The organism is Pseudactinotalea sp. HY160, from assembly GCF_009372055.1.
In the GTDB taxonomy this organism is placed as follows: Bacteria; Actinomycetota; Actinomycetes; order Actinomycetales; family Beutenbergiaceae; genus HY158.
Map to the genome: position 1 here is coordinate 342,716 of NZ_WHMT01000001.1, position 228,051 is coordinate 570,766.

Consider the following 228,051-nt stretch of genomic DNA (forward strand, 5'->3'; position numbering starts at 1 on the left):
CGCGCGGGAGAGCGCGGTGATCCAGTCCATGGTTCGCAGACCTCGGATCGGATCAGCCCGCGGTGAGCACGGGGGTCGGCGTCGAGCGGCGGGCCTGCTCGACCGCCCAGAACACCGCCTCGGCGGTGGCGGGGGAGGCGAGCTCGACCGGGCGGCCCGGCTCGCCGAACGCCGCCGCCGCGGCCCGGAGCGCCTCCCGGACGGCGATCGCGAGCATGAGCGGCGGTTCGCCCACGGCCTTCGATCCGTAGATGCTGCCGTCGTCGGTCGGGTGCACGTACAGGTCGACGTTGAACAGCTGCGGAAGCTCGGAGAAGGAGGGCAGCTTGTAGGTGCTCGCCGATTGCGTGAGCAGCTTCCCGCGGGTCGGCCCGTCGCTCGTGTCCCAGCGCAGGTCCTCCTGCGTGAGCCAGCCGGCGCCCTGGACGAACGCGCCCTCGACCTGTCCGAGGTCGATGAGCGGCGAGAGCGAACTGCCGACGTCGTGGAGCAGGTCCACCCGGCGGGTGGTGTAGGCGCCGGTGTACCCGTCGACCTCCACCTCGGCCACGGCCGCACCCCGGGCGAAGTACTTGAACGCGTTGCCCTTGTAGGTGCTCTGGTCGAAGTACAGCCCCTCGGTGCGGTAGTACCCGGTCGCCGAGAGGGAGACCCGCTGGAAATAGGCCGCGTCGACCAGCTCCTCCCACGTCAGGGTGGTGGCCGCGCCGAGACCGGAGACGACGCCGGCCGAGATCCGCACGTCGTTCGGGTGGACGCCGAGGAGCCCGGCCGCGACCGGGGCGAGGCGGTCGAGGATGAGTTCGCAGGCGTTCTTGACGGCGCCACCGTTGAGGTCGGAGCCGGTCGAGGCCGACGTGGCCGAGGAGTTGGGCACCTTGTCGGTGCGCGTGGGCGCCAGGCGCACCCGGTCCAGGGGGAGCCCGAGCGCGGTCGCGGCGACCGCCAGCATCTTCTGGTGCAGGCCCTGGCCCATCTCCGTGCCGCCGTGGTTGATGAGCACGGAGCCGTCCTTGTAGACGAGCACGAGGGCGCCGGCCTGGTTGAAGAACGGCTTGTTGAAGGAGACCCCGAACTTGACCGGCGTGATCGCGAGGGCGCGCTTGACGTGCTCGTGACCCGCGTTGAACTCCGCGATCTCCCGTTGCCGGTCGCCGTAGCGGCTCGACTCCTTGAGCTTGGCCCAGATGTCGTTCATGCGCTCCGCCTGGCTCACGACCTGCTCGTACGGCGTGGTCTGGCCCGGGGCGTAGAAGTTGCGCCGACGGATCTCCTCCTGGTCGATGCCGAGCATCGTGGCGGCCTGGCCGAGGATGTCCTCGGTCACGACCATGCCGGAGGGGGCGCCGAAGCCGCGGAACGCCGTGTGCGAGGTCTTGTTCGTGCGGGCGATGCGCCCGAGCACGTGCACGTTCGGCAGGTAGTAGGCGTTGTCCACGTGGCACAGGGCGCGGCTGACCACGGCCGGTGACAGGTCGATGCTGAATCCGCCGTCGGCGGTGAGCACGGCCTTGTAGGCGAGGATGTGCCCCTCGTCGTCGAAGCCCGCCTCCCAGGTGGCGTGGAACCCGCCGCGCTTGCCGGTGAGGGTCAGGTCCTGGGTGCGATTGAGGCGCAGCGCCACGGGCCTGCCGGTGAGCACGGCGCCGAGGGCCGCGACCGCGGCGAATCCGTTGGCGTTCGTCTCCTTGCCGCCGAAGCCGCCGCCCATGCGCAGACACTGGACGGTGACGCGGTGCGAGGGCACCCCGAGGACGCGGGCCACGACCTCCTGCGTGTGGCTCGGGGCCTGGGTCGAGGACTGCACGAAGACCTGCCCGCCCTCGTCGATCGTGGCGAAGGAGGCCTGGGTCTCGAGGTAGAAGTGCTCCTGGCCCTGGATGTCGAGTTCGCCGCTGAGCCGGTGCGGCGCGCTGGCGAGCGCCGCGTCGGCGTCGCCTCGCTGGAGCGTGGCCTGGGGGCCTTGGAACGCTCCGGCGGCGATCGCCTCCTGGGTCGTGACGATCGAGGGCAGCTCCGTCGCGGAGATCTCGATCGCCTCGGCGGCCAGGCGCGCCTCCTCGAGGCTGTCGGCGAGCACCCAGGCCACGTGCTGGCCGTAGTACTGCACCGTGTCCGGGAACAGGGTCTCGTCGCCGATGTCGCCGTAGTCGTTGACCCCGGGCACGTCCGCGGCGGTGAGCACGCGGACGACGCCGGGCATGGTCTCGGCGCGAGTGGTGTCGAGGGAGTCGATGCGGGCGTGTGCCGCGTCGACCGTGGCGGGCCACGCGTAGAGCACGTGGGCGCTGCGGGGCGGCAGGTCGTCGGTGTAGAGGGCCTTGCCGGTGACGTGATCCCAGGCGCTCTCGTGCGGCATGATCACACCGGCGGCGGCTCCCGCCGGGATCTCGGAGAGTGGGCGCGAGCTGAAGACGCTCATGATGCGACCTCCGCGTAGAAGCGACGAATGGACTGCGCCAGGGTGGCGCTGCGGTAGGCGGCGCTGGCGCGGTGGTCGGACATGGGGGTCCCGACCGAGTTCATGATGTCGGCGGCGGCGTCGAAGCTCTCACGCGACCACGGCCTGCCGGCGAGTTCGGCCTCGGCGGCCTCGGCGCGCAGCGGGGTCGCGGCGGCGCCACCGACGCCGATGCGCACGTGGCTCACGACGCCGTCCGTGAGCGTCGCGGCGATCGCGACCGCCACCGAGGAGATGTCGTCGAACTTGCGCTTGGCCACCTTGTAGAAGCGGCCGAGCGGCGCGATCGGGGTGGGAATGCGGACGGCGCGGATGAGCTCGTCGGCGGCCCGGACGCTCTGCCGGTACCCCGTGAAGTACCCGGCCAGGGGCACGGTGCGGTCGCCGCGGGTCGAGGTGAGCACGAGTTCGGCGTCGAGCGCGAGCAGCGCGGGGGCCAGGTCGCCGATCGGCGAGCCGGTGCCGAGGTTCCCGCCGATGGTGGCGGCGTTGCGGATGAGCTGGGAGGCGAACAGCGGGAACAGCTGGGCGAGGAGGGGCACGGAGCCGCGCAGCTGCCGTTCCACCTCGGAGAGGGTGAGCCCCGCGCCGATCTCGATGTGACCGTCGGCCGCGGCGAACGTGCGCAACTCGGGCAACTGGTCGATGGCGATGGTCAGGGGGGCGCGGCGATGCTTGATCGTCAGCTCCACGCCCCAGTCCGTCGAACCCGCGAGCAGCACGGAGTCCGGCTGGGCGGCGAGGAGCTCGACGGCCTCGGCCAGGTCGGCCGGGCGCACGAACGCAGTGCCGCCGACGTCGATCCGGGTCGGCGCGCTCACGGGCGCCGGCCGGGAGCGGCGCTGTGCAATCGGATCGTCCGGGTCGACCCCGCCGAGGGCGAAGGCGGCGTCGCGGATGGGACGGTAGCCCGTGCACCGGCACAGGTTGCCGGAGAGCGCGTGCAGGTCGAAGCCGTTGGGCCCGATCTCCGCGTCGTGCCCGGGGGCGGCCTCGTATCGCGTCGCCGGCTCGACCACGGCCTCGGTGATGTCCTCGGTGCGCGGGGGGAGCCAGTCCTCGAGCGGGCGGGCGGCGTCGTCCATGACGATCGACCACGGCAGTTCGTTGCCGCTCGGCTCGATCCGGGCGCTCGAGACGATGTCGGAGGTGGCCGGCGCCGAGCAGCAGCCCGAGCCCTGCCCGCAGGGGCTTCGATCCTCGCGGTAGTACTCGGCGGCCATCGACGACACGAACCCGGGCGTGCAGTACCCGCACTGGGAGCCGCCGCGCAGCGCCATCTCCTCCTGGACCGGATGGAGGGCGTCGGCGGTGGCGAGGCCCTCGGCGCTGTAGATCTCCTGCCCGGCGAGGGCGGCGGCGGGGATGAGGCAGGAGTTGACGGCGGTCCAGCGGGTCCCTCCCCGGCCGTCGGGCCGGGACACCATGACTGAGCAGGCGCCGCATTCACCTTCGGCGCAGCCCTCCTTCGGTCCCGTGACGCCGTTCGCGCGCAACCACTGCAACGTGGTCGTGTGCGGGGCGACGCCGCCGAGCGGTAGGGGCCGCCCGTTGACGGTCACCGGCTCGGGCGACGAGCCGGGTGCGCCGGGGTTGCCGCCCGGACGATCGACGATCTCGGTCATGTTCCATCCTCCTTGGCCCGCCACGGCAGCGGTGCCGGGCAATGCTCGAGCAGCGCTGGTTCTAGCATGGTTAGGGCCGACGGAGTCGGGGCTAGCCACGCCAGGTTATCCATGCGAACAGGTCGTGACTACTGTGACGCAGCATACATGACGGGTGGGGTAATGGAAATAGACTTTCACGATGCGGTCAACCGCGGGTTCGTGCCGCCGGGGAGCGGCTGGCCGGGGGACCTCGCCGGGCCGCGGACTCCGGTCGCGGCGAACGCCCGGGACGTAGCCGACCTCTCCGAGCTGTCCGCCCTCGCCGGCGGGGCCCGTGAGCGCGTGGACGACGAGGCGGCGCGCGCCGGTGATTCTGCCGCCGATGCCGCCTCGCTGGACGAACTGTCCGCGCGGATCAGCGTGTGCCGGGCGTGCCCGCGGCTCGTGGACTGGCGCGAGGAGGTGGCCCGCACTCGGCGCCGGGCCTTCCGCGACCAGACCTATTGGGGCCGGCCCGCACCGGGATTCGGCGATCCGAGGGCGACGTTCGTCATCCTCGGACTCGCGCCCGCCGCCCACGGGGCGAACCGCACGGGGCGGGTGTTCACGGGCGACCGCACCGGGGACTGGCTCGTCGAGGCGCTGTACCGGGCGGGCTATGCGAATCAGCCCACGTCGACCCACGCCGGGGACGGCCTCGAGCTCACGGGCGTGCGGATGCTCTCCTCGGTGCGGTGCGCCCCGCCCCAGAACAAGCCCACGACCGAGGAGGTGCACACGTGTGCCCCGTGGCTCGACGCCGAGCTGCGGCTCCTGCGGCCGACCGTGCTGCTCGCGCTCGGCGGGATCGCCTGGCAGTCGGCGGCCACCGCACTCGTGCGTCTCGGCTGGCAGCTGCCTCGCCCGCGGCCGAGGTTCGGCCACGGCCAGGTCATGTCCGCCCACCCGGCCGAACCGGCGCGCCCGGCCGGGGACCGTGCAACCGCGGGGCCCGGGCCCACCGGTGAACGCGCCGGGGCCTGGGCGCCGCGGCTGCGGGTCGTGGGCTGCTACCACCCCTCGCAGCAGAACACGTTCACCGGCCGGCTCACCGAGGAGATGTTCGACGCCGCGCTCGAGTTGTGCCGCGAGCATCCCGCAACGTAACGCAGGCCACACGGCCGGGGTGTCCCAGGCCATTGGCGGGCCGGGCCCGTGTTCCTAGCATGAAGGCATGACTGCTCTGATCCGCAGGTCGCCGCGCATCCTCGTCCTCGGGGGCGGCTATGTCGGCCTGTTCACGGCGTTGCAACTGCGCAAGCGGCTCGGCCGCAAGGAGGCGACGATCGCGATCGTCGATCCGCGGCCCTACATGACCTATCAGCCGTTCCTGCCCGAGGCGGCGGCCGGATCGCTCGAGCCCCGCCACGTCATCACGAACCTGCGCGCCACCGCGAAGGGCGCCTCGATCATCTCCGGCCGGGTCACCGGTCTGCGCCACGCCGCGCGGGTGGCCACGATCGAGCCGCTCACCGGCGAGCCCTACGATCTGAAGTACGACCACGTCGTGCTCGCCCTCGGCGCGGTGGCGCGGGTGCTGCCGATTCCGGGGCTGGCCGAGACCGGCATCGGGTTCAAGCAGATCGAGGAGGCGATCGACCTGCAGAACCGCGTGCTCGGGATGATGGAGGCCGCCTCGAGCACCTGGGATCACGAGGAGCGGCGCCGGATGCTCACCTTCACCTTCGTCGGGGGTGGGTTCGCGGGGATCGAGGCCCTCGGTGAGGTGGAGGACATGGCCCGCTCGGCCGCCGACCACTTCGACGCGGTGAGCCGGGAGGATCTGCGCTTCGTGCTCATCGAGGCCTCGGACCGGATCCTGCCCGAGGTGGGGGAGGAGCTCGGCGAGTACGCGCTCAAGCAGTTGCGCCGTCGTGGCATCGACATCAAGCTCGGAACCTTCCTCAACTCCGCCGTCGACGGCCACATCGTCACCTCCGACGGCGACGAGTTCGAGTCCGAGACCCTCGTGTGGACCGCCGGCGTCAAGGCCAATCCGGCGCTCGCGAACACGGACCTCTCCCTCGACGAGCGGGGGCGCGTGCGCACGAACGCCCGGCTCCAGGCCGTGACCGCGGACGGCCGGGTCGTCCCCGGCGCGTGGGCCGCGGGCGACAACGCCGCCGTCCCCGACCTGACCAGCCCCGGCGACTTCTGCGGCCCGACCGCCCAGCACGCCGTGCGCCAGGCCAAGCTGCTCGGCGACAACATCGCGGCGACCCTCCACGGCAAGCCCGTGCTGGAATACCGACACAAGAACCTGGGCACGGTGGCCTCCCTCGGCCTGTACAAGGGGGTGGCCACGGTCTTCGGGCTCAAGCTCCGCGGCCCGCTCGCCTGGTTCATGCACCGCACCTATCACATGTGGGCGATGCCGACCTTCAACCGGAAGGTCCGCATCGTGCTCGACTGGACGATGGCCCTGCTGTTCCGGCGGGAGATGGTCAGCCTCGGCTCGGTCGAGAACCCCCACGCGGAGTTCCAGTCGGTCGCCGCACCGGCGGATCCGCGCGAACCCGCTGCCTGAGCGCCGCTGACTAGACTGCCGCCTGGGCCCCCATAGCCCAATCGGCAGAGGCGGTCGACTTAAAATCGATTCAGTGTGGGTTCGAGTCCCACTGGGGGCACGATCGCCGTCCGCCGGCCTGCGCGAACGCTCACGGTGAGGTCGATGAGTCGTCGGCAATCGGCGTCCCGGTCGACTCACTGCGGTGATGGAGGCGCGGGTGTTCCAGCAGATCCGGCGCGACCTCCGGCTGCCGCTTCGAGCCGGCGAGTTTCACAATAGTCACGCCGTGCCTCCTATTGTGTAAGGCGGAGGGAGGCGCACATGCAGTTGCAGCATCCATTCGGCGTCATCACGCCGACTGAGGATGGCGATGTCCTGACCGTGCTCGCCGGGGCGCAGTCCAGCTTCACCTCTGGCGATGTGGTGCGTCTTGCTGCTGGCGAGTGGTCTCGCTCCGGGGTGCGCAGGTCGCTCGACCGTCTCGCCGTCCAGGGCCTCGTCGAGTCCACCCGGGTCGGCTCTGGCTACGCCTTCCGACTCAATCGTGACCACCTCGCCGCCGAGCATGTCATCGCGATCGCGAACCTGCGCCGGGAGTTCATCGAACGGCTGCGTCAGGGCCTTCGGGGCGCCCCGCACCCACCCCTGTGGGCGGCGATGTTCGGCTCTGCCGCACGCGGTGAGATGTCCAGCGACAGCGACATCGACATCTTTCTCGTTCTCGACCGTCGAGTAGACCGCGACGATTGGGCCGACTGGTCGACCGATTTCGCGTCCGACGTGACCAGGTGGACCGGAAACGATGCCCGCCTCATGGAGATGACGGAGGGCGAGGTGCGAGACGGCGCTGCCGGCGGAGACCGGATCCTGACTTCGGTTGCCGCCGATGCCATCGTCCTGGTCGGTGAGCGCCGATGGCTCCACCGGCAACTGAGGCGGGCGGGCTGATAGTGACTCCTCGCACCAGACCCGCGGACGACAACCTTCGTCGCGGCAGGCTCTCCAAGGCTGAGCAGTTCGCCGAGGCCGCGGCGACGGTCCATGCCGTGGCCGACGAGGCTGGTGATGTGGCCGGCGCCTACGTCACCTTGTGCGTGCACGCGGGCATCGCAGCGGACCGATGACCGCGGACCGGTGCCCACCGCCGCCGGCGGGGCGGCGACCATGCGGGCGATCCTCACCGCCATCGAGCGGGTCGATCTCGGCGCGCACGCTGCTAGGGTCCTGATCAACCGGGCACCGGTGAGGGTGCCCGTCGACCTCACGGGGAATGGCGGTACTCATGGCACTGTCCGGTGTGGAAGCGGCCGGCATGATCCTGTGGCCCTGCGGCGTGCTCCTCGGCACTCTCCTCGTGCGGTGGTCACGCGGGGCGGCCTGGTCGGTGCTGGTGCTGCTCCTGTCGCTCATTCCGCTGGCGGGCTGGATTGCCCCGGCGATTGCGATCCTCGCCACAAGGAGATCGATCCCGGCGGTGGATCGCGGCCCCCGGTCCTTCACGGGAGGCGCGGGCGAGCGGTCCGCATAGGGCGATCGATCGCCGGCTCCGATACGGTGAGCACACAGACCACGGCGGCGAGTTCGAGGGGAGAGCGCGATGCGGGTGAGGACTGCGGCCGGAATCGCCGTGCTCGCGCTGCTCGCCGGGTGTGCCGGGCCCGCGACGGCGCCACTCGAGCCGCAGCAGTCCGTGGGGGCGGAGGGGAAGCGCCCCGAACACGTGCTCGTGACCGTTCTGAGCGAGCTGCACAATCACTTCACCACCCGTGGGGAGGCGCCCACGCAGGTGATCTCCCCGGGCGCCACCGTGCAGGTCGCCGCCGAGGAGCTCGCCGAGGAACTCGACCTCGGTCGGCAGGCTCGAGACTTCGCCATCGCCTCGGGATTCGAGATGCAGCGGGAGGCGGCGCAGGCCAGTCCGCTCGGGCGGGTCGAGTCGGTCGCGATCGAGGCGGTCGAGGATCGGCCGTTCGAGAGTGGGGGAGTGGACGTCCACCTCGTCACCGTGCGCCAGGAGGTCCGGCGCGAATCGGGTCCGATCACCGAGTCGCAGGCCGTCTACGCCGTGGCCTGGCAGGAGCGGGTGAGCGAGGTCGAGGCGGTGACCGGGACCGCCACGCTCGCCCTCGACAACGGGGTCGACCTCACGACCGCCCGGGGGGCGGTGCAGCGCTTCCTCGACCTGGCCGGCACCCGCGATCTCGAGGCGATCCGCCGGATCTCGGACGACGCGAATGCGAACCCCACCGCGATCGACGTGCTGCGCTCCCTCCTCGGCGCGGCCGGGGACTACCAGATCCTCACCCTGCCACAGGCACACCAGGGCAACGCCGACACCGTCTACGTGATCAACGAGGCGGGCACCCCGATCGCGCGCTTCGCCGTGACCACCGGACCACTCATACCCACGGTCGTGTACTTCCCCACGGCGTGAGCGCTCGCGGCTACGGGAAGAGCATGGCGAAACAGGCGCGGCTGGCGAGCGTCAGCAGCGCGCCGCCGCACGCCCACAACGGCAGCGTGGGCCGGCGGGCGATGAGGCCGACGAGGCAGACGATCGCGCCCGCCGCCGCCGTGAGCAGCGTGGCGATCAGCCACCACGCGTACGGCGGGACCAGGCAGACGTCCCGGACTCCGCAGAACGGCACGCCGATCGTCGCGAGCAGGCCGATCCCGCCGACGATCACGAGCCAGCCGAGGCTCACGGCCAGCACGACGCCCCCGAGCACCCGCCCACCGAGGGCCCGGCCGCCGGTCGCGGTGGGTCGCTGCGGCGGCGGCAGCTCCGCGGCGGGTATCGGTGGCGCCGGCCCCGGGTTCGGCACGCCCCCGAGCGGCAGCGGGCCGCGCCGATGCGGATCGGGGGGACGGGGAACGGAACCGGTCATGGAACCGAGTCGACCAGAACGCGGGCGCGCGTGCAGCCGCGTGGGCACGTCCTGTGGACGGCGCTGCATCCCCGCCCACCTGTGGACGGGCCGCGCGCTCGGGTGGACGGGCCGCGCGCTCGGCCGGCCCCCGGGAAGAGCCGATGCTGCCCGGGAGCGACGCGGATCAGGCGAGCGCGTCCCCCAACAGGTCGAGCACGAGCACGTGGCCGCCGTCCTCGTCGCGCACCTGCGTGAATCCGGCCGCGTCGTAGAACTCCCGCGACGGGTGCCCCGCGGCCACGAAGGCCGCGATCCGGGTGATCCCTGCATCGCGCGCGCGGCCGATGAGGGTGTGCACGAGCCCCATCTCGATGCCCCGGCCGCGGTGGGCGGGGATCACCCCCAGGCTCAGTTCGGGAACGGTCGTGGCGATGAAGGCCTGCCCGGGCGACTGCGCGGTGAAGCGGCGCAGCCACGCGGCCCCGACCGGGATCTGCAGGCCGTTCGGGCCACCGGTGTCGACGGCGACGACGCCCAGGTCACCCTCCCGCTGCCAGCCGGCGACATACTGCGACAGCACGCGATCGCGCAGGAGCTGCCGGCGGCTGATCGGCTCGGGCAGGCCCCAGTTCACCTCTTCGAGGAGCATGTCGATCAGGAACTCGGCATCCTCGGCCGCGGTGTCGCGTACGCCCACGGGTCCGTGGCGGACGTCCTCGGTCATGCTGTCTTCGGTCTCCGTTCAGGCAGGGTGCACGATTCCGTTCTCATAGGCAAAAATGACAGCCTGAACCCGATCGCGCAAACCAAGTTTCGAGAGCACTTTACCCACATGGGTCTTCACAGTCGCCTCGGAGACGTACAAATCCGCGGCGATCTCGGCATTCGACCGACCCCGGGAGAGCGCCAGCAGCACCTCGTGCTCACGTTCGGTGAGATCGCCCACACACCCGGCGTCGACTGCTCCAGCGGCCTCCGGCTCCGGGAGCCGGGCCGCGAACAGCTCGAGCAGACGCCGGGTGATCCGCCCCGAGACGACCGCATCGCCCGCATGCACCGTGTGGATCGCGTTGACCAGGTCCACGGGAGGGGTGTCCTTGAGCAGGAACCCGCTGGCGCCGGCGCGCAGCCCCGCGAAGGCGTACTCGTCGAGGTCGAAGGTCGTGAGGATGAGTACCCGGGTCGCGGGCCGGCTCGCGGCGATCCGGGCGGTGGCCTCGATCCCGTTCGTGCCGGGCATGCGCACGTCCATGAGCACGACATCCGGTCGCAGCGCCTCGGCCATGCCGACCGCGGACGCGCCGTCTGCGGCCTCGCCGACGACCACGAGGTCCTCCTCGGCCTCGAGCACCATCCGAAAGCCCATCCGCAGCAGGGCCTGGTCATCAGCCAGCAGTACCGTGATCGGCATATTCCTCCTCGTAACCCAGGTCGAGCGTAGCGTGCACCCGCCAGCCGCCGCGGTGCGGGCCCGCGCTCACGGTCCCGCCGTAGGCGGCCACGCGCTCGCGCATCCCGATGAGCCCTCGACCGGCCCCCAGCCCGGCACCGATCGAGGACGACGCGGCGTGCCCCGGCAGCGCGGCCTCGCCTCGGGCGAGGCGCGGCACGGAGGCGTCGGGGGCGTTGATCACGATCACCTCGACACCGTCGCGTCCGACCGCGGTGCGCACGGTCACGCTGATCTGGGAGGTGTGCGGCGCGTAGCGCAGGACATTGGTCAGGGCCTCCTGCACGATCCGGTACAGGGTCAGGTGCAGGGCGGCGTCCGTGGGCAACGAGGCGCCGGCCATCGTGTAGGCGACCGGTAGTCCGGCTGCGCGGAAACGACCGACGAGTTGCTCGAGATCCAATTCCTGCGGCTGCGGTTCCAGGTCGGGCACCGTGCCGTCCTGGCGGAGTACCCCGAGCACCCGACGCATGTCGTTCAGGGCGCCGCGCCCCACCCCGGAGAGTTCGTCGAGGGCGTGAGCGGCCCGATCCGGCTGCGAGGCGACCAGGGCCCGGGCGCCGTCGGACAGCGCGATCATCACCTGCACGGAATGGGCCACCACGTCGTGCATCTCGCGGGCGATCCGGGCGCGTTCGGCCACGACGGCCAGCTGGTCCAGCTGCTCTCGTTCGAGGGCGAGCTGATTGGCCCGGTCGAGGAGTCGCTGCAGGTGATCTCGGCGATTGCGCACCGTGGTTCCGATGGCGATCGCCGCGAACGTCACGATCGCCATCCCGATGCCGGTGCCGATACGCATGTCGAACTCGAGGCCGGTGTCGGCGCCCGTGGTGACCATCTCGTCGAGGCGCGGGTTCCCCCATGCCCACAGGCCCGCGATGGCGAGCACGTTCGCCGCCGCGACGGCGGACCAGGCGACGACGGGCGCGCTCGTGGTCGTCACCGCGTAGATCGCGATGGCCACGGCGAGCTCGAGACCGGCCGTGGTGCCGGTCATGGCCGTGGCGGCGAGGGTCGCCACGATCGTGAGCGCGAAGGCCACGAGCGGGGCGCCGCGACGGAGGAAGAGCGCGATCGACACGGCCGCCATGAGCCACCACAGCCGGTCCCCGTCGGGCATGAGCGGGGTACCCGAGCCGGCGCCGACCTGGAAGCACAGCACCACCAGGAGATCGAGCATCCGGGGGCGGCGATGGAAGAGTCTGCGGACCGGCCCGCGTCGGTGGGCATGGGCCTCGACGAAGGCGGCGACGGTCTCGGCCTGATCCCGGGTCGTCGCGGCGGCGACCGCGATCAGGGTGCTCAGCAGCACGGCCGCGCTGCTGAGCACGCGCAGATCCGGTTCGAACGGGTGGTCGGCGAGAGCCGGCGTCGCACCCCAGGCGAGGATGGCACCCGAGGTGAGCAGGTTGACCGCAACGAGGGCCTGATCGGCCCGCGCGGCGGTGCTCGTGCGGGTCAGGGCGAACACGGCGAAGCCGAGTGCGACCTCGTAGCCGTCCGTGCGCCCGGTCACGGCGGCGGAGACCGACGTCAGCGTGAGGATCCCGGCGAGGGTCAGTGCGGGCGGGGCGGCTGCGGCGCCGAATCGGCGCGCGAGGCCGGTCGGCGCCGGCCACCGGTACCGGCCCGCGAGCAGGACGCCGGTCAGGGCCACCCCGCACCAGAAGAGCGGTGACTCGACCGGCCCGAGCGCCGTGCTCAGCAGCGTCGAGGCGACGAACGTCGCAACGACGAGGACGTCCGCGAGCGCGGGGTGCCGGGCGAGGAGCCGGCCCCAGGCGTTCGTGCCCGCGGGCCGGCCCCTCTCGGTGTGGATCAGGCGTCCCGGCGCCGCAGCGTCATCGCCCCGGCCGCCATCAGCACCACGACCCATGCGCACAGCACCCCGAATCCTTGCCACGGCCCGAGCGTGGCGTCCATGAGGTCACCGGTGAAGAGCCGCTCGCCCGCCGCCGCCGGCAGGAACTGGGCCGCGGTCTGAACCCAGTCGAAGGGGATCATGCTGACGATCGGCAGCACGAGGATGATCCCCAGGACCGCGGCGATGCTGCCGGGCGTGCTGCGCAGGAGCGTGCCGATGGCCAGCGCGAAGAGCGTGATCGCGGTGAGGTAGAGCGGGACTCCGACGAGCGAGCGCAGCGCCCCGTCCGCGGAGAGGCTGGGTGCCAGGTCCACGGGGGCCAGGATCGCCGTCACGACGCCGAAACACGCGGCGACGGCCACGACTGAGGTGACGAAGGCGGTCAGAGCGACGACGATCATCTTCGCGAGGAGCACCTGGCCGCGTCGGGGGACCGCTGCGAACGTCGAGCGGATCCGGCCGGTGGAGAACTCACCGGTCATCGCGAGCGCGCCGAGCACGGCGATGACGATCTGCGCGACGCCGTAGGAGAACGTGACCGACATGATGCCCACGTCGAGTCCGGCCATGGCCGGGTCGCCCGTCATCTGCACCGAGGCGTCCGTGCCCGCGCCGGCACCGGCGGCCATGCGCATTCCGGCCGCCATCATCGCGGAGAAGCCGACCATGGTCACGAGCGTGACCACGAGCATCCAGCCGGTCGAGCGCACGGCGAAGAACTTGATCCATTCCGAACGCAGCGTGCCCACGAAGGAGAGCCGGACGCCGGCGAGCGGGGAGGAGTGGCGGGTGGGGGATGCGGCCTGAGCCGTGTGGGCGGTCATGAGCGTGCCTCCTGCGTGCCGCTGTGGCTCACCCGTCCCGTCGGGGACCCGGCGCCCGCCTGGGCGTCGGAGCGGTACTCGACGGAGTCGGCGGTGAGTGACATGAAGGCCTCCTCGAGGGAGGCGGACTGGGTGGTGAGCTGGTGCAGCACGACCCCGTGGGCGGCGGCGATCTCGCCGATGCGGGCGGCCTCGAGGCCGCTGACGGTCAGGCGGGAGGGGCCGGTCGAGGTGACGGTCGAGGTGTCCGACTGGAGGAGTCGGGCGAGGTCGCCGGCCTGCGGCGTCTCGACCGCGACGCTCGATCCGGTGCTGCTGGCGATGACGTCCTGGACCGTGCCGGAGGTGAGGATGCGCCCGCGGCCGATGACGATGAGATCGTCGGCGGTGATCGCCATCTCGCTCATGAGGTGGGAGGAGAGGAACACGGTGCGGCCCTCGGAGGCGAGGTAGCGCACCATCGTGCGCACCCACTTGACGCCCTCGGGGTCGAGCCCGTTGACCGGTTCGTCGAGGATGAGGGTGTGGGGATCGCCGAGCAGCGCCGCCGCGATGCCGAGGCGCTGCCCCATGCCGAGCGAGAATCCGCCCACGCGCTTGCCGGCGACGCCGGCCAGGCCGGTCATGTCGATCACCTCGTCGACTCGGCGCCGCGGGATCCGGTGTGTGGCGGCGAGCCCGCGCAGGTGGTTGCGGGCCGTGGCGCCGGGGTGGATCGCCTTGGCCTCGAGGAGGGCCCCGACCTCGGTCAGCGGGGAGCGCAGCCGCGCATACGGCTGCCCGGCCACGGTGACGCTGCCCGCCGTGGGCCGGTCGAGTCCGACGATCATGCGCATCGTGGTGGACTTGCCGGCGCCGTTCGGGCCGAGGAACCCGGTCACCCGACCGGATCGGACCGTGAACGAGATGTCGTCGACGGCGAGCTTGGCCCCGTAGCGTTTCGTCAGCGCATGGGCTTCGATCATCGGTGGTGCCCCTTCCTGGATGTCATGACGCCACACTATTGTCCCCCGACGACACCGGCGCCGGTCCGGCGGATGATTCCGCCGGCGGCCCTCCCCTCGGGTGGGGGAGACGGGGAGTCATCCGTTCGGATGAGATCGGATCCGCGCGCGGTGTGCCCACGGCGAACACGCTCGATTATCTGTGACTTCCCAGGTTTCGGACATAAGATGGCCCCGGCACACGACCAGGAGGAGACCTCGATGGCCAACCCCTATTTCACGTCCAACGCGAACTTCGGCAAGTCCACCCCGAACTACCCGATCGGGGAGTCGCCGTACGCCCAACAGCAGGTCGGCACCATCGGCCAGGACCAGCAGTTCGGCCAGGTCCAGCAGTCGTTCTACGGCCCGGCCGCGACTGCGCGCCAGACCGGCCGGATGACCATCGACGACGTGATCGTCAAGTCCGCGCTCGTGATCGGCACCGTGGTGCTCGCGGCGATCGCCTCGTGGCAGCTCGTGCCGGCGTCCATGGCGATGCCCGTGCTGTGGGGTGGCCTCATCCTCGGGCTCGTGCTCGGCCTGGTCAACGCCTTCAAGAAGGAGCCCTCGCCGGCGCTCATCATGGGCTACGCGGTGGCGGAGGGGGTGTTCCTCGGTCTCATCTCGCGGGTCTACGCCGCGAACTGGGAGGGCATCGTGATGCAGGCGATCATCGCCACGTTCATCACGTTCGCCGTCTGCTTCGTGCTCTTCAAGACCCGGATCGTCAAGGTCACCGGCAAATTCGCCAAGATCGCCGTCTACGCCACCATCGCCTACGCCGCCTTCTGCATGATCAACCTCGGCGTCATGGTCTTCGCCCCCGGCGCGTTCGGCCCGTGGGGGCTGCGCAGCGGCCTCATGGGGCTGCTCATCGGTGCGATCGCCGTGGTGCTCGCGTCGATGAACCTCATCATGGACTTCGACCAGATCGAGCGCGGCGTGCGCAACGGGGTCGACCGCAAGTACGCCTGGTCCGCGGCGTTCGGCCTGACCGTCACCCTCGTCTGGCTCTACCTCGAGTTCCTGCGGCTGCTCGCTATCCTCAACCGCAACTGACGCGCCCGAGGCTCCTCCCGACACAGACTGACACAGGCTGACACGGCGGGGCTCCAGCCCGCGCGTCTTCGGCCGGCGCCGTTCCCGAACGGCGCCGGCCGTCCCATGTCCCGGGCCGCTCTCCTCTAGAGTGTGCTCGAGCAGCGCCCCGACCCGGAGGATGACCATGAGCGAGTCCACGCCCACCCTGCCCAGCGCCACCGGCGACTTCGGCGACAAGCCCGAACTGACCTTCCCCGACGCCGCGCCGCCCGAGGAGCTCGTGGTCGAGGTGCTCACCGCCGGCTCCGGCCTCACGGTCGAGTCGGGCCAGACCATCGAGGTGAACTACTTCGGCCAGATCTGGGGCGGGCGGGTCTTCGACAACTCCTACGACCGGGGCTCCTCGATCGAGTTCCCGATCGGCATGGGCGTCGTCATCCACGGGTGGGACGCCGGCCTCGTGGGCCGCGCGATCGGCTCGCGGCTGCTGCTGAGCATCCCGCCGCACGACGGCTACGGTCCCGGCGGCGCGCCGCGGGCCGGCATCGGCGGCGACGACACCCTCGTGTTCGTCGTCGACATCCTCGGCTCCCACTGAGCCGAGGCGCGCCGAGGTGCGCCGGACCCCCTACGCGCCCGCGGGCGGGCGCACGTCGCGCTGGGCCGGCAGCTCGTCCTGGCGCAGGATCCCGACCGGGCAGGTCATGCCGTTCGGACCGTGGTTGCAGTAGCCGTTCGGGTTCTTCTCCAGGTACTGCTGGTGATACCCCTCGGCCGGATAGAACGGGCCCGCGTCCGCGGCCGGGCGCAACTCCGTGGTGATGTCGGGGTGGCCGTGCTCGCGCACCACGGCGTTGAACGCCTCGCGGCTCGCGCGCACGAGTTCCTCGTCTCCCGCCCCACTCCAGTAGATCGCCGATCGATACTGCGTGCCCCGGTCGTTGCCCTGCCGGAATCCCTGCGTGGGGTCGTGGTTCTCCCAGAACTCCCGCAGGATCCGTTCGAGGCCCACCCGCGCCGGATCGTAGGCGACGAGCACCGCCTCGGTGTGCCCGGTGCGGCCGGTGCAGACCTCCTCGTAGGTCGGGTTCGGCGTGTGCCCGCCCGCATAGCCGACCGCCGTTCCCACGACGCCGTCCAGGCGCCAGAAGATACGCTCGGCTCCCCAGAAGCAGCCCATGGCCAGCACGACGGTCCGCGTGCCCTCCGGCCACGGGCCGAGCAGCGGCGTCCCCAGGACGATATTCGCCCGTGGCACGGGGAACGCGGCCTCCGCGCGCCCCGGGAGGGCGTCCGAAGGACTGACGAGTCGGGTGGCGCGGGTGGCGAACATGGCATTCCTCCGTGGGTCGGTCATCGGTCACAACAGGACGGCACCCGGGTTTCTTCCCGCGCCACGCCCGCCGCGCCCCGCCGCGCCATAGCGCGGATCGGCGTCGAACCCACATAGACTCACCGCTATGACCTCGCCCCCCGACGGGAACCCCCAGCGGGCCGATGACGATTTCACGGCCCGGAGCAGGACAGTGACCACGCGGATCGAGCCCGAGCCCGAGGACCCGGTGGGGGAGGTGCCGCCGGAGTCGCTCGTCACCGACGTCGAGCTGCGCCCGGATCCGCCGCGGGCCGCCGGGCCGGTGCCTCGGGCCGTGCGGGCGAGCGCGTCCTGGTCGTGGCGGTTCATCGTGATCGTCGCGGCCGCGGCGCTGCTGGTGTACTTCGCGGTCCAGCTCAAGACCGTCGTGGTGCCCGTCATGGTCGCGGCGCTGGTCGCGGCCCTGCTGCTGCCGGTCGTGCGCTTCCTCTCCGACCGGCTCCGCTTCCCCCAGGCCCTCGCCTCGCTCACGGCGATGGTCGCGGCCCTCGCCGTCGCCGGCGGCCTGATCACGCTGGCCGGGGCGTCGATCGCCACCGGCATGGGGCAACTGGGGGCGAAGGCCTTCGACGGCTTCCACGAGGCCCTGCGGTGGCTGAGCGAGGGGCCGCTCGGCCTCGACGAGGACCAGATCAACGCCTGGGTCGACCAGTTGGGCAGTCAGCTGAGCAGCAACGCCGACAAGATCCTCTCCGGCGCGCTGTCGGTCACGAGCTCGGTCGGACACGTGGCGGCGGGCGCGCTCATCGCGCTGTTCTGCCTGTTCTTCTTCCTCAAGGACGGGCGCGGGATCTGGATGTGGGTCGTCGGCCTGTTCCCGCGGAACGCGCGCGAGCGTGTGGACGGCGCCGCGTTGCGTTCCTGGGGCAGCCTCGCCTCGTACACCCGCACCCAGATCATGGTCGCCTTCGTGGACGCGCTCGGCATCGGGATCGGGGCGGCGATCCTCGGGGTACCGCTCGCCCTGCCGCTCGCGGTGCTCGTCTTCCTCGGCTCGTTCATCCCGATCGTCGGTGCGATCCTCACCGGCGCGATCGCCGTGCTCGTGGCGCTCGTCGACCAGGGATTCGGCACCGCCCTCGTCATGCTCGCGATCGTGCTCGGGGTGCAGCAGGCCGAGTCGAACCTGCTGCAGCCGATGCTCATGAGCCGGGCCCTGAGCCTTCACCCGGTCGGGGTGCTGCTCGCGGTCGCCACGGGCACCCTCGTCGGCGGGATCGTCGGCGCGCTCTTCGCGGTCCCGATCGTCGCCGTCGTCAACACGGCCCTCAACTACCTCCACGGCCGCGATCCGCTGCCGCCCTCGCGGCGGGAGGTCGTCGCGGAGATGACCCGGCGATGGCGGGTCACGCGCGGGAGCGCCTGAGCCGGGTCCACCGGGTTCGCCCGGCCGAACGACGACAGCCCCCCGGCGATCGCCGGGGGGCCGTCGCGCCGCAGTGCCGCCGTCTCGGGCGGCCGGCGTGCTCAGCTCGGAGCAGGGTCATTCACGGAACGGCTTGACCTTCCCGATCTCGACCGTCATCGACCGGCCGGTCGGGGTCTGGTACACGACCGTGTCGCCGGTGGCCCGGCCCACGATCGCCTTGCCCAGGGGGGAGGAGGCGGAGTAGACGTCCAGGTCGGTCGTGTCGCCGGCGACCTCGCGGGAACCGAGCAGGAAGGTCATCTTCTCGCCCCCGACGGTCGCGTGCACGACCATGCCGGACTCGACGATGCCGTCGTCCGGGGGAGCCTCGCCGACCTCGGCGTGGCGCAGGATCTGCTCCAGCTGCCGGATGCGCGCCTCCTGGCGGCCCTGTTCCTCGCGGGCGGCGTGGTATCCGCCGTTCTCCTTGAGGTCGCCTTCCTCGCGGGCGGCCTCGATCTTGTCGGCGATCTCCGTCCGACCGTCGCCCGTGAGGTGGTCGTATTCGCCCTTGAGCCGGTCGAAGGCCTCCTGGGTGAGCCAGGTGGTGGATTCGGACATGACGCCTCCTTCATCTATCGCTTGGTTCCCGGCTGCGCGTGCAGCCATGGACACGCGGGAGCGTCTCACCGCTCCCGGCTGCCGCCGCTGCATCCCCTGCGCCGGGGCGGTGGGGGTAAATTCCAAGAATAGCAACGATGCCGTGCGGATGCGTAGTGGCCGGCGCCGCGCGCGTGTGTGCAGCGGGCGGGAGTGCCCGGCTTCGTCTCGCCGATGGGGCGACCGGCAACGTGACGGGGGAGTCGCCCGGGGCGGGGATCAGTCGATCAGCTCGCACGAGCTGATGATCGCGGTCGTGGCCGGCTCGCTCGTGCGGACCTCCCGGTGCAGGGTCACGAGGTCCTCCTGCGCCGGGCCGACCTCGACCTGGAGCACCCCGACCTGCGCGAATCCGGTGTTGAGCGCCTCGACCGTGCAGCGCGCGCTGCGGTCGGCGGGCTTGATCACGTTGAAGGTCACGCTCGTGAGCGCGGGATCGGACACGTCGAAGCCCACGAGCTGATTGTGCACGGTCGGCCGGAACGCACCCCACATGATCCAGGCCATGACGAGCGCGCCGACGATACCGGCCGCCCAGGCGATCCGAACCGTGGTCCGATGCGTCTGCCTGGGGGCTCCGTAGCGATCCTGGAGCGCGGGGGCGGAATGGTCGGCGGGGGTGGGCACCGGCGGATCCTTCGGGGAGGGGTCGATGGAACAATGAGTGGGATGATCGAGGCTCGAATGTCGACGTACCCTAGTGTCCCACCTTTTCTCTGGAGGCCCTGTGGCTGAAGCGGCACTGCGCATGATGGCAGTACACGCCCACCCTGACGACGAAGCGAGCAAGGGGGCGGCCACGATGGCCCGCTACGCCCGCGAGGGGATCGCGGTCCGGGTGGTCACGTGCACCGGCGGCGAGCGTGGCGACATCCTCAACCCGCGCCTGGCCGACGACGGGAACGTGCTGGCGAATCTCACCCGCATCCGCCGCGAGGAGATGGCCACCGCCGCCGCGGCCCTCGGGGTGAGTCACCGCTGGCTCGGCTTCGTGGACTCCGGGCTGCCCGAGGGCGACCCGCTGCCGCCCCTGCCGCCGGAGAGCTTCGCGCTCGTGCCGCTCGCGGAGGCGACGGAGCGACTCGTGGCGGAGATCCGCGCCTTCCGCCCGCAGGTGCTCCTCACCTACAACGAGCACGGCGGCTACCCCCACCCGGATCACATCCGCTGCCACGAGGTCTCGGTCGCGGCGGTGCGGGCCGCCGCCGATCCCGAGGAGTTCCCCGACGCCGGGGAGGCCTGGCAGGTGAGCAAGGTGTACTACGACAACGGGTTCTCGGCGGAACGGATCCGCGCGATCCACGACGCCCTGTCCGATCGGGGGCTCTCCTCCCCGTTCGAGGACTGGCTGCAGCGCCGCGATTCGCTGCCTCGCCGGGAGGTGACCACCCGGGTCGCGTGCGCCGACTTCTTCGGCCAGCGTGACGATGCCCTGCGCGCCCACGCCACCCAGATCGACCCCGAGGGCTTCTTCTTCGCCGTGCCGCGGGACATAGAGCGGGAGGTCTGGCCGTTCGAGGAGTGGGAGCTGGCCCACTCGACCGTGCCCGTGACCCTGCCCGAGGACGACCTGTTCGCCGGCCTTCGCGCTGCGGAGTCCGACCGATGACCGGCGCGGAGACGGCGATCGAGGTCTCGCCCGGCATCGGCGCGTTCATCGCCTTCATGGTGCTCGCGGTCGCCTTCGTCTTCCTCATGCTCAGCATGAATCGGCACATGCGCAAGATCCAGCTGCGCAAGGCCGAGGACGAGGCGCGGGCGGAGCTCGCGCGCGAAGGTGAGGGCGGGGACGACGTCCCACCGGTCGATCCGGACGGCTCGCCCGCGGGCGGTGACGGGCCGCGCGCGACGGGCCCGACGGCGACCGGGCCGAAGGACTAGCGCTCAGGCCCGGTCAGAGGTCGCCGTCCTCGAGCAGGTCGGTCACGAGCGCCGCGATCTCCGAGCGTTCCGAGCGGGTGAGGGTCACGTGCGCGAAGAGCGGGTGACCCTTGAGCTTCTCGATCACCACGGCGACGCCGTCGTGGCGGCCCACGCGCAGGTTGTCGCGCTGGCCCACGTCGTGGGTGAGGACGACCCGTGAGTTCTTGCCGATGCGGGAGAGCACGGTGAGCAGCACGTTGCGCTCGAGCGACTGGGCCTCGTCGACGATCACGAACGCGTCGTGGAGCGAGCGGCCGCGGATGTGGGAGAGCGGGAGGACCTCGAGCATCCCCCGGTCGATCACCTCGTCGACGACGTTCTGGGAGACGATCGACCCGAGCGTGTCGAAGACCGCCTGCGCCCACGGGTTCATCTTCTCCTCCTCGGCGCCCGGGAGGTAGCCGAGTTCCTGGCCGCCCACGGGATACAGGGGCCGGAAGACCATGATCCTGCGGTGCCGGTTGTGCTCGAGCACCGCCTCGAGGCCCGCGGTGAGCGCGAGCGCCGACTTGCCCGTGCCCGCCCGCCCGCCGAGGGAGACGATGCCGATGGTCTCGTCGAGGAGCAGATCGATGGCGACCCGCTGTTCGGCGCTGCGGCCGTGCAGCCCGAAGATCTCCCGGTCGCCCCGCACGAGCCGGAGCCGGCCGTCCGTGCCCACCCGCGCGAGCGCGCCTCCCCGCGCGGACTGGAGCACGACCCCGGTGTGGCACGGCATCGGGTCGGGCAGTTCCGCGCCGGCGTCGGGGGCGAAATCGCGTGCGGCCCCGAGCGTCTCCGCCAGGTCGAGCCCGCCGTCCTCCCAGAGCCGGGCCTGCTGCTCGGCCGTCACGGTCAGGGCGATCATGCCCGTCCAGCCGGAATCGACGGCCAGCTCGGCGCGATACTCCTCGGCGTCGATCCCCGCGATGGCGGCCTTGATGCGCATCGGCAGGTCCTTGGACACGAGCACGACGTGAGCGCCGCCTCTGCGCAGGTTCGCGGCGACCGCGAGGATGCGGGTGTCGTTGTCGTCGAGGCGCAGCCCGTCGGGCAGCACGCCGGCGCCGGAGTGGTTGAGTTCGACCCGGAGCGTGGCGCCGCCCGCGAGCGGCACGGGCTCGTCGAGGCGCCCGTGCCGCAGCCGCAGCTCCTCCAGGTGCCGCAGCGCGGCCCGGGCGAAGTAGCCGAGCTCGGGATGGTGCCGCTTGCCCTCGAGCTCGGTCACGACCACGACCGGCACCACCACGTGATGCTCAGCGAAGCGGAAGAGCGCCCGTGGATCCGAGAGCAGGACCGAGGTGTCGAGCACGAAGGTGCTGCGGGGTATCGCCGTCATCGTCGCCTCCCAGCCGGTACGGCCAATGTACGCGGGAACCGGGTCGGGCCACGGGCGCTTTCGCCCCGGCGCGGTCTACTGGCCCAGGCGGCGTTCCCGCTCGGAGAAGGAGCGCAGTGCCCGGAGGAAGTCGACGCGCCGGAAGTCCGGCCAGAACGCCTCGGCGAAGTGGAACTCGCTGTGCGCGCTCTGCCACAGCAGGAAGCCCCCGAGCCGCTGCTCCCCGGACGTGCGGATGAGCAGGTCCGGATCGGGCTGGCCCTTCGTGTACAGGTGGCGGGCGACGTTCTCCACGGTGATCGCCTCGATCAACTCCTCGGTGCCCGCGCCGTCGGCGATGCTCTCGGCCACGAGCTCGCGCACGGCCCCGACGATCTCGTGACGGCCGCCGTAGCCGACGGCGATGTTGATGTGCACGCCGTCGATGTCGCGCGTGAGGTCCTCCGCAGCGCGCAGCCGTTCGGCGGTCTCGGGCGGGAGCAGGTCGAGTTCACCGACCATCTGCAGGCGCCACCGGCGGGTGCGGGCGAGCGCGCTCACGACCGAGGCGATGATCTCGAGCAGGTCCTGCACCTCCTGCTCGTCGCGGTCGAGGTTGTCGGTCGAGAGCATCCACAGCGTGACGACGTTGATGCCCAGTTCCTCGCACCAGCGCACCAGGTCGGCGATCCGGTCCGCTCCCGCCTGGTGCCCCTGGACGATCTCGAGCCCGGCCATCCGCGCCCAGCGCCGGTTGCCGTCGAGGATCACGCCGACGTGCTGGGGCAGTGGGCGTCCCTCGAGCTTGGCCGCGAGGCGGCGCTCGTACAGGCGGTAGAGAGGGCTGAATCGTCGCACGCGCCTCGGGGTCCCTTCTCGCTCACGGCAGGGCGCCGGGCTGCGTCGTTCGCGGACCGGCATCGGGCCGCGCCGCGGGCGCAACCGACGATCCACGGTACCGCGCAGGACCGGGAGATCGTGTGAAAATGAACCTACGCCCTCGTAAGTTACGGTCCCGTAGGTTACTGTGGCCCAGGACGTCGCCCGGCCACTCGAGAGGCACCCTCATGACCCCAGCCCACCCCGAACGCGACCGCCCCGGCGGCACGCACCCAGTCGGTGCTGTCGGTGCTGCCGGTGTTGTCCGTGCTGCCGGTGCCGCCGGTGCGCGCGCTGCAGGCGGTGCGAGCGCCGGTGCTCGTGGGGATATCGGGGATGCCGGGGATACCGGGGATACCGGGGATGCCGGGGATACCAGGGATATCGGGGATACCAGGGATACCAGGGATGCCGCGGAGAGCAAGCCGAAGCTGCGTGGCTGGATCCATGCGGTCATCGCTCCCCTCGCGTTCGCCTTCGCCGTCGTCCTCGTCGCACTCGCCCCGGCGGGCGCCCCCCGGCTCACCGCGGCGGTCTTCGGGTCGGCGACCGTGCTGCTGTTCGGCACGAGCGCCATCTACCACCGCGGCACGTGGTCACCGCACGTCCAGGCGATCCTGCGCCGCCTCGACCACGCGAACATCTTCCTCGTCATCGCGGGCACCTACACCCCGCTGGCGGTGCTGCTCCTGCCGGGCGGCGTCGCCAGGACCCTCCTGCTCATCGTGTGGATCGGGGCGGCGCTCGGCATCGCCATGCGGGTGTTCTGGCTCGGCGCGCCCCGGTGGCTCTACGTGCCGATCTATCTGGCGCTCGGCTGGGTGGCGGTCGGATTCATCCCCTCGTTCTGGAGCAGCGGCGGGGCCGCCGTGGCGTGGCTCGTCATGGCCGGCGGCCTCGGCTACACCGCCGGGGCGCTCGTGTACGGGCTCAAGCGGCCCGATCCGAGCCCGCGCTGGTTCGGGTTCCACGAGATCTTCCACTCCGGCACGGTGATCGGCTACGGCTGCCACGCGATCGCGATCGCCCTCGTCGTCCTCGGGTGAGCGGGCCGGCAAGACCGGGTCAGCGGAGGGGATCGAACGGACGCAGCAGGTCGGGCAGGCGGCGGGTGCGGACGTAGTCGGCGATGAGCGCACCCGTGATCGGCCCCTGGGTCATGCCCCACATGCCGTGCCCCGTGGCGGCGATGACGCGGGGGGAGCGCGTCGGCCCGACGAGGGGCAGCCCGTCGGTCGTGCACGGCCGCGAGCCGACCCATTCGTGCCGCCGGTCGGTGAAGTCCGCGCCGGCGAGCAACGGCTCGGTCGCGGAGACGATCGCGTCGATCCGGCGCGGATCGAGCGGATCGCCCGGGCGGCGGAACTCCATCATCCCGGCGATCCGGTACCGGTCTCCCAGGGGCGTGCAGGCGACCCGTGCGGCGTGGAAGTACAGCGGCATCGTCGGCATCGGGTCGACCGGCACGGTGAAGGAGTAGCCGCGGCCCGCCTGGACGAGGCGGCGCACCCCGTGCGGGCGCAGCAGGGCTCCCGAATGCACCCCGGCGGCGACGACGGCGAGATCCGCGCGGTGGCTCTCGCCTGCGCGGGCCCGGCGCCGGCCGCCTGCCGGTGTCGGGTGCCAGCGCACGTCGACGCCCCTGGTCGGGGTGCCGCCGTCGAGGGCCGAGACCGTTGCCCCCGTGCGCACCTCGACTCCCGCGCGCACACACGCCTCGCCGAGCGCCGCCAGGTAGTTCGGGGGGTGGAGGAACCGGGTGCCGTGGAGGATCACGGCGGTGGCGATCCTCTGCGAGAGGGCCGGTGCCAACTCCCGGGCCGCCCGGCCGGAGATGGTCTCCGCCTCCACGGCCAGGCCCATCGAACGGATCTGGGCGAACTCGGCGAGCAGGTCGCGCTCCTGACCGGCGCGCGCGAACGCGGCGATGAACGGATCGCCCGCCCGGGTCGGCTCGGCCACGCCGAGACTCGCGAGCTCGGCGTAGGCGTCGAGGGCCTGCTCGTTCACCGGCATGAGCGCCGCCATCCCGCGGCGCCAGCGGGACGGCGTGCAGTGGCGCAGGAAGCCGGTGAGGAATCGGACGAGTCGCGGATCGGCCCGCAGCGGCACGTACAGCGGCGCGGACGGGGAGACCAGGGCGCGGACGCCGCCGGCGAGGACCGACGGCTCCGGCAGCGGGGTGGCGATATCGGGCGTGAGCCAGCCCGCGTTTCCCCATGACGAGCCAGCCGCGACGCCGTCGGCCTCGAGCACGGTCACCTCGAGGCCGAGTCGGCGCAGGTGCAACGCGGTGGAGAGCCCGACGATCCCGGCTCCGATGACGATCGCGCTCCGCGCGGGCGGTAGGGGAGGAACGGATCGAGGGGTCGCCATGCGGCCATTGTGCTCCCGGGCCGCGGCCCGGGCGCCCGCCTCGGCGTGGCGCTCACGGGTCGGGCGATTCCGTCTCGGACCGTGGACGTCGCCCGCCGGCGCCGGCCGAACTCAGCCGATGTCGCCGAGCGCCTCGACCAGCTCCACCCTGCCTTCGGAGAGCGAGTACTTCGCCCCCACGATCGCGCACGTGCCGGACTCGACGGCCCGGGCCAGGATCTGGGAGTAGGCACCGAGCATGTGCACGGTCTCGCGGACGTGCTCGCGGACCATCTCGGCGGGATCGGGAAGAACGAGCTCGAAACCGTCGGCGGGGGAGGGCGCCTCCGTCCCGCCGACCGCGTGGCTCGGGGCCCGGGTCACGATCGAGGGCGTGACCCGGTCGACGATGGCCCGCACCATCCCGTTCGGGGTGTTCCCGGACAGGAGTGCCTCCCGGGCCGCGCCGACGGCGCCGCAGTTCTCGTGTCCGAGCACCACGACGAGCGGCGTGTCGAGCAGGTCCACGCCGAACTCGACCGAGCCGATGACGGTCGTGTCGAGCACGTGCCCGGCGTTGCGGACCACGAACAGGTCGCCCAGGCCCTGATCGAAGATGAGCTCCGATGCCACGCGCGAGTCCGAGCAGCCGAGCAGCACCGCGAACGGGTGCTGAGCCTTCGAGACCTCGTTGCGCCGGGCCATGTTCTGGCCGGGATGGCGCATCTCGCCGGCGACGAAGCGCCGGTTCCCCTCGACGAGCGCGGCCCAGGCCTGCGCGGGGGTCTGCGGGGAGGTGGTCGTGGTGGAATCGCTCATGTGGAGGTCTTCTTCCGGTATCGGTGCGTGAGTACGGCCGGATACGACCGGCTCAGGCGGGGTTTCCAGTGAGTTCGGCGCGGGTGGGTGGGTTCGCCCCGGCCCGCGAGACCGTGATGGCCGCGGCGGAGACGCACCAGGCCATCGCCGCTTCGAGGGTAGCGCCCGAGATCGAGTGCAGGCGCTCACGGTTGGCGGCGCCGAGGAGGTCCTCCCGCCAGAGCGCATCGATCAGGGCGCTCATGAAGGAGTCGCCGGCGCCGACCGTGTCGACCACGTCGACCGTCGGGGCCGGGACCTCCACCTCGATGCCGGCGGAGGTCGCCGCGAACGCGCCGGCACCGCCGCGGGTGAGGACGACGAGGGCGCGACCCTCACGTGCCCAGCGGCGCACGACGTCCTCCTCCACGGTGTCGGGGTAGAGCCAGCGCACGTCCTCGTCCGAGACCTTGACCACGTCGGCGGCGGCGACGAGCGGCTCGATGCGCGCCCTCGCCTGCTCGGGAGTGCCCATGAGGGTCGGTCGGGAGTTCGGGTCGTACGTGATGGTGGAGTACTCCCGTGCGGCCACGACGATCTCGGCGATCGCGTCGGCCCCGGGCACGGTCGTGGCCGCGATCGAGCCGGTGTGGACCACGGCGACGTCGGAGTCGAGGTGGACCTCGGGCACCTGGAACTCGATGTCGAATTCGTATTGGGCCGAGCCGTCCGCTCCGATGCGGGCGATCGACGTGGGGGTGCGCAGCGCCCCGTTGTGGCCGTGCACGAGGCGCACCCCGGCGACGGTCAGGTGGGTGCGGATGACCGCCCCCCGGGGATCCTGGCCGATCCACGTGGCCAACTCCACCTCTCGGCCGAGCCGGGCGAGCCCGTAGGCCACGTTCGCGGGCGAGCCGCCGGGGTGCTCCTGCGGGGTCTGCCCGGGGCGTTCGACCACGTCGACGAGCGCCTCGCCGATGATCAGCGCGTATTTCATGACTGTTCTTCCTTCTCTGCGGCCGAGGGATCGGCGGCCGATGTGTCTGCTCCGGACTCGGCGGCCTCGAGCGGGCCGGCGGCGGCTGCGAGGCGGCCACGGGCGTCCTCGAGCCAACTTTGGCAGAGATCGGCGAGCGCTTCACCCCGCTCCCACAGGCTGAGCGATTCCTCGAGGGTGGGCGAGCCGCTCTCCAGCCTGGACACGACCTCGATGAGGGCGTCGCGGGCCTCTTCGTAGCTCAGGTTCGTCTCGGGCTCGGTCATTCCTCTTCCGTTTCGCTCGTGGGTCGGGGCGTGTGGACGGCGACCGGTCGCCGTGGCGGGGTCGGCTCGGGCGCCGCCGAGGGGCGGGCCGGCGCGGCGCCGTCGACGATGAGATCGAGACGTCCGCGGGCGAGCCGGGCATGGACGCTCGCGCCGGTCGCGACCTGCGCCGGGTCGCGGATGACCTCGCCCGCGTGAGTGTGCAGCACCGCGTATCCGCGGGCGAGCGTGGACTGGGGCGACAGGGCCCGGAGCGTGGCCACGGTGCCGTCGAGCTGGTGGGAGGCGGACTCCAGCCGGTGCTCGAGCCGCCCGCGCAGTCGCCGGCGCAGGTCGGCGACCGCGTCGGCGTGGCGGTCCACGACGACGGTCGGCGTCGTGAGCACCGGCCGGCTCCGCAGCGAGGTGAGGAGCGATTGTTCGCGCTCGATCCGCGCCCGCACGAGCGCGGACATCCGGGTCCGGGCCGCGGCGATGTGGGCGCGTTCCCCGGCGACGTCGGGCACGACCCGTTTCGCCGCGGCCGTCGGGGTGGAGGCCCGCACGTCGGCCACCAGGTCGAGCAGGGGCGCGTCCGTCTCGTGCCCGATCGCCGAGACGATCGGGGTGTGGGCGGCGGCCGCGGCCCGCACGAGGGTCTCATTGGAGAAGGGCAGGAGGTCCTCCACGGATCCTCCGCCGCGCGTGACGATGATGACGTCGACCCGGGGGTCGGCGTCGAGCTCGGCGATCGCCGCCACCACCTGCGGCACGCAGTTGCCGCCCTGGACCGCGACCTCCCGGATCTCGAAGAGCACCTCGGGCCAGCGGGCCCGCGCGTTGACCAGCACGTCGTCCTGGGCCTTCGCGGCCCGGCCGCATACGAGCCCGACCCGTGCGGGCAGGAACGGCAGCGGCCGCTTGCGCTCGGCGGCGAAGAGGCCCTCGGCGGCGAGGACCGATCGCAGCTGTTCGATGCGAGCGAGCAGCTCGCCGAGCCCGACGGCACGGATCGACCGGGCCGCGAGGGAGAGCGAGCCGCGCTTCGCCCACAGTTCGGGCTTGGCATGGACGACGACGTGGTCGCCCTCGCCCGGGGGCGCCGGCATGGCGAGCAGCGTGCGCTTGGGGATCGTGACCGACAGTGACATGTCCACGTCGGTGTCGCGCAACGTGAGGAAGGCGAGCGAGGAGGCGTTGCGGGCGTTGAGCTGGACGACCTGGCCCTCGACCCACACGGGACTCATCCGGGAGATGTACTCGGACATCTTGAGGCTGAGCAGGCGCACGGGCCACGGAGACTCCGCGCTCGTGCTCGCGGCCGTGGCGGGCCGCTCCCGGGGCGTCGGGGGCTGGGGGTCGGACATGGCACTAGCCTGCCGCATCCCGGGGACATCCCCGCGACATCGCCGCGATCCGGCCCCGCGATCTCGATCGCCGTGGTGGCTGCGGGTGCGGTCCCGGGCACGCGGGATCACGGGGTGTGGACGTCCTCCTTGTAGGCGGTCACGGCGAGGACCCCGAGCTGATCGGGTACGTCGAGGTTCGGCTCGAGTCCCTGGAGCTCGGAGAATCGGCGCAATTGCGGCACGAGCCGGCTGTCGATCGAGGAGTTGAGCCGATTGAAGGCCTCGACCGAGGAGTTGAGGCGATTGCCGAGGTCGCGCAGGTGTGAGCCCATGACCCCGAGGCGCTTGTGCAACTCTCGCCCGACCGTGAAGATCTGCTGGGCGTCGGCCGCGAGGCGATCCTGGCGCCATGTAAACGCGATCGTGCGGAGCAGAGCCACGAGCGTCGCCGGGGTGGCCATGACGACGTTGTTCTCGAACGCGTACTCGAGGAGGGCCGGGTCCGTGTCGAGGGCGGCGTTGAGGAACGTCTCCGCCGGCACGAACATGACCACGAACTCGGGGGTGACCTCGAGCCGCTCCCAGTAGGCCTTGCCCGCGAGGGAGTCGATGTGGGTGCGCATGTGCCGGGCATGGGCGGCGAGCCGCTTCGTGCGCACGCCCTCGTCGGAGGCCTCCATCGCCTCGAGGAAGCCGCTGAACGCGACCTTCGAGTCGATGACCACCTGCTTCTCGCCGGGCAGGTGCACCACGAGGTCGGGGCGCACGGCGCCGTCGTGGCTCGCATCCGCCGCATACGTGGGCTGCTCGGAGAAGTCGACGTGGTTGAGCATGCCCGCGGCCTCGACCACTCGGCGCAGCTGCATCTCGCCCCAGCGACCCCGGACCTGCGGGGCACGCAGCGCGGTGACGAGGTCGGAGGTCTCCTCGCGCAGCTTCTCCGAGGACGCCTGCATCGCCTTGACCTGCTCCGCCAGGGCCCCGTGGGCCTGCGACCGGGCGCGCTCGGCCGTGGTCATCTCGGACTTCACCTCCCCGAGCGCCTTGGACAGGGGCTCGACGAGCGCCTGCACCGCCCGCTCCCGCTTCGCCAGTTCGGCCTCGCTCGCCTGCCCCGCACGCTTGAATCGCTCCTCCGCCTGAGCGAGGAAGGACTCGCTGTTCGACGCCAGCGCCTTCGCCGACAGCGCCGCGAACTCACTGCTGAGCCGGTGCTGGTCGTCCCGGAGTTCGTCGAGCCGCGCCGCGGCCCGGGCCCGCTCGTCGGCCACCTGGGTCGCTGCCTGCCGCCGGGCGTCGTCCAGACGTTGCTCGTACTGGTAGCTCAATTCCGCCAGCCGAGCCTCATGGTGGCGGTCCGCGGCGCCGAGGCGATCGAGCAGCGCGGTGTTCTCCGCGGTCAGCCGGGCCGCCCGGCCACCACCACGGGCGCGGGCGAGCAGCCAGCCGAGCGCCGCGCCGAGGGTGACCCCGATGAGCAACATGATCACGTGCATCGCATCCATGGTCACCAGCCAAGCACCGGGTGCCGACATCGGCGGGGAGGCACGGGGAGCCGGAGCCGGGCAGAGGTGCGACGGCGGATCGCCTGGGCGGGGGCGCGCCGCGGACGAGCGCCTGTGGACGAGCGGATCTGCCGGCCGGGTGATCGGGCGCGGCCGGCCGGGACATCCCGGCCGTGTCACCGACGGCGGGCACGCGCCGCACTGCTCGGCCGGTCGTGCGATCACCGCCGGATGTCGTCCGGTGTGCGGTGTGCCGTGGACCACCACGAGGACCGGCGCGGTCGTGACGGGAGGCGAGCTGCGTCGTCCATACGCGGACGGGCCGGGGCGAGCCGATAGACTCTCCTCCCGTGGCTCTGACTATCGGTATCGCAGGACTTCCCAACGTGGGCAAGTCGACCCTGTTCAACGCACTCACGCGGGCCACGGTGCTCGCCGCGAACTACCCGTTCGCGACGATCGAGCCGAACGTGGGCGTCGTTCCGCTGCCGGACGAGCGGCTCGCGGAGCTGGCGACGGTGTTCGGAAGCGAGAAGGTCCTCCCGGCGACGGTGAGCTTCGTGGACATCGCCGGGATCGTGCGCGGCGCCTCCGAGGGGGAGGGGCTCGGGAATCAGTTCCTCGCCAATATCCGCGAGGCCGACGCGATCTGCCTCGTGACCCGGGCGTTCTCGGATCCGGACGTCGTGCACGTCGACGGCGAGGTGGATCCGAAGTCCGACATCGACACGATCCTGACCGAGCTCGCGCTCGCCGATCTGCAGACGATCGAGAAGGCGATTCCGCGGCTCGAGAAGGAGGTCCGCGGCAAGAAGGTCGAGCCGGGCGTGCTCGAGACGGCCCGCGAGATCCAGGGAGCGCTCGAGGCCGGCACGCCGATCAGCTCGGTGCCGGGACTGGACGAGGAGGCCGTGCGCTCGTTCGGGCTCATGACCGCCAAGCCGATGATCTACGTGTTCAACACCGACGACGACGGGCTCGCCGACGCGGAGATGCAGGGCCGGCTGCGGGCCATGGTCGCCCCGGCCGACGCGATCTTCCTCGACGCGAAGTTCGAGGCGGAACTCGTGGAGCTGTCAGAGGAGGAGGCGGTCGAGATGCTCGCCGAGTCGGGACAGACCGAGTCCGGGCTGAGTCAGCTCGCGCACGTCGGATTCGACACCCTCGGACTGCAGACCTATCTCACCGCCGGGCCGAAGGAGGCCCGTGCCTGGACGATCGGCAAGGGGTGGAAGGCGCCGCAGGCCGCCGGGGTGATTCACACCGACTTCGAGCGTGGTTTCATCAAGGCCGAGATCGTCTCCTTCGACGACCTCATGGCGGCCGGGTCGATGGCCGAGGCGAAGGCGCGCGGGCAGGTGCGCATGGAGGGCAAGGAGTACGTGATGGTGGACGGGGACGTGGTCGAGTTTCGCTTTAACGTGTGAGCAGCAGCTCGGCCTGTCCGCTCTTCTCTGAGAGCATTTGCTGATGGTGGTGCAGCTCTCACTCGTTGAGCTGTTGAGAATCATTCATCGTCGTGAAGCGCCCTCGAGCCAGCGCAGAAGGTCCATGCCGAGTGCATCGGTAGCTTCGACGGGTACCAGATGCCCGGTGGCCGAGAACCGGACTACATCAACAGGTGCGGGGATTGCGGCTGCGAGTTCGTATGCCTGATCGATGGGAATCCAGGGGTCCGAATCGCCCCACCCGATCTGTGTAGGGCAGCGTACATCCGCGAGGCGATCGACGATCGGACGTGTCTCTCTCGGGCTCAGCTGGGCAATCTGGCGGTAGAACGCGCGCTGGCCAGCTGGTGTGCGCCAGGGGCGGGCGAGTTCGTCGACCCACGCGCTGTCGAGACTGCGGCCGGCCGCCCCCGCGATGTATTCGCGGATGAGCGCCGTGTGAAGTTCTGGCGGCAGTGCGGCGAAGGCTTCTTCGTGTTCGGTCACGAGTCGGAAGAAGGGCGAGCCCCATGGGTCAAGCGTGACGATGTCGACGAGATATAGGGACGCGAAGGCGCAGCCCTCGAGCAGGTGTGCGCCGAGCGCAACCGCACCGCCGATGTCGTGAGCCACGACGTTCGGTCGGTCGAGTTGCCAGTGATCGATCACGGCAGCGAGCCGCTTGCGCTGCTGAACGAGATCCACCGCTGGGTTGTCGTCAGAGATCGATTTGCCATAACCGGGCATGTCCCAGAGGAAGACTCGGTGCTGGTCGGAGAGTATCCGCGCCACGGGCACCCGCATCGCCGCAGACCAGGGCGTCCCGTGACAGATCACGACGTTGCTCGCGGAACTCTGGCCGTCGGGGTCGAGACGGTAGGTGGCGATCTCGACTCCGTCGACGTCGATGCGGGTGGGGCTTGGGAGGGCGGGCACAGTCACGGACCTCACGGTAGAACTTCAGGTTGACCTGAAGTCAATGTGCGACTATGGCCGCGTGCGAATCGGTGAGGCAGCGGCAAGGCTCGGTGTTGCGACACATGTGTTGCGACATTGGGAAGATGAGCGGGTCGTCATTCCGCAGCGGACCTCGTCGGGACACCGCGACTACGCGGAGGAGCACCTTCGGCGTCTGCATATCGTCCAGTCCTGTCAGCGAGTGGGGCTGAGCCTGCCGGAGATCCGCCAGATTCTTCATCGCGACGAACCGGAGCGCGTTGCCGTGATCGACCGAAGGGTGCGGGAGATACGGCGGCTGCGCGAGGAGTTGGACACAGCCGAAAGATTCCTCGGTCACGTCCTCGAATGTCGTCACGACTTCATCACGCGATGCGCTGAGTGCTCGGCGTATGCGGAGCCGGGTGACGAGGCCGGTTCGCACGGTTGAATGGTCTCGGGGCGTGCTGCCCCTGCGAGAGGTTGGTCCGTGCCGGAACTCGGTGGAGTTTAGATTTTCGAACTGACATCTGCGAGCCGGATGGCGCGCGCGAGCGCTGTCTCCCGGGAGCGACCACTCCAGGTTCGCGAGTTCGTCGGTGCGATCCTCGGCCGGCGGAGGACCTTTCGGAGGTTGATATCGTGATATCATCTCACCTGGAGGTGGTCGCCGTGACGAACGTGCTCATCCGAGGACTCAGCGTCTCGACTGTCGAGCGGATCGATGCTGAGGCTTCAGCATTGGGGTTGTCCCGCAACGAGTTCCTCCGCCGGAAACTTGAGGGGGACAGTCCTCGGTCGGCGGAGACGACGACCGAGGAGAACTGGCGGCGTGCCGGTGAGATCTTTGCCGATCTTGCGGACCCGGACGTGATGGCTGACGCGTGGCGGTGACGGGTTGGCTGCTCGACAAGTCGGCGTTCGTGAGGCTCGAGCTCGACCAGGTTGTCGACGCCGAGGTGTGGAAGACCAGGATCGATCGGGGCCTGGTGCGGATCTCGACGATCACTCGCCTGGAACTCGGGTACTCGGCGCGGACGGGGGCTGAGGGGCGAGAGGGGTTCCGTCAGCCCCCGGTCTCGTTGATGCCAGTGGAGCGCATTACTCCTGCGATCGAAGACAGGGCTGAGGAGGTGCAGATGCTTCTTGCCGACCGGGGGCAGCATCGAGCGCCGTCAATCCCGGACTTGCTGATCGCCGCCACGGCTGAGAAGGCGGGCCTCACGGTGCTGGCCGTGGACAAGGACTTTGAGCTGATCGCCGAGGTCACGGGGCAGTCGGTCGAAACGCTCGCGCAGCGCTGACCAACGTCTTTGCATGAGACTGCCCTATGTGCGGCGACGTGGTCGAGTTCCGATTCAATGTGTGATTGCGTTCCACAAAGCTGTAGTGCTGACCGCCCCGGTTGCCTGACGAGACGGCCGAGGCGGTGTCGCCTGATGGATCGTGTGCTCCGCTGATGAGGCTGCGTCGATCGCGCTATCATGAGTGATAGCAGAGGAGGTGGTTGCCGATGTCGTCCATCATCGTTCGCGGTCTCGACGACGCCGTGAAGCAGCAACTCGCCACGCAGGCGAAGGAACACGGCCGATCCATGGAGGCCGAGGTCCGCGACATCCTGACCAAGGCAGCGCGACGGCCGCACATCGGCATGGCGTTGCTGGCTGCCGCTCAAGAGGTCGGCGGTGTCCAAGAACTGCCGATCCCAGTGCGCGATGACGTCGCACGGTCGGTGGACTTCGGGTGATCGTCCTCGACACGAACGTCATCTCGGAGGTCTTTCGGCCCTCGCCGGAGGCGCGCGTCGTCGGTTGGCTCGCGTCGCTGACGGGGGACGTTTCGATCACGTCAGTGACGCTCGCCGAACTGCTCGCGGGCGTGCGGAGACTGGCGGACGGTCGTCACAAGACAGAGCTGACGAAGCACATCGAATCGGCGCTCGGGCCGTACCGGGGGAGTCGTTCGGTGCTGCCGTTCGATGAAGCGGCGGCGGAGTGCTACGCGGACGTGCTTCTCGCCCGCGAGGCTGTAGGAGTGCCGATCAGCACGGCCGATGCGCAGGTTGCTGCGATCTGCCTGGCGCACGACGCGACCTGCGCGACGCGGAATGTCAAGGACTTCGCGAACACCGGCGTCGACCTGATCAACCCGTGGAGAACTGACGGATGACGTATTCCGTGCTCGACGTCATCGCTCACGAAGATCTCACCGAGGGTGAACTGTGTGAGCTCCGGCGGCTCTTCGACGGCGGGTATCTCGATGATTTCGGAGAGTGGGATCGAACAGCCTTATGGCTACGCACCGCACGATGTTCACGTTATCGCGCGCATCGACGGCCGCGTAGTCGGGCACGTGCGATGGGCCCACCGTGAGATTGATATCGGTCTCGAGACCGTCGCGATCGCGGGAATCGGCGGTGTCCTGGTCTCCGATGAAGCGCGAGGGATGCGCCTCGGGGGCTCGCTCATGGAGCGGGCAGAGCAGTCGATGAAGGATCATCACAGCGTCGCCTTCGGCTACCTGGGCTGCCGGAAGTAAGTCGTTCTCCGAGGCGTGTGGGTGGACGCGGATCATTGCCCGCGAGAGGTCGATTGGGCGCAAGGGTGCGCCTGTCGTGGATGAGCCGGGCCAGCCGATCCTCATCCGACCCATCGGCGCGTCGCTGGAGTGGTGGCCGGACGGGTCACGGCAGGCTGATTTCACGCCCCCTTCCGATCCCGAAGTGCCGGGCCAGTCTGGTCATGCACCTGGACATCTTCGACGGCATCGCCTCCGGGTCGGGGACGGTCAGTGGGCGCTGCCGACCGTTCTGGATCGCGGCGATGCGCCAGCCATCCGTGGTGCGGATACACGTCACGATCTGCCGGGACAGTCGCCTCTTGGGCAGCTCGCTGCGCCAGGGCATCAGGACCGACGCGTTGCCGACTAACACCGCGGTGTTGTCGCCGACGAATCGTAGCGACTCGATCTCGCCGACCATGGCCGACCCGGCGAGTACTCCGCGGAACAATCTGTCGTGATTGTCCTGCAGCGATGCCCGGCCGGCTGCCCAGCTGCCGTCGTACGAGACGTAGTCGGCGTCGTCGGTGAACAGTGCGCCGAACTCGACCGTGTCGCCTCGTGTCCATGCAGCGCAGAAGCTCCCGAAGAGTTCACGAACTGCTGCTTCCCTTGTCCGCTCGTCAAACACGACGATCAGTCTCCTTGTTGTGATAGTCTTTCTTTCGCACGAACGAAACACTATGGAGTTGTCATGTCGAAGTCAAGGCCGGTGATCCTCGATGAGCTCTCGACTGCCGGACGGGAGCTCAGCAACGCGGCGGTGCTCTTCCATGCGGCCGTGAGTCGTCAGATGGCAGTCAGCCCGGTCGAGGAGAAAACCCTCGACCTGCTCCAACGCGAGGGGCCCCTGGCAGCGGGCGATATCAGTGCGCGAACCGGGTTGGCGCCTGCCTCGGTGACCGGCCTACTCGACCGACTGCAGCGCAAGGGGTACGTGAGTCGGCACAAGGACGCCACAGATGGGAGACGGGTCGTCGCGGAGGTCGAGCCCGGTCTCGAGGAGCGGTTTGCGCACCTGTTCGAGCCCTTCGCCCAAGCACTCGCCGGCCTCTATGCGAAATACACCGACGATCAGCTCGCCACGATCCTCGACTTCCTCGAGCGGACCGCTCGTCTTCAGTCCGATGCGGCTCGCGCGCTGGCCGAGGTGTCCGCCGACGCGGCGCGAGCGAACCGCTGATGCGATCGCGGACGCACCGATCGGGCGTATCGGCCGCTGTGACTCGTCGTCCTGCAGGCGGCTCCATCCGTCGGGATGCGGTGGAGTTCCGGTTTAACGTCTAGCGTTATTGACGCTTCGCGTTATATGCTGGTCTCGTGATCAGATCTTTCGCTGACCGCGACACGGAGCGCATCTGGCGTCGTGAGCCAGCGAAGCGACTTGATCCGCGAATTCACAAGACAGCGAACAGGAAGCTGCACCTGCGGGACGCTGCCACGGTGTTGGACGCGTTGCGCGTTCCGCCCGGCAACCGCCTTGAAGCGCTCAAGGGTGACCGGCTCGGACAGCACAGCATCCGCATCAACGATCAGTGGCGGATCTGCTTCCGGTGGACCGATGCTGGTGCTGAAGACGTCGAGGTCGTCGACTACCACTGAGCTGAGGAGGGGCGATGTCCGAGAAGCTCTACCCGCCGATCCACCCCGGGGAGGTCCTCATGGAGGACTTCATCGAGGGCTTCGGCATCACGCAGAACAAGCTCGCGGTGGCGATCGGCGTGCCCCCGAGGCGCATCAACGAGATCGTGCACGGAAAGCGTGCGATCACTGCCGACACCGCCCTGCGCCTGGGCCGGTACTTCGCGATGGACCCGCAATTCTGGCTCAACCTGCAGACGCGGTACGAGCTTGAGGTCGCGCAGAGCCGCGTCGCTGATCAGGTTGCCGCGATCGCGCCCCTGCGGACCGCGTGACAGGCGGCACGAGCGTCGTTGAACAGAACGAGGCACGGGTTCGATGAGCGACTTCGTGGTCGATGGGCAGAGCGCACGTGCGACAACTGCTGAAGCGGCCGTCGACATCAACACGGCTTCGCCGTCGGATGCTCGTGGTCTGGCAAGCGTGATGGCTGCTCGCGGCGGTACGACCGAAGGTCATCTCGATCCCGCCCGACGCCTGATCGAGCAGCTGCCGGTCCTGCTGATCGCAAAGAGTAGTGGTGTCGCAGTCGGCTGGTGCGGCACCCAGAAGCACTCGAATATTCTTACCGCGTGGCGTCGATTCAGGCCTTGAGCGATTCGGACCGGCGGGTGCTCGCTCGGTGGGCGCTGTCATGTGCTGAGCGAGTGCTTCCGCAGTTCGATGCCGACGCTGCTGCGTACGCTGAGATCCGCGATGCGGTGGACCGTACCCGTGCCTACAGCGCCGGGGCGAGCAGCGCCGGCGAGGAGATCAAGAAGCGTTTGGTCGCTGTGAAGGCGGCCAAGGCGGCGACGACTCCGGCCGGTGCTGCCGCAGCGCGGGCGGTGGGTCAGGCGGCCGCGGTCGCGCACATGGGGGCCCACGCGCTGGGAGCTGCCGCCTACGCTGCCAAGGCCGTTTCGCTGGCTCACCCGGATCGACCGGAAGCCGTGCAAGAAGAAGTGCGATGGCAGATCGCGGATCTCACAGATCGTGAGCGTGAAGCGCTGCATCGGCTCCCACCCCTCGGAGCTGACACATCTGGACCGCTCGGGCAAGGCCTTCTGTCGCGCGGCGTGCTCGGCTCAGTGATCCGACAAATCCAGGCGGCGATCGGCTAGAGACCGCTCGCCGGGCCTCGGGCACCGGCTCTCCCGAGAATGTACATTTCGGGGTAGTCTCGGCACGGTTCGCATCGCTTCCACCGCGCGTCGCCAGATCCGCGAGCTCCCGCGTGACGGTCAGGAGCGGGTCATTGCCGTGCTCACCCTGCTTGTCGACGAGCCTCGACCGCCGGCGTCGAAGAAGCTCACCGGCCGCGACGCCAGGCGCGTTCGCACGGGAAGCTGGCGACTCATCTACGAGATCCACGATGACGAACTCCTCGTCATAGTCGTCGCGGCGGGGAACAGGATGCTCAACGGCCCAGAGGATCTCCTGGCAGTACGAGTCCACTTGGGCCGTCTCCTCGTAGACAGCGCGTCCCTCAGTGGGTCGGCGCGCACAGGCCTCGCTGATCGTGGCCCGCGACGTGACTCGGCGACGATGGTTGGTACCGTAAGCGGGTACGACTCGTCCGAATGGGGAGGCTCTCGTTATGTCTATCAGCGCAAGCGAGGCGCGCAAGACCCTGTTCCCTCTCATTGAGCGAGTGAATGCGGACCGTGATGCCGTCGAGATCGTCTCTCGTAAGGGCAATGCAGTTCTGATGCCGGCGGACGAGTACGCCGCGTGGCAGGAGACCGCCTACCTGTTCCGCTCGCCGGCCAACGCCCGCCGCCTGCTCGATGCCTACGACCGTGCCCGCGGTGGAAGAGTCGAGGTCCACGACCTCGATCGCGCAGACGACGAAGCCTGAGTGCGTCTGGTCTGGGACGAGTCGGCCTGGGAGGACTACAAACACGGGCAGACCGCCGACCGGAAGATCCTGAAGCGCATCAACACGCTGATCGACGCCTGCCTGCGCGAACCGTCCTCCGGGATCGGCAAGGCCGAACAGCTGAAGTACGGAGCGCAGGGCTCGTGGTCGCGGCGCATCACCGATGAGTACCGACTGGTCTACCTCGTGGACGACGAGGACCCCGTGATTCTTCAGGCCCGCTACCACTGCTGAGTCACATGGCCGTATGTGTGGGCACGTGGTGGAGTGTCGGTTCAACACGTAGGGCGCTCATGTCGAACGGGCACTGTGGCCGGTATCCTTAAGGGCATGCCTGGGAGCACCGCGACGCCCGAGACGCTCGCCCTTCGCGAGCTCATCGACGCGCGTCGCGACGAGTTCCAGGTGCTCCTTGACCGATACGGCGCGACCAGCCCGAAGCTGTTCGGATCCGTCGCCCGCGGCACTGCGCACCCGGGGTCCGACATCGACATCCTCGTCGAGATGGATCCTGTGGACGGGAACCTGCTCATGCGGGCCTCCGGGCTGATGGAGGAGACGCGAGCACTGTTCGGTCGCGACGACATCGACGTGTTCCCGCTCCAGCTGCTCAGGCAGCCGATCTCGGACTCGGCGCTCGCCGAGGCAGTTGCCCTGTGAGTCGCGACCGTGCTCAGCGCATCACCGACGTTCTCGAGGCAGTCGAGCGATGCCGGCGGTACGTCAGTGCTCTCGGCGGCGATGCAGACGTTGTGGAGATGGCGGAGGACGCGATCGAGCGCAACCTGCAGATTATCGGCGAAGCTGTGAACCATCTTCCCGAGGACATCACCAATGCGCACCCGGAGATCGCCTGGCCGCAGATCCGGGGCTTCCGCAACATCCTCGTCCACCAGTACTTCGGAGTAGACGCGGACGTCGTCCGCGATGTCGTGGAGATCCACCTCCCGCCGCTCGCCGAGGCGCTGCGAAAGCATGTCGCCGGCAACTGATCTCGGCCCGGCCCGGGCCGGCAGTGCAGCGCCTGGGGTGTGAGGGCCCTTCACAAACGAGGGATGCTCCTGTATCGCGCACGTGTCGGTCTGCTTCTGTCTGCGCCCCGTGCCTTCGGATGATGTCGGACAGGCCAGTGAAACCAACGATGTCGGTGCTTGGCGACGCGCTGCGTCTTACAGGATGTAAGACAATTGAGTCATGACTGCGACGATCACCTTCCGCCCGAGGATCGAGATCGGTGGCATCCGGACTCGCGTACTCGCCGAGCAGGGGAGTGCCATCGACCTGAGTCGGCTCGGCGACACGGCCGTGGCGCGGGTCGATGCGGAGGCGTCGGCGTTGGGTCTGTCTCGCAACGGGTTCTTGCGTCGGAAGCTCGAGGGTGACGGCCCGCGGCCGGCATCGCGCTGCATCGAGCCCTGGACCGCATGACGGCTCTCGTGGAGCTGGCGGCCTGATGTTCCCTCGCGGGATGCTTGCTGCCCGTGGGAGGCGAGGTGGTCGAGCGCGCTGCCGCCGGGATGTCCTTCCGCGACTCGAGCCACCACGCCTGCGGCCTGCGGGTCACGCGCACTCTGAAATTGCCAGCCCCGGGTGCGTCGTCGGCGAATATGGACCGCCGAGCCGCGTGCCTCGACCGGTGCGGGGGCTCCGGTGCTCGGCGGCCGCCCGCTGCTAGCCTGGCCGGTCCCCACCGACCGAGGAGCACATCGTGGAATTGAGTATGGCCAAGGGCGAGCGGTTCATCGCGGACACGCAGTCCCCGCAGGGCGCCGCGGCCTGGAGGCGGCAGCTCGACGAGTTCGCGCCGGGTGCCTCGGATTGGGTGGTCGGGGCGGTCTTCGGCGGCACCTATCAGCGAGAGGGCCTCGAGCTGCGCGACCGGCAGATCCTCAACATGGCGGCCCTCGCGGCCATGGGCGGCACCGAGCCGCAGCTGACCGGCCACATCCGCACCGCGGTCGACGTCGCCGGCATGAGCAGGGAGGAGGTCGCCGAATGCTTCGTGCACCTCATGCCCTATATCGGCGTGCCGAAGGTGCTCGCCGCCATGCGCTGCATGTCGGCCGCGTTCGAGTAGAGGCCTACGGACGGCGCCCGGTCGCCGTCCGCACCCGCCGGCGGTCGATCCATTCTCGCCGTCACTGGTCAGCGCTTGCTGTATAGTCACCGTGTGCTGACCATTGCTTCGCGTCTCGACGTCATGAACCGGCTCGGTCGGGCCATGGCCGATCCGACGCGCTCCCGCATCCTCATGACCCTGCTCGACGGCCCGAGCTTCCCCGCGGTGCTGTCGCGGACGCTGGAGCTGACCCGCTCGAACGTGTCGAACCACCTGAGCTGCCTGCGTGACTGCGGGATCGTGGTCGCCGAGCCCCAGGGCAGGCAGACCCGCTACGAGATCGCCGACCCGCACCTCGCCGCGGCCCTTGACGCCCTGGTCGACGTGACCCTCGCCGTGGAGGACAGCGCCCCCTGCATCGACCCCGCCTGCTCCGTCCCGGGCTGCTGCGACGCCGAGGTCGCCCGGTGACCGCGCTCCTCACGCCGGCGCGCACGAACGTGCTTCGGCGCCGGATCAGGATCGTCGTAGCCGTGACGATCACCTGGAACGTCGTCGAGGCGATCGTCGCCCTCCTCGCCGGTGCCGCCGCGTCGTCTGCGGCACTCATCGGCTTCGGCCTGGACTCCATCGTCGAGGTGCTCTCCGCCGCCGCGGTGGCGTGGCAGTTCGCAACACCCGATCACGAGCGGCGGGAGAAGGTCGCGCTCCGGGTCATCGCGGTGTCGTTCTTCGCCCTCGCCGCCTACGTCTCGGTCGACGCCGTGCTGTCGCTGACCGGCCTGCGCGAACCGGGGCACTCGCCGGTCGGCATCGCCGTCGCCGGGCTGAGCCTGATCGTCATGCCGTTCCTCAGCTGGTTCGAACGCCGTACGGGGCGCGAGCTCGGCTCGGCATCCGCCGTCGCCGACTCGAAACAGACACTCATCTGCAGCTATCTCTCGGCTGCGCTGCTCGTCGGACTGGTGCTCAACGGCCTGCTCGGCTGGGCCTGGGCGGACTCTGCGGCCGCGCTGGTGATCGCCGTGTTCGCTGTGCGTGAGGGCGTCGAGGCATGGAAGGGCGATGCCTGCTGCGCCGCACCGGTCGTCGAGCTCACCGGGGAGCGCGACGTCGATGAGTGTGATGACGCGTGCTGTAGGAACCGCTGATATCGACGACGCCCCGGACGACTGACACGCGGAGGATCGGTGTGAGCCCCTGCTCGGGGCCGTCGCAGACGGGGGGAGCATTCGGATCGTCTTCGTCATCATGGCCGCGCTGGTCGCGATCGGATTCGGCCTCTCCTTCGTCCTCACCGACCGCCGGACCGGCTCGACGACGCGCCATGCGCCGCAGGGCCGGCCCGAACTGGAGCGAGCGTGACTGATCGGCGGTGCCCATCGGCGGCCGGTCGCCCCGGCCGCCGCCCGAACCCGCGGCCATATGCTTGGGTCCGCGGAGCCCGCGGGTGCGGGCTCGGGTGAGGAGACCAGGTGGCGGCGGCGCGTGATCCCGGCCCGCGCGGCGAGGGCGCCCGGCTCCCCGGAAGAACGCGGCGCCCCCGAGGAACGCGGCGACCGGAGCGTCGCCTGCTGCACCTGCTCGGACCGGCGTTCGTCGCCGCGATCGCCTACGTCGATCCTGGGAACGTGGCCGCGAACCTCTCGGCGGGGGCCGGCTATGGGTACCTGCTCGTCTGGGTGCTCGTGCTCGCCAACGCGATGGCGGTCATCGTGCAGTACCTCTCCGCCAAGCTCGGCCTCGTGACCGGGCGGAGCCTGCCGGCGCTGCTCGGTGAGCGGATGCCTCGACGCTCTCGGCGCGCGTATTGGGTGCAGGCCGAGCTCGTGGCCGCGGCGACCGACCTGGCCGAGGTGATCGGCGGGGCCATCGCCCTGCAGATCCTCTTCGGGGTGCCCCTGGTGGCCGGCGGTGTGATCGTCGGCGTGGTGTCGATGGCACTGCTCACGGTGCAGTCCCGCCGGGGGCAGCGCATGTTCGAGTTCGTCGTGATCGGGCTGCTCGTCATCCTCACCGCCGGGTTCCTCGCAGGCCTGGCCGTGAGCCCGATCGAGTGGGGCGGCCGGGACGGCGTGGCGGGCGGGCTCGTGCCTCGATTCGAGGGCACCCCGACCGTGCTGCTGGCGGTGAGCATGCTCGGGGCCACCGTCATGCCGCATGCGATCTACCTGCATTCCTCCCTCGCCCTGGATCGTCACGGAGCCGGCGGCGACGAGGACCGCGTGCGCAGGCTGCTGCGGGTCAACCGGTGGGACGTCGCCCTCGCGCTGTTCGTCGCCGGCGGGGTCAACATCGCGATGCTCCTCGTCGCGGCGTCCGCGCTGCGCGGGGTCGAAGGGACCGACACGATCGAGGGCGCCGCCGCCGCGATCAGCACCCATCTCGGGGTGGGTGTCGGCGTGGCGTTCGGGATCGGCCTCCTCGCCTCCGGGCTCGCCTCGACCTCGGTGGGCAGTTACGCCGGCGCGCAGATCATGGCGGGGCTGCTCCACATCCGGGTGCCGCTGCTCGTGCGGCGGGCCGTGACGCTCATCCCGGCACTCGTCATCCTCGCGGTGGGGGTGAGCCCGACCTGGGCGCTCGTGCTGAGCCAGGTGCTCCTGTCGATGGGAATCCCGTTCGCGCTCATCCCGCTCGTGCGCTTCACGAGCCGGGCCGACCTCATGGGCGAATTCGTCAACGGCCGCGTGCTGCGACTCGTGGCCGTCGCCGTGACCGCGGCGATCGTCGCCCTCAACTTGGTCCTCCTCGGGCTCGTCCTGACCGGGAACGGATGACCTCCCGGCCCCGGCCGTGACGGACCAGCTGTACTAGCCTGGTGAAGATGTCGGATCCACCCGGACTCACCGAGCCGGAGATCGCCGCACGGCTGCGGGCTGCGGGCTGCGTCTTCGCCGAGGACGAGGCCCGGCTGCTGCATGCGAGCGGCACCGACCCCGCCGAGGTCGCCGGGAGGGTCGAGCGGAGGATCGCGGGTGAGCCGTTGGAGCATCTCCTCGGCTGGGCCGAGTTCGCCGGCCTGCGGATCCCGGTGACGCCGGGGGTGTTCGTGCCCCGGCGCCGCACGGAGTACCTCGTGGTGCAGGCACGCGCCCGCACTGCGCCGGGGGACGTCGTCCTCGATCTGTGTTGCGGTTCCGGCGCGCTGGGCATGGCCCTCGCCGCGGCGGTTCCCGGGGTCGAGCTCTACGCGGCCGACAGCGAACCCGCCGCGGTCGCCTGCGCCCGGGCCAACCTCGCCCCGCTCGGCGGGCGGGTGTTCCAGGGGGACCTCTTCGACGCGCTGCCCGCGGCGCTGCGGGGGCGGATCGACACGGTGCTGTGCAACGCCCCGTACGTGCCCACACCGGGGATCGACTTCATGCCACCCGAAGCGCGGCTGCACGAGCCGCTCGTCGCCCTCGACGGCGGCCCGGACGGCCTCGCGGTGCAGCGGCTCGTGGCCGCGAGCGCCGCCCGGTGGCTCGCCCCCGGCGGCACGCTGCTGATCGAGACCGGCGCGGACCAGGCCGGGCGCACGGCTGCTGCGTGCTCCCGGGGCGGCCTCGAGGCCCGGATCGCGCACTCACCCGAGCACGGCGCGACCGTCGTCCTCGCGACGGCCCCTCCCGCCGACGCCCGCGAATCCCGGCCGGGCTAACCCCTTGGAACACCCCGGTGCGCATGGGTAGCGTCATTGGTAGCCGGGCGGAGCGTTCCGCCACGGCGGACACAGTCTCACCCGAAGGATCTGGTCGGCATGCGCTTATCAGTGGTCGGCAGCACCGCACGAGTGCACGGGGCGGTCGATGTTCCCAACTCCAAGTACCACGCCCATCGGGCGCTCATCCTCGCCTCCCTCGCCCCGGGAACGAGCCGGATATCGGGGATGAGCGACGCCCGGCACGTGCGCTACACGGTGTCGCTGCTGCGCTCCCTGGGGATCCGCATCGATCACGAGGACGATGCGTTCGTGGTCCACGGCCGCCGCTATCACGCCCGGCACGAGACCATCTCGGCGGGCAGCTCCGGCTCGACCCTGTACTTCATGGTCGGGCTCGCCGCGCTCGCCGACGCCCCGCTCACGGTGACCGCCCAGAAGTACTTCCGGCGCCGCCCCATCGGGCCCCTGCTCCAGGCACTCCGCGACCTCGGCCTCGACGTCTCGTCCGCGACGGACTGCCCGCCGATCCGAGTCGGTGCCGGCCGGCCGCGGGGCGGCCGCGTGCACATCGACGGCATGCTCTCCCAGTGGATCTCGGCCCTGCTGCTCGTGGCCCCCTTCGCCTCGGAGCCCACCGAGATCGTCGTCGACGGACCCTTGAACGAACGCACCTACATCGACCTGACGATCCGGATGATGGCGCGCTTCGGGCTCACCGTGACGGCCGCCGCCGACGGGCGGCGCTACCGGATCGAGCCCGGTCAGAGTGCTCGGCCGACGAATCTGCGCCTGCCGCCGGACATCGGATCGGCGGCCTTCGGCCTGGCGGTGGCGGCGCTGCGGCCGAGCGACGTGCTCCTGCGGGGGCTCACCCGCGCGGGCTCCGACGGCGTCGATCATCCGGAGGCGGGGTTCCTCGACGTGCTCGGCGAGATGGGCGTGCCGATGAGCGTGGACCGGGAGGCGGGCGGACTGCGGATCCAGCACGACGGCGTGCGCCTGCGGCCGGTCGACATCGACTGCCGGGCCATGCCGGACATGCTCCCGATCCTGGCGACCCTCACCTGCCGGGCCGACGGGGACAGCGTGCTGCGCAACGTCGAGCACGTGCGGTTGAAGGAGTCCGACCGGGTCGTCTCCATGCTGCAGCTCAACGAGATGGGCGGCCTGCTCCGGCTCGACGGCGGTGACCTGCACGTGCGCGGGGTCGATTCGCTGCGCAGCGCCCACCTGTCCTCGTTCAACGACCACCGGGTGCTCATGTCGCTGTCCGTGGCGGCGGCGGCCGCCGAGGGACGCTCCACGCTCACGTTCCCCACCGCGTACCGGATCTCCTACCCGCAGTTCCTCGAGGCGATGCAGACCCTGCACGTGGACATGGAGGTCGAGCCCGACCTCGCCGATCCGGGCGGGCGCCGCCGGCCGGCGCGGGTGAGCGGGGCCGTGGAGAACGAGGAGAACGCGGCCCGGGTGACCGGACCCGAATGGGTGCGCCGCTGGGCCCGGGAGAAGCCGCACGCCCTCGCCGTGGTCGACGTCGCCGGCGACCGGACCGACCACGTCAGTTGGCGCGAGCTGGACGCCGAGGGGGACGCCGCGGCCGCCGTGCTGCTCGGCCTGGGGGTGCGCCCCGGCGACCGCGTGGCCGTGCAGCTGCCCAATCGGCGCGAGTTCGTGGTCGCCGCGCTCGGAGCCATGCGCATCGGCGCGGTCATCTGCCCGATCATGCCGATCTTCCGGCAACGGGAGGTGGCCGACGCGCTCGCACGCACCGGTGCGCGGGTGCTCATCGTGATCGACAACTACCGTGGCCGACAGCACGATCGGGAGGTCGCCGAGATCCTCGAGGGAGAGCAGGGCGGGGCGCTTCCGCTGCGGCACGTGCTCGTGCTCCACGGCACGCCCGGCACCGGACACGTGCTCCCGCGCTGCGGCCATCCCGGCGTGACCTGGCAGCCCTGGCACCGGGAGATGGCCGTCGCCCGGCCCGACCGGGCGGCGATCGACGACGTCGCGCCCCATCCCGCCGACCCCGCCCAGCTGCTGCTCACCTCGGGAACCTCCGGGGAGCCGAAGGGGGTCGTGCATCGGCACGGCACCCTGAGCCGCGCCGCCTGGATGGAGGTGGAACACCTCCGGCTCAACTCCTCGGACTCGATCTTCGTGCCCTCGCCGCTGGCCCACCAGACCGGCTTCCTCTACGGCATGTGGCTCGCGTTCACGCTCGGGGTGCCGCAGATCCTCCAGGCCACCTGGGATCCGGAACGGGCGCTGCGCGCACTGAACGACTGGGACGGCACGTTCGTGCAGGCGGCCACCCCGTTCCTGAGCGATCTCGTGCACGAGGTGGAGACGGGTGGGCCCCGCCCGCGGGCGCTGCGGATCTTCGTGGCCACGGGCGCCGCGGTGCCGCGGGCGCTGGCGGAACGGGCCACCCGGGTCCTGGGTGCCGGCGTCTGCGGGGCGTTCGGGACGACCGAGACCGGCCTGGCGACGCTCGGCTCCCCGGACGATCCGGCCGCGCGCGCCTGGGGGACCGACGGCCGGGCGCTCGCGGGCATCGGGATCCGGGTCGTGGACGACGGGGGCCGGCGCGTCTCGGCCGGGGTCGAGGGACACTTCGAGCTCAGCAGCCCGACCGTCTTCGACGGGTACCTCGACCGCCCGGACCTGACGGCCGAGGTGATCGCCGCGGACGGCTGGTACCGCACGGGGGACCTGGCCACGATCGACGCGGACGGATACCTTCGCATCACCGGCCGGGTCCGCGACGTCGTCAACCGCGGCGGCGAGAAGATCCCGGTCTCCGAGATCGAGCAGCTGCTGCACACGCTCGAGGGTGTGGAGGAGGTCGCCATCGTCGCGATGCCGGACGCGCGGCTGGGGGAGCGGGCCTGCGCGTTCGTGGTCCCCGCGGCCGGCGCCCGGGTGACGTTCCGCACGATGCAGCGCTTCCTCGACGACGCGCGGGTCGCCAAACAGTACTGGCCCGAACGGCTCGAGGTCGTCGAAGAGCTCCCCCGCAACGCCGTCGGAAAGGTCCAGAAGTTCCGGCTGCGCGAGGAGGCGGCACAGTTCACGCACCAGCGGTTCGAGATGCTCACATCACCGGTGAAGGAGAACGAGGACGATGGCAGCGACGTCAACGATGGAGCACCAGGCCCCCGGCGGGCGGGAAGGGCGGATCGACCGACGCGAGTTCGAGCAGATTCTCGGGCAGGTGACCGCCTGGGTGGATGGCCCCGGTGAGGCCTGGTCCGAGGAGATCGAACGGTCCGGACACGTGCCCCGTGAACTGTTCGAGGAGATCAGGCGGCACGGCTTCCTCGGCCTGGCGGCCCCGGTCGAACTCGGCGGCCGGGGACTGGGCTTCACCCAGTGGATGAGACTCATCGAGGAGTTCTCCCGATCGCACGCCTCGATCCGGATGCTCGTGCACGTGATCAACGGCACCTGGCGGTCGATGAACCCGCACGCCACGCCGGCGCAGCGGGAGCGGTTCGTGCGCCCGTCGGTCGCCGGCGACCTGCTCATCGCGTTCACGCTCACCGAGCCCGGCAACGGCACCGGGGCCGACCTGACCAGCCGGGTCCGGCGCGACGGCGACACCTACTACCTGACCGGGCGCAAGCACCTCATCACGTTCGGGGCGCACTGCGACTACTGGCTGCTGTTCGCCCGGCTCGAGGGGAGCACGGGCAGCGACGGCACGGTGGCGCTCCTCGTCGCCCGGGACTCGCCCGGCGTCACGGTCGAGGACACCTCGGACACGATGGGGGTGCGCGGCACGGACCACGCGAGCCTCACGTTCGTCAACACGCCGGTGCCGGTGGCACACCGGCTCGGCGAGGAGGGAGACGGGCTCGCGATCGCGCTGGGCGGATTCCTCACGCCCAGCCGCATCTCCGTGGCGATGAGCTGCGTCGGGTTGGCCGAGCGCGCCCAGCAACTCGCGGTCGACTACGCCCGCGGTCGCGTCACCTTCGGCAAGCCGATCGCCTCGCGGCAGGCGATCGCGTTCATGATCGCCGACAACGAGGCGGAGATCGAGGCGGCGCGGGCCCTGACCATGCACGCGGCCCGGCAGTGGGAGGACGGCTCGGATCGCGCGTCCGCGCTCTCCTCGATGGCCAAGCTCACGGCCGTCGACATGCTCACCCGGGTCACCGACCGGGCCCTGCAGATCCACGGCGGCTCCGGCTACTGGAAGACCGCGCCGATCGAGCGGGTGTACCGGGATGCGCGCGCGCAACGCTTCGAGGAGGGCACGAACGAGATCCAGCGCACCGTCATCGCCCGCGACGTGCTCGCCCGAGCCGACCAGGCCCGCCCGATCGAGGAGGCCGGCGCGTGAGCGCCCCGGGCGAGGGCCGCCCATCCGATCCGCACCACGGCGGCGAGCACGCCGGCCGGATCGCGGTCGTCACCGGCGCCTCCCGCGGCATCGGCCGCACCCTCGCGCTGATGCTCGGCCGGCAGGGGGCCACGGTCGTCGTGAACTACCGCACGAACTCGGAACTCGCCGCCGAGGTGGTCGCCGAGTTGCGCCGGTCCGGAGGGGAGGGCATCGCCGTGCGGGCCGACCTGGAGAACCCCGAGGAGATCGTGCGCCTGTTCGAGACCGTCGCCGCCGAATACGGTCGGATCGACTACTTCGTGAACAACGCGGCCGCGTCCGCGTTCAAGCGCGTGCTCGACCTGCGCACCCACCATCTCGACCGCTCCTATGCGATGAACGTGCGACCGTTCGTCCTCGGCGCCCAGGAGGCGGTCAAGCTCATGGACCGGGGCGGGCGCATCGTCGCGGTCTCCAGCTACGGCAGCATGCGTGCCTTCGCCACCTACGCGCTGCTCGGCTCCTACAAGGCCACGGTGGAGTCGTTCATCCGGTACATGGCCGTGGAGTTCGCCGGCTACGGGATCACGGTCAACGGGGTGAACGGCGGGCTCATCGAATCGGACTCCCTCGACTACTTCTACTCCCTGCCGGGCATGGCACCGATGCCGGCGGTGATCGAGACGATCCCGCTCAGGCGCGCGGGCACCGCGGCGGACATGGCCAACGCGATCGACTTCCTGCTCTCCGAACGGGCCGCCTACATCACGGGCCAGACGCTCGTCGTCGACGGCGGCATGACGATCTCGGCCGCCCCGTACTATCACGACACGTCCAGCCCGCTCGGGCTGCCGGAGCGGCCCGGGCGGGAGTGAACCGTCATGACCTCCCCATCGACCGCCTACCCCACGGCGCGACGTCCGGTCGCGATCGGCACGTTGACCCTGCCGCACCGGATCGTCATGGGGTCGATGCACCTGAACCGGGAGACCGGCGACCCGGGCGCCCTCGCCGAGTTCTACGCGACCCGGGCCCGCGGCGGGGCCGGCCTCATCGTCACCGGCGGAGCCGCCGTCTCCCGGGTGGGCGCGGGCGGGCCCGGCTACGCGCTGATCAATGACGACGCCCACGCGCCCGTGTGGGCGCGTGTCACCCGGGAGGTGCACGAGGCGGGTGGGCTCATCGCGCTGCAGCTGTTCCACGCGGGCCGGTACGCCCACGAGTCGACGTTCGGCCTTCGGCCGGTGGCGCCCTCGGCGGTCTACTCCCGGTTCTCCCGGTGCGAGCCGGTGGCGCTGACGGAGGAGGGCATCGCCGACACGATCGAGGCGTTCGCGGCGGGCGCGGCCCGGGCGTTCGAGCTCGGGTTCGACGCGGTCGAGGTCATGGCCTCCGAGGGGTACCTGCTCAACCAGTTCGCCTCACCGCTGACGAACCGGCGCGACGACGCCTGGGGCGGGGACGCGGCCCGGCGTCGACGGTTCCCGGTCGCGGTGGTCGGCGCGGTCCGCGGGGCTGCGGGCACCGGGCCGGTGCTCGTGCGGATGTCGGGTGCGGACCTGATGCCGGGCTCCTCGACGCCCGAGGAGACCGGCGCGCTCGCCGTCGACCTCGTCCGGGCCGGGGCCGACGCCCTCGACATCGGGATCGGATGGCACGAGTCGCCGGTGCCGAGCGTCCAGTCCCTCGTGCCGCACGGGGTCTGGGCCGGGGTCGCCGCGGGCATCCGGGGTGTGCTCGCCGGCGCCGGCGCCGCCGTGCCCGTCATCGCCGCGGGCCGGGTCAACACCCTCGCGCAGGCCGAGGAGATCCTCGCCGCGGGAGCGGCCGACCTCGTGTCCATGGCGCGCCCGTTCCTCGCGGATCCGGCGATCGTGGCCCGGTCCTTCGCCGGCCGGCCAGAGCTGGTGAACACGTGCATCGGCTGCAACGAGGCGTGCATCGACCGGTCGTTCGGGACCGCCGCGGTCTCGTGCCTGGTCAATCCCCGGGCCGGTCGCGAACTCGACTATCCGGCGTCACCGGTGGACGTGGTCGACCGGGTGGACCGGGCCCAGGCCCGCGCCGGGCGCCGGCGGCGCGTGGCGGTCGTCGGCGGCGGCCCGGCCGGGATGGAGGCCGCCCGGGCCGCGGCCGCGAACGGTGCCGACGTCACCCTCATCGAATCGGGCCGGCGGATCGGGGGACAGTTCCTCCTCGCCGGGCTCGTACCGGGCAAGTCGGACTTCCTCGAGACCGTGCGGTACTTCGAGAACGAGCTCGCCCGGCTCGGGGTCGGCGTGCGGCTGGGGGAGGAGGTCCGCGGAGCCGCCGGGGCGGACATGCTCGCGGGGTTCGACCACGTCGTCCTCGCCACCGGCGTGCGTCCCCGCCGGGTCGAGATCGACCACGACGGATCCGCGCGCCTTCTCGACTACCGGGCCGCGTTCGCCGATCCGGGCACGCTCGGCCGGCGGGTGGCGGTCGTCGGGGCCGGCGGCATCGGCGTCGACCTGGCCCACCTCCTCGCGGAGCCCGCGCCCACCTCGGCCGCGGCCGCGAGCGTGCTGTTCCTCGCCCGCCACGGCCTGGCTCCCGGCGCCGAGCCACCCGCCACCGGCCCGGCCCGGCAGGTGACGATCATGCGCAGGTCCGGGTCGATCGGCGCGGGGATGGGCGTGAGTACTCGCTGGGCCGCCGTGCAGGCGATCCGGGCCGCCGGCGTCGTCACCCTGTCCGGGGTGACCTACGAGTCGATCGACGCCGCCGGGGTGCACATCCGCCACGACGGCGCCCGCCGCCTCGTGCCGGCCGACACCGTCGTGATCGCCGCCGGGCAGGAACCGCACGCGCCGCTCGCCCCCCGCCTCACGGCCGCCGGAATCCCCGTCACGGTCATCGGCGGCGCCCGGAGCACCGCAGGCCTGCGCGCGGTGGAGGCGTTCGAGGAGGGGCTCCGGGCGGGCACCGCCGCCGCGACCGCCCCGCCCGACCAGGGCACCGTCCGCACGAGAGAGGCAGCGCAGCATGGATGATCGCGTCGTCATATCCGGCATCGGCTCCGTGACCCCGCTCGGCATCACGACCCGCCAGACCTGGGCGGGCCTGCTGGCGGGGCGCTCCGGCGTCGATCGGATCAGCCTGTTCGATCCGTCCGACCTGCCGACCCGGATCGCGGCCGAGGTGCGCGGATTCGACGCCGGGGCATACCTGGCGCCGAAGCAGGCGAACCGGACGTCCCGGACCTCGCAGTTCGCCGTCGTCGCCGCCCGGGAGGCCATCCGGGACGCCGGCCTGCCGAGCGACCTGTCCGAGACCGAGGCGGCCGTGATCCTCAACAGCGCCGTGTCGGGCTTTGCCGAGGTGCAGGAGGCGACCGAGGCGTTCCATTCCGGGGGCACCCGGCGGATCAGCCCGCGGTTCGTGCCCTCTTCGCTCACGAACATGCCCGCCTGCGAGATCGCGATCGACCTCGGCGTGCACGGGCCGGTCAACGCGAGCGCGCTCGCGTGCGCGAGCGGCGCCCACGCGCTGGTGGAGGCCCGCCGGCTCGTGCTCTCCGGGGACGCCGACGTGGTGCTCGCCGGCGGCGCCGACGCCTCGATCACCCCGGTCATGTTCGCGGGCCTGAGTGCGATGCGGGCGCTCTCGCGCCGCAACGACTCGCCGGCCGAGGCGAGCCGCCCGTTCGACGCCGACCGGGACGGCTTCGTGTTCGGCGAGGGCGCGGTGGTCATGGTCGTCGAACGCCTCTCCCGCGCGCAGGCCCGGGGCGCGACCGGCTACGCCGAGATCCTCGGCGGGGCGCTCACGAGCGACGCCTTCAACATCGTCGCGCCGGAGCCGAGCGGGCGCTACGCCACCCGGGCGATCACCCGGGCCCTGCGTGCCGCCCGGCTCGACCCGGGCGACGTCGACCTCGTCTGCGCGCACGGCACGTCGACGAGGGCGAACGACCGCACCGAGACCGCCGCGCTCAGGCAGGCGCTCGGGGCCGCCGCCGACGACGTGGCCGTCTCCGCCCCCAAGTCCATGGTCGGCCACCTCATCGGCGCCGCCGGGGCCGTCGCCGGGCTCGTGTGCGCGCTCGCGATCAGCGAGGGCGTCATCCCGCCGACGCTCAACTACACCACCCCCGACCCCGACTGCGACCTGGACTACGTGCCCGGATGCGCGCGGGAGCAATCGGTCCGGCACGCCTTCACGAACGCGTTCGGGTTCGGCGGGCAGAACTGCGTGGTCGCGTTCGGGGCGATCTGACGACGCGGCGCACCGGGCACCCGCCGGAGTCGCCGAGCGCCTACTCGGCCTCCTCGGACGGGGTGGACACCAGCGCTCCCCAGGTCGAGGTCGTGGTCTCGCCCGGCTCGAGCCGGATGATGCCCTGACCGGTCGCGAGCGCGTTCGGCGGGCACGTCATCGGTTCGACGCCGAGGCCCCGGCGGCGACGGGACGGGGCGAGCGTGTCCGCCGTGTACAGCTCGACGAGGGGGTAGGCGCGGTCGACCCACAACGCCGCGGTGAGGCCGTCCGCGCCGGTCAGTCGCACCCACGCCCGGCCGTCGTCGTCGCGGGGGAGGTCGGTGAAGGCGAAGTCGATCGCGGTGTCCGCGAGGCGCCGCGGCTCCCGGAAGTCGAAGGGGGTGCCGGCGACCGCCTCGGTGCCCGTGGGGAGCTGCCGGTCGGGGTCGGTCGTGATCCGGGTGGCGGCGTCGAAGCGGAGGGTGGCCTCGTCGATCGTGCCCTCCGGGCCGGGGGAGAGGTAGGGGTGCTGCCCGGAACCGTAGGGCAGGGCCCGATCGCCGGCGTTGGTCGCCGTCGTGGTCACGGTGAGCCCGCCGGCGGAGAGGCGGTAGTCCACGGTGAGGTCGAGCAGGAACGGATAGCCCGTGAGCGGGAGCAGGCGCACGGCCATGACGACCCGATCGGCCTCGTGCACGAGGGCCCGCCATGGCCGCCACCGCAGGAAGCCGTGGATCGCGTTGCGCTTGGCCGGTTCCGTCAGCGCGACCCGGTAGTCCGCGCCGTCGAAGCTGTAGCGGCCGTCGGCCAGCCGATTCGGCCACGGGACGAGCGGTGTGCCGTGGGCGCCGTCGCACAGGGCGTCCACCGGATAGGGCTGCAGCACGTCCCGGCCCGACCGGGTATAGGACCGGATCCCGCCACCGACCTCGACGATGGTCGCGTGCTGGTCGTCGTGGCCGATCTCGAACTGTTCGCCGGAGGGGTGGACGGTCGTCGTCATGTCTGCACTCATCCCTTCGTCGCCCCGGCGGTCAGGCCGGAGACGATGTACCGCTGCGCGAACAGGGCCACGACGATGATCGGCACGGTCATGATCACCGAGGCGGCCATGATCGCCCCCCAGTCGATGCTGGCGTAGGACACGAAGTCGAACACGGCCACGGGCAGTGTCCTGGTCTCCGAGCTGGTCAGCACGAGCGCGAACATGAAGTTGTTCCAGGAGAAGATGAACGAGAGGATCCCGGCCGTGGCGATGCCGGGCAGCGACAGCCGGAGCATGATCCGCAGGAACGCGCCGATCCGTGTCAGGCCGTCGATGAGCGAGGCCTCCTCGAGGTCCGGCGGCATCGAGTCGAAGTACGACATCATGATGTAGACGCTGATGGGGATGAGGATGAACATGTGCGACAGGATCATGACGCTGTAGCCCCCGACCCAGCCGAGGTTGGCGAAGATGTAGTACCAGGGCACGAGCAGGCTGACGCCCGGGATGATCCGGGCCAGGAGCACGACGAGCGCGGACCTGCGCATGTTGAACCGGCTCATCGCGTACGCCGCCGGAACCCCGATGAGCAGCGAGAGCGCCGTGGCCCAGAGCGCGATCCACAGGCTGTTTCCCACGAAGTCCAGGTAGTCGTCCCGGCCGAACACCTCCGTGTAGTTCGCGAGCGTGGGGGAGAACACGAAGGACTTCGACGTGTCCTGGATGTCGACGTTCCGCTTGAAGGAGGACATGAGCATCCACAGCAGCGGCGCGAGGAAGATCACGATGACCAGGGCGATCATGAGGCCGCGGAACGCCGAGTAGGAGCGCTGCCGCAGCGGCCGCCGGCGCACGGGAACGGAGTGCGGGTGCCGGCCGCGTCCGGCCCCGGCCACGCGGGCCGTCGTCATCACGTCACCTCCCTGCGCCGCAGGGTGAGCAGCCACATCACCAGGACGATCATGAGGAAGAACAGGATGAGCACGGCGGAGGAATAGCCGAAGTTGCTGAACAGCAGGCTCTCCGTGTACGCGTAGATGTTCAGCGTCTCCGCCTCGTGGAAGGAGCCGCCGCCCGGCCCCTTGACCACGTAGAGCAGGTCGAAGGTCTTGAGCGCGTCGATCGCGCGCAGCATGATCGCCACGAGGATCATCGGCCGCAGCAGCGGCAGGGTCACGTACCAGAGCCGCTGCCACGCGCCCGCGCCGTCGATCCGGGCCGCCTCGTCCGGCTCGTCCGACAGGGAGGTCAGGCCTGCGAGCAGGATCACGGCGATCATCGGCGTGAATTCCCAGACGTCGACGAAGATGAGCGTGGGCAGGGTCGAACTCGGGTCTGCGAACCAGGGCTGCGGGGCGATGCCGAACCACCCGAGCACCTGGTTCGCGAAGCCGATGTTCGGGTTGAAGATCAACCGCCACATCATCGCGATGGCCACGGGTGTGGCCACGAACGGGAGCAGGACCACGACCCGGACCCACCCCTGCGCCTTGAACGGACGCCGCAGCAGCAGCGCGATCGCGAGCCCGGCGGCCAACTCGAAGATCAGGGCGCCGACGGTGAAGACGGCGGTGCGCCAGACGGCCGGCCAGAACCGCGAGGTGTTGGTCAGCGCGTCGATGTAGTTGTCGAAGCCGACGAAGCCGAACGGCGCCCGAACGGAACCGGCCGCGTCCGTGAAGCTGAGGTAGAGCGTCCAGCCGATCGGGATGACGATGAGCAGGACGATGAACAGCACGGCGGGTGAGGCGAACAGCCACTTGCGGTGGCTGTTCGCCCACTGCGACAGCTTCTCCCTGCCTGACACCTCAGGGGGCGGGGCCACGGCCATTGTCCACCTCTCCTTGGGATCGACGACGGACGGCCGGGCTACTTCTCCGAATCCAGGAGGTCCTGGAACTTGGAGTTCGCGGTCTCGGCGGCGGCGTCGGAATCGCCACCGGTGATCGCGACGACGATCGGGGTGCCCACGATCTCCCGCGCCTCGGCCACGTTCACCACGAGCGGGCGGTCCGTGCCCACACCGTTCTTGCCGTTGGCGGCGATGGCGGCGACCAGGTCATCCGGCAGGTCCGCGGTGCTGTCGGGGTTGTCCCAGACCGACGTCCGTGCGCTCGGCGTGCCCTCCTTCTGCATCTCGAGGGTCATGTCGGGGCTCGTCGCCCACTTGATGAACGTCCAGGCGTTGTCCTGATTCTCGGAGTTCGCGTTGATCCCGAGCGCCCAGGCGGCCACGTTGTAGGGCTTCGAACCGGCGGGGCCGGCGGGGAAGGCCGCCACGCCGACATCGTCGGCGACCTTCGACTTGTCCGGGTTGCCGAGGTTGTCGTACAGGCTCGAGGCGTCCGTCTCGAACGCCGCCTTGCCCTGCTGGAAGATCGCCATCGCCTCGGGCCAGCTCATGTCGGTGCTCAACTGGTCGGGGCCGTACTCGCGCAGCAGCTTTCCGTAGAACGCGTAGGCGGCCTTGGCCTCGTCGGTGTTGATCGTGGCGTTGTCGTTGCCGTCGGTCCAGGTGCCGCCGAAGCTGTAGAGGAACCCCGAGAACTGGGTCACGGCCGCGGACGCCTGGGTGCGCGAGACGAATCCGGCGACGCCGTCGTTCTCCTCGGAGATCTGCTTGGCCGCGGCCTCGAGCTCCTTCATGGTCGTCGGAACGTCGATCCCGGCCTGCTCGAGCAGATCCTTGCGGTAGTAGAGCACCTCGCTCTCGGTGATGAGCGGCACGCCCACGACCGTGTCCTTATAGGTGGTCAGGCTCACCGGCCCGTCCTGGAAGTCGTCCCAGTTCCAGTCGGGATCCTCGGTCACCTTGTCACCGAGATCGGCGAGGAAGTTGCTCTTGCCGAACAGCTTGCCCACCTGGAGCGGCCGGTACATCATCACGTCGAAGTCACTCGAGCCGGCGTTGAGCTTGACCTTGTAGCTGTCGGCCAACTGGTCCTCGCTCAACTGGCTGACCTCGACCGTGAGCCCCGACTCCTTCTCGAAGTCCGGGATCTTCTTCTTGATCGCCTCGGTCCACACATGGTTCGCGAGCGTGACCTTGACCGTGTCCGAGGCCCCGCCGCCTCCGTCGTCGCCCCCTCCGCACGCGGTCAGTGCGCCGACACCCATGAGTGTCGCGACCGAGACCGCTGCGGCTCTTCTCATAGCTTGGTGGTTCATGGTGACCTCCTGGAGCTTCGCTGCGTTGTGATGTGAACCACAGGTGATGTCCAGACTAGGGAGGCCCCGTGTCCGGCATCAATACGTACGGTGCATCCGTCTTCCGCATCCGATCGCGGCGCGAGGGTTCTGTCGAACGGGCGGCGCCGGTATCGTCGCCCATGGCCCGAGGAACACGGCGGGGCCCGTGCGAGCAGGAGTAGCCGAATGGACGACGCGTTGCCGGTGACGTGGATCGTCGGCGCCGGGTCCGGTGTGGGGCGGGCGAGTGCGACGGCGCTGGCGGCCACCGGCCGGCGGCTCGTGCTCAGCGGGCGCCGACACGAGTGCCTCGAGGAGACCTGCCGCGGGGTTCGGGACGCCGGCGGCAGCGCCGCGGCGCACGTTCTCGACGCGACGGACGACGACGCCGTCCGGGCGGCCGCCACCCGGATAGCCGACGAGTTCGGACCGATCGCCGAGGTGATCTTCTGTGCGGGCCGGAACGTGCCCGAGCGGTCCTGGGCGGAGCTCGACCCGGCCGGGTTCCGCGACGTGGTCGAGGCCGATCTCATCGCCGTCGCGACGACGATCTCGGCCGTCCTGCCCGGGATGCGCGAGCGCGGGTACGGCCGGGTGGTCGTGCTGTCCTCCTGGGCCGGCTGGACCCTCGGGCGGGGTGCCGGCGTGGCGTATTCCGCGAGCAAGACCGCGCTCGCCTCGCTCACCGAGCAGCTCAACGACCAGGAGTCCGCCCACGGCGTCAGCGCCTGCGTCGTGTGCCCGGGGGATATCGACACGGCCTTCGTGGACCAGCGCCCGAGCGTTCCGGACGCCGCCGCCCGGGCCAGGATGCTCAGGCCGGAGGACGTCGCCCGCGCGGTCGCCTTCGTCGTCACCTCGCCGCGCGAGGTCTGCGTCAACGAACTGGTGATCACACCCGTGCGGAGCCATTCCTACGGCAGGTAGCCTCGCGTCGTCCCCTCGCCCGCGCGGTCCGCGGGCCTCAGGCGTCGCCCGCGAGGTCGTATGCCTCGGCGGGGATCTGGGTCGCGAGCTTCCCGCCGCTGACGTCGATCAGGGCGCCGGTGATGTAGGACGCTCGATCCGAGGCCAGGAAGCAGATGAGGTTCGCGATGTCGCCGGTCGTGCCCCACCGCCGCAGCGTCAGGGTCTCGAGCAGCCGCTGCTGCTGGTCCTCGGGCAACTCGGCGAAATGGTTCATCGCGGTGGGGATCATGCCCGGGGCGTAGGCGTTGACGGTGATCCCCCACGGGCCGAGCTCGCCCGCCAGCCCGCGCGTCAGATGGGCCACGGCGGCCTTGGAGCTCGCGTACGCCACGCCGGCGACCCGTGGAGAGATGGCCGCGAACGAGGCGGCGTTGATGATCCGGCCGGCGCGCTGCGCCTTCATGTAGGGGATGACGGCCTTGCACATGAGGAAGGTGCCCTTGACGTTCACGTCCTGAACGAGGTCCCACGTGGATTCGCTCAGGTGCTCGATGGTGGCGTCGTCCACGACCCCCGCGTTGTTGATGAGGATGTCGATCCGGCCGAGCCGCCCGTGCGCCGCGCGGACCGTCTCGCGCACGGCCGCCTCGTCCCGGACGTCGCATTCGAACTGCAGGTTCTCGGTGCAGGAGGAGGCGAGGTCCGTGCCGAGGGATCGCAGGTCGCCGGCCGTGACGTCGCAGGCGACCGTGCGTACGCCCTCGCCCGCCAGGGTCGTGACGACGTCGCGGCCGATCCCGCGCCCGGCCCCCGTGACCACCGCCACCCGGCCGCGCAGATCGATCCTCATCGGTGCCCGCCCCGCCGGGCATCGCCGCGGCCCCGCCGCATCGACCGCAGCAGGAACACCACCGCGACGACCGTCGCGACCCCGGTGAGGGCGCCGTCGAGGAGGCGACCGAGAGTACCGGCCGAGCCCGAGCCCGCACCCGCGCGGGCGCGGGCGGCCCGGCGGGACACGCGGCCCAGAGCCCGCTCGGTGGGGACTCCCGCGAGCCACGGCCGGTCCCGGGTGTGGGCGGCGATCTCGGCCGGGGAGGCGCCGGGCCCGCGGCCGGACAGGAGCGCCCCGCGCAGGTGCGCCAGTTCCGTCTCGATCGCGGGCGCGGTGGGATCGACCATGCATCCAGTGTGCTCCGGCCCTTGTCGGCGTGCCAGGCGTGGCGCACATTGAAGGGACCGGTTCGTGGCCGGTGGATCGCCGGGCCCGAGTGGAGGAGGAATGTCGGACTTCTTTCCGTGGTGGGTGGTGGTCACGCATGCGCTGAACGTCATGTGGATGCTGCTGCTGTTCCGCTCGGGGATCGAGGTGCTGTCCGCCTTCCCGAAACTGCACTGGCGCGACGATTGCCCGCCGGGGCGTCAATGGCTGCGGCTGTCGAGGAAGCAGTTCGGCGCGGACTCGCGCCGGCCGTGGACCTCGCTGGACGAGGAGGAGTCGTGGTCGCCGGTGCTCGCCCTGCCCGGGCGCAAGAACCTGGGCCTCGGGCGGCACTGGCACTTCATGACGATCCAGTTCTGGATCCTCACCGGGCTCGTGTACATCGTGGCCGTGTTCGCGACCGGCTACTGGCGCTACCTCGTGCCGGTCCACTGGTCGATCGTTCCCGACTCCATCAACGCGATCGGCAGCTACCTGCAGTTCGAGTTGCCGGACACGATCCCCGGCGAGCCGTTCGAACCTGCCCAGAAGCTCGCCTACTTCGTCGTCGTCTTCCTCATGGCACCGCTCCAGATCGCCACCGGCGCGGCCATGTCGCCCTCGGTGCTCGCGCGCTTCCCCCGCTACGGACGGATCTTCGGCGGAAAGCAGGGGGCGCGGAGCCTCCACTTCCTGCTCATGTGCGCGTTCGCCGCCTTCATCGTGGTGCACGTGATCATGGTGGTGATCCACGGACTGCCCAAGGAGCTCGCGGCGATCGTCCTCGGGGATCCGGGCGGCGACCGCCGGCTCGCCACCGGTATCGGTGCGGCCGTGCTGCTGGCGATCATCGTCCTCCAGGTGGTGGTCACCTGGTACTCCCTGCGGCATCGCCGGCGCACGCAGCGGCTCCTCGGCCTCATGGTCGACCCGTTCGAGCGGGCGATCTCCCGGAGGTTCACGTCGAATCAGCACTACCCGCACACGGCGATCTCCCCGTTTTTTCGCGTCAACGGCTATCCACCGGCCGGCGCGGAGTACGAGCGGATGGCCGCCGACGGCTTCCGCGACTTCCGGCTGACGGTCGGCGGACTCGTCGCGCATCCGGCCGCGTACGCGCTGGCCGACCTGCGAGAACTCGGCTCGCAGCGTCAGATCACCAAGCACAACTGCATCCAGGGGTGGACTGCCGTCGCGGAATGGGCCGGGGTGCCGCTCGCGGACGTCATCGCCCAGGTCGAACCCGACCCGCGCGCCACCCGCGTCGTCTTCTACGCCATGGACGACAAGGGGCTGACCGAGGGCGAGGGGCGGTACGGCTATTTCTACGGCACCATCCCGATCCATCTCGCCGAGAACCCGCAGACCATCCTCGCGCTCGAGATGAACGGCGCTCCGCTGCCGGTGGAGCACGGCGCCCCGATTCGACTCCGGGTGGAGACCCAGCTCGGCTTCAAGATGGTCAAGTGGATCCGGGCCATCGAGTTCGTCGATGACGTGTCCGAGATCGGGATGGGCATGGGCGGCTGGCGGGAAGACCAGCAGTTCTACGCCAACGCGGCCGGAATCTGAGAGGAGACGAGATGTCGACCAAGGCGCAGCGGCGACGTGACTCGGAGGAGTTCCCGCCGCACGTGCTCCGTGAATACGCCCTCCTGGCCGACGGGCAGCGTGGCGCGCTCATCGGACCGCGCGGCGACATCGCCTGGATGTGCATGCCGCGCTGGGACTCCGGTGCCGTGTTCTCCTCGCTGATCGGGGGCGGCGGCAAGTTCGCGGTCACCCCGAGCACGAATCGGTTCGTCTGGGGCGGGTACTACGAGGACGCCACGTTGATCTGGCGCAGCCGGTGGGTCACGACCAGCCGGATCCTCGAGTCGAGGGAGGCGTTGGCGTTTCCGGGAGACGCCCACACCGCCGTCGTCCTGCGCCGGGTGGTGGCGCTGGACCAGCCGGCCGACGTGGACGTCGTGCTCGACCCGCGCGCCGATTTCGGCAGCCGCCGGATGCGGCAGCTGTCCTGCGACGAGGGCGTATGGACGGCGCGGTGCGGCACCCTGTACATGCGCTTCCTGGGCGCGCCGTCGGCCGAGGTCGATCACGACGGCGCCCTGCGCGCGCACCTCGAGGTGGCCCCCGGCGCTCCGCACGACCTCGTGCTCGAACTCTCCGACGAGCCGCTTCGCGGTGCCCCCCTCGACCCGGACCGGGCCTGGGCCGCGACCGGCACGGCCTGGCAGCGGGCGGTGCCGCCGATCTCGGGCACGATCGCGGACGGCGATGTCCGCCAGTCCTATGCGGTCCTGCGGGGACTGACCTCGCCGGGCGGGGGGATGGTCGCGGGTGCCACGATGTCGCTGCCGGAACGTGTGGGGCAGGGGCGCAACTACGACTACCGATACGCGTGGATCCGCGATCAGAGCTATGCGGGTGAGGCCGTGGCCGCGTGCGGCGCCCACCCGTTGCTCGACGATGCCGTGAGCTTCGTGTCGGAGCGGATCCTCGCGGACGGCCCGCGGCTCAAGCCCGCGTACACGATCACCGGTGGCCCCGTGCCGGGTGAGCGGTCGCTCGATCTCGCGGGCTACCCCGGCGGCGCCGACAAGGTCGGCAACTGGGCGAACGAGCAGTTCCAGCTCGACGCGTTCGGCGAGGCGCTTTCGCTCTTCGCGGCCGCCGCCCGCCTCGACCGGCTCGACACGGTCCACTGGCGGGCGGTCGAGGCCGCCGTCACGGCCATCCGCGCGTGCCGGATGGAGCCGGACGCGGGCATCTGGGAACTCGACGAGCGGCGGTGGGCGCACTCCCGGCTCAGCTGCGTGGCGGGACTGCGCGCCGTCGCGAGTGCGGCCCCCGCCCGGCAGGGTTCGGAGTGGACCTCCCTGGCCGACTCGATCCTCGCGGACGTCTCCGCCGACTGCCTCCATCCCAGCGGACGCTGGCAGCGCGCCCCCGGCGACGACCGGGTCGACGCGGCGCTCCTCATCCCGGCCATCCGGGGCGCGTTGCCGGCCGACGACCCGAGGACCGTGGCCACCCTCGCCGGGATCCTCGAGGGGCTGGCCCAGGACCACTTCATGTACCGGTTCCGTCACGACCAGCGCCGGCTCGGCGAGGCGGAGGGCGCGTTCCTCCTGTGCGGCTTCATGACGAGCCTGGCGCTGCACCGGCAGGGCCGCGAGGTCGAGGCCGGCCGGTGGTTCGAACGCAACCGGGCGGCGTGCGGGCCGCCCGGACTGTATTCGGAGGAGTACGACACGACGCAGCGGCAGATGCGGGGCAACCTGCCGCAGGCCTTCGTGCACGCACTGATGATGGAGACGGCCCGCGCGCTCGCCGATCCGTGGACCGGCCCGCGCAGCCGTGACTGACCGGCGGGCGCCGGCCCGCTCGGGGTCGGCCGGCCCGCGCCCGCATACGTCAGGCGCTCCTCGCGGGCCGTTCCTGCAGCGCGGACCGCAGCCGGTCCGGGTCGACGCCCGCAGCAGTGAGCGCCTCCCGTCCGGGACAGTCGGCGCGCAGGATCCCGAGTGCCAGGTGCCGCGCGTCGATCGAGCGATCACCCAGCGCGACCGCCTCGCGCAGGCCCAGCTCGAGCGCCTTCTTGGCGTCCCGCGCGAACGGCAGGCTCCCGCGGCCGCGCCGTGCGGTGCCCAGGGATCCCGGGCCGAAGACCTCGTCGGTGCGCCGGGCCACCTCATCCAGGTCGATTCCGAGTGAGCCGAGGGCGGCGCCGTCGAGACCCGCCCGGGAGACCTGCGTGCCGACCTCCTCGGTCAGTGCCGCGGCGTCGACGTCGATGCGGCCGAGCGCATCGGTCAGGCCGCCCCGCTCGAGGAGGGCGAGGAGCACATGCCGGGTATCGATCCGCGAGGCCCCGGTCGCCCGCGCCGAGTCCTGAGCGGCGACGACGGCGCCGCGTGCCTGCTTGGTGAACCGTTCGAACATCATCTTCTCCGTCCGTGCTTCTTGTGCACTGCCTGCCGACTGACGTCGAGTGCGTCCGCGATCTCCTGCCAGGGCATGCCGAGCTCGCGAGCCCGGTTCACCTGCAGAACCTCGAGCCGGTCGGCCAGCTCCCGAAGCGAGCGAACCGCGCGCAATCCGGTGATCGGGTCGTCGCCCGCCGCAGCATCGATATCGGAAACCATGCGTCAACATTAGTTGACGTCACGGACTCTGTCAACGCAGATTGACGGCGGGTGGATCGACGGTACGCATGCAGGCGGGACGGATCATCGCCGATGGACCGGGCCCGTGCACCCGCCGCCCCTACCCCCGCCGCAGCACCGAGGCCAGGTGGTGCACGAGCGGCTGCCCGACCGCGGCCATCGAGAAGTCGACCTCGAGCGTGTCGCCGCGCACCGTGTATCGCCGCCGGGTCACCTGCACGTGCTTGGCGCTCGCGGAGTTCATGATCCGGGCGATGAGGTCGAACTCGAGCACGTCGTCGTCGAGCCGCAGGCGCCCCTCGGCCAGCTCCGTCTGTCCGGTCGGCTGGGCGAGCGTCATCTCGACGGCGCCCTCCGCCGGGATCCGCACGAACCCGGACTCCATGTGCAGCGGCGCCCCCTCCGGCGACCACGTGCGCTGGGAGTACACGAGGAACGGCTTGCCCACATCCGTGAACGTCAGCTCCTCCGTGTACTCGAAGGACGTGATCGTCGGGTACTCCCCGCGCCCCGCCCCCGTCCATGTGCCGAGGAGGGTCGCCGCCGGCGAGAGATTCGGGTGAAGGGCCATGGCCCGCACCCTACGCCCCGGCCCGGGCCGTGCACTTGACCGGCGTCAAGGCGCGGGCCGGTCGGTGCGCAGCATCGCCATGAGCTCGGCGTCCACCCAGCCGCCGTCGAAGCGAAGCGCCTCACGCATCGTCCCCTCGTGCCGGAACCCGGCCTTGGCGTACACGTGCCGGGCCCGCGGGTTGAACGCGTACACCTCGAGGCTCACCCGGTGCAGCTGCTGCACCTCGAAGGCGTGCGCCATCGTCAGCCGCACCGCCTCGGTGCCGAGTCCGCGCCCGGTGGCTCCGGCGATCCAGATCCGGAACCCGCACGAGCGGTTTCCGGGGTCGAGGTCGTTGAGCACGGACTCGCCGACGATCCGGCCCGTCGAGTTCTCCCGGATCGCCCAGACGAGGCGGTCGGACGCCGTCGCCCACCGTGCGTAGGTCTCGGCCAGCTGCGCGCTGGTCCAGGGCCGTGCCGCAGTGGGCGTGCTCGTGTGGGAGGTGCCCGTGAGGATCGCCACCTCCGGATCGTCGAGGAGAGGCTCGATCGCGGACACGTGCCCGGTGCTCACCGGTTCGAGCGTCACGAGGTCGCCGGTCAGCGGCACCTTCCGCGTGAAGTCCATGCTCGTCTCCCTCGCTGGTCGCCGGTGGGCCCGGGCGGTGCCGTCACGCTACTGCGGCTCGCATCGGCGCGCGAGCATCCACTCGTGCGGCCACGGGGCGAGGCGACGACCTCGGCCGCGCCCCGGGGCGACGAACGTCGCGCCGAGCTGCGTCGTCGGTCTCGTTCGAGGCGCCTTCGGCCGCGGGAGACGACGCTCCGCTCGCCCACCGGTAACGATGCGGTTTCAGTCTCGAGGAGGCCGCACCGGCGCGCATCGCCGCGCGTATGCTCGCCCCAACCACGGGGGATCCTGCCCCCGCCGCACCCCACCCGGGGCGGCGCGGTCCGGCATTCCCCCGATATCCATAGGAGGAACATTGAAGAGCAGGCGATTTTATGCCGCCGCGGCCACGCTGGCCGCGGGTGCCATGGTGCTGAGCGCATGCGGCAGCAGCGGCGAGGCCACGGGAGGGGCGACCGACGACGGCGGCAACGCCGGGATCAGCGACACGTCGAGCATGTCGGTCGCGTGGAACGAGCAGCTGGACGAGACGAACCCCGACAGCTCGACCGGCAACGCGACGAAGAACGCGAACGTCCTGTACCTGACGAACGACCGGTTCATGTACTACGACGACCAGCTCAACCTCGTGCAGGACCCGGGATTCGGCAGCTACGAGAAGGTCTCCGACGACCCGCTCCAGGTCAAGTACACCTTCGCCGACACCGCGACGTGGTCCGACGGCACGCCGGTCGACGCGGCCGACCTGGTGATGTTCTGGGGCGCGGTCTCCGGCAACTTCAACACCATCGCCGACGAGGACGCCCTGACCGACGAGGGCGAGACCGACGAGAAGGCGACGGCCGACCAGGTCTACTTCAACGGCACGAACTCCACCGTCGGCCTGATCGAGGACTTCCCGGAGATCTCCGACGACGGCAAGTCGATCACCTTCACCTACACCAAGCCGTTCGGCGACTGGAACGTCAACCTCGAGACCGGCGTTCCGGCGCACGTCGTGGCCCAGCACGCGCTCGGCGTCGAGGACCCGGCCGAGGCCAAGCAGGCCCTCATCGACGCGTTCAAGAACGAGGACAAGGACGCGCTCGTCAAGATCTCGAAGTTCTGGAACACGGGCTTCCAGTTCTCCGGCGCGCTGCCGGACGACCCCTCGCTCTACCTCTCGAGCGGCCCGTACATCATGACCGAGTACAAGCAGGACCAGTACCTCACGCTCGAGGCCCGCGACGACTACGAGGGCGACCGCACCGGCGGCCCGGAGAAGATCACCATCCGGACGATCCCGGACGCGATGGCCGCGGTCTCCGCCCTTCAGAACGGCGAGGTGGACCTCATCTCCCCGCAGTCGACCACGGACGTGGTCGAGGCGCTCAAGGCACTCGGCGACGACTACACGGTGCTCGAGGGCATCGAGGGCACGTACGAGCACGTCGACCTCATGTTCGACAACGGCGGCCCGTTCGATCCGGCCACCTACGGCGGCGACGCGGCGGCGGCCCTCAAGGTCCGCCAGGCGTTCCTCAAGCTCATCCCGCGCCAGGAGATCCTCGACAAGCTCATCGTGCCGCTCAACTCCCAGGCCGTGATCCGCAACTCCTACAACGTGCTGCCCGGCGCGCCGATGTACGACGCGGTGACCGAGGCGAACCAGATGGGTGCGAAGTTCTCCGAGGTCGACGTCGACGGCGCCAAGCAGCTCCTCGAGGAGGCCGGCGTGGACACCCCGGTCGACGTGCGGTTCCTGTTCGACAAGGCGAACCCGCGCCGGCAGAACGAGTACACGCTCATCGCCCAGTCGGCCGGCCAGGACGACCTGTTCAACGTGATCGACTCGAGCAGCGACGAGTGGGGCCGGCTGCTGTCGGACAACTCCAAGTACGACGCCTCCGTCTTCGGCTGGCAGTCCACCTCCACGGCGGTCACCGAGGGGGATGCGAACTATCGCACCGGCGCCATCAACAACTTCGGCGGCTACTCGAGCGAGACGGTCGACGGGCTGCTCGACCAGCTGCTGGTCGCGACCGAGCCGGCGGAGCAGGAGGAGCTGCTCGGCAAGATCGAGGCTCAGCTCGTGGACGACGCGTTCGGGCTCACGCTCTACCAGTTCCCCTCCGTCACGGCCTACCGGTCCACGATCGAGGGAATCGACCCGATCACGATCTCCCCGACGATCTTCTACGGGTTCTGGAACTGGAAGGTCGGTTCCTGATCCGCGCCGACTGACCCGACGGATGAGGGGCGCCCGCCGGGCGCCCCTCATCCGCTGCCCGAGCGCGCATCGTTCGCCCGGCGCGCCGCACCGTTCGCCCGGCGCGCGCTCGGGCCCCGTCATAGACTCGGCGACACCGCGCCGACTCCGCCCCCATGTTCGTGAGCGAGGTACCACCCCCGATGCTGGCCTTCATCGTCCGCCGCCTGCTCATCGGGCTGGGCGTGCTCCTCGTCGCGACCTTCGTCATGTACGGGCTCTCGGATCTTGTGATCGATCCGCTCGAGGATCTCATCACCTCGACCGACCCGAACAAGGAACTGCAGATCGCGGCCCGGATCGACCAGCTCCACCTGGATCAGTCGTGGGTCGAGCGGTACTGGGACTGGATCGTGAACTTCGTGCAGGGCGACATGGGCACGGCGTGGCGCTCCGGCCGGGAGGTGACCGACCTCCTCGGCGGGGCGATCGTCTCCACGATCCAGCTCGTCTCGGCCGCGACCGTGCTGGCCATCCTCCTCGGTGTGGCCGTCGGGATCGTCTCCGCGCTGCGCCAGTACACGAGCTTCGACTACCTCATCACGTTCTTCTCCTTCCTCATGTACTCCCTGCCCTCCTTCTGGGTGGCGGTGCTGCTCAAGCAGTGGGTCGCGATCGGGTTCAACGACTTCCTCGCCGACCCGTTCCTCGCCTACGCGGTGATCGCCGGCGTGGGCGTCGTCGCCGCGGTGCTGTGGACCCTCATGATCGGCGGCCCGCTCAGACACCGGCTCACGCACGGGGTCATCGCCCTCGCGGCCACGGCGGGCGTGCTCGTCTACCTGCAGGCGAGCGGCTGGTGGTCCAGGCCGAATATCGGACTGCCGCTGCTGGCGATCACCTCGATCGCGATCGCCCTCGGCGTGACGCTGCTCTCGACCGGGCTGAACAACCGTCGCTCGCTCGGCACCGCGCTCACCTGCGCGGCCATCGGCCTCGCGCTCTACTATCCGATGCAGGGCGTCTTCCGCGAGCTCACGCCGCACATGAGCTACGGGATCGCCTTCCTGCTCGGGCTGCTGGCGGCCGTCGTCGGCGCACTCGTGGGCGTGGCCTGGCGCGGACCGGACTGGCGCCAGTCGGCCCGGACGGGCGCGATCGTCGCGGTCTCGGTCGCCTTCCTCATGTTCGTCGACCGCGTGCTCCAGGTGTGGCGGCCGTATTTCGACTCGAACGTCATCAACGGCCGCCCGTTCCCGACCATCGGCGACGTGACCCCCGAGCTCGGCGGGAACTTCTGGGTCACGGTGCTCGACTCCACGATGCACCTCATCCTGCCCACGATCTCGCTCATGCTCATCTCCTTCGCCGGCTACACCCGCTACGCCCGGGGATCGATGCTCGAGGTGATGAGCCAGGACTACATCCGCACCGCCCGCGCCAAGGGCCTGAGCGAGCGCACCGTGGTCATGCGCCACGGCTTTCGCAACTCGCTCATCCCCCTCGCCACGATCGTGCCGCTCGATGTCATCACCCTCATCGGCGGCGCCATCATCACCGAGCACATCTTCTCCCGACCCGGCATGGGGCAGTTGTTCATCCGGTCCCTCGAGGACGCCGAGATCGACCCGCTCATGGCCTACCTCGTGGTCGTGGCCTTCGCGGCGATCGTGGCGAACATCATCGCCGACCTCATCTACGCCGCCCTCGACCCACGGATTCGGGTGAACGCATGAGCATCTCGAACATCCCCCCGGAGATCCCCGAGCCCGAGGGCGCGGGGGACTCCTACGACGCCGTCGAGAACGCGATCGAGCTCAAGGAGACCGAGGGCAAGTCCCAGGGCCGGATCGTGCGCGAGCGGTTCTTCCGCCACAAGGGCGCGATGATCTCCCTGGTCGTGCTCCTGCTCATCGTGCTGCTCGCGTTCACCTCGATCGGCTACGGCCCGCTGCCCGGCTGGTGGACGTGGACGCCGTACCAGACCCCGGAGAGCGTCCTGCCCGGGGGGCGCCCGACGCTCGTCATGCCGTGGAGCGGCTCGTTCGCCATCGGCGAGCACCCCTTCGGCCAAGACGAACTCGGCCGCGACATCTTCGCCCGGGTGATGAAGGGGGTGCAGACCTCGATCTTCATCATGGTGGTCATCGGCCTGGTCGCCACGATCGTGGGCACGATCTTCGGATCCCTGTCCGGATTCTTCCGGGGCCGGACCGACAACCTACTCATGCGCCTCACCGATCTCGTGATCACCCTGCCGGTCATCGTGATCGGCGCCATGCTCGGCAAGCTCCTCGGTTCGGCCGCCCCGTTCTCGCTCGGCCTCGCGCTCGGGCTCATCGCGTGGCCGCCGATCGCGCGCCTCGTGCGCGGGGACTTCCTCAGCCTGCGGGAGCGGGAGTTCGTGGACGCCGCCCGCGTGGCCGGCGCGAGCAACTCCCGGATCATCTTCAAGCACATGCTGCCGAACGCGATGGGGGTCATCATCGTGGCCGTCACGCTGCTCATGAGCTCGGCGATCCTGCTCGAGACCTCGCTCAGCTACCTCGGCTTCGGCATCCGGGAGCCGAATATCTCGCTCGGCACGATGATCTCCGCGTACCAGAGTTCGTTCGCCACCCGGCCGTGGCTGTTCTGGTGGCCGGGCCTGTTCATCATCGCGATCGCGCTGTGCGTCAACTTCATCGGCGACGGGCTGCGCGACGCGTTCGACCCGCGCCAGAAGAAGGTTCCCTCGCGGCGTGCCCGTCGCCGGGCCGCGGCGCCGGACGCCGCCGTGAGCGCGGGCGAATGAACCCGCGGGGGAGGGCCGCGGCGTCAGCCGAGGACGGCCGATCCGGCCGCCACCGCGGCGATGACCGCGAGCACCGCGAGCGGGCGGCGGTTGAGGGTCACCCGCGCCGGGGCCTCGGGCCGCGCCGGCAGGAAGCCCGCCTCGGTCAGCGAGCGCACGCGCTCACCGATCTCGAGCACCGCCGCCTCGGCGCTCCCACCCCGGATCATGGACGGCGCCCGCTCGCCCGGGTGGGCGCGGCCGGACTCCGCCCGGCCACCGTCGCGCAGCGGCAGGCGGCGCAGACTGCCGCTGCCGGCCGGCAGGGCCCACGAGGAGAACTCGCGGTCGTCGTCCGTACGCACCCGCAGGGCCCACCGGGCGTCGGCGGAGGAGAAGGCCGGCCACGGCACCCACACGGTGCGGGCCACGTTGACAAGCAGGACGCCGCCGCCCGAGACCTCCACCCGCGGCAGTGCGAACAGCAGCCACACGAGCGCCACGGCGAGGGCGATCCAGGGGCCCGAACGCCACAGGTCGCCCCAGCCGCCGCGGGTCGCCGCGGCGATCGCGCCCGCGAGGGCCGCGGCGGCGGCGACCCACGGGAACACGCGGGAGAACCTCGTGCGGAAGACGGCCGTGTCGAACGCGCCGGGGGACTCGGGCATGGCGTCATCCTCCCATCCAGCAGCTTCGAGAAAGGTGAGCACGCGTGAGCACCATCGCCACCACCGACACCGGTGAGAGCACCGGCACGCCGCGGGAGCCGATCCTGTCGGTGCGCGGCCTCCATGTCGACTTCCTCGTGGAGAACGAATGGTTCCCCGCGGCGGTCGACATGACCTACGACGTCGCCCCCGGTGAGGTGCTGGCGATCGTGGGGGAGTCCGGCTCGGGCAAGACCCAGTCGTCCCTCTCCCTGCTCGGCCTGCTGCCGCCCAACGGCCGATCCGCGGGCAGCGCGAAGCTCGCGGGCCAGGAGCTCGTGGGCATGACGCCGGCCAGGCTGCGCCGGATCCGGGGCAGCGAGATCGCCGTGATCTTCCAGGAGCCGATGACGGCCCTCAACCCCGTCTACACGATCGGCTTCCAGATCGTGGAGACGATCCGCATCCACAACGACGTGGGGCCGAAGGAGGCGAAGGAGCGGGCGCTCGAACTGCTCCGGCTCGTGGAGATGCCCGATCCGCAGACCCGCTTCAACTCCTATCCGCATCAGCTCTCGGGCGGGCAGCGGCAGCGGGCGATGATCGCCCAGTCGCTCTCGTGCGACCCCAAGCTGCTCATCGCCGACGAGCCCACGACCGCCCTCGACGTGACCGTGCAGGCCGAGATCCTCAAGCTCATGCGGGACCTGCGCAACCGGATCGACTCGGGCATCGTGCTCATCACCCACGACATGGGCGTCGTGGCCGACATGGCCGACCGGATCATCGTCATGCGCCACGGGCGGATCATGGAGACCGGGGACGCGCGGCAGATCTTCCACGACCCCCAGCACGACTACACCAAGCAGCTGCTCGAGGCGGTGCCCCACCTCGGCGGCACCTCCCTCCTGAGCGAGTACGAGCTCGCCCACGGCGGCGAGACCCCGCTGGGGGAGCCGGTGCTCGTGGCCGAGGACGTCGTGATCGAGTACCCCAAGCGTGGCCGCACGCCCGCGTTCAAGGCGGTCGACGGCGTCTCCCTCACCCTGAACCAGGGCGAGGTCGTGGGCCTCGTGGGGGAGTCGGGATCGGGCAAGACCACCGTCGGCCGGGCGATCGTGGGGCTGCTCCCGGTCAAGGCGGGTCGCCTCGAGATCGCCGGCTTCGACATGGTCGGAGCGAGGGCGCGCGACCTCAAGCCGCTGCGCTCCCAGGTCGGGATCGTCTTCCAGGATCCGGGCTCCTCGCTCAACCCGCGGCTGCCGATCGGGGAGTCGATCGGGGAACCGCTGCTCCTGCACACCGGCATCAAGGGCGCGGCCCTCGACAAGCGGGTGGAGACCCTGCTCGATCAGGTGCAGCTGCCCTCCTCCCTGCGGAACCGGTACCCGCACGAGCTCTCGGGCGGGCAGCGCCAGCGGGTGGGCATCGCCCGGGCGCTCAGCCTCGAGCCGAAGCTCCTCGTCGCCGACGAACCGACCTCGGCCCTCGACGTCTCGGTGCAGGCGACCGTGCTGCAGCTCTTCCAGGACCTGCAGCGCGAGCACGGCTTCGCGTGCCTGTTCATCAGCCACGATCTCGCGGTGGTCGAGATGCTCGCCTCGCGGATCGCCGTCATGCATCACGGCCGGCTCGTGGAGATCGGGTCGAGCCGCCAGATCGTCTCCGAGCCGCGCGATCCCTACACCCAGCGGCTCATCGCCGCCGTGCCCGTGCCGGATCCGGAGAAGCAACGGCAGCGGCGCGCCGTCCGCGACCGCCTGCTCGCCGAGGCGCTCGCAGAGGAGGAGGGGGCCGGCGCGGGGCATGCCGCCCCGCCGGCGCGGCCCACGAGCGGGCCGTCGATCTGAGCCGAACGTCACACGGCGGATCCTCCCCGCCGGCACCCGACGGGTTCTGACGGGCGGCGCGCGGCATTATCATGTCCTGTGGCCTGTGCGCAGGCATGTCGTGGCGTCGGACCGATGCCCCAGGCCGGCTTCCCCAGGAGGGGGCGGCCCCGCCCGGCCGGCCCCGCGCATCGGCCCGGTACCCGAGTGCCCCGCCCCACCCAGTAGAGGAAACCCCTATGGCAGCTGCCACCCACCGGCGTTCCAACCTGCGCAACGTCGCAATCGTCGCGCACGTCGACCACGGCAAGACCACCCTCGTGGACTCGATGCTGTGGACCTCCGGCGCGTTCGGCGGCCACGCGCACGTGGACACCCGGGCGATGGACTCCGGCGACCTGGAGCGCGAGAAGGGGATCACGATCCTCGCCAAGAACACGGCCGTGCAGTATCACGGGCCGGCCGCCGCCGACATCGACGGCGGCGTGATCGTCAACGTGATCGACACCCCGGGGCACGCGGACTTCGGCGGCGAGGTCGAGCGCGGGCTGTCGATGGTCGACGGCGTCGTGCTGCTCGTCGACGCCTCCGAGGGACCGCTCCCGCAGACCCGGTTCGTGCTCCGCAAGGCGCTCGCGGCGAAACTGCCCGTCATCCTCGTGGTGAACAAGGTCGACCGGCCCGACGCCCGCATCACCGCGGTCGTCTCCGAGACCACCGACCTGCTGCTCGCCCTCGCCTCGGACGTGGCCGAGGAGGTGCCCGACCTCGACCTCGACGCCCTGCTCGACCTGCCCGTCGTCTACGCCTCGGCCAAGGCCCGCCGCGCCTCCCTCACCCAGCCGGCCGACGGCGCGATGCCGGACGGGGAGGACATGGAGGCGCTCTTCGCCACCATCCTCGAGCGGATCCCCGCCCCCGCGTACACGCCGGGAGCGCCCCTGCAGGCGCAGGTGACGAACCTCGACGCCTCCCCCTTCCTCGGCCGCCTCGCTCTGCTGCGGGTGTTCAACGGCACCCTGACCAAGGGCCAGTCCGTGGCCCGGATCAGCCTCGACGGCACGGTGAGCCACGTGCGGATCGCGGAACTGCTGCGCACCCAGGCCCTCGAGCGGGTGCCCGCCGAATCGGCCGAGGCCGGCGACATCGTGGCCGTCGCGGGCATCGAGGACATCATGATCGGCGAGACCCTCGCCGACCCCGACCATGCCGAGGCGCTGCCCCCGATCGTCGTGGACGAGCCCGCCATCTCGATGACCATCGGCATCAACACCTCTCCGCTCGCCGGTCGCGTCAAGGGTGCGAAGGTGACCGCCCGGCAGGTGAAGGACCGCCTCGACCGGGAACTCGTGGGCAACGTGTCCATCCGGGTGCTGCCCACGGAGCGGCCCGATGCCTGGCAGGTCCAGGGCCGCGGCGAGCTCGCGCTGTCGATCCTGGTGGAGCAGATGCGCCGCGAGGGCTTCGAGCTGACCGTCGGCAAGCCCCAGGTCGTCACCCGCGTCATCGACGGCAAGGTGCACGAGCCGATGGAGCGGCTCACGGTCGACGTGCCCGAGGAGTACCTCGGCTCGGTCACCCAGCTGCTCGCGAGCCGCCACGGCCGGATGGACTCGATGACCAACCACGGCACCGGCTGGGTACGGATGGAGTTCGTGGTGCCCGCGCGCGGCCTCATCGGCTTCCGCACCCGCTTCCTCACCGACACCCGCGGCACCGGGATCGCGGCCGCGATCGCCGACGGCTACCAGCCGTGGGTGGGCCCGATCGAACTGCGGTCGAACGGTTCGCTCGTGGCGGACCGGGCGGGGCAGGCCACGCCGTTCGCGATGACCAACCTGCAGGACCGCGGCACGTTCTTCGTCGAGCCGACCTCCGAGGTGTACGGCGGCCAGGTCGTGGGCGAGAACAGCCGCGGCGACGACATGGACGTGAACATCACCAAGGAGAAGAAGCAGACGAACATGCGGGCGGCGGCCGCCGACACGTTCGAGAACCTCACCCCCTCGCGCCGGCTCACCCTCGAGGAGTCCCTCGAGTTCACGCGCGAGGACGAATGCGTCGAGGTGACCCCGGAGGCCGTGCGCATCCGTAAGGTGATCCTCGACCAGCACGAGCGGGGGAAGGTCGCCGCCCGCGCACGCAAGAACTGACCGCGCCCCGCGGGGAGCAGCAAGGAGGATCCGGTGCAGGCAGCCGGTCACGAGGCGCACGTCCCCTCGCAGGAACGATCCGAGCCGGTCGAGTCGCCCGAGCCGGCCGTGCTCGCGTTCTTCGCCCACCCGGACGACGAGACCCTCGGCGCGGGGGGCGCGATCGCCCGGCTCGCCCGCACGAACCGCGTGCACCTCGTCACCGCCACCCGCGGGGAGCTCGGCGAGCGGATGGGCCCGGTCGCCGAGCGGGCCCACGCCGACCCGATCGCGCTCGCCGGGATCCGGGTGGGCGAGCTCGCCGCGGCCGCGCGCGCCCTGGGGATCGAGAGCCACCGCTTCCTCGACGAGCTCGACGGCGCACCCGACGGGCGGGTCTACACCGATTCCGGCATGGCCTGGGCGGACGACCTGCGCCGCCGGGCGGTCCCGGCCCCCGGCGCCGCGCCGACCGCCTTCTCCGCGGGCGATCTGGAGGAGGAGGCACGGATCCTCGCGGTTGAGATCGAGCGGCTGCGCCCCCGCCTCGTTCTCACCGAGGAGGTGGGCGGTGGCTACGGCCACCCGGATCACGTCCGCGCCCACGCCGTCGCCGTGCGGGCGGTCGAGATCGCGGTGCCGCGATGGCGGGTGCCCGTCGTCGCGGCTACCGTGCGAGACCACGCAGCCCTCGTGCGCGCCCAGGAGTGGGTCGCCGGTCACCCGGCGCGGCCCGCGGCCGATGTCTTCGGCGCCCCGCTGCGCGCCCCCGACCCGGCCGCGCCCCAATCCTCCGGCGCCCAGGAGCGACCCGACCTCGTGATCGACACGAGCGCGCAGTCCGATCAGGTCATCGCCGCGATGACGGCGCACCACACCCAGGTGCACGAGGTCACCCGGGTCCCCGGCGGGCTGGACGCCGCCGGGTGGTACGCGTTGACGAACAACGACCTGCAGCCGATCCTCACCCACGCCGCGTTCGCGGTCGTCGCGGGCCACGGCTCGCGGGAGGAGCTGGCGGACGCGTTCACGGGGCCGACCCGTGGGCGCCCGCCCGGCCCGGTCCCGGTCGGACCCGCGACCCGCTGGGCCTTCGCCGGACTGGGTGTGGGCGCCGGCGCGCTCGCGGGAGCGGTCACGACCGTCATGCACCGATCGGTCGCGCCGTGGGGGCTCATCGCGGGCATCGCCGTGCTGTACGCCGGAATGCTGCTCGCCCGGAGCCTGGGCGATCGGTGGGCCGCGAACGGCTTCGGCGCGGGTGTCCTCGGGATCGTGCTGGCCATGACCGCGTGGCGCCCGGCCGGGGACGTGATCATCGTCCAGGACGTGCTCGGCCTCGGCTGGCTCGCCGCGGTGTTCGCCGCCGTGCTCGCGGGAATGCTCGCGCCGAGCTCGTGGTTCGCGCTGGGTTGGCGGCCCCGCGCGAGCGAGCGGGGGCAACGGTGACGATGGACGGCGAGGAGTACCGCGCGCTCATGTCCCGCCTCGTCAGCGGCGTGAGCGTCGTGGCCCTGCGGGACGGCCACCACGACCTCGCGATGACGGCCACCTCCGTCGTCTCCGTGGCGCTCGAACCGCCCACCGTGCTCTTCGCCGTGCACGCGGACGCACGTCTGGCCGAGCGGATCGAGACGGGCGCCGAGTGGGCCGTGAGCATCCTGGGCCCGACGGGCGGCTCCGACGCCGAGTGGCTCGCCAGCCCGGGGCGGCCGACGATCGGCCAGCTCGACCGGGTCCCCCATCGCCGGGGCGAGCTGACCGGCGCGGCCGTCCTCGAGTCCGCCTCCGCCTGGCTCGAGGCGCGGACCGTGTGGACCAAGGAGGCCGCCAGCCACCTCGTGGTGGTCGGGGAGGTACTCTCCGGCGGCGTGCGCCCCGGCGTCGCCGGCGCGACCGTGCACGCCTTCGGCCGCCTCGAGACCTTCCCCGCCTCCTGAGCCGTCCGCCTGATGCGGGCGCAAAGTGTGTCCGAATCGTTCCCATACGATCGACTCGGCGGGTCGCGCGCCCCGTAGAATGCCGGACGGAGTAGTGGACCCAGGGAGGGTATTGCGTGACCGACGGCTTCGAACGTCCTGGCGATGATGTGCCGGACGATGAGACACAGGTCCTTCCAGCGGTGTCGGGTCCAGCCCCCGCCGATACAGCCGATGTAGCCGACACGGCCGACACGGACGCTCCTGCCGATGCCACCGACGTGACCGGTACCGCCGACCCGGCCGACCCTGCAGACCTGGCAGACCCGGCAGACCCGGCAGACCCTGCAGACCCGGCCGATCCGGCCGATCCGGCCGATGCAGCCGATGTGAGCGACTCTGCCGACTCTGCCGATTCTGTCGCCACGGCCGCCCTGCCACTCCTCGGCCCGGCGGCGGCCGGCCCGCAGTCCGAGCACGTGCCCGCTCCCGCCGAGCCCGCTCCCGAACCCGAGATCGCAGGCGAGGTCGAGACGATGCCCCCGACGCCCCCCACGGCACAAACCTCACAGCCGGCACAGACGCGACCCGTCCGGCGGCGGCGCGGACGCCGGATCGGCCTGGTGAGCGGCCTCGTCGTGTTCGTGCTCGCGGCCGCCTACCTCGGGGCCGCCTGGTACTTCAGCGACCGGGTCCCCTCGGGCACCACGGTCGCCGGGGTGGACATCGCCGGCCAGGCCCGCACGGACGCGATCACCGCCCTCGAGGACTCGCTCGCCGAGATCGTCGCCGCCCCCATACCGGTCGTCCTCGGGACACCGGAGGCGGACGCCTCGTCGATCCTCGACGCGGAGGAGGAACGCGCCTCCCAGATCGACCCGGACGCCTTCACGTTCGATGCCGCCGCGACCGTCGACTCCCTCATCGGCTTCTCCCTGGAGCCCGGACGACTCCTCGACCACCTCTTCGGCGGCGGGGCGGTGGATCCGGTGACCCGGGTCGACACCGAGGCGGTCACGGCGGCCGTCGAGGCGCTGGCCCCCGACCTGCAGATCCCCCCGGTCGAGGGCTCGATCGAGCTCTCGGACGGCGCGGCGAACGTGACCGCTCCCGAGAACGGCGTCGACGTCGACGTCCCCGCCTCGGTCGACCTGCTCAGCGACGACTGGCTCACCGGCCGGCGGCCCTTCACGCTGCCCGTGGTGAGCGTCTCCCCGACCATCGACTCCGACGAGATCGACCGGGCGATGGCACAGCTCGTGGATCCGATCCTCTCCGGCCCGATCACCGTGCACCTCGCCGACGAGGCGACGGTCGAACTCACCCCCGCGGACCTCACCGCCGTGGCACACATCGTCGCCGACGGCGACCGGCTCACGCTCGAGGTGATGGAGACCGAGGCGAGCGACCTGGTCGGCGAGCGGGCGTCGTCCATAGGCAAGACCGCCCAGGACGCCCGGATCGTGATCGAGGGCGGCAAGCCCACGATCGTCCCCAGCAAGACGGGGGCCGGCGTGGATCCGGCCGAGCTCGCCGGCCTCATCTCGGCGGCCGCGACGGCGACCGGCGACGGGCGCGAGGCCACGCTCGACCTGGCCACGACCGAACCGGAATTCACGACCGAGGACGCCGAGAAGCTCAAGGTCACGGAGCGCGTGTCCTACTTCTCCACGCCGATGCCGTACAACCCCGTGCGCACCCAGAACCTGCTCACCGGCACGAAGAAGGTGACGAACACCCTCGTCAAGCCCGGTGAGACGTTCTCGCTCATCGACGCCCTCGGCCCGATCGACGCGGCCCACGGGTACACCTCGTCGGGGGTCGTGGTGAGCGGTTTCGCGACCGAGGCGATGGGCGGCGGGCTCTCGCAGCTGTCGACCACGACCTTCAACGCCGCCTACGAGGCCGGTATGGAGGACGTGAGCCACAAACCGCACTCGCGCTATTTCAGCCGCTACCCCGAGGGGCGCGAGGCCACGATGTTCGCCCCGTCCCTCGACATGAAGTGGCGCAACAACACCCCCTACGGCGTGCTCGTGCAGGCCTGGGTCGCCGATTCCAAGACGCAGGTCGCGTTCTGGTCCACCCCGTACTGGGACGTGTCGATTCAGACCGGGCCGCGCCGGAACATCACCCCACCCACGACCGTCTACAACACGGCCTCGACCTGCGCCCCCGAATCGGGCGGCCAGTCCGGATTCACCGTTCACATCGAGCGCACCGTCTCCCACGACGGCGCGCGCAACGAGGAGTATTCGGGCGGCTACTCCCACACCTATCAGCCGTGGAACAAGGTCGTGTGCGGGCCGAAGCCGGACCCGGACGACAAGAAGTCGGACGACTGAGAGGCCGTCAGGCCGGGCCGCCGGGCTCGGTCGGATCGGGGTGGCGGGGGCGACGCACGGGCGCGGGCGGCACGAGCTTGGCGTGGGTGATGAGCTCGCCCGGAACGGCCACCGGGCCGCGTTTCGTGGCGATCTCGACGCCGGAAGCATCGACGCGCAGGACGACCCCGAGCGCGTCGGTCACGCCGCCGGGGATGCGATAACGAACGACGACTCGACTGCCCACGGGCCAGGTGGCCCACCCCGTGTTACCCATGGTGCGATACTAGGGGCGGTGTTCCGCTGGCGTCGCGTGAGAAGGAGGACCACTCGTGACCTACATAATCGCTGAGCCATGCGTGGATGTGAAGGACAAGGCGTGCGTCGACGAATGTCCGGTGGACTGCATCTACGAGGGCGAACGGATGCTGTACATCCACCCCGACGAGTGCGTGGACTGCGGTGCCTGTGAGCCCGTGTGCCCGGTCGAGGCGATCTACTACGAGGACGATGTGCCCGAGCAGTGGAGCGGCTACTACGACGTGAACGTCGACTTCTTCGACGAGCTGGGCTCGCCGGGGGGTGCCGCGAAGCTCGGCCTCATCCCGACCGATCACCCGGTCGTGGCGGCGCTGCCGGCGGGCGTGAACGACCACCTCACGTCCTGATGGGGTTCGCGGCCTTCGACGAGGGCTATCCGTGGGACGAGTTGCGCCCGTACGCCGAGACGGCGCGGGCCCACCCGGGCGGGATCGTCGACCTGTCGATCGGCACGCCGGTCGATCCGACCCCGCTCGCGATCCAGGCCGCCCTGCGGGAGGCGGCCGATTCGCCCGGGTACCCGACCGTGGCCGGGTCGCTCGAGCTGCGCGAGGCGATGGCGGCCTGGTGGGCGCGGCGCCGGCGCACCGAGGTCGACGAGACCGCCGTGCTCTCCACGATCGGCTCGAAGGAGTTCGTGGGGCTGCTGCCCTCGATGCTCGGGATCGGCCCGGGCGACGCGGTGGTCATCCCGACCGTCGCCTACCCGACCTACGCCGTGGGGGCACGGCTGGCGGGGGCGAGCGTGGTGCCCGCCGACGACCCCCAGGAGTGGGCGGGGCGCGCGGACGTGCGGCTCGTGTGGATCAACTCGCCCTCGAACCCGACCGGCGCCGTGATCCCCGCCGAGCACCAGGCCCGCATCGTCGCCGCGGCCCGGGAGGTCGGGGCGGTCGTGGCGGCCGACGAGTGCTACGCCGAGCTGCCCTGGAACGAGCCGTGGACCTCCCACGGGGTGCCGTGCCTGCTCGAGGACGCGGTGAGCGGCGGTGACCACACCGGTCTGCTCGCCGCGTACTCGCTGTCGAAGCAGTCGAACCTGGCCGGATACCGGGCCGCGTTCGTGGCCGGGGACCCGGAGCTCATCGCCCGGCTCACGCTGCTGCGGCGCCACCTCGGGATGATGCTGCCCGCGCCCGTGCAGGCCGCGATGCTCACGGCGCTGACCGAGACCTCCCACGTGCTCGACCAGCGGCGGATCTACCTGCACCGGCGTGAGCGGCTGCTCGGGGCGCTCGAGCGGGCCGGCTACGGCGTGGACCACTCGGATGCGGGCCTGTACCTGTGGGCGCGCAAGGGCGGCCGCACGACCTGGGACCTCGTGGGCGACCTCGCGGAGCTGGGAATCCTCGTGGGGCCGGGGACCTTCTACGGCCCGGGCGGTGAGGGGTACGTGCGCATCGCCCTGAGCGCGACTGACGAACGCATCACAGCCGCCGCCGCGCGCCTGGGCGCCTAGATTCGAAGGGCTAGAATCGACCGGAGATTCTGGCTGACCAATGAAGGGTTCATCTATGTCCGAGACACCGCTCACGCCCGCGACGTTCCGAGTGGACGACAAGGAACTCGAGTTTCGGCGGGTGGCCGCGGTAGAGGGCAACGACGGTGTTGTCATCTCCAATCTGCTCAAGGAGACCGGGCTGGTCACGCTCGACCTGGGCTTCGGCAACACCGCGAACACCGAATCGAAGATCACCTACATCGACGGCGGCGCCGGCATCCTGCGCTACCGCGGCTACCCGATCGACCAGCTCGCCGAGTCCTCGACCTTCCTCGAGACCGCCTACCTGCTCATCAACGGCGAACTCCCCACCGGGAGCGAGCTCGAGGCGTTCACCGAGCGCATCAACCGCCACACCCTCCTGCACGAGAACTTCCAGAAGTTCTTCACCGCCTTCCCGCTCGACGCGCACCCCATGTCGATCCTGCAGGCGGGGATCGCGGGCCTGAGTACGTACTACGAGCACACCCTCGACCCCTACGACCCGGAGCAGCTCGAGCTCGCCACGGTGCTGCTGCTGGCGAAGGTGCCGACGATGATCGCGAACATCGCCAAGCGCGCCACCGGCCTGCCGCAGCTCTACCCGGACGTGAACAAGGGCTATATCGAGGACTTCCTGCGGATGACCTTCGGCCTGCCCTTCCAGAACGCCGACCCGGACCCGGTGCTCGTGCGGGCGCTCGACATGCTGCTCATCCTCCACGCCGACCACGAGCAGAACTGCTCCGCCTCGACCGTGCGCATGGTCGGCTCGGCGGACGCGAACATCTTCTCCTCCGTCTCGGCGGGGATCGGGGCGCTCTCCGGCCCGCTGCACGGCGGTGCGAACGAGGCCGTGCTCGCGATGCTCAACCGCATCCACGACTCGGACGACGACGTCGACACCTTCATGACGAAGGTGAAGAACAAGGAGAGCGGCGTGCGCCTCATGGGCTTCGGCCACCGGGTGTACAAGAACTACGACCCGCGCGCGGCCATCGTCAAGAAGTCCGCCGACGAGGTGCTCGCCAAGCTCGGGGTCTCCGACCCGCTCCTCGACATCGCCCGCGAGCTCGAGGAGATCGCGCTGAGCGACGACTACTTCATCGAGCGCAAGCTCTACCCGAACGTCGACTTCTACACCGGCCTCATCTACAAGGCCATGGGCTTCCCGACCTCGCTCTTCACCCCGCTCTTCGCCCTCGGGCGCATGCCGGGTTGGATCGCCCAGTACCGCGAGATGATCACGGACCCGACCAAGCGGATCGGCCGGCCGCGGCAGGTCTACACCGGGGCCGCCGAGCGCGAGTACGTGGCGATCGACGCCCGCTGACGGCGCGCCGCCTCGAGCGGGGACGGTCGCCCACCTCCGGTGTGGGTGGGCGTCCCCGCTGCTCGTAGGGATGATGGATTCCGTTCGATCTGGACGGAAAGTGGTCAACTAGCTACAATGTCTCACATGTATGAACACAATGAGGTGCGACGTCATTCGAGTCGTGGCCGACACGCCCGCGGAATCGTCGGCATGACCGGGATCGCGGCGCTGCTGGCCGTTCCGTTCGTCGCCGGTCCGGCCACCGCCGCGCCCGACCTGCTCGATCCGGCGGAGCTGAACGTGACCACGGTCGGATACACCGCGGACGAGCCCGCCGAGCGCGACGATGCGGCGCTCCCGCGGCACGCCGACCAGCGCACGGTGGTCGACGTGACCGCCTTCGGGGCCGACCCGACCGGGGCGGAGGACTCCGCTGCGGCGATCCGCGACGCGTTCGCCCATGCGCGCGGGATCGACGGGCCGGTGACGATCTCCTTCCCCTGCGGGCAGTACCGCATCTACCCCGAGGCCACCGAGAAGCGCGAGCTGTACGTGTCGAACACGGTCGGCACCGACGCGTCCGTGCGCGAGAAGAGCATCGCGATGCTCATCGAGGGCATGGACGACGTGATCGTCGAGGGGAACGGCTCCCAGCTGACCTTCCACGGCAAGCAGAGTCAATTCGCCGTCATCGGCTCCACGGACGTGACGATCCGAGACCTCGGTACCGACTGGTACGCGCCCGGCACGCTCGACCTGACCGTCGTGGACACCGGCGTCGAGGACGGCCACGGCTACCGCGACATCCGCGTGCCCGCGGGCGTCGACTACACCCTGAACGGAGCCACCGCCACCTTCACGGGCGAAAAGAGCCCGGTGACCGGCGAGCCGTACTGGGCCTTCAACGCCGCCGACGCGGAGCCGTGGCAGAACCAGATCCGTGACCTGGCCACGGGAGACACCTGGCGTACCAACAATGCCGGCCTGCCGATCTGGCACGGCTCCCGGGACGTGCGAGAGCTGTCGCCGGGGCTCCTGCGTGTGAGCTACGCGTCGGCGACGGAACCCGAGGACGTCGCCCACGTCTACGAGATGCGCCACCTGCAACGGGACACACCCGCCGGCCTCATCTGGCAGTCCGAGCGCACGTCCGTCGAGGACATCGCCCTGCACTACCTGCACGGCTTCGGGATCGTGGGCCAGTTCTCGACGGACATCTCGATCGACCGGGCGCGGATGGTGACCGACCCGGGCACCTGGCGATCGACCGCCGGATTCGCCGACTTCATTCAGATGTCGGGGGTCGCGGGCACGGTCCAGGTCACCAACTCGCTCTTCGACGACCCGCACGACGACCCGATCAACATCCACGGCACCTACGTGCAGGTGACCGGCCTAGACCGCGCCGCCCGGCAGGTGACGCTTCGGTACATGCACAGCGAGACTGCCGGATTCCCGCAGTTCTATCCGGGTGACGAGCTGCGCTTCGTCAGCAAGTCGACACTCCTACCCGTTGCCGGCGGTACGGCGACGGTGACCGCCGTCGACGGCCCGAGTGGCCGCGACCACAGCCATGACCTGCGCACGATGACCATCACCCTCGACGGCGACATCCCCGCCGGGGTCGCTGTCGGGGACACCGTCGCCGAGAACCTCACCTACAACCCGGATGTCACGATCGCGGGCAACACGTTCCGCTCGGTGCCCACCCGCGGCATCCTCGTGACCACCCCCGGTGAGGTCGTGATCGAGCGCAACCACTTCGACCAGATGAACATGGCGAGCATCTACATCTCCGACGACGCGAACAACTGGTACGAGTCGAGCGCCGTGGAGGACGTGACGATTCGCAACAACATCTTCGACCGGCCCACCTCGGCCTACGCGACGATCTTCGTCGAGCCCATGAACGGCACGACCGTGCCCGGGCGCACCGTGCACAGCGGCATCGACATCGAGGCCAACAGGTTCGCCCTTCGCTCGGGCGGACGGCTCATCGACGCCAAGTCCGTCTCCGACCTGACGTTCGTGGGCAACCTCGTGCAGCACTGGGCGCCGACGGAGCCGGTCGCGCAGGCCTCGTCCGCGGCGCTGTTCACGCTCCGCGGAAGTGAGCGCGTCGAGATCTCAGGCAATACCTACGCCGACGGATTCAACGTGCGGGCGAACATCTCCGGGATGGATCCCTCTCAGATCACGGGCGGGGAGGTCGCGATCGGTGAGGATGCCATGACCGGCGATCCGGCCGCGCGGGCGGTCTTCGCCGACGACGTCGCGGTCGTGCGCGAGGATCCCGGCTCCTGGCGCGCGCTCGACGTCGACACTCTGTCGGTGCGGGCGGGCGCACTCGGCCTGTGGCAGGAGCAGGACGCCGCCACGAATATCGTGTTGAGCGACACTTCCGCACCCGAGGCGGTGACCGTCAAGGTCTCGGGTGCGACTGCCGGCGGCTGGGAGGAGGCCGGCCTGGTCTTCTATGCCGGTGACGGCGACTATGTGACGGTCCAGCGCAAGCACGACGGGGGCTCCCCGAAGCTCGCAGTCGTCACGGAGCAGGGAGGCGTCGCCAGCGAAACAGATCGCATTCCCGATCCGGGTGCGCAGGACCTGTGGCTCAGGCTCACCCGCACGGGGGACACCTTCACCGGCGCCTACTCCCTCGATGGGGCGACCTTCACCGACATCCGTACGGTGTCCAACCCCGCCGCTGCCACCGGGCGGGCCGGGATCCTCACCGCGGGGGTGAGTCCGGCACAGACCTGGTTCACGTACACGGACTGGACCGTGGACGGCTCCGCGCGCCCGTTCTTCTCCCAGGTGCCCGATGTCGTCGAGGCCCAGCCGGCGGCCGCTCTCGCGGACGTCGATTGGAGCGGGATCGGGTTCGAGGAGGGCGCCTCCCCGCTCACGTGGTTCGGACGCACGGGCCCGGATGTGACCGAGGTGTCGGCGCGCTTCGCGCCGGCGGTGGGGGTCTCGCTCGACCAGGTGTTGCTCAACAGTGAGGTCGTCACGGCGGCGGCCGGGGACTACCGGTTCCCGCTCGCCGCGGGGCCGAACGTCGTGGAGGTGCACACCTCCGACGACGCCGGCCGGGCGCAGACCTACCGTTGGGTCGTCCTCTCCGACCTCCCCGCGAAGGCCCCGGGCAGCGGCGTCGAGTGCGCGAACCCCGATCCGGACCCGGAGCCGACCACGGACCCGACGACCGACCCGGAGCCGACGACGGATCCCGACCCGACGACGGACCCGACCACGGATCCCGAGCCGACGACGGACCCCGACCCGACGACGGACCCGACCACGGATCCCGAGCCGACGACGGACCCCGACCCGACGACGGACCCGACCACGGACCCGGAGCCGACGACGGACCCGACGACGGATCCCGAGCCGACGACCGACCCCGACCCGAGCGCGGATTCCGACCCGACGACCGATCCCGAGCCGACGACGGATCCGACGACGCGCCCCTCCGCCGGCGCGGGCTCCGAGGCGCCGGGCGAGCTTCCCCAGACCGGCACGAGCCCGTTTGTACGCGATCTGGTTCTCGGTGGTGCGGCCGTGCTGCTCGCCGGGGGGATCGTGCTCGGCCTGCGTCGCCGGCTCGCGGGCTGACCGAACGCGACTGAACGCGACTGAACGCGACTGAACGTACCGAGCGCCGCGCCGATCACTTGTGACGGCGTGGCGCTCGTTGCGTTTACGATCCGTCATTGACTGACGTCCGCCGTGGACATATGATCACCGTGGTTCAAGTTGCCACGTCATCCGCTGTGCACTCGTGTGAACCGGCTGACCCACCCCGATGATGAGGATGCTCGATGAAGCGCGTTGGAATCCTGGCCGCCGCCGTGGCACTGGCCGTCCCACTCCTGGCGGTTCCCGCCGCGGCGCCCGCCCAGGGCGCCCCGGGTTCCGGCGAGTACCCGGCCGCGTCGGCCGGGGAGACGCTCACGGTGACCGACCTCGCGTCGCGGTACGAGGGATCGCACCTGCGCTACCGGATCCCGGCGCTCACCACGGCGCCCAACGGCGACCTGCTCGCCGTGTACGACGGCCGGCCGACGATGGCCGACCTGCCCTCGAACATCTCCGTGCTCCTGCGCCGCTCCACCGACGGCGGGAGGACCTGGCAGGAGCCGGAGGTCGTCCGTTCCGAACCGGCCCCGAACGGCTTCGGCGACCCGAGCGTGCTCGTCGACCGTGAGACCGACACGATCTTCGTGTTCTACGCCGCATCGATCAACCAGGGCTTCGCGGGCTCGGCCACCGGCAACGACCCGAGCGACCCGAACGTGCTCCACCCCGATGTGAGCATCTCCGAGGACAACGGCCTCACCTGGCGCCACGAACGCCTCACCGCACAGCTCAAGGAGCCCGCCTGGGGTGGGATGTTCGCCTCCTCCGGCGAGGGGATCCAGCTGCGGCAGGGCCCGCACGCGGGCCGCCTCATCCAGCAGTACGCGGTGCGCGCGAACGGCGGGAACTACGCCATGAGCGCCTTCAGCGACGACCACGGCCAGACCTGGCACCACAGCGAGCTCGTGGGCCCGGGCGCCGACGAGAACAAGACCGTCGAACTCGCCGACGGCACCGTCATGCTCAACAGCCGATCGGCCCCGTACCGGCAGGTCGCCACCTCCACCGACGGCGGGGAGAGCTACACCCCGTTCGCGCCCGACACGCAGCTCGAGGACCCCGCGAACAACGGCTCGATCATCCGCGCCTTCCCCGACGCCGCCCCGAGCGACCCGAAGGCGCAGCTCCTGCTCTTCAGCAACACCGAGGACACCGGCATCCGGCGCAACCTCACGGTCAAGATGTCCTGCGACTCCGGCGCGACCTGGCCGGTTCGCGCCGTGGTCGAGCCCGGCTCGGCCGGGTACTCCACGCTCACGGCGCTCCCCGGCCCGGGCGGCGACCTCGGCGGCTCCTACGGGCTGCTCTACGAGCGGGAGGGATACAACCATCTCTCCTACACCGCCTTCGACCTCGACTGGCTCGGCGGCGTCTGCGCGCCGATCGAGGTGAGCGCCCCGGGCGAGCTCGCCACCGGCTCGGCCGGGCTCGTCGACGTCGACGTCACGAACCAGACGGATGCCGTGCTCGCCGCCGGCACCGTGCGCATCGACGGGTGGTCCGAACCCGTTCCGACCCCCGCGATCCCCGCGGGCGAGAGCGCGACGGTCACGGTTCCCGTACGCGTGCCCGCCGGGATCGCCTCGGGCGCCGAGCAGGTGACGGTCCGCTACGAGACGGACGGGACGTCGTCCACACGCGTGACGACGCTCGAGGTGAGCGCCGACCTCGAGGAGGTGGTGAGCGCCCCCGGGCCCTGGACGCTGCCCGACGGGGACACCACGCATATCGACCTGACCGGCGAGCTCGAACAGGTGGCCGACCTCGCGGCCGGGAGCTTCTCGGTCACGTTCGCCACGGAACAGCGCCCGGCCGTCGGGGTGCTCCTGTCCGCCTCGGACTCCTCGAGCACGGTCAAGGACGTCATCCTCTCCCTCAACAGCGGCAAGCCCTACCTCGAGGTGCGCACCGGCGGCGGCTCCTATCCGAGCCGCATCACGACCGGCGTCGACGTGGCCGACGGCGAGGAGCACACGCTCACGGTCGTCGCGGACGCCGCCACGACCCGGCTACTCCTCGACGGTGAGGAGATCGGCCGTGGTGGCGCCGGGTTCTTCGCCTCCGTGAGCGACCTCGACTCCCTCCAGCTCGGCGCCTATCACGCCGCCGACGGCCCGCGCTGGCCGTTCACGGGCACGATCTCCGGCGTCTCGGTCAGCGCGCCCGCCGCTCCCGCCCCGGCGATCGAGGTGCTGCCGGTGCTCGATGCGACCTACCCCGGCGGCCGCGACGGCGTGCGTGACGACCTGATCGCGCCGTGGATCCGCATCGCGAACACGGGCAACGTGGCGCTGACCGACATCGTGCTCGAGGGCCCCGACAACTCCGCGACCTGCAACCGGGCGAACCCGCTCGGCCCGCGCGAATCGTACGTGTGCAAGTCCGTGCGCCACACCATCACGGACGCCGACGTCGCGGCCGGGCAGTGGGCGCCGACGTTCACCGCGACCGCGCGCGGGGCGGGCGCGGCCGTGACGACATCCGCGCGCCTGACACCCGTCGAGATCGCGGACCCCGGCGCACCGACGACCGGCTCGGCCGTCTGGATCCCGTCGGGAGACGTCGCCTCCTCCGCCATGGTGCGCGTGCCGCGCGCGGGCACGCATCACGAGAACCTGCCGGAGGCGACCGTGCTGCGGATGCAGGCCGCCGCCGGCGAACACGTCTCGAGCCAGCTCGCCGTCAGCGCCTTCGACGGACTCGAGCAGGTGAGCGCGCACGTCTCGGAGCTGAACTCGCCGGCGGGCACGATTCCCGCGGCCGCGACCCGGGTGCGCTTCCCCTCCTATATCCCGGACCTGGTGGCCGGCGGGGTCGTGGCCGACCCGCTGACCGAGGCGGCGAGCGTCGACGTGCCCGCGGGCCGCAACCAGGGGATCTGGTTCACGACGCTCGTTCCGGCCGGCACCGCGCCCGGCAGCTACACCGGCACGGTGACGGTCACGAGCGCCGGCGGCGAGCTCGGCACGTGGCCGGTCCAGATCGACGTGGCCGACATGGCCCTGCGCCCGGTCGACGAGCGGCCCTTCACCCTCGACATGTGGGCGCATCCGGACGCCGTCGCGGACCACCTCGGGCTCGAGCCCTGGAGTGCCGAGCACCTGACGGCTCTGGAGCCCTACCTGCAGGATCTGGCCGACCACGGCCAGCGGATCGTCGACGTGGCGATCGTCGAGGATCCCTGGCTCGTCGAGACCGACGGGGAATGGGCCCCGCAGACGCAGAGCCACTACCGCTCGAGCATCGAATGGCGATGGGACGGCGAGGAGTGGAGCTTCGACTACGACGCCTTCGACGCCTACGTCGAACTGAACGCCTCGGTAGGAATCTCCGATGCGATCCACGTGTTCGCGATGCTCCAGTTCCGCGACCGGGAGGTGCTCACCTACACCGACACCCGCACGGGCGAGCGCACCCAGGAGGTCGTCGACCGTTCGGGCGATCGCTACCGGGGTGCCTGGGGCGCGTTCCTCACCGACTTCCAGTCCCACCTCGAGGCACGGGGCTGGTTCGAGCGGACGCGCCTCGCCTTCGACGAGCGGCCCGTGTCGATCATGAACCAGGCCTTCGCCGTGATCGACGACGTCGCCCCCGCCTGGCGCGACCAGGTCGCCCTCGCCGCGAACTCGCTCGCCGAGGCCGATATCGCCGACTTCATCAGCTTCAACTACTCGTTCCTCGACAACGTGCCGGACGACCTCATCGCCCAGCGCGTCGAGGCGGGCGAGCCGACCCTGTTCTACACGTACTACGACCCGGTGCGCCCCAACACCGTGACCGCCTCACCGCCCGTGTCGACCCGATCGCTCGGGTGGATCGTCGAGCAGCGCGGCCTCGACGGCTACCTGCGCTGGACCTACAACTCCTGGCCCGCGGACGTGTACTCCGATCCGGCCTACCGGTACGGCCAGGGCGACGAGTACATCGTCTACCCGGGGGAGGACGGGCCGATCTCCTCGATCCGGTGGGAGAACTTCCGCACCGGCCAGGAGGACGCCGAGGTGCTCGACCAGGCGGCCGCCCTCGGGGGCCGGGTCGCGGCCGTGACCGACGGCGCGCTCGCGAGCATCGACCCGCGGGCGGAGGGTACGCCCGCGGCCTGGGCCGCGATGCTCCAGGCGAAGGCGGACGTGCTCGACGCGGCCTCGAGTGCCGTGGGCGTGAGTGCGACCTCCGAGGATGTCGTCGGCCGCGGGGGCCCCGCGGACCTGCGGGTGACCGTGACGGCCGGGGCCGAGGACCTGACCGGGCTGACCGTCGAACTCGACACTCTCGGTGGTGCCGCCGGGGCGGCGATCGACGTGCCCGCCGGCGAGACCGGCGAGTGGGACCTGTCCGTCGACATCCCGGAGTCGGCCCGCACGCTCATCGTGCTCTCCGGCCGGGTGCTCGACGCCGACGGGCAGGTCGTCGGGCACTTCACCGAGGTTCCTCTCGTCGGGGAACTCGTGAGCGCCGACGGCGAGATCGTTGCCTCGAAGTCGAACTCGCTCGACGCCTCCGAGCCGGTGATCCTCAGCGTGCCGGCCCGCAACCGATCGGCAGAGCCGCACGAGCTGACCCTCGCGCTCACCGACGGCGACTTCTGGCGCCTCGGTGAATCCGCGGTCACGCTGCCCGCCGGATTCGACGACGACCTGCTCATCGAGCTCTACCCCGACGGCGAGACCGGGTGGTCGACCGTGGGCGTCGCGCTGCTCGACGGCGAGGTGACTCTCGCCGCGGGCTCGTTCGACCTCGTCTCCGGCGGCGTGCACGTCTCCGACCTGGACTGGGTCTCCTCGACGAACGGGTGGGGTCCGGTGGAGCGGGACTCCTCCGTGGGCGAGGATGAGCCCGGGGACGGAGGGCCGCTCACCATCGGCGGCCGTGGCTACTCGAAGGGCCTCGGCGTGCACGCGGTCTCGACCGTCGTGATCGACGTGCCGGAGACGTGCACGACGTTCGTCTCGGATTACGGGATCGACGACGAGGTGGCCGGGGCGGCGAGCGTGACGTTCGAGCTGCTCGGCGACGGCGCACAACTGTGGGCCTCCGAGCTCGTGACCCCGGCGAGTGGACGCCAGCGGGTGGCCCAGGACCTCACCGGCGTCGGGCAGCTGACCCTGCGGGTCGGCGACGGCGGCAACGGCGTGGGCCAGGACCACGCGGACTGGGCCGGCGCCCACCTCGCCTGCGACGTGCCGGATTCCGGTGGCGGTGATTCCGGCGGCGGCACGGATGCCGACGCGGACGGTGGCACTGACGGTGGCACCGACGTCGATGGTGGCGCCGACGCGGGCGCCGAGGTCGACGGTGGCGCGGACGCGGGTGCCGACGTCGATGGTGGTGCGGACCAGAGCGGTGACGCCGACGCTGGTGCCGACGTCGATGGTGGCGCCGATGCCGGCGCCGACGCCGATGGTGGTACTGACGTCGACGGTGGTGCGGACCAGAGCGGTGACACCGACGCGGGCGCCGAGGTCGATGGTGGTTCGGACGCGAATGGCGCCGGCGTCGACTCCGACGGCGGCTCGCATGGTGTCGACGGCTCGGCGGAGTCTGCAGCTGACGGTACCGACGCTGCCGACGATGCCGACGCCGGCGCCGGCGCCGAGAGTGCGGCCGGCACCGCAGCTGCCGACGGCCCGGGCGACACGGGCGGCGTCACGAATTCCGGCAGCTCGGTCGATGACCGTGCCGGCGGGACCGACACCATGCCCGAGACCGGGGCCTCCGGGACCACGACGATCCTGGTCGCCATGGCGCTTCTCACGGCCGCCGGTGTCGTGCTGACTCGCCGAACCAGGATGGAGTGACTGCTCGCCACGCCGGCCTCGGCGATCAACTGAGCGGACGCGGCATTCTGTCGCGGTCGAGCGCCCCGACCTCGACAGAATGCCGCATCCGCGGCGGGTGTCCTGCCCGCACGACGATGGCCGGCCTGCCATCATGACCCTGTGAACGATGTCAGCATCTGGGCGGCGTCGCTCCTTGCCGCCCACGTGCTCATCATCCTGTTCACCGCGTTCTCCATCTCGGCCAACCGCAAGCCGTCCTCGGCGCTCGCCTGGTTGCTCGTGGTCATCTTCGTGCCGCTGCTCGGCGTGGTGGCCTACCTGCTCATCGGCACCGCGAAGCTGCCGCAGGATCGCCGCGACAAGCAGCGGTTCATCACCGAGCTGATCATGGCCCGCACGCCGGGTGACCTCGGTGCCGCCGCGCGCAGCACCACCTGGCCCGACTGGTTCGGCACGCTCGTCACCCTGAACCGCACCCTCGGCGCGCTGCCGATGCTGCCGAACAACCACGCCGAGCTCCTCACGGACTACGAGGGCATGATCGCCCGCATGGTCGACGACATCGACCGGGCCGAGAAGTACGTACACGTCGAGTTCTTCATCCTCGTGTGCGACGAGACCACGGCCCCGTTCTTCGACGCCCTCGCCCGGGCCCGGGAGCGCGGTGTCACGGTGCGGGTGCTGACCGATCACCTCTCCCAGCTGACCTACCCGTTCCGCCGGCGCACCGCCGAGCGGCTGGCGCGAATGGGCGCCGAATACCACGCGATGCTCCCGATCAGCCCGATCCGAAGCGGCCGCCGGCTCGATCTGCGAAACCACCGCAAGCTCGTGGTGATCGACGGACTCATCGGCCACACCGGGTCGATGAACCTCATCGCCGACCACTATCACAAGCGCACCGCGCTGCGCCGCGGCCTGCACTGGCGCGAGCTCATGATGCGCCTGCAGGGCCCGGTCGTGCGCGAGCTCGACGCCGTGTTCGCCACCGACTGGTACAGCGAGACCGACGAGCTGCTCCCGCTCGACTACACCGAACTACCCGAGACCGGCCCGGGCGCACTCGATGCCCAGGTGCTCCCGAGCGGGCCGAGCTTCGAGGCCGACAACAACCTCAAGCTCTTCGCGGCCGCGCTGCACAACGCCCGCCGCCGGGTGAGCGTGACCAGCCCCTACTTCGTGCCGGACCAGAGCGTGCTCGACGCGATGGTCACGGCCGCCCACCGGGGCCTGGAGGTGGAGCTCTTCGTGGCCGCCTCGAGTGACCAGTTCATGGTCTATCACGCCCAACGCTCCTATTACGAGGAACTCCTGCGCGCGGGAGTGCGGATCTTCCTGTACCACGCGCCCACGGTGCTGCACGCGAAGCACATCAGCCTCGACGACGAGGTGGCGATCATCGGCACGAGCAACATGGACGAACGCTCCCTCAGCCTCCACATGGAGCTCATGGTCATGTTCTCGGGGGAGTCGATCGTGGCCGACCTGCGGGCGGTCGAGGACGACTACCGCGCTCGCAGCCGGGAGCTCCACCTCGAGGAGTGGCTCGCCCGGCCCTACCGCGAACAATGGCTCGACAACGTCATGCGGCTCACGTCGGCCCTCATGTGAGCGACCGGTTGCCGGGGCCGGCCGGAGGCGAGCGGCCTACGCGGGCCGGGCTGCGTCGTCCCCACTCATGAGCACGCGCTGGGTGGGCAGCGCCTCGGGATTGTGCTCGCGCAGCCACGTGGCCAGACCCTCCCGGACGTCGCAGCGCAGCACCCAGTCGTCGTCGGTGTTCGCGCTGCTCACGGTGGCGCGCACGGTGAGCCGGTCGGTGGCGGAGTCGGTCACGCGCACCCCGCGGGAGCGCCCGTCCCACAGGCCGCTCGCGTCGACGAGCCGGTCGAACTCGGCGCGGAAGCCGGCCAGGTCCACCCGCCAGTCGAGGGAGAAGTAGATGAGCCCGGTGAGCGACTCGTCGTCGCGGCTCCAGTTGATGAACGGGGTCGTGGTGAAGAACGTCGAGGGCAGCACCTTGTGCTGGCCGGTCCAGATGTTCACGACCACGTAGGTCAGGGTGATGTCCTCGACCGTCGCCCACGTTCCGTCGACCTCGACGATGTCGCCGATGCGGATGGCGTCGGTGAAGGCGAGCTGGATGCCCGCGAACAGGTTCCCGAGCGAGCTCTGCGCGGCGATGCCCAGAACCACCGACAGCAGCCCGGCCGAGGCGAGGATCGTCGTCCCGATCTGTTCGACGCCGGGGAACGTGAGCAGCACGAGCGCGGCGCCGACGACCACGAACGCCGCGTTGACGATCCGGCGGATGAGCTGCATCTGGGTCTGGGCGCGGCGGGCGGCGCGCGCGTCGCCGGCCATGCGGGCCACCACCCGGTACTGGGCGTGGGCGAGCCAGACGAGCACGAACACCGCCACGAGCCAGACGGCGCAGACGATGATCGCGATGAGCAGCACGTGCATGCCGATGTCGCGGAGGGTCGAGGGATCGGTCAGTCCGCCGAAACCGATCCGCAGCGCGGTGGTGAGCAGCAGGCCGGCGACCGGCCGGCGAATGCGCCGCCATGCCCGGTCGATGGCCACGGTGCGCCGCCCGATCCGCCGCAGCACGAGGTTGACCACGAGGAGCAGGACGAGCGCCGCCACGACCGAGGAGGCGAGCACGATGATCCAGTTGAGGGTCGGTCCGAGATCCATGCCCCTGGTCTAACACACGAGGCCGCCGGGCGCCGAACTGTGAACGCCCCCACATAACGGACCGCGATGACGCCTGGATCACGGCGGAAACCCGGTCGGCACGGCATGATCGTATGAAGGAGGATGCCATGCAGCTCGATGCCCAGACCGAGGATCCGCGCGTGAGTTACGACGAGCGACGTTCCCGGTGTCCGGTCTCCCGCGACTCCGCCGGGTCGTGGACGCTCTATCGTCATGACGACGTGCGCTCGGCCGCCCTCGACGACGTCGCCTTCTCGAGCGCCACCTCGCGCTTCCTGCAGGTGCCCAACGGGATGGACGGCGCCGAACACGACCTCTTCCGGGCGCTGACCGACCGGTACTTCGAGCCCCGCCGGCTCGCCGCGCTCGAGCCCGTGCTCGCCGACGTTGCCGAGGACATCGTGGCCGCGACCCTCGGGGCACCGACGCAGCCCGAGGCGGCCGCCGACGCCGTGGAGCTCGGGGCGCGATTCGCGGTGCGGTCCGCCTGCGACTGGCTCGGCTGGCCCCGCACGCACGAGCGCGAGCTGCTCGACTGGGTCGCGGCGAACCGGGAGGCGAGCCGGTCCGGCGACCTGACCGCCACCTCCGCCGTGGCCACCTGGTACACGAACATCATCCGCTCCCAGACCGACGAGCGCCGGGCGCTGGGGGAGCGGGCTCCCGCGGACGTGACGACCGAACTCCTGGGCGACGACTTCCTCGGCCGGGCGCTCACCGACGAGGAGATCACCTCGATCCTGCGCAACTGGACCGGCGGCGACCTCTCGAGCATGGCGCTGTGCATCGGGGTCGTGCTGGCATACCTGGCCGATCATCCACAGCTGCAGGCGCGGATGCGGGCCGGCGTGAACGAGGTGGAGTTCAACGCGATCCTCGACGAGATCCTGCGCATCGACAATCCGTTCACCTCGAACCGGCGGGTGACCACGCGCGAGGTGGCCCTCGGCGACGAACGGATCCCCGCCGGGGACCGGGTGGTGCTCAACTGGACCGCAGCGAACCGGGACCCGGAGGCCTTCGGCGACCCGGACGCGTTCAGCCCCTATCTCAACGCCCCGAAGAACCTCGTGTACGGCATCGGGAGGCACGTGTGCCCCGGCCGGGCGCTGGCCACGATGCAGTTGCGGCTGCTGACCGAGGCGGTGCTCTACCGCACGTCCGAGATCCTGCCGGATCCGGACCGCGACCGGGAGCGGGAGCAGCCGCCGGCCGGTGGATACGCGCGGGTGCCGATCGTGCTGCGCCGGGAGGCCTGAGCCCGCGGGCCCGCGGGGGAGGAACGACCGCCGCGGTGATCGAACGGTCCCACCGGCCGTCGTTGCAGCGCCGCCGTTGCAGCGCCGCCGGGTTCAGCGGACGATGACGGCGCCGGTCTCGAGCCCGCTCGGCGTCTCCCGCCGGGCCGGCCCGACCTGCTCCCAGCCGCCGCCCGCACGTTCCCACCGCAGGGAGCTCACCTGCACGGACTCGACGCCGGTCTCCGCGGCGGTGGCGACGGCCCACTGGCCCAGGGCCCACGCCGCCCGCTCGGAGCCGGCCTCGAGCCGGATCTCGCCCCCGAGGGCCGAGGAGATCACGGCATCGGGCTGGTCCCGGTCGAGGAGGGCCGTGAACCGCGGATGCTCGTCCCCGGCGGCCGGGGTGCGGTCCTCCGGCAGGTGGCACGACAGCGCGCGCGGGCTCGCGCCGGTCAGCGCATCCGTCAGCGCGGCCGCGAGCGGCTCGTGCTGGGCGTACAGATCCGGGAAGGCCGAGCGCTGGACCGCCTGCGCGGCCTCGGTCAGCGGCACCTCGAGGTAGTCCGGCACCTCGACGAGCCGGTCGTAGAAGAGGCCGGCGGCGTAGCGCGGATCCTGCACCTGTTCGGGCGATCCCCAGCCCTGGGAGGGGCGCTGCTGGAACAGCCCGAGGGAGTCCCGGTCGCCGTGGTCGAGGTTGCGCAGCGAGGACTCCTGCATCGCCGTGGCCACCGCGATGGTCAGGGCGCGCTCCGGGAGGTCGCGGCCCGCGCCCACGGCCACGATGAGGGCCGCCGAGCCGGCCTGTTCCGCCGAGAGGGCGAACGTGCGGTCGCCGTCGTCGACCCGGCACCCCGCCCCGGCCGGTGCCGGACGTTCGAGCGCATCGAGCACCATGACCACGGTGAAGACCGCTCCGATGAGCAGGAGGATGAGCAGGACGGTGAGGATGAGCGCGCCGCCGCGGGGGCGCTCCCCGGACTGCCGGTTCATTCGTTGCCGGGCGTCGAGGGACGCTCGTCGCGTTCGAAGGCCTCGACCACGCCGGTGGTCGAATTGCGGCGGAACAGCAGCCGCTCCTCGCCGGAGAGGTCGCGTGCGGCGACGATCCGCGGATGCGGGTGGGCCGCCGTGCGCAGGGTGACCTTTGTTCCCGCGGTCACGTACAGCCCGGCCTCGACCACGCAGTCGCCGCCGAGGGAGATGCCCACGCCGGCGTTCGCGCCCAGGAGGCACCGCCGTCCGATCGTGACGAGCTGCGCCGCTCCCTCCTCGGCGCCGATGATCGAGGCGCTCCCGCCGATCTCGGTGTCGCGGTCGACGGTCACCCCGTAGTTCACGCGGCCCTGGATGTGCGCGGCGCCGATCGAACCGGCGTTGTAGTCGACGAAGCCCTCCGCCCGCACCACCGTGCCCGGTGCGAGGTGCGCGCCGAGGCGTACCCGGTCCGCCACCTCGATGCGCACGTCCGAGGGCGCCACGAAGTCGGTCATCCGCGGGAACCGGGCGACCCCGAACACCACCGGCGCGACTCCCTTGCCCGCGATCCGCAGCCGCAGGCGCGTGTCCTCGAAGTCGGCGAGCTCGCACGCCCCCACGGAGGTCCACACGTTGACGGGAAGGACCTCCTCGAGCCCGCCCAGCTCCGCTTCGCCCGGCGCGATGTCGCGGTGGGAGAGCAGGTGGAGGCGCAGGTAGGCATCGGCCGTGTCCGCGGGGGGCGCGGCGAGATCGATCTGCGTGTGGACGACGCCCAGGTGCGTTCGGCGTGCGGGATCCGTCGTGCGCAGCGATGCGAGGTCGGCGGGCACCCCGTAGGGTCCGGCGAGCCGGGCCGGCATCCGGCCCAGGCCCAGCTCCGGATACCAGACCTCGAGCGTCGTGCCCCGGGCGGAGACGGTGGCCAGCCCGACCCCCCAGGCGGGGCGCACGGCGGGCCGCACCGCCGGGCGCACCGCTGGATGGACGGCGCGGTCCGACGTGGGGTCCACGGCGGAGGCTGTCGTGGGCTCCGCGGTGGGGCGGGAGGCGGACGGGTTCATGGCACCAGGGTACGCGGGATGCGATCGGCCGGGCCTCTCCCGCGGCGCCGACCGGGGAAGATCATGCGCCCGGGCGACCGGATTATTTCCCCGCAGGGGCCGGTCGAGGGGTGGCGACCGGCGCACTGGGTGCGCTGTCGGAGGGGCGGCCCACGAAGAAGAGGGCGAGCACCCCGGCGAGCGCCACGCCGATGGCGGGCAGAAGCAACGTGTCGGCCATCGCGGAGGAGAAGCCCGCAAGCGCCTCCGGCGGCAGGTCGGCCGCGGCCGCGGAGCCGCCCTGACTCAGTTCGTCGGCGCTCGGGCCGAGGTAGTGCACCAGCCGGGACTGCAGCACCACGGCGATGGCCGCGCTCCCGAGCACGGCCCCGACCTGCCGGGTCGTGTTGTACACCCCGGATCCGGCCCCGGCGCTGGTCATGGGCAGGTTCCGGGTGGCCGTGACCGACAGCGGCGACCAGAGGAAGGCGTTCGCCACCCCGAACAGGGTCATGGCGAGCACGATGTGCCAGATCGGGGTCGTCGGGGAGAGCGCGAACGTGAACCAGCAGAGCACCGCCGCGGCCGAGAACAGTCCCATCGGGGCGAGCACGCGCGGCGCCATCCTGTCGACGAGGTGGCCGGCGAGGGGGGCGAGGGCGGTCTGCAGGAGCGCCATCGGCGCGAGCAGCAGCCCGGCCTCGGTGGGGCTCAGGCCCCGCACCGACTGGGCGTACATCATGATCGGGAAGTTGACCACGGTGATGGACACGCCCACGAACGCGATCGCGCCGTTGCCGAGGGAGAAGTTGCGGTCCTTGAACAGGTTGAGCGGCACGAGCGGGTCGGTGCGAATCCGCCGCTGCCACAGCACGAACGCCACCATGACCGCCACGCCGACCGCGATGAGCGCCGGCACCGAGATCGGCCCGGCGATCGTGCCCCAGTCGTAGGTCTCGCCCTCCTGGATCCCGAATACGAGGCAGAACATCCCCACGGCCGACAGCGCCACTCCCACCCCGTCGAAATGGTGGGAGTGGATCGGCAGCCGCGGCACGAACAGGTAGGCGAGCACGAGCCCGATCAGGCCGACGGGCACGTTGACGAAGAAGATCCACTCCCAGCCGCCGGCGTCGATGAGCAGCCCGCCGGCGAGGGGGCCCACGAGCATCGCCACGCCCGCGGTCGCCCCCCACAGCGACATCGCCTGCCCGCGCCGGTGCGGCGGGAACGTGCGGGTGATCACGGCCATCGTCTGCGGGGTGAGCATGGAGGCGCCGAGCCCCTGCACCACCCGGGCCACGATGAGCCACGTGATGTCGCCGGTGAGGCCGCACCACAGCGAGGAGAGCGTGAACACCGTCAGCCCGGTGAGGTAGAGCCGCCGCGGACCGAACCGATCGCCGAGCCGCCCGGTGATGAGCAGCGGAACGGCGTAGGCGAGCAGGTACCCGGAGTTGACCCAGATCACCTGCGAGACGTCCGCCTCGAGATCGTGCATGAGCGTGGGCAGCGCGACGGAGACGATCGTCGTGTCGACCAGGATCATGAAGAAGCCGATGACCATGGCCCACAGGGCCGCCCAGGCCGCCCGGCTCGTCTCCGTGGGAGGGGCCGTCATGCGCTCAGCCCGGCACGCTCGGGGGAGGCGGCGAACAGGTCTGCGCCGTTCAGGGGAGCGATCGGCCACACGACGCTCGCCGAGGCGGCATCGCCGGTGACGAGCACGTGGTGCGGGAAGCTCGGGATCCGCAGCCGCGCCCGGTAGGTGCCGTCCGACCAGCCGCCCTGGGCCAGCACGCGCACCGCGGTGCCGGCGTACGGCCCGGCGGGCGCCCTCAGGACGGTCTCGCCCCAGGAATGCGTGGGGACGACGAGCGCGAGTTCCGTACCGGCGTACCGCAGCCGCAGCGGCTCGCCGGGGGCCGGAAGCGACACCGCGTCGAATCCGGCGACGGGCACGTCGGTCGCGTCCGGCGGGGGAGCGGAGGGTGCTGCCGGCGGCGCGCCGGCGACCGGGACCGCGGCCGGGGGAGCGAGCGGGTGCCACGCGGGCAGCCCGGCCGGGGCGGTGCCCGCCGCAGGCAGCAGCGGGAGCGAGCGATCGGCGAGGAACGCGGCGAGTGAGGCGTCCTCGGGGGCCGGCTCGCGGCCCACGCCGGGGAGCAGGTGGGTGAGGATGAGCTCGCCGAGGCCGTGCATGTCGGTGGAGATCGACGTGATCGCGACCACGAGTTCGGCGGCGGGGAGCACGACGGCGAACTGGCCGAACGCGCCGTCGGCGCGGAAGCCGGCATCGAGGATCCAGAAGGAGTAGCCGTAGCCGCGGGTCCACGCGCCCCGGGTCCAGGCCTCCGGCAGCGGCGCGAACGGGGTGGTCGCGCGGTCGAGGAAGCCGCCCGGCAGGAGCCGGGTGCCGTCCTCGGTGCACCCGTCGCGCAGCCAGAACCGGCCGAGGGTGAGCAGATCGCCGGTGCGCACGTGGGCGCCCGACCAGCCCTGGTCGATGCCGGTCGCGTCGGTGAACCAGCCGGGTTCGGGCAGGCCGAGGGGGCCGAGCACGCGCTCGTGGGCGACTCGTCGCAGCGGCGCCCCGGTCACGTGCGTGACCATCCGCGACAGCAGGTTCGTGGCCACCTGGTTGTACGCGAACACGGTCCCCGGCGGGCGCTGCGGCGGGGTGGCGAGCATGAGGTCGAGGAGCGGGGCGGGCAGCGGCCCCGGCCCGGCCCAGGCGCGGTTCCAGGCGTCGGCGGTGTGGCCCGTCGCCATCGCCAGACAGTGTTCGATCGTGACGTCGTGCCAGGCCGGAGCCGGCGTGATGCCGGGGGCGGGCAGGTGGTCGAGGATCGGGTCGTCCAGCGAGATCGAGGCACCGCCGTCCTGGTGCAGCAGGGCGCCGACCGTCATGGCGGTGATCGTCTTGGACACCGAGTACACGAGCTGGGGCCGATCGAGGGAGTACGGCGCCCACTGAGCCTGGGCCACCGTCGTGCCGCGGTGGGAGATCGCGAGGGTGTGCAGCTCGGCGACCTGCTCGGCCGCCTCGACGAAGGCGCGGATCGCCGCCGGGTCGATCCCTGCGGCCCCGCCCGCAGGCAGTGCGGTGCTCACTCCGAGCCGGCGTCGTCGATCTGGCAGATGATCCCGCCGGCCGAGATCGACTGCCCGGGGCCGGCGGTCAGGCCGTGGATCCGGCCGGCTCGGTGGGCGAAGAGCGGCTGCTCCATCTTCATCGCCTCGAGGACGACGACCAGGTCGCCCTCCGCCACGACGTCGCCGTCGGTCACGGCCACCTTGACGATCGTGCCCTGCATCGGGCAGGCGAGCGCGTTGCCGCTCACCTTGGTGGCGGTCCGGTGGCCGGAGCGGCGCGTGGGCTTGCGAGGGCCGTTGCGTTTGGCGGAGCCCAGGCCCAGGCCCGCCGGCAGCACGACCTCGAGGCGCTTGCCGCCGACCTCGACCACGACGCGTTCGACGGCCTCCTCGGGTTCCGGTGCCTCGACCGGGGTCGCCACGGGGGCGTCCTCGGGGCGGGTGAAGCCGTCGATGAACTCGGATTCGATCCAGGTGGTGTACACGCCGAAGTCGCCGGACTCGGCGGTGAAGGCGGGGTGGGAGACCATCGCCCGGTGGAAGGGGACGACGGTGGGCAGGCCCACGATCGCCGTCTCGTCGAGCGCGCGGCGGGCGCGCTGGAGGGCCTCGGCGCGGGTGGCGCCGGTGACGACGAGCTTGGCGATCATCGAGTCGAAGGCACCGGAGATCGTGTCGCCGGCGCGCACGCCCGAATCGACCCGTACCCCCGGACCCGAGGGCCAGTCGAGGGTGGTCAGGGTGCCGGGCGCGGGCAGGAACCCGGCGTAGGGATCCTCCCCGTTGATGCGGAACTCGAAGGAGTGGCCGCGCAGCGGCACCTCGGTGTAGCCGAGGGGCTCACCGGCGGCGATCCGGAACTGCTCGCGCACGAGGTCGATGCCGGAGACCTCCTCGGTCACGGTGTGTTCCACCTGCAGGCGGGTGTTCACCTCGAGGAAGGAGATCGTGCCGTCGGTGCCCACGAGGAACTCGCACGTGCCCGCTCCCCGGTAGCCCGCCTCGGTGAGGATGGCGATCGAGGCGGTGCGCAGCTGCTCGTTCTGCTCCTCGCTCAGGAACGGCGCCGGCGCCTCCTCGACGAGCTTCTGATGGCGCCGCTGCAGGGAGCAGTCGCGGGTGGAGACGACCACGACGGTGCCGTGATCGTCGGCGAGGCACTGGGTCTCCACGTGCCGGGGCCGGTCGAGGAAGCGCTCGACGAAGCACTCGCCGCGGCCGAACGAGGCGGTGGCCTCGCGGACCGCCGACTCGAAGAGATCGGGGATCTCCTCGGCGGTGTGGGCGACCTTGAGGCCGCGACCGCCGCCGCCGAAGGCCGCCTTGATCGCGATGGGCAGGCCGTGCTCGGCCGCGAAGTCGAGCACCTCCTGCGGGCTTTCGACCGGGTCCGGGGTGCCGGCGACGAGCGGGGCGCCGGCACGCTGGGCGATGTGACGGGCGGAGACCTTGTCTCCGAGGGCGTCGATCGCCGCCGGCGGGGGGCCGATCCAGACGAGGCCGGCATCGATGACGGCGCGGGCGAAGTCCGCGTTCTCGGCGAGGAAGCCGTAGCCGGGGTGCACCGAGTCGGCACCGGAGCGCCGGGCGACGTCGAGGAGCTTGGCGATGTCCAGGTACGTCTCGGCGGCGCGCGCCCCGCCGAGGGCATAGGCCTCATCGGTCAGGGTGGCATGGAGGGCGGTGCGATCGGGATCGGCGTACACGCCCACGGAGGTGAGGCCGGCGTCGCGGCAGGCCCGCGCGATCCGGACGGCGATCTCGCCGCGGTTCGCGATCAGTACCTTGCGGAGGGGGCGAGGCCCGGACGCCGTGGATGTCATGCACACTCCTCGTTGTTGCCACACCGGCACGGCCGGGCGAATGGAACGCCGGCCCGGGCCACGCTAGTACGGGCGGTCGGTTCGCCCCAACTATGCCCGCCCGTGCCGACGAAGTCTGTAGGTGAAAGCAAGTCGGCCAGGCAAAACTTGTGGAGACCTCACAAAGTAGGGGGCCGGGCCGACCGTGGCCTGGACCACAGCTAGTGTAGACCGGACAAAACACGCGGGGGCCCAGACAGCCGGCGACTCGCCGGGCCCGTTCCGGATCAGGGGTCGGTCGGATCAGGCCGGGGAGGCGTCGCTGCGGCGGGTCCAGAAGCCGACGTGGGCCGCGGCCGCCTCGTCCTCCAGCAGCGGGCCGAGCACCTCGATCCGGCGCTGGCCGTGGGCGATGACCTCGCGGCACGGCAGCGCGAACGTCGGATTCTGCGGATCGTCCCCGGTGAGCTCGAGCAGTCGGGTCTCGGAGAGCGCGTAGACGATCCGGCCGATGCCGCACCAATAGATCGCGCCCGTGCACATCGCGCACGGTTCGGCGCTGGTGTAGAGCGTCGCCCCGGCGAGCTCCGCGGGGCCCAGGTGGGCCACGGAATCCGCGGCGGCGGTGAGCTCGGCGTGCTGGGTGGGGTCTCCGCCCGGCGGCATGGAGTTGTTCCCCCTGCGGGAGACGACGCGGCCATCGCGGTCGGCGACGAGCGCCGCGAACGGATGGCGCCCGCGGCCCCGGGCGTCCTGGGACAGCGCGATCGCTTCGCGAAGCAGCGCCAGGTCGATGTCGCTGGGACGGGTGTCGGTCACGGGTTCTCTCAGTTCTCTCAGTTCTCTCGGGTCACTCGGGTCACTCGGTGCTCGCGATGCGCACGGTGGCGGGGCGTCCCGCATCCGGTCAGGCGCCCGTCCGGTGGGCCCAGAGCGAGGTCCAGCCGATGCCGAGGCCGGCGAGGAGGGTGCGCAGCAGCGGCAGGCTCAGCCCGACGACGCCGTGATGGTCGCCGCGCACCCCCGAGACGAATGCTCCGCCGAGCCCGTCGAGGGTGAAGGCGCCGGCGACGCGCAGCGGTTCTCCCGTGGCGATATAGGCGTCGATCTCCGCGTCGGTCACCTCGGCGAAGTCCACCTCGGTGTGGCTGACACCCGCGGCCTCCCGGCCGTCGGCGGTGAGGAGCACGTGACCGGTGTGCAGCACGCCGCTCCGGCCGCGCATCCGCTGCCAGCGTTCCCTGGCGACCTCGGCCCGGTGGGGCTTGCCGAGCCCCTCGCCGTCGAATTCGAGGAGGGAGTCGCAGCCGAGGACGACCTGGGCCGCCGGAGCCCCCGGATCGGTGGCGACCGAGCGCGCCTTCGCCTCGGCGAGGACGGCCACGGATTCGGCGACCGTCAGGGGGCCCCGCTCGGCCCGGGCGTCGGCGAGGGCGGCGTCCTCGTCGACGTGGGAGACCCGGATGAGCGGCTCGACACCGGCTGCTCGGAGGGTGGCGGCGCGGGCCGGGGACGCGGAGGCGAGAAGAAGCGAAGTCATCGCGGGCAAGACTAGCCGCCCGCCGGGCGCGGCGACGAGGCTGCTGCCCGCCCCGGAGCCGCCCCGGACCCGCGCCGGCCCGCGACACGGCTGCGGCCGCGACGTTATGGGAATGAGACCGGGCCGGGATCACCGAACGACGGAGGGCGGCGGTATCGTCGAAAACGCGGCACTGGGGCCCACTCGGCGCCGTCCACGAAACTGAGCGAATTCGTACGAAGGAGTCGTGAGATGGTGAACGGACGAGGGAGATGGCTGTCGGCGGCCGCCGGGATCGCAGCGGCGAGCCTGGTGATGGCCGGTTGTGGCGGGGGCGACGGGGGCGGGTCCGGAGGCGAGACCGCCGGCGGGGAGACGACCGGCGGGGAGTCGACCGAGGCGGTCGACCTCTCCGGTCAGACGCTCAGCGTCGTCGCGGCCTGGACGGGTGAGGAGCAGAAGAACTTCGAGGCCGTGCTCTCGAAATTCGAGGACGACACCGGTGCAACGGTGAACTACACGAGCTTCGGCGACAACGGGCCCACCTATATCCAGGGCCAGATCGAGGGTGGGAATCCCCCGAATATCGCGGTCGTCGGGCAGCCCGCACTCATGGAATCGCTCGCGTCCAATGGCGACATCAAGCCGGTGGGCGACGACGTGAAGAGCGCGGTCGAGGCGAACTACGCGCAGTCGTGGATCGACCTCGGCACGGTCGACGGGGAGCTGTACGGCGTCTGGTTCAAGGCGGCCAACAAGTCGACGGTCTGGTACAACAAGGACATCTACGACGATGCCGGCGCGACGGTCCCGAAGGACTGGGACGGCTTCATGGATCAGCTCGGGCTCATCGAGGACTTCGGCTACGCGGGCCTGTCGGTCGGGGCGGACGTCGGCTGGCCGCTGACGGACTGGTTCGAGAACATCTACCTGCGCACCGCCGGAGCGGAGAAGTACGATCAGCTGACCAAGCACGAGATCCCGTGGACCGACCCGTCGGTCAAGGACGCGCTCACGGTCCTCGGCGGGCTGTGGAGCAGTGACCTCCTCCTCGAGGGCGGCGCCCAACGCAGCTTCCCGGACTCGGTCACGGCGGTCTTCGGCGCCGACCCCAAGGCCGGCACGGTCTACGAGGGCGACTTCGTGGCCGGGAACATCACCGCCGACGGCAACTCGACCGTCGGGAAGAACGCGCTCTTCTACCCGTTCCCCTCCATCAACGGCTCCGCGCCGGCGGTCGTGGGCGGCGGCGACGTGGCGATCCACTTCACCGACGACGACGCGACGAGCGCCCTCATGGCCTATCTCGCCTCACCGGAGTCCGCCGAGGTCTGGGTTCCACAGGGCGGCCTCACCTCACCGAACAACAAGGTCGACACCTCGCTCTACCCCGACGAGGTGGCCAAGCAGATCGCCGAACAGCTCACGAGCGCCGAGACGTTCCGGTTCGACATGTCGGACCAGACCCCGAGCGCGTTCGGCGGCACCCCCGGTCAGGGATTCTGGCAGGAGATGATCACCTTCTACGAGCACCCCGACGACATCCAGGGCACGATGGAGCGTCTCGAGAGCGCCGCCGCGTCGGCGTACTGACCGGTCCGGGTCCGTCATGACCGCCCTCGTCGACGCTCCGCCGGACTCCTCCCCCCGGCCACCCGCCCGGGGGAGGGGCCGTGGGCGCCGGCTCGCCGTCGTCGCCTCCTTCCTCGCCCCCGCGCTCGTCGTGCTCGGCGCGCTGGTCGTGTACCCGATCGTCTACACGCTCATCCAGTCGTTCTACGGAACGGGCGGGGGGTTCGTGGGCTGGGACAACTACGTCACCATGTTCACGAACGACAGCACGTTCACCGCGATCCGAAACAACATCATCTGGGTGATCGTCGCGCCCGCGTCCTGCACGATTCTCGGGCTCATCTTCGCCGTTCTCCTGGAGAAGCTCAGCTGGAAGGCGGCGTTCCGACTCATCATCTTCATGCCGATGGCGATCTCGATGCTCGCGGCCGGGGTGATCTTCCGGGGCATGTTCCAGGAGAACCCGAACCAGGGAGTGGTCAACGCGGTCATCGTCGGCGTGCACGACGCCGTGACCGACGAGTCGAACTATCCGGGGGCGCAGCCACGCGAGGACGTCGGGATCGGCTCCGACCGCGGCGTCATCGCCTCCGACGCCGAGATCGCGACCGGGCAGCAGCAGAACTTCCCGCTCGTGGCCATCCGGCCGAACAGCGTGCCCGATGCCGCCGTCCAGGCGGCACAGCCGCCGCCCGCCGGGCCGTCGGAGGTCACCGGAACCGTCTTCCTCGACGTCATCCGCGGCGGTGGCGGAACCGACGGCCGGATCGAGCCGGGCAAGCTCGGCCTGCCCGGGGTCCACGTCGATGCCGTGAACGCGGATGGGACGGTCGCCGGCTCGGCGAAGACCGGGCCCGACGGCACCTTCGTGCTCAGCGGCCTCGATCCCGGATCCTCCTATCGGATCGCGCTGCCGGCCTCGAACTTCAGCGAGGGCTTCGACGGCGTGTCATGGCTGAGTTCTACCTTCATCACCGCGGTGATCATCCTGTCGTATATCTGGATCTGGGCCGGGTTCGCGATGGTGATGATCTCATCGGGGCTCTCCGCGATCGATCGGTCGCTCCAGGAGGCCTCCCGCATCGACGGGGCGAACGAGTGGCAGGTGTTCACGAAGATCACGGCCCCGCTGCTCTCGCCCGTGCTCATCGTCGTCTTCATCACGCTCGTGATCAACGTGCTCAAGATCTTCGACCTCGTCTACGTGATCCCGCCCGGGGCTTCGAAACCCGCGGCCAACGTCATCGCCGTGGAGATGTGGACCGTCTCCTTCGGCGGCGGCAACGACATGGGCCTCGGATCCGCCCTGTCGATCCTGCTGCTCGTGCTCGTGCTGCCGTCGATGATCATCAACATCCGGCGCTTCAAAGAGGAGCGGACCCGATGAGCGCCGCCGAGCTCACCATCGTCCGCGGTCGGCCCAGCGCCGGCCAGCGGATCACGCGGATCCTCTCCTCGAGCGTCGTCAACGTGGTGCTCCTGCTCGTCGCGCTCTTCTGGCTCATCCCCTCGGTGGGGCTGTTCCTCACGTCGCTGCGCTCCGGCGCGGACAGCGCCTCCTCCGGCTGGTGGAACGTCTTCACCAAGCCCGCGCAGCTGACGATCGAGAACTATTCGAACCTGCTGAGCAACTCCACGATCACCGGATCCTTCCTCAACACGATCATGATCGCCGTGCCGGCGACGGTGCTCGTCGTGCTCATCGGCTCGATCGCCGGCTATGCGTTCGCCTGGATGCAGTTCTGGGGGCGGGACTGGCTGCTCATCGCCGTCATCGTGCTGCTCGCGGTTCCCGTGCAGGTGGCGCTCATCCCGCTCGCCCGGCTCTTCGGCACCCTGGGAATCTTCGGCAGCGTGGTCGGCGTCGTGCTCTTCCACACGGGCTTCGGGCTCCCGTTCGCGATCTTCCTGCTGCGGAACTTCTTCACCCAGGTGCCCTCCGAGCTGCTCGAGGCGGCCCGGATCGACGGGGCCGGCGAGTGGCGGATCTTCTTCCGGATCGTGCTCCCGCTCGGGCTGCCGGCGATCGCCTCGCTCGCGATCTTCCAATTCCTGTGGACCTGGAACGACATGCTCGTGGCCCTCATCTTCACCGACTCCAGTTCGATGCCGATCACGGTGGCGATCCAGACGCAGTTGCGCCAGTTCGGGGCGAATATCGACGTGCTCTCCTCGGGTGCGTTCCTCTCGATGATCGTCCCGCTCATCGTGTTCTTCGCCTTCCAGCGGTACTTCGTGCAGGCGCTCCTCGCCGGCTCCCAGAAGTAGCGGACCGGTTCGGGTCAGCGGCCGGGCCGGCGAGCCGGGCCGCCGGGAGCGAATCCCGCGAGCAGCTCGCGCAGCTCCGGCCACGCCCGCGCGAAGCCGGGGTGCAGCGGCCGGGCGGCGACGTCGTCCACAGGCACCCACGCCAACTCGAGGCTCTCCGGATCGGCGATGACCGGGGTGAACGGAGCGAGGACCTCGGCGAGCACGGTCGTATAGCGCCAGTAGCCGGCGTCGAAGAGATGCGTGGCACGCACGCGCAGGGCCGATTCGGGCACCCCCGCCTCCTCACGGGCCTCGCGCACCGCCCCCGCGGCGGGCGCCTCGTTCGCGTGCAGTGCCCCGCCCGGAAGCCCCCACGTTCCGCCGTGGTGGCTCCACAGCGCGCGATGCTGCAGCAGCACGCCGCGCCGCGGGTCCCAGGCGAGCAGGCCGGCCGCGCCGTAGCGGCCCCAGAACCGGCCGCGCGGCCCGTCGATCCACGCATCACCCGGATTCGGTGGGCCGAGCGGGCCCCGCGCCTCCTCGTTCATGGGCATGATCCCCATCGTCGCAGGTGTGCCCGCGTGCGTCGTGGGCGGGCCGCATCGCCCAGGAGGAGGTCACGTCGATCACCAGGACGATGCGCCGACCGAACCGCCGCGTGCGGAGATGCTCGCGCCCTTGATGTTGTCCCAGACCTTGTGGGCGCCGGCCACGATGTTCTCGGCGGAGACCCTCGGGTCGTCGCCGTCGATGTCCTGGAGCCCGAGGTGGTAGGCGGCCAGCCAGTCGTCGCCCCAGCGGTTGTTGCTGAGCCGCTGCAGCGTGGCGGGCCCGCCGGCGAGGTAGGCGGCCAGTGGGTCGGGCGTCGCGGACCTGATCGAGGGGCCGGTGGCCGGCGGCGGGGCCGACCAGAGCCGGAGCGTGAAGATGCAGTCGAGGATGCCCGCCCCGAGGCTGCCGTTCATGGTCACGACCTTCGGTATTCCGACGTCCTCGAGCGGCCGGTCCGCCACCCAGCCGCGCACGGTGGCGTTCGCGCCGGCACCGAGGAGATTGGCGCTGTCGATTCGCAGCGGGCCCCGGTGATCGGCATAGACATCGGTCAGGGTGACGTTGAGGACTCCCGGTTCGGCCCCGCCGCCGACGTGGCGCACCTGGGCGGTCAGCCATGTGTCCGTCATCGCGTCACGTTGGGTGACGTAGGCGGATCGGAGGCTCGCCTGGAGCGCGTCGTAGATCCCCTGCGCCGCGACCCAGCGTTCCGGAGCCGGGGCATTCGCCAGCCGCTCGAGCATCTGTTCGCCTTGCGCGATCGAGACCTCGTTGAGCGTCGCCATCTGCCCGCGCCCGAACTGGGCCAGTGGCGTCGCCTGCGGCAGTCGGCCGCGCACGCTGCTGCTCACGTACGACGTCACTGTGGACTTGCCCGCGTCGACCGTCGCGGTGACGAACTCCTGGGCGAGCCGTCCCGCGGCACCGACGACCTCTGCGGGAACCGTGCCGGTGGCCTCTCCCTGGATCGCTCCGGCGAGCACGGCTGCCCGGATCGTGCCACCGAGGCGGTTGATGATCGCCGTACCGATCCCACCGAGGGCGAGTCCGAGTGCGGTCTCCAGTGCGCCGACGATCAGGCTCTCGGCGAGGGAGGGGGGATCGGTGCTCGCCGCGCCACCCGAGCCGATGAAGTCGGTGACTGCCTGCTGCTGGCGGGCGACCACGCCGCCGGTCGTGTCCCACAGGCCTTTGACCGCCTGGGCCGCCAGCGCGTAGTCGCCGTTGTAGCGGACGTCGAGCTCGGTGCGCGGTGCGGCGGCCGCGGGTGCGGCGGGGGCCGTGGGGGTGGCGGTCGGTGCCTGCGCGGTGTCCTGCCGTTGTACGAGCCGGGTGACACCGCCGTTCCCGATGGCGTGCTGGAGGCTGAGGAGGTCTCGGGGCTGGGGGCCGGGCGTGGCGACGGGGGAGATGACGGGCGTTCGCGGCCTGGTCGCCGCGACGGGTGTTCTTCCCGCGTCGGCCCGGGCCGCCTGCGGGGGCGCGAATCGACTCATGTGTCATCTCCGTCCGGAGCGAACGATCGCGCTGTCGCGCGGATCGAGGATGACAGTGTGCGCCCGCCGTGCCCATCGGGGAATGGTCGCGAGGGCAAGCATCGTGCCCGTTGGTGCACATGTGCTCGCGGCGGGCCGGCACGGCTCGTGTCCGATGCGGAGCGAGCGCCGGGTCGACCGTCGAGGCTCGACGGGAACGGGGAGAGCTCCGGCGCGGATCCTCTGGTCGTCTCGCGCGGGAACTGTTACGTTTCCCGAGCGGGAATGGCCCCGTGCCCGCCCGGTGGCACATCGGGTGGCTGGACACGATGAGGTGGACACGATGAGAGATCGAACGAGAGCGACGAGCGTCCTCGGGCGGGTGACCGCGACCTGTGCGACGCTCGCGCTCGCGGCGGGTGGGGCGATCCTGGTGGCGGCGCCGGCATCAGCGGGTGCGGGCGGCGGTGAGGTTCCGTGCCCGACGGCGACGCGGCCACCCTCGACCAATACGTGGTTCGACAAGGCCGGTGAATACCGGGGTACGCGCCTCCTCTCGAGCACGGCCGGCCCCCGCGGGGGCATAACGGTCTGGCGGGAGAACGTCTACGAGACGTTCGGCGACGACTTCTACCAGCGCGAGTCCTGGACCATCAACAGGACCGGCGAACCGGAGCGGACCGACTGTCAACGACAAGAGCACCCGAAGCCCGAGCCTCGTGGGGGCGGCGGCAGCGGCAGCGGCTACCACTCCTATGGCGGAGGAGTGCACATGATCGCCACAACGACCTGGGTCAAGTGGAAGGTCTCGGTCGGCTCCGAACAGTAGGCCGCCCACGTCGTTCCGGGCGGAGAGACAACGGGTCCCGGTCGACCTCCCCGTGAGGAGGGTCGACCGGGACCCGTTGTGTGGTGCCGGGACTCAGCTCATGCGGCGCCGCCGGCCGATGAGGAGCGCTCCGGCCGCGGCCAGGAGGAGACCCGCGACGATCGCCGCCCCGACCTGGAGGCCCGTGTCCGGCATCGACCCGGAGTCACCGCCGGCATCGCCGCCCGTGCCGCCGGAACCCGTGTCGCCGGAGGCGGCGGCGTCACTGTCGGCGTCGCTACCGGAGACAGATGCGCCGGCATCCGCGCCACCGGAGCTGTCGGAGCTGTCGCCCGAGCCGTTCGCGCCGGCGTCGGCCCCGTCGGAGCCGGCATCGGAGCCCGTGTTCGAGCCGTCCGAGCCGCTGTCGGACCCGCCGACCGAACCGTCCGAACCATCCGAGCCGCCATCGGAACCGTCCGAACCGTCCGAACCGCCGTCCGAACCGCCGTCCGAGCCGCCGTCGGACCCGCCGTCGGACCCGTCGGAGCCATCGGACCCGTCCGAACCGCAGTCCGGGCCGGGGACGTCGTCGGGCCGCTCGCCGGGCGTGAAGCCCTCGAGCGTCGTCGACGGGGTGCCGTAGACCCGCATCTCGGCGGCCGCGGCGAAGGGAAGCCCGTTGAGCGCGCTCGTCGCGGTGAACCGCACGTAGGACGCGGTCACCTCGTCGAAGTCGATCTCCTGCATGCCCTTCTCGTCGATGTCGGTGAACGCTCCGGAGGCGACGTCGGTCCAGTTCTGGCCGTCGTCGGAGACCGCGATCTTGTACGCCGCGACCTTGCCGTTGTTCCCGCCGTCCTGACGGTTCTGGTAGCCGAAGCCGTCGATCGTCGCCTCACCGCCGAGGTCGAGGGTGAGCCAGTGCGGGTAGTCGTCCGTGGAGGGGTTGTAGCGGGTGTGCCAGATGGTCGAGGAGTTCCCGTCGAGCACGAACTCGGCCGGCCCCTCGCTGCCCGCTCCGGACTGTTCGGAGTCCGCGGTCGCCGTCATCGAGGCGGGGGAGAGCATCGACCGGCTCGACACCGTCGCCTTGACCTCCGCGCTCGCGGTCTTGGTCGCGCACTCGTTGAAGTAGGTGCCGGTCGCCTGCAGCCGGACGGTCGTGCCGGCGGCCTCCGCGGGGGCGGTGATGAGCCACGTCGTGGACACGGTCTCGCCCGGCGCGACGGTCTCGAACAGGTTGCCGTCGGGGTCGGCCACCTCGACGGTCCAGCCCTCCGGGACCTGCGCCAGGCCGAGGGCCACATTGTCTGCGGCGGTCTGCTCGCTGTTCGTGAACGAGGTCGTGTACGGGCTCGGCACGCCGGGGCTGAGCGCGGCGGCGGGGGCGGTGATGCCGGCGCACGCGGCACCGCCGGTCGCCTCGCCGAGGTCGGTCACGGTGAAGTCGTCGAGCACGAAGTCCGCGCCGGTGGCACCGGTCAGCTTGCGCAGCCCGACCCACGTGTCGCCGCAGCCCGCGATGATGTCACGCGAATACCTGGTCGTCTCCAGGGCCGGTGCCATGGTCTCGCTGGTCACCTCGACGTTGCTCAGCTCGCCGCCCGCGATCTGGTCGGCACCGGTGATCCAGGCCCACACGCCGTCGATATTGGTCTGGTAGTCGAAGGAGACGTTGTACTTGTGGCCCTCGACGAACGGCACGGTCGCCGGGATCGTGCGGTAGACGAGGCCGGTGTTCTCCTCGTGCGCCTTGAGCGAGTTGTCGCCGTCGAGCACGTCGTCCACGGCCAGACCGTCGAGCGTGCCCGAGTTGTACGGGCGGTTCTCGTTCTTCCACGCCTTCTGGCTGTAGGGCTCGTGCAGGTGGCTGATCGACGTGCGCGGGTCGGTCGAGCCGCCGGCATCGCCCTTGACGAAGGGGCCCCAGCCGGGCTGGTTGCCCTCGAAGTCGTTCGATGCGATGAGCGTGCCGTCCGCGACGCCGGTGTCGGCGGTCGTCGGCGTCCACGTCTCGGTCGAGGCCATGACCCGGACGTCGTCGAGCGTGACGTCGGGCGTTCCGGCGGCCGCCGAGATCGAGACGGTCACGGTGCCGGAGGCGGGTGCGATGAACGAGACCCGGGCGCGCTGGGAGTAGGAGCCGGTCTTGGCGTCGGCCGCGACCCAGTTCCGTGCGGGCGTCAGGTCGAAGCGTGTGGACGGCGCGGTGTCGGCATCCGTGCCGCTCACCTCGAGCGTCACGGGGCGTCGCTCGCCTGCCTCGATCTCCACGTTGGCGCTGAGCGTGTACTGGCCACCGGACTCGAGGCCGGTCACCTCCTGGGAGATGCCCGAGGCGTCCGTGCCGAGCCGCAGCACGTTGTCGCCCTTGTCGTTGCGCAGGATCTGCGGGTCGCCGGTGGCGTTCCAGTCGGCGGTGTCGCCGGAGTTGAAGCCCGGGTCCACGAGCCCGGAGTGCTCGCCGTAAGAGGCGCCGGCGTGCGGGGCGCTCTCGCCGGTCGGGGCGAGCACGTACGGAACGCCCGCCTCCCCGGTCAGGGTGACCTGGCCGCCGTCCGCACGCACGTCCGCGACCTTGGCCCGACCCTGGTCGGTCAGCTCGTAGAGGGCATAGCCGCCGTTCGGGTCGAACTGGTCGGTCAGGTCGAACGTGGTCGCGCCGGAGGAGTCGGCGTTGTAGTAGTACATCTTGTCGGCGTCGGCCGGGGAGGTCGTGCCGTTCGAGGCGGTGTCGCCCCACGGCAGCAGGTAGGCCCCGCCCTCGGCCACGCGCGCGCCGTCCATGTGGATCGTGCGGACGCCGCCGCTCACGCTCACCTCGATGGTCGCCTCGCCGTCGCTCAGCGTGGCTCCGGTGCCGAATTCCCACTCCTGGATGGGGAAGTGCTGGAGGAACTTCGTGGGCAGGTTGTCGACCCAGATGTTGTCGTAGAACGTGTTCCAGTCGTTGTGGCCGGTCCAGCCCTCGAAGTCCTTGATCTGGGTGAAGCCGAGCACTGGGTCGGGGTTCCACACGTCGCGCTGGCCGTTGGCGATGAAGCGGATGATATTGGAGTTGATGCCCTTGTTCGTGGCGCCGCCGTAGCCGCGGTCGGTGGCCCAGTGCGACCAGAGTGAGGTGCCCTCGAAGCTGTAGGCCCACTCGCTGGCCACCTCGAGGCCCATGCCGTACAGCTGCTCGGCGAGCCCGTCGGCGAGCCAGCCACTCGAGTAGTAGGCGTCGATGTACACGCCGGCCAGGCCGGGCGCCTCGTCGGCGAGCTGGGCGAAGCGGTCGAGGATGTGGCCCTCGCCCAGGTCCCAGCGCTGGTCGATGAAATAGGCCTGGTTGAGCCAGTTCCAGTTGGGCCCGCCGCCCTGGACGAGCCGGTCGGAGAAGTTCTCTGCCTGCGGGTAGGCCTCGGTGGCGTTCACGTGCACGGCGACGTCGGTGTTGAATCCCGCACCCGCCTCGATGAGGGTGTTGAAGTCGGCCAGGCCGCCGGCGCGGGTGTTGTAGTTGCCGCCGTAGTCGGGGTGGGCCGAGTCGTGGCCCTCGTCGCCGTAGCCCTTCTCGAGGATCCACTGGCCGAGGTTGTCGGTGCTCATCGAGACGCGCTTGACGTTGTCGAGGGTCTTGAGGAACGGGTTCGTGGCCTGGGAGGCGAAGTTGAACGGGATGTGCTGGACCACGCGCTCGGGCACGCGCTCGGCGCCGAGCGGGGCGCTCATGTGCTCGCGGAAGGCGATGGCGCCGTCCTGCCAGTCGACCTCGCCGCTGCCGTTCTCATCGCCTGCGAGCACGACGGTCGCCTTGGGCAGCGCGTAGACGTCCACGCGGGGATCGGTCGCGCCGCGGGGGGCGTAGGTCCAGTTGCCGACCGAGAGCTCGGCCCGGCGGGCGCCGTCGCCGGCGTCGACGATCTGCGAGAGCAGTCGGTCATTCCAGTGACGGTTGGTGGAGTCGTCCGTGCCGTTCGTGAGGAGGCCGGCTGAGATCCCGGCGTTGCTCACGAAGGCGTACGGGGTGCCGACCGGGGAGGAGTCGAGAGGGGTATGGGCGGCGATCTCGATGAACTGGTCGGCGGTCGTGGTCGAGTCGGTGTCGATCCCCGTGCGGGCGAGATGGGCCCCGGTCTCACCGGAGTCGACCGAGACAAGGGAGTGGTTCGGGATCGAGATCTCGTCGACCCTGGCTGCGTCGGCGCCGGTGAGCTCGGTCATCTCGAAGACGACGGTGTCCTCGTCGGTCACCGTGATCGTCGAGGTGATCGTCAGGTCGCCGAACCCGGGTATCTGCGAGACGTAGGTGGCGGTGTCGCCCTCGATGGTGCCCGTGGTCTGGGCGGCGTAGTCCCTGCCACCCTCCTCGTTCTTCGGGGCGTCCGTCGCCCGGATGTTGAACGTGTCGAGCTGGGTGGCCTGGCCGCCGATGGTGGCGCCGTCGAGATCGTAGGAGACGACCTGCGGGAAGTCGTCGTCCACCGCGACGTCGAGGCCCGCGCCGTTGCCGATGGTCACCGGGGTCGCGGGCGTACCGGGCTCGACGCCGTCACCCCCGTCACCTCCGTCACCGCCGTCGCCGCCGCCGTCACCGAGATCGTCGGTCGTGTAGACGACGAGTTCGGAGGCCGAGGCGTTGCCGCTGCCGTTGACGGAGCTGATCACCTCGAACTTGACGTATCGAGCGGTGACGGGCGCGTCGAAGACGACGTGCTGGATCTGCTCGTCGTTCGTCGGTTGAGCGAACGTGGCGGTGCCCACGGCCGTTCCCCAGTCGCCGTCGGCGGCCGTGGCGACGGCCGCATCGTCGGTCGCGTACACGGCGACGTCCTTGGCCGGGCCGTTGCCCTGCTCCTTGACCGAGTACCCGAGGCCGGTGAGGACGTGGCTCGCGCCGATGTCGAAGACGAGCCAGTGCGGCATCGGCAGGACCTCGGGGCTGAACTCGCTCCCCCACTGGGTGGAGTAGTCGCCGTCGAAGGCGGCCGCGGCGGTGCCGTCGAGCGAGGGCGGCGCCGGGTACGGGTCGGCCTCGGAGTCGAAGCTCAGGAGGCTGTAGCCCGAGTTCGGGATGGCCTCCCCGGCGGGGTCCGCGGCGTACGCGGGCAGCGCGAACGCGAGCGGGCTGAGGAGGAAGCCGAACCCGGCCACGATGGCGGCGGAGCGGCGGCTGCGGAGTGAGAGGGGCATCTTTGACCTGGCTGCTTCGTTGAGGCTGATGGTGAACAACTCGTTCACAATAACTCACAGGTCATGGGGGCACAAGTGATCGAAATTTGAAAGAAATATTCAGTTCCGCTCATGGGGCGGGTGGTGGACGGAAGTTCCGAGAGGCCTCACCGTAGGTCGGCGAGCCACACCAGCCGCCCGGTGTCGGCGGCCTCGTAGAGCCCCCGAAGGAGTCGGGTGACCGCCAGGCCCTCGGTCGCGTCCACGAGCGGGGCCCGACCGGTGTGGATCGCATCGATCACGTCGTGCCAGTAGGCGACGTGGCCGGCCAGCCCGATGGCGCCCGGGTCGGCCGCCCCGCTCGCCGGAGCCGGGGCGGCATCCGGGGCCGGCACGCCCGGGATCTCCCACGCGTGCACATCGCCCTGTCCGAGCGTGAGCATGCCGAGCGAGGTGTGCACGGTGACCGTCGCGGGGAAGCCGGGCGGGGTCGCGGTCGAGGTGGAGAGGAGGCCGAGGGCGCCCGAGGCGAACCGGGCGGTCGCGACCATCGTGTCCTCGGCGGCGATCGGCAGCGCGAGCGTCGCGGTCTGCGCGGTCACGGATTCGACCGGCCCGCAGAGCCATTGCAGCAGGTCGACGTTGTGCACGCCCTGGTTCACGAGGGAGCCGCCCCCGCCGGAGCGCTCCGATCGCCATGGGGCGGCGTCGAAGTATGCCTGGTCGCGATACCAGTGCACGTGGGTGGTGGCCAGGCGGATCTCGCCGAGTTCGCCCCGGGCAAGGAGGTCGTGCACGCGCCGGTAGACGGGTTCGAAGCGCCGCTGGGAGACCATCGTGACGATGCCCGGGCCCTCGGCCTGCAGGTCTGCGAGGGTCTCGGCCTCCGCCACGTCGAGCGTCATCGGCTTCTCCACCACGACGTGCCGGCCCGAACGGGCGACCGTGATCGCGGCGGGCCCGTGCAGGGCCGACGGTGAGCAGAGCACGACGATGTCGACCTCGCCGCGTTCGACGAGCTGGGCGTGGTCGAGCCACCGTGCCCGCGGCCAGCCGCAGTCGGCGCCGCTGCCCTCCCTCCCGCCGCTGTAGGCGGTGACCGCGACGTCCTCGATCTCGCGGAGGGCGCGGGCGTGGGTCGCTCCGATCGTGCCCATGCCGACGATCCCGACGGTGAGATCAACTGACATGGCGGCGTCCTTCGTGGAGGGTGGGCCGGCGGGCGCGGAGCGTGGACCGAGCTGCGGCGTCTGTCGTGGGAGGGTGGTCGGTGGTGCCGGTCCTGTTCGAGGCCCGACTCACCACGGGCCGACCTGAGCCAGGGACTTTGTCATGTGTTCGACTATGGCGGTCACATCGCAGTGGGCGTGACGACACTCGGTGACGGTGACCGGTGCCTCGCCGATTCGCGGGTACTCGCTCTCGTTACGCCGACGTCGCATCGTGCGAAACGGCCGGACGATATGCCGCACGTTCGGTCCCAGCTGCGCCTCGATCGACTCCTGTACGGCCAGATGGCCGCCGCCGGTCGTCGGCCGGAGTCCTTGCCTCGCCAGTACCGCCGTCATTGCTTTGCGGGCGGCATCGTAGGTGAGCGTGAATGCCGAGGGAGGATGGTGATCGATGAGTGGCGCGGCGGCGCTCAGGTGGCCTGCCGCCTGGTCGATGAGCAGGTCGGCGTGCTCGGGCGAGGGGTCGACACGTTCCAGCTCTCGACGGTGGATCATGTCCGTGATCTCGGCCTCGCCTTGGGGCCAATGCCCCGGAGGTGGACGGTCAATCATCGGGCTCTCCGAGTAGGTGGACGACCGGGCGGCTCAAGATTGTAGTCTTGAAGGAGCCCGTGTCGCAGTCCCAATCGTCGGCGGCAACGAGGCGATGATTGACTTCGCGTCGTAGGATCCGTTCGGCCTTCTCAATGGCGTCGCCGAGAGCCGGTCGGTCCGGGCTGCCGACGATGAGGACGTCCAGGTCGTTGGGCACGTGTCCGGGCTGCTGCTGGTATCGGGCCGCCCATGATCCATAGATGAGGGCACGGTCGATGCCGGACAGGTCGCCGAGGAGGTCTCGGAGGACTCCGATCGGGCCGAAGGTGAGCATCAACAGCTCGGCCAGTGGTCGGTAGACCGGGTTGTCGGTCGCAGCCGTGACGACCCGCTGGTTCCCGCGTCGGCGAGATCTGACCAGGCCCGACTCCAGGAGCCGGTCCACCTCACGCATGACGGTCGGAGTGGAGGTTCCGACGGCGGCGGCGATCTCGGTCAGGCTCTGCTCGACGTCGGGATGGAGCATGATCCACGTGATGATCTCCCCCTGGGCTCGGCTCCGAAGTAGGGGCAGCAGCACCGGACTCGGATGTTTCATGAAAGCGAGCCTAACATCGCTTTCATGAAATATGCAGGTTGGTCGAGCCCGCCGGGAGAGGTGAGCTCCGTCGTTCATGCGCCGTGCGGTCCGTCACCGGCGGCGCCTGCGCTCCGTGAGCGCCCGGGCGGACATCTGGACGGCGACGAGCGCGAGATAACCGGCGAAGAGCAGGTTTCCGACGAACGGGTCGATGCGCGTGGCCAGCCAGGCGCCCAGGGCGGTCGTGGTGCAGGCCGCGACACCCACGAAGGCGGCCGCGCGCAGGTCGACGTTGCGGCGGCGAAGATTGCCCAGCAGCCCCGAGGCGGCAGTCGGGATCATCACGAGCAGCGAGGTGCCGCGGGCGACGAGGTCGCTCATGCCGAAGGCGAACATGAGCGCCGGAACGATGATCACCCCGCCACCCACCCCGATGAGCCCGGAGACGACGCCGGTGAGGAGCCCGAGGCCGCCGAGGCCCAGGCCGCTGCCCCAGCCCAGGTCGAATCCCGACCCGCGTGTGGGGACCACGAGGAAGAGCCCGACGATCACCACCACGAGGAAGGCCACGAAGCCCCACCGCAGTGCCTGCTGGGAGATCCGGGGCAACAGCGCGGTGCCGACCTGTGCGCCGATCGCGGCGCCGACGGCGAGCACGAGGGCCGGCAGCCACGCCACCGCGTCCGTGACCGCGTAGGAGATCACCCCGATGCTCGCCGCGGGCACGATCGCCGCGAGCGAGGTCCCGGCGCCGAGCCGCTGGTCGAAGCCGAGCCACAGCACGAGCAGCGGCAGGATCACGGTGCCGCCGCCGACCCCGAACAGGCCCGAGAACAGTCCGGCGACCAGGCCGATGACGATCAACGGGAGGGGGGAGCGATCTCGGACACGGACGTCGTCCGACCTGCTCACCTGTGACTCCCGTCTGCCGTGTCGCTACGGCATTCTTCCATGAACACGGGCCGCCACCGCGCCACGGTACTCATCGCCCGCCCCCGATGCGGCCGAACGGATCCCGCGGGACTAAACTCGACGACCGGTACCGGCCGGACGCGCGAGCCGGCCCGGGAGCGGCGCGGCCGGCGGCGACACCGAGGCGAGGAGGAGCAGGGCGTGACCGAGCGGACGCTGTGGTCGAAGGAGTTCCTCGTCGCGATCGCGGTCAACCTGTTCATGTCGAGCGTGTTCTACCTGCTGCTCACCTCGATGGCGGGCTACGCCGTGGCGGAGTTCCAGGCGTCCGAATCCCTCGCCGGGCTGGCGGCCTCCGGCTTCATCATCGGCTCGGTCGTGGGCCGACTGCTCTCCGGCAAATACCTCGACTTCGTGGGCCGGCGGCGCCTGCTCGTGCTCACGATGATCGCCTATGTGCTCGCCTGCCTCGCCTACATCCCGGTGACCGACCTGGGCGTGCTCATCGCGGTGCGGCTCGTGCACGGGCTCGCGTTCGGCGCCGGCAACACGGCACTGGTCGCCTCGGTGCAGGCGGTCATCCCACCCGGGAAGCGCGCCGAGGGCAACGGCTACTTCGCCACCGCCACGACCCTGTCGACCGCCGTCGGCCCCTTCCTGGCCGTGTGGCTCGGCGAGAACTACGGCTTCACCAGCGTGTTCCTGGTCGCGACCGCCTGCGCCGGGGCCACCCTCGTGGCCGCGTGCTTCTTCACCGTGCCCGAGCGGGAGCCGAGCCCGGAGGAGCGCCGTCTCAAGTGGTCGATGCGGCTCTCCTCGTTCATCGACCGCGGCGGGCTGCGCCTCGGCCTGGTCATGCTGCTCGCCGGGCTCGCGTTCGCCTCCGTGCTCAGCTTCATCGCCGTGCACACCGCGGACCTCGGAATCCCCGCCGCCTCGAGCGTGTTCTTCGTGTCCTACGCCGTGGCCTCGTTGTTCGCGCGGCTGTTCGCGGGGCGGATCCAGGACCGCCTCGGCGACAACATCGTGGCGATCCCGGTGTTCGGCTGCTTCGCGGCCGGCATGGTGCTCGTGGGCCTGGCCACCACGACGGCGCTCATCGCGGCCGCCGGCGTGCTCATCGGGCTCGGCTTCGGGTGCCTGCTGCCCACGATGCAGGCGATCCTCGTCGACCAGGTGCCGCCGCCGCGCGTGGGCGTGGCCACCTCGACGTTCTTCCTCCTGCTCGACACCGGCTCCGGCGTGGGCCCGGTGCTGCTCGGCCTCGTCGGCGGGGCCACGGGATTCGCCACGATGTTCGTGCTCTCCTCCGGGCTCGTGGTGCTCGCCGCGATCGCCTACCTGGGCTTCCACGGGTTCGCCTCGGGCGGTCGCCCGGCCCGCGCCTGAACTCGCGCTGAGTCTGCCTGAGCCGGGTCCGAGTCGGGCCTGCGCCGGAGCCTATGGACGACGCCGCTCGCCTCCCGCCGGCCCGTGCTCGGGTCGCTCGGGGTGCTCGGGTGCGATCGAATCGCCGGGTGGCTCCGGGCGCTCCGTGGGCTCCGCGGGCCTCCGGTGGGCGGGCGGCGCGGCGCCGCGGTGGGAGACGGGCCGGGCGTCCGGCGCGGCGCCGGGATCCGCGTGCGCCCCGCCTGGATGGGGGGAGCCCGGTGCGGGGCGCCCGCCGACGCTCGTGGTGAGCGGCTTCTCCTCGAGGAAGCAGGCGACCACGAGGCCGAGCACGAGGAGCGGCACGAGGTAGAAGTAGAGCGGGATGAGGGCCTCGGCGTAGGAGACCACGACGGCGTGGGCGATCGGTTCCGGTAGCTGGGCGAGCTGGTCGGGGGTGAGGCTTCCGCCCTGCTCCCCGGCCTGGTTCAGGTGGGCCGCCGCGTCCGGCGGCAGGTTGAGCGCGAGCCGATCGCCGAGGCGGGAGACGAACAGGGATCCGATGAGCGCGGTGCCCACGGACGCGCCGATCTGGCGGAAGAAGTTCACCCCGGCCGTGGCCGCGCCGACCTCCGGACGGGAGACGGCGTTCTGAACCACGAGGACCAGGGTGGGCATGATGAACCCGATGCCCAACCCGAGCACGACCATGAAGACGCTCGACTGAAGACGCGAGGTGCCGGCGTCCATGCGCGAGAGCAGGAACATTCCCACGGCGGCGACGCTCGTGCCGAGGATGGGGAAGACCTTGTAGCGCCCGGTGCGGGTGATGAGCTGGCCGGTGGTCACGGCGGCCGCCATGAGGCCGCCCATGAGCGGCAGCATGAGCAGCCCGGAGGTGGTGGCGCTCGCGCCGAGCGAGAGTTGCAGGTACGTGGGCAGGTAGCTCACGGCGCCGAACATCGCCACGCCGAGCAGGAACGCGAGCACCACGTTGACGCGGAACACGCCGTTGCGGAACAGTCGCAGCGGCAGGATCGGCTCGGCGGCGCGGCTCTCCACCCACAGCCACAGCGGCGTGAGCGCGAGCACCCCGATGCCGAGTGCGACGATCTGCGGCGAGGTCCACTCGTACCGTCGCCCGCCCCAGGTGAGCAGCAGCACGAGGCAGGCGACGGCGCCCGCCATGAGCACCATGCCGCTGTAGTCGACCCGGCGCCGGCGCTGGGGGCGCGGCAGGTAGAGGGAGAGCGAGGTGACGACGAGGGCCGCGATGCCGATGGGAACGTTGATGTAGAAGATCCACCGCCAGCTCGCGTGCTCGGTCAGGTAGCCGCCCAGGAGCGGGCCGAGCACCGTGGCCACCCCGATCATCGGGCCCATGATCGACATGTACTTGCCGCGCTCGCGGGCGGAGACGATCTCGGCCATGATCGTCTGGGCGCCGATCATGAGGCCGCCGGCCCCGATGCCCTGGACCGCCCGGCACGCGATGAGCATCCCCATGTCCTGGGACAGGCCCGCGACGACCGAGCCCGCGAGGAAGATGACGATCGCGACGTGGAACGCGTTGCGCCGGCCGATGAGGTCGCCGACCCGGCCGTAGATGGGCATCGCGATGGTCTGGCCGAGCAGATAGATCGTGATGATCCACGAGATCTGCTCGAGGCCGTTGAGATCGGCCGCGATCGTGGGCAGCGCGGTGGCGACGATCGTCTGATCCAGGGCGGCCATGAGGATGCCGAGGATGAGGCCGACGAAGATGACGATGAGCTTGCGGCGGGGCAGCGGGCCGGGTGCTCCGGCCGCCGGCGGCCCGGTCCGGGCCGTGTCTGTCTTGCCTGTCGTGTTCGTCGTGTTCGTCGAGCCGGCTGAGTGCGGGGTGAGCGCGGTGCGCGTGGCCACGGGGTCGACCTCCCGGGGGAGAGAGCTGTGTTCGGGGTGGTCCTCGAATTCGAAGGATCGGTGTTGCGACGGCGGCTGCTCGGTTGCCGCGGGGGCGGCGGCGGGCCGGTTGCGGGGCGACCGGTCAGGGGATCGTGCCGCCGAGGCGGGTGCGCAGGATCGTGAAGGACTCCTCGACGAGATCGTCGAGGCGTGCGTCGCCGGTGATCCAGCGACGCAGGGAGACGCGCAGGACGCTGCCGGCGAGGGCGCCGAGGAGCTGCGGGGTCGGATCGGAGGCCGGGTCGAGGTGCATGCGCTCGGCGAGGGCCGCCGCGATGGCCGCCTCGAGCGCCGCGGCCTGCCCGAGCTGACGTGCCAGGAGCGAGGGGTGGGCGTGGATGAGCCGCTGCCGGGCGAGGGTGCGGTCCCGGTGCACGTGGGCCCCCCGGAGCACCTCGCTCTGGGCGAGGGCGTGTCGCAGGGACTCGAGGGGAGGCTCGCCCTCGGGACGGGCGAGGATCGCCGCATGCAACTCGGCGGCCACGGCGTCGGTGTGATCGATGAGCGCGTCCTCCTTGCTCGCGAAGTAGTTGAAGAACGTGCGCGGGGAGACGTCGGCCGCCTCGGCGATCTCGTCGACCGTCACGTTCTCGAGCCCCCGTTCGAGGGCGAGCTCCATCGCGGCGTGGCGCAACGACCGGCGGGTGTCCTGCTTCTTGCGTTCGCGCAGCCCCTCGGGCGGGGCCGTCGTGATCGATTCCGACATGCTTACAGCCTATGCATCATTGCAGTCGCCGCACAGACGCTCCCGCGGTCCGATCGACGACCGAGCGAGGTCGGCCCAGCTGTGTTCCGCCCGGATCCGCCGGCCTCTCCATCGAAAGGTTGAGTCCAGGATCGACCGCTTCGGTCAGGGAACCGATCCGCGATCCTGGTGGGCTGGAACCATGCTCACTCAACGACTCTCCCGCGCGCTCACCTCGCGGCGCGGCTCCCGGGTATCCCTGGGGATCGCGCTCGTGCTCATCGTCCTGATCTTCGGGGCCTTCTCCTCCGCCGCCGCCCCGGCGGGCAACGAGTCCGCCCCGGCGGACTCGGAATCGGCCCGGGTCGATCAGCTGCTCACGCGGTTCCCCGACGCCGACCTCGGCACCGTGCTCGTCGTGGCCGAGCGGACCGACGGCTCCGCCCTCACCGCCGGCGACGAGGACGCCCTGTCGGCGCTGAGCACCGAGCTCGCCGACACCGCACCCAGCGCGCGCGTCGCCGACTCCGTGCGCGACCCGATGGTCAGCGACGACGGCCGGGCGGCCGTGATCACGACCGCCCTCGAGGTCGGGCAGACGAACACCGAGACCTCGGACGTCGTCGACGACCTGCGCTCCCGCGTCGAGGCCGCACTCGCCGACACCGGCCTGCGCGCCTACGTGACCGGCGGGCCCGCCTTCGGGGCCGATATCGCCGGGGCGTTCGACGGCGCGGACATCACCCTGCTCGCCGTGACGATCCTCATCGTGGCGGCGCTGCTCATCGTCACCTACCGCTCCCCGGTGCTCTGGCTCATCCCGCTCGTGGTCGTGGCGATCGCCGACCGGGCCGCGAGCATCCTGACGAACGTCGCCGGTGCGGCGTTCGATCTGCAGTTCGACGCCGGCATCATCTCCGTGCTCGTGTTCGGGGCCGGCACGAACTACGCCCTGCTGCTCATCTCCCGCTACCGCGAGGAGCTGCACACCCACGACGACCACCGGGCGGCCCTCGCTGCGGCCTGGCGCCACACCGCGCCGGCGATCCTCGCCTCGAACGTCACCGTCATCCTCTCCCTGTCGACCCTCGCGCTCGCCGTCATCCCCGGCACCCGCGGCCTCGGGATCGCCGCGGCGGTCGGGCTGCTCGTGGCGCTCGCGGCCGTGCTGCTCGTGCTCCCGCCCGTGCTGGCCATGTGCGGCCGGCGCGTCTTCTGGCCCGTCGTGCCCACCTCCGGCACCACCCCTCGCATCGGCCGGGTCTGGCATGCGGTGGCGGAGCGCGTGTCCAAGCGCCCCGCGGCCGCGCTCGTCGGCGGCCTCGCCGTCCTCGGGATCATGGCCACCGGCCTGTTCGGCACCTCGGTCGGCCTGACCCAGATCGAGAAGTTCCGCGTCGCCTCCGATTCGGCCACCGGGCTCGAGGTGCTCGGGAACCACTTCGACGCCGGCAACGCCCAGCCGATCCTCGTCGTGGCCGACACCGATCACGCCGATGCCGTGCTGACGGCCGCGCAGGACACCGGCGGCGTGCTCCGCGCCCGGATCGGGGAGGAGTCCACCGACGGCACGCTCACCCAGATCGTGGTCACCGGCGAGGCGGGCCCCGGGGAGCCGGCGAGCCTCGAGCTCGTGCGGGACCTGCGCGCGAGCGTCGGAGCGATCGACGGCGCGGGCGCCCTCGTGGGTGGGCAGATCGCCACGGACGTGGACGCCCGGGCCGGCAATCAGTCGGACCTGCTCCTCATCGCCCCGCTCATCCTGGCCGTCAGCTTCCTCGTGCTCATCGTGCTCCTGCGCTCCCTCGTCGCCCCGTTCCTGCTGCTGGCGATCAACATCGCCAGCGCCACGGCGGCGATCGGCGCGGGTGCCTGGCTCAGCCGGGTCCTGCTCGACCAGCACGCGCTCGACCTGCAGGTGCCGCTGCTGAGCTTCCTGTTCCTCGTCGCCCTCGGTATCGACTACACGATCTTCCTCGTGCATCGAGCCCGCCTGGAGGCCCGCACGAAGGGCACGAAGGAGGGCATCGTCGCGGCGGTCACCGGGACGGGCGCCGTGATCACCAGCGCCGGCCTCGTGCTCGCGGGGGTCTTCGCCGCACTCGGGGTGCTTCCGCTCGTCACGCTCGGACAGCTCGGCCTCATCGTCGGCCTGGGCGTCGTGATCGACACCGTGCTCGTGCGTACGATCGTCGTGCCGGCCACGTTCACCCTCCTGGGGGACCGGATGTGGTGGCCCGGCCGGAATCCGGCCGAGACCGACCCGACGACCGACGACACCCAGCCGGAGACGACCCATGTGGACCACCCCGCCCGTGTCTGAAGCGTCCGCATGGTTCCGACGGCCGGTGCGGCCGGGGCGAGCCCGGCCCGCCGGGCCGCCCGGGGTCAGACGATGCGACGCCTCACCACGGTTGGGAGCCGGACGCGATCAGACCCGCGATCTGCGTGATGTCGTTCGTTTCGCCGGCCGCGACACGCATCACCAGCTCATAGGCCTCGTCGTTGCTCAGGGCGAGGCGACTGCCGTTGAGACCGAGGAACGCGATCGTAGCGCCCAGAGCCAGCCGCTTGTTTCCATCCACCAACGCGTGATTGCGAGCCAGCGAATGGAGCAGTGCAGCGGCCTTCTCCGCCAGCGTGGGGTAGGCGTCGATTTCGCCGAAGGTGGCCTGTGATCGTGCTGATGCTGCGTGCAGGAGCCCATGGTCGCGGACCTGCACCTCGTCTCCCAGGACCCGTGCGGCCACGTGGAGCAACTCGGTCCGGGTCAGGTAGATCACTGACCGAGCCGGTCCAGGGCCTCGGTGTAACGCGGCAGTTCCTGATCGAGAACCTGGTCGAGCAATTCGGCTCGGCTGCGGCGCTCCACGTACTCTCGGACCGCCTGCCGGGCGACGTCCTGCATCGAACGGGATTCGCGCTCGGCCCGCCGACGCAACGCGTCGGCCTCGGCATCCGAGAGCCGCAGAGTCATGGCCATGGGGCTATGGTATCAGCCATGACACCACGTGCCTTCGGTTCACCCGAGGCCGTACCCACAGGCCAGAGATGCCCATGAGGACCACCCCGCCCGTGTCTGAAGCGTCCGCCCGGGGCGGGCGACCCGAGCCGGATCAGCCTGCCGCGATCCGCTGGATGCGCGCCGGCCAGCACGTGCTCACCGGGCTGCTCGTGGTCATCGGCGTGATCCGGGCCGGCACCGAGGGCGCGAGCCTCCCGCTGATCGTCGTGGCCGCGCTCGCGTTCACCCTGGCCTACTGGTTCCCGGTGATCGCGCGTCGCCCACACCTCATCACGACCCCGGCCTGGCTGGCCGTGCTCGCGCTCGTGTGGGTCGGCATGCTCGCCGTCTCCAGTGAGTTCATGTGGATCGCGTTCGTGCTGTGGCTCCTCGCCGGCCAGATCCTCGCGCTGCGTGCGGCGGTCGGGTTCTCGGCGGTGGTGTTCGCGCTCGTCGTGCTCGCCCCGGTGCTGCATCACGGGCAGCTCGCCTACGCGAGCGTCTTCGGCCCGTTCGTGGGCGGGCTGTTCGCGCTCGGCATCTCGCGCGGCTACCTGGCCCTGGTGGACGACGTCCGCCGCCGCGAGCAGCTCGTGCTCCGACTCGAACAGGCCCAGGCGGACATGGCCGCGCTGCACGACGAGCTCGCCCTGACCCAGCGGCACGCCGGCCGGATCGCCGAACGCACCCGACTCGCCCGCGACATCCACGACACCGTGGCCCAGGGCCTCTCCTCGATCTCCCTGCTCGCGCGGGCCACCAGCGCACCGGCGGCCGACACCGGCCGCGGCCTCGCCCAGATCGAGTCCCTCGCCCGCGACAACCTCGAAGATCTTCGCCGCATCATCGCCGCGCTCACCCCCTCGGAACTGACCGATCAGGCGCTCCCGGGAGCCCTCGCCCGGCTCGTCGAACGGTTCGGTGCCGAGACCGGCATCGACGTGAGCCTGCACGTCGACGACTCGGTGCCCGTGCTCGAGGCCCGCGCCGAGGTCGCGCTCCTGCGAACCGCCCAGTCGGCCCTGGGAAACGTGCGCCGACACGCGAAGGCGAGCCGCGTCGTCCTCACGCTCGTGGATGCGGGCGACCTCATCCGGCTCGACGTGATCGACGACGGCGAGGGCTTCGATATCGCGGCCACCGGCCGCCCACGGGCGGACCGGAGCGGGAGCACCGGCTACGGGCTGGGCTTCATGCGCGGCCGCCTGCGCGAGCTCGGCGGCGGGTTGGACGTGGAGAGCACCCCGGGCGAGGGCAGCGCCGTCTCGGCGTACCTGCCCGACGGACGGAGCACGCGATGACCGTCCGAGTGCTGCTCATCGACGATCACCCGATCGTGCGCGCCGGCCTGCGGGCCGTGCTCGAGGCGGCCGGGCTCGAGGTCGTGGCCGAGGCGAGCAGCGGCGAGGAGGGGGTCGTGCTCGCGGGGCACCTGGCCCCGGACGTCGCGCTGTGCGACCTGCGGCTCGGGGAGGGGATGGACGGCGCCGCGACCGCGGCGGCACTCGGCGCGCTCCCGGACCCGGCGGCCGTCGTCGTGCTGAGCACGTTCGACTCCGACGCCGACGTCTTCGGCGCGATCCGGGCCGGGGCCCTGAGCTACGTGCGCAAGGGCGAGCCGCCCGAGCGGATCGTCGTCGCGATCGAGGCGGCGGCCCGCGGGGAGACGAGCCTCGCGCCCGACCTGGCCGCCCGGGTGATGAGGGGCATGCGCTCGACCCATCCCGAGCTCACCGCCCGGGAGCGGGAGGTGCTGCGGCACCTGGCCACCGGGGAGTCGAATCGCGATATCGCCAAGGCCCTGTTCGTGTCCGAGGCGACCGTCAAGACCCACCTCGTGCACATCTTCGCCAAGCTCGACGTCGACTCCCGCTCCCGGGCCGTGCACGAGGGGCGCCGGCGCGGGCTCGTCCGGTGAGGACCACCGCCCGAGGCCTGGCCGGGGATGCCGGGTCCGTGTGAGAGTGGATGAGATCCCGGGAGGCGCCCGGGACGGCGGCGAAGGGATGTCGACATGGCCACCACCACGCTCACGGTCTGGTCGGATCTCGGGTGCCCGTGGGCCACGCTGGCGTTGGCGACGCTGCGGCGGGCGGCGCGGGAGCGTGGGCGGGAGCTCGACATCGAGCACCGCAACTTCCCGCTCGAACTCTTCAACTCCCGGCCCACGCCGAAGGCCGAACTCGACATCGAGGTCGCCGGTATCGCCGGACTGCGCACCGACCTGGGATGGCGGCCGTGGTCGGCCGCGGCAGCCTCCTACCCGGTCACCATGATTCCCGCGATGGCGGCCGTGCGGGCCACCGCCGCCCGGGCGGGGAACCGGGCCGCCGACCAGCTCGATGCGGCCCTGCGGGCGGCGTTCTACCGGCACTCGCGCTGCATCAGCCTGCCGTCGGTCATCCTCGATGTCGCCGGCGAATGCCCCGATGTGGACGGTGGGGCGCTGGCGGCCGACCTCGCGGCCGGCGCCGGGATCCAGGCCGTGCACGACGATTGGCGCGCGGCTGGCGACCTCGGCGTGCAGGGCAGCCCGCAGATCGAGGCGGGCGGGGTCACGCTCACCAATCCCGGCGTCGAGATGAGCTGGAGCGCCGGCCCCGGGGAGGGGTTCCTCCGCCTCGACGCCTACGACGACGCCTGGGTCGATCAGGTGCTCGCGACGGGTCGGTGAGGGCGACGCGGCCTCGCCCCGGGCGGGGGCGACGGCGTTCGGAGACTGCGCCGTCCTGTCAGCAGGTGAGTTCGAGCGAGGAGGGCTCCGGGTCGAGGGCAGCGTGCTCGCTACTCGGGTCCAGCGTCGACTCCTTACCCTCGAAGTTCGGCTCCGACCAGATCGTGACGGTGGCGCTTGTGCCGACTTTGGCGCTGTCGGCCTCGTCGGTCCAGTCCTGGTCCGCGCCGGGCAGGTCGGCGAGGTCCTTGTACCTGCCGGGCTCGGTGAGCTTGAAGTTGTCGTCGGTCTCGTCGAAATCGTTGGCGTCGAAGAGATGCACATAGCATTCGTCGTCGCTGCCGGAGCTCGTCGAGCCGAACGTCTCGTCGTCGGATCCGGTGGTCTGGGCGGGAACCGGCGACGGTGTGCCCGGGCTGGTTCCCTCATTCGACGGGGAGCCGTTGTCGCTGCAGCCTGCAAGTAGCACGACTCCGATGGCCAGCGGCGCGATCAATAAGGTGCGTGGTCGTGGTGTAGCCATAAGTGCACCGTAGGCATGCTCACGGCAGAGACGATAGCCCCTCGGCAGTTCCCGATTCCGTGGGAGTGCTCCGACAGGCGCCTACTCGCGGGCGCACCGGCCTCACTGGTCGAACTGGCCGGTGTCGACCCAGCGGGCGTCGGTGAGGACCCAGAAGTCCTCGGCGAGGTGGTCGGTGATGTAGCCGTAGGGGAGCCAGCCGTAGCCCGCGTCGCCCCATCCGGTGCCCCAGGAGTTGCGGATGAGCAGGGCTCCGGTGGTGGACTCACCGGTCGTGGGATGGGTGACCTGCTTGCCGTCGTCGTAGCCGACCGCCATGACCGCGTGCCCGCCGGCGACGCTCTCCCGCGGCGCGGGCACCGGGATCTCCCCAGTGTCGCCGACGTCGCGGATGCTCGCGTAGACGGTGAAGCCGAACATCGAGGGAAGGTTCGCCGCGAGCTGGGTGCGCACGTTCTCCAGGATCCGCGCGGCGTCGATCCCGGCCGGGTCGAGCCGGTAGTAGGTCAGGGCCGCGTACTCCTTGGCGAAGGAGTAGCAGAACGCCGGCGGCTCGTCGTCGTAGGCGTCCTCGTCGTAGGGCCAATACGGCTCGGGACAGACGCCGAACAGGCGCATCGCCCCCATCGCGGAGCGCAGGAACGCGCCGGTGTCGCCGCTCATCCCGAGGAAGTCCCGCGTGGCCTTGTACAGGAACAGCCGGGAGCCGTCGAGGTGATCGCCGTTGGCCCGCCGCTGGAAGTACTCGAGCATCCCCACGCCGGCGTTCGCGGTGCACGATCCGAGCGCGCCCTGATCCTCGATCGGCGAGCACCAGCGCCGCAGGTCCACGCGCTCCGGGGCGTCGGCCGCCGTCAACCGCATCGCCCCGGTGCGGTCGACCATCGCGCCGACGTCGGGATCGTCCAGAGTCTTGTCCCGGTGATCCGGGGGATCGGGCAGCCAGCCGGTCCCGTGCCGCGTGCCGCCGACGAGGATTCCTCGTGTCCGAGTCACGTGAGACATGTCGACCTCCCTGGACGAACCTGCCGTTGACGGCAGGGTAGGTCGGCGGGTGTCGCGACGCCATGGGTGCGGCCGGTTCGACGAGCCCTGGCCGCGAGGTCTGCCCGATGGGGCAGCCGGGGCGGCCGTTCGGCTATTCCCGCCGGCCCGGTTCTCCCGCGGGGTTGCCGCCGCCCGGCCGGTAGCGCTCGAGGCGCAGGTCGGCCGAGGCGGCGTGCCCGCTCAGCCCCTCGGCCCGGGAGATGACGGCCGTCGCGCGGCCCACGCGGACGGCGGCCGCCTCGGTCAGGCGCTGGTGGGTGAGCACCTTGAGGAAGCTGCCGACCCACAGCCCGCCGGTGTAGCGCGCGGCGCCGCCCGTGGGCAGCGTGTGGTTGGCGCCCATGGCCTTGTCGCCCATCGCGACCGTCGTCTGCGGCCCGATGAACGCCGTGCCGTAGTTGCGTAGCCGCGCCAGGTACCAGTCCGGGTCGCTCACCTGGAGCTGGAGGTGTTCGCTCGCGTAGTGGTCGGCCAACATCGCCGCTGTCGCGGGCGTATCGACGACGGCCACGGTGCCCAGGTCGTTCCAGGCGACCCCCGCGACGTCGCGGGTCGGCCAGGCCCGCAGCACCCCCGGGATCTCGGCGAGCACCTCCTCGGCCAGGGCGCGGCTCGTGGTCACGAGCACGGCCGGGGAGGTCGGGCCGTGCTCGGCCTGGGCGAGCAGGTCGACCGCCACGGTGTGGGCCTCGGCGCTCTCGTCGGCGAGCACGAGCACCTCGGTCGGGCCGGCCAGCAGGTCGATCCCGACCAGGCCGAAGAGCTGACGCTTCGCCTCGGCCACGTAGGCGTTCCCGGCGCCGACGATCATGTCGACCGGGGCCAGGGCGGGCAGGGTGCCGTAGGCCATGGCGCCGAGGGCCTGGACGCCGCCGAGGACGTAGATCTCGTCGGCGCCCGCGGCCCGCATCGCATACAGCGTGGGCGGATGGATCCCGCCCGACTCGTTCGGTGCCGTCATCGCGACGACCCGTCGCACCCCGGCGACCTTCGCCACCGCGATGCTCATGAGGGCGGAGGAGATGAGCGGGTAGCGCCCGCCCGGGACATAGGCGCCCACCGAGTCCACCGGCACGAGCCGGTGCCCGGCGATCTGCCCCGGTGCGATCTCGACCTCGAGGGGGCGCAGGCAGGCCCGTTGCGCCTCGGCGAAGGCGACCACGTTCGTGCGCGCCTCCTCGATCGCGCTCCGAACCTCGGCGGGCACGCCGGCGATCGCCTCCTCGATGGCCGCCTCCTCGATCCGGAACGAGGCCGGGTCGTGGTGGTCGAGCGAGCGCGAGTACTCCCGGACGGCGTCCTCGCCGCGATCCCGGATCTCCCGCAGCATCGCGGTGACCCGCTCGACGACGGCGTCGTCCCGCGCGCGAGGCGCCCGGGCGCCGCCCTTGAGATAGTGCACGCCGATCCCGGGCGCGGAGTCGTCGGTGCGGTCGGCGGGGCTGCTGTCGGCGCGGTCGTCGGTGCCGTTGGAGGTGCCGTTCTCGGTGCTCATGTGCTCATCCCCCGATCGACTGTGCTGTTGGGGCCGTTGAGGTGGTGACGGCCGTTGGGGCTGTGGGGGCCGTTGGGGCGGTGGAGGCCGTGGGCGCCGGGGGAGCCGAGGTGGCCGCGGTGGCCGGTGAGGCTGCGCCGGCGACGGCCCGGGCGCGGCCGGGGGAATCGAGGGTCGCGTCCCGCTTGGTCGCGGCCACGACGAGGATCATCGCCCCGAGCAGCAGCGGCATGTCCACGGCCATCATGAGGGCGCCGGCGGCGTGCTGATCGGCCAGGGCGGTCATTCCGGCGACGCCGGTGGTGCCCTCGTAGCCCGAGTAGAGCACGGCCGGCGCCCACAGCAGCCCGGCCCCGACGATGCCGCCGACGGCCATGACGATTCCCAGGGCGCCGATCCGCTCGGCCAGGCTCGCGCGGTGCACGGCCGGGATCCGCCCGACGATGCTCGCCCAGAAGAGCGTGCCGGTGGCCAGCAGGCTCAGGTGCTCGGCGATGTGCACGCCCGGATGGGCCAGTGAGAGCCCGTACGCGGCCGGGATGTGCCAGCCGGCGCCGATCACTCCCCACAGCGCCGCGGTGAACCAGGGGTTCCCCGCAGCCTCGAGCACGGCGCGCCAGCCGCGCACGTGGATGCCCCGCATGACCACCCGGGAGATCGGGAGCGCGACGCGCTGCTCCACCCCGAGCACGAGCAGCAGCGGGGCGACCATGAGCAGCAGTTCGTGCTGGAGCATGTGCACGGCCGCGGAGCGGTCCTCGCCGAACGGGTCGATCGGCGAGAACAGCGCGATCGCGATGATCGCCAGCCCCGCGCCGAAGCACGCGATCCGCACCCGGGAGACGCGGTGGCCCGTCCGACCGTGCCCGGCCCGCCGGTGGGCGAGGAGCACGAGCACGCCGTAGATCGCCGCGGTGAGGATCAGCCCGGCCAGCGGCAGCGGGTCGAGGCTCCACCCGTAGCTCTCGACGTGGGCGTGACCGCCGTGCATCGGAATCACGACCGCGGCGATGGCGGGCATCTCAGGACACCGCCGCGGCCACGACCGACGGCACGAGGGCGAGCGAGAGGCCCACGAGCATGATGCCCGTGGCCCGCTCGGTGCGCGGGGCCAGTCGACCGGCCTTGGCCCCGAGCCTGGAGTAGGCCTCGGGGGCGAGGATCGCCGGTGCGAGGAAGGGCAGCACCATGAGGATCGCGTAGGCGAACACCAGCCCCGCCCCGACCGCGAAGCGCTCACTCCCGCCCGCGAGCACGGCGACCGCGAGGATGTACGGCCCACAGCAGGTGGCGCAGTACTGCCCGAACGCGAACCCCGCCCGGACCGGACGCCGGAACGAGGCCCGCCCCGAACGCAGCAGCCACAGCGGCCCGCGGCACCGTGACAGCGCCCCGAGCGGCATCGCCCCGAGGGCGGCGAGGCCGAGCGCAAGTGCTACGAGTGCCCCGGCGGCGACGGCGACCCAGGCTGCGTCGTCCAAAAGCAACGTGAGCGCGCCGAGCGCGAGCGCGAACGGTAGGTACAGGGCGAGGTATCCGGCGGCGAACAGGCCCGCCCCACGGCGGACCCCGGCCCGGGAGCCCGGGGCCATGCCCGCGAGCATCCGCGACATCGTCAGCGCCATCTGGATCGAGCACGGCGCCATGACCGCGAAGCCGATCGCCAGCAGCACCATCCCCGCGGTCAGGGGCCCGTAGGCCGGAAAGGCGAGGATCACGGCGCCCAGGGCGAACGAACCGGCGACGCCGAGCACGATCGGCGCGGCGGCGTTGCGCCGTGCCGGAGCAGTCGTTCGCGGCGGCGCCGCCGACATCACTCGCCCTGCCAGAACAGGTGGAAGTCGAGACCCTGGATCGAGTTGCGCATCTCGTAGGCCCACTCCATCCGGTGCTCGGGAACCGAGATCGTGTTGTGCGAGGCCTTTCCCACGAGCGCCTCGTTGCCGGGAATCGTGTTCCACGACGAGTTGACCAGGCGCGTGGGCTCGCCGTCCGGGCCGCGATAGGGCTCCATGAGGGCGTCGATCGCCAGCCCCTCACCGCTCGGATGGCCCACCTTGACCACGCCGGTGCCGCCCGCGATCGTGTATTCGATCGGCACCCGGTAGGTGGCGACGCGCTCGCCGATGAGCGCGGCCAGGTCGGCCAGCGGGCCGCCCAAGCGGCCCTGGAGTGCGTCGAGGAGGGCGTCCTGCTGCTCGTCGCTCGCGTTGTCGCTGACGAACATCACCTCCCGCCAATTGCCGTCGGCCACGTTGCCCGGGATCTGCACGAGGCTGACCGAGGTGAGGCCGGAGACGTCGACGCCGCGCGCCGTGCCGCTGCGGAAGTGGTAGCCCGTGAAGGAGTTGCAGCGACCGTCGTCGGGGTCGTCGCCGACCCAGCACGGGCACGGACCCATGCACGAGCAGGCCTCGATCAGGTCACCGTGCAGGTCGTACGGAAGGGTGGTCGTCGTCGTCGACATGGTGCATTCCTCCAGTATTGGCGAATCCGGCGATCCCGCGGGTGCAGGGTCGCCGAGGGCACCCGGTGCGGGTGCCCCGGACCGGGTGCGACGGTGCGAAGTCCGCCGCCCGGGAGGGGCGCGGGCCGACCCGCGCGGGCGGGCCCGCCTGAGAGGAGGGTGCCGCCATCGTGGCGGTACCCGCGTCGCAACTCCGCGCAGTCGCGCCGGTTCGCGCACTCCGCAGCCATCTCGTTGCTCATCGCATCGCGGCCTCCGTGGCCAGCCTAGGCAGGGCCCGATCGAGCTGTACATATGGGTGCGCGGATCGGTTTTCAGGGTGCGCTGAGTGTGCGGTGTGGAGCGTCCGGGCTCGCGCCGCCCGGGTGTATCCGGGTGTATCCGGCGTTCCTGGGGCACCCGGGGGGTCCGGGGCGCCCGGGGGGTCCGGCGCACCCGGGACGCCCGGGGTGTCCCGCGCGCCCGGGGTGTCCCGCGCACCCGGGGCGTCCGGGGTGTCCCGCGCACCCGGGGTGTCCGGCGCATCCGGGGTGTCCGGCGCGCCCGGGGCATCCGGCGCGCCCGGGGTGTCCGGTGTCCCGGCGCGGGCCACTGCGTCGCCCCGGGCGCGGGCCGAGGATTGGCCCACGGGGTCGGCGCCCGAGGCGCCATCCGATCGCGCCCTCGTGGCGGGGCCGACCAGGGCAATTTCGTCACTCCTCGCATCGACCAGGGTCAAGTGACTGCTCCTGGCGTCGACCAGGGCGATTTCGCTACTCCTCGCGTCGACCAGGGCTATTTCGTTGATCCCAGCCTGGATTTCAACCATTTCACCCTGGTCGATGGCTCGTAGACCCCGGTCTCTCGTCACCTCGCCACCACTGCTGCCCCATCTGGCTCAGGTGCCCCTGCTGCCCCAGGCGCCCCGCCGCCCAGGCGCCCTCGGCCCCAGGCGCCCCGTCGCCCAGGCGCCCTCGGCCTGTTCAATGGGTGAATTCGTGGCCCGGCGACCCACATTCCACCCGGACGCACAAGCGGCTCTTCACAAACCGGGGTGGAGTCGGGGTCTGAAGGCGTCGGCAGCTCACTGCCGTTCGAGAATGGCGCCCAGGTCGCTGCCGCGCGGCAGCACCCCGTACAGGTGCCCGCGGCCCGGGCCGAGCCGTGCGCCGATGAACGCTCCGGCGACCGCCGCGGGGGCGGTGCGCACGAGCAGCGAGGCCTGCAATGCGAGCGCGAGGTCCCCGGTGAGGCGGCGGGCCTGAGCCGGGGCCGCGCCGTCTCCATGGGCGAGTGCGTCCATCACCGCACGGGCCAGTGCCCGGGTTCGGCTCAGATGCTCGTCGAGGAGGGGATGCTGCCCGGATGCGAGGGACACCTCGGCGTCGAAGGCCTCGAGGCATTCGGGCTCGCGGGCCAGCACGCGCAGCACGTCCAGGGCGATGACGTTTCCGGACCCCTCCCAGATCGCCATGACCGGCTGCTCCCGGTACCGGCGCGCGAGCGGGAAGTCCTCGACGTAGCCGTTCCCGCCGAGGCACTCCAGCGACTCGTACGCATGCCCCGGCCCACGCTTGGTCACCCAGTACTTGGCCACGGCCGTGCCGAGCCGCCGGAACGAGCGCTCGCGGGCGTCGGCGTCGGCGTCGTGGGCCCGGGCCAGCCGCAACGCGGTCGTGGTGGCGGCCTCGCACTCGAGCGCCAGGTCGGCCAGCACCGCGGTCATCGCCGGCTGGTCCACGAGGAGCGCGCCGAAGGCGGAGCGGTGGCGGGTATGCCAGAGCGCCTCCGCAACGCATTGGCGCATCCCGGCGGCCGCGCCGAGCACGTTGTCGAGCCGTGTGCGGGCGACCATCTCGATGATCGTGCGCACCCCGCGGCCCTCCTGGCCGACGAGGTGGGCGACCGTTCCCTCGAGCTCGACCTCGGCGGAGGCGTTCGCGCGGTTGCCGAGCTTGTCCTTGAGGCGCTGAATCCGGAAGGTGTTGCGCCCGCCGTCCGACACCATGCGCGGCACGAGGAAGCAGCTCAGCCCGCCGCGGGCGCGGGCGAGCATGAGGAACGCATCCGACATCGGGGCCGAGCAGAACCACTTGTGTCCACGCAGTCGCCAGGTGCCGTCCCCGGCGTCGACAGCCTCGGTCGTCGTGGCACGCACGTCGGATCCGCCCTGCTTCTCGGTCATGCCCATCCCGAGCAACGCGCCCGGCTTGTGCGCCCGCAGCCGTCCGTCGTAGTCGCGGCTGAGCAGGCGCGGGATCCAGTCCGCCGCCACCGCCGGTTCCAATTCCAGGCTGGGGACCGCCGCGTGCGTCATCGAGACCGGGCAGGCGTGCCCGGGCTCGACCTGGGCGAAGAGCATGAATTGGGCGGCCCGGGCCACGTTCGCCCCGGCCCTCGGCGCGGCCCACGCGGCGGTGTGCGCCCCGGCGGCCACGGCGTCTCCAAGGATCCGGTGATAGGCCGGGTGGTACTCGACCTCGTCGATGCGGTGGCCGTACGGATCGAACGCGTGCAGAACGGGAACGGTGGTGTTCGCCAGCCGGGCGTCGTCGATGAATCCCGCGCTGCCCACGAGGCGCCCCGTCGCTGCCAGCTCGGGCGCCGCCCAGGCGGCGTCGTAGCGACGAACACCCTCGACGAGTGGGACGTTGGTGGTGAACTCGTCGACATCGGCGCGCGGGGGCGGCTGATTGGTCACGTCGTGGGTGCTCACGCGGGCCTCCGTCCTTCGGTTCCAGCGAACCACGACGGGCGGCGCGTGACCAGGCTGTGCTCCGACAGGATGAGACCGGGCCCCGTGAGGACCCTGCCCGGTATCACCGTGTTGTGAACGTTCAGTCGGGCGTCGTGGATCTCGCGGAGATCAAGGAGGGCGACGTCCCCGAACGGGGTGCGCGCACGACCCGCCTCGAACAGGTGACGTCCTCGTGACCGAGGGCGGCGACCGGGACACGTTGTGCCGGGGCGCGTCGGGGCTCAGGCCGAGGCCCGGGTGCGGCGTCGTGAGAACGCCCCGGGGATCTTGACGAGTACGATCTCGAGGAAGATCACCACGATCGTGCCCACGATGATCTGGTGCGGCACGAGATCGGCGAGGATGGACGGCAGCACGGGGATGAGGTCGTCGGCGATCACCGGGATCCCGAGCCCGGCCATGATGCCGAGCGGGGCCACGAGGTTGTGCGTGATGTTCCCGCGCTCCTGGGCGATCATGCCGATCCCGGTGAGCACGACCGTGGCTGCGGCGGGCAGAAACATCCCCCCGATCACGGCCGAGGGCGTGGCCACGAGAACGGCTGCGACCTTCGGAAAGAACGCGAGGGCGATCATGATGATGGCCGCGTACCTCATGACGTGTCGGCTCGCGACCCCGGTGAGGCGGACGACGCCGAGGTTCTGGGCGTAGGCGGTGGTGCCGAAGCCTCCGAAGAACGCCGACAGCATCGAGCCGCCGGCCTCACCGGCGATGCCGGCATTGATGCGCCGATTCGTGAGCTTCGTTCCCGTGAATGCGGCGGTCGCTTCGTACATGCCGATCGCCTCGATCACCGCCACGAAGAAGACGATCGTCATCGTCACGGTGATGCCGAGGTCGAACGAGAGGGCACCGTAGGGAAGGAGCGTGGGGAAGGCCAGCCACGCCACCTCGCCGACGGCCGAGAAGTCCAACATTCCGAAGAGGCCCGCGAGGATGTCGCCGACGGCCAGTGCGATGAGGAACGAGAACGCCCTGACCTTGCCGCCGAGCGCACTGCCGGTGAGCACGATGGCGGTGGTCAGACAGGCGATGAGGAGGGTCGGACCGGTGCCGAATGTGCTGGTGCCGGGCATGCCGAAGAACTGCATGAAGGTGTACCCCGCGAGGGCGAAGCCCACGAGGGTGATGATCGTGCCGGTGACCTGGCGCGTCATGATCGCGCGGAACTTGGTGAGGAGGCCGGTGACGGCGAGCAGGAACGTCAATGCGGCGCCGATGATCAGGCCGGTGCTCGCCGAGGCGAGCGTGCCCGCCTTGGCGTAGCCGATCGCGAGCGGCGAGAACGCGGATGAAGGGCCCTCGAAAATCGGCAGGCGGACCAGCTTCAGGGTCTGCACGAAGGTCGCCACTCCGGCGGCGATGAACGTCGCTGAGAGCAGGTTCGTCGCGAGGGCGGTGGTGAGCCCGGCGATGCTCGCGATGAAGATGGCGTCGAGCCATGCATTCGACACGAGGACCTGCTGGGCACCGAGGCCGAGGGTGCGGACGACGGGCAGGTTCTCCTCGATCGCCTGGTCGCCGGCGATCGGCGTGTTCTCGGCTTCGGTCACGTGGTCGGGGGCTTCTTGCGATGACATGTCTTCTCCTTGGGCAGGGGGGATCGTCGGTGATCCCCAGGGGAGTTGAAGATGTGGGCCCGGGCCGGCTCCGATGCCTGGCCCGGACCGCTCGTACGCGCAGCGTCGTGAAGAGATGGGTTGAAGAGGTTGAGGCGGATCAGCGGGGTTGGATCTCGGCGGCCTTGGCTCGGTGGCGCCGCAGCAGGTCATCGAGTGCCGAGGTGGTCGGCTCACGGTTCTCGACGATGAAGTCTCCGTTGACGACGGTGTGGAATGCCCGGGAGGGGCCGCAGCGCAGCCACGCCTCGACGGGGTCGCTCAGCGCGCCGGCCAGGGCCACGGGGTGGGTGTCCCACACGACGAGGTCGGCGCACGCTCCCCGGCGCAGGTGCCCGATCTCATCGGCCCAGCCGAGGCATTCGGCGCCGCCGCGGGTGGCGATGTCCAATGCGTCCCGAGCGGCCATCGCCGCGGGACCGCCTCGGTACCGTCCGAGCAGCAGCGCGTTTCGCGCCTCCATCCACATCGAGGCGTGGTCGGTCGAGGCCGACCCGTCCGTGCCGATTCCGACGTTCATGCCGATCGAGCGAAGGTGCTGGACGGCGGCGGTGCCGCCGCCGATGAGCATGTTGCTGCTCGGACAGTGGGCCACCCCGACTCCGGCGTCGGCGAGGCGCTGCTGCTCATCGTCGTTCGGGAAGATGAAATGGGCCACCCAGGTCCGGGGGCTGGCCCAGCCGACGCGTTCGAGGTATTCGACCGGGCGGCAGCCGTAGACCTCGGCGCAGAACGTGTCCTCGTCCTCGTCCTCCGCGAGGTGGCTGTGGAGGCGCACGTCGTGTGTCTCGGCCAACTCGGCGGTCGCCTTCATCAGGTCCTCGGTCACGCTGAACGGTGAGCACGGTGCGAGGGCGATGCGTGTCATCGCGCCGGGAGTGGCGTCGTGGTAGGCGCGGATGAGGCGCTCGCTGTCGATCAGGATCGTCTCGGGATCCTGGACGACCTCGGCGGGAGGCAGCCCGCCGTCCTCGACCGACCGCGTCATGGAGCCGCGTGTCGGCATGAACCGCAGCCCGATCTCGCGGCCGGCCTGCACCTGGGCGTCGATGAGGTGGGGGCGCGGATGCACGTACATGTGATCCATCGTCGTGGTGCAGCCGCCCATGGCGAGCTCGATGAGACCGATGGCCGTCGAGAGGTAGGAGGCCTCCTCGTCGATGGCGGCCCAGATCGGGTAGAGCGTCGTGAGCCAGTTGAAGAGTGAGCCGTTGACCGCCGGCGCGTAGGACCGGGTGAGGTTCTGGTAGATGTGGTGGTGAGTGTTCACCAGGCCCGGCGTGACGAGTCGTCCGTGCGCGTCGACGACGCGTGACGCCTCGGGCTCGCCGCCGCCGGTGCCGTAGGCCGAGACACGCGAATCGGTGACGGCGATCCAGCCGCCTGCAATCTCCGTGGCGGAGTCGATGACGATATAACCGTTCTTGATCAAGAGATCATGAGCCATGGCTCTACTCGCTTCCTGGGACGTGACCGTGAGGGTTCCCTGTCCCAGGAATGGATCCTGGATCGTCACCGCAACTGTGCGGACGGGTGACGCCGTGTGGCGCTGATCACGGACGGTAGCCAGAACGTCGCGGTGATGTCAACCATGCGACGGGACTCAGGTGAAGTGCCAACGAATCGGCCGGTACATGGGCGGCCGGTGAGCGGCGCAGCTCCTGGCATCCGCAAGGCGAGAATGACGGAGTAGCAGGCCGACTCACTTCAGAGTCCGGCAGGCCACCCAGTACGGTCCTTGCACCGGTCCGTCCGCTCTGGGCGACAGAACGACGGGCGCTACGAGTTGCGGTTCTCCTGCGAGAACGTCGATCGACGCATCACCTGCGTGTTCGAGCCCGACCGCGGGGCGGTGACGCCGACGACGTTCCACAAGCCGCGTCGGAACGAGCGCGCCGAGGCGTAACGACGTCGCCGGAAACGAGCTGCACACGGAGGCCGGCCGACGCGCGCCTGAGACCAAGGTCCCCCACGCGGGAATTTCGAAAGGTCTATGGTCCGAAACACGTCTACGTGAGGAGAACCGACATGACCGCCACCACCCTGACCTCGACCGGAGCGAAACTGCTCGTGCCCGGCGCGGAGGAGCTCGCCGCGTCCACCCCGATCGAGGAGGCGCGGCTGCGGGTGTACGAGGTGGCGAAGCGGCCCGGGATCGCGCTCATGTGCATCGCCTTCGACGCCGGTGTCGTGCTCGAGGACCACATCGCCAAGGGGCCGATTCTCATCCAGACGGTCACGGGCGAAGTCGTGGTGGAGGCGGCCGGTGCCAAGACCCGGCTGCCGCTCGGCGGGATCCTGCACATCGACGCCCGCGTGAACCACGCCGTGCGCTCGGTCACCCGTGCCCGCATCCTCGTCACGCTGCTGCAGGGCACCGAGGCGGACGAACCCGAGGTGCCGGGAATCATGCGCAAGAACCAGGCCGATGGCCCGGATGAGGCCGACCTCATCCCCATCGCCGACGTCTCCGGCCAGGCAGACCACGGGCACGGCCACGGCGGCTGCACCTGCGGGGAGGAGGACGAGGCCCTGCCCGAACTCGACGTGCGCACCATCCCGCACGCGATCCGCCACGCCACCGTTTTCGGCGCGCTCGACGGCCTCCGGCCCGGGACGGCGATGATCCTGATCGCGCACCACAACCCGCTGCCGCTGCTCGCGCAGATCGCCCAGCGCTACGCCGGCGCGATCGAGGTCGCCTACCAGGAGGAGGGCCCCGAGGTCTGGCGCCTCCGGATGGCCCGCGACCGGTAGATCGAAGACGCCGGACCGCGTTGAACGCACCGGATTCGGCCGGATTCGCCGTCGCCTCCGCTCAACCCGCGGGGGCGACGCCGAGGATCCGGTCGAGCCGGAAGTAGCGCTCCGCCTCCTTCGTGTGGCAATAGCCCAGGAGGTGCGGTCCCGAGAATTGCAGCCGCGAGACGACCCGACTCGTGACCGATCCGTGCTGCGAGCGGTAGGTCAGCAGTACGGGGCGGCTGGTCGCGACGGCGTCGACCAGCTCGTGTACCTCGCCCTCGTTGAGCCGTCGCGCGAGGCCGGCGATAACCTGCTCGTGAGCCGTCGGTGTCGCCGGCTCCGACTCCCCGGAGAGCAGCCGCCGCGCCAGCTCGACCGCGGTCTCGTGGCCGGAGTCGGGCCGAGGGGCCTGTCCGGAGGGCGCCTGGGCCAGCAGCTCGGCCAGGCCGGCGTCGATGTCGGCCAGTTCCGCTGTCAGGTCACCGCCGTCGGGATCCTCAGCGGGTGCCGGATCGGGCCCAGGATCGGGCTCCGTGCCCGCCCGCCCGCCGCCGGCCACGCGGAGGCGACGGATCTCCATCACCGGCGCCCCGTCCGCCTCGCGCTCGATCGGCAGATACCCGGCCGCGCGCAACCCGCTGAGCACTCGGGCCGGGTCCGCGGTGGCGACCAGCACCGTCGGCGTCACGATGGTCAGTCCGAGGGAACGCAGCCGGCGTTCGCCGGCGACCTCGGCGAGGAGGCCCTCGTCCTCGGACGTGAGCACCGCGGCCGCGGGCCGGACCGACAGCCGCCCGTGCTTGCGCGCGACATCGCGCAGCAGGTACTCCATCGCCTGCGGCGGCGCCTTCTCCGACAGGGAGCGCAGCGCCTCGACCAGGTCCTCGACGACGTATCCCGCATCGAGTGCATCCCGCACCGAGCCCTCGCTCAGCCGCCAGGTGTTCGCCACCCCGTGGCCCTCGCGGCGGCCGAGGAGGTCGAGCACGTCGACCGTCGCGGGGGCCGGGCTGCCCGGCACCACGACGGTCAGGTCCGAGCCGAACAGCACCTGCCCGCTCTCTTCCGGCAGCAGCTCCTCGAGTCGGGCGAGGGCGGCGGGCCGGTCCTGCGCGGTGATGGCGGCACCGAGTGAGGAGAGGGCGCCGTCCGCGAGCAGCCCGAGCAGGTGCGCCTCGTTCCAGCTGCACGCGAGGTCCACCGCCGAGACCATGACGGTCGGATTGTGCCAGGCGAACAGGTCGACCAGGTCCGCGATCGAGACGGCGCCGCGCCCCGCCCGGTGCGCCATGTGCCGGCACAGCTCGATCCCCAGGAGGCCCGCCGCGCCGTCGCGGTGTCTGAGCAGGGCGGGCCGGTAGGAGTCGTCGGCGTCGCGTGCCAACGTCGGCGGGGTCGGGAGCCGCTCCCACGCCAACACGATGTCGAGCACCCGCACGTGCGGGGGACGGCGGCGCCACTCCGCGAACCGTGTGCTGGTCGTGAGGCGGCCCGGCTCCGGTAGGCCGATGAGGCCGATGTCGGCGGCGACCTCGAGGGTGAGACGCACCGTGGCCATGTCGGTGCCGATCTCCTTCGCGAACCGGGTGAGCTCGCGGGAGCCGACCCCACCCGCCTTGAGGGGCTTGAGGCCGGTGCGGGAGAGTCCCTCGAGCACCGCCATCGCCGCGCCGAGGAACTGCGCCAGGGCGGCCGAGGCGCTGCGTTCGGTCTGCTCGGCCGCTGCGGCGACGGTCGCGAGCGCGGGGGGTTCGGGGTGGAACGGGGCATGGAAGCTCGGCGGCGCGAGCGCGAGGATCACCTCGCTCGGCAGGGTGAGACCGTAGCCCCAGCCCGCGGTGAATGCCAGGCCGGTCGCGGTCGCCCACCGGCTCAGCTCCTGGAACCGGGCATAGTAGCCCGCGGTGAGGTCCTCGATGTCGGACAGCTCGGTCGCCTCGGGGTGCGCCAGGGCCGGCTGCGCACCCGCGAGCCGCCGGCCGACCACCTCGTGCAGCGTCGTCAGCACGGTCGACGGGGCGGTGGCCGCGAGCCGGCGCAGGTCGGCGAACCGGCCGAACGCCGCGCCCGCGGCGGTCATCAGTTCGGCCTTGCGCGGCGGCGTGTCGAGGCCCTGCCCGCGCAGCACGGCCCGGAGCTCGTCGGCCGTGAGCTGCCCGATCGTCGCGCGCGCGGGCTGGGCGAGCGAGAGGGGAGCGAGCAGCACCTGATCGATGCCCGGATTGAGGCGGACACGGTCGCCGTCGAGCCACAGCATCGCCGCGGTGGCCGCCGCATCGACCCAGTGCCGCACGCTCCGCTCATGCGACACCGGCGGTGCGGGCGCCCGATCCAACAGCTCGGTGAGCCGGGCGAGGGTCGCCGCCTCGCCGAGCGCGCTCACCGCCTCGACCACCTCGAGGATCGGCAGCGGAGCCAGACTGAGCGCCTGCCACATCGTGCCGGGATGCTCGAGGCGCATCGCGAGTTCGTCGAGGGTGCGCAGGCGCGCGCCGGTGCGTTCGATCCCGTGCCGTTCGAGGACGAGCGCCAGCTGGTCCGCCTCGAGCGTGTCGAGCCAGCCGCGTAGCGTGGTCAAGGACTCCATGGGTTCCAGTGTGACCCACCCCTCCGACAATCCCGACGATTCCACAGATTCCACAGATTCAACGGATACACGGGTCACAGGCCCGGGTTGGCCGCCTGGAGGTTCGCGAGCACCTCGGCGGTGAGGCCGGCCGCGGTGGCGGCCAGGCCCATGCCGATATAGGTCACCCAGGCGTTGCCGTCGAATGCGTAGACCGTGACCCACAGGCCGCTGTCGTCGTCGAGGGCGTGGGTGAAGGAGCGCCCGCCCCCGAGCGGCGCCTCCGTGAAGCCGCCCGCGTGCAGGGTCGGCACGAGTTCCTCCAGGGCGCCGGTCGGCACGATCGCGACGTCGATCGTGAAGCCGACGTCGCTGCCGGGCAGGCCCCACAGGCAGTCGAGCTCGTGCGTGGCCTGCGCCATCGCCGCGTTCGCCTCGGGGCTCGGCATCCGCTCGGACAGGGGCACGCCCGAGTCCGACTCGAAGTACTCGGCGTCGTCCGCGAACGTCGAGCGCACCTTCTCGATCGGCAGCAGGGTCTCGCACGGCGGGATCGCCATCGCCTCGAGGTCCGGTTCGATCGAGGACGACGCGGCTGCTTCGGGCGTGCGCGTGGCCGTGGGCGGGTCGAGGGTCGTGACGGCGGGCGGCGGTTCGGGCGCGGACGTCGCCGAGCAACCCGCGACCGTCAGGCACAGGAGGACCGCTGCGGCGCGGACCCTCCTCCGACGCGCCGAAGAGACCATGGGCCCGATCATAGTGGCATGTGGTGGACTGCCCCCATGAGCCTCTCCAGCCGTGACCTGACCCATCTGCGCCGCTGCGTCGAGCTGGCTCGCGAGGCCGCCGAGGCCGGCGACGAGGCCTTCGGCTCCGTGCTCGTCGACGCCGCGGGCCGGGTGCGCGCCGAGGACCGCAACCGCATCGCGGGTGGCGATCGCACCCGCCACCCGGAGTTCGCCCTCGCCCGCTGGGCCGCCGAGAACCTGAGCCCGGCCGAGCGCGCCGGGGCATGCGTCTACACCTCCGGCGAGCACTGCCCGATGTGCTCGGCCGCGCACGCGTGGGTCGGCCTCGGCCCGATCGTCTACGTGGCCTCGGCCGAGCAGTTCACCGGCTGGCTCGCGGAGTGGGGGCTGGAGGCGGCGCCGGTGGCCCCGCTGCCGATTCGCGCGGTCGCGCCCGGGATCGAGGTGCGCGGGCCGGTGCCCGAGCTGGAGGCGGAGATCAAGGCGCTCCATCGGCGGGTGTTCCTGGGGGAGTGAGGCGGCGGCGGAACTCGAGCGCGACCTCGGCGAACTCCTCGCGGCCCCAACGCGCGCCCCGGTCGCGCATCGCCCCCTCGAGGGTGTCGAGGGAGGCGCGGGCCGCCTCGGCACCGACCCCGCGGCGCAGCGTCGCCATCGCCCGAGCCAGCACGCCGTAGCTGCCGAGCCGGTTCCCGCCCTGCTCGAGGAGTTCGCTCCAGGTGAGCGTGGCGACGACGTAGGTCACCTCGTCCTGCGCCGTGCGGGAGTGGTCGGAGGCGTCGGCGAGCCGGTCCAGGGCCGCCTCGACGTCGCCGTGGCCGAGTGCCTCGACCGCCGCGAGGAGCGAGCGCACCTGGGGCGGCTGATCGGCAGGACCGCCATGACCACCATGACCACCAGGACCGGCAGGACCGGCATGGCCGAAATGGTCGGCGAGGCGGCCCGCGAGCCGATCGAGCAGCTCCGCGGCGGCGGCCGGGTCACTCGAATGACTCGGACCACTCGGGCCGCTCGGGTGCCCTTCGTGTCCCGTGGTGGCCGGTCCGGCGAGCAGGGCGGCCACGGCTCGGGCCTCCTCGTCGAGTTCGGCGGTCAGGTCGGGGCCGGGATCCGCGGCGCGGGCGGCGTCCAGGTGCGTCCGTGCCCTCGGACCGTTCCCGGCCATGCGCCACGACGTGGCCGCGAGGCGGTGCGCGCGTGCCCGCAACTCGGGTGGCGCGTCGGCGGGCAGATCGGCGAGGAGCCGCTCCACCAGTCCCGCGGCGCCGGTGAGGTCCCCGCGGCCGATTGCGGCGATCACGGGGGCGAACGGGTCGTCGGCCACGTCAGCGTCCCGCCGGGGTCGCGGTGACCTCATAGCCGGCCTCCTCGAGGTCGCGCACGCGCGCCTCGGTCGCCTCCTGTCGCGCCGCCTGGTGGGCCAGGCCCCAGGCGTCGTACTCGGCGACGGCGGACTCGTGCCGGGCGTGGGTGGCGTCGCCGAGGGTGGCGGCCGCGGCGGCGGTTGTGCTGGATCGGCCGTGGGCGGCGTCGGCGCTCTCGGTCGCGGCCGCGGCCTCGGCGATCATCCCGGCGACGCGGCCCTGCGATTCGGTGAGGCCGGTGCGGGTCCGCGGCACGGTGTCCCGCGACTCCTCGAGCCGGCCGCGCCCGGCCGCGTTGGTGCGTTCCTGCGCGCCTCCGACCGCGTCGTAGTCGGTGAAGGCGGTCCGGGTGGTGCCCCAGCTCTCCTCGATGCCCGTGCCGGTCTCGCCGAGGGAGCGGCCCGCCGACTGCACCCGCTCCGGCAGGTCGGGATTGTTCAGCTGGGCACCGAAGCCGAGGAGGTCCTGCACGAGGGAGACGAGCGAGTCGAGCACGGAGAAGCGGCCGGTGGGTTCCGTGACTTTCGCCGCGGTCTCCTCGTGCTGGGCCTCGAGCTGCGCGCGGACCTCACCGCGATGGGTCAGGGCGCCGTCGAGCCGTTCGGAGTCCGCCGCCGCGGCATCGAGTCCCGCGGCCACGCCCTCGAGCTGAGCCTGCGACGCCGACGAGCGTGCGCGGGCGGCGGCGGCGTCGGCGGCGTCGGCGGAACTCTCGCGGGCGAGTGCGTCGGCGCCGGTGGTGGCCACGGCGAGCTGGTCGATGTGGGCCGAGGTCACGGTGGGCGGGAGGTCGGGCATAGGGGTCGCCTCGGTGCGTGTCTCGTCCTGGCGTGTCTTGGTCGCGGCGGTCGCGCCGCCGGTCGCGCCCGAGACGGGTGGGCCGGCGAGATCGATGAACGTCTGCCACCGTGAGGCCTCCTCCCGCGCGGCGGTGCCCGTGTTCTCATCGAGCCGGCGCAACAGGTTCCGCTCCTGTTCATAGTGGAGGAATGCGCGGGAGACCTCCTGGAAGGCGGACGCCTCGGCCTGACGATTCTGCTCATGCGCCTCCCGGAGCGAACGTTCGGCGGAGCCGTCGATGATCGAGGTCGACGTGTGCCGGCCGGGGAGTATTTCGTCGCGCGTGGCCAGTGCTTCGGCCGCACGCCTGTCTGCCCGCTCGGATAACGACCGGTGACGGTCGAGGGTCGACTTCACCGTCTGTGAGGCGGCATCGAGTTCGGCATGGGCCTGAGTGACCCTGCCTGCGGCATCGTCGCGCGTGCGCTCGAGCTCGATCAGCCGGTGAACGGCGGCCCGGTCGTCCAGGGTTGCGATCCGCTCCGCGTCGGCGGGCATCGACTGCGAGACGGCATCGATCTCGCGATCGATCCGGACCACCTCGGCTTCGCCGGCCTCGACCCGGACGCGAGCGGCGTGCTCGCGTTCCCGAGCTCCGGTGAGTTCGCGTGCGGCCACCCTGCTCTCCCGACGATCGGCCAGGCTCTGCGAGACGAGTTCCTGGGAGTGTTCGAAGGCCTCGAGGCGTTGTCCCGATGCCGCGGACCGATCCCGGCGGTTCTCGTAGACCTGCACCGCCGCGTCCTTCGACCGTGATGCCGCCCGTGTCGACTCCCTCCGGCCGAGGGCGGCCTGCTCAGCCGCGTAGGTGCGCGTGCGCTCCCCACGACCGAACGCCTCATCGAATGCCTCCAGATAGCCGCGGACCGAGCGGTCGGGTGACGTCCGGGCCGCATCGGCGGCGCGGCCGATATCGGTGAGCGGCCGCACAGGACGCCCGAATGCATCATCCACACGGTGGATGCCCTCGAGGCGTTCGGGGGAGAGACCCTGCCTGCGGACGATGAGCCGATCGGGATTGCCCCCGCCGGCCAGGACCGGCACGTTCGCGATGCGCTCATGAACGTGCCTGCCGACTCGGTCGGAGGCCCGCCCCGACGCGTCGACGACTGCGCCGCCCACGGCGCCGCCGGCGGCCCCCGCGAGCTCGGTGACCCCCTGGCTCAGGAGTCGCTGCTGTTCGATGAGGACGGCCTCGTCGGACAGCTCCATCGTGAGCAGGTGCTGGCGGCGGCAGGCGCTGGCCGCGGCCTGCGCGGCGATCTGGAGGACTCCGATGAATAGGCCGGCGACCGTGGTCGCCTTGAGCACGGTGAGCGACGGCGGGATGAGCGCAGCGAGGAATTGCAGGCCGGGCACGACGGCGAGCAGGCCCACGCCCGCGAGGATGCCGGCGACGAGGCCGATCGTGCCCACGAGGTCCCCGAGGAGGGCGAGCACGTCGCTGATCAGGGCGAGGTTGTCGGCCCAGGCGCCGTACTCGCCGTCCCAGCCGGCCCATTCGTGGGTACTGATCCCCTCGCCCCCGATGGTCCTTCCCCAGAGCGACTGCACCGCGCCGTAGCCGCCGACGATCGCCCCGACCGGACCGGCGATCTTGGCACCCTGCGACAGGCCGACTCTGAGGAGGGCGAATGCGGCGGCCTTCTGGGCCACGAGGGTCGCGGCCCCCATCGCGGCGCTCGACTTCGCGCCGGTCCAGGCGCTGCCGAGCACGTCGGCCTGCTCCCAGGCCTCGGCGACCTTCGCCTGCCGTTCCGGGCTCCCGGGCGTGCCCCATTCCTGGGCGAGCACGTCGTCCAGGTCGGCGGCCGTGACCATGCTCTCCTCGGTCAGCGCCTGGGAGGAGACCGTGCCCACCGGGTGCGGCGGCGGGCCCTCCCGCAGGTCCGAGGCCGGAACGGGAGCCCCGGCGGAGGCGCGGGAACCGATCGGCCCGCCCCGGGTGCCGAGTGTGTCCCCGGCGGCCGCGGGCGCCTGGTCCGCGGCGGCGGGCGCCGCCGTACCTGCGGAACCTGTGGAACCGGCGGAACCTGTGGAACCGGCGGAACCTGTGGAACCGGCGGGTTCAAGGGCTTCGAGCGAACCGGCGGATTCGGCGGATTCGGGGGATTCAAGGGAGCCGGCGGAACCGGGGGATTCAACGGAACCGGCGGATTCAGGTAGCTGAGCCTGAGCAGGATCGGTGTCCACCTCCGGTGCCGCTGTACCCGGCTCTGTACCCGGCTCCGTGGCCGCCCCCGTGAGTGCCGCCGGCAGGGTGGTGCCCGCGGCCGACGAGTGCTCGACCGGGCCGCCGGGCAGAGCGGTCTCCGCGGTGGCCCGATTGCCCACGAGCCGTTGCAGGTCGAGCAGATCGTGGGGCGGCAGCGTCGCGCTCGGGGAGAGCAGGACGCTCCCGCGCGGACGGGCTCGACGCGCCTGCGGGGCCGGCAGCTCGGTCACCAGGGCTGTACGAGGGTGGTGCGCCATCGCCCTCCTCTCGGTGTGGCCCCACGCTAGGGCCGCGAGGTCGACGAGGCGCAGGGCCACCGGGGCGGCCATGGGGCAGCGCGCGGTGCCCCAACGGGCACGACCCGCGCGACCGGCACGACCGGCGCCGCGTCACCAGGCTTGGTGCGTGCTCCAGCGCCACGAGGCCCGCGACGGCTTGGCGGGGACGCCCCAGCGGCGGCGTGGATCGGCCCAGACGGAGGAGCGTGAGCCGTCGTCGGGGTCGTCGATCGCGGCCGCGTTCGCGGCGACGAGCCCGGCCACGAGCGCGGCGAGCTCCACGTCGTCCGGGGTGCCCCGCACGACCCGGACGACGTCGCCCGGGCCCATCGATTCGATGCTCACCATGCGTGCCTCCGAGCGGTCACAGCGGAATGTTCCCGTGCTTCTTCGCGGGCAGCGACGCCCGCTTCGTTCGCAGCGCCCGCAGCCCCCGGACGATCTGCACGCGGGTCTCGGCCGGCTCGATCACGGCGTCGACGTAGCCGAGGGCGGCGGCGTCCCACGGGTTGACGATCGCCTCCTCGTACTCGTCGACGAGCCGGTTCCGCTCGGCCTCGACGTCGCCGCCGTTCTCGGCGACCTCCGCCAGGGCGCGCCGCTGCAGGATGTTCACGGCCCCGGAGGCGCCCATGACGGCGATCTGCGCGGTCGGCCAGGCGAGGTTGAGGTCGGCTCCGAGCTGCTTGGAGCCCATGACGATGTACGCCCCGCCGTAGGCCTTGCGCGTGATCACGGTGATGAGCGGCACGGTCGCCTCGGCGTAGGCGAAGATGAGCTTCGCGCCCCGGCGGATGATGCCGTTCCACTCCTGGTCGGTGCCGGGGAGGAATCCGGGCACGTCCACGAACGTGAGCACCGGGATGTTGAACGCGTCGCACGTGCGCACGAACCGGGCGGCCTTCTCGGCCGCGTTGATGTCGAGGGTGCCGGCCATCTGCTGGGGCTGGTTCGCCACGACCCCGACGGGCGCCCCCTCGACGTGGCCGAAGCCGACGATCACGTTCCGGGCGTAGAGGGCCTGCACCTCGAGCAGCTCCCCGTCGTCGAGGACCCCGGAGATCACGGTGCGCATGTCGTAGGGGTGGGAGTCCGAATCCGGCACGAGGGTCGTGAGTTCGGCGTCCTCCGGCGTCTCGTCGAGGTCGGCCTCGATCGGGAACGTCATCGGGTCGGTCAGGTTGTTCGCCGGCAGGTAGGTGAGCAGTGCCTTGACGTAGTCGAAGGCGTCCTCCTCGTCCGTGGCGAGGTAGTGCGCCACCCCGGAGCGCTCGTTGTGGGTCTGCGCCCCGCCGAGCTCCTCGAAGCCGACGTCCTCGCCGGTGACGGCCCGGATGACGTCCGGGCCGGTGATGAACATGTTCGAGGTCTGGTCGGCCATGACGATGAAGTCGGTGAGTGCGGGGGAGTAGACCGCGCCCCCGGCGCTCGGGCCGAGGATGAGCGAGATCTGCGGGATCACCCCCGAGGCGGCGACGTTGCGCCGGAAGATCTCGGCGAACTGGGTCAGCGCGGCCACGCCCTCCTGGATGCGTGCGCCGCCGCCGTCCGAGATGCCGATGAGCGGCACCCCGGTGCGCAGCGCGAGGTCCATCACCTTGGTGATCTTCTGGCCGTGCACCTCCCCGAGGGAGCCGCCGAACACCGAGAAGTCCTGGGAGTAGACGCACACCTGGCGCCCGTCCACCGTGCCGTACCCGACGACGACGCCGTCGCCCGGCACCCGGCGCTTGTCGAGCCCGAAATTGCTCGATCGGTGGGTCGCCAGGGCATCCAGCTCCACGAAGCTGCCCTCGTCGAGCAGCATGTCGATCCGGTCCCGGGCGGACTGCTTGCCGCGGGCCGACTGCTTCGCCCGCGCGGTCTTCGCGATCGCCTCCGGGCCCTCGGCCCGGCGCAGGCGCAGATCCTCGACCTTCTCGGCCGTGCTCGTCTTCTTGGTCACATCGGCCAGCGTAGTTGTCCTGATGGGCAGATGCGGGCACCGAACCGCCCACCCTCGGCACCGTTCGTTGTGGAGGGTCCACAAATCGGCCCGCACATCGGCCCACACATCGGCCCGGGCATCCGCCTCCACCTCCGCTCGGGCACCGCGATTCGGCGACGGATCGAGCGTGTGGTTCACCACGGACGTGACCCGTGGCACGCTGGAGTGATGATCCGCCTCGTGCCCAGCACCGATTCGACCCAGACCGACCTGCTCGCGGCCCTCGCCGCGGACGGGGCGGACTGGGGTCACCTGAGCGGCATCCACGCCGTCCACCAGCGCGCCGGGCGCGGTCGGCTGGACCGCGCCTGGGACACCGATCTCGTGCGCGCGCTCACCGCCTCGGTCGTGCTCCGGCCGGGCGACGAGGCCACGTGGGGCGGACTCGGCCTGCTCACGGGGGTGGCCGTGGTGCGGGCGCTCGCCGACCTCGCCCCCGGCGTGAACGCGGGCCTCAAATGGCCCAACGACGTGATCGTGCCCGACGCGGCCCCCTCCGATCGGACCGAGGGGTCGGCGCCCGGATGGGCCGGCATCGCCAAGATCGGCGGCATCCTCGGCTCGGTCGCCACGGACTCGACCGGCGCCCGGGCGGCGGTCGTGGGGATCGGCGTCAACCTCGACGGCACCGTGCCGATCCCGTGGGCCGCGACCGTGCGCTCCGCCGGCGGGGACGGCGTTCTGGAGGCCGCCGATCTCCTCACCGCGATCCTCGGTCACCTCGGCGAGCTCGTGCCCGAAGGCGAGCCGGTCCGCGGGGTCGGCGAGGCCGTGGCCCCGCTGTGCCGCACGCTCGGCGAGCCGGTCCGCGTGGTCACCGCCCGCGACGCGGAGGCGACCACGGGAACGGCCGAACGGATCGACCCCGACGGCGCGCTCGTCGTCCGTACGCGCTCCGGGGAGCAGCGCTTCCTCGCTGGTGACGTATTTCACATCCGCTCCGAAGCGCCGCTAGCCTGACACCCATGGCCGAACCGTCCCCGCACTCCTCCACCTACGGAGCCGTCGCAGCCGCGCTGCTCGGGCCCGGTCCACGCCGTCACCTCGGCGAGGTGGCCGAGTCGGCGAACGTGAGTGAGGACGACGTGCGCGCCTTCTGGCGGCTGCTCGGCTTCGCGGACGTCCCCGACGAGGCGCTGGAGTTCACGGACGCCGACGTCGCGGCGATGCGCGACCTCATGGACTACGTGCGCACGGACCGGATCGGCCTGCGCACGGCCCGCACGCTCGTGCGCGCGAACGGTCACCTCATGGACCGGCTCGTGCTGTGGCAGGTCGAGTCGTTCGTGGAGGAGGTCGCACAGCGCTACTCGCTCGACGACATCTCGGCCCGACTCGTCGTGCTCGACCGCTTCCTCACCCTCCAGCCGATGCTCGAGGAGCAGCTGCTCTACACCTGGCGGCGGCAGCTCGCCGCGCTGCTCGGGCGGTTCGACCGGCAGTTCGCCCAGAGCACCGGGCTGGCGATCTCGGCCGATCAGCTGCCGCTCGAACGGGCGGTCGGGTTCATGGACATGGTCGGCTACACCTCCCGCACGGTGCGGCTCGCGCGCGACGAACTCGCCGAGATCGTGGCGGAGTTCGAGACCACGGCCCGCGACGTCGTCGCGCGGAACGGGGCCCGCGTGGTCAAGACGGTCGGGGACGCGGTGCTCTACGTGGCCGACGACCTGCCCACCGGTGCGAAGGTCGCGACCGATCTCGTGGACCTGCTCGCCGCGGTCGATCTGCCCGTGCGCTCCTCGGTCGTGTGGGGGCGGGTGCTCTCCCGCTCGGGCGACATCTTCGGGCCGACCGTCAACCTCGCCTCCCGGCTCAACGACGTGGCCACGCCCGGGGTGGTGGTCATGGACGACGTCTCGGCCGCGCTGCTCGAAGTCGAGGGTCCGGAGTTCGATCTGACCCCGATGGAGACCGTGAGCGTGCAGGGGATGGGGCCGGTCAACCCGGTCCGGCTGCGTCGCCGGCAGGGGAGCCCGCGAACGAGGCGTGCGAATCCGTGAACTGGCATTAGCATGGCAGAGTGACCCGAGTTCTATTAGCAGAAGATGACCCAGCCATTGCCGAACCTTTGGCGCGGGCGCTCACCCGTGAGGGCTACGACGTCTCCGTGCACGGCACCGGCCGCGGCGCCATCGACGAGGCTCCGCACGCCGATCTCGTCGTGCTGGATCTCGGACTGCCCGACATGGACGGCCTCGACGTCGCGCGCTGGATCCGCAATCAGGGGCTGGCCACGCCGATCCTCGTGCTCACCGCCCGGGCCGACGAGGTCGACCTCGTGGTGGGCCTGGACGCGGGTGCCGACGACTACGTGACCAAGCCGTTCCGGCTCGCCGAGCTCCTCGCGCGGGTGCGGGCGCTGCTGCGCCGCGCCGGCGGCGAGAGCGAGGAGGCCGGTGCGCTCGTGGCCCAGGACGTGCGCGTGGACGTCGACGCCCACCGCGCCTTCCAGGGCGAGACCGAGGTGCACCTGACGGCCAAGGAGTTCGACCTGCTGCGGGTGCTCGTGCGCGAGGCCGGCTCCGTGGTCAGCCGCGAACTGCTCATGCACGAGGTCTGGGCCTCCGACCCGGCCGGCTCGACCAAGACCCTCGACATGCACGTGTCCTGGCTGCGCCGCAAGCTCGGCGACGACGCGAACTCGCCGCGCTACGTCTCGACCGTCCGGGGTATGGGCTTCAGGTTCGAGACCGGCGAGCGCTGACCTTGGGGCGACGTGTCCTGACGGCGACCATCGCCGCCGTGACGGTGGCGGTGCTGCTCCTCGGGGTCCCCATGGCCGTCGCCGGCGCGGTGCTCGTGCGCCAGGGCGTCGTCTCCAACCTCTCCCTGCGCACCCAGTCGATCGCCCGGGCGGTCGACACCCGGCTGGGCATGAACCTCGAGATCGACTCCGACTTCCTCCAGCGGTGGGTCGCCGATGAGTCGGACCCGGCGATCAACATCGTGGTCACCACCCCGCACGGCGTGGTCGAGGCCGGCGTCGCGGTGCCCGACGATCCGCGGCAGGTCTTCCTCGTGCGGCAGACGCTCTCGGTCGCCGGGTCCGAGGTGCGGGTGTCGATCCCGAGCAGCATCCTGTTCTGGCGGGGCGCCGAGGTGGTCGGCGTGGTCATCCTGCTCTCGATCGTCGCCTTCGGGGTCGCCGCGGCGGTCGCGAGCCGTCAGGCGCGCCGGCTCGCCGCGCCCCTGATCTACCTCGCCGCCAGCGCCGAGCAGCTCGGCGCGGGCCAGGTGCGTCCACAGCTGCGTGAGTCCGGGGTGGAGGAGATCGACCTGGTCACGGCCGAGCTCGTGCGCTCCGGCGAGCGGATGGCCGCCCGGCTCGCGGCCGAGCGCGAGTTCGCGGCGAACGCCTCCCATCAGCTGCGCACCCCGCTCACGGCGCTGTCGATGCGGCTCGAGGAGATCCAGCTCGTCACGGAGGACCCGCACATCGCCGAGGAGGCGCGGATCAGCCTCGACCAGATCGAGCGGCTCGTCGGGGTGGTCGACGACCTGCTCAAGTACTCCCGCAACGCCGACGGCGGCACGACCGAGGCGGTCGACCTCGACGAGATCTTCTCCCAGCAGCGCGCGGAATGGGCTCCCTCCTACGAGCGGGCCGGGCGGGAGCTCGTGTTCTCCCCGCCCACCGGGGCCACGGCGCTCGCGACGCCGGGCGCCCTGTCGCAGGCGCTGGCCACGCTGCTCGAGAACTCCCTCAAATACGGCGACGGGCGCACGACGGTCTCGGTGCGGGACTCGCGCAGTGAGACCGCGGCGGACTCCGGCACCGTGATCGAGGTGGCGGACGAGGGGGAGGGCATCAGCGACGACCTCGCGCCCCGGATCTTCGAGCGCCACGTCACGAGCGGGGGCGGAACCGGCCTCGGGCTCGGGCTCGCGCGGGATCTCGTGGTGGCCGACGGGGGTCGGATCGATCTGGCCCAGCGGCGCCCGCCGATCTTCGCGATCTTCCTCAGCGCCGTGCCCGAGCGTCTCAATCCCGACGCGGTGCTTCCGCCCGGGTCCGTCGTGGTCATGGGGCGGCGGCGCCGCCGGCAGTAGATGAGAGGCCTCTCATCCATGTCTCATCGGGGTCGCCGCCGGCTCCGACAGAATGGGCGCATGACTCGCTACGCCTGGGCCGCCCTGCCGGCTGCCCTGCTCATCGCGGCGGCGGCCTGGGTCGGCGCGGACGTGCTCACCCGGCCCGCATCCCCCGAGCTCGGCGAGACGATCGTGGTGGATCCCGGCGCCCCGCTGCCCACCGAGTCCCCGACGCCGGCCGTGACGCCGACGCCGACCGAGTCCCCGACTGTGACGCCGACTCCGACTCCGACTCCGACGCCGACGCCGACGCCGACCCCGACTCCGACGCCGACCCCGACGGTGGGCTCGGGGGGAGCCGCGACCGTCGCGCCGGCCCCGCCGCGCGACGCGGGTGACGACGATGACGACGACGACGACACTGACGACGACGACGATGATGATGGTGACGATGACGACTAGCCGCCGCGGCGTCACCGCCCGCACCCGGATCCTCGCCTGGATCCTGCTCATCGTCACGATCGCCGTGAGCGTCATCGTCGTGGCGACGGCCCGCTCGGTGCTCGCGGGCGTCCAGTCGGGTGCCAACACCGAGCTGACCCACGAGGCGGAGAAGTTCCGGGGCTTCGCGAGCCGCCCCGATCCGGCGACGGGCCGGGAGTTCACGTCCGTGCGGGAGCTGCTCACGAGTCACCTCCAGCACAACCTGCCCGAGCACTCCGAGACGTTCTTCTCCGTCATCGACGGCGTGCCTGACCGGCGCAGCGGCGGCGACCCGCCCGTCCGACTCGACCTGGACGCGGCCTTCGTGGCCCAGGCGACCGCGGCCGAGGAGCCCTTCTCGGCGAACCTGTCGACCTCGGCCGGGCCGGTGACCTTCGCCGTCCTGCCCGTCGAGTTCGTCGGCGATCCGCAGACGGGGCGGCTCGTCATCGTGGAGTTCCTCGCCCCGGAGCTCGACGAGGCCTGGTCGACCATCTGGGTGATGTCGGTCATCGCCGTCATCGCCCTCGCCCTCGCCGGGGCGACCGGCTGGTTCGTGGCCGGGCGGGTGCTCGCCCCGATCCGGGAGCTGAGCGAGACCGCGGCCCGGATCAGCGAGACCGACCTGGGCCGGCGGATCGAGGTGGACGGCAGCGACGACGTGGCCCAGCTCGCCGAGACCTTCAACCGGATGCTCGACCGGCTCGAGACCGCCTTCGACGGGCAGCGCCGGTTCCTGGACGACGCCGGGCACGAGCTGCGTACGCCGATCACCGTGATCCGCGGCCACCTCGAGCTCATGGGAACCGACCCCCTCGAGCGGGCCCAGACGCTGGCGCTCGTGGGTGACGAGCTCGGGCGGATGTCGCGTCTCGTCGATGATCTCATCGTGCTCGCGCGCAGTGAGCGCCCCGACTTCCTCCTGCTGGCACCGGCCGATCTCACCGACCTCGTGGTCGAGACCTTCGCCAAGGCCACCGCCCTCGCCGCGCGCCACTGGACGATCGACGAGACGCCCGAGGTGTTCGCCGTCGTCGATGCGCAGCGGCTCACCCAGGCCCTGCTCCAACTCGCGGCCAACGCGGTCGAGCACACGGGCGCGGACGACTCGGTCGCGGTCGGCGGCGCGGTCGTCGCGGGCCGGCTGCGGCTGTGGGTGCGCGACAGCGGCACCGGGATCCCGCCCGAGGATCAGGCCCGGATCTTCGCGCGGTTCGCGCGCGGGGCGGCGGACATGCGTGCGGGTCGGGGCACGGGTCTCGGGCTGGCGATCGTCGACCGTATCGCGGCCGCCCACGGCGGCCATATCGCCCTCGACTCCGAGCCCGGCCGGGGCTCCACCTTCGTGCTCGACCTGCCGTGGCACCGACCCGAGGAGGCCCCATGACCAGCATTCTGATCGCCGAGGACGAGGAGCGGATCTCGTCGTTCATCGAGAAGGGGCTGCGCTCCGAGGGCTTCAGCACCCAGACGGTGACCGATGGGCACGCGGCCGTGGAATTCGCCCGGACCGGCGAGTTCGACCTGCTCGTGCTCGACATCGGCCTGCCCGGCCTCGACGGCTTCAGCGTGCTGCGACGGATCCGCGCGGACAGGATCGACCTGCCCGTCATCATCCTCACGGCCCGGGACGCGGTCGAGGACACGGTGGCCGGGCTCTCCGGGGGAGCGGACGACTACATGCGCAAGCCGTTCGCCTTCGACGAGCTGCTCGCCCGCGTCCGGCTCCGCCTCAACTCCGCCTCCGCCGGCGAGGCGACGATCCTGCGCGCCGGCTCGGTCAGCCTCGACCTGCGCACGCGCCGGGCGCTCGTGGGGGAGCGGACAGTCGAGTTGAGCTCACGGGAGTACACGTTGCTCGAGGTGTTCATGCGGCATCCGGACCAGGTGCTCAGCCGGGCGCAGCTGCTCAGCCGGGTCTGGGGCTTCGATTTCGACCCGGGGTCGAACGTCGTGGACGTCTATGTGCGCTACCTGCGCGGCAAGCTCGGGCCCGAGGCCATCGAGACGGTGCGTGGGGCGGGCTACCGCCTCCGTGCGGACTGATCCCGGCGGATGTGAAAGCTCTCATGTTCCCCTCATGGTCGCCTTAACCGGGGCGTCCATCCTTGATGTCATAGTCGATCAAGGAGAGATCATGCCCCTCGTCATCGCGATTGCAACCGACCTCGTCGCCGTCACCCTGCTCGCGTACGTGCTGTACTTCCGTCGTCATCGGCGCCGGGACCTGCTGCTGTCCTACGTCGCCCTCAACGTCGGGGTCGTCGCGGTGACGCTCGCGCTCGGCTCCGTGGAGGTCGGCATCGGCCTGGGAATCGGGCTGTTCGGGATCCTCTCGATCATCCGGCTGCGCTCGGACCAGATCACCCAGCAGGAGATTGCCTACTACTTCACGTCGCTCGCGCTCGGGCTGCTCGCCGGGTTGCACCCCTCGCCCATGTGGCTCACTCCCGCGCTCAGCGCCCTCATCCTCGTGGTCATGTTCGTGCTCGACAGCCCCCGCGTCGGCCGTGACACCTACCGCCACACCCTCACCCTCGACCGGGCCTTCCCGCGTCGCGCCGGCCTCGAGACGCACCTGAGCGAGTTGCTCTCGGCGCGGATCCTCAGCGTGGAGATCGTCGATATCGACCTCGTGCGCGACACCACTCTCGTCGACGTCCGGTACCGGGCGGTGGCACCGTGGACGCACGCCGTCCCGTCCGCGCCCTCCGCCCCCACCCCCGCGTACCAGAGCCTCCCGGCGGCGTCCGACGAGTCGTGGGCGGCGATGCCCCGATGACCGCCGTCGAGATCACCCGACCCCGGGCCGGCACCGCTCCCGCCCCGAGCACCGGCGACCTCGTGGAGGTGCTCGACCGGTTCGAACCGATCAGCCTCGCCGACCTGAACGCCCAGGCGCGGCTCATGACCCGCATCGATCGCAAGTACTTCGTTCCGCGTGATCTCTTCGTCGACCTGCTCGAGCGGACCAGGGCGGACTTCCGGGCGCTCGAGATCGACGGTCACCACTCCTTCCGGTACCGCACCGTGTACTTCGACACCCCCGAGTTCGGGTTCTTCCGGGCGCACGTCCAGGGCCGGCGGCAGCGGTACAAGGTGCGCACCCGGACCTACAGCGAGTCGGGAGACTGCCTCATCGAGGTGAAGTCGAAGGGGTACCGCGGTCGAACCGTCAAGGAGCGGATCGAGCACGCGGGGCCCGCTCATCTACTCGACCGGCCGTCCCGGGAGTTCGTGGGTCGGATCGTCGGCTCCGACGCCTACCGGCTCGAGCCCGTGCTCGAGACCGTCTACGACCGACTCACCCTCGTGCGGGGCGATCAACGCCTCACGTGCGACCTCGACCTGCACTTCCTCGCCGGCAGCGATCGCCGGGACGGCCCGAACGAGGTGCTCGTCGAGACCAAGTCCGGCGGCGAGCGCGGGATCTGGGACGACCTGCTCATGGCGAGCGGGATCCGTGAGCACCGGGTGAGCAAGTACTGCGTCTCGGCCGCCCTCCTCTACCCGGGCCTGCCCGCCAATCCCTGGCGCCGCACGATCCGGCGCTACTTCGGGTCCCGCTGAGCATCCTCGCGGGGGGTGCGGACCCGTTCGGGGGCGGTCCGGGCCTCGGCCCGGGCCTCGTTCTCGGCCCGGTGCACGGCCCGCATCGCATGGAAGGTCCACACCTTGTTGAGCGTGAAGGTCACCGGCGTCACGACGGCGATCATGATGAACTGCGCCCAGTACACCCGGGTGCGCAGCAGCGTGGAGTCGTCCAGGAGCGTCGTCGACAGGTGAATGGGAGAGTCGGTGTGCATGAGCAGGGTGAGCAGCGCGAGCCCGATCGCCTGCCCGAGCGCCCCGACCGCGAGGAACGGCCAGTACTCGCGCCACCACGGCGTTCGGCCCGCCGTGCCGAAGGCCCATGACCGGTTGAGCTGGAAGTTCCACAGATTCGCCACGAGGAAGGCGAGCACCGAGAACACGTGGTACCAGCGCACGTTGAACTGGGTTCCCACGAGCGGAATCGCGGCCTGCTCGGCGTCCGGGCCACCGAGGGTGAGCAGGACCATGATGCCCATGTTGACGAGTACCCCGCTGGCGCCGACCACGCCGAACCGCAGCAGCAGCCGCCAATTATGGCGGTGCCGCACCAGGATCAGCCGGCGCAGTCGGGCGAGGGTACCGCCGCCCGCGTTCCCACCCGTCGGGGTGCCCTGCTCCGATCTCACTGCCGCAGCCTACCGGGCCCTATCCGTCGCAGGCGTCGCCGAACGTGTTGAGCCCGTCGGTGAGCCCGTTGGTGTCGAGGGTGGTCGCGGCACGGTACAGGTCCTGCCCCGCCTCGGTGAGATCCGCGTGATCCGGTAGCGGAGTCGCCGTCAGTGCACCGGTGAGGGCGGCTGCCCCGAGGGTTTCGATGATGGCGGGCTCGGCGTCGTCGCCGACGAGCGGATCCCATTCGGCCGGGGGGCCGGCCTGCCGGGCGTCGGCGACCAGGGCACAGGCGTAGGCGACCTGCCCGGGGAGGGAGATGTCCGGTTCGCCCTCGGGCAGACCGGACCTGTCGCACGCGGCGGTCATATTGTCGATGCCGGCCTGGATCCCGTCGGAGTCGACCCGGGTGATCTGGGCGTACTGCACCTTGGCAGCTTCGGAGAGGTCCTCGTGACCCTCAAGGGTGGTCGCGGTCATCCCGCCCAGGAGCGCGGCGGCCCCGGCGACCGCGTTCAGCGCCGGGTCCGCGGCGCCCGGAGTCAGCGTCCACTCCTGCGCCGGCCCCGAGTCCTGGGCGCGTGCCGCCAGCGCACACGCATAATCGAGGCGTCCATCGGCGGAGACGTCCGGGCCGGCGGCGGAACAGCCCGCTACGAGCAGACCGATCGTGAGCCCGGCGGCAACCGCGGCTCGGACCCATGAACCGGTGTGCGCTCCGCCGTCGACGGAGCGGCTCGGGATCGGCATCATCGCATCCTCCTCGTTGCTTTTCACGGGCGTTCATCCACCGTAACAGCGGCGCGTACTCGTGCCCGAACACAGTAGGCTGAGCGGTCATGGGACATCGGGTGGCCGTCATCGGCGGCGGACAGTTGGCACGCATGATGGCCGGGCCGGCCGCCGCGCTCAACCTCGAGTTGCGGGCGCTCGTGGAGGCCCCCGATTCCTCCGCCGCCCAGGTGGTCCCCGACTCCCGGGTCGGTCTGCCCCGCGATCGTGCGGCCGTCGAGGACCTCGTGGACGGCGCCGACGTGCTCACCTTCGAGCACGAGCACATCCCGGCCGGGATCCTGCGCGACCTCCTCGCCCGCGGCGTCTCGGTGCAGCCCGGTCCCGACGCGCTCGCCGCGGCCCAGGACAAGATCACGATGCGCACCGTGCTCGCCGCGGCCGGCGTGCCGGTGCCGCGCTGGGCTGTGGCCGCGAGCCCCGACCAGGTCCGCGACTTCGCAGCCGAGGCCGGCTGGCCGGTCGTCGTCAAGACGCCCACCGGCGGTTACGACGGCAAGGGCGTGCTCGTGCTCGGTGAGGATCCGGCCGACGACGGCTGGGCTGTGCTCGAGCAGTGGCTCGCAGCCGAGCGCGGTGAGGTGCTGCTGGAGGAATGCGTGCCGTTCCGCCGCGAGCTCGCGGCCCTGAGCGCCCGCCGCCCGAGCGGACAGTTCCTCGCCTGGCCCGTGGTCGAGACCATCCAGATCGGCGGCGTCTGCGCCGAAGTGCTCTCCCCCGCGCCGGAGCTGAGCGAGGAACTCGACTGCGCAGCCCGCAACATCGCCCACACCGTCGCCGAGACGCTCGGCGTCACCGGCGTGCTCGCGGTGGAACTCTTCGAGACGACGGATGGTCGCCTGCTCGTCAACGAGCTCGCCATGCGCCCCCACAACTCCGGGCACGTGACGATCGAGGCCTCCCGGACGAGCCAGTTCGAGCAGCACCTGCGCGCGGTGCTCGACCTGCCGCTGGGAGCCACCCAGCCCACGTGCGACCATGCGGTCATGGTCAACCTGCTGGGATCGGCCCTGGACGACCCGCGGGAGGCCTACGGCGAGGTGCTGCGCCGGTATCCGGAGGCCAAGGTCCATCTCTACGGGAAGTCCGTGCGGCCGGGCCGCAAGCTCGGGCACGTGACGATCACGGGCGAGGACCCGGAGCGCTGCCTCGCCCGGGCCCGCGCCGCGGTCGCTCTGCTGCGCGGGGAGGGGGCCCGATGAGCGCGCTCGTGGGCCTGGTCATGGGCTCGGACTCCGACTGGCCGGTCATGGAGGCCGCGGCCACCGCGCTCGAGGAGTTCGGGATCGACTACGAGGCGCGCGTCGTCTCGGCGCACCGGATGCCCGCCGACATGATCGCCTACGGCCAGGAGGCCGCGGGGCGGGGCCTGCGGGTGATCATCGCCGGGGCCGGCGGAGCCGCTCACCTGCCTGGCATGCTCGCCTCGGTCACCGTGCTGCCGGTCATCGGTGTGCCCGTGCCGCTCGCGCACCTCGACGGCATGGACTCCCTGCTCTCGATCGTGCAGATGCCCGCCGGGGTGCCCGTGGCGACCGTGAGCATCCGCGGCGCGCGGAACGCCGGCCTGCTCGCCGTGCGGATGCTCGCCACCGGCGAGGGGGCGGCGGCCGGCGACCTACGGGCCCGCATGGCCGATTTCCAGGCGGATCTGCGCCAGACCGCGATCGACAAGGGCGCCCGGCTCGCGCAGCGCACCGATTCCACCGGCTGAGTAGTTCCCCGAGCCGAGCAGTTTCCGAGCCGAGCAGTTTCCGAGTCGAGTATTCGGACGAGCCGACGACGCGCCCGTCCCGACCGTTCGCCCGTCCTGACCGTTCGCCCGTCCCGACCGTTCGCAACGAGCTCTCCATGACGAGCGGCTCGCCACGGGCGGGCCGTGCCTGGGGTGCGCGTCGCTCACCGCGCGGCCTCGCCGCGGGCGGGCCGTGACTGGGGTGCGCGTCGCTCAGCGCGTGGCCTCGCCGCGGGCGGTATGGTCTCGCACTCGTCCGCGAGACTCGACCGGGTTCCCCGGGTTCCCCGGGTTCCTTCGGGTCCTCGCGGTCCGCTGGATGTGGGATGAGATCCGCTGGATTCCGCTGGATCTTGATCGCCGGCCCGGTCAAGTCCCGTGGCCCGGGGTGAATGTCGGTGCTCGGTTCTAGGGTTGTTTCATGAGCACGAAGGCGGCCCGGCAGATGCGAGCGAGGCGAGCGGAGATCGCCTCGATCGCGTCCGAGGACGCGGTACTGGACCGGGTCCGTCAGGTGCGCAAGGTCCAGGCGGGCGCGGAGGCCGATCTGTTCTTCCTGGCGATCGAGATCGCCCAACGCAGCCCGGTCACCGAAGAGTGCGGGGCGTGGTCGTGTCACACCGATCTGGCCCTGGGGGTCTCGTATTGTGATTCGGCGGCGAACTGGTTCGCGGCCGTGACCGGCTTCTCCACCGACGCCGCCCAGGCGATGCTCCTCGAAGCCCTCGAGGTCGCCGAACGCCTGCCGCTGCTGTACGGGCGCGTGCTCGATGGGCGTACCCGGGCGCACACGGCCCGGCTCGTGGCCGAACAGACCCTCGGTTTGAACGTGGAGGCGGCCCGGTTCGTCGATGTCCAGGTCGCAGCCGCCGGGGCGATCCGGGGCCGATACGCCATCAAGGGTCTCGTGCGGGAGGCGATGATCACCCACATGCCCGACCGGTATGCCGACCTGCAGCGGGCGCAGGCCGATCCGCGCCGGGCCGATGTCCACATCGGCACCGACGGCACCGGCCGCATCGACGCGATCGTATCCACGTTCGCCGCCCTCGATCTGGAACAGAGCCTGGCCTTCGGAGCCGCGCAACTCAAGGCCGCCGGATCCGGTGAGGTCCTCGATACCCGACGCTCCCTCACGTTCGAGGGCATCATCGCCGCCACCCACCACCCCGCACCGGCCCACCAGGACGCCCTCGACCTCACCAACGGACAATCAGGCCGGCAAGCCCGGCAGGCCCAGCAGGCACAGGCGCCGGGACCGGCGGCGGGGGCGCCGGACTGCACGGGCGGAAACGTCATGGCCGCGGGGACGGGCGCCACAGTCGGCATCGGCGGTGCTGTGGGCATGGCTGCGGCCGCCGCAGTCGATCTGACTCCCGATGAAGCCGCAGGCCAGTTCGACGGCCCGTCCGTGAGCACAGCCGCGGGCCCCGCCGTGAGTACAGCCGCGGGCAGCGCCGCCGGAACGGCGGTGGGCGAAGCGGCGGCGGCCGGAGCTGCGGCGGACCCGACCGGCGAGGCGCCTGCCACGGCTGCGGGCGGTGGTGTCTCGTGTGGGCCCGCGTGGTCGGGTCGGGGCGTGCCGCGGGCGAAGGTCGTCATGTACCTGCACATGAACGCCTCGGCGTTCTGGCCCGACGGCAGGCCACCCGACCGTCCCGACTGTCATTCTGGAAACCGACCACCCGATCGTCATCCCGGCGACCGATCACTCGATCGTCATCCCGGTGATCGGCCTCCTGATCGTCCCGACCGTGATCCTGGCTGCCTGCTCGCCGGTGGACCATACGTGGACCCGCCGGGCTCGGCCACCTCGGCGGACACGACTTGTCCCGAACACGCCGCCGGTCCGGCTCGTCCCGAACACGCCGCCGGTCCGTCCTGTCCCGAACACGCCGCAGGTCCGGCCTACGTCGCGGGCAGGTTGGCCCGCGAACCCGTGCGCATCGAGGGGCCGGGGATCCCGACCGGGCTCGTGATCAGCGCCGCCGAGATCGCGGCCATGTTCACCACGCCCCACGATGCGGCCACGCCCGACAGCGCGCCCGTTGACGGGCCACGGGGCTCTGATAAGCCGCGCGGGTCTGGTGGGTCGTGGGGGCCGCAGATATTCGTGCGTCCGGTCATCGACCTCGAGACCGAACACGAAGTCGCCGGCTATGCCGCGGGGGACGTGATCAAGGACCACCTCCACCTGCGCGATCGAACCTGCGTGTTCCCGGCGTGTGCCCGCCCGGCCCGGGCCTGCGATGCCGACCACATCGACCCCTGGAAGACCGATGCCCAGGGCGATCCGGTCGGTGGGCCGACCTGCACCTGCAACCTCGCCAGCCTGTGCCGCCGGCACCATCGCTGGAAGACGCACAATCATCCCGGGCAGCCGCAGGGACGCGGCTCCTGGGCCTACGTCATGCTCGGACCCGGAACCTACTACTGGAGCGGCCCCATGGGCCTACGGTTCCTGCGCACCCCGACCGGCACCACCGAGGTCACCGACCAGGCCTGGCACCGCCGTGACCTCGCCGCACTCCAGGGCCTCCAGGGGCGCGGCGCATCCCAGAGCCTCGAGGCGCTCCAGGGGGTCGGTGCACTCCAGGACCTCGAGGCGCTCACGGGCTCCGACGACATTCCCGGCCGCGAGTCACGCCTGGATCGCCTGGATCGCCTGGATCGCCTGGATCGCCCGGACCATCGGACTCTTCCGGGCAACGAGACCCTCCCGGGACTCGAGGAGGTCCCGAGCAGCAAAGCGCGCCCGGACTCGCGGGCCCACCGCGACGACCTCGACGAGGCCTTCATGGACGCCCTCGACTACGAATACGGCAATGCTGACAGCGACAGCGACAGCGACAGCGACATCGACAACGCGGGCGATACCGACGACGACGGGGAACCGGTTGATGGGCGCGTCGCGGCCGTCCAGTCGGATCGACCACCGCAGCCGCCCGTCACTTAGAACGTCGGCGCCCGCCACAGCGCGTCGACGAGACCCTCGGGCCGCACTCGACCCGGACATTCCGCGCGGTCGCGGTGCCGACAGTCGGATCGAACTCGGTGCCGACGCCCCGTCGGCCGATGGCTCCGGTCGACGGCTCCGGTCGATACCTGTGGATAACCGCACCGGGCCGGTGCCGGCGGTTAGCGTCGTGGCAACGACGAAGGGGATGCCATGCGCCGAAGCATCGGAACGAGGACCGGACACGTCCGGCGCGTCACGGGTGCGCTCCTGACCACGCTCGTCGTCGGGATGACGGCCATGGGATGCACCGCCCCGGTGCCGAAGGAAGTCCGCGATACACCCGCACCGGCGACGATCGACCACCTGACGGGCAAGCCGTCGCTGTCGCTCCGCGCACCCTACGGGATCGACGTACCCGAGGGAGCGAAGGATCTGGAGGTGCGCTATCTCGCCGAAGCCCTGGAGCGTGCGCTCATCCGAAGCAGCGAATACGAGCAGGTGGCCGAGCTCGGCGAGGCCGAGGCGACCCAGCGCGTATTCGACGAACTGGCGAGCGCGGGGGACCCCAACCCCTGGGTGGAGGAGGCGAAGGAGACGTTCGGCGGGCCGGGCTATTCGTTGGCCGTCACGTCGCGGTTCCCTCACGAGCAACTGCCGACCCGGGCGCCCCACGTCGTCGCCACGACCTGGGAGTCCGAACTCGACGATGGGCGGCTCAGGGTATCCGCGACCGTCGAGACTGCGATGGAGTATCCCCGGGGACTGGCGATCGTCGTCCGCACCCTGCGGTTCGGCGTCGACGTCGAGCAGAAGCGGGCCGGCGGGCAGTTCTCCGTCGCGAGTTCCTGGCAGGTGCGCTGGCGCGGCTTCGACATGTGCCGGTTGCTCCTCGACGGCGTGCTCGTGCCGGGCCGCCTCCTCACGACGGCCGACGACCTGTCCGCCTACAAGCCGGGCTCCTTCGGCTCCGTGAACGAGGAGCTGGCATCCTCCGAGGCCTCGCTCGATCCGATAGAACGCCGCGAGGAGTGCCGCGCCGCCACCGAGGCGTGAGACGACGCGAATGACGGTGCCGCCCGAGCACAGTGCGGCCGATCCCCGAGGGCTATTTGATCCTGAACAATCCCACGGTGATCAGGCCGATCGCGAGCGGTAGACCGATGTAGGTGCACAGCCCGTTCAGGAGGAGTGCGGCCTGCGGCCATGGAGAGAAATCCATCGGCCAGAATCGCGCGATGGCTACGTCGGCCGCGAAGCACAGAAGCGCCAGGACGAGGCCCGCGGCCAAAGGGCGCCGGCCGTCGTGCAGAAACTCTCCGAGGAGGGAACGTGCCTCATCGTCCGAAGACTCCATCACCTTGCCCTATCCAAGAAAGCTACCGAAGGTCGACACGGGACCGGACACTCGGCGCGTCGTCATGTGAAGGCCGACGCGACTGCACCCACGGAACAGTTCGGTCAGTCCAGCCAGCAGACCCTGACCGTGCCGACGCCACTCAGCGTCGACCGGCATGTCGTCGATCCCAGGCTAGCTCGGCCGATGAGCTCGCGCAGGCAATCATCGGGATGAGTTCGGGCCCTGCTCGGACTGTGCTGGAGGCTGGCATGCTCGCCCGTCGAGCGTTCGCGGTCCCGGCAGAGCCGGCCCGCCTACTCCTCCTCGATCGTCACCGTGCCGTCCGCGACGGAGGCGAAGAACCGTGCCGCCGCGTCGGGCTCGATGAGCACAGCGGAGCCGACTCCGCCCGGTCGGTAGTTGAGGTCGGCGATCGGCGGCGTGCCCCGCACCCCGTCGGGCCCCGTGGCGGCCCGGAAGGCGAGGGCGAGCCGGCCGAGATCGAGGATGCCCGTGTCCTGATCGACCGCGAGGGCGGCCAGGCCGGCGCTCAGGAGGTCGACCTGTGCCCCCGGGTTCACCAGGGTGCCCGGGCGGGCGACCTTCGCCGTGATCGCCTTGATCACCTGCTGCTGCCGCTCGGTGCGACCGATGTCGCCCTTCGGGTCGGAGTAGCGCATCCGCGCGAACGCCAGCGCCGTCGTCCCGTCCGCCTCATGGCAGCCCGGGGTCCACACGAGGCCGGACTTCTCGTCGTCCACGTCCAGGTCCGAACACAGCTCGACACCGCCGACGGCGTCGACCAGGGCCGAGACGCCGCCCATCCCGATCTCGACGTAGTGGTCGACGGTCATCCCCGTGAAGTCCTCGACCGTGCGCACGAGCAGCTCCGGGCCGCCGAGCGCGTAGGACGCGTTGATCTTGTTGTTGCCGTGCCCGGGAATCGCCACGTACGTGTCGCGCGGGATCGAGATGAGCGAGGCCGAGCCCGACGGCGGCTTCGTCAGCAGCATGATCGTGTCGGTGCGCTGTCCCTCGGTCGGATCACCCGCAAGGGTCCCGTCCGCGCGGGAATCAGAGCCAGCGAGCAGGTAGGTCTCGGCCGCCTGGCCCGGCGCACCCGAGAGTGCATCGATGTGAGTGATCTTCCCGTTGGCCCAGATGAGCAGGCCGATCGGCCAGGCGAGCAGGAGCACGAGCACAGCGGCGACGATCACCACGGCGCGCCGGCCGCGCCGCCGCCTGCGCGGCGTCCGCGGGGTCGCCGGCGGCTCCGGATGCTGCCCCGAGTGCCCGGGCTGCCCCGGGTGTCCCGGCTGCCCCGGGTACCCGGGCTGCTGCTGCCGGTAGGACTGTGTGGGCTGGATACGCCGGGCCGGCTGCTGGTCGACGGGCATGACCCGCGTGCGCGGCACGGCCGGCTGCTGCGGGAGGGGAGCCTGCGCGGGCTCCCGGGAGCCCGGTGCAGGGCGGGCCGGCGCCGAGTCCCCCGACCCGCTGTCCGGCCGCGCCCCGGGCCGACTCGCGGGCCTGATCACGGGCGGAGGCGTGGGGCGGCGCGCGCTCGGCGCCTGATCCGCCGCGCCCATCGACCGGGCCGAACCGCCCTCGCGCGCCTTCGAGGAACGGCGCTGGGGAGGCCGCTGAGGAGGCCGCTGGGGATGCTGGGGCCGCTGGGGCGGAGTGTCACCGGATTCGGTGGGCATGAGGGCTTCCCTGTCGTTCGGTCACGCCGGAGGTTCTCGAGCTTACGAGTCCGCGGGCGCGAAGCCCCGCAGCCGGCGGGGGTGTCGGTCAGCTGCTCGGGCTGCTCGATGCGGTCGGCTCGACCGTCGACTCCTCCGTCGACTCCCCGGCGGGATCCCCGGGGAGCGGCTCGTCGGCCCGCAGCGCGTCCCACACCAGGTCGGTCTCGGGGGTCTGCAGTACGACGTTGCCGCTGTAGGCATGCGGGGCCGTGGAGAAGTTCACCGAGCCGCCGTCGATCCCGCGCAGCGAATAGCCCAGGCCGGTGAGGCTGTTCAGGTTCCCCAGCCGCTCGCTCGTGGTGAGGGAGGAGGCGGCCGAGGAGAGCAGCGAGAGCAGCTTCGAGGGATTCGCGAGGGTGTCGGCCGAGAGCACCTGTCCGACCATCGCGGTCATGAGCTCCTGCTGCCGGTCGATCCGCGAGATGTCCGACCCGTCCCCGATCCCCTTGCGTGCCCGCGCGAGCCCGAGCGCGTCGTCGCCGTCGAGCGTCTGGCAGCCGGCCTCGAGGTCCAGGTCGGCCTTGGGCACGTTCATCGGCTCGTCGAAGCACATCTGCACCCCGCCGATCGCATCGACCATGGTGGCGAAGCCGTCCATGTCGATCACCGCCCAGTCGTCGATGTAGATGTCGGTCATCGCCTCGACCGTGAGGATCGCGCAGGCGGCCGCGTGGCTCAGATCCTCGCCCTGCCCGCCCGTGGCGAAGGCCGCGTTGAAGCGGACGCCGTTGTGCTCGTTCGTCCCGAGCGCCTGCGGGTAGCTCTCGCCGCCCCCGGGAAGAGGGCAGGCCGGGATCGCCACGATGAGGTCGCGGGGGATCGAGACCACGTCGACCCGCTCCCGGTCGGCCGAGAAGTGCACGATCAACGCGGTATCGGAACGCATCCCCTCGAACTCGCCGTACTGCGCGTTGTCCCCGCCGCGGTAGTCCGAACCGAGCACGAGCACGTTGAGCGGTTTGCCCGCCCAGGAGTCGCGCGGGTCCGGGGTCGGGTCCCCGTGCTGGTCCGCGCCGCCGGGCCGGTTCTCGCCCAGGAGGGCGTTGATGTCCTTGCTGTCGATCCGCGACTGGATCTCGACGTACACCGAGCCGACCGCGGTGGTCACGAAGAGCGCGACCCCCAGGAGGCTCAGCGCGAGCACGTTGAGCGCTCGCCGTCGCGGCCGGGGGGCGGCATGACGCCGGGCCCCGCGCTCGTCGCGGCGATCCGAATCGGTCCTCGTTGTGCTCATCAGGCCCAAGAATACGGGCAATCCGGCGCGTCCCGGCGCGGTGAGGGGGAGGGCGTGGGGCTGATCCGGCGGGCAATCGGTGAAGGAGTTGTGCGCGCCCGCCATCCGGGTGGCGCCGGTCACAGCCCGGCCGGGAGGGGGCACGGCGGCCCGTCGTTAGACTGACCCGATCACGCCCAGCACAGGAGGCACAGGCATGCCCGTACTTTCCGGCCCCGTCCTTACCGGCGGTGAGCGGATCGTGGTCCTCGGTGGATCCGGGTTCATCGGCTCGCACATCATCCCGGCCCTCATCGGCGCCGGATTCGACGTCGTCAACTACGACCTGTACCCGCCGCAGCGGCCGCTGCCGGACGCGGTGGTCGACCTGCGGGGCGACATCCGCGACGAGGCCACCCTCACCTCCGCGCTCACCGGCGCCCGTGCGGTGCTCAACCTGGCCGCCGCCCACCACGACTTCGGGCTGACCGAGGCGACCTTCACCTCGGTCAACGTCGACGGGGCGGGAGCGGTCACCCGGGCGATGACCGCCGCGGGGGTGGACAACCTGTGCTTCTACTCCTCGGTCGCGGTCTACGGCGAGCAGCCGAGCACGCCCACCGAGGAGACCGCGCCCGCGCCGACGAACGCCTACGGCCGCACGAAGCTCGCCGCCGAGGCGGTCTACCGCGACTGGCAGCGCTCGGGCGAGCGGCGCGTGCTCATCGTGCGCCCGGCGGTCGTGTTCGGCCCGGGCAACACGGCGAACATGTACCGGATGATCGACCAGATCGCCCGCCGCCGGTTCGTCTCGGTCGGCCCCGGGGCCAACCGCAAGTCGATGGTGTACGTGGAGAACATCGTGGCCGCGATCCTCCACTTCTGGAGCGCCGAGCCGCAGGTGGACCCCGAGGTCTACAACTGCGTCGACGCCCCCGACCTCACCTCCCGGGCGATCATCACCCGTGTCTACCGGGCGTTGGGACGACGCGTGCCCCGGCTGCGTCTCCCGCTCGCCCCGGCGATCGCCTGCGCCCGGCCCCTGGACTGGATCGCGGCGCGGACGGGCCGGAATCTGCCCATCACCTCCGACCGGATCGCGAAGGTCGCCGGCACCGAGACGAGGTTCTCCGGGGACCGGATGCGCGAGCACGGATACTCCCAGCCGCGCCCGATCGCGGCGGGCATCGACGAGATGGTCGCCTGGTACGTCGAGACCGGCAAGAACGTGCGTATCCGCGAGCACCTGCCACCCGAACGGCCCGTGCTCGCCCGAGACGGGGTGGGTGCATGAGTACGGTCGCGGTCGTGGTGACCTACAACCGGGCGGAGCTGCTCGCGGCCTGCCTCGACGGACTCGCCGCCCAGACCCGCCCCCTCGAAGCGATCGTCGTCATCGACAACGCCTCGACCGACGGCTCCGGCGACGTCGCCCGCGCCCACCCGATCGGCGCCGACGTGCACACACTGCAGACGAACCTCGGGGGAGCGGGCGGGTTCAGCGCCGGGCTCGCCTGGGCGCTCGAGCACCACGACCCGGACTGGATCTGGCTCATGGACGACGACACGATCCCGCGCCCCGGCGCGCACGGCGCGCTCATCGACGCGGCCGACGCCCACCCCCGCGACCTGGCCGTGCTCAGCTCGACCGCGGTCTGGACCGACGGGCGCATCCATCCGATGAACCGCTCCCGGGTGCGGATGGGCTCGAACGCCGTCGAGCGGGGGGACGCGGCCGCCGTCGACTCGCACCCGATCCGGACCGCCTCCTTCGTCGCCATCCTGCTGAGCGCCGACCATTGCCGCCGAGCCGGGCTGCCGTACGCCGACTACTTCATCTGGGGCGACGACACCGAGTACTCCGGGCGGCTGCTCCGCCAGGGCCGCGGCATCCAGGTGCACGACTCGATCGTGGAACACCGCACGGTCGCCTTCGCCTCCTGGCAGACCGATCCGGGGCCCCGGTTCTACTACGACGTGCGCAACAAGCTGTGGGTCTACCTCGCCTCCGGCTCGTTCCGCTGGTGGGAGCGGCTCGTCTACCTCGGATCGGCGGCCGCGGGCTGGGCCGGCACGATCCGCCGCTCGGGCGATCGGCGGACCCTCCTCGGACACGCCTGGCGGGGTCTGCGCCACGGCCTGCTCCGCCGGCCGGCCCCGACCACCCGGGTACTCGCGGGCCAGGGCGAGGTGTCCAGCGCCGTCGCCCGCGTCGAGGCCGGGCGATGACCGAGAAGTTCTCCGTGCTGCTGCCCGTGTACGCCGGGGATCGGCCGGACTGGCTGCGGCGCGCCTTCGCCTCGATCACGGCCGAGCAGACCCTCGCCCCGGACGAGGTCGTGCTCGTGCGCGACGGCCCCGTCGGCGCCGCCCTCGAGACGGCGATCGACGAACTGCGGGCCGGCTCGAGCGTGCCCGTGACGTACGTGCCGCTGCCGCAGAACCTCCGGCTCGCCGGGGCCCTGCAGGAGGGTCTGGCCCGCTGCTCCCACGAGCTCGTCGCCCGCGCCGACGCCGACGACATCTGCCTGCCCGAGCGGTTCGCCCGGCAGATCCCGGCGATGGCCGGCCTCGACCTGCTCGGCAGCGCCGTGGCCCAGTTCGACGACGAGGAGCAACTGCGCGCGTGGCTCGACGGGGCCCCCGACGGCCCGGGGGCGGGCCGCGTCACGGTCCGCACCCGACCGGCCACGACCGCCCGGATCCGGGACTACGCGGCCTTCCACAACCCGTTCAACCACCCGAGCGTCGTGTTCCGGCGCTCGGCTGTCCTCGCCGCGGGCGGATACGAGGACCTGCCGTTCATGGAGGACTACTGGCTGTTCGTGCGGATGATCATGGCCGGGTCCGCCGTCGGGAACCTGCCCGAGGCGCTCGTGGGCTACCGGGCCGGAGCCGAGTTGTTCGACCGCCGCGGCGGGTGGGTCGCGATGCGGTCCGATTGGCGCTTCCAGCGCCGCGCCCACTCCCTCGGGTTGACCACCCGGACCCAGTTCGTGCGTAACCTGGGCACCCGGGCCGCCTACCGGCTCGTCCCCGGCCGGCTCCGCGCGTGGGGGTATCAACGATTCGTCGCCACCAGGAGGGCCACGCAATGAACGTCGACCTCGTCGTCGTCGGATCGGGATTCTTCGGCCTGACGATCGCCGAACGGGCCGCCACCGAGCTGGGCCTGCGGGTGCTCGTGCTCGACCGGCGGAGCCACATCGGCGGCAACGCCTACACCGAGTTCGAGGAGAGCACCGGCATCGAGGTGCACCGCTACGGCGCGCACCTGTTCCACACCTCGAACGAACGGGTGTGGGACTACGTCACCCGCTTCACCGCCTTCACCTCCTACCAGCACCGGGTGTACACGACGGTCGGGGGCGAGGTGTTCCCCATGCCGATCAACCTCGGCACGATCAACCAGTACTTCCGCTCCGCCCACGGGCCGGATGCGGCCCGCGCGCTCGTCGCCGCCCAGGCGGCCGAGGTGGCGGGCCACGAGGTGAGCAACCTCGAGGAGAAGGGGATCTCCCTCATCGGGCGGCCCCTGTACGAGGCGTTCATCCGCGGCTACACCCTCAAGCAGTGGCAGACCGACCCGACCGAGCTGCCCGCGAGCGTCATCGCCCGCCTGCCCGTGCGCTACACGTACAACAACCGCTACTTCTCCGATACCCACGAGGGGCTTCCGGTCGACGGGTACACGGCCTGGCTCGAACGGATGGCCGACCACCCGAACATCGAGGTGCGCCTCGACGTCGACTTCTTCGACGAGGGCCAGCCGCTGCACAAGCGGGCGCTCGTGGGCCAGGTGCCGGTCGTCTACACCGGCCCGTTGGACGAGTACTTCGGCCACAGCGAGGGCGCGCTCAGCTGGCGCACCCTCGACTTCGAGGAGGAGGTGCTCGACGTCGGCGACTTCCAGGGCACCTCGGTCATGAACTACGGCGACGAGGACGTCCCCTACACCCGCATCCACGAGTTCCGACACTTCCACCCCGAACGCGACTACCCGGACGACCGCACGGTCATCATGCGCGAGTTCTCCCGCTTCGCCGGCCCCGGCGACGAGCCGTACTACCCGGTCAACACGGCCCGCGACCGGCAGCAGCTGCTCGCCTACCGCGAGCTGACGAAGGGGGAGTCGGGCGTGCTCTTCGGGGGGCGGCTGGGTACCTACCAGTACCTCGACATGCACATGGCGATCGGTTCGGCGCTGAGCATGTCCGACAACAAGCTCGGCACGATCCTGTGACGGGCGCGAGCTCGGCGGAGGCGACACGAATGCACGGGCTCGCGGGCGTCGTCCGTGCGTACGCCTGGGGTTCGCCGGACCGGATCCCGGAGTTCGTCGGCCGGGCGGCGACGGCGGCCACGACCGCCGAACTGTGGTTCGGGGCCCACCCCTCGGCCCCCTCGCCGTTGCGCTCCGACGACTCCGACGATCCCGACGACTCGGACGATTCACGGGGCAAGCCGGCCCGGGGCGATCTGCGCAGCCACATCGCCGCCGATCCGCACCGGATCCTCGGCAGCGACGTGACCGCCCGCTTCGGCACCGAGCTGCCCTACCTGCTCAAGCTCATCGCCCCCGAGTCGCCCCTCTCCCTCCAGGTGCACCCGAACCTCGCGCAGGCCCGCGACGGCCATCGGCGCGCCGGTCTGCCGGGCGGGCCGCAGGACTACGTGGACGCGAACCACAAGCCCGAGCTCGTGTACGCGCTCAGCACCTTCGAGGCGGTGAGCGGATTCCGGGCACCGCGCCGCGCGGCGGAGATGTTCGCGGGGCTGAGCAGCCCGCTCGCCCGAGAGATCGTGCGGATGCTCCGCCATCTCCCGCCCAGGGACGGCGCCCGGCTCGCCTTCCGCATGGTGCTCACCGAGTTCTCGGCCGCGGACGTGGGGCAGGTCGTGGCCGACTGCGCCGACCGGCTCGCCCGCGGCAGTTCGCCCTCGCAACGCTCGGATGCGACCGTGGTCCGGCTCGGGGAGCACTTCCCCGGCGACCCGGGCGTCGTGGCGGCCCTGCTGCTCAACCCGGTCACGCTCAAGCCCGGCGAGGTGATGTTCGTGCCCGCGGGCAGCGTGCACGCCTACCTCGGCGGCCTCGGCCTGGAGATCATGGCCAATTCCGACAACGTGCTGCGGGCCGGGCTCACGGGCAAGAACGTCGACCTCGAGGAGATGCTCGCGATCGTCGACTACACCGCCGCGCCCCCGATCCGGCTCGCCGCCGAGGAGTTCGGGCCGCACGTGCGCACCTACTACGCCCCGGTCGACGACTTCGAACTCTCCGTGATCGACGTCACCGGTGAGCCGGTGTCCGTGCCCGGCAAGGGCCCGCGGATCCTGCTGGCGATCGAGGGGGCCGCACAGGTGCACGCCGGCGGCCGGTGTCGCCGGCTCGAGCGGGGCGAGGCCGTGTTCCTCGCCGCCGACGACGGGCCCGTCACCGTGGCGGGCGCCGGCGGACGGGCGAGCGTGGTGCAGGCCGACGTCCCCTAACGAAGCGTCGTCGTGACACCCTCGGCGGCGGCGATCCGGTCGAGGTCGGCGCCGGGATCGCCCGCGAGCACGATCGAGGCGCCGCGTGCCCACAGCGGCGGCGCCACCGTGAGCAGCGCGAGCAGAGGCGGCAGGGTCGGCAGGGTCGGCAGTCGAGCGGCGTCGCCGTCTGCGCCGACGAGCAGCGCCCGCTCACCCGGACGGACGCCCTCGAGGCGTGGATCGTCGCCGGCGAGCACGTCGGCCTGGGTCCGCCCCGGCAGCGCCGACTCCCGCGCCGAGCCGCCCGCGGGCAGGAGCAGCTGATCGGGCTGCGAGGTGAGCTCCGCGACGCCGTCGATCGCGCCCGGGCCGGGGGCGTCGTCCAGGCGCAGGGCGAACGCGGGAAGGGCGATGACGACGCACGTGGGGCCGTCGCCGGCCGTCGCGGGCGGGGTCGCCGTGACGACGGCCGCCAGGGACGCATCGGCCGCGCCCGACTCGTCGCTGCCGAGCGGGACGACCTCGGCGCCGCAGATCCACGCCCCGGCCGCCCAGACGAGGGACCGCCAGTGGGCGGGCAGGTCGAGGCCGAGTCGATCGCCGGGGCCGAGGTCGAGTTCCTGCGCGCACAGATTGGCGGCCTTGACGAACCAGTTCGCCAGCACCCGCCCGCTCAGGTCGACCCGTTCGCCGCCCGGGCCGTACCATGTGAGCCGGGGCTCGGTCACGGGGGCGAGAAGCGGTGCGAGGCCGGCGAGCGACGTGATCATGGCCCCAGCCTAGGGCGGTCCGCGCGGCCCCGAACGCCTCTATCACGTCATGGGCTTGACGGATGAGGATGACACGCGTGTAATTTAGGACTAGACAGGTAATTCGGAGCGTGAGCCAGTCCCGCCCACACCTACGACGGGGGAACTGATATGTGGAACATCCTGGGAGACGGTCCCCTCGACCTGAGCCTGCCCGAGCCCGTGCCGGCGGCACCGCCGCTGCTGGCGCACCTCGGGGGAGACGACGAGGGGGTGCTGGGGTGGCAGGAACGCGCGCTGTGCGCGCAGACCGATCCGGAGGCGTTCTTCCCCGAGAAGGGCGGCTCGACCCGGGAGGCCAAGCGCGTGTGCGCCTCGTGCGAGGTGCGGGCCGAATGCCTCGAGTACGCGTTGGCCAACGACGAACGGTTCGGTATCTGGGGGGGAATGTCGGAGCGCGAGCGACGCAAGCTCAAGCGGCGTGCAGTCTGATCCTCGCCACGTCACCGCGATCGTCGCGGCGACCGACCTGACGTACCTGCCGCAGACCCTCGAGGCGCTCGGGCGCCAGGACCGGCATCCGGACGAGCTGATCGTCGTCGACGTCTCGGCGGCCGGACTCGATCTCGGCCCACTCGTCGAGGCCGCGGCGGCGGCCGGGCCGACCGTGCGCTCCGTGCGCGCCCCACAGGCCCGCAACCTCGGCGACGCGGTCCGGGCGGGACTCGACCCGGGCGCGCGGACCGACTGGCTGTGGCTCCTGCACGACGACAGCCCGCCCGAGCCGGCGGCGCTGGCCCAGCTGCTGCGGGCCACGGCGAACACCCGTACCGTGGCCGTCGCCGGCTGCAAGCACGTGCAGGCCGATCACCCCGACCGGCTCCTGAGCGTCGGGGTGCGCATGACCGCCGGCGGGCGCCGCCTCGGCGGGATCGACGCCGGCGAGATCGATCAGGGGCAATACGACGGCATCGACGACGTCTACGCCGTCGAGACGGCCGGGATGCTCCTCACCCGGGAGATGTGGGACCTGCTCGGCGGACCCGATCCCGTGCTCGGACCCTATGGCGACGGGATCGACCTGTCCCGGCGGGCCCGGCTCGCCGGTGCCCGCGTCGTCGTCGTCCCGAGCGCGATCGTGCGCCATCACCGCGCCGACCTGCGCGACCTGCGCTCCGAGCACCCCGACGGCAGACGCAGCGTCCGTCGCCGTCGGGAGGCGATCCTCCATGCCCGACTCACCGGGGCGTCGGCACCCGGCATGCTCCTCTGGTTCGCGATCATGGTCGTCATGGCCCCGGTGCGGGTGCTGTGGCGCGTGGCCACGAATGAGGTGGGCCTGGCCACGGGCGAACTGACCGCCGCGCTGGCGGTCGCGCTGCGGCCCCGCGCGATCTGGCGTGCCCGCCGCCGGGCCCGCTCGAGCCGAACCGTGCCCCGCCGCACCCTGCGCGGCCTGTACGCCGCCCGCCGGGAGGTGGTGCGGGAACACCGGGACCGGATCCTCACCCGGATGACCGAGCGCCGCCGGGCCCACGCCCCGAGCGAGCTCGAGATGCGCGAGCGGGCCGCCCTGAGCCGGCGCCGCCGCCTGGTCCTGGCGGTCGTCGTCCTCGGCGCGGCCGCGGCCGGGGTCCTCGCCGGGGTGGAACCGGTCGCGGGCGTCGACGGCTCCGCCGGCGAGCTCCTCCGGTCGGCGTTCTCCCCGTGGATCGCCGCCGGCGACGGGCATCCCGGCCCCCCCGACCCCTTCTGGGCGGTCCTCGCCCTGCTCGTCGTGGTCACCGGCGGTCCGCTCGGGGTGCCGAGTGCCACCGGCCTGGGGATCGTCGTGGTGGCGAGCCTGCCGCTCGCCGCGATCTCCGCGTGGTTTGCCGCCGGGGCCGCCACCCGCAGCCTGGCCGTGCGCGCATGGGCGGCGATCGTGTGGGCCCTCGGGCCGGCGGCGATCGTCGCGTTCGCCGGGGCCGACCTGGCCGCGCTCGTCTGCCACATCACCCTCCCGCTCCTCGCCCTCGCCGTCGCCCGGGCCTTCGGCTACGACCGGCAGGACGTCATCCGCTCCGGGCTCGTCGACGCGCGCTCCGGGGCGACCTCGCGCATGAGCGGCCGCGGCTCGCTCGGGGCCGCCGCCGGCGCGGGCCTGCTGCTGGCGATCACGGCCGCCGCTGCGCCGGTCGTGCTTCCGATCGCGCTGCTCGTGCTCGTGGCCCTCGCGCTCGTCGTGCGCCGGCGCGCGCGCCTCGTGCTCGTCGCGCTGCCCGCCCTCGTGCTGTTCGCGCCCGTGCTCGCGTCGTTGCCGGCCCAGTGGCCCAGCCTCGTCGCGGCCCCGGGAACGGGGACCGGCGCCGGCGTGCTCAAGATGACGCCCGGGCCCCCCTGGGCCGTGCTGCTCGGCTGGCCGGGCGCGGTGCCGGAGGCGACCTGGATTCTCGTGGCCGGCTCGGCGGCGGGGGCGGCGATCCTGCTCGCCGCGGTCCTCGGCCTCATGCGCCCCGCCGCGGCGGTCCCGGCCCGGCTCGGATGGCTGCTGGCCGCGGCCGGGCTCGCCGCGACCGCCGTCGCGGGTGCCGCCGGCCTCGACCGGGGCGGGGCCGGGGCATCGGGTCTGCCGGACCTGCCGGCCGTATCGGGCGTGTCGATCATGACCGCCGGGCTGCTCCTCGCCGCGACCACGGGGTTGCACGGACTCACCGGCGGACTGCGGGGTCGCTCCTTCGGCCCACGCCACGTGCTCGCGGCCACGACGACGCTCGCGATCGGCCTCGGCGGCGCCGGGGCGACGGCCACCGGCTGGCACGCGGCGGCCGGCCTCGACCGGGTGCCGGGAACCGCGCAGGGGGAGCAGATTCCGGCCCTCGCGCGCGATCTGGCCGGCGGCCCGGACCGGGCCCGGGTGCTCGCCCTGACCGCCGGCACGGGCGGGATCGTCGCCGAGCTCTGGCGCGGGGACGGGCCGCAGGTGAGCGACCGGGCCACCGTCCTGCGGGTCCGCGAGCGTGCATCCGGTGCGTCCGGTGGATCGACCGCGGACTCGCCGACCGGCCTGCGCGAGCTCGTGGGGGAGCTGTCGGTCGGGGCCGCGGAGGACGCCGCCGCCCGTCTCGCCACCCACGCCATCGCCATCGTGCTCGTGCCCCCGGGCCCAGCCGACACAGCTGACACAGCCGACCCGGCCGACACAGCGGCCACGGCCGGCCCGGCGGCGGCGTCCGCACGTACGGAGCTGCTCGCCGCGCTCGACTCGGTCGCGGGGCTCGAGCGGATCACCGAGAACGAGACGGGCGCGTTCTGGCGCGTCGGCGGGCCGGACCCGGCGGCCCGGGTCGTCGTGACCGACGCCGCTGGAACGGCCACGGTCGTGCCCGCGGGAGCCGTCATCGCGGCGGGCGACATCGGCGCCGGGAGCGACCGCACGGTGGTCCTGGCCGAACGCGCCGACCCCGGCTGGCGGGCCTGGTTCGACGGGCAGCGGCTGCGCGCCGTCCAGCGCGACTGGCAGCAGGCCTTCGAGATCCCGGACGGCGAGGCGGGCCGCCTCATCGTCCGCTACGAGCCCGCGGGCACCAGGGTCTGGCACCTGAGCCTGCTCATCGTGTTCGGACTGACGACGCTGCTCGCCCTGCCCACGCGCCGACGCCGACGGGAGAGCGACCGATGACCGACGAGACTCCGGACCGGCCCGGTCGCGACACCGCGCCCGAGGTCGGCCGGCGCATCGCCTCGACCGCCGCGGGGGCGGTGGGCGCTCTCGCCCTCGCTGCCGGCGCGTTCGCGCTGGGGATCGTGTTGCCCGCGGACGGGGCCGAAGGTGTTGTGCCGGCGCCCGTGGCCGTCGGCGCCGGCACCACCGACCTCGTCTGCCCCGGACCTCCGCGGTTGCCCACGACCGCCACCGGCGACGACATCGACTACGACGCCGAGCTCGGCCCCGGGCCCGCCGGGGTGAGCACCGACGTGAGCGCCGTCGTCCTCGGTGACCCCGCGGCGACCCTCGACCTCCTCGGCGCCGAGGACCCGGCGCCGCTCACCGGTGCGAGCGCCGGCCTCGATGAGGTCACCGGTCCGGCGCTGCTCCGCGCCGGTGCGATCCGGGGGCGCGCACCGCTCGTGACCGCACGCACGCTCGCCCGCGCCGACTCCGGCGACCTGCGCGGCCTCGCGAGTGCGTCCTGCGCCGTGCCCTCGAGCTCGATCTGGCTCGTCGGCGCAGGCACGGCCGTCTCGAGCAGCGCCCAGCTGACGATCACGAACTCCGGGGACACCCCGGCCCGCGTCCACCTGACCGGTTGGTCGGGCACCGGGCCCGCCCCCGACATCGCACCCGTCCTGCTCGCCCCCGCCTCGAGTCGCACGGTGCTGCTCGAGGCGGTCTGGCTCGCCGACCGGATCGCGATCCACCTGGAGTCGGAGGGCGGCCGGATCACCGCGGCGATCCAGGACTCCCGCCTCGACGGACTCACCCCCGTGGGCCTCGACTTCGTGACGTCGGCCGCGGCGCCGGCGACCGAGATCCTCCTCGGTCCCGCCCCGCTGCCCGGCTACGCCGACCCCGATGACCTTGACGACTCCGATGACCGTGATGACCCGGGGGAGTCCGCGGACGCGGCGGCGAGCGTGCGGATCGTCAACCCGAATCCGACTCCGGCGACCGTGGACATCACGGCCCTCGGCGAGGACGGGGAGGCCGAGGTGGCCGGCGCCCAGGACCTCGTGGTCGAGGCGGGAAGCGTGACCCAGATCCCGCTGGCGGCCCGGTACGCCGGCAGTAACGGGGTGCGCCTGCGCAGCGACGTGCCGATCACCGGCGCCCTCGAACTCTCCAGGCCGGGCCGGGCGGGGGTCGACGAGACCGCCGATCCGGACGTCGCGCCCGTGGACATCGCCTGGCTCGCGGCGGGCGTTCCGTCGACCTCGGCCCTGCTGGCCGTCGGCGCGGAGACGAACGAGACCCACGTGCTCAATCCCGGCGAGCGGGCCGCGCGGGTCACCCTCACCCCGATCCTCGCCGGTGGCCGGGCGGGTGACCCGTTCGAGCTCACGGTGCCGCCGGCCTCGACGGCCGCCGTGCCCACGCCGGAGAAGGCGGTGCTCGCGTGGCGGATCGAGGCCACGGAGCCCGTGCTCGCCACGACGGTCGTGACGGCCGACGTGACCGACGGCCGCCTGCTCACCGTGCTCCCCGCGACCGCGGGGATCGCGGGCGCGGCCGAGGTCGCCGTCGACCTGCGGATCGGCTGACCGTGCGGATCGGCTGACCGCGCCGGCCGGGACGACCTCAGTAGTCCGGGTCGATGTCCTCCGGGGCGCGGCCCAGGAGGTGGGCCACCTGCTCCGTGAGCACCCGTTGGATGAGCTCGTGCATCTCGGGCTCGCCGACGACCCGGCCGAGCAGCGGGCGCCGGTAGAGGACGATCCTGTGCGCGAGGCCGATATCGGCCGGGAAGTACCGGCCCAGGGCGACCGCATCGTGCTCCCACGGGGCCGGATTCGACGGCGGCACGTCCTCGACCGCGAACTCCACCCCCGAGAGCCGGTTCCCCACGAGCGCGTCCATGCGCGCGACCGCGGCCGCCACCGCGTCGTCGAACCGATCCGTGCGGGTGCGGTATCCCGGCACCGTCGGCGGCACGAGCGGGCCGCGCAGGCCGCGGCCGTGCCGGTCGCGGCGCCGGCCGGCCCGCCGCGAGGGCAGCACGACCGGGGAGAGGGAGCGCTCGTCGTTCACGCCACCACCCTACGCACTCCCGTCGGCCCGCACCCCGTCGGCCCGGCCTCCGGCGTGGCAGCACGGCCGGCGCCGCGCACCGGGTACCGTGGAGGCGTGAGATCCATGCGCCAGTGCACACGAGCCACCTGCTCGTCGGCCGCCGTTGCCACGCTCACGTACGTGTACTCGGATTCGACCGCGGTGCTCGGGCCGCTGGCCACGCACGCCGAACCGCACACGTACGACCTGTGCACCGACCACGCCGAGCGGCTCACCGTGCCGCGCGGCTGGGACGTCGTGCGCCTCGCCGGAGAGTTCGAACCGGCGCCGCCGAGCTCGGACGACCTGCTCGCCCTCGCCGACGCCGTCCGCGAGGCCTCCCGGGCCCCCGCACCCACGCCCCGGCCCGCGACCCGTCGCGTCGGTGCCCCGGCACCCGTGACCCACGCCCCGCCCGCCCCCGAGGTCGGCCGCCGCGGTCACCTGAGCGTCATCCGCGGCGAGGGCGACTGAGGGACCGGTAGGATCGGGCACCGTGTCCGATCTCGATGCCATCGTCAAGGCCTACGACATCCGCGGGCTCGTGCCCGATCAATGGGACGAGGACGTCGCGCGCGCGCTCGGCGCCGCCTTCACCCGGGCCACCCGGGGCGGTGCGGTCGTCATCGGCCACGACATGCGCCCCAGTTCCCCCGCCCTCGCCGCCGCGTTCGCCCGCGGGGTGACCGAGGCCGGCTGGGACGCCGTGATGATCGGGCTGTGCTCGACCGACGGCCTCTACCACGCCTCCGGGGTGCTCGACCTGCCCGGGGCCATGTTCACCGCGAGCCATAATCCGGCACGCTACAACGGGATCAAGCTCTGCCATGCCGGGGCCCGGCCCGTGGGGCAGGACACCGGCCTGGCCGACGTCCAGGCGGCCGCGGCCGCCTACCTCGCCGATCCGGACTCGCTCCCGGTCGCGCAGACGCCCGGGCGGGTGAGCGAGCGGGACCTGCTCGCCTCCTATGCCCGCTATCTGCGCGACCTCGTTCCGCTCGAGGGCATCCGGCCGCTCAAGGTGGTCATCGACGCCGGCAACGGCATGGCCGGGCTCACGGCGGGCGCGGTGCTCGACGTCGATGCGGGCCTGGCCGACCTCGGCCTCGAGCTCGTGCGGATGTTCTTCGACCTGGACGGCACCTTCCCCAACCACGAGGCCAATCCGCTCGACCCGGCGAACCTCGTCGACCTCCAGGCCGCGGTCATCGCAGAGGGGGCGGACATCGGCCTCGCCTTCGACGGCGACGCGGACCGCTGCTTCGTCATCGACGAACGCGGCGTCGCGGTCGACCCCTCGGCGCTCACCGCGATGGTGGGGCTGCGGGAGGCGCAGAAGGAGCTCGACGCCGGCCGGCCGGCCACGGTCATACACAACCTCATCACCTCCCGCGCGGTCCCCGACCTGCTCGGGGCGGCGGGCGCCCAGACCGTGCGCACCCGGGTGGGCCACTCGTTCATCAAGGCGGAGATGGCGCGTCACAACGCCGTCTTCGGCGGCGAGCACAGCGCCCACTTCTACTTCCGCGACTTCTTCTACGCCGATTCGGGAATGCTCGCGGCGATGCACGTGCTCAGCGTGCTCGGCCGCGAGGACCTCGCCCTGTCGGACCTGGGGGCGATGTACACGCCCTATCACGCGAGCGGGGAGCTCAACCACCGCATCGACGACCCGGACGCCGCGCTCGGCCGGATCCGTGCGGCCTATGCCGACGACATCGATTCCGGGCGCGTGCGCGTCGAGGAGTTCGACGGCGTGACCTACTCCCACTGGGAGTCCTCGCCGCGCTGGTGGTTCAACGTGCGCCGCTCGAACACCGAGCCGCTCCTGCGCCTCAACGTCGAGGCGGAGGACGAGGACATCATGGTCAAGGTGCGCGACGGGATCACCCGACTCATCGAGGGCTGACAGCCGCAGACGACAGCGGCGCCCGGCCTGAGCCGGGCGCCGCTGTCGTCTGATCGACCTGATCGATTCGGACTAGTCGGTCACTCGCTTGCGGGGGTGACGCTTGCCGGGAAGTCCGGGTTGTCTTCGAGCCACTGCTGAACCCCGGCCTGGGGGTCACCGGCCTCGACGATGTCGTTCTCGAGGCTCGCGAGATCCTCGTCGGCGAAGGTGAAGTTGCTGATCCACTCGGCGACCTGCGGGTAGTCGTCCGCGAACGTCTTGCGAGCGAAGGTGTGGATCTCCTCGGCGGTGCCGAGGGTGCCCTCGGGGTCCTCCAGGTCGCGGATGTCGTACGCGCTGTAGGCCCAGTGCGGGTGCCACAGGGTCACGACGATGTTGTCACCGGCCTGCATGGCGCCCTTGAGCTCGGCGAGCATCGAGGCGGTGGAGGAGGTGACGAAGTCCATGTCCTCCAGGCCGTAGGTCGGGATGACCTCGTTCTCCATCGCCTGGGTCAGGCCGGCGCCCGGGTCGATCCCGACGATGCGGTTGTTGAAGGCGTCCGCGTTGTCGGCGAGCTCGGCGAGCGAGGTGATCGGGGCGTCGTTGTTCACTGCGACGCTGAGCGCGGCGTTGTCGTACCAGACACCGAGGTCGTCGAGGTCGGCTCCGTACTTGTCGATGTACTCCTTGTGGGTCTGCGGCAGCCAGCCGTCGAAGAGGAGGTCGTAGCTCTCGTCGCTGGCGAGGTCGGCGAAGATCAGGCCGATCTCCGCGTCCGCCAACTCGACGGTGTAGCCCTTGTCCTCGAGGATGGCGGCCCACAGGGCCGAGACGGCCACGCCCTCGTCCCAGCCGGCGGGAACGCCGATCTGGATCGGGTCGGTGTTGATGTCGCCGGAGCCTCCGGCCGCGGCGGTGCCGTCGGTGGGGTCGTCGGTCTCCGTGGAGCCGCCGCTGGCGCTCCCGCACGCCGCGAGGGCGAAGGCGGAGGTGGCTGCGATGAGGCCGAAGCCAAGCTTTCTACGCATGATTTCCTTTCCAATAGTCCCGATCCGGGATCGGTACAGCTGTCGTGGACCGAGCGCGGGGCCGGTCATTCGGTGGCGCGCAGGGCGCGCGCCACGGGGGTGCGTTTGGACAATGACGCCGTCACGCGGTCGAGGAAGATGGCCAGGAGGACGACGCCGAGGCCAGCCTCGAAGCCGAGTCCGACCTGCACGCGGGTGAGCGCCTGGTAGACGTCGCTTCCCAGGCCGCCCGCGCCGACCATGCCGGCGATGACGACCATGGACAGGGCGAGCATGATCACCTGGTTGACGCCGGCCATGATCGTGGGCATGGCCAGCGGGATCTCGATCTGGCGCAGGATCTGCCGTGGTGGCGCGCCGAAGGCGTGCCCCGCCTCGGTCACTTCGGAGTCGACCTGGCGGATGCCGAGTTCGGTGAACCGGACCGCGGGTGCGAGCGCGAAGATGACGGTGGCGACGAGGCCGGAGACGGCGCCGGCGTAGAAGATGACGACGACCGGGATGAGGTAGACGAACGCGGGCATCGTCTGCAGGAAGTCGAGCACCGGACGGATGAAGGCCGAGAAGCGCTGACTCTTCGCGGCGAGGATGCCGAGTGGGAAGCCGATCAACAGGGCGATGATGCTCGCGAGCAGGGTGAGCGCGAGGGATTCCATCGCGTTGTCCCATTGGCCCACGAGATCGATGACCGTCAGGCTGATGGCCGTGCCGAGCGCGAGCTTCCACCCGCTGGCGGCGAACGCGATCGCGGTGAGCACGAGCGCCACGATGACGAACGGCGGGGCGTCGAGGACCCAGTGCAGTCCGTCGTACAGCCCCTGTGCGACGGTCTTGACGAGGCCGAAGAAGCCGCGCAGGTTGAGTGTCAGCCACTCGACCACCGCCTCGGTCCAGACGTTCAGCGGCATCCGCCACCAGTTGCCCTGCATGAAGTCGCCGAAGCTCATACGTTCGCCTCCTCGTCGTAGGGGGTCATCGCTTCCCAGATGCTCACCCGGGGGATCACCCCGACGAGCCGGCCGGAATCGTTGACGACGGGCACGGGAACGTGGGAGTCGGAGGCGGCGACATTGAGCAGTTCCGCGAGCAGGGTGTCCTCGTGGACGCTCGGTGCGGCCTCGACCGCATCGTGCAGGGTCGTGGCCCCGGCCTGCTGGGCGTTGAAGGCGGCGGTGTCCGTGACGGTGCCGACGTAGCGGCGGTCGCGGTCGACGACGAACGCTGCCGGCACCTGCTCGTCGCGGATCTCGCGGAGGGTCTGGCGCGGGCCCTGCCCGACGGTGACGGTCACGGACGGCTTGGCCATGAGCGAGCGCGCCTGGAAGACCGTGCGCGGGTCGACGTCGGCGATGAACTTCGCGACGTAGTCGTTGGCCGGATGTGCCAGGATCTGCTCACCGGTGTCGATCTGCACGATCCGGCCGGAGCGCATGACGGCGATCCGGTCGCCCAGGCGCATCGCCTCGTTCAGGTCGTGGGTGATGAACACGATCGTCTTGCCGAGGCTCTGCTGGAGCTCGATCAGCTGATCCTGCATCTCCCGCCGGATGAGTGGGTCGAGGGCGGAGAACGCCTCGTCCATGAGGAGGATGTCGGTGTCGGCGGCGAGTGCCCGGGCCAGGCCGACCCGTTGGCGCATGCCGCCGGAGAGCTGGGCCGGCACGTGGTTGTCCCACCCGACCATGTCGACCATCTCGAGTGCCGAGCGGGCGCGTTCCTCGCGCTCGGCCCTGCCGACGCCCTGAATGCGCAGCGCGTAGGCGGCGTTGTCGAGCACGGTGCGGTGGGGCAGCAGCGCGAAGTGCTGGAAGACCATCGAGATGCGGCTCTGACGGATGCGGCGCAGTTCGGCCGGGTCCACGGATCCGATCTCCTCGTCGCCGACGTAGATCTCTCCGGCGGTCGGGGGCAGGAGTCCGTTGAGCATCCGGATGAGCGTGGACTTGCCCGAGCCGGACAGGCCCATGACGACGAAGATCTCGCCCGGCTCCACGGTGAAGCTCGCGTCGATCACCGCCGCGGTCCCGAGACTCTTGACATCGGCCGCATCGGCACCGCCACGGAGCTGTTCGATCGCCTCCGTGCTTCTTCTGCCGAAGAACTTGTACGCGTTCTTGACGGTAATGGCCGTCATAATCCTCCTGATGACCCTGGGCAACTCGACGGCCGCGGACGGGCTCGACCGCAGCCGGCCATGTGCACTCGACCTACGGCCCGAGCACGACTCGAACTGGGGTGCGCCTGAAAACGAACTTTCCAACCCTGGCGAACTTTCCGCGTGAACTCCACCCGAGAATCGGGAATATCGACCGGATCGGGCGGCAGCCTCTCAACGAAAGTAGTCCTGACCTGCGAGGACATGGCCGCCGGAATCGTTACTCGACCGTGATTCTCGAGATCGGCAATTCCCGAAGATCTCACACTGTGGTCGCGTCGAACCTCACACTCTGAGAAGTTGACTGATCGTCCCGTGAGACGATGGGGTGGATTCAGAGTCCGTAGGGCGCCCGCCGATCCGGTGGCAACAGGTCGAGCCGGCGCTGCTGCGCGCGCAGCCCCGCGAGGTATTCGGCATCGCGGCGCACCACGAGCACGGCCGCCAGGAACCGCTCCGGGTGGGTTCCCCACGGCGGCGGCGGGCTCACGTGCGGCTCGACGTGGGCCGCGAGCGCCCGCGCGATCGACGTGCGGGTGCCCTCCTCCACGGTGCGCGCCCGGTCGAGGAACTCCCGCACCCGCCAGGCGAGGGAGCCGGGGAGCCGGGAGATGTCGGCCCGGCGGGCCCACTCGACCAGCTCGGCCGGCATGAGCACGGGCGCCGGCAACGCCTGGTCCTGGTCGGACTCGAGCGGATAGGTGCCGGAGAGCAGGTCGCCCAGGCGCTTGTGGCGGGAGGTGACGATCGCCGAGACGAGCGCGAACGTGCCGAGCGTGAGCCAGATCTCCACGAGGGCGACGACGGACCGCACGAGCGCCTGTCGAAAACGGATGGCCGCGCCGTCCTCACGCACGATGACGTAGCCGAGCGCGAACCGGCCGACCGATCGCCCGCGGGTGAGGGTCTCCACGGCCGTCGGAACCCCGACGAGACAGACGAGGAGCATCCCGATGAGCCAGGTGGTCGCCTGCGCGTCGTTGGTCACGAGGTAGCGCAGGCCCGCGGCCACCGCCGCCGCGGCGACCGTGCCGTAGACGAGGAAGTCGACCGCACCCGCCGCGAACAGCCGCAGCAGGCCCGCCGGGCGCAGGTCGAGCACGACGGCCTCGCCCGTGACGACCTCCGCGGCGGCCGACTCGATCCGGTTCGGATCACGCGTGCTCGCGCGGGCCGCGAGGGTCGGGGCCGCTGCCGGCGCTGGGGGCGCTGGGGGCACTGGGGGCGCTGTGGGAACCGGGGGGACGGTCATATGTGGCAGGGTAGCGCTCGTGGATCTCGATGCGTTCGTCGCGCTGCGATCGCCCCGTTGGCGCCGCCTCGCCGAACTCGCCGGTCGGCGCCGACTGCGCGGCGCCGAGATCGACGAGTTCACGGCCCTGTACCAGGCGACCGCCGCCGACCTGTCGGCCGTGCGCTCCCGCGCGCCCAGCCCCGCGCTCATCGGCCGGCTCTCGGCGCTCCTGGGGCGCTGCCGGGGCCTGGCCACGGGCACCCATGAGCCCGGCTGGACGCCGATCGCCCGGTTCATCGCCGTGTCGCTGCCGGCGGCGTTCTACCGGCTGCGGTGGTGGACCGTCGCCGCGATGGTCGTCTTCGTCCTCGTCGGCCTCGGCTACGGCACGTGGCTCCATCTGACCCCGGGCGCGCTGGACGCGATCGCCTCGCCCGCGGCCCGGGCGGACTACGCCGAGCAGGCCTTCGCCGCCTACTACTCGAACAGCTCGGCCCCCGACTTCACCGGGCAGGTCTGGAGCAACAACGCGTTCGTCGCCCTGCAGATGATCGCCTACGGGATCACCGGGGTGATGACCGCCTACGTCCTCGTGGCCAATGCCGCGGCCGTGGGCCAGGCCGGGGCGATCATGGCCGAGGCGGATCGGCTCGACGTCTTCTTCGCGCTCATCCTCCCGCACGGGCAGCTCGAGCTCACGGCGATCTTCATCGCGTGCGCGGCGGGCCTCAAGCTGTGCTGGGCGTGGGTGCGGCCCGGGCCGAGGCCGCGCTCCCAGGCGCTCGCGGAGGAGGGGCGGGCCCTGATCACGGTCGCGATCGGGCTCGTGGCGGTGCTCGGGGTGAGCGGGGTGATCGAGGGATTCGTGCCGCGCAGCGGCCTGCCGAGCGGGGTGAAGATCGCGATCGGCTCCCTCGCCCTCGCCGGCTACTGGGCCTACACCATCGTGCTCGGCCGCGCCGCGGTCCGGGCGGGGGAGACCGGGGACGTGCTCGCCGAGGAGCGCGAGGCCACGACCCTGTACGCGGACTAGCAGGCCGGCCGCGGCCCGCTCAGAGCCGGCCGGCCGCCTTGAGGGCGAGGTAGGCATCGGCCACGCCCGGCGCCAGCTCCTCGGGCGCGCACTCGAGCACCCGGGTGCCGCCCGTGCGCAGGAGCCGGGCCACCTCGGCGCGCTCGGCGCCGGCCTGCTCCGCGGCCGCGGCCGTGAACAGGTCGGCGACCTCGGCGCGGGCGCGGGTGAGGGCCGTGGCACCCGGATCGAGGGCCCCGGCGACGAGCACCTGATGGGTGCCGGCGAGGGCGGCGACGACGTCGAGCAGGCCGGACTCCAGCGCGGCGGGCTCGATCGCGGTGAGGACCACCACGAGCCCGCGCTGGGAGAGGGTGCCGCGGACGAGCCGCGCCACGAGCGGCCAGTCGGGTTCGACGAGCCGGGCGTCGAGCGGGCCGAGCGCCTCGGCCACCGCCGACAGGGCCGCGGGCCCCTTGTGCTCGCTCGCCCGGGCCCGGACCTGTGCGTCCACCGCGACCAGGTCGACCCGGTCCCCGGCGCTCGTGGCCAGGGCGGTGAGCAGCAGTGCCGCCTCGATCTGGGCGTCGAGGCGCGGCTCGCCGCCGAGCCGGGCCGCGGCGAGCCGGGAGGTGTCGACCACCACGAGGATGCGCCGATCGCGTTCGGGTCGCCAGGTGCGCACGACGAGCTCCTGCCGCCGGGCGGTGGCGCGCCAGTCGATCGCCCGCACGTCGTCGCCCTGGACGTATTCGCGCAGCGAGTCGAATTCCGTGCCGGGGCCGCGCACATTCACCGCGGCCCGGCCGTCCATCTCCCGCAGCCGCGCGAGCCGGGAGGGCAGGTGACGCCGCGACCGGAACTCCGGGAGCACCCGCAGCACGCCGGCCACGGGCGCGCTGAACTGGCGCGACGTGAGCCGCAGCGGACCGGTGAGCCGCACCGTGACCCAGTCGGTGCTGCGATGGCCGCGGCGCGTCGGGTGCAGCCGGGTCGTGAGCCGGACGGACTCCCCGGGCGGCAGCAGCAGGGCGTGCCGGTTCGGCCGCGCCCCGGCGCTCGGCTGCCACGCGTCCCGCAGCATGCCGCGCACGGTCCGCCGGCCCGGATTCGTCACGGTGAGCCGGGTGCGTGCCTGTTGCGAGAGCCGCACCGACCCGAGCGGTGCGCGCTGCACGACCAGCCTCGAGGGCGCGGGCGTGAGCAGCCAGTCGACGAGGAAGACCGCCAGGCACGCGACGCCCCAGGCGAGCAGGTACTCCGGCAGGCCGGTGAGCGCGAGGGCCGCGAGCCCCAGCGCCACGAGCAGCACCGCGCGGCCGGTGAGAATCATCGCCGTCAGCGGGGGACCGGCACGGTGGCGATGACGCCGTCGATCACGGAGGCGCCGGTCACCCCCTCGAGGAGGGCCTCGGCCCGCACCTGCAGCCGATGCTGCAGGGTGGGTTGCGCGAGCGCCTTGACGTCGTCCGGGGTGACGAAGTCGCGGCCCGAGAGCCACGCCCACGCCCGCGCCGTGCGCATGAGGGCGGTCGCGCCCCGCGGGGAGGCCCCGAGGGAGAGGGAGGGGGAGGTGCGGGTGGCCCGGCACAGGTCGACGACGTAGCCGAGTACATCGGGGGCCACCTCGACCCGGGACACCTCGGCGCGGGCGGCGGCCAGGTCCTCGGCGCCGGCGACCGCCCGCAGCCCCGCCGCGGCGAGGTCGCGCGGGTCGAAGTCGTGGGCGTGTCGGGCGAGCACCTCGACCTCCGCGGCCCGCTGGGGCAGCGGCATCGTGAGCTTGAGCAGGAACCGGTCGAGCTGGGCCTCGGGCAACGGATAGGTGCCCTCGTACTCCACCGGGTTCTGGGTGGCGATGACCATGAACGGATCCGGCAGCGGCCGGGGGGTGCCGTCGACGCTCACCTGCCGCTCCTCCATCGCCTCGAGCAGGGAGGCCTGGGTCTTCGGCGGGGTGCGGTTGATCTCGTCCGCGAGCATGAGATGGGTGAAGACCGGCCCCTCCCGGAAGGAGAATTCGGCCGTGTGCGCGTCGTAGACGAGCGATCCGGTCACGTCGCCGGGCATGAGGTCGGGGGTGAACTGCACCCGCGTCATCCCCAGGTCGAGCGCGGCGCCGAGGGCGCGCACGAGGAGGGTCTTGGCCACCCCCGGCACCCCCTCGAGCAGCACGTGCCCCCGGCAGAGCAGCCCGATGACGAGGCCGCTCACGGCGGCGTCCTGGCTCACGACCGCCTTCGCCACCTCGCCCCGGATGCGTCCCAGCGTCGCGTGCACGGGTGAGGCGGGGGCGGGCGCCGGGCGGACGGTCGCCGCGGCGGGGGCGCCGCCCTGCTCGGGGACGGCGAAGCCCGGCTCCCGGGGCAGGTCGCCCGTCCCCGGGGCTCCGTACGGATTGGTCATCGGTGATGAACCTCGCTCTCGAGTATGTCCAGTGCGTGTGCCAGCGTGCTCAATCCTGCCGCATCCGTCGGCGGCGGGCCGTAGAGGACCGCCGCGATCGCCGCCGGCGGGCGGCCCGTCAGGGCGCCGATCCGGCCGGCCACCTCCGCCCGCCCCGCGCCCGGGGCGAGCCCGATCCGGTCGGCCATCCGGCCCGTGGCACCGGCGCGCAGCGCCCGGGCGGCGTGCGGGACGTCCCGGTGTCGCCGGTACAGGGCGCCGCGACCGGAGACCGTCTCCGAGGCCGGCACGGTCACCGGCAGGGGTTCGACGGCGAGCCGTCCGAAGCGCGGGATCTGCCACCAGGCGAGGGCGAGGGCGAGGATCCCCGCGGCCGTCCACAGCAGCGTGAGCGGATCGGCGGGCGCCGCGGACTCGCCCGTGGGGTCGTCGGTCGAGGCGACCATCCAGGTGAGCTCCGAGCCGGTGCCGAGGACGCGCAGGGCGAGCGCGGCGTTGCCCGCCTCGGCGAGCGAGCGGTTGAGTGCGACCTCCCGCGGAATCACGGTGATCGAGCGCCCGTCCTGCTTCCAGCGCACCATGAGGGCGCCGCCCGCGTCCGCCACGGGGAAGCATTCCATCGCCCCGTCCGGGCCGGTGAAGACGGGTCCGCCGGCCGCGATCGACCCGGCGGCGACGGCGTCCGGGTCGGAGCAGTCGGCGGCGACGGTGCCCGCGGCCACGTGCCCCGCGCGCACGAGCCCCGACGTGGCCGCGGACGGGTCCTCGGCCAGGCCGCCGGCGTCGAGGAGCACGAGGTCGGTGCCCAGGCCGGTGATCCGCTCGAACTGCTCGGGGGTGAGGCGGCCCGGGTCGACGATGGCGATGGTCTCGGACGCCTGCTCGAGCGTCGCGTCGGTGCGCACCGAGACCCGCACGTCGACGCCGTGGGCGGCGAGGATCCGGGTGACCGCCATGGCGCCGTTCCCACGCGAGTTGTCCGGGTGGCCGGGGATGGTCGAGGGCTGCCGGGACATGAGTTGGGCGGCGATCCCCACGCCGAGGAGCACGACCGCGACGATCGCCACCGCCCACCACCGGGCCCTCCCGGAGCCGCCGGCGGAATCGGGCAGCCGGGTGATCGGTGCCGGGCGCGAGGTCATCGAAGGACCCCGGTGCGCTCTGTCTGCTCAGTCTGCTCTGTCGGTGCTGCCGGTGCCGGCCGGGTACGACGGATGCGGTCGTCGAGGTCGACGAGACGGGTGAGGTCGGCGGGGGCGGCGGCCTCGTCGCCGTAACGGACCGCGTCGAAGAACCGGGCCGCCCGGTCGAGTTCCTCGGCGTGCCCGGGCAGCTGCACCGCGGCCCCGGCCGCGGCCTCCCGGGCCGTGCGCCCCGGGCCGTCGGAGCCGATCGCCCGCTCGTCCAGGCCGCGCACGAGGGCGCGGAACATCTCGACGACGGCGAGCGCCGAATCACCGCGGTCGCCGGCGGCGCGGGCGGCGGCGCGCAGCTGCGCGGCGGTGCGCTCGTCGTCGTGCTCGAGCACGGCCGCAGCGGCGTCTCCAGGCCGTCGCCGGTGCCCGCCCGGCCGGCCGAGGACGAATGCCCCGAGCGTGATCGCGGCGATGACCACGAGCAACAGGATCGGCACGAACGCGATGCCGAGGCCACCGGCCGCGTCGGCCAGGCTCTGGATCCAGCCGGAGATCGCCTCGAGCGCGACCTCGAGCCAGGACCGGCCGTCGTCGTGATAGACGGCCTTGCTCAGCTCGCGTTCGGCCCACTCCCGGGCCTCGTCGGCATCGGGCAGGAGCGGGGGCTGCAGTCGGCGCACGGGCGGCTCGATCAGCGCCGGGCGGCCGCGGCGAGCTCGACGTCCAGGGCCTCGTAGCGGATGCGCTGGTCGATGTAGAGCAGGGCGACCACCGAGGCGAGGAACGGGGTGGTGAAGGCCTGCACGAGCGCGCTGAGCGCGACCGAGACGACCATCGCCACGGTGGGGGAGGCGAGCGAGGCCAGGCTCGAGCCCGGCCCGGAGATCATCCCGGAGACGACGCCGATGATCACGCTGGTGAGCAGGTAGATGCCCAGGATCCGCCAGAAGGAGCGGATCCCGAGCCGCCAGCCGCGCCGCAGCGCGGTGCCGACGCCGGCCCGCTCGAGCATGAGCGCGGGGGTGGCGAGCAACGTGACGGTCGCGAGGAACAGCATCGCCGCGAGCGCCACCACGACGAGCAGGAACGTCACGAGCGCGCCCGCGGTCAGCCCGACCGCGGCGAAGGTGAGGACGGCGAGGACCGCCGCGATCCCGACCGGAGCGACGACCAGGAGGGTGACGAGCAGCGTGAGACCGAGCAGCCGGGCGAACAACGGGGCCGACTCGCGCCAGGCCTCACCGAGGGAGAGCTTGCGCCCGATGACCGCCTGGCTGACGGTCTGCATGAGCAGGCCGGTGAGCAGCGTCGTCACCACGAGTGAGAGGAGCGAGGTGATGCCGGTGGTCACGGCGAGCGACCCGAGGGTCGAGGTCATCTGATCGAGATCCTCCTGCGTGAGGGTCTCGGGGTCGCTCGGCGTCCACGCCGCGAGCTCGGCGAGCGGGCCGGCGCTGACGAGGTAGGTGAGAACCGCGAGCACGGTCACGACGATTCCCGAGAGCACGAACATGACCACCGGGTTCGTCCGGATCGCCCTGAACGCCCCCTCGTAGAGGTCGCCCAGGCGCAGCGGGCGCAGCGGGATGATGCCGACCTGTGCCTGCGGCAGGCCGGGCTCGGGGCCGGACGGGGCGCCGTATTGGCCGTATTGACCGTACTGGCCGTACTGACCCTGCTGGCCGTATTGGCCGTACTGACCCTGCTGACCGTATTGGCCCTGCTGGCTCCCGTCGCCGTGCTGCTGCGGGGCCGGCGCCCCGGAGCCGTAGCCGGACGCCGGGGGAACGCCCCAGCCGCCGGCCGGCTCGGGCCGGTCGGGTTGCTGCGGGCCGGTGGGTGGGTAGGACATGACTCCCCTGGGGTTCGACGCGAATCGTACTCATCCTGCCATCTTCCGCGGCCCTTTCGAAGCGCCGCATCCGCCCCGTCCGCGCTCCCGCGGGGGGCGGGGAGCCCGCGTGTCCCGGGCACCCTCCCGGCGCACGGGGAGCGACGATGAGACCATGGGTGCCATGAGTGCTCGAGTCTTGGTGGTCGACGATGATGCGGCCCTGTCGGAGATGATCGGTATCGTGCTCGAATCCGAGGGGTTCGAGGCGGTCTTCAGCGCCGACGGCACCTCCGCGATGGAGGCCTTCCGCGCGAGCGGCCCCGATCTCGTGCTGCTCGACCTTATGCTGCCCGGCATCGACGGCATCGAGGTGTGCCGGCGCATCCGGGCGGAGTCCGGGGTGCCGGTCATCATGCTCACCGCGAAGAGCGACACGGCCGACGTCGTCGTCGGGCTCGAGGCCGGGGCCGACGACTACATCCCCAAGCCCTTCAAGCCCCGGGAGCTCGTGGCCCGAGTCCGTGCCCGCCTGCGCCGCCACGACGAGGACGAGGTGGAGAAGCTCGCCGTGGGCGACCTGGCGATCGACGTCGTCGGACACCGCGTGACCCGCGGCAACGAGGTCATCTCGCTCACGCCGCTGGAATTCGACCTCCTCGTCGCCCTCGCCCGCAAGCCCTGGCAGGTGTTCTCCCGCGAGGTCCTCCTCGAGCAGGTGTGGGGCTACCGGCACCAGGCCGACACCCGGCTCGTCAACGTGCACGTGCAGCGGCTGCGGGCCAAGGTCGAGCGGGATCCCGAGAACCCCGAGATCGTCGTGACCGTCCGCGGTGTCGGATACCGGGCGGGCGCCGGCGGCGAATGAGGCCGGCCCAGGTGGCGTTCGGACGCCGGGTGCGGGCCCGGGGGCGGTACCTGCGTAGGCGGGCCCGACTGTGGGGCTACGCCTGGCGGCGCAGCCTGCGGCTGCGGGTCGTCTCGACGACCGTCGTCATCGGCATCGGATCGCTGCTGCTGCTCGGCACGCTCCTGTCGACCCAGGTGCGCGACGGGATCTTCGACGACCGCGCCGAGCAGGTCCTGGCCGACGCGGCCTCCCGCACCCAGTCGGCCCAGGACCGCTTCGACTCCGCCACCGCGAACAGCACGCAGGCCGTGCAGCAGCTCGCCAACGACACGGTTCGTTCGCTGCAGGAGACCGCCGTGGGCACGGCCGGTGTCGTGCTGCTGCGGTCGCAGGATGCGACCGGTCCGATCGAGATCCTGCCCTTCGCGACCGATCCGCGGCTGCGGGCACTCATCACCCCGCTGCTGAGCCAGGCGGTGCGGGAGCAGGACCGGCAGCAATGGCAGTCGGTCGCGATGCCGGTCCCGGGCGAGGCCGGCGTGACCGCCCCGGGGATCGCGGTCGGCTCCCGGGTCCTCATCCCCGGGGCGGGCGAGCACGAGCTCTACTTCATCTACTCCCTGGCCGCGGAGCAGGACACGCTGTGGCTGCTCCAGCGGGCCCTGGCCGTGGGCGGCCTCGCGCTCGTGGCGATGCTCGTCCTCATGACCTGGTACATCACCCGCCAGGTGCTCGACCCGGTGCAGCAGGCCGCGAAGGTGGCCGCGACCCTCTCGGCCGGCGGCCTCGACGTGCGGATGCGGGTCGTCGGCCGCGACGAGCTCGCCCTGCTCGCCCGCTCCTTCAACGACATGGCCCAGAACCTCCAGGACCAGATCGAACGGCTCGCGGAGCTCTCCCGGATGCAGCAGCGGTTCGTCTCCGACGTGTCCCACGAGCTGCGCACCCCGCTCACGACGATCCGGATGGCCTCGGAGCTGCTGTACGAGAGCCGCGAGCAGCTGCCCGCCGCGCAGCGCCGCTCCGTCGAACTGCTCGCGACCCAGCTCGACCGGTTCGAGGCGCTCCTGGCCGACCTGCTGGAGATCTCCCGATTCGACGCCGGCGCCGTCGAGCTCGAGGCGGAGCAGTCGGACCTGCGCGGCGTCGTCGACCGGGTCGTGGGCCTGACCGAGGCGATCGCGGCCGATCGGGGCTCCTGGCTCGACGTCGACCTGCCGGCCGCCGGGGTCGCCGCCGAACTCGACTCGCGCCGGATCGAGCGGGTGGTCCGCAACCTCGTGGTCAACGCGATCGAGCACGGGGAGGGGCACCCGATCGAGATCCGCGTCGGCGCCGGGCCCCGCGCCGTGGCCGTGAGCGTGCGCGACCACGGCGTCGGCATGACCGCGCGCCAGGCCGAGCACGTCTTCGACCGCTTCTGGCGGGCCGATCCCGCCCGCCAGCGCACCCTCGGCGGCACCGGGCTGGGACTGGCGATCGCGCTCGAGGACGTGCGGCTGCACGGCGGGGCCCTGGAGGCGTGGGGGAGCCCCGGGGAAGGCGCGTGCTTCCGCCTCACCCTGCCCCGGCGGGCGGGCATGACGATCGACCCCGCCTCCGAATCCCCGCTGCCGCTGCGCCCGGACCGGACCGCGGCCGAGACCGAACGGCCCGCCACCGATCCGAGCGGACCGGCGGCCGTGCCCGAGCTCGACCAGGAGGAGCAATGACCACGCGACGCCCCGGCCCACGCGCCCTCGCAGCGGTCCTCATCGGTGCCTGTGCCCTCGCCCTGAGCTCCTGCGTCGGCCTGCCCACCTCCGGCCCCGTCCATGCCGGGGTGGACTCCGCCGTGGAGCCCGACGCGATCGTCTTCCTCGCCGCCGACCCGCGCCCCGGCGACGACCCCGAGCAGATCGTGCGGGGCTTCCTCGACGCGAACCCCGCGGGGGTCGCCGACCGGTTCGAGACGGCCCAGAAGTATCTGACGGAGGCCGCTCGCTCGACGTGGCGACCCGGCGGCGGCGTGACGATCTACTCCGGCACCACCCCGCCGTCCGTGCACGAGGTCGAACCCGGCCACGTCGCGGTCGAGCTGACGGTCGCGGCCTACGTCGACGAGACGGGGGTGTACACCGAGGAGGCCCCGGGCGCCGAGAAGACGATCGAGTTCTCGCTCGCGCGAGTCGGCGACGAGTGGCGGATCTCCGGGCTCGATGACGGGGTGATCATGTCCGCGGTGAACTTCGGCTCGCAGTACCGCCAGGTCCCCCTCTACTTCCTCTCTCCCGACCTGCGCTTCTTCGTGCCGGACACCCGCTGGTTCCCGCAGGGGAACGCCGCGACCTCGGCGGTGCAGGCCCTGCTGCGCGGACCGGTCGGCTGGCTCGCGCCCGGCGTCATCACCGCCTTCCCCTCCGGCACGAGGGCCGAGCCGGTGACGATCACCGAGGGCGTGGCGGAGGTCGGGCTGTCCCAGGAGGTGCTCGCCGCCGCCGGACCGGACCGGCAGATCCTCCTCGCGCAACTGCAGCAGACGCTCACCCGGCTCCCGCAGGTGCGCCGGGTCCACGCGACGGCCGGTCAGGTCGACCTCGAGGAGGGGGTCACCCCGATCAACCCGACCCTCGACCCCGCGGTCGGGGTGAATCCCATCGGCATCTCGGACGGGACCCTCGCGACCGTCGCCGGGGGAGAGGTGAGCCCGCTGCCGGACTCGGTTCCGCTCGCCGCGGGCCGCTATGGGGCGCTCGCGGTGCCCTACGGCGACGGCCCCGTCGTCGGCCTCGTCGGCGACGACACCCTCGCGACCCTGCCGACCGCCGAGACCGAGTCCCGGACCCTGCTCGAGGCGCCCGGCCCGCTCGTGGCGCCCAGCTACGACCGGTTCGGCCTCGTGTGGACGGGGGCGCAGGAGAACGAGGGCCGCCTGCTCACGGCCGACCCCGTGACCGGGGAGCAGACCGAGGTGGCGGCCCCGGCGCTCACGGGCCGACACCTGCGGGCCCTGCGGGTGAGCCGGGACGGCGCACGGCTCGCCGTCATCACCGAGGCGGACGGCGACGTCGCGGTGCTCGTGGGCGCGATCGTCCGCGACGAGCAGGGCACGGCACTCGACCTCGGCGGGGCCCAGCGGGTGGGCCAGGCACTCACGGACGCCACGGCGCTCGTGTGGATCGACGAGCAGGAACTCGGCGTGCTCGGCATCGCGAACAACTCCCCGCAGACCGTGCACGTCGTGCCGATCGGGGGCCCCACGGCCGCGCTGCCCTCGGTGCCGGACGTGGTCTCCATCGCCGCCGGGCGCGGCGAACACGAACTGTGGCTCGGCACCGCGAACGGCGACCTCTACGCCCGCTCCGGGAACGGGTGGCGCAAGGTGGGGGAGGACCTGACCCTGACCGACCCGACCCTGCCGGGCTGACCGGCGCGCCCGCCCGTCCCGGCCGTCCACAGGCCGCCCGGCCGTCCACAGGCCGGGGCCGGCGCGATGCGCCGCGGGCGGTGGGCGGGCAGGCTCGGTCCATGGTCATCGCCCCGCGCCCGGTGCGCCTGCTCGCGCGGGCGGCGAGCGATCTCGTGCTGCCGAACTGGTGCCCCGGCTGCGGCCGTCCCGGGCGCGTGCTCTGCTGCGACTGCGAGCGGGAGTTCCGGCACTGGTTCCGGGCCGACGTCGATGCCGCGAACCTGGCCACGCTCGGACTTCCCACCTGGTCCGCGGCCGGATACCACGGCCCGGTCCGGCGGATCGTCATGTCCTGGAAGTCCGGCAGCCGCCCGGATCTCGCCGAGCCGATGGCCCGGATCGGCCGCGGGCTCGGCAGCCGGCTCGGACGGACCCTCGCCGTCCCGGTCGCGCCGGGCCCGCTCGCGGTCGTGCCCGCGCCGTCGGGGTGGCGCCGGCGCTGGCGCGGCCGGGAGGTGGTCGAGCCCTGGGCGCGCGCCGTCGCCGCGGGACTCGCGGCCGAACTCGGCACGGACGTGCCGGTGACGGTGCTCCTGGCCCGCACCGGCGGCCGGAGCCACCACCTCGGTGCGGCCGCGCGCCGGGACGAGCGGGAACGGGCCATCGGGCGTCGCCGGGGCGCGACCGCGGAACCGGCGGCGGGCTACGTGCTGGTCGACGACGTCGTCACGACGGGCGCGACGCTCGCGGCGGCCGCGACCGCGCTCGGTGGAGCAGCCCTGGCCGCGGTGACGCTGGCCGCGACGCCGGCCCCGCGGCGTCGTCTCGAGGTCTGAGACATGGCCTTTGCCAGGCAACTCCCAGGGCGAAACGAGTGCATCGGCGCGGCCGTTCTTATAGCGTTCAAGGACAGTCGTCCACTCAGGCGGGAGGTGGTGGAGCGCGCGGCGTCGCGGCATCGAACGCGGCGAATTGTCGGGCCGGAACGGGCCCAAATCAGTGTGAAGAAGCATGGAGGTCGTCATGGAGATTGTGGTTGTTGGTCGCCACACCGAGGTAGCAGATCGGTTCCGTCGCCACGTCGAGGACAAGCTCGGCAAGGTGGGCCAGTACTCCCCCTACGCGCAGCGGGTCGACGTCGAGGTCAGCCACGAGCGCAACCCGCGGCTGGTCGAGCGCTCCGAGCGCATCGAGCTCACGGTCCGGGCCAAGGGCCCGGTCGTGCGCGCCGAGGCGAGTGCCACGGATCGCTACGCCGCGCTCGACCTCGCCACCGCCAAGCTGTACGAGCGGCTCCGCCGCGCTCGTGATCGGCGGAAGTCGCACCACACCCGCGGGCAGTTCCCGGACCACGTCGTACCGAACGAACTGCTCCCGACCCCCGAGCCCGAACCGGTCGAGCCCGACGGACTCGTCGCGCCGACCGAGCCGGGGATCGCCGTCGAGAGCCAGTTGGGCGATTCGCCGGTGCTCGTGCGCCAGAAGGTGCACGAGACCACCCCGATGAGCGTCGACCAGGCGCTCGCCGAGATGGAGTACGTGGGCCACCCGTTCTACCTGTTCATCGACGCCGAGACCCACCAGCCGTGCGTCGTCTATCACCGGCACGGCTGGACCTACGGCGTCATCCGCCTGGCCGTCGAGGTCACGGCACCGGAGCCGGCGACCGTCTGAGTCGGCGACCCCTCTTCCTGCCGGGCCGCCCCGTAACCGGGGTGGGCCGGCAGGGAGTTCGTCCGTGCGGGGACCGGGCCTCTTGCGGCTTCCTTTACGATGGTGGGGTGAGCGATCCCACGGTCGCAGCCATCTGACTAACTAGGAGTCCCGCACGTGTCGATCCTCGATCGCATCATCCGTATGGGTGAAGGCAAGACCCTCAAGCGCCTCCAGGGCCTGGTCAACCATGTCAACACCCTCGAGGAGGACATGCAGGCGCTCTCGGACGCCGAGCTGCGGGAGGAGACCGACCGGTTCCGCGAGCGGCTCGCGGACGGCAGCGCCTCGCTCGACTCGCTCCTGCCCGAGGCCTTCGCCGCGGTCCGGGAGGCCGCCGTGCGCACGATCGGTCAGCGGCCCTACGACGTGCAGGTCCTCGGCGGCGCCGCCCTCCACATGGGCGCGATCGCCGAGATGAAGACCGGTGAGGGCAAGACCCTCGTGGCCACGATGCCCGCCTATCTCAACGCGCTCGGCGGCAAGGGCGTGCACATCATCACCGTGAACGACTACCTGGTGACCTACCAGGCCGAGCTCATGGGCCGGGTGCACCGCTTCCTCGGCCTGAGCGTGGGCACGATCCTCTCGGGCCAGCAGCCGGCCGTGCGCCGGGAGCAGTACGCCGCCGACATCACCTACGGCACGAACAACGAGTACGGCTTCGACTACCTGCGCGACAACATGGCGCTGAGCCTGGCCGACACCGTCCAGCGCGGCCACAACATGGCGATCGTCGACGAGGTGGACTCGATCCTCATCGACGAGGCCCGCACCCCGCTCATCATCTCCGGCCCCGCGTCGGGGGACGTGAACAAGTGGTACGGGGAGTTCGCGCGGGTCGCGCGCCGGCTCACGCGGGACGCGGACTACGAGGTGGACGAGACCAAGCGCAACGTCGGCGTGCTCGAGCCGGGGATCGAGAAGGTCGAGGACTACCTCGGCATCGACAACCTGTACGAGTCGCTCAACACCCCGCTCGTCGGCTTCCTCAACAACGCGATCAAGGCCAAGGAGCTCTTCTTCCGCGACAAGGACTACGTGGTGATGAAGGGCGAGGTGCTCATCGTCGACCAGCACACCGGGCGCATCCTGCCCGGACGTCGCTACAACGAGGGCATGCACCAGGCGATCGAGGCGAAGGAGGGCGTGGCGATCAAGGCGGAGAACCAGACCTTCGCCACGATCACCCTGCAGAACTACTTCCGGCTGTACAGCAAGCTCGCGGGGATGACGGGGACCGCCAAGACCGAGGCGGCCGAGTTCAACAGCACCTACGAGGTCGAGGTCGTGCCGGTGCCGACGAACAAGCCGGTCGTGCGCTCCGACCAGGCCGACCTCGTCTACCGCTCCGAGTCCGCGAAGTTCAACGCCGTGGTCGAGGACATCGTCGCCCGGCACGCCAAGGGCCAGCCCGTGCTCGTCGGCACCACGAGCGTCGAGAAGTCCGAGTTGCTCTCGGGCCTGCTCAAGAAGCAGGGCGTCCCGCACGAGGTGCTCAACGCCAAGCAGCACGCGCGGGAGGCCTCGATCGTCGCGATGGCCGGGCGCAAGGGCGCCGTCACCGTCGCGACCAACATGGCCGGTCGCGGGACGGACATCATGCTCGGCGGCAACGCCGAGCACCTCGCGATCGCGGAGCTGACCGACCGCGGCCTCTCCCCGGTGGAGACACCGGAGGAGTACGAGGCCGCCTGGGACGAGGCCCTCGCCGACGCGAAGGCCTCCGTCGTGGCCGAGCACGACGAGGTCGCCGAGCTCGGCGGGCTGTACGTCGTGGGCACCGAACGACACGAGTCGCGGCGGATCGACAATCAGCTCCAGGGCCGCTCCGGCCGTCAGGGAGACCCGGGCGAGTCCCGGTTCTACCTCTCGCTCGAGGACGAGCTCATGCGCCTCTTCGCCACCGGATTCGCCGAGCGCTTCATCGGCGCCGCGTATCCGGACGACCTGCCGCTCGAATCGAAGCTCGTGACCCGCACGATCGAGGGCTCCCAGCGCAAGATCGAGGGCCGCAACGTCGAGATCCGCAAGAACGTGCTCAAGTACGACGACGTGCTCACCGAGCAGCGCAAGTGGGTCTATCACGAGCGCCGCGACATCCTCGAGGGCATGGACGTCGAGCCGCTGGTCAAGCAGTGGATCGACCAGGTCATCGCGGGGGTCGTCGGCTCCGCCACCGCCGGCTCGAGCCCGGAGGAGTGGGACCTGGGGCAGCTGTGGACCGACATCCGACAGATCTTCCCGGTCTCGATCACCGCCGACGAGGTGGTCGAGGACGCCGGGGCGGCGATCCGGGTCACCTCCGAGCAGCTCACGACCGAGCTGACCGCCGACGCCCACGTCGCCTACGAGGCCCGCGAGGCCGAGCTCGGCGCTGACATCATGCGCCAGCTGGAGCGCCGCGTCGTGCTCTCGGTGCTCGACCGGAAGTGGCGCGAGCACCTGTACGAGATGGACTACCTCAAGGAGGGGATCGGGCTGCGGGCCATGGCCCAGCGCGATCCGCTCGTGGAGTACCGCGACGAGGGGCACATGCTCTTCCAGGCGATGGCCGAGGCCATCAAGGAGGAGTCGGTCGGGTTCCTGTTCAACCTCGAGGTGCGCAAGCCGCAGGAGCAGGCCGCGCCCGCGGAGGGCGAGCCGGCGGCGGGCGAGGCGGCGGCCGCCGTGACCGGCGGCGCAGCCGCGGCGCAGACCGAGGGCTCGGCGGGGGCCGAGGACCCGAGCACCGCGGGCCGGACGAAGGACCGGGCTGCCCAGAAGAACTCCGGCCGGCGGGCGGGCGCGAAGACCGCCCCGGTTCGGGACGCGCTCGGCCTCGAGGTCGAGAACGCCCCGGCGAAGCTCAACTACTCGGCCCCGAGCCTCGACGGCCCCGCCGCGGCCGCGGAGCCCAGCGAGAAGGCGGGCGTCGGCGCCGGAGCGCCCGCGCAGGCCGGGAGCGGGAACCGGGAGGAGCGCCGCCGCGCGGCGAAGGCGGCCAAGAAGCAGCGGTGAGCGCGCCTCGCTCGGACTGAGCCCGCCGCGACCGGTGTCCCCGCGGGGCACCGGTCGCGGCGCGCCCCGCTGTCACCGCCACGAGACGTTCCGGGAGGAATCCGACAGATGAGTGCATCCACGACCGCGCCCTGGTGGCGTGACGCCGTCGTCTACCAGGTGTATCCGCGCTCGTTCGCCGATGCCGACGGCGACGGCATGGGCGACCTGCCGGGGATCACGCGCCGCCTCGAGTACCTGCGCGACCTCGGCGTCGACGCGGTCTGGCTCTCCCCGTTCTACCGGTCACCCCAGGCGGACGGCGGCTACGACGTCGCCGACTACCGGGACGTGGACCCGCTGTTCGGGACCCTGGCGGACTTCGACGCGCTCGCTGCCCGGGCCCGCGAACTGGGCCTGCGACTCATCGTCGACCTCGTGCCGAACCACACCTCCTCCGCGCACGCCTGGTTCCGGGCGGCCCTCGCCGCCGGCCCCGGCAGCCGCGAACGGGCGCGCTACCTCTTCCGCGACGGCCGCGGGCCGGGTGGGGAGGAGCCGCCGAACAACTGGGAGTCCATCTTCGGCGGCCTCGCCTGGACCCGGGTGAGCGACCTGCCCGTCGACGTCCGCGCCGGTGCCGACGACGACCAGTGGTATCTCCACCTGTTCGACTCGAGCCAGCCGGACCTCGACTGGACCGATCCGCAGGTGCACGTCGAGTTCCTCGACGTGCTGCGGTTCTGGCACGAACGCGGCGTCGACGGGTTCCGGATCGACGTCGCCCACGGGCTCGTCAAGGCCGAGGGCCTGCCCGACTGGGCCGGCACGGTGGTCATGGCCGAGGGCACGGTCGACACTGCGGACACTGCGGACACTGCGGACACGGATGACACTGCGGACACGGATGACCCAGTGGACTCTGCGGACACTGCGGCCGCCACGGACTCCGGGCCGATGTTCGACCAGGACGGCGTGCACGAGATCTACCGGGAATGGCATGCGCTCCTGGCCGAGCTCGACCCCGAGGCCGCGCTCATCGCCGAGGCCTGGGTGCAGCCGATGAGCCGGCTCGCCCTGTACGTGCGACCCGACGAGATGCAGCAGGCGTTCAACTTCGCCTACCTCACGGCGGGTTGGGACGCACGTGTCGTGCGCTCCGTGATCGAGGAGTCGATCGAGGTGCTCGGAGCGGTCGGAGCGAGCCCGACCTGGGTGCTCTCGAACCACGACGTGATCCGCCACGCCACTCGGCTCGCCCTTGGTGCGAGCGGGAGCGGACCCAACGGGCTGCGCGCGAGCGACCCGCAACCGGATGCCGCGCTCGGTCTGCGCCGGGCGAAGGCGGCGACCCTGCAGATGCTCGCCCTGCCCGGATCCGCCTACCTCTATCAGGGGGAGGAGCTCGGCCTTCCCGACCACACGACGATGCGTGATGAGTTCCGGGCGGATCCGGCATTCCTGCGCACCGACGGCGCCGAGGTCGGCCGGGACGGCTGCCGGGTTCCCATGCCGTGGGCAGGCGGGGAGCCGGGCGCCGGGTTCAGCTTCGGCGCCGACGTCGCCGGGTGGCTGCCGCAGCCGGCGGTCTACGCCGACCTCGCGGTCGACCGGCAGGAGGGGCGGGCGGATTCGACGCTCGAGTTCTACCGCGCGGCGCTCGCGCTGCGCCGCGACCTCGGCCTCGGGCGCCGGGAGCTCAGCTGGCGCGCCACCCCCGGCCCCGATGTGCTCGCCTTCGCGGTCGGCGACGTGCACGTGGTCACGAATTTCGGGGATCGCCCCGTGCGGCTCGATGTGTCTCCGGGTGCCGAGGTCCTCATCGCGAGCGGTGCGGTGGACCGGCGCACGGGCTCCCTCACGCTGCCGGGGGAGTGCACCGCCTGGATCCGCGACTGAGCCGCGCCCCGCTCGGCTCCGGTCACGCGATCCGCAACGCCACGGCCTGCCACCGGCCCCGATGAAGGTGGAGGCGGACCGCGACGGCGCGCACCCGGGTGCCGTCGTGCACGACGACCGCGGCCTCGTGCTCGCCGTCGGAGATCGCGCAGTGGTGTACCCGCAGCACGGTCACGGCCGGGGGAGTGCCCGCGCGTCCACGGATCGCCCGGCTCAGTTCCGCCCGACGATTGACGACGGTCCACACCTCCTCCGCGAGCCATCGGCGCACCTGCGCCGCCGGCCGGGTGCCGATGAGCACCTCGACCACGGCCCGCGCGAGCACGCCGGACCAGCGGGCCGGATCGGGCGGGGGCTCGGTTTCGCCGCCGATCGCCACGAGTGCGGGCGGCTCCGTCTCGGGCACCGGCACCTCCGCCTGGATCACGAGCGGATCCCAGGCTGCGCGGGGACCGGGCCGAATCGGCCGGGCACGACGGGACTCCCGGGTGGGGGTGATGGTCATTGTTCCTCCTCGAACCACGACGTGGGAAGGTGTAGGACCTGTCCGGGCAGGATGAGATCGGGATCGGTCCCGATCACGTCGGAATTGGTGTCGTACAGCTGCGGCCAGGCGGCGGCGACCTCGCGGTCGGCCGGTGCGTTCGACTCGTTCGACCCGCCCAGGTGCGCGGCGGTGATCGACCACAGCGAGTCGCCCCGGCGTACCTCGTAGCGCGTGGACGAAGCCCGTGGCGGCGCGTGGGTGAGGCCCGTGGCCCCCGTCGGCTCAACGGACTCAGTCGGCACAGCCGGCTCAACGGACTCAGTCGACTCAGTCGGCTCAGTGGGCTCAGTGGGCTCAGTGGGCTGAATCGACTCGGTGGACTCAGTGGACCCACTGGGCTCACTGGGCTCACTGGGCTCACTGGACTCGATGGGCTCGATGGGCTCGGTCGGCTCGGTGGGGGCCGCCTCGCTCACGGGCCAGCCCAGGTCGAACGGCAGCTCGACGGGTGGGCCGGCCGCGGTCGGTTCGGCGGTGGGCGGCTCGCTCCCCGACTCCGCGGGTCCGGTACCGACGGGTCCGGTACCGACGGGTCCGGTATCGACGGGTCCGGGCGCGGACCAGGACGGGGCGGCGATCCCGAACGAGACCGAGGTGGCGACGCCGACCACGGCGAGGCGGCGGAGCAGCGGTGCCCCGGAGCGCCGCAGCCAGGCCTCGCCGGCCCGCCATCCGGTCCCCGCCCGCCCGATCATCCGGGCGGTGATCGACAGGCACGCGATCGCCCCGGTCACCGTGTACCAGGCGAGGCCTGCGAGGCCGAGCGCGACGACGCAGAGTGCGACGGCGTCGTCCACCCGCTCGAGGCCGGACCACCACTCGACGGCGAGGAGTGCGAGCATCGTGCCGGTCGTCGCGCTGAGGAGCGTGAGGGCGGCGGCGACGGCCAGACGCAGGATCCCGGGCATCCTCACCCTCCTCACGGTGTTGAACACGTCATTCGATGTCGGTTAGTATCGGTTCGTATCGATCTGATGCGGTCAGTTCTACTCGCTGTTCGGGCGCGTTGTCCAGGCCCGGGAGCGAACCGGTGGAATCTGTGGACGAGTCGGATGGGTGGAAACAGCCCCCGGCCGGGGGCGGACTGCCTACCCTGGTCGGATGCGATGGGACGACCTCTTCGCCGACCTGGCGGCACAGTTCGATGCGGCCCAGGTGAGCGTGAGCGAGGAGGAGATCGCCGACATGGCGCGGGCGGAGGCGGCCACGACGACGCTCGCCGACCGGCTGCGCGCACGGCTGGGCGCCCAGGTGCACCTCCGGCTCCACGGTGATCACAGCCGGCAGGGGCGCCTCGTGCAGGCGCACGCGGACTGGTTCGTGCTCGCGAGCGGGCACCGCCGCAGCCTCGTACCCGCCACGGCGATCGCCCTCGCCTGGCCGCTCGCCGGCACCGCCCCGCCGGCGGCGGGCCTCTCACGCCGGCTTCCGTTCGGGCACGCGCTCCGGGCGCTCGCGGCGGCGGCGCCGTCGGTCCTGGCGGTCTCGACCGCCGGTGAGCACCACGGCCGCATCGTGCGGGTCGGGCGCGATCACCTCGACCTGGCCACCCCGGCGGCCGTGCTCTCGATCGGCTGGACGGCGCTGCTCACCCTCGACTCGCGGCCGTGACCGCTGTGTGTGGCGGGCGTCAGGCGGGGCGGGTGCGCTCGTCGGATTCGGCGTAGCAGCGCTCGATATAGGCCTCGAGCTCGACCCGCTCGATCCGCCACGTGCCCTTGCCGCCGACCTGGATCCCGCGCAACTCCCCGCTCCGCACGAGCGCACGCACGGTCGCCATCGAGACCTGCAGGATCTCGGTGACGTCCGCGAGGGTGAGGAAGCGCGGCTCCATGGACTCCATCGTCCTAGTCTCGCACCGATGCCGACGCCTGTGGAGACCGCGCGAACGCGCCTGTGGAAAACAACGCAAACCTCCACGCGGACCGGCCCGCTTTGGCAGGATGGACGGCGAAGAGCTCCGTGTCAGTGTCGCACGAAGGAAGGGCTCTGCGGGAGGGAAGCATGTCGTCGCTGAAGATCCGGCGTCCGCACTGGCGCGATCCGCGCCTGGGGGTGGGGGTCGTCCTCGTCGCGGTCGCCGTCGCCCTCGGAGCGTGGACCTTCGCCCAGGCCGACCGCACGGAACCGGTCTACCAGGCGAGCCGGGTCCTCACGCCCGGCGAGCCGCTCGACTCCTCGACCCTCACCCTGACGCGGGCGCGCCTCACCGGGCTCTCCGAGCACTACCTCACGCCCGACACCCTCGAGCCCGGATCGGTCGCCACCCGGACGATCGGTGCCCGCGAACTCGTGCCGGCCGGTGCCGCCGGCGATCCGGGAAGTCTCGACCTGCGCCCGATGACCGTGACCACGACGGCCGCCGCGCCGCTGTCCGCCGGGTCTGTGGTCGACGTGTGGGTCGCGGCGCCCGATCCCGAGACCCGCGCGTTCGCCGACCCCGAGCTCCTGGCCCGGGAGCTGACGGTGCGATCGGTCACGGAGGACACGTCCGTCTTCGCGGTCGGCGGCGGGCAGGCGATCGAGGTGCTCGTGCCCGAGGAACTCGTGGCCGCGCTCCTCGACGCGATCAACTCCGGCGCGGCCGTCTCGGTCGTCCCGCTCCTGGGCTCCGCCCATGGCTGAGGTGGCCCTGCTCATCGCGCTGCGCGGCCCGGCCGAGGAGTTCCTCATCGGGGAGATCGCCCCCCGCAGCGATCTCGTGGTCACGCGCCGGTGCATCGATGCCGCCGAGGTGCTCGCGGCCGGGCTGGCGGGCCTGGGGCGCCTCGCGATCGTCGCCCACGACCTCGGGGTCGACCGGGCGCTCGTGGCCCGGCTCGGGCAGGTGGGGGTGCGCACGGCCGTCGTGACCGAGCCCGGCCGCGTCCCCGAGGTGGAGGCCATCGGCGCGGTCCCGCTCGTGGGTGCCGGCGCCGACCTGCTCCGCGGCATCGAGGCCCTCGCCGAGTCGGTCCGTGCAGGAGACCGGTCCGCAGGTGCGGACGTCCCCGGCGCCCCGGACGCCTCGGATGCCCCTGGATTCCGCGCCTCCGATGCCGCGGGGGCGCCGGATCCGCCAGATTCGCGAGGGTCGCGAGGGCCGGCGGCCGAGGCGGAGGCGTCGGGCCGGATCGTCGCCGTGACCGGCCCGACCGGGGCGCCGGGCCGGACGACCGTCGCGATCAACCTCGCCGCCGAACTCGTGGTCGACGGCGGCCGGACGGTCCTCGTCGACGCCGACGTCTGGGGAGCCTCGATCGCCCCGGCGTTCGCCCTGACCGACACGACGGCGGGGCTCGCCGCGGCCGTGCGGGCGGCGTCCCGAGGCACCCTCGACGAGTCGGGCTTCGAGCGGTTGTGCCTGCCCGTGACGCCCGGGCTGCGGGTCCTGGCCGGTATCGGCAGGGCCGGTCGGTGGCGGGAGGTCGCCGGCCCGGCCCTCGGCGGCGTGTGGGAGGTGGCGCGCCGCGCCGCACCCATGACGGTGATCGAGGCCCCGGTGCTCGTACCCGAGGACGACACCGACGCGTTCGACCAGCTCGGGGCGGGGCGAAACGCGGTGGCCGCCTCTGTGTTCGCCGCCGCGGACGCCGTGGTCGTCGTCGGCGCCGCGGAGCCGATCGGGATCGAACGGCTCGTGACCTACCTGCTCGACCTGCGCGAGAGCCACCCGCAGATCGATCCGATCGTCGTGGTCACCAGGCTGCGGGCGAGCGCGGCCGGGAGCCGGCCGGACGAGTCCGTGCGGGAGGCACTCGCCCGGTTCGCCGGCGTGCACGATCCGGTCCTCGTCGCCGACGACCGCACGGCCTGCGACCGCGCGCTCCTCAGCGGCGGCGTGCTCGCCGAGACCGCGCCCCGGTCGCCGGCCAGGCGCGGCCTGCGCGAGCTGGCCCACCGGGTCGGCCCGCCACCCGCCCCGCCCGAGCGGACCGGTGGCCGCCGACGCGCCCGCCCACGCCGACGCTTCGTGCCCGCGTGGGCGGCCAGAAGGACCGCGGAATGATGGGAGACTGACATCCATGCGTGTCTACCTCCCCGCAAGCGTGGCCGACCTGCAGGCTCCTCGTGGACTGAGCGCCCGCACGGCCTATGCCGCGACCCCGGCGCTGCGCCGACTCCTCCCGGACGAGGACGACGAGGGGCTCGAGTTCGCCGCGTTCCTCGCCGCGGCCGACGCCTCGATCGACGTGTGCGAACGCAGTCGGGTCGTCGTCTCCGCGGACATCGCCGGCGCGACCGACGGCGAGCGGGTCGCCGAGGTGTCGGCGCCCGCGGTTCCGTGGGAGCGGGTCGTGAGCATCCACATCGACGACCTGAGCGACCACGACTGCCGCGATCAGCTCATCGCGGCCCGCGCCGGTGACATGGACGCCCGCGAGCAGCTCGGCGAGGCCGACCTGCTCTGGTACGACGTGAGCGAGCGCGAGGAGATCATCGCCCTGCTGCGGCACAGCTGAGCCGGCCGGAGTCGAGCTGCCCCATGCCCCGTCATCCGCTGTCATCCGCTCGGGTGCTCCGTGTGGAGGGAGCGGCCTCGGCCTCGTGTGCCTGCGGATCGTCGGCCACGGGGCCGACGGCTCAGCGGGCTCGGGCCGCGAGCGCACCGAGCGCCTGCTCGTGCAGCAGGCCGTTGGTCGCCACGGCATTCCCCCCGAACGGGCCCGCCTCCCCGAGGACCGAGGTGAAGCGTCCGCCCGCCTCGGTGACGATCGGGGCGAGCGCAGCCATGTCGTAGAGCTCGAGCTCGGGCTCGCAGGCGATGTCCACCGCCCCCTCGGCCACGAGCATGTACGACCAGAAGTCGCCGTAGGCACGGGAGCGCCAGCACGCGGCCTCGAGGTCGAGGAACTCCTCGATGAGGTCGAGCTCCTCCCAGCCCGCGAGTGAGGAATAGGACAGCGACGAGTCCTCGAGGGCGCGGACCCGCGAGACCGTCAGCCGGCTCGCCTGCGCCAGCGACCGCCCGGCCCAGGCGCCGGCACCCTGGGCGGCCCACCAGCGCCGCTGCAGGGCGGGCGCGCTCACCAGTCCCATGACCATCTCGTCGCCGTCCTGGAGGCCGATGAGCGTGGCCCACACCGGCACTCCCCGCACGAAGTTCTTCGTGCCGTCGATCGGGTCGATGATCCATCGGCGGGAGCCGCCACCGGTCTGTCCGTACTCCTCACCGAGAACGGCGTCCCGGGACCGGGTGCGGGAGAGCTGGGCGCGGATGAGCTCCTCGGCGGCCTTGTCGGCGTCGCTCACGGGGGTCAGGTCCGGCTTGGTCTCGACCTCGAGGTCCGCCGCCCGGAATCGGCTCATGGTCAGGGCGTCGACCTGGTCGGCGATGACGTGGGCGAGGCGCAGGTCGTCGTCGTAGCCTGCGGGTGCCGGGGAGGGAGTGATCATGTCCACGAACCTATCGGTTCCGGGCACCGTCAGCCCTCATCGCCACCCTCGCGGGAGACGAGCAGCCGCCGCAGCGAGGCGAGTCGTGCCCGGCCCGCCTCACCGTGCGCGTCGGCCCAGTCGACCAGGGCGCACTCCTCGCCCAGGTGCGTGCAGCCCCGCGGGCAGTCCCGTGCCGCGGCGGCCAGGTCGTCGAAACCGGCGAGCAGCCGATCGGAGTCGACGTGCGCCAGCCCGAACGAGCGCACCCCCGGAGTGTCGATCACCCAGCCGCCGCCCGGCAGCTCGAGCGCCACGGCGGCCGAGGACGTGTGCCGCCCGCGCCCGGTGGTCTCGTTCACCCCGCCCGTCGCCCGACCGGCATCGGGGACGAGCGCGTTGACCAGCGTCGACTTGCCCACCCCCGAGTGGCCGACGAGCACAGACATCCGGCCCGCCAGCTCCGCGCGCAGCGCGTCGAGCCCGTCGATCCGGCCGGGCCGGACCACGGTCGGAACCGCGTTCACGCGCAGGGTCGCGTACAACCCCGCGAACGGCGCCGGATCGGCGAGGTCGGCCTTCGTCAGGCACAGCAGCGCGTCCATGCCGGCGTCGAACGCGGCCACGAGGCACCGGTCGACCATCCGCGGGCGGGGCTCGGGGTCGGCCAGGGCCGTGACGACGACGAGCTGGTCGGCGTTGGCGATCATCACCCGCTCCGCGGCGTCCGTGTCGTCGGCGCTGCGCCGCAGCGCGGTCCGCCGCTCGAGCACGCGGACGACCCGGGCGAGGGTGTCCGGGCGACCCGAGAGGTCACCGACGAGGTCGACGTCGTCGCCGACCACGATCGAGGACCGGCCCAGCTCGCGGGCCTTCATCGCCCGCACCCGCGTGCCGCCCGCGAGGCGGACGACATAGCGCCCACGGTCGACGACGAGGACCATGCCCGTCACGGCGTCGGCGTGGCGCGGGCGCTGCTTCGTGCGTGGCCGCGAGCCGCGCCGGTTGGGCCGGATACGGACGTCCTCCTCGGTCCACTGCCGCCGGGTCATCAGGCCCCCCGGAGCATCCCGGTCCACAGGGCGGGGAAGTCCGCGATCGTCTTGCGGGTCGTGGCCACGTCGCGGATGCGCACGTCCGGCACGGCCAGGCCGATGATCGCCGCGAACGTGGCCATCCGGTGGTCGGCGTAGGTCTCCATGACCGCGCCGCGCAGCCTCGAGCGGCCGCCGTGGATGACGAGCCCGTCGGGCAGCTCCTCCGCCTCGGCGCCCAGGCGCGTGATCTCGGTGACGAGGGCCGCGAGCCGGTCCGTCTCGTGCCCGCGCAGATGGGCCACGCCGGTGAGACGGGAGGTGCCCTCGGCGAGCGTGCACAACGCCGCGAGGGTCGGGGTCAGCTCCCCGGCCAGCGACAGATCGGCGACGAGCGGCGCGGGCTCACCGGTTCCGCGCACCGTGAGCGTGCCGCCCGCGAGCTCCACCTCGGCGCCCATCCGGGTGAGCAGATCCCGCAGGAGGTCGCCCGGCTGGGCGGTCGCGGACGGCCATCCCGGCACGCGAACCGTGCCGCCGGCCGCCAGCGCGGCCGCGAGGAAGGGCCCCGCGTTCGACAGGTCCGGTTCGATCGCGACCTCCCCGCCGGCGATCGGACCGGGCTCGACCCGCCAGCGCCCGCTCCGGGAGTCGTCGATCCGCACCCCCCGCGCGCGCATCGCCTCGACCGTCATCGTGATGTGCGGCACGCTCGGCAGCCGGTCGCCGACGTGGGTCACCGTGATCCCGCGGCCGAAACGGGGCGCGGCCAGCAGCAGCGACGACACGAACTGGGAGGAGCCGGAGGCGTCGACCGCCACGTCGCCGCCGTCCACCCCGCCGCGCCCACGGACGACGCACGGAAGGTATCCGGGACCGTTCCCGCCCGCCGTGCTCGCGCCGGTGCCGGTCACCTCGACACCGAGGTCGGCCAGCGCTTGCAGCACCGGGCCCATCGGGCGCACCCGCGCCGCCGGATCGCCGTCGAGGGTGATCGGCCCGTCCGCCAGGGCGGCGATCGGCGGAAGGAAACGCATGACCGTGCCCGCGAGCCCGCAGTCGATCGCGGCCGGGCCGCGCAGCGGTCGAGGCTCCACGTGGACGGTGCGGCGGTCGTCGCTCACGCTCACGGAGGTTCCGAGGGCGCGCAGCGCCGCGATCATCAGGTCCGAATCGCGGGAGTCGAGCGCGCCGGTGATCGTCGTGGGCTCGGAGGCCAGCGCGGCCAGCGGCAGCGCCCGGTTCATCTGGGACTTCGAGCCGGGGACGACGACGGTCGCGTCGAGGGGCGCGCTCGGCGTGGGCGCGGGCCAGGGATCGGCCGGGAACGAGGCAGCAGAAGCAGAGGTAGTCACCCGGCCAGCCTAGCGGCGAGCGCGGAGTCGCCTGCGAGCCCGGCCCGCCCCGCCGCGGCTACTCCGCGGACTCGGCCGCGTGGGCGGCTCGCCGGTCGTCCCGCCAGCTGCCGAGACGCCAGGCGAGCGAGGGTTGACCGGCCCGGTCCTGGGTCGCGTAGAACAGCCCGGCGATGAGGCCCAGGCGCGTCATGAGCTCGCCCAGGTTCTCCTTCCGGTCGGCCCGGGTGCGCACCGGGTGGTTGACGAGCGCAGGCGGGAGCGCAGTGGCGGCCAGCACGGCGGCGCTCGTGCGCGGCGCCTTCCCGATCGCCAGGCACACACCGGCGGCGAGCATGATCCCGCCGTGGACCCGGGCGAGCATCCGCAGGTTCGACGGCAGCGAGGGCAGCTTGTCGGTGACCTTGTCGGGTACCCGCGCCGAGACCTTCTCGAGCGTGGGCTCGGCGGCCTCCTCGAACCGTCGCAGCCGGGCGACGTGCTCGTCGGGATGGCGGAGGGCGTGGGCGGCGTCGCGGATGAAGACGGCGGCGAGCAGCGGGCGGGCGAGCATGCGCAGGGGACTCATACGTCCATTGCTACCGCAGCGCGGCCTTCGAGGGAAGCGACAATCGCCGCGGGAGTGCACTCTCGGGGCTCTCGGTCCTCTCGGGGCTCTCGGGGCGCTCTCGACTCTCGGGACCGGCAGGGCTCCCGGGAATGGCGGCGCACGCCCCGGCGTTGACTCCGATATGAGCCACCCGAGCACCCTCACCCGTCCGCGCCCCGGTCCGGCGGCACCGGTTCACCGGCCGGTTCACGGGCCGGTTCGGGAACCGGAACGCGGGCCGGTTCGGGCGCGTCGTCCCCCCTGTGCCGGCGGGGAAAGGAGGCTAGGCTCGCGAGTGATGACTACCGATCCAGCCGTCCCGACGCCCGATCCGGACGAGGAGACGACGGCCGAGCGTGACGCGCGGTTCACCGCCGACGCGATGCCCTACCTCGACCAACTCTACGGAGCGGCGTTGCGGATGACCCGCAATCCGGCGGATGCCGAGGACCTGGTGCAGGAGGCCTACACGAAGGCGTACGCGGCGTTCCACCAGTACAAGCCGGGCACGAACCTCAAGGCGTGGCTCTACCGGATCCTCACGAACTCCTTCATCAACAACTACCGCAAGCGGCAGCGGGAGCCGCTGCAGTCCGATTCGCAGGAGGTCGAGGACTGGCAGATCCACCGGGCCGCCTCCCACACGTCGACGGGACTGCGCTCGGCCGAGACCGAGGCGCTCGACGCCCTCGGCGACGACGTGATCAAGGATGCGCTGGCGCAGCTGCCCGAGGACTTCCGCCTGGCCGTCTACCTCGCCGACGTCGAGGGATTCGCCTATAAGGAGATCGCCGAGATCATGGACACCCCGATCGGCACGGTCATGTCGCGGCTGCACCGGGGACGACGCCAGCTGCGTGGCCTGCTGGCCGACTACGCGCGAGGATTGGGAATGAAGGTGAGCGCTCGATGACCGCCGACCCGCAGGCGAGGGAGCCGCGCGAGGACGACTGCCAGTGCGAGGAGGCCCTCGCCCACCTGCAGGAGTACATCGACTGTGAGATGAGCGAGGTCGACACGGTACGCCTGCGCGTCCACATCACGACGTGCCTGACCTGCCAGGACGAGGTCGGGGTCGAGCAGTGGCTGCGGCGGATGCTGCGCCGCTCCTGCGTGGAGGAGGCACCCGCGGACCTGCGCGAGCGGGTGCTCACCCAGATCACGGCCGTCCGCGCCGCCGTCGTGCGCGGGAGCGGCCCCCACTGATAACTCCTGGGGCCCCCTGAGAACTCCTGAGAGCCGCTGAGGGCCCCTGAGAACAACGCGATCGCCCGCCGGATCCGGGATCCGACGGGCGATCTCTCGACCAGAATCAGGCGTTGGGGCGCTTGCCGCTGTTCGCCTTGTTCTTCGAGCGTGCCTTGCGCTTACGTCCACGCTTGCTCATGTCGTGCTCCTCGTCCAGTAGTGCTGCCGGTCCATAGTGTCATACGGCGGCCGAGGCGGAAAATTGCGCCGGCCGGTGTCTCGGGCCCCGTGCGGGCGGCTCGGGCGTCTCAGGCGTCTCCGGGCAGGCCGAGCCAGGAGTGCCAGCCGTTGTGGAGCACGAGCCATGCGAGCAGCCCGTACCCGGCCTGGCCGGGCAGGATGCCGTCGCGCGCGCCGAGGTCGGCGAGCCACTGCTCGTGATAGCGCAGCGGCGCGTACGTCTCGGCATAGGGGATGCGCCGCCGGCCACACACGTCCGCGAAGGCGCCCGAGAGCTCGGCCTGGGCCTCCTCGGGCAGGTCCGTGCGCGGCGGCGGGCCGACGACGAAGCTCGGGATGCGCCGGTTCGTCGCCTCGTCGAGCACGTTCGCCAGGTTGAGCCGACTGCGGGCGAGGGAGACCCCGGCGGCCAGGTCGTGGCTGCTCAGGGCGACGACGAGGCGGTCGTCCTCGCCGCGGAAGCGCCGATTCGACTCCGTCTCCCATCGGGCCGACAGGGCGGTCGTCGTCTCGTCGGGGACCGCGAGGGTGAACACCGCCAGCGGCTCCTCGGTGCGCGCGATCACCCGGCCGAGCCAGCCGAGGCCGCGGGCATCGCCCACGCCCGCGGCGAGCTCGTCCCCGACGACGCAGATGCGGGCGTTCACCGGGCGAACGCCGCCGCCAGGAGCTCCTCGGCCTGGAGCTTGTGCAGCTTCATCGTGCCCGCCGAGGGGGCGGCGCCCTCGGGCCGGGCCGCGACCCGCAGGCCCCGCTCGCCCACGACCGGCACCTGGCCGGGCAGGTTGAGGGCGAGGAACGGCCATGCCCCCTGATTCAGGGGCTCGTCCTGGGCCCACACGAACTCGGCATTGGGATAGGAGGCCAGTTCGGCCTGCAGTTCCTCGGCCGGGAGCGGGTAGAGCTGCTCGACCCGCACGAGTGCGATGTCGTCGCGCTCCTGCTTGCCCCGCCGCGAGAGCAGGTCGTAGTAGAAGCGCCCGGTGCACAGCAGCACCCGCGTGACCTTCGAGCGGTCGGCGACCGTGCGGTCGCCGAGGACGGGCTGGAACGAGCCCGTCGTGAAGTCGGCCACGGCGGAGGAGGCCGCCTTGAGCCGGAGCAGCTGTTTGGGCGTCATGACCACGAGCGGGTGGCGGGGACGCTGGAACGCCTGCCGCCGCAGGAGGTGGAAGTGGTTCGCCGGGGTCGAGGGCTGGGCCACGATCATGTTCTGCTCCGCGCACAGCTGCAGGAACCGTTCGAGCCGGGCGGAGGAGTGGTCCGGGCCCTGGCCCTCGTAGCCGTGCGGCAGGAGCATGACGAGCGAGGCCTTCTGGCCCCATTTCTGCTCGGCGGAGGAGATGAACTCGTCGATGACGGTCTGGGCGCCGTTGACGAAGTCGCCGAACTGCGCCTCCCACAACACGAGCGCGTCGGGCCGCTCGACCGAGTAGCCGTACTCGAACGCGAGGGCCGCGTACTCACTCAGCGGGGAGTCGTACACCCACAGCTTCGCCTGGTCCTTGCTCAGGTACATGAGCGGGGTCCACTCGGCGCCGTTCTCGTGATCGTGCAGGGTCAGGTGCCGCTGCACGAACGTGCCCCGGCGCGAGTCCTGCCCGGCGAGTCGGACGGGGACGCCGTCCATGAGCAACGAGCCGAAGGCCGCGACCTCGCCGAAGCCCCAGTCGATGCCGCCCTCGGTCGACATCTTGTGACGTCGTTCGAGGAGCTGACCGAGCTTGTTGTGCACCGAGAAGCCCTCCGGCGCGGCCAGGTGCGCATCGCCGATGCGGGCGAGCACGGCGGCCGGGACGGCGCTCTGCCAGCCGACCATGACCCCGGCGTCCTCCCGCTGGGAGTCGGGGACCTCGAGGCCGAGGACCGAGTCCGAGTCCGCCTGCGACTGCTCACGCGAGCCGGTGAAGATCCGCTCGAGCTCGGACTGGAAGTGCTTGAGCGCCTCGGCCGCCTCCTCGGCGGTGATGTCGCCGCGGCCGACGAGCCCCTGGGAGTAGAGGGTGCGCACCGAGGGCTTGTCCTCGATGAGGGAGTACATGACCGGCTGGGTCATCGACGGGTCGTCCCCCTCGTTGTGCCCGCGTCGGCGGTAGCACACCAGGTCGATGATGACGTCCTTGTTGAATTCCTGCCGGTAGTCGAAGGCGAGCTCGGCCACGTGCGCGACCGCCTCGGGGTCGTCGCCGTTCACGTGGAAGACCGGGATCTGCAGGCCCTTGGCGATGTCGGTGTTGTACACGGTGGAGCGCGAGGAATTGGCCCCGGTGGTGAACCCGATCTGGTTGTTCACGATGACGTGCACGGTTCCGCCGGTGCGGTAGCCGCGCAGCTGGCTCATGTTGAGGGTCTCGGCCACGACGCCCTGGCCGGCGAAGGCCGCATCGCCGTGGATGAGGATCGGCAGCACCGAGTAGCCCGACCCGCCGAGGTCGAGCAGATCCTGCTTGGCGCGCACGACCCCCTCGAGCACCCCGTTGACCGCCTCGAGGTGGGAGGGGTTCGCGGCCAGGTATACGCGGGTGGTCCCGCCGCTGGGGGAGGTGTACAGGCCCTCGGTGCCGAGGTGGTACTTGACGTCGCCCGAGCCCTGGACGGTGCGGGGATCCTCGTTCCCCTCGAACTCGTTGAAGATCTGCCCGTAGGACTTGCCGGCGATGTTGGCGAGCACGTTGAGCCGGCCCCGGTGGGCCATGCCGATCGCGACCTCGTCGAGTTCCTCGGTCGCGGCCCGGTCGAGCACCCGGTCGAGCAGCGGGATGAGGGACTCCCCGCCCTCGAGGCTGAAGCGCTTCTGACCCACGAACTTGGTCTGCAGGAAGGTCTCGAACGCCTCGGCGGCGTTGAGCTTGCGCAGGATCTGCAGCTGCTCGCGCGGGTCGGGCTTGGACCAGCCGGCCTCGAGGCGCCGCTGCAGCCAGCGGCGCTCGGTGCCCTCGTGCAGGTGCATGTACTCGGCGCCGATCGTGCGGCAGTACGAATCGCGCAGCAGGCCGAGGATGTCCCGCAGCGGCAGCTGCTCGGTGCCGCCGAATCCACCCGTGGGGAACGTGCGGTCCAGGTCCCACAGCGTGAGGCCGTGGCTCTGGACGTCGAGGTCGGGATGGCGGCGCTGGCGGTAGCCGAGCGGATCGATGTCGGCGATGAGGTGACCGCGGGAACGGTGGGCGTGGATGAGCTCGGCGATCCGCGCGGGCTTGCCCATCTCCTTGGCCGGGTCGTAGCTGTGGTCCTGGGTCCAGCGGACCGGCTCGTAGGGCACCCGCAGGGCGGCGAAGACACGGTCGTAGAAGCCGTCCTGGCCGAGCAGCTTGGTGTGCACGATCCGCAGGAACTCACCCGACTGGGCGCCCTGGATGACGCGGTGATCGTAGGTGGAGGTGAGCGTCAGGGTCTTCGAGACCCCCAGCCGCGCGATCGTCTCGACGGCCGCACCCTGGTATTCGGCCGGGTAGTTCATCGCGCCGACGCCGATGATCGTGCCCTGCCCGGACATGAGCCGGGGAACGGAGTGGACCGTGCCGATCGTGCCCGGGTTCGTGAGCGAGATCGTCGTACCGGCGAAGTCGTCGACCGTGAGCTTGGAATTGCGCGCCCGGCGCACGACGTCCTCGTAGGCCTCCCAGAACTGGGCGAAGTCCATGAGCTGGGCGTCCTTGATCGCCGGGACGAGCAGCTGCCGGGTGCCGTCGGGCTTGGCCAGGTCGATCGCCAGGCCGAGGTTGACCGCCGCGGGCCGGAAGACGCCCGGCTTGCCGTCGACCTCGCGGTAACCGGCGTTCATCGCGGGCATGTCGGCGAGGGCCTCGACGACCGCGAAGCCGATGAGGTGGGTGAAGGACACCTTCCCACCCCGGCTGCGGGTGAGGTGGTTGTTGAGCACGATCCGGTTGTCCACGAGCAGCTTGGCGGGGATGTCGCGCACGGAGGTCGCCGTGGGCACCGTGAGCGAGGTCTCCATATTGCTGACGACGCGCGCGGCCGGGCCCCGCAGGCGGCTCACCTCGTCGTCGCCGCCGGCGCTGCGCGGCCCGCCCACGCCGACGGTCGAGGCGTAGGGGGCCGTCGGCGCGATCGCCACCGGCTCGGCGGGGGGTGCGGGCTCGGCCGGGGATGTGGAGCCGGCCGATCCGGGCTGGGTGGACTGTGCGGGCTGGGTGGACTGTGCGGGAGCGCCGTTCGAGGCTCGGCCGGCGGCGTTCGCAGAGCCGGCTGAGCCGGCTGAGCCGGAGGTGTTGGCCGTGGTGGAGGCGTTGGCCGTGCCGGTCGGGTGGGGGGCGGCCGTGCCGGCGGTGTTCACCGCTCCCGTCGGGTGGGCCGCAGCTCCGTCGGCCACCCGGTGCTCCGCGAAGAACTCGCGCCAGGCGTCGTCGACCGAGTTCGGATCGGCGAGGAATCGTTCGTACTGCTCATCGATGAGCCATTCGTTCCCGCCGAAGCCCTCGGCCAGGTCCGCCGGTTCGTTGGGTGCCTGTGCTGACACGCGAAGATCGCCCACTTCCCATGAAGGATGAGATGAATTTCAGTCGCATCCAGCCTAGGCGATCCCAGGGAGTGGACCCGCGCGATCCGGGCCGGCGGCGACGAATTATGCGGATTATTCACTCTCGCCGCGCGTGGCCGCCGCACGGTGTCAACAGGGGGCAAAAGCCGGGTCAGGAATGCCCTGGGCGGGGGTCGTGGAATCGTCCGTCCGGCGCTGCGGGCCGCTGGGGGATCGGCTGGGTGTGCTCGCGGCGCTGCGAGCCGCGGGCGGGCAGCCGGACCCGGATGAGCGTGCCGGCCCCGCCGGGAGGATCCGCCACCGCGATCGTGCCGCCGTGGAGTCCGACGGCCCATCGGGCGATCGCCAACCCGAGCCCGGTCCCACCGGTCGAGGGCAGCCCGGTCTGTCCGGGGGCGTTGCCGCGCTCGAACCGGTCGAAGACCCGGGCGCGGTCGGCGAGCGGGATCCCGCCTCCCTGATCGAGCACGTCGATGATCACCTCGCCGGTCGCGCTCTCGAGCCGGCCGGTCACCGTGACGGTGCCACCCGCCGGGGAGTGCCGGGAGGCGTTCGAGAGCAGGTTCGCGAGCACCTGACGCAGCCGCTCGTCGTCACCGACCAGCACGGCGCCGGCCGGGGTGACCCGCACCTGCCAGCGCAGGTTCTTGGCACTGGCGTGCTCGGCCTCCCGGGTCACCTGGCGCAGGAACTCCGCGATCGGGATCTCGCTCAGGTTGAGCTCGGCCGCCCCGGCCTCGAGTCGGGACAGGTCGAGCAGGTACGTCATGAGGCGGGAGAGCCGCTCGATCTGGGCGAGCGTGGCCTCGAGCGCCTCGGCGTCGGCCTCGACGACCCCATCGGCCATGTTCTCCACCTGCGCGCGCAGCGCGGCCACCGGGGTGCGCAGTTCGTGGGAGACGTTGGCCACCATCTCCTTGCGCTGGGTGTCCAGGGTCGCCAGATCCGAGGCCATCGAGTTGAACGCGCGGGCGAGCTCGCCCACCTCGTCCTGGGACTCGGTCTGCACCCGCGTCGAGTAGTCCCCGCGGGCCATCGCATCGGCCGCGGCGGTCATCTCCCGCAGCGGGCGGGTCATCCCGCGTGCCAGCAGCTGCGTCACGGCGAGGGAGAGGATGAGGGCGACCGGAAAGGTCCGCAGCACCCCGAACTCGAACCGGATCCCGACCCACGTGACGATCATGTACATCGTCACCGTCGCGCCGATGATGACGCTGAGCTTCGCCTTGATCGACCGCACCGGGTCGAGCGGGCGCAGGTCGGTCAGCGCCGCGCGCAGCCGCGAGCGCCAGGCCGTGACCCGCGCGTGCCGCACGGCCCGGGCGGCACGGTCACCGGTGCCGTCAGGGGGCATCCACGGGTTCCAGCGCGTATCCGACCCCGTGCACGGTGCGGATGATCTCCGAGCCGAGCTTGCGACGGAGCGCCTTGATGTGGGAGTCGACCGTCCGGGTGCCCGAGGCGTCCGCCCAGTCCCACACCTCCGCGAGCAGCCGCTCGCGCGAGAGCACCGTGCGAGGACTCTCCGCGAGGCACACGAGCAGGTCGAACTCCGTCGGCGTGAGATGGGCCTCCTCCCCGCCCCGGGTCACCCGCCGCGACGCTCGGTCGATCGTCAGGTCGCCGAGCGCGATCGCCGGCTCGCTGCGGTGCGCGGCGATGGAGGCGGAGACCCGTTCGATGCGGCGCAGCAGCACCTTGAGCCGGGCCACGAGCTCGCGCATCGAGAACGGCTTGGTCATGTAGTCGTCGGCGCCCACGCCGAGCCCGATGAGCATGTCGGTCTCGTCGTCGCGGGCCGTGAGCATGAGCACAGGGGCCCCGTGCCGGCCCTGGGCAGCGTCCTCGGCCTGGATCCGCCGGCACACCTCGAGGCCGTCGATCCCGGGAAGCATGACGTCGAGCACGATGAGATCCGGGCGGAGCCGGGTCGCGGCCTCCACCCCGGCGTGACCGTCCGCCGCCGTGTGCGCGCTCCATCCCTCGGCCTGCAGCCGGCGAGCGATCTGGGAGGCGATGTCGGGCTCGTCCTCGATCACGAGCACGACCGGCGGCGTCTGCGATGCTGGCATGGGTTCACTGTGGCACATCCGCCTCGCCTCGGGAGCGCGACTCCTCGTTGTAGTCTGGCCCGTATGTCTGGTCATACCGGCCCCATCACGGGCCCGCATACCGGTTCCGTGACGGGTCGACTCGGCAGGGATCATGGTCGTTGATTGGCTCCTGATCCTCCTCGGCCTGGCGCTCACGGCGGGAACCTTCGTCTTCGTCGCGGCCGAGTTCTCGCTCGTGGCGCTCGACCCGGCGGCCGTCGAGGGCCGCATCGCCGCCGGCGACAAGCGCGCGGTCGGCGTCTCCCGGGCACTCAAGCAGCTCTCCACGCAGCTCTCCGGCGCCCAGGTGGGCATCACGCTCACGACGATCCTGCTCGGATACACGATGCAGAAGGCCCTGGCCAACGTGCTCGGCGCGGGGTTGACGCTCAGCGGCCTCGCCCAGGGCGTGGCCGCCGCGGTCGCGGTCGTCCTCTCGCTCGTGCTCGTCAACGCCCTCTCGATGCTCTTCGGCGAACTCATCCCCAAGAACTGGGCGATCGCCGAGCCGATGCGGGTGGCGATCCTCGTCAGCCCGCTCCAGCGCGGCTTCACCCGGGTCTTCGCCCCGATCATCACGGTGCTCAACTCCTCGGCGAACGTGCTGTTGCGGCGCTTCGGGGTCGAGCCGAAGGAGGAGCTCTCCGGCGCCCGCTCCGCGCCGGAGCTCGCCTCGCTCGTGCGCCACTCCGCCGCGGCCGGCACGCTCGACGCGGGCACGGCCTCCCTCCTCACCCGCTCGATCGCCCTCGGTGACCTGAGCGCGGTCGACGTCATGACCGATCGGATGCGGATGATCTCGCTGCGTCGGGACGAATCGGCACAGGGCCTCATCGGCCTCGCGCGCAGCAGCGGACACTCCCGCTTCCCGGTGATCGGCGAGAACCCCGACGAGATCGTCGGCCTCGTGCACCTGCGGCGAGCCATCGCGGTCCCGTACGACCGGCGGACGGAGGTGCCCGTGGCCGCGCTCATGGATCCCGCCCCGAGCGTGCCGGAGACCATGCCGATCGGGCACCTGCTGCTCGAGCTGCGCGCCCAGGGGATGCAGATGGCGGTCGTCGTCGACGAGTACGGCGGCACGTCCGGGGTCGTCACGCTCGAGGACGTCGTCGAGGAGATCGTGGGCGAGGTCGCGGACGAACACGACCGGCGCCATCGGCCGGTGCGGCCGACGGGGCCGGACACGTGGGTCGTGCCGGGCACGCTCCGTCCCGACGAACTGCGGTCCCACACGAACGTGCGGGTGCCCGACGAGGCCCCGTACGAGACCATCGGCGGGCTCATCATCACGGCGCTCGGGCGGCTGCCCGAGCGGGGTGACGAAGTGGAGCTGCCGGGGGTGTGCCTGCGCGTGATGGAGATGGACGGCCGGCGGGTCGACCTCGTGCAGGTGCGCGCCGAGGGCTCCCGGGGCGACGAGTGAACACGACCACCGCGCTGCTCGTGGGCCTGGCGCTCCTGGCCGGCAACGCGTTCTTCGTCGGCGCCGAATTCGCCATCATGTCCGTGCGGCGGGCCCAACTCGAACCACTTGCGGAGCAGGGCACGCGCGGGGCGGCGACGGCCCTGTGGGCGGTCCAGAACGTCTCGCTCATGCTCGCCTGTGCCCAACTCGGGATCACGATCTGCTCGACCGGGCTCGGGGCCGTCGCCGAACCGGCGCTCGCGGGCCTGGTCGAGGCGCCGCTCCTGGCCGCCGGGCTGCCGGCCGAGGCCTCGCACGTCGTGGGCTTCACGCTCGCGCTCCTCATCGTCGTGTACCTGCACGTCGTCCTCGGCGAGATGGTGCCCAAGAACCTCGCGGTCGCCGGCCCCGAACGCGCCGCCCTGCTGTTCGCGCCCCCGCTGGTGTGGATCGGGCGGGCGGTCTCACCGGTCATCGGCGCTCTCAACTGGCTGGCCAACCACATGCTCACCTGGGTGGGCGTGCAGCCGAAGGACGAGGTGAGTGCGACCTTCACGGCCGAGGAGGTCGCCTCGATCGTCGAGCGCTCCCAGGCCGAGGGGGTGCTGGACGACGATCTCGGCCTCATCAGCGGCGCCATCGAGTTCTCCGCCGCCACCGCCGGCGAGGTGATGGTTCCGCTCGCCGAGGTGGACGCGCTGCCCGCCTCGCTCACCCCCGCCGAGTTCGAGGCCGCGGTCACCCGCACCGGCTTCTCCCGGTTCCCGATCGAGCGGCAGGGGGAACTGGTCGGCTACCTCCACCTCAAGGACGTGCTCTACGCCACGACCGAACGGGATCGTCACGATCCGGTTCCGCCCTGGCGGATCCGCGGCCTCACCGTGGCCGGACGCGGCGACGAGGTCGAGGACGTGCTCGGGCGGATGCAGCGCACCGGGGCCCACCTGGCGCTCGTGACCGGGGACGCAGGGGAGCTCGCGGCGGGTGGATCGCTCGGGCGGGCTCCGATCGGGATCGTCTTCCTCGAGGACATCCTCGAGGAGCTCGTGGGCGAGGTGCGCGATTCCATGCAGCGCATCCACCATCTCGGGCGGCGCCCGGGTGACCGAGGTAACCGGGGCTGAGGCGGAACTGTGAATGTCTGTCCACATGTGAACGCTCGGGCTCGCATGGGCCGGTCCGACGCGCTACAGTGCTGAACGTTGTCCAGCCCGTGATCGATCGTGACGTACCGGAGGCCGTGTGAATCCTCAGCGTGATGTGCCCGCTGAGGCTGTCCCGACCCGTCGTTCCATCCGCGAGGCGGAGCGGCGCGCCGAGCGCGAAGCCACCCGCGCCGAGGCGGTGGACCCGACCGGTTCTCACGGCTCTGACGGCTCTGATGGTTCTCAGAGCTCTGAAGACTCGGGGGGCGCGGCCGAGCGGCGAGCCTCGGCGGCGCTGTCGATGAGCAGCGTGCGCGGCGTCGTCCCGGAGAGCGTCCCCGAGCAGACGGATCCGATGGGCACCCGCCAGATCGCCGCGGCGATCACGGCCGTGGCCCCGGACTCCTCGGACGCCGTGGAGCCCGCGCCGACGCGATCCGCTCGTGCACTCCGCCGCGGCGGCCGAGCCGGTCACGATGCCCGAGCCGGCCACGGCGCCCGAGGCGTTCGGGTCAAGCACACGTGGGCGCCCCGGGTGGTGCTCCTGGGCGGCCTGGCCGCCGCGACGACCGTCGTGCCGCTCGTCGGGGGAGTGCCGGGCGACTCGAGCGCCAGCGCGACCGCGCTCGCGGGGGTCAGCGGACTCGACGTGCTCGCGGCCGGCAGTTCCTACGGCACCGACGCGGTGGACACGAACAACCTCTCGGCCGACCCGCTCGCCTCGGTGCGCGCCGTCGTCTCCGCGAGCCGCAGCCAGGAACGCACTCCCACGTGCGGCAACCTCGCCGCCGAGGCGAACGGTTCCGCGGCCGCCGAGGTCGCGAGTGCCCCGATCGGCGTCATCATGCCGCTCCCGCAGGGCTCCTACCGCACCACCTCGACCTACGGCTACCGCTCCATGTGGGGCCGGAACTCGATGCACACCGGCGTCGACTTCGCCGCCCCGGCCGGCACCCCCATTCACGTCGTCGCCGACGGCGTCGTCGAGTACGTCGGCCCTGGCAAGCAGGGCCGCTCGGGCACGCTCGTCATCGTGCGCCACGAGATCGACGGCGAGTCCGTGTGGTCCTGGTACATCCACATGTACCCGAACGACGTGTACGTGAGCCAGGGCCAGGAGCTCCGCGTCGGCGACGTCATCGGTGGCGTCGGCTCCTACGGGAACTCGACCGGCCCGCACCTGCACCTCGAGATCCACACCGACCGTGAGCTCACGACCGTCGATCCGGTGCCCTGGCTCGCCTCGCACGATGCGGCCCCGCTGACGGGCGCCAACCTGGAGTGCTTCGGCCGGTAGCGCCCGGGCGGGCCGACGCTCACGTTCCGGTCGAGCCGGTGCCGGCGCGCCTGCGCGCCGTCGCGGGGGCGGTCGATGTGCCCGTGAACGCCGGCTTCGAGGGCGGCCACGCGATCGAGGCCTCCGCCCCTCTGCCTGGGCCGGAGGCCTCCGGGCGGCCGAGGAGAGCGCCGCGACCGGTCCGTTCGGCCGGTTCGACGGCCTGCCGGACGTCGACGCCCTCCTGGCGCGGTGAGCCGCGGTCAGTCCCGGGTGAGCCTCGCTCCCCAGCGCACCGTGTGGGTCTCGCCGGGGGCCAGGGTGAGGAGATGGTCGCCGCTGCGGAAGGCGTTCGCGGGGCAGGTCATCGGTTCGACCGCGAGCCCGGGCCGCCGACCGTCCGCGCCGGGGCCGGCGGAGCACAGCTGCCACAGCGCGAACGGCGACTCCATCCACACCTCGGCGGTGGCGCCGTCGTCCCCGCGCAGGCGCACCCAGGAGCGCCCGTCCGCGTCGAACGTGGGGGAGCCGAACGCGTCGTCGAAGGTCGTCGCGCCCACCGGACGGGGGCTGCGGAAATCGAAGTGGTCGGGCAGCGGGTCGATCCCGGTGGGCAGCAGCCGTTCGTCGGTCGGGTACCAGGTGGTCGCGTCGGCGCTCAGCACCGCCGTGTCGAGCCCGCCCGGCCCGGGGGAGAGCCAGGGGTGGAAGCCGTTGCCGTAGGGGGCGTCCTCGGCCCCGATGTTCGTGGCCCGCAGGGTCACCTCGAGGCCCTCGGCGGTGAGCAGGTACTCGATGTTCAGCTCGAGCGTGAACGGGTAGGCGGGCGTGGCCGTCAGGGTGGCCGAGAGCCGGACGCAGGCGTCGTGGATGAGCACCCCGGACCAGTGCTGCCACTGCATCAGCCCGTGCAGTGCGGTCATCCGGTCGACCTCGTTGATCGGCGCCCGGTGGTCGCCGCCACGCCAGGTGTAGCGGCCGTCCTCGAGCCGATTGGGCCAGGGCACGAGCACGGCGCCCGAGCTCGCCGGCGGGAACTCGTCGATCCCGAACGGCGTGACGACGTCGCGCGCCCCCACCCGGAAGGTGCGCAGGTGGGCGCCGAACGAGACGATGTCGGCGACCATCTCGCCGTGGGTCAGGGTGAAGTTCTGGCCGAGCCGGCCCGGCGTCGAGGTATCGGTCACGGGCTCCACCCTAGCGAGCCCGCGCGACTGCGTGCGATCACCGGCCGCCGTCGGGCGACGTCGGTCAGTGTCGGGCACCGCATCGGCGGTGCCCCCGGCGGGACTCGAACCCACGACCTTCTGCTCCGGAGGCAGACGCTCTATCCACTGAGCTACAGGGGCGATCTCGATGCACCCGCGCGGCGCTTCCCCTGGGGGCCGCCGGTGGTGTGCACCGTCGGGAAGCTTAGCAGCACGGCGACGCCGATCTCGAATCGGCGGGCGGGCGGTGACGTGGCCTAGCATGAGCCGGTAGTTCTCCATTCCCCCGAAGGGACGACGCCATCGCCACCGCCGAATCCAGCCAGATCCCGCCCGCGCCGCTCGGTGCGCCGTGGCCCGCGGGAGCCGCGGTGCGCGCCGGCGTGCTCGAACTGGCCGGGTATTCAGTGACCGATCTCACGGAGACGTTCGCGACGCCCTCCTTCCTTCTCGATGTGGCCGATCTGCGGGCACGCGCGGCCCGGTTCCGGGACGCGTTCGCGGCCGCGTTCGGCCGGCCGGTCGCGGTCTACTACGCGAGCAAGGCGTTCAGCTCCACGGCCGTGCTGCGCTGGGTCCACGCCGAGGGGCTGCGGGTCGACTGCGCCACCGGCGGGGAACTGGCCACGGCGCTCGCGGCCGGGATCCCCGGGGAGGACATCGGGCTGCACGGCAACAACAAGTCCGCGGGCGAGATCGCCACGGCGATCGGCGCCGGCGTCGGGCGGATCGTCATCGACTCGCTCCCCGAGATCGAGCTCGTGGCCCGCGTGGCCGCGGACCTGCGCGCGAGCGACGTGCCGGTCATGGTGCGGGTGACCACCGGTATCCATGCCGGCGGACACGAGTTCATCGCCACCGCCCACGAGGACCAGAAGTTCGGGCTCTCGCTCGCGACCGGCGCCGCCCGGGCCGCCCTCGACGCGATCGCCGCCTCGCCCGGCCTGCGGCTCGTCGGGCTCCACTCCCACATCGGTTCGCAGATCATGGGCTCCGGCGGGTTCGCCGAGGCCGCCCGCGCCGTGCTCGGCCTTCGCGCCGAGGCGGAGGCCGCCGGCATCGAGGTGCCGGAGATCGACCTCGGCGGCGGCTACGGCATCGCCTACCTTCCCGGGGAGGCGGACCTCGACCCGGCCGTCGTCGCGGCCGACCTGGCCGGTGCCGTCCGCGCGGAGTGCGCGGCGCTCGGGGCGAGTGTGCCCGAGATCTCGATCGAGCCCGGCCGGTCGATCGTGGGTCCCGCGATGGTCACCGTGTACACGGTG

At 71.7% G+C, this 228,051-nt stretch carries 207 protein-coding genes, 2 tRNA genes and 1 pseudogene (2 of these 210 only partly in view); 112 read left to right on the top strand and 98 right to left on the bottom strand.

Annotation, left to right across the window (positions count from 1 at the left end; translation table 11 throughout):
• The 3 genes in view from xdhC to GCG21_RS01505 are tightly spaced (at most 22 nt apart) and all read right to left on the bottom strand, a layout consistent with a single transcriptional unit that may run on beyond the window.
• Positions 1-30, bottom strand: the beginning of a protein-coding gene (xdhC, locus tag GCG21_RS01495) for a xanthine dehydrogenase accessory protein XdhC (protein WP_152817491.1). The gene continues 774 nt to the left of window position 1, outside the view; 30 of the gene's 804 nt are visible here — the first part of the coding sequence; the start codon lies at positions 28-30; the stop codon falls past the left edge of the window.
• 22 nt (positions 31-52) lie between these two features.
• Positions 53-2,422 (bottom strand): xanthine dehydrogenase molybdopterin binding subunit, encoded by a 2,370-nt coding sequence (gene xdhB, locus GCG21_RS01500; protein ID WP_152817492.1) that lies wholly within the window; start codon positions 2,420-2,422, stop codon positions 53-55.
• Positions 2,419-4,086, bottom strand: a complete 1,668-nt coding sequence (locus GCG21_RS01505) for a xanthine dehydrogenase small subunit (protein WP_152817493.1) — start codon at positions 4,084-4,086, stop codon at positions 2,419-2,421. The genes xdhB and GCG21_RS01505 overlap by 4 nt, the downstream gene beginning before the upstream one ends.
• A 162-nt stretch (positions 4,087-4,248) precedes the next feature.
• On the opposite strand from GCG21_RS01505, the gene GCG21_RS01510 reads away from it, so the two are divergent.
• From GCG21_RS01510 to GCG21_RS01535, 7 genes are all read left to right on the top strand, one after another.
• Positions 4,249-5,214, top strand: coding sequence for a uracil-DNA glycosylase (locus tag GCG21_RS01510; RefSeq protein WP_152817494.1), 966 nt, complete (start codon positions 4,249-4,251; stop codon positions 5,212-5,214).
• Positions 5,215-5,281: 67 nt separating this feature from the next.
• Positions 5,282-6,634, top strand: coding sequence for an NAD(P)/FAD-dependent oxidoreductase (locus GCG21_RS01515; protein ID WP_152817495.1), 1,353 nt, complete (start codon positions 5,282-5,284; stop codon positions 6,632-6,634).
• A gap of 26 nt (positions 6,635-6,660) precedes the next feature.
• A tRNA-Leu gene (locus GCG21_RS01520) sits at positions 6,661-6,734 on the top strand.
• Positions 6,735-6,937: 203 nt separating this feature from the next.
• The gene (locus tag GCG21_RS01525) at positions 6,938-7,564 is read left to right on the top strand and encodes a nucleotidyltransferase domain-containing protein (RefSeq protein WP_152817496.1); all 627 of its coding nucleotides are present in this window, start codon (positions 6,938-6,940) and stop codon (positions 7,562-7,564) included.
• Between the two features lie 2 nt (positions 7,565-7,566).
• Positions 7,567-7,740, top strand: coding sequence for a hypothetical protein (locus GCG21_RS16050; protein ID WP_194164879.1), 174 nt, complete (start codon positions 7,567-7,569; stop codon positions 7,738-7,740).
• Between the two features lie 158 nt (positions 7,741-7,898).
• Complete coding sequence (locus GCG21_RS01530; RefSeq protein ID WP_152817497.1) at positions 7,899-8,144, top strand: hypothetical protein; 246 nt, start codon at positions 7,899-7,901, stop codon at positions 8,142-8,144.
• Between the two features lie 69 nt (positions 8,145-8,213).
• Positions 8,214-9,050 (top strand): hypothetical protein, encoded by an 837-nt coding sequence (locus tag GCG21_RS01535; RefSeq protein WP_152817498.1) that lies wholly within the window; start codon positions 8,214-8,216, stop codon positions 9,048-9,050.
• A 10-nt stretch (positions 9,051-9,060) separates the two neighbouring features.
• Here GCG21_RS01535 and GCG21_RS01540 read toward each other — a convergent pair whose 3' ends face one another.
• From GCG21_RS01540 to GCG21_RS01565, 6 genes are all read right to left on the bottom strand, one after another.
• Positions 9,061-9,504, bottom strand: a complete 444-nt coding sequence (locus GCG21_RS01540; protein ID WP_152817499.1) for a hypothetical protein — start codon at positions 9,502-9,504, stop codon at positions 9,061-9,063.
• A gap of 166 nt (positions 9,505-9,670) precedes the next feature.
• Positions 9,671-10,210: a GNAT family N-acetyltransferase gene (locus GCG21_RS01545; RefSeq protein WP_152817500.1), complete on the bottom strand. Its 540-nt coding sequence runs from the start codon at positions 10,208-10,210 to the stop codon at positions 9,671-9,673.
• 18 nt (positions 10,211-10,228) lie between these two features.
• The gene (locus tag GCG21_RS01550) at positions 10,229-10,897 is read right to left on the bottom strand and encodes a response regulator transcription factor (RefSeq protein ID WP_152817501.1); all 669 of its coding nucleotides are present in this window, start codon (positions 10,895-10,897) and stop codon (positions 10,229-10,231) included.
• On the bottom strand, positions 10,872-12,812 hold the full coding sequence (locus GCG21_RS01555) for a sensor histidine kinase (RefSeq protein WP_227993010.1): 1,941 nt from the start codon (positions 12,810-12,812) through the stop codon (positions 10,872-10,874). Before GCG21_RS01555 ends, GCG21_RS01550 begins: the two co-directional genes overlap by 26 nt.
• Positions 12,755-13,624 carry an ABC transporter permease subunit gene (locus GCG21_RS01560; RefSeq protein WP_152817503.1) on the bottom strand — a complete coding sequence of 290 codons (870 nt, stop codon included), beginning with the start codon at positions 13,622-13,624 and terminating at the stop codon, positions 12,755-12,757. Before GCG21_RS01560 ends, GCG21_RS01555 begins: the two co-directional genes overlap by 58 nt.
• Positions 13,621-14,589, bottom strand: a complete 969-nt coding sequence (locus tag GCG21_RS01565; protein ID WP_152817504.1) for an ABC transporter ATP-binding protein — start codon at positions 14,587-14,589, stop codon at positions 13,621-13,623. Before GCG21_RS01565 ends, GCG21_RS01560 begins: the two co-directional genes overlap by 4 nt.
• 207 nt (positions 14,590-14,796) lie before the next feature.
• On the opposite strand from GCG21_RS01565, the gene GCG21_RS01570 reads away from it, so the two are divergent.
• Entirely contained in the window at positions 14,797-15,669 is an 873-nt protein-coding gene (locus GCG21_RS01570; RefSeq protein WP_227992872.1) for a Bax inhibitor-1/YccA family protein, read from the top strand.
• A 166-nt stretch (positions 15,670-15,835) separates the two neighbouring features.
• A complete protein-coding gene (locus tag GCG21_RS01575; RefSeq protein WP_152817505.1) occupies positions 15,836-16,249 on the top strand; it encodes an FKBP-type peptidyl-prolyl cis-trans isomerase in 414 nt (137 codons plus the stop codon).
• Positions 16,250-16,279: 30 nt separating this feature from the next.
• Here the strand turns inward: GCG21_RS01575 and msrA are convergent, their stop codons facing one another.
• Positions 16,280-16,984 carry a peptide-methionine (S)-S-oxide reductase MsrA gene (msrA, locus tag GCG21_RS01580; RefSeq protein ID WP_152817506.1) on the bottom strand — a complete coding sequence of 235 codons (705 nt, stop codon included), beginning with the start codon at positions 16,982-16,984 and terminating at the stop codon, positions 16,280-16,282.
• Between the two features lie 127 nt (positions 16,985-17,111).
• Here msrA and GCG21_RS01585 point away from each other — a divergent pair, with 127 nt between their 5' ends.
• Positions 17,112-18,392 carry an AI-2E family transporter gene (locus tag GCG21_RS01585; protein ID WP_152817507.1) on the top strand — a complete coding sequence of 427 codons (1,281 nt, stop codon included), beginning with the start codon at positions 17,112-17,114 and terminating at the stop codon, positions 18,390-18,392.
• A 117-nt stretch (positions 18,393-18,509) separates the two neighbouring features.
• Here GCG21_RS01585 and greA read toward each other — a convergent pair whose 3' ends face one another.
• Both greA and GCG21_RS01595 read right to left on the bottom strand, forming a co-directional pair.
• Complete coding sequence (gene greA, locus GCG21_RS01590; RefSeq protein WP_152817508.1) at positions 18,510-18,995, bottom strand: transcription elongation factor GreA; 486 nt, start codon at positions 18,993-18,995, stop codon at positions 18,510-18,512.
• A gap of 258 nt (positions 18,996-19,253) precedes the next feature.
• On the bottom strand, positions 19,254-19,661 hold the full coding sequence (locus GCG21_RS01595; RefSeq protein WP_194164880.1) for a DUF4307 domain-containing protein: 408 nt from the start codon (positions 19,659-19,661) through the stop codon (positions 19,254-19,256).
• 100 nt (positions 19,662-19,761) lie between these two features.
• Between GCG21_RS01595 and mca the strand changes: the two genes are divergently transcribed.
• Both mca and GCG21_RS01605 read left to right on the top strand, forming a co-directional pair.
• The gene (gene mca, locus GCG21_RS01600; protein WP_370517197.1) at positions 19,762-20,643 is read left to right on the top strand and encodes a mycothiol conjugate amidase Mca; all 882 of its coding nucleotides are present in this window, start codon (positions 19,762-19,764) and stop codon (positions 20,641-20,643) included.
• Entirely contained in the window at positions 20,640-20,915 is a 276-nt protein-coding gene (locus GCG21_RS01605) for a hypothetical protein (protein WP_152817511.1), read from the top strand. Before mca ends, GCG21_RS01605 begins: the two co-directional genes overlap by 4 nt.
• A gap of 13 nt (positions 20,916-20,928) precedes the next feature.
• Here the strand turns inward: GCG21_RS01605 and GCG21_RS01610 are convergent, their stop codons facing one another.
• The gene (locus tag GCG21_RS01610; RefSeq protein ID WP_152817512.1) at positions 20,929-22,275 is read right to left on the bottom strand and encodes a PhoH family protein; all 1,347 of its coding nucleotides are present in this window, start codon (positions 22,273-22,275) and stop codon (positions 20,929-20,931) included.
• A gap of 75 nt (positions 22,276-22,350) precedes the next feature.
• Positions 22,351-23,112 carry an isoprenyl transferase gene (locus GCG21_RS01615; protein WP_305071547.1) on the bottom strand — a complete coding sequence of 254 codons (762 nt, stop codon included), beginning with the start codon at positions 23,110-23,112 and terminating at the stop codon, positions 22,351-22,353.
• 209 nt (positions 23,113-23,321) lie between these two features.
• Here GCG21_RS01615 and GCG21_RS01620 point away from each other — a divergent pair, with 209 nt between their 5' ends.
• Positions 23,322-24,179 carry a hemolysin III family protein gene (locus GCG21_RS01620; protein WP_152817513.1) on the top strand — a complete coding sequence of 286 codons (858 nt, stop codon included), beginning with the start codon at positions 23,322-23,324 and terminating at the stop codon, positions 24,177-24,179.
• A gap of 19 nt (positions 24,180-24,198) precedes the next feature.
• Here GCG21_RS01620 and GCG21_RS01625 read toward each other — a convergent pair.
• The 6 genes and pseudogenes from GCG21_RS01625 to rmuC all read right to left on the bottom strand — a co-directional run.
• Positions 24,199-25,536: pseudogene (locus GCG21_RS01625) on the bottom strand (NAD(P)/FAD-dependent oxidoreductase); the annotation flags it as partial.
• A gap of 84 nt (positions 25,537-25,620) precedes the next feature.
• The gene (locus tag GCG21_RS01630) at positions 25,621-26,307 is read right to left on the bottom strand and encodes a carbonic anhydrase (RefSeq protein ID WP_152817515.1); all 687 of its coding nucleotides are present in this window, start codon (positions 26,305-26,307) and stop codon (positions 25,621-25,623) included.
• 52 nt (positions 26,308-26,359) lie between these two features.
• Entirely contained in the window at positions 26,360-27,283 is a 924-nt protein-coding gene (locus GCG21_RS01635; protein WP_152817516.1) for a carbohydrate kinase, read from the bottom strand.
• Complete coding sequence (locus GCG21_RS01640) at positions 27,280-27,549, bottom strand: exodeoxyribonuclease VII small subunit (protein ID WP_152817517.1); 270 nt, start codon at positions 27,547-27,549, stop codon at positions 27,280-27,282. The genes GCG21_RS01635 and GCG21_RS01640 overlap by 4 nt, the downstream gene beginning before the upstream one ends.
• Positions 27,546-28,895 carry an exodeoxyribonuclease VII large subunit gene (xseA, locus tag GCG21_RS01645; protein ID WP_152817518.1) on the bottom strand — a complete coding sequence of 450 codons (1,350 nt, stop codon included), beginning with the start codon at positions 28,893-28,895 and terminating at the stop codon, positions 27,546-27,548. The genes GCG21_RS01640 and xseA overlap by 4 nt, the downstream gene beginning before the upstream one ends.
• Before the next feature lie 107 nt (positions 28,896-29,002).
• Positions 29,003-30,382 (bottom strand): DNA recombination protein RmuC, encoded by a 1,380-nt coding sequence (rmuC, locus tag GCG21_RS01650; RefSeq protein WP_194164881.1) that lies wholly within the window; start codon positions 30,380-30,382, stop codon positions 29,003-29,005.
• A gap of 350 nt (positions 30,383-30,732) precedes the next feature.
• On the opposite strand from rmuC, the gene ychF reads away from it, so the two are divergent.
• Entirely contained in the window at positions 30,733-31,809 is a 1,077-nt protein-coding gene (ychF, locus tag GCG21_RS01655; protein WP_370517198.1) for a redox-regulated ATPase YchF, read from the top strand.
• Positions 31,810-31,893: 84 nt separating this feature from the next.
• On the opposite strand, the gene GCG21_RS01660 is transcribed toward ychF, so the two are convergent.
• On the bottom strand, positions 31,894-32,751 hold the full coding sequence (locus GCG21_RS01660; RefSeq protein WP_370517199.1) for an alpha/beta fold hydrolase: 858 nt from the start codon (positions 32,749-32,751) through the stop codon (positions 31,894-31,896).
• Positions 32,752-32,806: 55 nt separating this feature from the next.
• Between GCG21_RS01660 and GCG21_RS01665 the strand changes: the two genes are divergently transcribed.
• From GCG21_RS01665 to GCG21_RS16510, 6 genes are all read left to right on the top strand, one after another.
• A complete protein-coding gene (locus tag GCG21_RS01665) occupies positions 32,807-33,196 on the top strand; it encodes a MerR family transcriptional regulator (protein WP_370517200.1) in 390 nt (129 codons plus the stop codon).
• A 191-nt stretch (positions 33,197-33,387) separates the two neighbouring features.
• Positions 33,388-33,639: a hypothetical protein gene (locus GCG21_RS01670; protein WP_370517202.1), complete on the top strand. Its 252-nt coding sequence runs from the start codon at positions 33,388-33,390 to the stop codon at positions 33,637-33,639.
• On the top strand, positions 33,630-34,049 hold the full coding sequence (locus GCG21_RS01675; RefSeq protein WP_153877442.1) for a PIN domain nuclease: 420 nt from the start codon (positions 33,630-33,632) through the stop codon (positions 34,047-34,049). The genes GCG21_RS01670 and GCG21_RS01675 overlap by 10 nt, the downstream gene beginning before the upstream one ends.
• A gap of 209 nt (positions 34,050-34,258) precedes the next feature.
• A complete protein-coding gene (locus tag GCG21_RS01680) occupies positions 34,259-34,492 on the top strand; it encodes a toxin-antitoxin system (RefSeq protein ID WP_152817521.1) in 234 nt (77 codons plus the stop codon).
• Positions 34,489-34,914: a type II toxin-antitoxin system VapC family toxin gene (locus GCG21_RS01685; RefSeq protein ID WP_370517203.1), complete on the top strand. Its 426-nt coding sequence runs from the start codon at positions 34,489-34,491 to the stop codon at positions 34,912-34,914. Before GCG21_RS01680 ends, GCG21_RS01685 begins: the two co-directional genes overlap by 4 nt.
• Before the next feature lie 54 nt (positions 34,915-34,968).
• Entirely contained in the window at positions 34,969-35,283 is a 315-nt protein-coding gene (locus tag GCG21_RS16510; RefSeq protein ID WP_370517204.1) for a GNAT family N-acetyltransferase, read from the top strand.
• 145 nt (positions 35,284-35,428) lie between these two features.
• On the opposite strand, the gene GCG21_RS01695 is transcribed toward GCG21_RS16510, so the two are convergent.
• Positions 35,429-35,935, bottom strand: coding sequence for an SgcJ/EcaC family oxidoreductase (locus tag GCG21_RS01695; RefSeq protein ID WP_153877444.1), 507 nt, complete (start codon positions 35,933-35,935; stop codon positions 35,429-35,431).
• A gap of 63 nt (positions 35,936-35,998) precedes the next feature.
• Between GCG21_RS01695 and GCG21_RS01700 the strand changes: the two genes are divergently transcribed.
• From GCG21_RS01700 to fabF, 21 genes are all read left to right on the top strand, one after another.
• Complete coding sequence (locus tag GCG21_RS01700; RefSeq protein ID WP_152817522.1) at positions 35,999-36,487, top strand: MarR family winged helix-turn-helix transcriptional regulator; 489 nt, start codon at positions 35,999-36,001, stop codon at positions 36,485-36,487.
• Between the two features lie 137 nt (positions 36,488-36,624).
• Positions 36,625-36,906, top strand: coding sequence for a type II toxin-antitoxin system RelE/ParE family toxin (locus GCG21_RS01705; protein WP_153877445.1), 282 nt, complete (start codon positions 36,625-36,627; stop codon positions 36,904-36,906).
• A 14-nt stretch (positions 36,907-36,920) separates the two neighbouring features.
• Entirely contained in the window at positions 36,921-37,220 is a 300-nt protein-coding gene (locus GCG21_RS01710; protein WP_152817523.1) for a HigA family addiction module antitoxin, read from the top strand.
• Between the two features lie 43 nt (positions 37,221-37,263).
• Positions 37,264-37,539: a hypothetical protein gene (locus GCG21_RS01715; RefSeq protein WP_152817524.1), complete on the top strand. Its 276-nt coding sequence runs from the start codon at positions 37,264-37,266 to the stop codon at positions 37,537-37,539.
• Positions 37,518-38,048: a putative immunity protein gene (locus GCG21_RS01720; RefSeq protein ID WP_194928821.1), complete on the top strand. Its 531-nt coding sequence runs from the start codon at positions 37,518-37,520 to the stop codon at positions 38,046-38,048. The genes GCG21_RS01715 and GCG21_RS01720 overlap by 22 nt, the downstream gene beginning before the upstream one ends.
• A 73-nt stretch (positions 38,049-38,121) precedes the next feature.
• Positions 38,122-38,574 (top strand): type II toxin-antitoxin system RelE/ParE family toxin, encoded by a 453-nt coding sequence (locus tag GCG21_RS16515; protein ID WP_370517227.1) that lies wholly within the window; start codon positions 38,122-38,124, stop codon positions 38,572-38,574.
• A complete protein-coding gene (locus GCG21_RS01730) occupies positions 38,525-38,785 on the top strand; it encodes a type II toxin-antitoxin system Phd/YefM family antitoxin (RefSeq protein WP_152817525.1) in 261 nt (86 codons plus the stop codon). The genes GCG21_RS16515 and GCG21_RS01730 overlap by 50 nt, the downstream gene beginning before the upstream one ends.
• Positions 38,786-39,040 (top strand): Txe/YoeB family addiction module toxin, encoded by a 255-nt coding sequence (locus GCG21_RS01735; protein ID WP_153877448.1) that lies wholly within the window; start codon positions 38,786-38,788, stop codon positions 39,038-39,040.
• A gap of 96 nt (positions 39,041-39,136) precedes the next feature.
• Complete coding sequence (locus GCG21_RS01740) at positions 39,137-39,466, top strand: nucleotidyltransferase family protein (RefSeq protein ID WP_152817526.1); 330 nt, start codon at positions 39,137-39,139, stop codon at positions 39,464-39,466.
• A complete protein-coding gene (locus tag GCG21_RS01745; RefSeq protein WP_370517205.1) occupies positions 39,463-39,798 on the top strand; it encodes a DUF86 domain-containing protein in 336 nt (111 codons plus the stop codon). The genes GCG21_RS01740 and GCG21_RS01745 overlap by 4 nt, the downstream gene beginning before the upstream one ends.
• A 202-nt stretch (positions 39,799-40,000) precedes the next feature.
• On the top strand, positions 40,001-40,234 hold the full coding sequence (locus GCG21_RS01750) for a hypothetical protein (RefSeq protein WP_152817527.1): 234 nt from the start codon (positions 40,001-40,003) through the stop codon (positions 40,232-40,234).
• A 280-nt stretch (positions 40,235-40,514) separates the two neighbouring features.
• A complete protein-coding gene (locus GCG21_RS01755) occupies positions 40,515-40,883 on the top strand; it encodes a carboxymuconolactone decarboxylase family protein (RefSeq protein ID WP_370517206.1) in 369 nt (122 codons plus the stop codon).
• A 93-nt stretch (positions 40,884-40,976) separates the two neighbouring features.
• Positions 40,977-41,336 (top strand): ArsR/SmtB family transcription factor, encoded by a 360-nt coding sequence (locus GCG21_RS01760; RefSeq protein ID WP_370517207.1) that lies wholly within the window; start codon positions 40,977-40,979, stop codon positions 41,334-41,336.
• Positions 41,333-42,016 carry a cation transporter gene (locus GCG21_RS01765; protein ID WP_370517208.1) on the top strand — a complete coding sequence of 228 codons (684 nt, stop codon included), beginning with the start codon at positions 41,333-41,335 and terminating at the stop codon, positions 42,014-42,016. Before GCG21_RS01760 ends, GCG21_RS01765 begins: the two co-directional genes overlap by 4 nt.
• 420 nt (positions 42,017-42,436) lie before the next feature.
• The gene (locus GCG21_RS01770) at positions 42,437-43,645 is read left to right on the top strand and encodes an Nramp family divalent metal transporter (RefSeq protein ID WP_152817717.1); all 1,209 of its coding nucleotides are present in this window, start codon (positions 42,437-42,439) and stop codon (positions 43,643-43,645) included.
• Positions 43,646-43,692: 47 nt separating this feature from the next.
• The gene (locus GCG21_RS01775; protein ID WP_152817529.1) at positions 43,693-44,508 is read left to right on the top strand and encodes a putative protein N(5)-glutamine methyltransferase; all 816 of its coding nucleotides are present in this window, start codon (positions 43,693-43,695) and stop codon (positions 44,506-44,508) included.
• Positions 44,509-44,607: 99 nt separating this feature from the next.
• Positions 44,608-47,760 carry a 3-phosphoshikimate 1-carboxyvinyltransferase gene (aroA, locus tag GCG21_RS01780; RefSeq protein ID WP_152817530.1) on the top strand — a complete coding sequence of 1,051 codons (3,153 nt, stop codon included), beginning with the start codon at positions 44,608-44,610 and terminating at the stop codon, positions 47,758-47,760.
• Complete coding sequence (locus GCG21_RS01785) at positions 47,642-48,865, top strand: acyl-CoA dehydrogenase family protein (protein ID WP_227992874.1); 1,224 nt, start codon at positions 47,642-47,644, stop codon at positions 48,863-48,865. The genes aroA (GCG21_RS01780) and GCG21_RS01785 overlap by 119 nt, the downstream gene beginning before the upstream one ends.
• The gene (locus GCG21_RS01790) at positions 48,862-49,722 is read left to right on the top strand and encodes an SDR family oxidoreductase (protein ID WP_153877456.1); all 861 of its coding nucleotides are present in this window, start codon (positions 48,862-48,864) and stop codon (positions 49,720-49,722) included. Before GCG21_RS01785 ends, GCG21_RS01790 begins: the two co-directional genes overlap by 4 nt.
• Before the next feature lie 6 nt (positions 49,723-49,728).
• Positions 49,729-51,861, top strand: a complete 2,133-nt coding sequence (locus GCG21_RS01795; protein WP_152817531.1) for an FAD-dependent oxidoreductase — start codon at positions 49,729-49,731, stop codon at positions 51,859-51,861.
• Positions 51,854-53,086: a beta-ketoacyl-ACP synthase II gene (fabF, locus tag GCG21_RS01800; protein ID WP_152817532.1), complete on the top strand. Its 1,233-nt coding sequence runs from the start codon at positions 51,854-51,856 to the stop codon at positions 53,084-53,086. Before GCG21_RS01795 ends, fabF begins: the two co-directional genes overlap by 8 nt.
• Before the next feature lie 40 nt (positions 53,087-53,126).
• Here the strand turns inward: fabF and GCG21_RS01805 are convergent, their stop codons facing one another.
• The 4 genes from GCG21_RS01805 to GCG21_RS01820 are packed head-to-tail and all read right to left on the bottom strand — an operon-like array spanning position 53,127 to position 57,221.
• Positions 53,127-54,071: an aldose 1-epimerase family protein gene (locus tag GCG21_RS01805; RefSeq protein ID WP_152817533.1), complete on the bottom strand. Its 945-nt coding sequence runs from the start codon at positions 54,069-54,071 to the stop codon at positions 53,127-53,129.
• An 8-nt stretch (positions 54,072-54,079) separates the two neighbouring features.
• Positions 54,080-54,964 (bottom strand): carbohydrate ABC transporter permease, encoded by an 885-nt coding sequence (locus GCG21_RS01810; RefSeq protein WP_152817534.1) that lies wholly within the window; start codon positions 54,962-54,964, stop codon positions 54,080-54,082.
• Positions 54,964-55,884, bottom strand: coding sequence for a carbohydrate ABC transporter permease (locus GCG21_RS01815; RefSeq protein WP_152817535.1), 921 nt, complete (start codon positions 55,882-55,884; stop codon positions 54,964-54,966). Before GCG21_RS01815 ends, GCG21_RS01810 begins: the two co-directional genes overlap by 1 nt.
• A gap of 38 nt (positions 55,885-55,922) precedes the next feature.
• Complete coding sequence (locus GCG21_RS01820) at positions 55,923-57,221, bottom strand: ABC transporter substrate-binding protein (protein ID WP_152817536.1); 1,299 nt, start codon at positions 57,219-57,221, stop codon at positions 55,923-55,925.
• Positions 57,222-57,428: 207 nt separating this feature from the next.
• On the opposite strand from GCG21_RS01820, the gene GCG21_RS01825 reads away from it, so the two are divergent.
• Complete coding sequence (locus tag GCG21_RS01825; protein ID WP_152817537.1) at positions 57,429-58,169, top strand: SDR family oxidoreductase; 741 nt, start codon at positions 57,429-57,431, stop codon at positions 58,167-58,169.
• Positions 58,170-58,206: 37 nt separating this feature from the next.
• On the opposite strand, the gene GCG21_RS01830 is transcribed toward GCG21_RS01825, so the two are convergent.
• Together GCG21_RS01830 and GCG21_RS01835 are read right to left on the bottom strand one after the other, a co-directional pair.
• On the bottom strand, positions 58,207-59,001 hold the full coding sequence (locus GCG21_RS01830) for an SDR family NAD(P)-dependent oxidoreductase (protein WP_152817538.1): 795 nt from the start codon (positions 58,999-59,001) through the stop codon (positions 58,207-58,209).
• Positions 58,998-59,333 (bottom strand): hypothetical protein, encoded by a 336-nt coding sequence (locus GCG21_RS01835; RefSeq protein WP_152817539.1) that lies wholly within the window; start codon positions 59,331-59,333, stop codon positions 58,998-59,000. The genes GCG21_RS01830 and GCG21_RS01835 overlap by 4 nt, the downstream gene beginning before the upstream one ends.
• A 100-nt stretch (positions 59,334-59,433) precedes the next feature.
• On the opposite strand from GCG21_RS01835, the gene GCG21_RS01840 reads away from it, so the two are divergent.
• Complete coding sequence (locus GCG21_RS01840) at positions 59,434-60,924, top strand: molybdopterin-dependent oxidoreductase (protein WP_152817540.1); 1,491 nt, start codon at positions 59,434-59,436, stop codon at positions 60,922-60,924.
• An 11-nt stretch (positions 60,925-60,935) separates the two neighbouring features.
• Positions 60,936-62,723, top strand: coding sequence for a glycoside hydrolase family 15 protein (locus GCG21_RS01845; RefSeq protein ID WP_152817541.1), 1,788 nt, complete (start codon positions 60,936-60,938; stop codon positions 62,721-62,723).
• A gap of 49 nt (positions 62,724-62,772) precedes the next feature.
• Here GCG21_RS01845 and GCG21_RS01850 read toward each other — a convergent pair whose 3' ends face one another.
• The 4 genes from GCG21_RS01850 to GCG21_RS01865 all read right to left on the bottom strand — a co-directional run bounded on the left by GCG21_RS01850 (position 62,773) and on the right by GCG21_RS01865 (position 64,707).
• Positions 62,773-63,300: a Clp protease N-terminal domain-containing protein gene (locus GCG21_RS01850; protein ID WP_194164882.1), complete on the bottom strand. Its 528-nt coding sequence runs from the start codon at positions 63,298-63,300 to the stop codon at positions 62,773-62,775.
• Entirely contained in the window at positions 63,300-63,503 is a 204-nt protein-coding gene (locus tag GCG21_RS01855) for an RNA polymerase subunit sigma-70 (protein WP_152817543.1), read from the bottom strand. Before GCG21_RS01855 ends, GCG21_RS01850 begins: the two co-directional genes overlap by 1 nt.
• 121 nt (positions 63,504-63,624) lie before the next feature.
• Positions 63,625-64,095, bottom strand: coding sequence for an FABP family protein (locus tag GCG21_RS01860; RefSeq protein ID WP_152817544.1), 471 nt, complete (start codon positions 64,093-64,095; stop codon positions 63,625-63,627).
• A 45-nt stretch (positions 64,096-64,140) separates the two neighbouring features.
• Entirely contained in the window at positions 64,141-64,707 is a 567-nt protein-coding gene (locus GCG21_RS01865; protein ID WP_152817545.1) for a GNAT family N-acetyltransferase, read from the bottom strand.
• Positions 64,708-65,065: 358 nt separating this feature from the next.
• On the opposite strand from GCG21_RS01865, the gene GCG21_RS01870 reads away from it, so the two are divergent.
• From GCG21_RS01870 to GCG21_RS01880, 3 genes are all read left to right on the top strand, one after another.
• Positions 65,066-66,919, top strand: coding sequence for an ABC transporter family substrate-binding protein (locus GCG21_RS01870; RefSeq protein ID WP_227992875.1), 1,854 nt, complete (start codon positions 65,066-65,068; stop codon positions 66,917-66,919).
• Positions 66,920-67,080: 161 nt separating this feature from the next.
• Positions 67,081-68,634, top strand: a complete 1,554-nt coding sequence (locus tag GCG21_RS01875; protein WP_370517209.1) for an ABC transporter permease — start codon at positions 67,081-67,083, stop codon at positions 68,632-68,634.
• Positions 68,631-69,692: an ABC transporter permease gene (locus GCG21_RS01880; protein WP_152817546.1), complete on the top strand. Its 1,062-nt coding sequence runs from the start codon at positions 68,631-68,633 to the stop codon at positions 69,690-69,692. The genes GCG21_RS01875 and GCG21_RS01880 overlap by 4 nt, the downstream gene beginning before the upstream one ends.
• 23 nt (positions 69,693-69,715) lie before the next feature.
• Here GCG21_RS01880 and GCG21_RS01885 read toward each other — a convergent pair whose 3' ends face one another.
• Positions 69,716-70,339: a PH domain-containing protein gene (locus GCG21_RS01885; RefSeq protein ID WP_152817547.1), complete on the bottom strand. Its 624-nt coding sequence runs from the start codon at positions 70,337-70,339 to the stop codon at positions 69,716-69,718.
• Positions 70,340-70,383: 44 nt separating this feature from the next.
• On the opposite strand from GCG21_RS01885, the gene GCG21_RS01890 reads away from it, so the two are divergent.
• From GCG21_RS01890 to GCG21_RS01910, 5 genes are all read left to right on the top strand, one after another.
• Positions 70,384-72,168, top strand: coding sequence for an ABC transporter ATP-binding protein (locus GCG21_RS01890; RefSeq protein ID WP_228760106.1), 1,785 nt, complete (start codon positions 70,384-70,386; stop codon positions 72,166-72,168).
• A 218-nt stretch (positions 72,169-72,386) separates the two neighbouring features.
• Complete coding sequence (gene typA, locus GCG21_RS01895) at positions 72,387-74,300, top strand: translational GTPase TypA (protein ID WP_152817548.1); 1,914 nt, start codon at positions 72,387-72,389, stop codon at positions 74,298-74,300.
• A gap of 33 nt (positions 74,301-74,333) precedes the next feature.
• Positions 74,334-75,728: a PIG-L family deacetylase gene (locus GCG21_RS01900; protein ID WP_152817549.1), complete on the top strand. Its 1,395-nt coding sequence runs from the start codon at positions 74,334-74,336 to the stop codon at positions 75,726-75,728.
• Positions 75,729-75,730: 2 nt separating this feature from the next.
• Positions 75,731-76,219, top strand: coding sequence for a flavin reductase family protein (locus GCG21_RS16055; protein ID WP_227993023.1), 489 nt, complete (start codon positions 75,731-75,733; stop codon positions 76,217-76,219).
• A gap of 260 nt (positions 76,220-76,479) precedes the next feature.
• The gene (locus GCG21_RS01910; protein ID WP_194164883.1) at positions 76,480-78,543 is read left to right on the top strand and encodes a VanW family protein; all 2,064 of its coding nucleotides are present in this window, start codon (positions 76,480-76,482) and stop codon (positions 78,541-78,543) included.
• Between the two features lie 7 nt (positions 78,544-78,550).
• On the opposite strand, the gene GCG21_RS01915 is transcribed toward GCG21_RS01910, so the two are convergent.
• The gene (locus tag GCG21_RS01915) at positions 78,551-78,799 is read right to left on the bottom strand and encodes a hypothetical protein (protein ID WP_152817551.1); all 249 of its coding nucleotides are present in this window, start codon (positions 78,797-78,799) and stop codon (positions 78,551-78,553) included.
• 55 nt (positions 78,800-78,854) lie between these two features.
• Between GCG21_RS01915 and fdxA the strand changes: the two genes are divergently transcribed.
• From fdxA to cls, 6 genes are all read left to right on the top strand, one after another.
• On the top strand, positions 78,855-79,190 hold the full coding sequence (gene fdxA / locus GCG21_RS01920) for a ferredoxin (RefSeq protein WP_153877472.1): 336 nt from the start codon (positions 78,855-78,857) through the stop codon (positions 79,188-79,190).
• The gene (gene dapC / locus GCG21_RS01925) at positions 79,190-80,302 is read left to right on the top strand and encodes a succinyldiaminopimelate transaminase (RefSeq protein WP_152817552.1); all 1,113 of its coding nucleotides are present in this window, start codon (positions 79,190-79,192) and stop codon (positions 80,300-80,302) included. The genes fdxA and dapC overlap by 1 nt, the downstream gene beginning before the upstream one ends.
• Before the next feature lie 55 nt (positions 80,303-80,357).
• Complete coding sequence (locus GCG21_RS01930) at positions 80,358-81,656, top strand: citrate synthase (RefSeq protein ID WP_152817553.1); 1,299 nt, start codon at positions 80,358-80,360, stop codon at positions 81,654-81,656.
• Positions 81,657-81,782: 126 nt separating this feature from the next.
• Positions 81,783-85,256: a DUF1349 domain-containing protein gene (locus GCG21_RS01935; protein WP_152817554.1), complete on the top strand. Its 3,474-nt coding sequence runs from the start codon at positions 81,783-81,785 to the stop codon at positions 85,254-85,256.
• A 206-nt stretch (positions 85,257-85,462) separates the two neighbouring features.
• Positions 85,463-91,078, top strand: a complete 5,616-nt coding sequence (locus GCG21_RS01940) for a glycoside hydrolase domain-containing protein (RefSeq protein WP_152817555.1) — start codon at positions 85,463-85,465, stop codon at positions 91,076-91,078.
• Between the two features lie 141 nt (positions 91,079-91,219).
• A complete protein-coding gene (gene cls / locus GCG21_RS01945; protein WP_370517210.1) occupies positions 91,220-92,671 on the top strand; it encodes a cardiolipin synthase in 1,452 nt (483 codons plus the stop codon).
• Between the two features lie 36 nt (positions 92,672-92,707).
• On the opposite strand, the gene GCG21_RS01950 is transcribed toward cls, so the two are convergent.
• A complete protein-coding gene (locus GCG21_RS01950) occupies positions 92,708-93,760 on the bottom strand; it encodes a mechanosensitive ion channel family protein (RefSeq protein ID WP_152817557.1) in 1,053 nt (350 codons plus the stop codon).
• A gap of 128 nt (positions 93,761-93,888) precedes the next feature.
• On the opposite strand from GCG21_RS01950, the gene GCG21_RS01955 reads away from it, so the two are divergent.
• Positions 93,889-95,040, top strand: coding sequence for a cytochrome P450 (locus GCG21_RS01955; protein ID WP_152817558.1), 1,152 nt, complete (start codon positions 93,889-93,891; stop codon positions 95,038-95,040).
• Between the two features lie 93 nt (positions 95,041-95,133).
• On the opposite strand, the gene GCG21_RS01960 is transcribed toward GCG21_RS01955, so the two are convergent.
• The 7 genes from GCG21_RS01960 to GCG21_RS01990 form a co-directional block, all read right to left on the bottom strand.
• Positions 95,134-96,015: a hypothetical protein gene (locus tag GCG21_RS01960; protein ID WP_152817559.1), complete on the bottom strand. Its 882-nt coding sequence runs from the start codon at positions 96,013-96,015 to the stop codon at positions 95,134-95,136.
• Positions 96,012-97,064, bottom strand: a complete 1,053-nt coding sequence (locus GCG21_RS01965) for a DapH/DapD/GlmU-related protein (RefSeq protein ID WP_152817560.1) — start codon at positions 97,062-97,064, stop codon at positions 96,012-96,014. The genes GCG21_RS01960 and GCG21_RS01965 overlap by 4 nt, the downstream gene beginning before the upstream one ends.
• Before the next feature lie 82 nt (positions 97,065-97,146).
• Positions 97,147-98,664, bottom strand: a complete 1,518-nt coding sequence (locus GCG21_RS01970; RefSeq protein ID WP_152817561.1) for a DHA2 family efflux MFS transporter permease subunit — start codon at positions 98,662-98,664, stop codon at positions 97,147-97,149.
• On the bottom strand, positions 98,661-100,157 hold the full coding sequence (locus GCG21_RS01975) for a serine hydrolase domain-containing protein (protein WP_152817562.1): 1,497 nt from the start codon (positions 100,155-100,157) through the stop codon (positions 98,661-98,663). Before GCG21_RS01975 ends, GCG21_RS01970 begins: the two co-directional genes overlap by 4 nt.
• Complete coding sequence (locus GCG21_RS01980; protein WP_152817563.1) at positions 100,154-101,962, bottom strand: biotin carboxylase N-terminal domain-containing protein; 1,809 nt, start codon at positions 101,960-101,962, stop codon at positions 100,154-100,156. The genes GCG21_RS01975 and GCG21_RS01980 overlap by 4 nt, the downstream gene beginning before the upstream one ends.
• A 282-nt stretch (positions 101,963-102,244) precedes the next feature.
• Positions 102,245-102,760, bottom strand: a complete 516-nt coding sequence (locus tag GCG21_RS01985) for a nucleoside deaminase (protein ID WP_370517211.1) — start codon at positions 102,758-102,760, stop codon at positions 102,245-102,247.
• Between the two features lie 88 nt (positions 102,761-102,848).
• The gene (locus tag GCG21_RS01990) at positions 102,849-103,481 is read right to left on the bottom strand and encodes a nucleoside triphosphate pyrophosphatase (protein WP_152817565.1); all 633 of its coding nucleotides are present in this window, start codon (positions 103,479-103,481) and stop codon (positions 102,849-102,851) included.
• Positions 103,482-103,712: 231 nt separating this feature from the next.
• Between GCG21_RS01990 and GCG21_RS01995 the strand changes: the two genes are divergently transcribed.
• Genes GCG21_RS01995 through GCG21_RS02005 form a run of 3 tightly spaced genes read left to right on the top strand, consistent with a single transcriptional unit; the run spans position 103,713 to position 107,300 of the window.
• Positions 103,713-105,053 carry an ABC transporter substrate-binding protein gene (locus GCG21_RS01995; RefSeq protein ID WP_152817566.1) on the top strand — a complete coding sequence of 447 codons (1,341 nt, stop codon included), beginning with the start codon at positions 103,713-103,715 and terminating at the stop codon, positions 105,051-105,053.
• A 16-nt stretch (positions 105,054-105,069) separates the two neighbouring features.
• Complete coding sequence (locus GCG21_RS02000; protein ID WP_152817567.1) at positions 105,070-106,419, top strand: ABC transporter permease subunit; 1,350 nt, start codon at positions 105,070-105,072, stop codon at positions 106,417-106,419.
• Complete coding sequence (locus GCG21_RS02005; RefSeq protein WP_152817568.1) at positions 106,416-107,300, top strand: carbohydrate ABC transporter permease; 885 nt, start codon at positions 106,416-106,418, stop codon at positions 107,298-107,300. The genes GCG21_RS02000 and GCG21_RS02005 overlap by 4 nt, the downstream gene beginning before the upstream one ends.
• A 14-nt stretch (positions 107,301-107,314) precedes the next feature.
• Here the strand turns inward: GCG21_RS02005 and GCG21_RS02010 are convergent, their stop codons facing one another.
• On the bottom strand, positions 107,315-107,836 hold the full coding sequence (locus GCG21_RS02010) for an NUDIX domain-containing protein (RefSeq protein WP_227992876.1): 522 nt from the start codon (positions 107,834-107,836) through the stop codon (positions 107,315-107,317).
• Positions 107,837-107,908: 72 nt separating this feature from the next.
• On the bottom strand, positions 107,909-109,330 hold the full coding sequence (locus tag GCG21_RS02015; RefSeq protein ID WP_152817570.1) for a hypothetical protein: 1,422 nt from the start codon (positions 109,328-109,330) through the stop codon (positions 107,909-107,911).
• Positions 109,331-109,652: 322 nt separating this feature from the next.
• Here GCG21_RS02015 and GCG21_RS02020 point away from each other — a divergent pair, with 322 nt between their 5' ends.
• A complete protein-coding gene (locus GCG21_RS02020) occupies positions 109,653-110,138 on the top strand; it encodes a hypothetical protein (protein ID WP_152817571.1) in 486 nt (161 codons plus the stop codon).
• 93 nt (positions 110,139-110,231) lie between these two features.
• Here GCG21_RS02020 and GCG21_RS02035 read toward each other — a convergent pair whose 3' ends face one another.
• From GCG21_RS02035 to GCG21_RS02060, 5 genes are all read right to left on the bottom strand, one after another.
• On the bottom strand, positions 110,232-115,295 hold the full coding sequence (locus GCG21_RS02035) for an endo-alpha-N-acetylgalactosaminidase family protein (protein WP_194164884.1): 5,064 nt from the start codon (positions 115,293-115,295) through the stop codon (positions 110,232-110,234).
• 146 nt (positions 115,296-115,441) lie between these two features.
• A complete protein-coding gene (locus GCG21_RS02045; RefSeq protein WP_152817572.1) occupies positions 115,442-116,464 on the bottom strand; it encodes a Gfo/Idh/MocA family protein in 1,023 nt (340 codons plus the stop codon).
• A gap of 108 nt (positions 116,465-116,572) precedes the next feature.
• Positions 116,573-117,058 carry a hypothetical protein gene (locus GCG21_RS02050; protein WP_152817573.1) on the bottom strand — a complete coding sequence of 162 codons (486 nt, stop codon included), beginning with the start codon at positions 117,056-117,058 and terminating at the stop codon, positions 116,573-116,575.
• Positions 117,051-117,638 (bottom strand): MarR family transcriptional regulator, encoded by a 588-nt coding sequence (locus tag GCG21_RS02055; RefSeq protein WP_152817574.1) that lies wholly within the window; start codon positions 117,636-117,638, stop codon positions 117,051-117,053. The genes GCG21_RS02050 and GCG21_RS02055 overlap by 8 nt, the downstream gene beginning before the upstream one ends.
• 93 nt (positions 117,639-117,731) lie before the next feature.
• Positions 117,732-118,532 carry a sulfite exporter TauE/SafE family protein gene (locus GCG21_RS02060; RefSeq protein WP_370517212.1) on the bottom strand — a complete coding sequence of 267 codons (801 nt, stop codon included), beginning with the start codon at positions 118,530-118,532 and terminating at the stop codon, positions 117,732-117,734.
• 201 nt (positions 118,533-118,733) lie between these two features.
• Here GCG21_RS02060 and GCG21_RS02065 point away from each other — a divergent pair, with 201 nt between their 5' ends.
• Positions 118,734-119,921 (top strand): MFS transporter, encoded by a 1,188-nt coding sequence (locus GCG21_RS02065; RefSeq protein WP_153879161.1) that lies wholly within the window; start codon positions 118,734-118,736, stop codon positions 119,919-119,921.
• A gap of 51 nt (positions 119,922-119,972) precedes the next feature.
• Here the strand turns inward: GCG21_RS02065 and GCG21_RS02070 are convergent, their stop codons facing one another.
• Entirely contained in the window at positions 119,973-121,805 is a 1,833-nt protein-coding gene (locus GCG21_RS02070; RefSeq protein ID WP_370517213.1) for a DHA2 family efflux MFS transporter permease subunit, read from the bottom strand.
• A gap of 124 nt (positions 121,806-121,929) precedes the next feature.
• Positions 121,930-122,553: a TetR/AcrR family transcriptional regulator gene (locus GCG21_RS02075; protein WP_152817576.1), complete on the bottom strand. Its 624-nt coding sequence runs from the start codon at positions 122,551-122,553 to the stop codon at positions 121,930-121,932.
• A gap of 181 nt (positions 122,554-122,734) precedes the next feature.
• Between GCG21_RS02075 and GCG21_RS02080 the strand changes: the two genes are divergently transcribed.
• Entirely contained in the window at positions 122,735-124,855 is a 2,121-nt protein-coding gene (locus GCG21_RS02080) for an MMPL family transporter (RefSeq protein ID WP_152817577.1), read from the top strand.
• 82 nt (positions 124,856-124,937) lie between these two features.
• On the opposite strand, the gene GCG21_RS02085 is transcribed toward GCG21_RS02080, so the two are convergent.
• Together GCG21_RS02085 and GCG21_RS02090 are read right to left on the bottom strand one after the other, a co-directional pair.
• Complete coding sequence (locus GCG21_RS02085; RefSeq protein ID WP_370517214.1) at positions 124,938-125,315, bottom strand: type II toxin-antitoxin system death-on-curing family toxin; 378 nt, start codon at positions 125,313-125,315, stop codon at positions 124,938-124,940.
• The gene (locus GCG21_RS02090) at positions 125,312-125,515 is read right to left on the bottom strand and encodes a ribbon-helix-helix protein, CopG family (RefSeq protein WP_194164885.1); all 204 of its coding nucleotides are present in this window, start codon (positions 125,513-125,515) and stop codon (positions 125,312-125,314) included. Before GCG21_RS02090 ends, GCG21_RS02085 begins: the two co-directional genes overlap by 4 nt.
• Positions 125,516-125,607: 92 nt before the next feature.
• On the opposite strand from GCG21_RS02090, the gene GCG21_RS02095 reads away from it, so the two are divergent.
• The 3 genes from GCG21_RS02095 to GCG21_RS02105 all read left to right on the top strand — a co-directional run bounded on the left by GCG21_RS02095 (position 125,608) and on the right by GCG21_RS02105 (position 128,210).
• The gene (locus GCG21_RS02095) at positions 125,608-126,837 is read left to right on the top strand and encodes a sensor histidine kinase (RefSeq protein WP_228760110.1); all 1,230 of its coding nucleotides are present in this window, start codon (positions 125,608-125,610) and stop codon (positions 126,835-126,837) included.
• Positions 126,834-127,454, top strand: coding sequence for a response regulator transcription factor (locus tag GCG21_RS02100; RefSeq protein ID WP_152817579.1), 621 nt, complete (start codon positions 126,834-126,836; stop codon positions 127,452-127,454). The genes GCG21_RS02095 and GCG21_RS02100 overlap by 4 nt, the downstream gene beginning before the upstream one ends.
• A gap of 96 nt (positions 127,455-127,550) precedes the next feature.
• Complete coding sequence (locus GCG21_RS02105) at positions 127,551-128,210, top strand: DsbA family protein (RefSeq protein ID WP_152817580.1); 660 nt, start codon at positions 127,551-127,553, stop codon at positions 128,208-128,210.
• Positions 128,211-128,268: 58 nt separating this feature from the next.
• Here the strand turns inward: GCG21_RS02105 and GCG21_RS02110 are convergent, their stop codons facing one another.
• From GCG21_RS02110 to GCG21_RS02150, 9 genes are all read right to left on the bottom strand, one after another.
• Positions 128,269-128,733 (bottom strand): hypothetical protein, encoded by a 465-nt coding sequence (locus tag GCG21_RS02110; protein ID WP_152817581.1) that lies wholly within the window; start codon positions 128,731-128,733, stop codon positions 128,269-128,271.
• 102 nt (positions 128,734-128,835) lie between these two features.
• Positions 128,836-129,738, bottom strand: coding sequence for a C1 family peptidase (locus GCG21_RS02115; RefSeq protein WP_152817582.1), 903 nt, complete (start codon positions 129,736-129,738; stop codon positions 128,836-128,838).
• Positions 129,739-129,871: 133 nt separating this feature from the next.
• Complete coding sequence (hisD, locus tag GCG21_RS02120; protein WP_152817583.1) at positions 129,872-131,275, bottom strand: histidinol dehydrogenase; 1,404 nt, start codon at positions 131,273-131,275, stop codon at positions 129,872-129,874.
• 4 nt (positions 131,276-131,279) lie between these two features.
• Positions 131,280-132,296 (bottom strand): cytochrome c oxidase assembly protein, encoded by a 1,017-nt coding sequence (locus GCG21_RS02125; RefSeq protein WP_194164886.1) that lies wholly within the window; start codon positions 132,294-132,296, stop codon positions 131,280-131,282.
• Position 132,297: 1 nt separating this feature from the next.
• The gene (locus GCG21_RS02130) at positions 132,298-133,089 is read right to left on the bottom strand and encodes a cytochrome c biogenesis protein CcdA (protein WP_152817584.1); all 792 of its coding nucleotides are present in this window, start codon (positions 133,087-133,089) and stop codon (positions 132,298-132,300) included.
• A complete protein-coding gene (locus GCG21_RS02135) occupies positions 133,089-133,742 on the bottom strand; it encodes a DUF1326 domain-containing protein (protein ID WP_152817585.1) in 654 nt (217 codons plus the stop codon). Before GCG21_RS02135 ends, GCG21_RS02130 begins: the two co-directional genes overlap by 1 nt.
• A 1,063-nt stretch (positions 133,743-134,805) precedes the next feature.
• Entirely contained in the window at positions 134,806-136,437 is a 1,632-nt protein-coding gene (locus tag GCG21_RS02140) for an acyl-CoA dehydrogenase family protein (protein WP_370517215.1), read from the bottom strand.
• A 263-nt stretch (positions 136,438-136,700) separates the two neighbouring features.
• Positions 136,701-138,059: a uracil-xanthine permease family protein gene (locus tag GCG21_RS02145; protein WP_152817586.1), complete on the bottom strand. Its 1,359-nt coding sequence runs from the start codon at positions 138,057-138,059 to the stop codon at positions 136,701-136,703.
• A 139-nt stretch (positions 138,060-138,198) separates the two neighbouring features.
• Positions 138,199-139,545: an 8-oxoguanine deaminase gene (locus GCG21_RS02150; protein ID WP_152817587.1), complete on the bottom strand. Its 1,347-nt coding sequence runs from the start codon at positions 139,543-139,545 to the stop codon at positions 138,199-138,201.
• A gap of 581 nt (positions 139,546-140,126) precedes the next feature.
• Here GCG21_RS02150 and GCG21_RS17155 point away from each other — a divergent pair.
• The gene (locus GCG21_RS17155; RefSeq protein WP_152817588.1) at positions 140,127-140,855 is read left to right on the top strand and encodes a DUF2249 domain-containing protein; all 729 of its coding nucleotides are present in this window, start codon (positions 140,127-140,129) and stop codon (positions 140,853-140,855) included.
• Positions 140,856-140,916: 61 nt separating this feature from the next.
• On the opposite strand, the gene GCG21_RS02165 is transcribed toward GCG21_RS17155, so the two are convergent.
• Positions 140,917-143,430 carry a helicase-associated domain-containing protein gene (locus tag GCG21_RS02165; protein ID WP_152817589.1) on the bottom strand — a complete coding sequence of 838 codons (2,514 nt, stop codon included), beginning with the start codon at positions 143,428-143,430 and terminating at the stop codon, positions 140,917-140,919.
• Positions 143,431-143,504: 74 nt separating this feature from the next.
• A complete protein-coding gene (locus GCG21_RS02170) occupies positions 143,505-144,155 on the bottom strand; it encodes a hypothetical protein (protein WP_152817590.1) in 651 nt (216 codons plus the stop codon).
• A 36-nt stretch (positions 144,156-144,191) separates the two neighbouring features.
• On the opposite strand from GCG21_RS02170, the gene GCG21_RS02175 reads away from it, so the two are divergent.
• Positions 144,192-144,674 (top strand): nucleoside deaminase, encoded by a 483-nt coding sequence (locus GCG21_RS02175; RefSeq protein WP_152817591.1) that lies wholly within the window; start codon positions 144,192-144,194, stop codon positions 144,672-144,674.
• Here the strand turns inward: GCG21_RS02175 and GCG21_RS02180 are convergent.
• The 4 genes from GCG21_RS02180 to GCG21_RS02195 form a co-directional block, all read right to left on the bottom strand.
• Positions 144,637-145,515: a hypothetical protein gene (locus GCG21_RS02180; protein ID WP_152817592.1), complete on the bottom strand. Its 879-nt coding sequence runs from the start codon at positions 145,513-145,515 to the stop codon at positions 144,637-144,639. The genes GCG21_RS02175 and GCG21_RS02180 overlap by 38 nt on opposite strands.
• Positions 145,484-148,834, bottom strand: a complete 3,351-nt coding sequence (locus tag GCG21_RS02185; protein WP_152817593.1) for a hypothetical protein — start codon at positions 148,832-148,834, stop codon at positions 145,484-145,486. Before GCG21_RS02185 ends, GCG21_RS02180 begins: the two co-directional genes overlap by 32 nt.
• Positions 148,835-148,966: 132 nt before the next feature.
• A complete protein-coding gene (locus GCG21_RS02190; protein ID WP_227992878.1) occupies positions 148,967-149,203 on the bottom strand; it encodes an acyl-CoA carboxylase epsilon subunit in 237 nt (78 codons plus the stop codon).
• Between the two features lie 16 nt (positions 149,204-149,219).
• Positions 149,220-150,800, bottom strand: a complete 1,581-nt coding sequence (locus tag GCG21_RS02195) for an acyl-CoA carboxylase subunit beta (protein WP_153877507.1) — start codon at positions 150,798-150,800, stop codon at positions 149,220-149,222.
• Between the two features lie 222 nt (positions 150,801-151,022).
• On the opposite strand from GCG21_RS02195, the gene GCG21_RS02200 reads away from it, so the two are divergent.
• From GCG21_RS02200 to GCG21_RS02240, 9 genes are all read left to right on the top strand, one after another.
• Positions 151,023-151,802, top strand: coding sequence for a biotin--[acetyl-CoA-carboxylase] ligase (locus GCG21_RS02200; protein ID WP_194164887.1), 780 nt, complete (start codon positions 151,023-151,025; stop codon positions 151,800-151,802).
• Positions 151,803-151,807: 5 nt separating this feature from the next.
• Positions 151,808-152,845, top strand: a complete 1,038-nt coding sequence (locus tag GCG21_RS02205; protein ID WP_152817595.1) for an adenylate/guanylate cyclase domain-containing protein — start codon at positions 151,808-151,810, stop codon at positions 152,843-152,845.
• A gap of 20 nt (positions 152,846-152,865) precedes the next feature.
• Positions 152,866-153,549, top strand: coding sequence for a response regulator transcription factor (locus tag GCG21_RS02210; protein ID WP_153877510.1), 684 nt, complete (start codon positions 152,866-152,868; stop codon positions 153,547-153,549).
• A gap of 38 nt (positions 153,550-153,587) precedes the next feature.
• Complete coding sequence (locus GCG21_RS02215; RefSeq protein WP_370460184.1) at positions 153,588-154,895, top strand: ATP-binding protein; 1,308 nt, start codon at positions 153,588-153,590, stop codon at positions 154,893-154,895.
• Positions 154,896-154,955: 60 nt separating this feature from the next.
• Entirely contained in the window at positions 154,956-155,339 is a 384-nt protein-coding gene (locus tag GCG21_RS02220; RefSeq protein ID WP_152817597.1) for a hypothetical protein, read from the top strand.
• Positions 155,329-156,747, top strand: a complete 1,419-nt coding sequence (locus GCG21_RS02225; RefSeq protein ID WP_152817598.1) for a cell wall metabolism sensor histidine kinase WalK — start codon at positions 155,329-155,331, stop codon at positions 156,745-156,747. The genes GCG21_RS02220 and GCG21_RS02225 overlap by 11 nt, the downstream gene beginning before the upstream one ends.
• On the top strand, positions 156,744-157,406 hold the full coding sequence (locus GCG21_RS02230; protein ID WP_152817599.1) for a response regulator transcription factor: 663 nt from the start codon (positions 156,744-156,746) through the stop codon (positions 157,404-157,406). The genes GCG21_RS02225 and GCG21_RS02230 overlap by 4 nt, the downstream gene beginning before the upstream one ends.
• A gap of 91 nt (positions 157,407-157,497) precedes the next feature.
• Complete coding sequence (locus GCG21_RS02235) at positions 157,498-158,142, top strand: DUF4956 domain-containing protein (RefSeq protein WP_194164888.1); 645 nt, start codon at positions 157,498-157,500, stop codon at positions 158,140-158,142.
• Entirely contained in the window at positions 158,139-158,930 is a 792-nt protein-coding gene (locus GCG21_RS02240) for a polyphosphate polymerase domain-containing protein (protein ID WP_152817601.1), read from the top strand. Before GCG21_RS02235 ends, GCG21_RS02240 begins: the two co-directional genes overlap by 4 nt.
• Here the strand turns inward: GCG21_RS02240 and GCG21_RS02245 are convergent.
• Both GCG21_RS02245 and GCG21_RS02250 read right to left on the bottom strand, forming a co-directional pair.
• Positions 158,912-159,580 carry a GtrA family protein gene (locus GCG21_RS02245; RefSeq protein ID WP_153877511.1) on the bottom strand — a complete coding sequence of 223 codons (669 nt, stop codon included), beginning with the start codon at positions 159,578-159,580 and terminating at the stop codon, positions 158,912-158,914. The two genes, GCG21_RS02240 and GCG21_RS02245, sit on opposite strands and share 19 nt — an antisense overlap.
• A 19-nt stretch (positions 159,581-159,599) precedes the next feature.
• On the bottom strand, positions 159,600-160,340 hold the full coding sequence (locus GCG21_RS02250; protein WP_152817602.1) for a hypothetical protein: 741 nt from the start codon (positions 160,338-160,340) through the stop codon (positions 159,600-159,602).
• 62 nt (positions 160,341-160,402) lie between these two features.
• On the opposite strand from GCG21_RS02250, the gene GCG21_RS02255 reads away from it, so the two are divergent.
• The 4 genes from GCG21_RS02255 to GCG21_RS02270 all read left to right on the top strand — a co-directional run bounded on the left by GCG21_RS02255 (position 160,403) and on the right by GCG21_RS02270 (position 166,102).
• Positions 160,403-161,557, top strand: coding sequence for a 5-(carboxyamino)imidazole ribonucleotide synthase (locus tag GCG21_RS02255; protein ID WP_152817603.1), 1,155 nt, complete (start codon positions 160,403-160,405; stop codon positions 161,555-161,557).
• Positions 161,554-162,069 (top strand): 5-(carboxyamino)imidazole ribonucleotide mutase, encoded by a 516-nt coding sequence (purE, locus tag GCG21_RS02260; protein WP_152817604.1) that lies wholly within the window; start codon positions 161,554-161,556, stop codon positions 162,067-162,069. The genes GCG21_RS02255 and purE overlap by 4 nt, the downstream gene beginning before the upstream one ends.
• A 442-nt stretch (positions 162,070-162,511) precedes the next feature.
• Complete coding sequence (locus GCG21_RS02265; protein ID WP_152817605.1) at positions 162,512-165,046, top strand: HNH endonuclease signature motif containing protein; 2,535 nt, start codon at positions 162,512-162,514, stop codon at positions 165,044-165,046.
• A 213-nt stretch (positions 165,047-165,259) separates the two neighbouring features.
• Positions 165,260-166,102 carry a hypothetical protein gene (locus tag GCG21_RS02270; protein ID WP_152817606.1) on the top strand — a complete coding sequence of 281 codons (843 nt, stop codon included), beginning with the start codon at positions 165,260-165,262 and terminating at the stop codon, positions 166,100-166,102.
• A 52-nt stretch (positions 166,103-166,154) separates the two neighbouring features.
• Here the strand turns inward: GCG21_RS02270 and GCG21_RS02275 are convergent, their stop codons facing one another.
• The 3 genes from GCG21_RS02275 to GCG21_RS02285 form a co-directional block, all read right to left on the bottom strand.
• Positions 166,155-166,403, bottom strand: a complete 249-nt coding sequence (locus tag GCG21_RS02275) for a hypothetical protein (RefSeq protein ID WP_152817607.1) — start codon at positions 166,401-166,403, stop codon at positions 166,155-166,157.
• A gap of 296 nt (positions 166,404-166,699) precedes the next feature.
• Entirely contained in the window at positions 166,700-167,800 is a 1,101-nt protein-coding gene (locus GCG21_RS02280) for an LCP family protein (RefSeq protein ID WP_370517216.1), read from the bottom strand.
• Between the two features lie 379 nt (positions 167,801-168,179).
• Complete coding sequence (locus GCG21_RS02285; protein WP_194164889.1) at positions 168,180-169,367, bottom strand: LCP family protein; 1,188 nt, start codon at positions 169,365-169,367, stop codon at positions 168,180-168,182.
• 196 nt (positions 169,368-169,563) lie between these two features.
• Between GCG21_RS02285 and GCG21_RS02290 the strand changes: the two genes are divergently transcribed.
• From GCG21_RS02290 to manA, 5 genes are read left to right on the top strand one after another with little or no spacing between them, the layout of a single operon-like run.
• Positions 169,564-170,640: an NAD(P)-dependent oxidoreductase gene (locus tag GCG21_RS02290; RefSeq protein ID WP_152817609.1), complete on the top strand. Its 1,077-nt coding sequence runs from the start codon at positions 169,564-169,566 to the stop codon at positions 170,638-170,640.
• On the top strand, positions 170,637-171,575 hold the full coding sequence (locus tag GCG21_RS16525) for a glycosyltransferase family 2 protein (protein WP_227992883.1): 939 nt from the start codon (positions 170,637-170,639) through the stop codon (positions 171,573-171,575). Before GCG21_RS02290 ends, GCG21_RS16525 begins: the two co-directional genes overlap by 4 nt.
• Positions 171,572-172,444, top strand: coding sequence for a glycosyltransferase (locus tag GCG21_RS16530; protein WP_227992886.1), 873 nt, complete (start codon positions 171,572-171,574; stop codon positions 172,442-172,444). Before GCG21_RS16525 ends, GCG21_RS16530 begins: the two co-directional genes overlap by 4 nt.
• On the top strand, positions 172,441-173,589 hold the full coding sequence (gene glf / locus GCG21_RS02300) for a UDP-galactopyranose mutase (protein ID WP_152817610.1): 1,149 nt from the start codon (positions 172,441-172,443) through the stop codon (positions 173,587-173,589). Before GCG21_RS16530 ends, glf begins: the two co-directional genes overlap by 4 nt.
• A 29-nt stretch (positions 173,590-173,618) precedes the next feature.
• Complete coding sequence (gene manA / locus GCG21_RS02305; RefSeq protein ID WP_152817611.1) at positions 173,619-174,839, top strand: mannose-6-phosphate isomerase, class I; 1,221 nt, start codon at positions 173,619-173,621, stop codon at positions 174,837-174,839.
• Here manA and GCG21_RS02310 read toward each other — a convergent pair.
• Positions 174,836-175,591, bottom strand: coding sequence for a TIGR03089 family protein (locus GCG21_RS02310; RefSeq protein ID WP_152817612.1), 756 nt, complete (start codon positions 175,589-175,591; stop codon positions 174,836-174,838). The genes manA and GCG21_RS02310 overlap by 4 nt on opposite strands.
• 150 nt (positions 175,592-175,741) lie before the next feature.
• Here GCG21_RS02310 and GCG21_RS02315 point away from each other — a divergent pair, with 150 nt between their 5' ends.
• Genes GCG21_RS02315 through GCG21_RS02325 form a run of 3 tightly spaced genes read left to right on the top strand, consistent with a single transcriptional unit; the run spans position 175,742 to position 180,811 of the window.
• Positions 175,742-176,062 carry a WhiB family transcriptional regulator gene (locus GCG21_RS02315; protein ID WP_152817613.1) on the top strand — a complete coding sequence of 107 codons (321 nt, stop codon included), beginning with the start codon at positions 175,742-175,744 and terminating at the stop codon, positions 176,060-176,062.
• Entirely contained in the window at positions 176,052-179,231 is a 3,180-nt protein-coding gene (locus GCG21_RS02320; protein ID WP_152817614.1) for a glycosyltransferase family 2 protein, read from the top strand. Before GCG21_RS02315 ends, GCG21_RS02320 begins: the two co-directional genes overlap by 11 nt.
• Complete coding sequence (locus GCG21_RS02325; RefSeq protein ID WP_152817615.1) at positions 179,228-180,811, top strand: DUF5719 family protein; 1,584 nt, start codon at positions 179,228-179,230, stop codon at positions 180,809-180,811. Before GCG21_RS02320 ends, GCG21_RS02325 begins: the two co-directional genes overlap by 4 nt.
• A 37-nt stretch (positions 180,812-180,848) precedes the next feature.
• On the opposite strand, the gene GCG21_RS02330 is transcribed toward GCG21_RS02325, so the two are convergent.
• The gene (locus GCG21_RS02330; protein ID WP_228760115.1) at positions 180,849-181,298 is read right to left on the bottom strand and encodes a metallopeptidase family protein; all 450 of its coding nucleotides are present in this window, start codon (positions 181,296-181,298) and stop codon (positions 180,849-180,851) included.
• Positions 181,299-181,394: 96 nt separating this feature from the next.
• On the opposite strand from GCG21_RS02330, the gene GCG21_RS02335 reads away from it, so the two are divergent.
• Positions 181,395-181,793 carry a DUF3499 domain-containing protein gene (locus GCG21_RS02335; RefSeq protein ID WP_153877525.1) on the top strand — a complete coding sequence of 133 codons (399 nt, stop codon included), beginning with the start codon at positions 181,395-181,397 and terminating at the stop codon, positions 181,791-181,793.
• A gap of 22 nt (positions 181,794-181,815) precedes the next feature.
• Positions 181,816-183,228, top strand: a complete 1,413-nt coding sequence (locus GCG21_RS02340) for a phosphomannomutase/phosphoglucomutase (protein WP_153877526.1) — start codon at positions 181,816-181,818, stop codon at positions 183,226-183,228.
• An 80-nt stretch (positions 183,229-183,308) separates the two neighbouring features.
• Here the strand turns inward: GCG21_RS02340 and GCG21_RS02345 are convergent, their stop codons facing one another.
• From GCG21_RS02345 to GCG21_RS02355, 3 genes are all read right to left on the bottom strand, one after another.
• On the bottom strand, positions 183,309-184,241 hold the full coding sequence (locus GCG21_RS02345; RefSeq protein WP_152817616.1) for a glycine betaine ABC transporter substrate-binding protein: 933 nt from the start codon (positions 184,239-184,241) through the stop codon (positions 183,309-183,311).
• A gap of 65 nt (positions 184,242-184,306) precedes the next feature.
• Entirely contained in the window at positions 184,307-185,188 is an 882-nt protein-coding gene (locus tag GCG21_RS02350; RefSeq protein WP_227992892.1) for a proline/glycine betaine ABC transporter permease, read from the bottom strand.
• Positions 185,185-186,375, bottom strand: a complete 1,191-nt coding sequence (locus GCG21_RS02355) for a glycine betaine/L-proline ABC transporter ATP-binding protein (RefSeq protein WP_152817617.1) — start codon at positions 186,373-186,375, stop codon at positions 185,185-185,187. Before GCG21_RS02355 ends, GCG21_RS02350 begins: the two co-directional genes overlap by 4 nt.
• 10 nt (positions 186,376-186,385) lie before the next feature.
• Between GCG21_RS02355 and GCG21_RS16065 the strand changes: the two genes are divergently transcribed.
• A complete protein-coding gene (locus GCG21_RS16065; RefSeq protein ID WP_153877529.1) occupies positions 186,386-186,523 on the top strand; it encodes a hypothetical protein in 138 nt (45 codons plus the stop codon).
• A gap of 207 nt (positions 186,524-186,730) precedes the next feature.
• Here the strand turns inward: GCG21_RS16065 and GCG21_RS02360 are convergent, their stop codons facing one another.
• On the bottom strand, positions 186,731-187,615 hold the full coding sequence (locus GCG21_RS02360) for an RDD family protein (protein WP_194164890.1): 885 nt from the start codon (positions 187,613-187,615) through the stop codon (positions 186,731-186,733).
• Between the two features lie 52 nt (positions 187,616-187,667).
• On the opposite strand from GCG21_RS02360, the gene GCG21_RS02365 reads away from it, so the two are divergent.
• Positions 187,668-188,663, top strand: coding sequence for a stage II sporulation protein M (locus GCG21_RS02365; protein WP_153877531.1), 996 nt, complete (start codon positions 187,668-187,670; stop codon positions 188,661-188,663).
• 19 nt (positions 188,664-188,682) lie between these two features.
• Here GCG21_RS02365 and GCG21_RS02370 read toward each other — a convergent pair whose 3' ends face one another.
• From GCG21_RS02370 to GCG21_RS02390, 5 genes are read right to left on the bottom strand one after another with little or no spacing between them, the layout of a single operon-like run.
• Positions 188,683-189,975 carry a DUF58 domain-containing protein gene (locus GCG21_RS02370; protein WP_152817619.1) on the bottom strand — a complete coding sequence of 431 codons (1,293 nt, stop codon included), beginning with the start codon at positions 189,973-189,975 and terminating at the stop codon, positions 188,683-188,685.
• Positions 189,976-189,980: 5 nt separating this feature from the next.
• Positions 189,981-191,048 (bottom strand): MoxR family ATPase, encoded by a 1,068-nt coding sequence (locus GCG21_RS02375; RefSeq protein WP_152817620.1) that lies wholly within the window; start codon positions 191,046-191,048, stop codon positions 189,981-189,983.
• Positions 191,045-192,190 (bottom strand): DUF4350 domain-containing protein, encoded by a 1,146-nt coding sequence (locus tag GCG21_RS02380; RefSeq protein ID WP_152817621.1) that lies wholly within the window; start codon positions 192,188-192,190, stop codon positions 191,045-191,047. The genes GCG21_RS02375 and GCG21_RS02380 overlap by 4 nt, the downstream gene beginning before the upstream one ends.
• The gene (locus tag GCG21_RS02385; RefSeq protein ID WP_152817622.1) at positions 192,187-192,864 is read right to left on the bottom strand and encodes a DUF4129 domain-containing protein; all 678 of its coding nucleotides are present in this window, start codon (positions 192,862-192,864) and stop codon (positions 192,187-192,189) included. Before GCG21_RS02385 ends, GCG21_RS02380 begins: the two co-directional genes overlap by 4 nt.
• Positions 192,865-192,875: 11 nt before the next feature.
• Complete coding sequence (locus GCG21_RS02390) at positions 192,876-194,036, bottom strand: hypothetical protein (protein WP_152817623.1); 1,161 nt, start codon at positions 194,034-194,036, stop codon at positions 192,876-192,878.
• A 163-nt stretch (positions 194,037-194,199) separates the two neighbouring features.
• Here GCG21_RS02390 and mtrA point away from each other — a divergent pair, with 163 nt between their 5' ends.
• The 7 genes from mtrA (at position 194,200) to GCG21_RS02425 (ending at position 204,844) form a co-directional block, all read left to right on the top strand.
• Positions 194,200-194,883, top strand: a complete 684-nt coding sequence (gene mtrA / locus GCG21_RS02395) for an MtrAB system response regulator MtrA (protein ID WP_152817624.1) — start codon at positions 194,200-194,202, stop codon at positions 194,881-194,883.
• An 11-nt stretch (positions 194,884-194,894) separates the two neighbouring features.
• Positions 194,895-196,577, top strand: coding sequence for an MtrAB system histidine kinase MtrB (gene mtrB / locus GCG21_RS02400; RefSeq protein ID WP_370517217.1), 1,683 nt, complete (start codon positions 194,895-194,897; stop codon positions 196,575-196,577).
• Complete coding sequence (locus tag GCG21_RS02405; protein ID WP_152817626.1) at positions 196,574-198,271, top strand: LpqB family beta-propeller domain-containing protein; 1,698 nt, start codon at positions 196,574-196,576, stop codon at positions 198,269-198,271. Before mtrB ends, GCG21_RS02405 begins: the two co-directional genes overlap by 4 nt.
• A 101-nt stretch (positions 198,272-198,372) precedes the next feature.
• Positions 198,373-199,089 (top strand): ComF family protein, encoded by a 717-nt coding sequence (locus GCG21_RS02410; RefSeq protein ID WP_152817627.1) that lies wholly within the window; start codon positions 198,373-198,375, stop codon positions 199,087-199,089.
• 187 nt (positions 199,090-199,276) lie between these two features.
• The gene (hpf, locus tag GCG21_RS02415; RefSeq protein WP_152817628.1) at positions 199,277-199,927 is read left to right on the top strand and encodes a ribosome hibernation-promoting factor, HPF/YfiA family; all 651 of its coding nucleotides are present in this window, start codon (positions 199,277-199,279) and stop codon (positions 199,925-199,927) included.
• Positions 199,928-200,110: 183 nt separating this feature from the next.
• A complete protein-coding gene (gene secA / locus GCG21_RS02420; RefSeq protein ID WP_152817736.1) occupies positions 200,111-202,966 on the top strand; it encodes a preprotein translocase subunit SecA in 2,856 nt (951 codons plus the stop codon).
• A 108-nt stretch (positions 202,967-203,074) separates the two neighbouring features.
• The gene (locus GCG21_RS02425) at positions 203,075-204,844 is read left to right on the top strand and encodes a glycoside hydrolase family 13 protein (protein WP_152817629.1); all 1,770 of its coding nucleotides are present in this window, start codon (positions 203,075-203,077) and stop codon (positions 204,842-204,844) included.
• A 22-nt stretch (positions 204,845-204,866) separates the two neighbouring features.
• On the opposite strand, the gene GCG21_RS02430 is transcribed toward GCG21_RS02425, so the two are convergent.
• Both GCG21_RS02430 and GCG21_RS16535 read right to left on the bottom strand, forming a co-directional pair.
• Positions 204,867-205,349 carry an Rv3235 family protein gene (locus GCG21_RS02430; RefSeq protein ID WP_152817630.1) on the bottom strand — a complete coding sequence of 161 codons (483 nt, stop codon included), beginning with the start codon at positions 205,347-205,349 and terminating at the stop codon, positions 204,867-204,869.
• A complete protein-coding gene (locus GCG21_RS16535) occupies positions 205,346-206,299 on the bottom strand; it encodes a LysM peptidoglycan-binding domain-containing protein (protein WP_152817631.1) in 954 nt (317 codons plus the stop codon). The genes GCG21_RS02430 and GCG21_RS16535 overlap by 4 nt, the downstream gene beginning before the upstream one ends.
• Positions 206,300-206,492: 193 nt before the next feature.
• Here GCG21_RS16535 and GCG21_RS02440 point away from each other — a divergent pair, with 193 nt between their 5' ends.
• Positions 206,493-207,002, top strand: coding sequence for a hypothetical protein (locus tag GCG21_RS02440; RefSeq protein WP_152817632.1), 510 nt, complete (start codon positions 206,493-206,495; stop codon positions 207,000-207,002).
• Between the two features lie 19 nt (positions 207,003-207,021).
• On the opposite strand, the gene GCG21_RS02445 is transcribed toward GCG21_RS02440, so the two are convergent.
• A complete protein-coding gene (locus GCG21_RS02445) occupies positions 207,022-207,234 on the bottom strand; it encodes a helix-turn-helix domain-containing protein (RefSeq protein WP_370460186.1) in 213 nt (70 codons plus the stop codon).
• A gap of 161 nt (positions 207,235-207,395) precedes the next feature.
• On the opposite strand from GCG21_RS02445, the gene GCG21_RS02450 reads away from it, so the two are divergent.
• From GCG21_RS02450 to GCG21_RS02460, 3 genes are read left to right on the top strand one after another with little or no spacing between them, the layout of a single operon-like run.
• Positions 207,396-208,016: a hypothetical protein gene (locus tag GCG21_RS02450; protein ID WP_152817633.1), complete on the top strand. Its 621-nt coding sequence runs from the start codon at positions 207,396-207,398 to the stop codon at positions 208,014-208,016.
• On the top strand, positions 208,009-209,379 hold the full coding sequence (locus tag GCG21_RS02455; protein ID WP_152817634.1) for a hypothetical protein: 1,371 nt from the start codon (positions 208,009-208,011) through the stop codon (positions 209,377-209,379). Before GCG21_RS02450 ends, GCG21_RS02455 begins: the two co-directional genes overlap by 8 nt.
• A gap of 16 nt (positions 209,380-209,395) precedes the next feature.
• Entirely contained in the window at positions 209,396-209,833 is a 438-nt protein-coding gene (locus GCG21_RS02460) for a hypothetical protein (protein WP_152817635.1), read from the top strand.
• A 121-nt stretch (positions 209,834-209,954) separates the two neighbouring features.
• On the opposite strand, the gene hisN is transcribed toward GCG21_RS02460, so the two are convergent.
• The 4 genes from hisN to GCG21_RS02480 are packed head-to-tail and all read right to left on the bottom strand — an operon-like array spanning position 209,955 to position 213,703.
• On the bottom strand, positions 209,955-210,767 hold the full coding sequence (gene hisN, locus GCG21_RS02465) for a histidinol-phosphatase (protein ID WP_152817636.1): 813 nt from the start codon (positions 210,765-210,767) through the stop codon (positions 209,955-209,957).
• A 29-nt stretch (positions 210,768-210,796) separates the two neighbouring features.
• Positions 210,797-211,798, bottom strand: coding sequence for a ribosome small subunit-dependent GTPase A (rsgA, locus tag GCG21_RS02470; RefSeq protein WP_152817637.1), 1,002 nt, complete (start codon positions 211,796-211,798; stop codon positions 210,797-210,799).
• The gene (gene aroA, locus GCG21_RS02475) at positions 211,798-213,135 is read right to left on the bottom strand and encodes a 3-phosphoshikimate 1-carboxyvinyltransferase (protein ID WP_370517218.1); all 1,338 of its coding nucleotides are present in this window, start codon (positions 213,133-213,135) and stop codon (positions 211,798-211,800) included. The genes rsgA and aroA (GCG21_RS02475) overlap by 1 nt, the downstream gene beginning before the upstream one ends.
• Before the next feature lie 58 nt (positions 213,136-213,193).
• On the bottom strand, positions 213,194-213,703 hold the full coding sequence (locus GCG21_RS02480) for a DoxX family membrane protein (RefSeq protein WP_152817638.1): 510 nt from the start codon (positions 213,701-213,703) through the stop codon (positions 213,194-213,196).
• A gap of 319 nt (positions 213,704-214,022) precedes the next feature.
• Here GCG21_RS02480 and GCG21_RS02485 point away from each other — a divergent pair, with 319 nt between their 5' ends.
• Positions 214,023-214,637, top strand: a complete 615-nt coding sequence (locus GCG21_RS02485; protein ID WP_152817639.1) for a sigma-70 family RNA polymerase sigma factor — start codon at positions 214,023-214,025, stop codon at positions 214,635-214,637.
• Complete coding sequence (rsrA, locus tag GCG21_RS02490) at positions 214,634-214,930, top strand: mycothiol system anti-sigma-R factor (protein WP_152817640.1); 297 nt, start codon at positions 214,634-214,636, stop codon at positions 214,928-214,930. The genes GCG21_RS02485 and rsrA overlap by 4 nt, the downstream gene beginning before the upstream one ends.
• 106 nt (positions 214,931-215,036) lie before the next feature.
• On the opposite strand, the gene GCG21_RS17160 is transcribed toward rsrA, so the two are convergent.
• From GCG21_RS17160 to GCG21_RS02510, 5 genes are all read right to left on the bottom strand, one after another.
• Positions 215,037-215,111 (bottom strand): 50S ribosomal protein bL37, encoded by a 75-nt coding sequence (locus tag GCG21_RS17160; protein ID WP_370460214.1) that lies wholly within the window; start codon positions 215,109-215,111, stop codon positions 215,037-215,039.
• A 109-nt stretch (positions 215,112-215,220) separates the two neighbouring features.
• Positions 215,221-215,799 carry a GDSL-type esterase/lipase family protein gene (locus tag GCG21_RS02495; protein WP_153877551.1) on the bottom strand — a complete coding sequence of 193 codons (579 nt, stop codon included), beginning with the start codon at positions 215,797-215,799 and terminating at the stop codon, positions 215,221-215,223.
• On the bottom strand, positions 215,796-219,635 hold the full coding sequence (locus GCG21_RS02500; RefSeq protein ID WP_370517219.1) for a multifunctional oxoglutarate decarboxylase/oxoglutarate dehydrogenase thiamine pyrophosphate-binding subunit/dihydrolipoyllysine-residue succinyltransferase subunit: 3,840 nt from the start codon (positions 219,633-219,635) through the stop codon (positions 215,796-215,798). The genes GCG21_RS02495 and GCG21_RS02500 overlap by 4 nt, the downstream gene beginning before the upstream one ends.
• A gap of 172 nt (positions 219,636-219,807) precedes the next feature.
• Positions 219,808-221,010: a cell wall metabolism sensor histidine kinase WalK gene (locus tag GCG21_RS02505; protein ID WP_152817641.1), complete on the bottom strand. Its 1,203-nt coding sequence runs from the start codon at positions 221,008-221,010 to the stop codon at positions 219,808-219,810.
• Positions 221,000-221,728 (bottom strand): response regulator transcription factor, encoded by a 729-nt coding sequence (locus GCG21_RS02510; RefSeq protein ID WP_227992896.1) that lies wholly within the window; start codon positions 221,726-221,728, stop codon positions 221,000-221,002. Before GCG21_RS02510 ends, GCG21_RS02505 begins: the two co-directional genes overlap by 11 nt.
• A gap of 133 nt (positions 221,729-221,861) precedes the next feature.
• On the opposite strand from GCG21_RS02510, the gene GCG21_RS02515 reads away from it, so the two are divergent.
• The 3 genes from GCG21_RS02515 to GCG21_RS17165 all read left to right on the top strand — a co-directional run bounded on the left by GCG21_RS02515 (position 221,862) and on the right by GCG21_RS17165 (position 225,599).
• Positions 221,862-223,175: a hemolysin family protein gene (locus GCG21_RS02515; RefSeq protein ID WP_152817643.1), complete on the top strand. Its 1,314-nt coding sequence runs from the start codon at positions 221,862-221,864 to the stop codon at positions 223,173-223,175.
• Positions 223,172-224,281 (top strand): hemolysin family protein, encoded by a 1,110-nt coding sequence (locus tag GCG21_RS02520; RefSeq protein ID WP_153877557.1) that lies wholly within the window; start codon positions 223,172-223,174, stop codon positions 224,279-224,281. The genes GCG21_RS02515 and GCG21_RS02520 overlap by 4 nt, the downstream gene beginning before the upstream one ends.
• Before the next feature lie 136 nt (positions 224,282-224,417).
• Positions 224,418-225,599, top strand: coding sequence for a M23 family metallopeptidase (locus tag GCG21_RS17165; protein ID WP_152817644.1), 1,182 nt, complete (start codon positions 224,418-224,420; stop codon positions 225,597-225,599).
• Positions 225,600-225,841: 242 nt separating this feature from the next.
• Here the strand turns inward: GCG21_RS17165 and GCG21_RS02530 are convergent, their stop codons facing one another.
• The gene (locus tag GCG21_RS02530) at positions 225,842-226,765 is read right to left on the bottom strand and encodes an aldose 1-epimerase family protein (RefSeq protein WP_152817645.1); all 924 of its coding nucleotides are present in this window, start codon (positions 226,763-226,765) and stop codon (positions 225,842-225,844) included.
• 89 nt (positions 226,766-226,854) lie between these two features.
• Positions 226,855-226,927: transfer RNA gene (locus tag GCG21_RS02535), tRNA-Arg, on the bottom strand.
• A gap of 230 nt (positions 226,928-227,157) precedes the next feature.
• On the opposite strand from GCG21_RS02535, the gene lysA reads away from it, so the two are divergent.
• A protein-coding gene (lysA, locus tag GCG21_RS02540; RefSeq protein WP_370517220.1) for a diaminopimelate decarboxylase crosses the window boundary here: on the top strand, positions 227,158-228,051 show its 5' portion. Its footprint extends 396 nt past the window's final position; only the first 894 of its 1,290 coding nucleotides appear in the window; the start codon lies at positions 227,158-227,160; its stop codon lies off the right edge, out of view.

Bases quoted from the DNA above. Each gene is read 5' to 3' on its own strand.
- GCG21_RS01785 (WP_227992874.1), top strand. From the start codon at position 47,642: ATGGCAGCGACGTCAACGATGGAGCACCAGGCCCCCGGCGGGCGGGAA.
- GCG21_RS01810 (WP_152817534.1), bottom strand. From the start codon at position 54,964: ATGACGACGGCCCGCGTGGCCGGGGCCGGACGCGGCCGGCACCCGCAC.
- GCG21_RS01510 (WP_152817494.1), top strand. From the start codon at position 4,249: ATGGAAATAGACTTTCACGATGCGGTCAACCGCGGGTTCGTGCCGCCG.
- GCG21_RS01815 (WP_152817535.1), bottom strand. From the start codon at position 55,884: ATGGCCGTGGCCCCGCCCCCTGAGGTGTCAGGCAGGGAGAAGCTGTCG.
- GCG21_RS02220 (WP_152817597.1), top strand. From the start codon at position 154,956: ATGACTCGCTACGCCTGGGCCGCCCTGCCGGCTGCCCTGCTCATCGCG.
- GCG21_RS02430 (WP_152817630.1), bottom strand. From the start codon at position 205,349: ATGACCATCACCCCCACCCGGGAGTCCCGTCGTGCCCGGCCGATTCGG.
- GCG21_RS01710 (WP_152817523.1), top strand. From the start codon at position 36,921: ATGTCCGAGAAGCTCTACCCGCCGATCCACCCCGGGGAGGTCCTCATG.
- GCG21_RS01970 (WP_152817561.1), bottom strand. From the start codon at position 98,664: ATGACGGCCCCTCCCACGGAGACGAGCCGGGCGGCCTGGGCGGCCCTG.
- GCG21_RS02370 (WP_152817619.1), bottom strand. From the start codon at position 189,975: ATGATTCTCACCGGCCGCGCGGTGCTGCTCGTGGCGCTGGGGCTCGCG.
- typA (WP_152817548.1), top strand. From the start codon at position 72,387: ATGGCAGCTGCCACCCACCGGCGTTCCAACCTGCGCAACGTCGCAATC.
- xseA (WP_152817518.1), bottom strand. From the start codon at position 28,895: ATGTCCGACCCCCAGCCCCCGACGCCCCGGGAGCGGCCCGCCACGGCC.
- glf (WP_152817610.1), top strand. From the start codon at position 172,441: ATGAACGTCGACCTCGTCGTCGTCGGATCGGGATTCTTCGGCCTGACG.
- GCG21_RS01840 (WP_152817540.1), top strand. From the start codon at position 59,434: ATGTCGGACTTCTTTCCGTGGTGGGTGGTGGTCACGCATGCGCTGAAC.
- GCG21_RS01965 (WP_152817560.1), bottom strand. From the start codon at position 97,064: ATGAACCCGTCCGCCTCCCGCCCCACCGCGGAGCCCACGACAGCCTCC.
- GCG21_RS01885 (WP_152817547.1), bottom strand. From the start codon at position 70,339: ATGCCCGAGTCCCCCGGCGCGTTCGACACGGCCGTCTTCCGCACGAGG.
- GCG21_RS02445 (WP_370460186.1), bottom strand. From the start codon at position 207,234: ATGGAGTCCATGGAGCCGCGCTTCCTCACCCTCGCGGACGTCACCGAG.
- GCG21_RS16530 (WP_227992886.1), top strand. From the start codon at position 171,572: ATGACCGAGAAGTTCTCCGTGCTGCTGCCCGTGTACGCCGGGGATCGG.
- GCG21_RS02105 (WP_152817580.1), top strand. From the start codon at position 127,551: ATGGCCACCACCACGCTCACGGTCTGGTCGGATCTCGGGTGCCCGTGG.
- GCG21_RS01795 (WP_152817531.1), top strand. From the start codon at position 49,729: ATGACCTCCCCATCGACCGCCTACCCCACGGCGCGACGTCCGGTCGCG.
- rsgA (WP_152817637.1), bottom strand. From the start codon at position 211,798: ATGACCCGGCGGCAGTGGACCGAGGAGGACGTCCGTATCCGGCCCAAC.
- GCG21_RS02240 (WP_152817601.1), top strand. From the start codon at position 158,139: ATGACCGCCGTCGAGATCACCCGACCCCGGGCCGGCACCGCTCCCGCC.
- GCG21_RS02505 (WP_152817641.1), bottom strand. From the start codon at position 221,010: ATGCCCCCTGACGGCACCGGTGACCGTGCCGCCCGGGCCGTGCGGCAC.
- GCG21_RS01775 (WP_152817529.1), top strand. From the start codon at position 43,693: ATGTCGGATCCACCCGGACTCACCGAGCCGGAGATCGCCGCACGGCTG.
- GCG21_RS02270 (WP_152817606.1), top strand. From the start codon at position 165,260: ATGCGCCGAAGCATCGGAACGAGGACCGGACACGTCCGGCGCGTCACG.
- GCG21_RS02440 (WP_152817632.1), top strand. From the start codon at position 206,493: ATGCGATGGGACGACCTCTTCGCCGACCTGGCGGCACAGTTCGATGCG.
- hisN (WP_152817636.1), bottom strand. From the start codon at position 210,767: ATGATCACTCCCTCCCCGGCACCCGCAGGCTACGACGACGACCTGCGC.
- GCG21_RS01585 (WP_152817507.1), top strand. From the start codon at position 17,112: ATGACCTCGCCCCCCGACGGGAACCCCCAGCGGGCCGATGACGATTTC.
- GCG21_RS01535 (WP_152817498.1), top strand. From the start codon at position 8,214: ATGCGGGTGAGGACTGCGGCCGGAATCGCCGTGCTCGCGCTGCTCGCC.
- GCG21_RS01825 (WP_152817537.1), top strand. From the start codon at position 57,429: ATGGACGACGCGTTGCCGGTGACGTGGATCGTCGGCGCCGGGTCCGGT.
- GCG21_RS02405 (WP_152817626.1), top strand. From the start codon at position 196,574: ATGACCACGCGACGCCCCGGCCCACGCGCCCTCGCAGCGGTCCTCATC.
- GCG21_RS02515 (WP_152817643.1), top strand. From the start codon at position 221,862: ATGGTCGTTGATTGGCTCCTGATCCTCCTCGGCCTGGCGCTCACGGCG.
- GCG21_RS01605 (WP_152817511.1), top strand. From the start codon at position 20,640: ATGACCGGCGCGGAGACGGCGATCGAGGTCTCGCCCGGCATCGGCGCG.
- GCG21_RS02005 (WP_152817568.1), top strand. From the start codon at position 106,416: ATGAGCGCCGCCGAGCTCACCATCGTCCGCGGTCGGCCCAGCGCCGGC.
- GCG21_RS02115 (WP_152817582.1), bottom strand. From the start codon at position 129,738: ATGTCTCACGTGACTCGGACACGAGGAATCCTCGTCGGCGGCACGCGG.
- GCG21_RS16535 (WP_152817631.1), bottom strand. From the start codon at position 206,299: ATGCCCGGGATCCTGCGTCTGGCCGTCGCCGCCGCCCTCACGCTCCTC.
- GCG21_RS02285 (WP_194164889.1), bottom strand. From the start codon at position 169,367: ATGAGCACAACGAGGACCGATTCGGATCGCCGCGACGAGCGCGGGGCC.
- manA (WP_152817611.1), top strand. From the start codon at position 173,619: ATGCACGGGCTCGCGGGCGTCGTCCGTGCGTACGCCTGGGGTTCGCCG.
- GCG21_RS02080 (WP_152817577.1), top strand. From the start codon at position 122,735: ATGCTCACTCAACGACTCTCCCGCGCGCTCACCTCGCGGCGCGGCTCC.
- GCG21_RS01680 (WP_152817521.1), top strand. From the start codon at position 34,259: ATGTCGTCCATCATCGTTCGCGGTCTCGACGACGCCGTGAAGCAGCAA.
- GCG21_RS02000 (WP_152817567.1), top strand. From the start codon at position 105,070: ATGACCGCCCTCGTCGACGCTCCGCCGGACTCCTCCCCCCGGCCACCC.
- GCG21_RS16525 (WP_227992883.1), top strand. From the start codon at position 170,637: ATGAGTACGGTCGCGGTCGTGGTGACCTACAACCGGGCGGAGCTGCTC.
- GCG21_RS02455 (WP_152817634.1), top strand. From the start codon at position 208,009: ATGGCTGAGGTGGCCCTGCTCATCGCGCTGCGCGGCCCGGCCGAGGAG.
- GCG21_RS01820 (WP_152817536.1), bottom strand. From the start codon at position 57,221: ATGAACCACCAAGCTATGAGAAGAGCCGCAGCGGTCTCGGTCGCGACA.
- GCG21_RS01515 (WP_152817495.1), top strand. From the start codon at position 5,282: ATGACTGCTCTGATCCGCAGGTCGCCGCGCATCCTCGTCCTCGGGGGC.
- GCG21_RS01850 (WP_194164882.1), bottom strand. From the start codon at position 63,300: ATGTTCGAACGGTTCACCAAGCAGGCACGCGGCGCCGTCGTCGCCGCT.
- GCG21_RS02355 (WP_152817617.1), bottom strand. From the start codon at position 186,375: ATGACGGCCATTACCGTCAAGAACGCGTACAAGTTCTTCGGCAGAAGA.
- GCG21_RS02255 (WP_152817603.1), top strand. From the start codon at position 160,403: ATGGGACATCGGGTGGCCGTCATCGGCGGCGGACAGTTGGCACGCATG.
- GCG21_RS02275 (WP_152817607.1), bottom strand. From the start codon at position 166,403: ATGGAGTCTTCGGACGATGAGGCACGTTCCCTCCTCGGAGAGTTTCTG.
- GCG21_RS01700 (WP_152817522.1), top strand. From the start codon at position 35,999: ATGTCGAAGTCAAGGCCGGTGATCCTCGATGAGCTCTCGACTGCCGGA.
- GCG21_RS02145 (WP_152817586.1), bottom strand. From the start codon at position 138,059: ATGTCATCGCAAGAAGCCCCCGACCACGTGACCGAAGCCGAGAACACG.
- GCG21_RS16055 (WP_227993023.1), top strand. From the start codon at position 75,731: ATGGACGGCGAGGAGTACCGCGCGCTCATGTCCCGCCTCGTCAGCGGC.
- GCG21_RS01570 (WP_227992872.1), top strand. From the start codon at position 14,797: ATGGCCCCGGCACACGACCAGGAGGAGACCTCGATGGCCAACCCCTAT.
- GCG21_RS02020 (WP_152817571.1), top strand. From the start codon at position 109,653: ATGAGAGATCGAACGAGAGCGACGAGCGTCCTCGGGCGGGTGACCGCG.
- GCG21_RS02035 (WP_194164884.1), bottom strand. From the start codon at position 115,295: ATGCCCCTCTCACTCCGCAGCCGCCGCTCCGCCGCCATCGTGGCCGGG.
- GCG21_RS01565 (WP_152817504.1), bottom strand. From the start codon at position 14,589: ATGATCGAAGCCCATGCGCTGACGAAACGCTACGGGGCCAAGCTCGCC.
- GCG21_RS02050 (WP_152817573.1), bottom strand. From the start codon at position 117,058: ATGATTGACCGTCCACCTCCGGGGCATTGGCCCCAAGGCGAGGCCGAG.
- GCG21_RS01525 (WP_152817496.1), top strand. From the start codon at position 6,938: ATGCAGTTGCAGCATCCATTCGGCGTCATCACGCCGACTGAGGATGGC.
- hpf (WP_152817628.1), top strand. From the start codon at position 199,277: ATGGAGATTGTGGTTGTTGGTCGCCACACCGAGGTAGCAGATCGGTTC.
- GCG21_RS01915 (WP_152817551.1), bottom strand. From the start codon at position 78,799: ATGGGTAACACGGGGTGGGCCACCTGGCCCGTGGGCAGTCGAGTCGTC.
- mtrA (WP_152817624.1), top strand. From the start codon at position 194,200: ATGAGTGCTCGAGTCTTGGTGGTCGACGATGATGCGGCCCTGTCGGAG.
- GCG21_RS01990 (WP_152817565.1), bottom strand. From the start codon at position 103,481: ATGACTTCGCTTCTTCTCGCCTCCGCGTCCCCGGCCCGCGCCGCCACC.
- GCG21_RS02235 (WP_194164888.1), top strand. From the start codon at position 157,498: ATGCCCCTCGTCATCGCGATTGCAACCGACCTCGTCGCCGTCACCCTG.
- GCG21_RS01610 (WP_152817512.1), bottom strand. From the start codon at position 22,275: ATGACGGCGATACCCCGCAGCACCTTCGTGCTCGACACCTCGGTCCTG.
- GCG21_RS01845 (WP_152817541.1), top strand. From the start codon at position 60,936: ATGTCGACCAAGGCGCAGCGGCGACGTGACTCGGAGGAGTTCCCGCCG.
- GCG21_RS02100 (WP_152817579.1), top strand. From the start codon at position 126,834: ATGACCGTCCGAGTGCTGCTCATCGACGATCACCCGATCGTGCGCGCC.
- GCG21_RS02170 (WP_152817590.1), bottom strand. From the start codon at position 144,155: ATGGTCTCTTCGGCGCGTCGGAGGAGGGTCCGCGCCGCAGCGGTCCTC.
- aroA (WP_152817530.1), top strand. From the start codon at position 44,608: ATGCGCTTATCAGTGGTCGGCAGCACCGCACGAGTGCACGGGGCGGTC.
- GCG21_RS02055 (WP_152817574.1), bottom strand. From the start codon at position 117,638: ATGAAACATCCGAGTCCGGTGCTGCTGCCCCTACTTCGGAGCCGAGCC.
- GCG21_RS01865 (WP_152817545.1), bottom strand. From the start codon at position 64,707: ATGGACTTCACGCGGAAGGTGCCGCTGACCGGCGACCTCGTGACGCTC.
- GCG21_RS16065 (WP_153877529.1), top strand. From the start codon at position 186,386: ATGACCCTGGGCAACTCGACGGCCGCGGACGGGCTCGACCGCAGCCGG.
- GCG21_RS02460 (WP_152817635.1), top strand. From the start codon at position 209,396: ATGCGTGTCTACCTCCCCGCAAGCGTGGCCGACCTGCAGGCTCCTCGT.
- GCG21_RS02135 (WP_152817585.1), bottom strand. From the start codon at position 133,742: ATGTCGACGACGACGACCACCCTTCCGTACGACCTGCACGGTGACCTG.
- GCG21_RS02410 (WP_152817627.1), top strand. From the start codon at position 198,373: ATGGTCATCGCCCCGCGCCCGGTGCGCCTGCTCGCGCGGGCGGCGAGC.
- greA (WP_152817508.1), bottom strand. From the start codon at position 18,995: ATGTCCGAATCCACCACCTGGCTCACCCAGGAGGCCTTCGACCGGCTC.
- GCG21_RS02325 (WP_152817615.1), top strand. From the start codon at position 179,228: ATGACCGACGAGACTCCGGACCGGCCCGGTCGCGACACCGCGCCCGAG.
- GCG21_RS02350 (WP_227992892.1), bottom strand. From the start codon at position 185,188: ATGAGCTTCGGCGACTTCATGCAGGGCAACTGGTGGCGGATGCCGCTG.
- GCG21_RS02130 (WP_152817584.1), bottom strand. From the start codon at position 133,089: ATGTCGGCGGCGCCGCCGCGAACGACTGCTCCGGCACGGCGCAACGCC.
- GCG21_RS02015 (WP_152817570.1), bottom strand. From the start codon at position 109,330: ATGAGTCGATTCGCGCCCCCGCAGGCGGCCCGGGCCGACGCGGGAAGA.
- GCG21_RS02510 (WP_227992896.1), bottom strand. From the start codon at position 221,728: ATGCCAGCATCGCAGACGCCGCCGGTCGTGCTCGTGATCGAGGACGAG.
- GCG21_RS01805 (WP_152817533.1), bottom strand. From the start codon at position 54,071: ATGACGACGACCGTCCACCCCTCCGGCGAACAGTTCGAGATCGGCCAC.
- GCG21_RS02230 (WP_152817599.1), top strand. From the start codon at position 156,744: ATGACCAGCATTCTGATCGCCGAGGACGAGGAGCGGATCTCGTCGTTC.
- GCG21_RS02180 (WP_152817592.1), bottom strand. From the start codon at position 145,515: ATGAGGTCACCGCGACCCCGGCGGGACGCTGACGTGGCCGACGACCCG.
- GCG21_RS01935 (WP_152817554.1), top strand. From the start codon at position 81,783: ATGTATGAACACAATGAGGTGCGACGTCATTCGAGTCGTGGCCGACAC.
- GCG21_RS02190 (WP_227992878.1), bottom strand. From the start codon at position 149,203: ATGGTGAGCATCGAATCGATGGGCCCGGGCGACGTCGTCCGGGTCGTG.
- GCG21_RS01830 (WP_152817538.1), bottom strand. From the start codon at position 59,001: ATGAGGATCGATCTGCGCGGCCGGGTGGCGGTGGTCACGGGGGCCGGG.
- GCG21_RS02425 (WP_152817629.1), top strand. From the start codon at position 203,075: ATGAGTGCATCCACGACCGCGCCCTGGTGGCGTGACGCCGTCGTCTAC.
- GCG21_RS01630 (WP_152817515.1), bottom strand. From the start codon at position 26,307: ATGAGCGATTCCACCACGACCACCTCCCCGCAGACCCCCGCGCAGGCC.
- GCG21_RS02315 (WP_152817613.1), top strand. From the start codon at position 175,742: ATGTGGAACATCCTGGGAGACGGTCCCCTCGACCTGAGCCTGCCCGAG.
- secA (WP_152817736.1), top strand. From the start codon at position 200,111: ATGGGTGAAGGCAAGACCCTCAAGCGCCTCCAGGGCCTGGTCAACCAT.
- GCG21_RS02045 (WP_152817572.1), bottom strand. From the start codon at position 116,464: ATGTCAGTTGATCTCACCGTCGGGATCGTCGGCATGGGCACGATCGGA.
- GCG21_RS01950 (WP_152817557.1), bottom strand. From the start codon at position 93,760: ATGGATCTCGGACCGACCCTCAACTGGATCATCGTGCTCGCCTCCTCG.
- hisD (WP_152817583.1), bottom strand. From the start codon at position 131,275: ATGAGCACCGAGAACGGCACCTCCAACGGCACCGACGACCGCGCCGAC.
- fabF (WP_152817532.1), top strand. From the start codon at position 51,854: ATGGATGATCGCGTCGTCATATCCGGCATCGGCTCCGTGACCCCGCTC.
- GCG21_RS02345 (WP_152817616.1), bottom strand. From the start codon at position 184,241: ATGCGTAGAAAGCTTGGCTTCGGCCTCATCGCAGCCACCTCCGCCTTC.
- purE (WP_152817604.1), top strand. From the start codon at position 161,554: ATGAGCGCGCTCGTGGGCCTGGTCATGGGCTCGGACTCCGACTGGCCG.
- GCG21_RS01545 (WP_152817500.1), bottom strand. From the start codon at position 10,210: ATGACCGAGGACGTCCGCCACGGACCCGTGGGCGTACGCGACACCGCG.
- GCG21_RS01575 (WP_152817505.1), top strand. From the start codon at position 15,836: ATGAGCGAGTCCACGCCCACCCTGCCCAGCGCCACCGGCGACTTCGGC.
- GCG21_RS01880 (WP_152817546.1), top strand. From the start codon at position 68,631: ATGAGCATCTCGAACATCCCCCCGGAGATCCCCGAGCCCGAGGGCGCG.
- GCG21_RS02225 (WP_152817598.1), top strand. From the start codon at position 155,329: ATGACGACTAGCCGCCGCGGCGTCACCGCCCGCACCCGGATCCTCGCC.
- GCG21_RS02090 (WP_194164885.1), bottom strand. From the start codon at position 125,515: ATGGCCATGACTCTGCGGCTCTCGGATGCCGAGGCCGACGCGTTGCGT.
- GCG21_RS01940 (WP_152817555.1), top strand. From the start codon at position 85,463: ATGAAGCGCGTTGGAATCCTGGCCGCCGCCGTGGCACTGGCCGTCCCA.
- GCG21_RS01955 (WP_152817558.1), top strand. From the start codon at position 93,889: ATGCAGCTCGATGCCCAGACCGAGGATCCGCGCGTGAGTTACGACGAG.
- GCG21_RS01505 (WP_152817493.1), bottom strand. From the start codon at position 4,086: ATGACCGAGATCGTCGATCGTCCGGGCGGCAACCCCGGCGCACCCGGC.
- GCG21_RS01715 (WP_152817524.1), top strand. From the start codon at position 37,264: ATGAGCGACTTCGTGGTCGATGGGCAGAGCGCACGTGCGACAACTGCT.
- GCG21_RS02375 (WP_152817620.1), bottom strand. From the start codon at position 191,048: ATGACCAATCCGTACGGAGCCCCGGGGACGGGCGACCTGCCCCGGGAG.
- GCG21_RS01550 (WP_152817501.1), bottom strand. From the start codon at position 10,897: ATGCCGATCACGGTACTGCTGGCTGATGACCAGGCCCTGCTGCGGATG.
- GCG21_RS01740 (WP_152817526.1), top strand. From the start codon at position 39,137: ATGCCTGGGAGCACCGCGACGCCCGAGACGCTCGCCCTTCGCGAGCTC.
- GCG21_RS02480 (WP_152817638.1), bottom strand. From the start codon at position 213,703: ATGAGTCCCCTGCGCATGCTCGCCCGCCCGCTGCTCGCCGCCGTCTTC.
- GCG21_RS01620 (WP_152817513.1), top strand. From the start codon at position 23,322: ATGACCCCAGCCCACCCCGAACGCGACCGCCCCGGCGGCACGCACCCA.
- GCG21_RS02110 (WP_152817581.1), bottom strand. From the start codon at position 128,733: ATGGCTACACCACGACCACGCACCTTATTGATCGCGCCGCTGGCCATC.
- msrA (WP_152817506.1), bottom strand. From the start codon at position 16,984: ATGTTCGCCACCCGCGCCACCCGACTCGTCAGTCCTTCGGACGCCCTC.
- GCG21_RS02075 (WP_152817576.1), bottom strand. From the start codon at position 122,553: ATGTCGGAATCGATCACGACGGCCCCGCCCGAGGGGCTGCGCGAACGC.
- GCG21_RS01860 (WP_152817544.1), bottom strand. From the start codon at position 64,095: ATGGCCCTTCACCCGAATCTCTCGCCGGCGGCGACCCTCCTCGGCACA.
- GCG21_RS01540 (WP_152817499.1), bottom strand. From the start codon at position 9,504: ATGACCGGTTCCGTTCCCCGTCCCCCCGATCCGCATCGGCGCGGCCCG.
- GCG21_RS02380 (WP_152817621.1), bottom strand. From the start codon at position 192,190: ATGACCTCGCGCCCGGCACCGATCACCCGGCTGCCCGATTCCGCCGGC.
- GCG21_RS02150 (WP_152817587.1), bottom strand. From the start codon at position 139,545: ATGGCTCATGATCTCTTGATCAAGAACGGTTATATCGTCATCGACTCC.
- xdhB (WP_152817492.1), bottom strand. From the start codon at position 2,422: ATGAGCGTCTTCAGCTCGCGCCCACTCTCCGAGATCCCGGCGGGAGCC.
- GCG21_RS02165 (WP_152817589.1), bottom strand. From the start codon at position 143,430: ATGGAGTCCTTGACCACGCTACGCGGCTGGCTCGACACGCTCGAGGCG.
- GCG21_RS02125 (WP_194164886.1), bottom strand. From the start codon at position 132,296: ATGCCCGCCATCGCCGCGGTCGTGATTCCGATGCACGGCGGTCACGCC.
- rmuC (WP_194164881.1), bottom strand. From the start codon at position 30,382: ATGGATGCGATGCACGTGATCATGTTGCTCATCGGGGTCACCCTCGGC.
- GCG21_RS01730 (WP_152817525.1), top strand. From the start codon at position 38,525: ATGTCTATCAGCGCAAGCGAGGCGCGCAAGACCCTGTTCCCTCTCATT.
- GCG21_RS02450 (WP_152817633.1), top strand. From the start codon at position 207,396: ATGTCGTCGCTGAAGATCCGGCGTCCGCACTGGCGCGATCCGCGCCTG.
- GCG21_RS01560 (WP_152817503.1), bottom strand. From the start codon at position 13,624: ATGACCGCCCACACGGCTCAGGCCGCATCCCCCACCCGCCACTCCTCC.
- GCG21_RS02185 (WP_152817593.1), bottom strand. From the start codon at position 148,834: ATGGCGCACCACCCTCGTACAGCCCTGGTGACCGAGCTGCCGGCCCCG.
- GCG21_RS01835 (WP_152817539.1), bottom strand. From the start codon at position 59,333: ATGGTCGATCCCACCGCGCCCGCGATCGAGACGGAACTGGCGCACCTG.
- GCG21_RS01930 (WP_152817553.1), top strand. From the start codon at position 80,358: ATGTCCGAGACACCGCTCACGCCCGCGACGTTCCGAGTGGACGACAAG.
- GCG21_RS01995 (WP_152817566.1), top strand. From the start codon at position 103,713: ATGGTGAACGGACGAGGGAGATGGCTGTCGGCGGCCGCCGGGATCGCA.
- GCG21_RS01530 (WP_152817497.1), top strand. From the start codon at position 7,899: ATGGCACTGTCCGGTGTGGAAGCGGCCGGCATGATCCTGTGGCCCTGC.
- GCG21_RS01855 (WP_152817543.1), bottom strand. From the start codon at position 63,503: ATGGTTTCCGATATCGATGCTGCGGCGGGCGACGACCCGATCACCGGA.
- dapC (WP_152817552.1), top strand. From the start codon at position 79,190: ATGGGGTTCGCGGCCTTCGACGAGGGCTATCCGTGGGACGAGTTGCGC.
- GCG21_RS01640 (WP_152817517.1), bottom strand. From the start codon at position 27,549: ATGACCGAGCCCGAGACGAACCTGAGCTACGAAGAGGCCCGCGACGCC.
- GCG21_RS02290 (WP_152817609.1), top strand. From the start codon at position 169,564: ATGCCCGTACTTTCCGGCCCCGTCCTTACCGGCGGTGAGCGGATCGTG.
- GCG21_RS02485 (WP_152817639.1), top strand. From the start codon at position 214,023: ATGACTACCGATCCAGCCGTCCCGACGCCCGATCCGGACGAGGAGACG.
- GCG21_RS02010 (WP_227992876.1), bottom strand. From the start codon at position 107,836: ATGCCCATGAACGAGGAGGCGCGGGGCCCGCTCGGCCCACCGAATCCG.
- GCG21_RS02175 (WP_152817591.1), top strand. From the start codon at position 144,192: ATGAGCCTCTCCAGCCGTGACCTGACCCATCTGCGCCGCTGCGTCGAG.
- GCG21_RS01555 (WP_227993010.1), bottom strand. From the start codon at position 12,812: ATGGGTCGTGGTGCTGATGGCGGCCGGGGCGATGACGCTGCGGCGCCG.
- GCG21_RS02205 (WP_152817595.1), top strand. From the start codon at position 151,808: ATGGCCGAACCGTCCCCGCACTCCTCCACCTACGGAGCCGTCGCAGCC.
- GCG21_RS01960 (WP_152817559.1), bottom strand. From the start codon at position 96,015: ATGAACCGGCAGTCCGGGGAGCGCCCCCGCGGCGGCGCGCTCATCCTC.
- GCG21_RS01980 (WP_152817563.1), bottom strand. From the start codon at position 101,962: ATGACATCCACGGCGTCCGGGCCTCGCCCCCTCCGCAAGGTACTGATC.
- GCG21_RS02390 (WP_152817623.1), bottom strand. From the start codon at position 194,036: ATGTCCTACCCACCCACCGGCCCGCAGCAACCCGACCGGCCCGAGCCG.
- GCG21_RS17155 (WP_152817588.1), top strand. From the start codon at position 140,127: ATGACCGCCACCACCCTGACCTCGACCGGAGCGAAACTGCTCGTGCCC.
- GCG21_RS02265 (WP_152817605.1), top strand. From the start codon at position 162,512: ATGAGCACGAAGGCGGCCCGGCAGATGCGAGCGAGGCGAGCGGAGATC.
- rsrA (WP_152817640.1), top strand. From the start codon at position 214,634: ATGACCGCCGACCCGCAGGCGAGGGAGCCGCGCGAGGACGACTGCCAG.
- GCG21_RS02310 (WP_152817612.1), bottom strand. From the start codon at position 175,591: ATGATCACGTCGCTCGCCGGCCTCGCACCGCTTCTCGCCCCCGTGACC.
- GCG21_RS01635 (WP_152817516.1), bottom strand. From the start codon at position 27,283: ATGAAATACGCGCTGATCATCGGCGAGGCGCTCGTCGACGTGGTCGAA.
- GCG21_RS01750 (WP_152817527.1), top strand. From the start codon at position 40,001: ATGACTGCGACGATCACCTTCCGCCCGAGGATCGAGATCGGTGGCATC.